At 72.4% G+C, this 227,738-nt stretch carries 199 protein-coding genes, 3 tRNA genes, 9 pseudogenes and 1 riboswitch (2 of these 212 running past the window's edge); of the genes and pseudogenes, 124 read left to right on the top strand and 87 right to left on the bottom strand.

All coding sequences use genetic code 11. From position 1 onward, the window contains the following. The 7 genes from rsmA to OG455_RS16660 all read left to right on the top strand — a co-directional run. Positions 1-434, top strand: partial view of a 16S rRNA (adenine(1518)-N(6)/adenine(1519)-N(6))-dimethyltransferase RsmA gene (gene rsmA / locus OG455_RS16690; protein WP_266294444.1) — the final stretch only. The gene continues 451 nt to the left of window position 1, outside the view; only the last 434 of its 885 coding nucleotides appear in the window; the start codon falls outside the window, past its left edge; its stop codon occupies positions 432-434. After that, a complete protein-coding gene (locus OG455_RS16685) occupies positions 431-1,375 on the top strand; it encodes a 4-(cytidine 5'-diphospho)-2-C-methyl-D-erythritol kinase (RefSeq protein ID WP_266294442.1) in 945 nt (314 codons plus the stop codon). The genes rsmA and OG455_RS16685 overlap by 4 nt, the downstream gene beginning before the upstream one ends. Before the next feature lie 41 nt (positions 1,376-1,416). After that, positions 1,417-3,210 carry an ABC-F family ATP-binding cassette domain-containing protein gene (locus OG455_RS16680; protein WP_266294440.1) on the top strand — a complete coding sequence of 598 codons (1,794 nt, stop codon included), beginning with the start codon at positions 1,417-1,419 and terminating at the stop codon, positions 3,208-3,210. Positions 3,211-3,583: 373 nt separating this feature from the next. Continuing rightward, the gene (locus tag OG455_RS16675; RefSeq protein ID WP_266294438.1) at positions 3,584-4,177 is read left to right on the top strand and encodes a hypothetical protein; all 594 of its coding nucleotides are present in this window, start codon (positions 3,584-3,586) and stop codon (positions 4,175-4,177) included. A 43-nt stretch (positions 4,178-4,220) separates the two neighbouring features. Next, the gene (locus tag OG455_RS16670; RefSeq protein WP_266294437.1) at positions 4,221-5,927 is read left to right on the top strand and encodes a hypothetical protein; all 1,707 of its coding nucleotides are present in this window, start codon (positions 4,221-4,223) and stop codon (positions 5,925-5,927) included. Positions 5,928-6,014: 87 nt separating this feature from the next. Next, positions 6,015-7,565 carry a DUF6479 family protein gene (locus OG455_RS16665; RefSeq protein WP_266294436.1) on the top strand — a complete coding sequence of 517 codons (1,551 nt, stop codon included), beginning with the start codon at positions 6,015-6,017 and terminating at the stop codon, positions 7,563-7,565. A 68-nt stretch (positions 7,566-7,633) separates the two neighbouring features. Then, positions 7,634-7,891 (top strand): hypothetical protein, encoded by a 258-nt coding sequence (locus tag OG455_RS16660; protein ID WP_266294435.1) that lies wholly within the window; start codon positions 7,634-7,636, stop codon positions 7,889-7,891. 111 nt (positions 7,892-8,002) lie between these two features. Here OG455_RS16660 and OG455_RS16655 read toward each other — a convergent pair whose 3' ends face one another. From OG455_RS16655 to OG455_RS16645, 3 genes are read right to left on the bottom strand one after another with little or no spacing between them, the layout of a single operon-like run. After that, positions 8,003-8,560: a hypothetical protein gene (locus tag OG455_RS16655; RefSeq protein WP_266294434.1), complete on the bottom strand. Its 558-nt coding sequence runs from the start codon at positions 8,558-8,560 to the stop codon at positions 8,003-8,005. After that, positions 8,557-10,227: an alpha/beta hydrolase gene (locus tag OG455_RS16650; RefSeq protein WP_266294433.1), complete on the bottom strand. Its 1,671-nt coding sequence runs from the start codon at positions 10,225-10,227 to the stop codon at positions 8,557-8,559. Before OG455_RS16650 ends, OG455_RS16655 begins: the two co-directional genes overlap by 4 nt. Continuing rightward, complete coding sequence (locus OG455_RS16645; RefSeq protein WP_266294432.1) at positions 10,227-10,646, bottom strand: PE domain-containing protein; 420 nt, start codon at positions 10,644-10,646, stop codon at positions 10,227-10,229. The genes OG455_RS16650 and OG455_RS16645 overlap by 1 nt, the downstream gene beginning before the upstream one ends. 235 nt (positions 10,647-10,881) lie before the next feature. On the opposite strand from OG455_RS16645, the gene OG455_RS16640 reads away from it, so the two are divergent. From OG455_RS16640 to OG455_RS16610, 7 genes are all read left to right on the top strand, one after another. Next, the gene (locus tag OG455_RS16640; protein ID WP_266294431.1) at positions 10,882-12,378 is read left to right on the top strand and encodes an MFS transporter; all 1,497 of its coding nucleotides are present in this window, start codon (positions 10,882-10,884) and stop codon (positions 12,376-12,378) included. A gap of 230 nt (positions 12,379-12,608) precedes the next feature. Then, positions 12,609-12,684 (top strand) — tRNA-Thr (locus tag OG455_RS16635). A gap of 206 nt (positions 12,685-12,890) precedes the next feature. After that, complete coding sequence (locus OG455_RS16630; RefSeq protein WP_266300832.1) at positions 12,891-13,553, top strand: response regulator transcription factor; 663 nt, start codon at positions 12,891-12,893, stop codon at positions 13,551-13,553. A 233-nt stretch (positions 13,554-13,786) separates the two neighbouring features. Then, positions 13,787-14,920, top strand: a complete 1,134-nt coding sequence (gene galT, locus OG455_RS16625) for a galactose-1-phosphate uridylyltransferase (protein ID WP_266294430.1) — start codon at positions 13,787-13,789, stop codon at positions 14,918-14,920. Then, positions 14,917-15,888: a UDP-glucose 4-epimerase GalE gene (gene galE, locus OG455_RS16620; protein WP_266294429.1), complete on the top strand. Its 972-nt coding sequence runs from the start codon at positions 14,917-14,919 to the stop codon at positions 15,886-15,888. Before galT ends, galE begins: the two co-directional genes overlap by 4 nt. A gap of 22 nt (positions 15,889-15,910) precedes the next feature. After that, positions 15,911-17,071, top strand: a complete 1,161-nt coding sequence (galK, locus tag OG455_RS16615) for a galactokinase (protein ID WP_266294428.1) — start codon at positions 15,911-15,913, stop codon at positions 17,069-17,071. A 275-nt stretch (positions 17,072-17,346) separates the two neighbouring features. Further along, entirely contained in the window at positions 17,347-18,231 is an 885-nt protein-coding gene (locus OG455_RS16610) for a response regulator transcription factor (protein ID WP_266294427.1), read from the top strand. 48 nt (positions 18,232-18,279) lie between these two features. On the opposite strand, the gene OG455_RS16605 is transcribed toward OG455_RS16610, so the two are convergent. The 3 genes from OG455_RS16605 to OG455_RS16595 all read right to left on the bottom strand — a co-directional run bounded on the left by OG455_RS16605 (position 18,280) and on the right by OG455_RS16595 (position 20,573). Further along, positions 18,280-18,777 carry a MarR family winged helix-turn-helix transcriptional regulator gene (locus OG455_RS16605; protein WP_266294426.1) on the bottom strand — a complete coding sequence of 166 codons (498 nt, stop codon included), beginning with the start codon at positions 18,775-18,777 and terminating at the stop codon, positions 18,280-18,282. Between the two features lie 96 nt (positions 18,778-18,873). Next, positions 18,874-19,584, bottom strand: a complete 711-nt coding sequence (locus OG455_RS16600) for a TetR/AcrR family transcriptional regulator (RefSeq protein ID WP_266294424.1) — start codon at positions 19,582-19,584, stop codon at positions 18,874-18,876. 26 nt (positions 19,585-19,610) lie between these two features. Beyond that, positions 19,611-20,573: an acyl-CoA desaturase gene (locus tag OG455_RS16595; RefSeq protein ID WP_266294422.1), complete on the bottom strand. Its 963-nt coding sequence runs from the start codon at positions 20,571-20,573 to the stop codon at positions 19,611-19,613. Between the two features lie 171 nt (positions 20,574-20,744). On the opposite strand from OG455_RS16595, the gene OG455_RS16590 reads away from it, so the two are divergent. The 5 genes from OG455_RS16590 to pth all read left to right on the top strand — a co-directional run bounded on the left by OG455_RS16590 (position 20,745) and on the right by pth (position 25,190). After that, positions 20,745-20,817 (top strand) — tRNA-Gln (locus OG455_RS16590). A gap of 174 nt (positions 20,818-20,991) precedes the next feature. Continuing rightward, positions 20,992-22,464, top strand: coding sequence for a bifunctional UDP-N-acetylglucosamine diphosphorylase/glucosamine-1-phosphate N-acetyltransferase GlmU (gene glmU, locus OG455_RS16585; RefSeq protein ID WP_266294420.1), 1,473 nt, complete (start codon positions 20,992-20,994; stop codon positions 22,462-22,464). A 213-nt stretch (positions 22,465-22,677) separates the two neighbouring features. Beyond that, complete coding sequence (locus OG455_RS16580; protein WP_266294418.1) at positions 22,678-23,655, top strand: ribose-phosphate diphosphokinase; 978 nt, start codon at positions 22,678-22,680, stop codon at positions 23,653-23,655. 245 nt (positions 23,656-23,900) lie between these two features. After that, on the top strand, positions 23,901-24,497 hold the full coding sequence (locus OG455_RS16575) for a 50S ribosomal protein L25/general stress protein Ctc (protein WP_266294416.1): 597 nt from the start codon (positions 23,901-23,903) through the stop codon (positions 24,495-24,497). A 114-nt stretch (positions 24,498-24,611) separates the two neighbouring features. Next, on the top strand, positions 24,612-25,190 hold the full coding sequence (gene pth, locus OG455_RS16570; protein WP_266294414.1) for an aminoacyl-tRNA hydrolase: 579 nt from the start codon (positions 24,612-24,614) through the stop codon (positions 25,188-25,190). On the opposite strand, the gene OG455_RS16565 is transcribed toward pth, so the two are convergent. Both OG455_RS16565 and ppc read right to left on the bottom strand, forming a co-directional pair. Next, complete coding sequence (locus tag OG455_RS16565) at positions 25,178-26,107, bottom strand: hypothetical protein (protein WP_266294412.1); 930 nt, start codon at positions 26,105-26,107, stop codon at positions 25,178-25,180. The two genes, pth and OG455_RS16565, sit on opposite strands and share 13 nt — an antisense overlap. Positions 26,108-26,152: 45 nt before the next feature. Further along, a complete protein-coding gene (ppc, locus tag OG455_RS16560; protein ID WP_266300831.1) occupies positions 26,153-28,924 on the bottom strand; it encodes a phosphoenolpyruvate carboxylase in 2,772 nt (923 codons plus the stop codon). Positions 28,925-29,359: 435 nt separating this feature from the next. Here ppc and OG455_RS16555 point away from each other — a divergent pair, with 435 nt between their 5' ends. After that, positions 29,360-30,631 carry a sensor histidine kinase gene (locus tag OG455_RS16555; RefSeq protein ID WP_266294410.1) on the top strand — a complete coding sequence of 424 codons (1,272 nt, stop codon included), beginning with the start codon at positions 29,360-29,362 and terminating at the stop codon, positions 30,629-30,631. Between the two features lie 66 nt (positions 30,632-30,697). On the opposite strand, the gene OG455_RS16550 is transcribed toward OG455_RS16555, so the two are convergent. Both OG455_RS16550 and OG455_RS16545 read right to left on the bottom strand, forming a co-directional pair. Further along, on the bottom strand, positions 30,698-31,234 hold the full coding sequence (locus OG455_RS16550; protein WP_266300830.1) for an SUKH-3 domain-containing protein: 537 nt from the start codon (positions 31,232-31,234) through the stop codon (positions 30,698-30,700). 40 nt (positions 31,235-31,274) lie between these two features. Continuing rightward, positions 31,275-31,736 carry a YwqJ-related putative deaminase gene (locus tag OG455_RS16545; protein ID WP_266294408.1) on the bottom strand — a complete coding sequence of 154 codons (462 nt, stop codon included), beginning with the start codon at positions 31,734-31,736 and terminating at the stop codon, positions 31,275-31,277. A 255-nt stretch (positions 31,737-31,991) separates the two neighbouring features. Here OG455_RS16545 and OG455_RS16540 point away from each other — a divergent pair, with 255 nt between their 5' ends. From OG455_RS16540 to OG455_RS16530, 3 genes are all read left to right on the top strand, one after another. After that, complete coding sequence (locus tag OG455_RS16540; protein WP_266294406.1) at positions 31,992-32,996, top strand: SMI1/KNR4 family protein; 1,005 nt, start codon at positions 31,992-31,994, stop codon at positions 32,994-32,996. A 67-nt stretch (positions 32,997-33,063) separates the two neighbouring features. Beyond that, positions 33,064-35,562, top strand: coding sequence for an SUKH-4 family immunity protein (locus OG455_RS16535; RefSeq protein WP_323185525.1), 2,499 nt, complete (start codon positions 33,064-33,066; stop codon positions 35,560-35,562). Between the two features lie 179 nt (positions 35,563-35,741). Next, a complete protein-coding gene (locus OG455_RS16530; protein WP_266294404.1) occupies positions 35,742-37,169 on the top strand; it encodes a hypothetical protein in 1,428 nt (475 codons plus the stop codon). A gap of 21 nt (positions 37,170-37,190) precedes the next feature. Here the strand turns inward: OG455_RS16530 and OG455_RS16525 are convergent, their stop codons facing one another. Next, the gene (locus OG455_RS16525) at positions 37,191-38,480 is read right to left on the bottom strand and encodes a nucleotide sugar dehydrogenase (protein WP_266294402.1); all 1,290 of its coding nucleotides are present in this window, start codon (positions 38,478-38,480) and stop codon (positions 37,191-37,193) included. 609 nt (positions 38,481-39,089) lie between these two features. Here OG455_RS16525 and mfd point away from each other — a divergent pair. Then, positions 39,090-42,755 carry a transcription-repair coupling factor gene (gene mfd, locus OG455_RS16520; RefSeq protein WP_266294400.1) on the top strand — a complete coding sequence of 1,222 codons (3,666 nt, stop codon included), beginning with the start codon at positions 39,090-39,092 and terminating at the stop codon, positions 42,753-42,755. A gap of 210 nt (positions 42,756-42,965) precedes the next feature. Here the strand turns inward: mfd and OG455_RS16515 are convergent, their stop codons facing one another. Continuing rightward, entirely contained in the window at positions 42,966-43,610 is a 645-nt protein-coding gene (locus OG455_RS16515; protein WP_266294398.1) for a DUF4352 domain-containing protein, read from the bottom strand. A 210-nt stretch (positions 43,611-43,820) separates the two neighbouring features. On the opposite strand from OG455_RS16515, the gene OG455_RS16510 reads away from it, so the two are divergent. The 5 genes from OG455_RS16510 (at position 43,821) to OG455_RS16490 (ending at position 50,459) form a co-directional block, all read left to right on the top strand. Further along, positions 43,821-45,953 (top strand): N-6 DNA methylase, encoded by a 2,133-nt coding sequence (locus OG455_RS16510; RefSeq protein ID WP_266294396.1) that lies wholly within the window; start codon positions 43,821-43,823, stop codon positions 45,951-45,953. A gap of 189 nt (positions 45,954-46,142) precedes the next feature. Then, a complete protein-coding gene (locus tag OG455_RS16505) occupies positions 46,143-46,772 on the top strand; it encodes a hypothetical protein (protein ID WP_266294394.1) in 630 nt (209 codons plus the stop codon). Positions 46,773-46,807: 35 nt separating this feature from the next. After that, on the top strand, positions 46,808-48,532 hold the full coding sequence (locus tag OG455_RS16500; protein ID WP_266300828.1) for a serine/threonine-protein kinase: 1,725 nt from the start codon (positions 46,808-46,810) through the stop codon (positions 48,530-48,532). A 129-nt stretch (positions 48,533-48,661) separates the two neighbouring features. Then, the gene (locus OG455_RS16495; protein WP_266294392.1) at positions 48,662-49,405 is read left to right on the top strand and encodes a hypothetical protein; all 744 of its coding nucleotides are present in this window, start codon (positions 48,662-48,664) and stop codon (positions 49,403-49,405) included. Between the two features lie 22 nt (positions 49,406-49,427). Further along, on the top strand, positions 49,428-50,459 hold the full coding sequence (locus tag OG455_RS16490) for a MazG family protein (protein WP_266300827.1): 1,032 nt from the start codon (positions 49,428-49,430) through the stop codon (positions 50,457-50,459). A 32-nt stretch (positions 50,460-50,491) separates the two neighbouring features. Here the strand turns inward: OG455_RS16490 and OG455_RS16485 are convergent, their stop codons facing one another. Beyond that, complete coding sequence (locus OG455_RS16485) at positions 50,492-50,938, bottom strand: SDR family NAD(P)-dependent oxidoreductase (protein ID WP_266294390.1); 447 nt, start codon at positions 50,936-50,938, stop codon at positions 50,492-50,494. A gap of 148 nt (positions 50,939-51,086) precedes the next feature. Between OG455_RS16485 and OG455_RS16480 the strand changes: the two are divergent. Continuing rightward, positions 51,087-51,249, top strand: a pseudogene (locus OG455_RS16480) (cytochrome P450); the annotation flags it as partial. Between the two features lie 8 nt (positions 51,250-51,257). Here the strand turns inward: OG455_RS16480 and OG455_RS16475 are convergent. Beyond that, the gene (locus tag OG455_RS16475) at positions 51,258-52,496 is read right to left on the bottom strand and encodes a cytochrome P450 (protein WP_266294388.1); all 1,239 of its coding nucleotides are present in this window, start codon (positions 52,494-52,496) and stop codon (positions 51,258-51,260) included. A 101-nt stretch (positions 52,497-52,597) separates the two neighbouring features. On the opposite strand from OG455_RS16475, the pseudogene OG455_RS16470 reads away from it, so the two are divergent. The 7 genes and pseudogenes from OG455_RS16470 to OG455_RS16435 form a co-directional block, all read left to right on the top strand. Next, positions 52,598-52,882: pseudogene (locus tag OG455_RS16470) on the top strand (cytochrome P450); the annotation flags it as partial. 244 nt (positions 52,883-53,126) lie between these two features. Then, a riboswitch (cyclic di-AMP (ydaO/yuaA leader) is annotated at positions 53,127-53,275 on the top strand. A gap of 4 nt (positions 53,276-53,279) precedes the next feature. After that, the gene (locus tag OG455_RS42085) at positions 53,280-54,170 is read left to right on the top strand and encodes a transglycosylase family protein (RefSeq protein ID WP_323185524.1); all 891 of its coding nucleotides are present in this window, start codon (positions 53,280-53,282) and stop codon (positions 54,168-54,170) included. A gap of 221 nt (positions 54,171-54,391) precedes the next feature. Then, on the top strand, positions 54,392-55,678 hold the full coding sequence (gene eno, locus OG455_RS16455; RefSeq protein WP_266294386.1) for a phosphopyruvate hydratase: 1,287 nt from the start codon (positions 54,392-54,394) through the stop codon (positions 55,676-55,678). 139 nt (positions 55,679-55,817) lie between these two features. Further along, positions 55,818-56,258, top strand: a complete 441-nt coding sequence (locus tag OG455_RS16450; protein WP_266294384.1) for a septum formation initiator family protein — start codon at positions 55,818-55,820, stop codon at positions 56,256-56,258. Positions 56,259-56,288: 30 nt separating this feature from the next. Beyond that, positions 56,289-56,777: pseudogene (locus OG455_RS16445) on the top strand (DUF501 domain-containing protein); the annotation flags it as partial. 164 nt (positions 56,778-56,941) lie between these two features. Continuing rightward, positions 56,942-57,883: a Ppx/GppA phosphatase family protein gene (locus OG455_RS16440; protein WP_266294382.1), complete on the top strand. Its 942-nt coding sequence runs from the start codon at positions 56,942-56,944 to the stop codon at positions 57,881-57,883. A 452-nt stretch (positions 57,884-58,335) separates the two neighbouring features. Continuing rightward, a complete protein-coding gene (locus tag OG455_RS16435) occupies positions 58,336-59,709 on the top strand; it encodes an NAD(P)/FAD-dependent oxidoreductase (RefSeq protein WP_266294380.1) in 1,374 nt (457 codons plus the stop codon). Between the two features lie 235 nt (positions 59,710-59,944). Here the strand turns inward: OG455_RS16435 and OG455_RS16430 are convergent, their stop codons facing one another. Together OG455_RS16430 and OG455_RS16425 are read right to left on the bottom strand one after the other, a co-directional pair. Beyond that, positions 59,945-62,503, bottom strand: a complete 2,559-nt coding sequence (locus OG455_RS16430) for an ABC transporter permease (RefSeq protein ID WP_266294378.1) — start codon at positions 62,501-62,503, stop codon at positions 59,945-59,947. Positions 62,504-62,519: 16 nt separating this feature from the next. Further along, positions 62,520-63,293, bottom strand: coding sequence for an ABC transporter ATP-binding protein (locus OG455_RS16425; protein WP_266300825.1), 774 nt, complete (start codon positions 63,291-63,293; stop codon positions 62,520-62,522). A 323-nt stretch (positions 63,294-63,616) separates the two neighbouring features. Here OG455_RS16425 and OG455_RS16420 point away from each other — a divergent pair. The 3 genes from OG455_RS16420 (at position 63,617) to OG455_RS16410 (ending at position 65,035) form a co-directional block, all read left to right on the top strand. Next, positions 63,617-63,698: transfer RNA gene (locus OG455_RS16420), tRNA-Leu, on the top strand. A 162-nt stretch (positions 63,699-63,860) separates the two neighbouring features. Further along, entirely contained in the window at positions 63,861-64,664 is an 804-nt protein-coding gene (locus OG455_RS16415) for a Bax inhibitor-1/YccA family protein (protein ID WP_266294376.1), read from the top strand. Positions 64,665-64,684: 20 nt separating this feature from the next. Next, complete coding sequence (locus OG455_RS16410; RefSeq protein ID WP_266294374.1) at positions 64,685-65,035, top strand: hypothetical protein; 351 nt, start codon at positions 64,685-64,687, stop codon at positions 65,033-65,035. Between the two features lie 74 nt (positions 65,036-65,109). Here the strand turns inward: OG455_RS16410 and OG455_RS16405 are convergent, their stop codons facing one another. Beyond that, positions 65,110-66,042 carry a hypothetical protein gene (locus tag OG455_RS16405; protein ID WP_266294372.1) on the bottom strand — a complete coding sequence of 311 codons (933 nt, stop codon included), beginning with the start codon at positions 66,040-66,042 and terminating at the stop codon, positions 65,110-65,112. Between the two features lie 426 nt (positions 66,043-66,468). On the opposite strand from OG455_RS16405, the gene OG455_RS16400 reads away from it, so the two are divergent. From OG455_RS16400 to OG455_RS16390, 3 genes are read left to right on the top strand one after another with little or no spacing between them, the layout of a single operon-like run. After that, the gene (locus OG455_RS16400; protein ID WP_266294370.1) at positions 66,469-66,801 is read left to right on the top strand and encodes a hypothetical protein; all 333 of its coding nucleotides are present in this window, start codon (positions 66,469-66,471) and stop codon (positions 66,799-66,801) included. After that, positions 66,798-68,924 carry a hypothetical protein gene (locus OG455_RS16395; RefSeq protein WP_266294368.1) on the top strand — a complete coding sequence of 709 codons (2,127 nt, stop codon included), beginning with the start codon at positions 66,798-66,800 and terminating at the stop codon, positions 68,922-68,924. The genes OG455_RS16400 and OG455_RS16395 overlap by 4 nt, the downstream gene beginning before the upstream one ends. Further along, entirely contained in the window at positions 68,921-70,096 is a 1,176-nt protein-coding gene (locus OG455_RS16390) for a hypothetical protein (protein ID WP_266294366.1), read from the top strand. Before OG455_RS16395 ends, OG455_RS16390 begins: the two co-directional genes overlap by 4 nt. A gap of 175 nt (positions 70,097-70,271) precedes the next feature. Here the strand turns inward: OG455_RS16390 and OG455_RS16385 are convergent, their stop codons facing one another. Together OG455_RS16385 and OG455_RS16380 are read right to left on the bottom strand one after the other, a co-directional pair. Further along, positions 70,272-71,492, bottom strand: a complete 1,221-nt coding sequence (locus tag OG455_RS16385) for an acetyl-CoA C-acetyltransferase (protein WP_266294364.1) — start codon at positions 71,490-71,492, stop codon at positions 70,272-70,274. A gap of 48 nt (positions 71,493-71,540) precedes the next feature. Then, the gene (locus tag OG455_RS16380) at positions 71,541-72,620 is read right to left on the bottom strand and encodes an SGNH/GDSL hydrolase family protein (RefSeq protein ID WP_266294362.1); all 1,080 of its coding nucleotides are present in this window, start codon (positions 72,618-72,620) and stop codon (positions 71,541-71,543) included. 202 nt (positions 72,621-72,822) lie between these two features. Here OG455_RS16380 and OG455_RS16375 point away from each other — a divergent pair, with 202 nt between their 5' ends. The 5 genes and pseudogenes from OG455_RS16375 (at position 72,823) to OG455_RS16355 (ending at position 77,588) form a co-directional block, all read left to right on the top strand. Further along, complete coding sequence (locus OG455_RS16375) at positions 72,823-74,223, top strand: cystathionine beta-synthase (protein WP_266294360.1); 1,401 nt, start codon at positions 72,823-72,825, stop codon at positions 74,221-74,223. 508 nt (positions 74,224-74,731) lie between these two features. After that, positions 74,732-75,064 carry a hypothetical protein gene (locus tag OG455_RS16370; RefSeq protein ID WP_266294358.1) on the top strand — a complete coding sequence of 111 codons (333 nt, stop codon included), beginning with the start codon at positions 74,732-74,734 and terminating at the stop codon, positions 75,062-75,064. Positions 75,065-75,256: 192 nt separating this feature from the next. After that, positions 75,257-76,540: an Ig-like domain-containing protein gene (locus tag OG455_RS16365; RefSeq protein WP_266294356.1), complete on the top strand. Its 1,284-nt coding sequence runs from the start codon at positions 75,257-75,259 to the stop codon at positions 76,538-76,540. A gap of 52 nt (positions 76,541-76,592) precedes the next feature. Continuing rightward, positions 76,593-76,721: pseudogene (locus OG455_RS16360) on the top strand (MerR family DNA-binding transcriptional regulator); the annotation flags it as partial. A gap of 189 nt (positions 76,722-76,910) precedes the next feature. Next, positions 76,911-77,588 carry a hypothetical protein gene (locus OG455_RS16355; RefSeq protein ID WP_266301098.1) on the top strand — a complete coding sequence of 226 codons (678 nt, stop codon included), beginning with the start codon at positions 76,911-76,913 and terminating at the stop codon, positions 77,586-77,588. A gap of 70 nt (positions 77,589-77,658) precedes the next feature. Here OG455_RS16355 and msrA read toward each other — a convergent pair whose 3' ends face one another. Further along, positions 77,659-78,324, bottom strand: coding sequence for a peptide-methionine (S)-S-oxide reductase MsrA (gene msrA / locus OG455_RS16350; RefSeq protein WP_266294355.1), 666 nt, complete (start codon positions 78,322-78,324; stop codon positions 77,659-77,661). A 57-nt stretch (positions 78,325-78,381) separates the two neighbouring features. Between msrA and OG455_RS16345 the strand changes: the two genes are divergently transcribed. The 3 genes from OG455_RS16345 (at position 78,382) to OG455_RS16335 (ending at position 81,738) form a co-directional block, all read left to right on the top strand. Beyond that, positions 78,382-79,539, top strand: a complete 1,158-nt coding sequence (locus tag OG455_RS16345) for a cystathionine gamma-synthase (RefSeq protein WP_266294354.1) — start codon at positions 78,382-78,384, stop codon at positions 79,537-79,539. Positions 79,540-79,874: 335 nt separating this feature from the next. Then, on the top strand, positions 79,875-80,873 hold the full coding sequence (locus OG455_RS16340; RefSeq protein ID WP_266294353.1) for an ATP-binding cassette domain-containing protein: 999 nt from the start codon (positions 79,875-79,877) through the stop codon (positions 80,871-80,873). 73 nt (positions 80,874-80,946) lie between these two features. Further along, positions 80,947-81,738, top strand: coding sequence for an ABC transporter permease (locus OG455_RS16335; RefSeq protein WP_266300824.1), 792 nt, complete (start codon positions 80,947-80,949; stop codon positions 81,736-81,738). A 65-nt stretch (positions 81,739-81,803) separates the two neighbouring features. On the opposite strand, the gene greA is transcribed toward OG455_RS16335, so the two are convergent. Then, positions 81,804-82,301, bottom strand: a complete 498-nt coding sequence (greA, locus tag OG455_RS16330) for a transcription elongation factor GreA (RefSeq protein WP_266294351.1) — start codon at positions 82,299-82,301, stop codon at positions 81,804-81,806. Positions 82,302-82,545: 244 nt separating this feature from the next. Then, a complete protein-coding gene (locus tag OG455_RS16325; protein ID WP_266294349.1) occupies positions 82,546-82,965 on the bottom strand; it encodes a DUF4307 domain-containing protein in 420 nt (139 codons plus the stop codon). 153 nt (positions 82,966-83,118) lie between these two features. On the opposite strand from OG455_RS16325, the gene mca reads away from it, so the two are divergent. The 3 genes from mca to OG455_RS16310 all read left to right on the top strand — a co-directional run bounded on the left by mca (position 83,119) and on the right by OG455_RS16310 (position 86,368). After that, positions 83,119-84,015, top strand: a complete 897-nt coding sequence (mca, locus tag OG455_RS16320) for a mycothiol conjugate amidase Mca (protein WP_266294348.1) — start codon at positions 83,119-83,121, stop codon at positions 84,013-84,015. Between the two features lie 87 nt (positions 84,016-84,102). Further along, the gene (locus OG455_RS16315; protein WP_266294347.1) at positions 84,103-84,300 is read left to right on the top strand and encodes a hypothetical protein; all 198 of its coding nucleotides are present in this window, start codon (positions 84,103-84,105) and stop codon (positions 84,298-84,300) included. 247 nt (positions 84,301-84,547) lie between these two features. Next, positions 84,548-86,368, top strand: a complete 1,821-nt coding sequence (locus tag OG455_RS16310) for an LCP family protein (RefSeq protein ID WP_323185522.1) — start codon at positions 84,548-84,550, stop codon at positions 86,366-86,368. Between the two features lie 160 nt (positions 86,369-86,528). Here OG455_RS16310 and OG455_RS16305 read toward each other — a convergent pair whose 3' ends face one another. Next, a complete protein-coding gene (locus OG455_RS16305) occupies positions 86,529-86,894 on the bottom strand; it encodes a VOC family protein (protein WP_323185521.1) in 366 nt (121 codons plus the stop codon). A gap of 174 nt (positions 86,895-87,068) precedes the next feature. Here OG455_RS16305 and OG455_RS16300 point away from each other — a divergent pair, with 174 nt between their 5' ends. The 3 genes from OG455_RS16300 (at position 87,069) to OG455_RS16290 (ending at position 91,260) form a co-directional block, all read left to right on the top strand. Next, the gene (locus OG455_RS16300; protein ID WP_266294346.1) at positions 87,069-87,596 is read left to right on the top strand and encodes a PH domain-containing protein; all 528 of its coding nucleotides are present in this window, start codon (positions 87,069-87,071) and stop codon (positions 87,594-87,596) included. A gap of 457 nt (positions 87,597-88,053) precedes the next feature. Next, positions 88,054-90,093, top strand: a complete 2,040-nt coding sequence (locus tag OG455_RS16295; RefSeq protein WP_266300821.1) for an AAA family ATPase — start codon at positions 88,054-88,056, stop codon at positions 90,091-90,093. Between the two features lie 315 nt (positions 90,094-90,408). Next, on the top strand, positions 90,409-91,260 hold the full coding sequence (locus OG455_RS16290; RefSeq protein ID WP_266294345.1) for a LysR family transcriptional regulator: 852 nt from the start codon (positions 90,409-90,411) through the stop codon (positions 91,258-91,260). Between the two features lie 150 nt (positions 91,261-91,410). On the opposite strand, the gene OG455_RS16285 is transcribed toward OG455_RS16290, so the two are convergent. Genes OG455_RS16285 through OG455_RS16270 form a run of 4 tightly spaced genes read right to left on the bottom strand, consistent with a single transcriptional unit; the run spans position 91,411 to position 94,034 of the window. Continuing rightward, positions 91,411-91,575 carry a hypothetical protein gene (locus OG455_RS16285; RefSeq protein WP_266294344.1) on the bottom strand — a complete coding sequence of 55 codons (165 nt, stop codon included), beginning with the start codon at positions 91,573-91,575 and terminating at the stop codon, positions 91,411-91,413. A 31-nt stretch (positions 91,576-91,606) separates the two neighbouring features. Further along, positions 91,607-92,530, bottom strand: coding sequence for an ABC transporter ATP-binding protein (locus tag OG455_RS16280; protein ID WP_266294342.1), 924 nt, complete (start codon positions 92,528-92,530; stop codon positions 91,607-91,609). Further along, a complete protein-coding gene (locus OG455_RS16275; protein WP_266294341.1) occupies positions 92,527-93,339 on the bottom strand; it encodes a hypothetical protein in 813 nt (270 codons plus the stop codon). The genes OG455_RS16280 and OG455_RS16275 overlap by 4 nt, the downstream gene beginning before the upstream one ends. Beyond that, positions 93,336-94,034, bottom strand: coding sequence for a hypothetical protein (locus OG455_RS16270; RefSeq protein WP_266294339.1), 699 nt, complete (start codon positions 94,032-94,034; stop codon positions 93,336-93,338). The genes OG455_RS16275 and OG455_RS16270 overlap by 4 nt, the downstream gene beginning before the upstream one ends. 189 nt (positions 94,035-94,223) lie before the next feature. Here OG455_RS16270 and OG455_RS16265 point away from each other — a divergent pair, with 189 nt between their 5' ends. The 4 genes and pseudogenes from OG455_RS16265 (at position 94,224) to OG455_RS16250 (ending at position 97,253) form a co-directional block, all read left to right on the top strand. Beyond that, the gene (locus tag OG455_RS16265) at positions 94,224-95,369 is read left to right on the top strand and encodes a sensor histidine kinase (RefSeq protein WP_266300820.1); all 1,146 of its coding nucleotides are present in this window, start codon (positions 94,224-94,226) and stop codon (positions 95,367-95,369) included. Further along, positions 95,366-96,046: a response regulator transcription factor gene (locus tag OG455_RS16260; RefSeq protein ID WP_266294337.1), complete on the top strand. Its 681-nt coding sequence runs from the start codon at positions 95,366-95,368 to the stop codon at positions 96,044-96,046. Before OG455_RS16265 ends, OG455_RS16260 begins: the two co-directional genes overlap by 4 nt. A gap of 94 nt (positions 96,047-96,140) precedes the next feature. Further along, positions 96,141-96,296 (top strand): annotated as a pseudogene (locus tag OG455_RS16255) (DUF255 domain-containing protein); the annotation flags it as partial. Positions 96,297-96,409: 113 nt separating this feature from the next. After that, positions 96,410-97,253 (top strand): annotated as a pseudogene (locus OG455_RS16250) (IS5 family transposase). 130 nt (positions 97,254-97,383) lie between these two features. Here OG455_RS16250 and OG455_RS16245 read toward each other — a convergent pair. Further along, on the bottom strand, positions 97,384-98,145 hold the full coding sequence (locus OG455_RS16245; protein WP_266294335.1) for an SDR family oxidoreductase: 762 nt from the start codon (positions 98,143-98,145) through the stop codon (positions 97,384-97,386). 188 nt (positions 98,146-98,333) lie between these two features. On the opposite strand from OG455_RS16245, the gene OG455_RS16240 reads away from it, so the two are divergent. After that, positions 98,334-99,206: a helix-turn-helix transcriptional regulator gene (locus tag OG455_RS16240; protein WP_266294333.1), complete on the top strand. Its 873-nt coding sequence runs from the start codon at positions 98,334-98,336 to the stop codon at positions 99,204-99,206. 44 nt (positions 99,207-99,250) lie between these two features. Here the strand turns inward: OG455_RS16240 and OG455_RS16235 are convergent. After that, a pseudogene (locus OG455_RS16235) lies at positions 99,251-99,343 on the bottom strand (IS5/IS1182 family transposase); the annotation flags it as partial. A 258-nt stretch (positions 99,344-99,601) separates the two neighbouring features. Between OG455_RS16235 and OG455_RS16230 the strand changes: the two are divergent. The 4 genes and pseudogenes from OG455_RS16230 to OG455_RS16215 all read left to right on the top strand — a co-directional run bounded on the left by OG455_RS16230 (position 99,602) and on the right by OG455_RS16215 (position 101,410). Next, positions 99,602-99,955 carry a hypothetical protein gene (locus tag OG455_RS16230; RefSeq protein WP_266294331.1) on the top strand — a complete coding sequence of 118 codons (354 nt, stop codon included), beginning with the start codon at positions 99,602-99,604 and terminating at the stop codon, positions 99,953-99,955. Then, the gene (locus OG455_RS16225) at positions 99,952-100,203 is read left to right on the top strand and encodes a hypothetical protein (RefSeq protein ID WP_266294329.1); all 252 of its coding nucleotides are present in this window, start codon (positions 99,952-99,954) and stop codon (positions 100,201-100,203) included. The genes OG455_RS16230 and OG455_RS16225 overlap by 4 nt, the downstream gene beginning before the upstream one ends. 231 nt (positions 100,204-100,434) lie before the next feature. Continuing rightward, a pseudogene (locus OG455_RS16220) lies at positions 100,435-100,593 on the top strand (DUF255 domain-containing protein); the annotation flags it as partial. Between the two features lie 160 nt (positions 100,594-100,753). Next, positions 100,754-101,410 (top strand): hypothetical protein, encoded by a 657-nt coding sequence (locus tag OG455_RS16215; RefSeq protein ID WP_266290265.1) that lies wholly within the window; start codon positions 100,754-100,756, stop codon positions 101,408-101,410. Here the strand turns inward: OG455_RS16215 and OG455_RS16210 are convergent. The 3 genes from OG455_RS16210 to OG455_RS16200 form a co-directional block, all read right to left on the bottom strand. Then, positions 101,319-102,284 carry an IS5 family transposase gene (locus tag OG455_RS16210; RefSeq protein WP_266290267.1) on the bottom strand — a complete coding sequence of 322 codons (966 nt, stop codon included), beginning with the start codon at positions 102,282-102,284 and terminating at the stop codon, positions 101,319-101,321. The two genes, OG455_RS16215 and OG455_RS16210, sit on opposite strands and share 92 nt — an antisense overlap. A gap of 150 nt (positions 102,285-102,434) precedes the next feature. Next, positions 102,435-102,842, bottom strand: coding sequence for a type II toxin-antitoxin system VapC family toxin (locus OG455_RS16205; RefSeq protein ID WP_266294327.1), 408 nt, complete (start codon positions 102,840-102,842; stop codon positions 102,435-102,437). Next, positions 102,839-103,111, bottom strand: a complete 273-nt coding sequence (locus OG455_RS16200; RefSeq protein ID WP_266294325.1) for a hypothetical protein — start codon at positions 103,109-103,111, stop codon at positions 102,839-102,841. The genes OG455_RS16205 and OG455_RS16200 overlap by 4 nt, the downstream gene beginning before the upstream one ends. Before the next feature lie 590 nt (positions 103,112-103,701). On the opposite strand from OG455_RS16200, the gene OG455_RS16195 reads away from it, so the two are divergent. The 10 genes and pseudogenes from OG455_RS16195 (at position 103,702) to OG455_RS16150 (ending at position 115,567) form a co-directional block, all read left to right on the top strand. Then, positions 103,702-105,753 (top strand): type I restriction-modification system subunit M/S, encoded by a 2,052-nt coding sequence (locus OG455_RS16195; protein WP_266294323.1) that lies wholly within the window; start codon positions 103,702-103,704, stop codon positions 105,751-105,753. A gap of 222 nt (positions 105,754-105,975) precedes the next feature. Then, positions 105,976-106,377, top strand: a complete 402-nt coding sequence (locus OG455_RS16190; protein WP_266294321.1) for a DUF4357 domain-containing protein — start codon at positions 105,976-105,978, stop codon at positions 106,375-106,377. Positions 106,378-106,513: 136 nt separating this feature from the next. Beyond that, positions 106,514-106,759, top strand: coding sequence for a hypothetical protein (locus OG455_RS16185; RefSeq protein ID WP_266294319.1), 246 nt, complete (start codon positions 106,514-106,516; stop codon positions 106,757-106,759). Positions 106,760-106,879: 120 nt separating this feature from the next. Beyond that, positions 106,880-107,035 (top strand): annotated as a pseudogene (locus tag OG455_RS16180) (DUF255 domain-containing protein); the annotation flags it as partial. A gap of 208 nt (positions 107,036-107,243) precedes the next feature. After that, positions 107,244-107,789 (top strand): Uma2 family endonuclease, encoded by a 546-nt coding sequence (locus tag OG455_RS16175; protein ID WP_266294317.1) that lies wholly within the window; start codon positions 107,244-107,246, stop codon positions 107,787-107,789. A 472-nt stretch (positions 107,790-108,261) separates the two neighbouring features. Beyond that, the gene (locus OG455_RS16170) at positions 108,262-109,536 is read left to right on the top strand and encodes a DUF3696 domain-containing protein (RefSeq protein WP_266294315.1); all 1,275 of its coding nucleotides are present in this window, start codon (positions 108,262-108,264) and stop codon (positions 109,534-109,536) included. Then, on the top strand, positions 109,526-110,551 hold the full coding sequence (locus tag OG455_RS16165) for a hypothetical protein (RefSeq protein WP_266294313.1): 1,026 nt from the start codon (positions 109,526-109,528) through the stop codon (positions 110,549-110,551). The genes OG455_RS16170 and OG455_RS16165 overlap by 11 nt, the downstream gene beginning before the upstream one ends. A 2-nt stretch (positions 110,552-110,553) precedes the next feature. Beyond that, complete coding sequence (locus OG455_RS16160) at positions 110,554-112,227, top strand: DUF262 domain-containing protein (RefSeq protein WP_266294311.1); 1,674 nt, start codon at positions 110,554-110,556, stop codon at positions 112,225-112,227. A 318-nt stretch (positions 112,228-112,545) separates the two neighbouring features. Continuing rightward, entirely contained in the window at positions 112,546-114,672 is a 2,127-nt protein-coding gene (locus OG455_RS16155) for a thioredoxin domain-containing protein (protein ID WP_266294309.1), read from the top strand. Positions 114,673-114,712: 40 nt separating this feature from the next. After that, complete coding sequence (locus OG455_RS16150; RefSeq protein WP_266294307.1) at positions 114,713-115,567, top strand: GNAT family N-acetyltransferase; 855 nt, start codon at positions 114,713-114,715, stop codon at positions 115,565-115,567. On the opposite strand, the gene OG455_RS16145 is transcribed toward OG455_RS16150, so the two are convergent. Beyond that, positions 115,548-116,522 carry a hypothetical protein gene (locus OG455_RS16145; protein ID WP_266294305.1) on the bottom strand — a complete coding sequence of 325 codons (975 nt, stop codon included), beginning with the start codon at positions 116,520-116,522 and terminating at the stop codon, positions 115,548-115,550. The genes OG455_RS16150 and OG455_RS16145 overlap by 20 nt on opposite strands. A 259-nt stretch (positions 116,523-116,781) precedes the next feature. On the opposite strand from OG455_RS16145, the gene OG455_RS16140 reads away from it, so the two are divergent. Then, positions 116,782-117,480, top strand: a complete 699-nt coding sequence (locus tag OG455_RS16140; RefSeq protein ID WP_266294303.1) for a papain-like cysteine protease family protein — start codon at positions 116,782-116,784, stop codon at positions 117,478-117,480. A 10-nt stretch (positions 117,481-117,490) separates the two neighbouring features. Beyond that, the gene (locus OG455_RS16135; protein ID WP_266294301.1) at positions 117,491-118,333 is read left to right on the top strand and encodes a hypothetical protein; all 843 of its coding nucleotides are present in this window, start codon (positions 117,491-117,493) and stop codon (positions 118,331-118,333) included. Positions 118,334-118,594: 261 nt separating this feature from the next. Here the strand turns inward: OG455_RS16135 and OG455_RS16130 are convergent, their stop codons facing one another. Both OG455_RS16130 and OG455_RS16125 read right to left on the bottom strand, forming a co-directional pair. Continuing rightward, entirely contained in the window at positions 118,595-119,248 is a 654-nt protein-coding gene (locus tag OG455_RS16130) for a TetR family transcriptional regulator (protein WP_266294299.1), read from the bottom strand. Further along, entirely contained in the window at positions 119,245-120,870 is a 1,626-nt protein-coding gene (locus OG455_RS16125; RefSeq protein WP_266294297.1) for an MFS transporter, read from the bottom strand. Before OG455_RS16125 ends, OG455_RS16130 begins: the two co-directional genes overlap by 4 nt. 238 nt (positions 120,871-121,108) lie before the next feature. Here OG455_RS16125 and OG455_RS16120 point away from each other — a divergent pair, with 238 nt between their 5' ends. Next, positions 121,109-121,420 (top strand): hypothetical protein, encoded by a 312-nt coding sequence (locus tag OG455_RS16120; protein WP_266294295.1) that lies wholly within the window; start codon positions 121,109-121,111, stop codon positions 121,418-121,420. A gap of 218 nt (positions 121,421-121,638) precedes the next feature. Here the strand turns inward: OG455_RS16120 and OG455_RS16115 are convergent, their stop codons facing one another. Further along, on the bottom strand, positions 121,639-122,331 hold the full coding sequence (locus tag OG455_RS16115) for a hemolysin III family protein (RefSeq protein WP_266294293.1): 693 nt from the start codon (positions 122,329-122,331) through the stop codon (positions 121,639-121,641). A 276-nt stretch (positions 122,332-122,607) separates the two neighbouring features. Between OG455_RS16115 and OG455_RS16110 the strand changes: the two genes are divergently transcribed. Next, positions 122,608-124,434, top strand: coding sequence for a phosphoenolpyruvate carboxykinase (GTP) (locus OG455_RS16110; RefSeq protein ID WP_266294291.1), 1,827 nt, complete (start codon positions 122,608-122,610; stop codon positions 124,432-124,434). Positions 124,435-124,720: 286 nt separating this feature from the next. On the opposite strand, the gene OG455_RS16105 is transcribed toward OG455_RS16110, so the two are convergent. Next, a complete protein-coding gene (locus OG455_RS16105) occupies positions 124,721-125,935 on the bottom strand; it encodes a pyridoxal phosphate-dependent aminotransferase (protein ID WP_266294289.1) in 1,215 nt (404 codons plus the stop codon). A 262-nt stretch (positions 125,936-126,197) separates the two neighbouring features. Between OG455_RS16105 and OG455_RS16100 the strand changes: the two genes are divergently transcribed. After that, the gene (locus tag OG455_RS16100) at positions 126,198-126,890 is read left to right on the top strand and encodes a prepilin peptidase (RefSeq protein ID WP_266294287.1); all 693 of its coding nucleotides are present in this window, start codon (positions 126,198-126,200) and stop codon (positions 126,888-126,890) included. On the opposite strand, the gene OG455_RS16095 is transcribed toward OG455_RS16100, so the two are convergent. Continuing rightward, entirely contained in the window at positions 126,887-128,197 is a 1,311-nt protein-coding gene (locus OG455_RS16095) for a damage-control phosphatase ARMT1 family protein (RefSeq protein WP_323185520.1), read from the bottom strand. The two genes, OG455_RS16100 and OG455_RS16095, sit on opposite strands and share 4 nt — an antisense overlap. 68 nt (positions 128,198-128,265) lie before the next feature. Between OG455_RS16095 and OG455_RS16090 the strand changes: the two genes are divergently transcribed. After that, the gene (locus tag OG455_RS16090) at positions 128,266-129,243 is read left to right on the top strand and encodes a LysR family transcriptional regulator (RefSeq protein ID WP_266294285.1); all 978 of its coding nucleotides are present in this window, start codon (positions 128,266-128,268) and stop codon (positions 129,241-129,243) included. 43 nt (positions 129,244-129,286) lie between these two features. Here the strand turns inward: OG455_RS16090 and OG455_RS16085 are convergent, their stop codons facing one another. Then, entirely contained in the window at positions 129,287-130,006 is a 720-nt protein-coding gene (locus tag OG455_RS16085) for a hypothetical protein (protein WP_266294283.1), read from the bottom strand. A gap of 185 nt (positions 130,007-130,191) precedes the next feature. Here OG455_RS16085 and OG455_RS16080 point away from each other — a divergent pair, with 185 nt between their 5' ends. Both OG455_RS16080 and pyrE read left to right on the top strand, forming a co-directional pair. Further along, entirely contained in the window at positions 130,192-130,941 is a 750-nt protein-coding gene (locus OG455_RS16080; protein ID WP_266294281.1) for an N-acyl homoserine lactonase family protein, read from the top strand. Further along, entirely contained in the window at positions 130,938-131,468 is a 531-nt protein-coding gene (gene pyrE / locus OG455_RS16075; protein WP_266294279.1) for an orotate phosphoribosyltransferase, read from the top strand. The genes OG455_RS16080 and pyrE overlap by 4 nt, the downstream gene beginning before the upstream one ends. A 27-nt stretch (positions 131,469-131,495) precedes the next feature. Here the strand turns inward: pyrE and OG455_RS16070 are convergent, their stop codons facing one another. The 3 genes from OG455_RS16070 to OG455_RS16060 all read right to left on the bottom strand — a co-directional run bounded on the left by OG455_RS16070 (position 131,496) and on the right by OG455_RS16060 (position 133,399). Then, positions 131,496-132,260 carry a CDP-alcohol phosphatidyltransferase family protein gene (locus tag OG455_RS16070; protein WP_266294277.1) on the bottom strand — a complete coding sequence of 255 codons (765 nt, stop codon included), beginning with the start codon at positions 132,258-132,260 and terminating at the stop codon, positions 131,496-131,498. A gap of 121 nt (positions 132,261-132,381) precedes the next feature. Further along, complete coding sequence (locus OG455_RS16065) at positions 132,382-132,579, bottom strand: DUF397 domain-containing protein (RefSeq protein WP_266294275.1); 198 nt, start codon at positions 132,577-132,579, stop codon at positions 132,382-132,384. Next, a complete protein-coding gene (locus OG455_RS16060; RefSeq protein WP_266294273.1) occupies positions 132,563-133,399 on the bottom strand; it encodes a helix-turn-helix transcriptional regulator in 837 nt (278 codons plus the stop codon). The genes OG455_RS16065 and OG455_RS16060 overlap by 17 nt, the downstream gene beginning before the upstream one ends. Before the next feature lie 163 nt (positions 133,400-133,562). Between OG455_RS16060 and OG455_RS16055 the strand changes: the two genes are divergently transcribed. The 3 genes from OG455_RS16055 to OG455_RS16045 all read left to right on the top strand — a co-directional run bounded on the left by OG455_RS16055 (position 133,563) and on the right by OG455_RS16045 (position 135,740). Continuing rightward, on the top strand, positions 133,563-133,967 hold the full coding sequence (locus tag OG455_RS16055) for an ATP-binding protein (RefSeq protein ID WP_266294271.1): 405 nt from the start codon (positions 133,563-133,565) through the stop codon (positions 133,965-133,967). 159 nt (positions 133,968-134,126) lie between these two features. Next, positions 134,127-134,990: a hypothetical protein gene (locus OG455_RS16050; protein ID WP_266294269.1), complete on the top strand. Its 864-nt coding sequence runs from the start codon at positions 134,127-134,129 to the stop codon at positions 134,988-134,990. A gap of 18 nt (positions 134,991-135,008) precedes the next feature. Continuing rightward, positions 135,009-135,740: a dienelactone hydrolase family protein gene (locus OG455_RS16045; RefSeq protein WP_266294267.1), complete on the top strand. Its 732-nt coding sequence runs from the start codon at positions 135,009-135,011 to the stop codon at positions 135,738-135,740. A 125-nt stretch (positions 135,741-135,865) separates the two neighbouring features. Here the strand turns inward: OG455_RS16045 and OG455_RS16040 are convergent, their stop codons facing one another. Further along, positions 135,866-137,497, bottom strand: a complete 1,632-nt coding sequence (locus OG455_RS16040) for a chitinase (RefSeq protein ID WP_266294265.1) — start codon at positions 137,495-137,497, stop codon at positions 135,866-135,868. A gap of 373 nt (positions 137,498-137,870) precedes the next feature. Here OG455_RS16040 and OG455_RS16035 point away from each other — a divergent pair, with 373 nt between their 5' ends. The 6 genes from OG455_RS16035 (at position 137,871) to OG455_RS16010 (ending at position 145,060) form a co-directional block, all read left to right on the top strand. Beyond that, positions 137,871-138,665 (top strand): isoprenyl transferase, encoded by a 795-nt coding sequence (locus OG455_RS16035; protein WP_266294263.1) that lies wholly within the window; start codon positions 137,871-137,873, stop codon positions 138,663-138,665. 224 nt (positions 138,666-138,889) lie between these two features. Next, positions 138,890-140,224, top strand: a complete 1,335-nt coding sequence (locus tag OG455_RS16030; protein ID WP_266294261.1) for a PhoH family protein — start codon at positions 138,890-138,892, stop codon at positions 140,222-140,224. A gap of 344 nt (positions 140,225-140,568) precedes the next feature. Next, positions 140,569-141,357 (top strand): transglycosylase SLT domain-containing protein, encoded by a 789-nt coding sequence (locus OG455_RS16025; RefSeq protein ID WP_266294259.1) that lies wholly within the window; start codon positions 140,569-140,571, stop codon positions 141,355-141,357. A 152-nt stretch (positions 141,358-141,509) separates the two neighbouring features. Beyond that, on the top strand, positions 141,510-142,976 hold the full coding sequence (locus tag OG455_RS16020; protein WP_266294257.1) for an AI-2E family transporter: 1,467 nt from the start codon (positions 141,510-141,512) through the stop codon (positions 142,974-142,976). Between the two features lie 9 nt (positions 142,977-142,985). Next, entirely contained in the window at positions 142,986-144,335 is a 1,350-nt protein-coding gene (locus OG455_RS16015) for an AAA family ATPase (RefSeq protein ID WP_266294255.1), read from the top strand. Beyond that, a complete protein-coding gene (locus OG455_RS16010; RefSeq protein WP_266294253.1) occupies positions 144,332-145,060 on the top strand; it encodes an HNH endonuclease in 729 nt (242 codons plus the stop codon). Before OG455_RS16015 ends, OG455_RS16010 begins: the two co-directional genes overlap by 4 nt. Before the next feature lie 11 nt (positions 145,061-145,071). Here OG455_RS16010 and OG455_RS16005 read toward each other — a convergent pair whose 3' ends face one another. Beyond that, complete coding sequence (locus OG455_RS16005; RefSeq protein ID WP_266294251.1) at positions 145,072-145,605, bottom strand: carboxymuconolactone decarboxylase family protein; 534 nt, start codon at positions 145,603-145,605, stop codon at positions 145,072-145,074. A gap of 2 nt (positions 145,606-145,607) precedes the next feature. Further along, entirely contained in the window at positions 145,608-146,159 is a 552-nt protein-coding gene (locus tag OG455_RS16000) for a peroxiredoxin (protein ID WP_266294249.1), read from the bottom strand. Between the two features lie 143 nt (positions 146,160-146,302). Between OG455_RS16000 and OG455_RS15995 the strand changes: the two genes are divergently transcribed. From OG455_RS15995 to OG455_RS15975, 5 genes are all read left to right on the top strand, one after another. After that, complete coding sequence (locus tag OG455_RS15995) at positions 146,303-147,265, top strand: LysR substrate-binding domain-containing protein (protein ID WP_266300818.1); 963 nt, start codon at positions 146,303-146,305, stop codon at positions 147,263-147,265. A gap of 248 nt (positions 147,266-147,513) precedes the next feature. Next, positions 147,514-148,803, top strand: a complete 1,290-nt coding sequence (locus OG455_RS15990) for a phosphodiester glycosidase family protein (RefSeq protein WP_266294247.1) — start codon at positions 147,514-147,516, stop codon at positions 148,801-148,803. Beyond that, complete coding sequence (locus tag OG455_RS15985; protein WP_266294245.1) at positions 148,800-149,744, top strand: decaprenyl-phosphate phosphoribosyltransferase; 945 nt, start codon at positions 148,800-148,802, stop codon at positions 149,742-149,744. Before OG455_RS15990 ends, OG455_RS15985 begins: the two co-directional genes overlap by 4 nt. After that, positions 149,744-151,171, top strand: a complete 1,428-nt coding sequence (locus OG455_RS15980; RefSeq protein ID WP_266294243.1) for an FAD-binding protein — start codon at positions 149,744-149,746, stop codon at positions 151,169-151,171. Before OG455_RS15985 ends, OG455_RS15980 begins: the two co-directional genes overlap by 1 nt. After that, positions 151,162-152,034, top strand: coding sequence for an SDR family NAD(P)-dependent oxidoreductase (locus tag OG455_RS15975; RefSeq protein ID WP_266294241.1), 873 nt, complete (start codon positions 151,162-151,164; stop codon positions 152,032-152,034). The genes OG455_RS15980 and OG455_RS15975 overlap by 10 nt, the downstream gene beginning before the upstream one ends. A gap of 21 nt (positions 152,035-152,055) precedes the next feature. Here the strand turns inward: OG455_RS15975 and OG455_RS15970 are convergent, their stop codons facing one another. The 3 genes from OG455_RS15970 to OG455_RS15960 all read right to left on the bottom strand — a co-directional run bounded on the left by OG455_RS15970 (position 152,056) and on the right by OG455_RS15960 (position 158,336). Then, positions 152,056-153,939 carry an ATP-binding SpoIIE family protein phosphatase gene (locus tag OG455_RS15970; RefSeq protein WP_266294239.1) on the bottom strand — a complete coding sequence of 628 codons (1,884 nt, stop codon included), beginning with the start codon at positions 153,937-153,939 and terminating at the stop codon, positions 152,056-152,058. Positions 153,940-154,037: 98 nt separating this feature from the next. After that, positions 154,038-154,781, bottom strand: a complete 744-nt coding sequence (locus OG455_RS15965) for a methyltransferase domain-containing protein (RefSeq protein ID WP_323185517.1) — start codon at positions 154,779-154,781, stop codon at positions 154,038-154,040. Between the two features lie 591 nt (positions 154,782-155,372). Continuing rightward, a complete protein-coding gene (locus OG455_RS15960) occupies positions 155,373-158,336 on the bottom strand; it encodes an AfsR/SARP family transcriptional regulator (RefSeq protein ID WP_266294237.1) in 2,964 nt (987 codons plus the stop codon). A 210-nt stretch (positions 158,337-158,546) separates the two neighbouring features. Here OG455_RS15960 and OG455_RS15955 point away from each other — a divergent pair, with 210 nt between their 5' ends. After that, positions 158,547-158,762 (top strand): hypothetical protein, encoded by a 216-nt coding sequence (locus OG455_RS15955; RefSeq protein WP_266294235.1) that lies wholly within the window; start codon positions 158,547-158,549, stop codon positions 158,760-158,762. Positions 158,763-158,874: 112 nt separating this feature from the next. Here OG455_RS15955 and OG455_RS15950 read toward each other — a convergent pair whose 3' ends face one another. Continuing rightward, on the bottom strand, positions 158,875-159,378 hold the full coding sequence (locus OG455_RS15950) for a hypothetical protein (RefSeq protein WP_266294233.1): 504 nt from the start codon (positions 159,376-159,378) through the stop codon (positions 158,875-158,877). Between the two features lie 265 nt (positions 159,379-159,643). Between OG455_RS15950 and OG455_RS15945 the strand changes: the two genes are divergently transcribed. Beyond that, on the top strand, positions 159,644-159,967 hold the full coding sequence (locus tag OG455_RS15945) for a nuclear transport factor 2 family protein (RefSeq protein ID WP_266294231.1): 324 nt from the start codon (positions 159,644-159,646) through the stop codon (positions 159,965-159,967). Between the two features lie 67 nt (positions 159,968-160,034). Here the strand turns inward: OG455_RS15945 and OG455_RS15940 are convergent, their stop codons facing one another. Then, positions 160,035-161,696 (bottom strand): fumarate hydratase, encoded by a 1,662-nt coding sequence (locus tag OG455_RS15940; RefSeq protein WP_266294229.1) that lies wholly within the window; start codon positions 161,694-161,696, stop codon positions 160,035-160,037. Between the two features lie 263 nt (positions 161,697-161,959). Here OG455_RS15940 and OG455_RS15935 point away from each other — a divergent pair, with 263 nt between their 5' ends. Together OG455_RS15935 and OG455_RS15930 are read left to right on the top strand one after the other, a co-directional pair. Continuing rightward, positions 161,960-162,622: a DUF1707 domain-containing protein gene (locus tag OG455_RS15935; RefSeq protein WP_266300816.1), complete on the top strand. Its 663-nt coding sequence runs from the start codon at positions 161,960-161,962 to the stop codon at positions 162,620-162,622. 314 nt (positions 162,623-162,936) lie between these two features. After that, entirely contained in the window at positions 162,937-163,308 is a 372-nt protein-coding gene (locus tag OG455_RS15930; RefSeq protein ID WP_266300815.1) for a WhiB family transcriptional regulator, read from the top strand. Between the two features lie 115 nt (positions 163,309-163,423). On the opposite strand, the gene glpX is transcribed toward OG455_RS15930, so the two are convergent. Then, complete coding sequence (gene glpX, locus OG455_RS15925) at positions 163,424-164,464, bottom strand: class II fructose-bisphosphatase (RefSeq protein WP_266294227.1); 1,041 nt, start codon at positions 164,462-164,464, stop codon at positions 163,424-163,426. Positions 164,465-164,661: 197 nt separating this feature from the next. Between glpX and OG455_RS15920 the strand changes: the two genes are divergently transcribed. After that, complete coding sequence (locus tag OG455_RS15920) at positions 164,662-165,207, top strand: DUF4245 domain-containing protein (protein WP_266294225.1); 546 nt, start codon at positions 164,662-164,664, stop codon at positions 165,205-165,207. Between the two features lie 112 nt (positions 165,208-165,319). On the opposite strand, the gene OG455_RS15915 is transcribed toward OG455_RS15920, so the two are convergent. Together OG455_RS15915 and OG455_RS15910 are read right to left on the bottom strand one after the other, a co-directional pair. Beyond that, on the bottom strand, positions 165,320-165,928 hold the full coding sequence (locus tag OG455_RS15915; protein ID WP_266294223.1) for a malonic semialdehyde reductase: 609 nt from the start codon (positions 165,926-165,928) through the stop codon (positions 165,320-165,322). 156 nt (positions 165,929-166,084) lie between these two features. Then, positions 166,085-166,357, bottom strand: coding sequence for an exodeoxyribonuclease VII small subunit (locus OG455_RS15910; RefSeq protein WP_266294221.1), 273 nt, complete (start codon positions 166,355-166,357; stop codon positions 166,085-166,087). An 86-nt stretch (positions 166,358-166,443) separates the two neighbouring features. Between OG455_RS15910 and OG455_RS15905 the strand changes: the two genes are divergently transcribed. Then, positions 166,444-167,010, top strand: a complete 567-nt coding sequence (locus OG455_RS15905) for a GNAT family N-acetyltransferase (protein ID WP_266294219.1) — start codon at positions 166,444-166,446, stop codon at positions 167,008-167,010. On the opposite strand, the gene xseA is transcribed toward OG455_RS15905, so the two are convergent. Then, a complete protein-coding gene (gene xseA, locus OG455_RS15900) occupies positions 166,985-168,202 on the bottom strand; it encodes an exodeoxyribonuclease VII large subunit (RefSeq protein WP_266294217.1) in 1,218 nt (405 codons plus the stop codon). The genes OG455_RS15905 and xseA overlap by 26 nt on opposite strands. A 10-nt stretch (positions 168,203-168,212) precedes the next feature. Next, positions 168,213-169,559, bottom strand: coding sequence for an APC family permease (locus OG455_RS15895; protein ID WP_266294215.1), 1,347 nt, complete (start codon positions 169,557-169,559; stop codon positions 168,213-168,215). 98 nt (positions 169,560-169,657) lie between these two features. On the opposite strand from OG455_RS15895, the gene OG455_RS15890 reads away from it, so the two are divergent. Together OG455_RS15890 and ppgK are read left to right on the top strand one after the other, a co-directional pair. Then, on the top strand, positions 169,658-170,632 hold the full coding sequence (locus OG455_RS15890) for a 4-hydroxy-3-methylbut-2-enyl diphosphate reductase (RefSeq protein WP_266294213.1): 975 nt from the start codon (positions 169,658-169,660) through the stop codon (positions 170,630-170,632). 123 nt (positions 170,633-170,755) lie between these two features. Further along, positions 170,756-171,508, top strand: coding sequence for a polyphosphate--glucose phosphotransferase (ppgK, locus tag OG455_RS15885; protein WP_266294211.1), 753 nt, complete (start codon positions 170,756-170,758; stop codon positions 171,506-171,508). Between the two features lie 74 nt (positions 171,509-171,582). On the opposite strand, the gene OG455_RS15880 is transcribed toward ppgK, so the two are convergent. Then, on the bottom strand, positions 171,583-172,185 hold the full coding sequence (locus tag OG455_RS15880; RefSeq protein WP_266294209.1) for a DUF6542 domain-containing protein: 603 nt from the start codon (positions 172,183-172,185) through the stop codon (positions 171,583-171,585). A gap of 138 nt (positions 172,186-172,323) precedes the next feature. Here OG455_RS15880 and ychF point away from each other — a divergent pair, with 138 nt between their 5' ends. After that, positions 172,324-173,397, top strand: coding sequence for a redox-regulated ATPase YchF (gene ychF, locus OG455_RS15875; protein WP_266294207.1), 1,074 nt, complete (start codon positions 172,324-172,326; stop codon positions 173,395-173,397). 208 nt (positions 173,398-173,605) lie between these two features. Here the strand turns inward: ychF and OG455_RS15870 are convergent, their stop codons facing one another. Beyond that, entirely contained in the window at positions 173,606-173,866 is a 261-nt protein-coding gene (locus OG455_RS15870; protein ID WP_266294205.1) for a Txe/YoeB family addiction module toxin, read from the bottom strand. Further along, positions 173,863-174,120 carry a type II toxin-antitoxin system Phd/YefM family antitoxin gene (locus OG455_RS15865; RefSeq protein WP_266294203.1) on the bottom strand — a complete coding sequence of 86 codons (258 nt, stop codon included), beginning with the start codon at positions 174,118-174,120 and terminating at the stop codon, positions 173,863-173,865. Before OG455_RS15865 ends, OG455_RS15870 begins: the two co-directional genes overlap by 4 nt. 524 nt (positions 174,121-174,644) lie before the next feature. Here OG455_RS15865 and OG455_RS15860 point away from each other — a divergent pair. Both OG455_RS15860 and OG455_RS15855 read left to right on the top strand, forming a co-directional pair. Then, positions 174,645-174,926 (top strand): type II toxin-antitoxin system Phd/YefM family antitoxin, encoded by a 282-nt coding sequence (locus OG455_RS15860; protein ID WP_266294201.1) that lies wholly within the window; start codon positions 174,645-174,647, stop codon positions 174,924-174,926. Then, the gene (locus OG455_RS15855; RefSeq protein ID WP_266294199.1) at positions 174,923-175,177 is read left to right on the top strand and encodes a Txe/YoeB family addiction module toxin; all 255 of its coding nucleotides are present in this window, start codon (positions 174,923-174,925) and stop codon (positions 175,175-175,177) included. Before OG455_RS15860 ends, OG455_RS15855 begins: the two co-directional genes overlap by 4 nt. Positions 175,178-175,245: 68 nt before the next feature. Here OG455_RS15855 and OG455_RS15850 read toward each other — a convergent pair whose 3' ends face one another. From OG455_RS15850 to OG455_RS15825, 6 genes are all read right to left on the bottom strand, one after another. Beyond that, the gene (locus tag OG455_RS15850; RefSeq protein ID WP_266294197.1) at positions 175,246-175,512 is read right to left on the bottom strand and encodes a type II toxin-antitoxin system RelE/ParE family toxin; all 267 of its coding nucleotides are present in this window, start codon (positions 175,510-175,512) and stop codon (positions 175,246-175,248) included. A 160-nt stretch (positions 175,513-175,672) separates the two neighbouring features. Beyond that, complete coding sequence (locus tag OG455_RS15845; RefSeq protein ID WP_266294195.1) at positions 175,673-176,032, bottom strand: DUF488 domain-containing protein; 360 nt, start codon at positions 176,030-176,032, stop codon at positions 175,673-175,675. A gap of 15 nt (positions 176,033-176,047) precedes the next feature. Then, positions 176,048-176,710: an HAD-IA family hydrolase gene (locus OG455_RS15840; RefSeq protein ID WP_266294194.1), complete on the bottom strand. Its 663-nt coding sequence runs from the start codon at positions 176,708-176,710 to the stop codon at positions 176,048-176,050. Positions 176,711-176,750: 40 nt separating this feature from the next. Then, on the bottom strand, positions 176,751-177,257 hold the full coding sequence (locus OG455_RS15835) for a deaminase (protein WP_266294193.1): 507 nt from the start codon (positions 177,255-177,257) through the stop codon (positions 176,751-176,753). After that, a complete protein-coding gene (locus tag OG455_RS15830) occupies positions 177,254-177,934 on the bottom strand; it encodes a dihydrofolate reductase family protein (protein ID WP_266294192.1) in 681 nt (226 codons plus the stop codon). Before OG455_RS15830 ends, OG455_RS15835 begins: the two co-directional genes overlap by 4 nt. 48 nt (positions 177,935-177,982) lie before the next feature. Next, positions 177,983-178,564: a pyridoxamine 5'-phosphate oxidase family protein gene (locus tag OG455_RS15825; RefSeq protein WP_266294190.1), complete on the bottom strand. Its 582-nt coding sequence runs from the start codon at positions 178,562-178,564 to the stop codon at positions 177,983-177,985. A gap of 166 nt (positions 178,565-178,730) precedes the next feature. Here OG455_RS15825 and OG455_RS15820 point away from each other — a divergent pair, with 166 nt between their 5' ends. The 4 genes from OG455_RS15820 (at position 178,731) to OG455_RS15805 (ending at position 186,380) form a co-directional block, all read left to right on the top strand. Next, the gene (locus OG455_RS15820; protein ID WP_266294188.1) at positions 178,731-179,543 is read left to right on the top strand and encodes a methyltransferase domain-containing protein; all 813 of its coding nucleotides are present in this window, start codon (positions 178,731-178,733) and stop codon (positions 179,541-179,543) included. 553 nt (positions 179,544-180,096) lie between these two features. After that, positions 180,097-180,501 (top strand): NUDIX domain-containing protein, encoded by a 405-nt coding sequence (locus OG455_RS15815; RefSeq protein ID WP_266294186.1) that lies wholly within the window; start codon positions 180,097-180,099, stop codon positions 180,499-180,501. A gap of 234 nt (positions 180,502-180,735) precedes the next feature. After that, positions 180,736-183,501 (top strand): SpoIIE family protein phosphatase, encoded by a 2,766-nt coding sequence (locus OG455_RS15810; protein ID WP_266294184.1) that lies wholly within the window; start codon positions 180,736-180,738, stop codon positions 183,499-183,501. Between the two features lie 257 nt (positions 183,502-183,758). Beyond that, complete coding sequence (locus OG455_RS15805) at positions 183,759-186,380, top strand: SpoIIE family protein phosphatase (protein ID WP_266300814.1); 2,622 nt, start codon at positions 183,759-183,761, stop codon at positions 186,378-186,380. 65 nt (positions 186,381-186,445) lie between these two features. Here the strand turns inward: OG455_RS15805 and OG455_RS15800 are convergent, their stop codons facing one another. From OG455_RS15800 to OG455_RS15790, 3 genes are read right to left on the bottom strand one after another with little or no spacing between them, the layout of a single operon-like run. Next, on the bottom strand, positions 186,446-187,234 hold the full coding sequence (locus tag OG455_RS15800) for a succinate dehydrogenase/fumarate reductase iron-sulfur subunit (protein WP_266294182.1): 789 nt from the start codon (positions 187,232-187,234) through the stop codon (positions 186,446-186,448). Continuing rightward, complete coding sequence (locus tag OG455_RS15795) at positions 187,221-189,143, bottom strand: fumarate reductase/succinate dehydrogenase flavoprotein subunit (RefSeq protein ID WP_266294180.1); 1,923 nt, start codon at positions 189,141-189,143, stop codon at positions 187,221-187,223. The genes OG455_RS15800 and OG455_RS15795 overlap by 14 nt, the downstream gene beginning before the upstream one ends. Before the next feature lie 8 nt (positions 189,144-189,151). Continuing rightward, on the bottom strand, positions 189,152-189,937 hold the full coding sequence (locus OG455_RS15790; RefSeq protein ID WP_266294178.1) for a hypothetical protein: 786 nt from the start codon (positions 189,935-189,937) through the stop codon (positions 189,152-189,154). Positions 189,938-190,084: 147 nt separating this feature from the next. Here OG455_RS15790 and OG455_RS15785 point away from each other — a divergent pair, with 147 nt between their 5' ends. From OG455_RS15785 to OG455_RS15755, 7 genes are all read left to right on the top strand, one after another. Continuing rightward, on the top strand, positions 190,085-191,653 hold the full coding sequence (locus OG455_RS15785; protein WP_266294176.1) for an ABC transporter family substrate-binding protein: 1,569 nt from the start codon (positions 190,085-190,087) through the stop codon (positions 191,651-191,653). A 137-nt stretch (positions 191,654-191,790) separates the two neighbouring features. Continuing rightward, positions 191,791-193,659 carry a translational GTPase TypA gene (gene typA / locus OG455_RS15780; RefSeq protein WP_266294174.1) on the top strand — a complete coding sequence of 623 codons (1,869 nt, stop codon included), beginning with the start codon at positions 191,791-191,793 and terminating at the stop codon, positions 193,657-193,659. Between the two features lie 184 nt (positions 193,660-193,843). Then, entirely contained in the window at positions 193,844-195,478 is a 1,635-nt protein-coding gene (locus OG455_RS15775; RefSeq protein ID WP_266294172.1) for an ABC transporter substrate-binding protein, read from the top strand. A gap of 68 nt (positions 195,479-195,546) precedes the next feature. Then, positions 195,547-196,470, top strand: coding sequence for an ABC transporter permease (locus OG455_RS15770; protein WP_266294170.1), 924 nt, complete (start codon positions 195,547-195,549; stop codon positions 196,468-196,470). 100 nt (positions 196,471-196,570) lie between these two features. Further along, positions 196,571-197,494 carry an ABC transporter permease gene (locus tag OG455_RS15765; protein ID WP_266300813.1) on the top strand — a complete coding sequence of 308 codons (924 nt, stop codon included), beginning with the start codon at positions 196,571-196,573 and terminating at the stop codon, positions 197,492-197,494. An 18-nt stretch (positions 197,495-197,512) separates the two neighbouring features. After that, positions 197,513-198,568: an ABC transporter ATP-binding protein gene (locus tag OG455_RS15760; RefSeq protein WP_266294168.1), complete on the top strand. Its 1,056-nt coding sequence runs from the start codon at positions 197,513-197,515 to the stop codon at positions 198,566-198,568. Continuing rightward, positions 198,561-199,856 carry an ABC transporter ATP-binding protein gene (locus OG455_RS15755; protein WP_266294166.1) on the top strand — a complete coding sequence of 432 codons (1,296 nt, stop codon included), beginning with the start codon at positions 198,561-198,563 and terminating at the stop codon, positions 199,854-199,856. The genes OG455_RS15760 and OG455_RS15755 overlap by 8 nt, the downstream gene beginning before the upstream one ends. A gap of 59 nt (positions 199,857-199,915) precedes the next feature. Here OG455_RS15755 and OG455_RS15750 read toward each other — a convergent pair whose 3' ends face one another. The 9 genes from OG455_RS15750 to OG455_RS15710 form a co-directional block, all read right to left on the bottom strand. Continuing rightward, entirely contained in the window at positions 199,916-201,004 is a 1,089-nt protein-coding gene (locus tag OG455_RS15750; RefSeq protein WP_266294164.1) for an ABC transporter ATP-binding protein, read from the bottom strand. A 28-nt stretch (positions 201,005-201,032) separates the two neighbouring features. Beyond that, positions 201,033-202,103, bottom strand: a complete 1,071-nt coding sequence (locus tag OG455_RS15745; RefSeq protein WP_266294162.1) for an ABC transporter ATP-binding protein — start codon at positions 202,101-202,103, stop codon at positions 201,033-201,035. A 55-nt stretch (positions 202,104-202,158) separates the two neighbouring features. Continuing rightward, a complete protein-coding gene (locus OG455_RS15740) occupies positions 202,159-203,139 on the bottom strand; it encodes an ABC transporter permease (protein WP_266294160.1) in 981 nt (326 codons plus the stop codon). A gap of 157 nt (positions 203,140-203,296) precedes the next feature. Continuing rightward, complete coding sequence (locus OG455_RS15735) at positions 203,297-205,048, bottom strand: ABC transporter substrate-binding protein (protein ID WP_266294158.1); 1,752 nt, start codon at positions 205,046-205,048, stop codon at positions 203,297-203,299. A 149-nt stretch (positions 205,049-205,197) separates the two neighbouring features. Further along, positions 205,198-206,223, bottom strand: a complete 1,026-nt coding sequence (locus OG455_RS15730) for an ABC transporter permease (protein ID WP_266294156.1) — start codon at positions 206,221-206,223, stop codon at positions 205,198-205,200. A gap of 554 nt (positions 206,224-206,777) precedes the next feature. Next, positions 206,778-209,327 (bottom strand): peptidoglycan binding domain-containing protein, encoded by a 2,550-nt coding sequence (locus OG455_RS15725; protein ID WP_266294154.1) that lies wholly within the window; start codon positions 209,325-209,327, stop codon positions 206,778-206,780. A gap of 194 nt (positions 209,328-209,521) precedes the next feature. Then, positions 209,522-209,953 carry a DUF6113 family protein gene (locus OG455_RS15720; RefSeq protein WP_266294152.1) on the bottom strand — a complete coding sequence of 144 codons (432 nt, stop codon included), beginning with the start codon at positions 209,951-209,953 and terminating at the stop codon, positions 209,522-209,524. Beyond that, positions 209,950-210,849, bottom strand: coding sequence for an N-acetyl-1-D-myo-inositol-2-amino-2-deoxy-alpha-D-glucopyranoside deacetylase (gene mshB / locus OG455_RS15715; RefSeq protein WP_266294150.1), 900 nt, complete (start codon positions 210,847-210,849; stop codon positions 209,950-209,952). Before mshB ends, OG455_RS15720 begins: the two co-directional genes overlap by 4 nt. Before the next feature lie 44 nt (positions 210,850-210,893). Then, a complete protein-coding gene (locus OG455_RS15710; RefSeq protein ID WP_266294148.1) occupies positions 210,894-211,088 on the bottom strand; it encodes a DUF2304 family protein in 195 nt (64 codons plus the stop codon). Positions 211,089-211,369: 281 nt separating this feature from the next. Here OG455_RS15710 and OG455_RS15705 point away from each other — a divergent pair, with 281 nt between their 5' ends. From OG455_RS15705 to OG455_RS15690, 4 genes are all read left to right on the top strand, one after another. Further along, positions 211,370-213,505 (top strand): S9 family peptidase, encoded by a 2,136-nt coding sequence (locus OG455_RS15705; protein ID WP_266294146.1) that lies wholly within the window; start codon positions 211,370-211,372, stop codon positions 213,503-213,505. A gap of 131 nt (positions 213,506-213,636) precedes the next feature. Beyond that, entirely contained in the window at positions 213,637-214,620 is a 984-nt protein-coding gene (locus OG455_RS15700; RefSeq protein ID WP_266294144.1) for an ABC transporter ATP-binding protein, read from the top strand. Continuing rightward, positions 214,617-215,336, top strand: a complete 720-nt coding sequence (locus OG455_RS15695) for an ABC transporter permease (RefSeq protein WP_266294142.1) — start codon at positions 214,617-214,619, stop codon at positions 215,334-215,336. The genes OG455_RS15700 and OG455_RS15695 overlap by 4 nt, the downstream gene beginning before the upstream one ends. An 8-nt stretch (positions 215,337-215,344) precedes the next feature. Further along, entirely contained in the window at positions 215,345-216,580 is a 1,236-nt protein-coding gene (locus OG455_RS15690) for a sensor histidine kinase (RefSeq protein WP_266294140.1), read from the top strand. Between the two features lie 48 nt (positions 216,581-216,628). Here the strand turns inward: OG455_RS15690 and OG455_RS15685 are convergent, their stop codons facing one another. The 11 genes in view from OG455_RS15685 to OG455_RS15635 are tightly spaced (at most 56 nt apart) and all read right to left on the bottom strand, a layout consistent with a single transcriptional unit that may run on beyond the window. Then, complete coding sequence (locus tag OG455_RS15685; protein WP_266294138.1) at positions 216,629-217,594, bottom strand: ABC transporter permease; 966 nt, start codon at positions 217,592-217,594, stop codon at positions 216,629-216,631. Continuing rightward, positions 217,581-218,444 (bottom strand): ABC transporter ATP-binding protein, encoded by an 864-nt coding sequence (locus tag OG455_RS15680; protein WP_266294136.1) that lies wholly within the window; start codon positions 218,442-218,444, stop codon positions 217,581-217,583. The genes OG455_RS15685 and OG455_RS15680 overlap by 14 nt, the downstream gene beginning before the upstream one ends. 19 nt (positions 218,445-218,463) lie before the next feature. Continuing rightward, positions 218,464-219,543, bottom strand: coding sequence for an ABC transporter substrate-binding protein (locus OG455_RS15675; RefSeq protein ID WP_266300812.1), 1,080 nt, complete (start codon positions 219,541-219,543; stop codon positions 218,464-218,466). A gap of 56 nt (positions 219,544-219,599) precedes the next feature. Beyond that, positions 219,600-220,157 carry an adenylyl-sulfate kinase gene (gene cysC, locus OG455_RS15670; protein WP_266294134.1) on the bottom strand — a complete coding sequence of 186 codons (558 nt, stop codon included), beginning with the start codon at positions 220,155-220,157 and terminating at the stop codon, positions 219,600-219,602. A gap of 52 nt (positions 220,158-220,209) precedes the next feature. Next, a complete protein-coding gene (locus tag OG455_RS15665) occupies positions 220,210-221,454 on the bottom strand; it encodes an acetyl-CoA carboxylase biotin carboxylase subunit family protein (RefSeq protein WP_266294132.1) in 1,245 nt (414 codons plus the stop codon). After that, positions 221,451-222,722, bottom strand: a complete 1,272-nt coding sequence (locus tag OG455_RS15660; RefSeq protein WP_266294130.1) for an ATP-grasp domain-containing protein — start codon at positions 222,720-222,722, stop codon at positions 221,451-221,453. Before OG455_RS15660 ends, OG455_RS15665 begins: the two co-directional genes overlap by 4 nt. 3 nt (positions 222,723-222,725) lie before the next feature. After that, entirely contained in the window at positions 222,726-223,121 is a 396-nt protein-coding gene (locus OG455_RS15655; protein ID WP_266294128.1) for a cupin domain-containing protein, read from the bottom strand. Continuing rightward, positions 223,114-225,312, bottom strand: a complete 2,199-nt coding sequence (locus OG455_RS15650) for an FAD-dependent oxidoreductase (protein ID WP_266294127.1) — start codon at positions 225,310-225,312, stop codon at positions 223,114-223,116. Before OG455_RS15650 ends, OG455_RS15655 begins: the two co-directional genes overlap by 8 nt. After that, positions 225,305-226,894, bottom strand: a complete 1,590-nt coding sequence (locus OG455_RS15645) for a class I tRNA ligase family protein (RefSeq protein ID WP_266294125.1) — start codon at positions 226,892-226,894, stop codon at positions 225,305-225,307. Before OG455_RS15645 ends, OG455_RS15650 begins: the two co-directional genes overlap by 8 nt. Before the next feature lie 26 nt (positions 226,895-226,920). Then, positions 226,921-227,280, bottom strand: a complete 360-nt coding sequence (locus tag OG455_RS15640) for a cupin domain-containing protein (RefSeq protein WP_266294123.1) — start codon at positions 227,278-227,280, stop codon at positions 226,921-226,923. A gap of 7 nt (positions 227,281-227,287) precedes the next feature. After that, a protein-coding gene (locus OG455_RS15635; protein WP_266294121.1) for a lysine N(6)-hydroxylase/L-ornithine N(5)-oxygenase family protein crosses the window boundary here: on the bottom strand, positions 227,288-227,738 show its final stretch. The gene runs 1,010 nt beyond the window's last position; 451 of the gene's 1,461 nt are visible here — the last part of the coding sequence; the start codon falls outside the window, past its right edge; the stop codon is at positions 227,288-227,290.

Here is a 227,738-nt window from a genome sequence, read left to right as displayed (position 1 = left end):
CCAGCATCGAGCGGACCCTGGTCATGGTGCAGTCCGAGGTCGCCGACCGGTTGGCCGCCAAGCCCGGCAACAAGGTCTACGGGGTGCCCTCGGTCAAGGCCAACTGGTACGCCGAGGTGAAGCGGGCCGGCGCGATCGGCCGCAACGTCTTCTGGCCGGCGCCCAACGTCGACTCCGGCCTGGTCTCGCTGATCCGCCGCCGGCCGCCGGTCACCACCGCGACCAGGACCCAGGTCTTCGCGGTGGTGGACGCCGCCTTCGCCCAACGCCGCAAGACCCTGCGCGCCGCACTGGCCGGCTGGGCCGGCTCGCCGGCCGCCGCCGAGCAGGCGATCGCCGCCGCCGGCATCGACCACACGCTGCGCGGCGAGATGCTGACGGTCGAGCAGTTCGCCGCCATCGCCGAGCACAAGCCCGCCCGGGAGGCCCAGTGATCACCGTGCGGGTGCCCGCCAAGGTCAACGTCCAGCTGGGCGTCGGCGGGCTGCGCGGCGACGGCTTCCACGACCTGGCCAACGTCTTCTTCGCGGTCGCGCTGGGCGACGAGGTGACGGCCCGCCACGGCGCCGGCGTGACGCTGACCTGCGCCGGCCCCGACGCCGCGCTGGTCCCGCTGGACGACACCAACCTGGCCGCCCGGGCCGCCCGCCTGCTCGCCGCGCACCACGGGATCGAGCCGAACGCCGCGCTGCACATCGACAAGGCCGTCCCGGTGGCCGGCGGGATGGCCGGCGGCAGCGCCGACGGGGCGGCCGCGCTGGTCGCCTGCGACGCGCTCTGGGGCCTGGCCACCCCGCTGCCCGAGCTGCTCGCGATCGCCGCCGAGCTGGGCTCCGACGTGCCGTTCGCGCTGCTCGGCGGCGTGGCGCTGGGCCGCGGCCGGGGCGAGCTGCTGGAGCCGCTGGAGGTCGCCGGCACCTTCCACTGGGTCTTCGCGGTGGCCGACGGCGGCCTCTCCACCCCCGCCGTCTTCCGCGAGTGCGACCGGTTGCGGGAGCGGGCGGGGACGGGGTCGAGCGAGCGGGACGTGCCGACCCCCGACGCCGACCCGGCGCTGCTGGCCGCGCTGGCCGGCGGCGACCCGGTCGCGCTGGCCGCCGCGCTCGGCAACGACCTGCAGGCCGCCGCCCTGTCGCTGCGCCCCGCGCTGGCCGACTGCCTGGCCGCGGGCCTGGCCGCGGGCGCGCTCGGCGCCCTGGTCTCCGGCTCCGGACCGACCTGTGCCTTCCTGGTCAAGGACGCGCTGGAGGCGGCGTCGGTGGCCGCGGCGCTGACCGCCTCCGGCACCTGCCGCACCGCGCTCCCCACGCACGGCCCGGTGCCCGGAGCCCGCGTGATCACCAGCGCCGACGGGGAGAGCGGGCGCGCCGACTAGGCTGGAGGCCCCAGTCCGTCCACCCCAGGAGCGCAGCGCACGTGGCCGTCAACCTCGCCACCATCGAGTCCGTCACGAAGGTCTACGGCACCCGGGCCCTTCTGGACGGGGTCAGCCTCGGCGTCAGCGAGGGGGACCGGATCGGCGTCGTCGGACGCAACGGCGACGGGAAGACCACGCTCGTCCGGATGCTCGCCAAGCTGGAGGAGCCCGACACCGGTCGGATCACCCACTCCGGCGGGCTGCGGATGGCCGTGCTCACGCAGCACGACTCGCTCGACCCGAAGGCCACCATCCGGCACGAGGTGATCGCCGACCGGGCCGACCACCAGTGGCTCGGCGACGCCCGGATCCGCGACATCATCCAGGGCCTCTTCGGCGGCCTGGACCTGCCCGGCTTCGCGAACGGCCTGGACACCGTGATCGGCCCGCTCTCCGGTGGCGAGCGCCGCCGGATCGCACTGGCCAAGCTGCTGCTCGGCGAGCCGGACCTGATCGTGCTCGACGAGCCCACCAACCACCTGGACGTCGAGGGCATCGCCTGGCTGGCCCAGCACCTGCAGAACCGCCGCTCCGCGCTGGTCTGCGTCACCCACGACCGGTGGTTCCTGGACCAGGTCTGTACCCGGATGTGGGACGTCCAGCGCGGCGAGGTGCGCGAGTACGAGGGCGGCTACTCCGACTACGTCTTCGCCCGTGCCGAGCGCTCACGGATCGAGGCCACCGAGGAGCAGAAGCGGCAGAACCTGGCCCGCAAGGAGCTGGCCTGGCTGCGCCGCGGCGCCCCGGCCCGCACCTCCAAGCCGCGCTACCGGATCGAGGCGGCCAACGCGCTGATCGCCGACGTGCCGGATCCGCGCGACAAGAGCGAGCTGATGAAGTTCGCCAACGCGCGCCTGGGCCGGACCGTCTTCGAGCTGGAGGACGTGACCGTCAAGGCCGGCGACAAACTGCTGCTGGAGCACCTGACCTGGAACCTCGGCCCCGGCGACCGGATCGGCCTGCTCGGCGTCAACGGCGCCGGCAAGACCTCGCTGCTGCGCGCCATGGAGAGGGCCCACGCCACGCAGGGCGACACGCAGCCGGCGTCGGGCGTGATCAAGGTCGGCAAGACGGTGCGGCTGGCCTACCTCTCCCAGGAGATCGCCGAGCTGGACCCGGCCACCCGGGTGCTGCAGGCCGTCGAGCAGATCCGCGGGCGGGTCGACCTCGGCAAGGGCCGGGAGATGAGCGCTGGCCAGCTCTGCGAGCAGTTCGGCTTCGGCAAGGACAAGCAGTGGACCCCGGTCGGCGACCTGTCCGGTGGCGAGCGCCGCCGCCTGCAGCTGCTCCGGCTGCTGATGGACGAGCCCAACGTGCTCTTCCTGGACGAGCCGACCAACGACCTCGACATCGAGACCCTCAACCAGCTCGAGGACCTGCTCGACGGCTGGCCGGGCTCGATGATCGTGATCAGCCACGACCGGTTCTTCATCGAGCGGACCACCGACACGGTGCAGGCGCTGCTCGGTGACCACCGTCTGCGGATGCTGCCCAACGGCGTGGACGAGTACCTGCAGCGCCGCGCCGCCGTGGTGGCCGCCGCCGCCCCGGCCGCCGCGGCCCTGCCGGTGAAGCCCGTCGGCGACACCCGGGCCGCGAAGAAGGAGCTGCAGCGGATCGAGCGTCAGATCGTGAAGCTGGACAAGGAGGAGGCCAAGCTGCACGGGCAGATGGCCGAGCACGCCGCCGACTTCGCCAAGGTCGCCGAGCTGGACGCGCAGCTGCGCAAGGTTCGGGACGAGAAGGAGGAGCTGGAGCTGAGCTGGCTGGAGCTGGCCGAGGACGCCTCCTGACGGTCGTTCACCCCGGCGGCCGGTTTGCGCGGCCTCGCTGTCGCGCAAACCGGTCATACCCGCCATACCAGCCATACCCGCCATACTCGCGAACAGCCCTGGCGGGCGGCCCGGGATCCTGACGCCGGATCAGTTCCGCGACCCGGCTCGGCCGGTGCTTCGTGACAAGTCCGTACCGATAACGACCTGAGGTACCAAGGCCTCTGCCGTTCCGACGGACCCGCTCGCTAGAATGTTTCCGTGGCGGCTACTGCCCGGCTACTGCCCGCTTGCGGACAGTCGGTCGGGCACGGGCGGTGCAGGACTTCGAAGGTGATGACGTGTTGCGGCACGGCGGCCGCCGGCCGGCCGTGCACGGGGGAGGTGTATCGCAGTGGTTGAGCTGGCGATGTCGGATGGGGGCGGCCCGGTCGCTTCGCCCGCCTACATGGCGCAAGGAGCGAAGAACGTCCAGGAGGAGCTGGCGCGCGATCTGGTGAACCAGGTCGGCGCCGACAAGGTCGAAGTCGAAGTGACGACGCTGCAGGGCTTCAAGTCCCAGGTCGACCAGATGCTCACCCAGCTGGACTCCTCCAACGCCGGCTCGGGCCAGATCGCCCAGCAGACGCTGGAGCAGACCCACCTGGGCACCGGGTTCCCGGAGTCGAGCGACCTGCTTGCGGCCTACAACGTCGTGCACGCCAACCTGCAGACGCTGTCGCAGACGCTCTCCGACCAGATCGAGGCGATGAGCATCGCCGTCGACATCAACAACCGCGGCTACCAGAACGTGGACGACTCGCAGCGCGAACTGCTCTGGAACATCCGCAACCAGACGGACAACCAGTACACCGTCGGCGTCCAGCAGGGCGGCACGGTGGCGCCCGTCTCGGCCACCGTGTCGGCGCCTGGCACCACTACGGTCACCACGGCCACGCCGGCCTCGAACACCACCACGGACACGGGTGGGACGGGAGTCGTCTCATGAGCCCGCTGGAGAACCGAACCGACACTGGCACGGGGAGCCTCTGATGCCCAACTCATCAGTCGACGACGGCCCGCACGACTGGTTCGCGGCCAAGTCGCACCAGGAACTGCTGGACATGGTCAAGAGCGGCGACACGGGCGTCATCTCGGACCGCTACGTGGCGTTGCTCGGTGCCTCGTCGATGCTGACCGACATCGGCGCCCAGCTGAAGAGCAACGTGCAGAACCTGGAGTGGACCGGTTCGGCGGCGGACAGCTTCCGCGGCTGGGCCGGCAAACTGAACGCGGCGACGTTCCAGCTCTCCGACTACGCCTCGGCGGCGGCGCCCGCCGTCGAGGCGGCGGGTACCGCGCTGGGCACGGCCATGAAGATGCCGCCGCTGCGGACCGACGACATGGCCACGCTCGCGCGGTACGCGAGCCAGGGCCCGCCGTTGCCCACGGAGCAGGAGAACCAGCGCAAGTTCCTGGACCCGAGCTTCGTGACCACTCAGGAGGCCCAGGCCGCCCAGGCGGCGGTCGACAAGGACCACCAGGACGCGGTCGTGATGATGACCAGCCTGGCGAGCTCCTACGACTCGTCGAGCTCGCAGCTCAAGGCGCTGACGCCGCCGCTCTTCCCGCCGACGCCGACGGAGGTGATGGGGCCGCAGCCGAAGGGTGTGTGGACCGCCAACGGCGCCTCATTCGGTGGCGGCAGCGGTGGCGGCGGCTCCGCAAGTGGTGGTGGCGGTGCCGCGTACAAGCCTGCGCCCGCTCCGGTGCGCATCGCGCCGCCCCCGCCAAGTCAGCAGCCGCCGGTGATGGAGCCGCGGCCGCCGGTGCAGGGCCCCGTCCCGCCGCCGCCGGGTCAAGGCCCCGTCGTCCCGCCGCCGGTCCATTATCCGGCGCCGCCCGGGCAGCAGCCCAGTCCCGGCCCGAACCCGTCGCCCACTCCGGCGCCTGCCCCCGTCGTGCTGCCGCCCAGTACTGGCATCGACAGTGCTCCGCCGGCGCCGACCCTGCCGCAGCCGGGCACCACGACTGGTGGGCTGCCGCCGCAGGGAGGCCTCGGCGGTGTTGATCCCAGTGGTCCGGGCAGCTATGGCGGCCTGCCGATCGGTGGGGTCACCGGCGGCCTCGGCGGGGGGAGTTACAGCGGCGGTGGTTACACCGGTGGCGGCTATGCCGGCGCTGGCGCCTACTCCGGTGGCGGCACTGGCAGTTCCCGCGCTTACGGCGGTCTGAGCGGCAGCGGTGCGTCCAGCCTGGACGATGGCATCTCGGGTGGCGTGGGAAGTACCTCCGCGGCCTCGGGGCGCAGCCAGCTCGGGGCCAACGCGATCGGCGCCGAAGAGGGTGAGAGCGCGATGGGCGGTGCCGCGGGCGGTGGTGCCGGTGGTCGCGGTTCGTCCGGCGGCATGATGCCGGGCGGCGGTGGCGGCTTCGGTGGTGGGCGCGGTGGCGCCGGTGGCGGCATCGGCCGCGGCAGGGGCCTGGTCACCGCCGAGGGTGGTGAGGTCGGTGGCAGCAGCCGTGGTCCTGCTGCCGAGGGCGAGTTCACTCCCGGCGGCAGCGGCCTGCGGGCCCGTGCGGGTGCCAACGGCGAGGGCCGCGCGGTCGCCGAGGGCGAGGGCGGCATGATGCCCGGCGGCATGGGCCAGACCGGCAGGCGGAAGAAGGACCGTCGCAACCGTGCCGACTACCTCGTCGAGGATGAGGAGACGTGGGTGGGCGGTACCCCGGACAGCAATCCGGACGTGATTGGGTAGCGACCGGACCTCTGCCCGGCCACTGGGTCAGCCTGGTGGCCGGGCAGGTCTGTTCAGGCAGTTGGTAGCTCGGGCGATGAGGAGAGCATGATGCGGCGAATCCGCAGGGGGACCCGAGGGCGGAGCGCCGTCGCACTGCTGGCGCTGAGCCTTGCTGCGGTGGGCGGGTCCGCAACGATCGCGCAGGCCTTTGACAATCCCCGCAGCGCTGAGTGGCATCTGGATGCCCTGCACATGCCGGAGGTCTGGCAGACCAGCACCGGGGCGGGGATCACCGTCGCGGTCATCGACAGCGGGGTCAAGGCCGATGCGCCTGACCTGGTCGGGCAGGTGCTTCCTGGAAAGGACTTCAGCGGGCTTTCCGGCGGGCCGACAACAGACGCGGACGGTCACGGAACCGGGATGGCCAGCATCATTGCCGGGTCCGGAAAGAGCTTCAACGGCAAGGGGGCCACAGGACTGGCTCCCGGAGCCAAGATCCTCCCACTGCGAGTCAATTCGACCTCCTCGGTCAGCAGCTCCGAGACACTGAGGCAGGTGGACGAGGCGATCGACTATGCGGCGGACAATGGTGCCCAGGTCATCAACATCTCGCTGGCCATGCGTGATGTCGATCTGACCAGCGGAGACTTGGCGAACCTGAAGACTGCTGTCAATTACGCGATCGGGAAGGGACACCTGATCGTGGCCGGTGCGGGCAACAGCGCGCAGGAAGGGAATCCGGTGATGTACCCGGCGGCCATGCCTGGTGTCGCCGCGATCGCCGCCTTCGATGAGACCGGGACCCACACATCCGAGTCCGAGTACGGGCCGTATATCGCCCTGGCAGGTCCCGGGCAGGACATTTACAGCGCGTGCACTGATCCGACCGGCTACTGCGACAGCCACGGAACTTCTGACGCCACCGCGCTCACAGCCGCCACCGCCGCCGTGCTGTGGCAGGTCCACCCCAGTTGGACCGGAAACCAGATCCTGCGCGTGCTGATCGGCTCGGCCAACAAGCCCAACAGCGGTAGCCGTTCGGACTACCTCGGTTTCGGCAACATCAGCCCGCGCAACGCGATCCACTACACCGGTGATCCCGGTCCGGCTGATGTGAACCCGCTGGTCGCTGCCGGGATCGGCATTTCGCCGTCCCCCGCGGCCTCCGCTCCTGCCTCCGCTCCCGCCTCCGCCTCCGCCCCCGCCTCCGGGGCGAGCTCCGCCGCGTCGTCCGGTGCCGCCGCGAACCCGAGTGCTCCCGCCAGCAGCAAGTCCGGGCCGGCGAACACCACCACCGCGGACGCGAAGTCGTCCTCCAGTAGCACCCTGCCGCTCGTCATCGGTGGCGTGGTCGTCGTCCTCGTGGTGGTCGGCGTGGTGGTGTTCCTCGTCCGCCGCAAGCGCGCCACCCCGCCGCCGCCCGCCGCTCCGTTCGGCTACCCGCTGCCGCAGCAGCCCCCGTACGGCCAGCCCCAGCCGCCGAGTTACGGCGCCCAGCCCTACGACACCCAGCAGCCCCACGACACTCCGCCCCCGCCGCCCGGCTTCGGGCCGGCCCCCGGCCGGCCGACCTACCCGCCGCAGCAGCCGCCCGCAGCGGGCAACCCCTACCAGCAGACGCCGCCCCAAGGGCCGTACGGCCCGCCGCAGGGCTGAGCCCCAGGGGGCGGCCGGCGGTCGATGGCGGTGTGTCGGCGGTGTTCTGGCGGCCCAAGGAGATGGACATGGTCAAGGAGCCACGCGTTGCGGCAGCTTTCGCCACGGTTGGCGGGCTGCTGATCGTCGCGGGGATGATCTACGGATTTTGGCGGGTCGGCGATGGCTGCGGCTCCGCCTTCGCACCCGGGACCACGTACGACAGGGCGCAGTGCGATCTCGAACTCGCCGGCCGGCCGGCGAGTTCGTGGCAGATGATCATTGCGGGGGCCATTCAACTGGTCGGTGCTCTCGTGGCGCGTCGTCGCGTGCCCGGATGGTGGTAGATGGCCTTCCCGCGGATGCAGGTCTTCGGCATCCAGGCGTGATCGCTGTGGTGGGTCCGTGCGGTCAGAGGCATCGACCCCGACGCTGCCTGACACCAGCTCGACAGCCACTCAGCTCGACCAGAACGGGTCGTCCTCCGTCGGCAGGATGTCCGGGTTGCCGTTGGCGAGGGTGGGCTGCGGGGGCTCGGGGCCGAAGGGGTCCGGGGTGGCGGTGATGGGGGTGACGGCGGCGGTGAGGGTGACGTTGCCGGGGTAGCCGACGACCAGGCTGAGGACGGCGCCCTCCGGGGACCTGGCGGTGATCGCCGGCATCCGGGTGTCGGCGTTCACGTTCTCGATCGTGTAGCCGCGCTCCTTCCAGTGGCGTTCCACCAGGCCGAGCAGGGCGCCGTACTTGGCGGGCGCGATCCTGGTCATGACGTACCGGTCGAGATAGGCGTTGGCGCTGTGCGGGGGCTCGTCGTTCTCGATGCTGTGCGGCCAGCCGTCGCGGAACCGGAGCGCTGGAGAGACGGCGGAGAAGGTGTCGTCGAGAAGGGCGGTCATCCTGGTCCTGGCTTCTGGCGGACTCATCATCGCGGCGGTGCTCCCGGTCGATCGGTGGCTCGGGTGACAGGCGGCCAGGGCCAGCAGCAGGACGGTCCGGAAGAGTCGGGACGGCTTCATCGCGGGCTCTGGCTCCGTACGTTCTCCGGGTGCCCCGCCACGATCTGGCCGATGTTCGGCAAGGAGGCGCCGCCGACCGGGTCCAGGTAGTTCGAGTGGGCGGCGAAGCTGTTCGGCGGGCCGTCGGCCACGGCGAAGCGGTGCGCGCCGAACCGCTCGCTCGCGGGATCCCTGCCGAACCAGCGCTGATCGCCTTCACCCGGCAGGAGCTGCTCGGGAGCGGGCAGGTAGGTCACCGGGTCGTTGTCGGCCGCGCCGACCCAGACGTGACCGGTGCCGACGCCCAGGTGCGTAGCGCTGTCCGTGCCGGTCCCGGGGCTGCCGATCAGGATGATGTCATCGGCCTGGGTGCCGCCCGCGGGCCGCTGCGCGGCGAGTCCGACCGCCAGCGAGCCGTAGCTGTGGCCGAGTGCGACCAGATGGGCCGGCGGCCCTTCGTGGCCGGCCCGCAGTCCGGCCATGAAGCGGTCGTAGTCCTCGGCGCCGCTGCGGGCCCGCTGCTCGCCCATCACGTCGAGCGACTCCGGGTCGCCCTTGTCCAGACCGGGCGGCGGGTCGTAGCCCAGCCACACCAGGGAGGCCGTCGGCCGGGTGGGATCGGCGCGCATGGCCGCCCGCCACACACTCATCGCCCGGTCCCCGTCCTTCCCGCCCACGCACCGCAGTTCCGTCCCCAGCCCCGGTACGTACGCGCTGACGTTGCTGGCCGTGTCGGGGTTGCCGAAGGAGAGGATGCCCCGGCCCTGGCCCTCGGCGGAGATGCCGTAGAGGAGGACCGGCGGGGTGTCCGGGCTGCGGTCCAGGCGGTCCTGGATGGCGCGGAAGCCGGCGAGCTTGAGCTGGTCGGCGGCACAGAGCCAGGTGCGGGTGGCGAACCTGGTCAGGTACTGCTCCAGGAGCAGGCGGTTGGCCTGGTCGCGGACGGTGGCGGGGAGGCCGTCGCGGTTGCCGATCAGGTCGGGGCGGGTGGTGATGAGGTACTGCTGCTGGTCGGGCAGGAGGGTGCGCCACCACGCCGCGACGGCGGCGGGGGAGGCGGACGGGGGCGGCAGGAAGCCGGTGAGGAAGTCGGGGGCGGTGACGGCGGGGGAGAGCGGGGCGGGGACGAGCGGGTCGGCGGCGTAGCCGCGCTCGGTGAGGCCGGAGCCGTCGGCGGCGGCGCGGGTGAAGCCGGCGAGCTGGTCGGCCAGGGCGCGGTCGAGGGCGTCGGCCTGGTCGAGGGCGGCGCGGACCCGCTGGGTCAGCCCGGCGTGCCGGGCCCGGGCGTCGGGGTCGTGGCGCTCGGCTTCGGAGGCGATCGGCGCCAGCGGGGCGGTGCCGTCCCCGCTCCGCTCGGCGGTCACCACGAACCCGGCGGCCCGTGCCTCGGCCAGCGCCGAGGCCAGCTCGGCCTGGGCGAGGCGCAGCGCGTCGGCGCCCGCGCGCAGGCAGGCGGCGATCCGCCGGAGTTCGGCGCGGGCGGCGATCAGGCGGTCGTCGGTCTGCTGGAGGGCTCTGCGGCAGGCGTCGGCGGCGCTGCCGAGCCAGCCGGATCCGGTGGTGCGTTCGAGGACGTCGGACTGCCACTCGTCGGCGTGCCCCTGGAAGGCGGCGGCGAGGTGCTCGTAGCTCTCGGCCTGGTCGGGCAGCGCGTGCGGGTCGGCGTCGCGCAGGGCGGCGAGGTCCATCAGCGGCCCGCCGGGCGGGCGTCGACGGACCCGGCGTCGACGGACCCGGTGCCGATGGACCCGGTGCCGATGGACCCGATGCCGATGGACCCGGCGTTGGCGTGCCGTTGGTCGGGCAGGGCCCAGGGCGTGCCGAACGCGCTCACCGCCGTGGCCTCGCCGTCGCGGTACTGCTGCGCGGTGGTGGCCAGGCGCTGCCCGTGGGCGTCCAACTCGCCCGCCAGGGAGGCCAGCAGGGCCTGCCAGGCGTCGGCGCAGGCCGGCAGCGCGGCGGCGGTGCGCCAACCGCTCAGCCGGGCACCGGCGCTGGCGGCGGCCGGGCCGAGCCGGGTGGTCCCGTCGGGGATCCGCACGGCGATCGCCTGGGCGCGCTGCCCGGCGGCCGTCAACTCCTCGGGCCGGACCTGGAATCCGCCCATCAGGCGCCTCCGATCGGGTGCAGGGCCGCCGCCCGGCGGAGTGCGCACGCCGAGCCCGGCGAAATGAGCACGCTGGGTTTCCAGAGCATAGCTTTCGGTATCCGGTCGACCGCAAATCGTCAGGAGGTGTACGGATTATCGGTTCATGTCGACCAGGGGCGTGCACGAACCATGCGCGCCCCCATCACCCGGGCGGCGGCTGACGGGGCCTCGGTCCGCCCGGCATCGTCGAGGCATGGCGATTGACACGGCGTCGGACGCGCCGGACCAGGGCGCCCCGGACCTCGGCGGCGGTGAGGGCCTCGGGCGGGTGGCTGCTGCCGCCTTCGTCGGGACGGCGATCGAGTTCTACGACTTCTTCTTGTACGGGATGGCTGCGGCACTGGTCTTCGGGCGGGAGTTCTTCCCGGTCCTCACCCCGGTCAACGCGCTGCTCGCGGCCTTCTCGGTCTACGCGGTGGCGTTCGTGGCCAGGCCGATCGGGGCGGTGGTCTTCGGCCACTTCGGCGATCGGCTGGGCCGCAAGGCCGTGCTGGTGGCGTCGCTGCTGATGATGGGGCTGTCGACGGCGGCGGTCGGCGTGCTGCCCGGGTACGGCCGGCTGGGCGGTTGGGCCCCGGCGATCCTGGTTCTGCTGAGGTTCTGCCAGGGGTTCGGGCTGGGCGGCGAGTGGGGCGGCGCGGCCCTGCTGCTCGCGGAGTACGCCCCGGTGCGCCGCCGCGGCCGGTATGCCGGGTATCTGCAGCTCGGCCCGTGTGCCGGCTCGCTGCTGGCGACCACGGTCTTCCTTCTCCTGTCGGCCGGGCTCAGTGAGAGCGAGTTCGTCGAGTGGGGGTGGCGGCTGCCGTTCCTCGCGTCGCTGCTGCTGGTCGGCGTCGGGCTCTTCGTCCGACTGCGGATCGCCGAGACCCCGGTCTTCGCCGAGGTCGCGGCCGCCGCGATGGCCCGCTCCGGAGCGGGCGGGGCGGGTGGCTCCGGCGGGCCGGAGGGGGGCGGCGAGGCGGGCGGGCCCGCGCCTTCGGACGAGGCGGGCGCCGGTGGCCCCGTGCGGCACGCGGTGCCGGTGCTGGCCGTGCTGCGCGAGCACTGGCACACCGTGCTGCTGGGCGGCGGCTCGCTCTCCTTCGGGTACGCCCTCTTCTACCTGAGCAACACCTACGCCCTGGCCTACGCGACCGGCCAGCTCGGCCTGGACCGGACGCTGATGCTCACCCTCCAGCTGCTCGCCGCGCCGGCCGGTGCGCTGGCGGTCTGGTTCAGTGCGGGCGGATCGGACCGCTGGGGGCGGCGGCGCACCGTGCTGGTGGCCACCGGGGTGGCGGCCTGCTGGTCGCTGCTGGTCTTCCCCCTGCTGGAGAGCCTGCGGCCGGCCCTGGTGCTGCTCTCGCTGGTCGGCTCCTCGCTGCTGCTGGGGCTGCTGCTCGGGCCGGTGGGGGCCTACCTGCCAGAGCTCTTCCCGACCCGGGTGCGCTACACGGGGGCCGCGCTCACCTACAACCTCGGCGGCGTGGTCGGCGGCGGCACGGCGCCGCTGCTCGCGACCAAGCTGACGGCCAGGTACGGCACGGCCACGCCGGTGGGCTGGTACTTGGCCGGGCTGGGCCTGGCCTCGGTGCTCTGCCTGCTGGCGCTGCCGGAGACCGGTGGGGTCGATCTGACCGCGGATCAGATCCCGGGCGCTCGGCGCGGCCAGCAGGCCCCCAGCGCGGTGAGCGGAGGCCCTGCGGTGTAGCGGCGGTGCGGCGGCAGTGGCTGCGGCGGCAGGTGCGGCGACCGCAGTCGCGACCGCAGCCGCAGCCCGGTCGGTCCGGCCGCCCGGCCCGCCCGGCCCGCTGTCAGGCCGCGCCGCCGGACGGTGCCGCACCCGGCGCGCCCTGGTCCGCGGGGCGCATGGCGATCAATGGGCATCGATTTCCCAATCCCGTCGATGACCATGTAATGTCTTCCTCGTTCGACCGGTTCGCCCCTATAGCTCAGTCGGTAGAGCGTCTCCATGGTAAGGAGAAGGTCTGCGGTTCGATTCCGCATGGGGGCTCCACAGGAGAAGGTCTCCGCCATCACGGCGGGGACCTTTTTCGTTATCCTCCTGCCACAGCCTCGACCAGTTGTCGTCCGACCCGCCAGGATCTGGCGGTCAGGTCCGCGATGCGCTGTGATGGGGCGTCAGCAGTGCTGTGGCGTACGGCCGGTACGCATCGCGTGGGTTCAGCTCCGCGCTGGGTACGGGGGAGGGGCCCCTTGGGCGTGCGGCTCGTCGTGGTCGACGATCACCGGTTGCTGGCCGAGGCGCTGGCGGCGGCGCTGCAGGTGCGCGGCCACCGGGTGCTGGCGGTGGGCTGCCCTACGGCGGCCGGGCCCGACCTGGTCGCCCAGCGCCGTCCGGAGGTCTGCCTGCTCGGCGTCGCGCGCCCGGGCGCCCCGGGGGCCTTCGCGCCGGTGCGCCGACTTCGGCAGGAGCGGCCCGAGGTCGCGGTCGTGGTGCTCGGCCCGGTGGACGACCTGCGGGGCGTGGCCAACGCCTTCGCGGCGGGTGCGGCCGGCTACGTGCGCAGCGACGAGCGGATCGAGGTGGTGGACCGGGCCATCGCCCGGGCCCGGGCCGGCGAGGTCGCGGTGGCGGTGGAGGTGCTCCAGGCGGCCTTCGACCGGCTGCTGCACCCGGTGCGCGAGCCCGACGACGAGGCGCTGCGACTGCTGGGGGTGCTGACCCGTCGTGAGATCCAGGTGCTGGCCCGGATCGCCGAGGGGCAGGACACCCAGGAGATCGCCGTCGGCATGGGCATCGCCCCCAGCACCGCCCGCACCCACGTGCAGCGGGTGCTGATGAAGCTCGGTGCCCGGACCCGGCTGGAGGCGGCGGCGGTGGCGGACCGCACCGGCCTGCTGGCCCACCTGGCCCGCGAATAGCACGGGCCCGCGCCCGCCCGCGCCCGCCCGCGCCCCCGCCCGCCCGCGCCCCCGCCGGGCGGGGGTCCGCCGGGGCTCCCCGGCCTCCCGTTTCGTGTCCGCTCACCCCTCGTTCGTGGTCGCGTTGTGCCCCGGCGCACCGAGCCGTGTCCCGGTCTGTTGACTGCTGATGAGTAATGTTTGATTATGTGTGAAGCATTGAACGGCTGATGGCCACAGCGAGGGCGGAGACTGTGCGGAAGACCACGACCAAGCTGGCGGACGGACGCGAGCTGATCTACTACGACCGGGACGAGTCGGCATCACGCGACGTCCGCGACCGGCGCCCGCTGGACCCGACCGCGAGCCGCGCGGAGGTGCGCCGCGACCCGGTGCTCGGCGACTGGGTCACGGTGGCTGCCCACCGCCAGGCCCGCACCTACCACCCACCGGCCGACGAGTGCCCGCTCTGCCCGAGCCAGGGCGAGCGCCTCAGCGAGATCCCCGCCGCCGACTACGACGTGGTGGTCTTCGAGAACCGCTTCCCCTCCCTCGCCGCCGACGCGGCCGCCCACCTCGATGCCGCCCACCCCGCCCCCGGCGGCGGCCCGGGCCAGGAACTGCACCTGACCCGGCCCGGCGTCGGCCGCTGCGAGGTGGTCTGCTTCACCGCCGACCACCTCGCCTCGTTCGCCGACCTCGACGAGGCGAAGGCCCGCCTGGTGCTGGACGTCTGGACCGACCGCACCGCCGAGCTCGGCGCACTGCCCGAGGTCGACCAGGTCTTCTGCTTCGAGAACCGGGGCGCCGAGATCGGCGTGACGCTGGCCCATTCGCACGGCCAGATCTACGCGTTCCCCTTCACCACCCCGCGCACGGCCAAGATGGCCGCCCAGGCGAACGAGCACCGGGCCCGCACCGGCCGCAACCTCTTCGAGGACCTGCTGGCCGCCGAGCGCGCCGACCCCGCCCGGGTGGTGCTGACGGGCGAGCACTGGACCGCCTTCGTGCCGTTCGCCGCCCGCTGGCCCTACGAGGTGCACCTCTACCCCAACCGCCGGGTGCCCGATCTGACCGAGCTGACCGAGCCCGAGCGGGCCGAGTTCCCCGGCCTCTACCTGGAGCTGCTGCGCCGCTTCGACCGGCTCTTCCGGCCGGCCACCCAGTCCCCCGAGCGGCCGCTGCCCCCCACCCCCTACATCTCCGCCTGGCACCAGGCCCCCCGCCGCAGCGGCGCGGAGCTGGCACTGCACCTGGAGCTGTTCACGATCCGACGCACGGAAGGCAAACTGAAGTTCCTCGCCGGGGCCGAATCCGGCATGGACGCCTTCGTCAACGACGTGTCGCCCGAGGCGGCGGCGCAGCGCCTGCGGGAGATCGCGACGTGAGCCGGTACCTGGTCACCGGCGGGGCCGGCTACGTCGGCGGCGTGGTCGCCGCCCGCCTGCTGGAGGCGGGGCACCGGGTCACCGTGCTGGACGACCTGTCCACCGGTTTCCGCGAAGGCGTCCCGGCGGGTGCCGAGTTCGTCCAGGGCCGGATCCAGGACGCCGCCGCGGTGCTGGACGGCGGCGGCTTCGAGGCGGTGCTGCACTTCGCCGCCTCCTCGCAGGTCGGCGAGTCGGTCGCGGACCCGGAGAAGTACTGGCGCAACAACGTGGCCGGCTCGCTGGAGCTGGTCAGTGCGATGCGCGAGGCCGGTGTGCGCAAGCTGGTCTTCTCCTCCACCGCCGCCGTCTACGGCGAGCCCGAGGCCATCCCGATCGCCGAGACCGCCCGTACCTCGCCGACCAGCGCCTACGGCGCCACCAAGCTGGCGGTCGACCACCTGATCACCAGCGAGGCGATCGCCCACGGCCTGGCCGCGGTCAGCCTGCGGTACTTCAACGTCGCGGGCGCCGTCGGCGCCCACGGTGAGCGGCACGACCCCGAGTCGCACCTGATCCCGCTTGTCCTCCAGGCGGCGTTGGGGCAGCGTCCGCACATCGCGGTCTTCGGCGACGACTACCCGACCCCCGACGGCACCTGCGTCCGTGACTACATCCACGTCGCCGACCTCGCCGAGGCGCACCTGCTGGCGCTGACCGCCGCCGAGCCGGGCGAGCACCTGATCTGCAACCTGGGCAACGGCAGCGGCTTCTCGGTCCGCGAGGTGATCGAGTCGGTCCGGCGGGTCACCGGCCGGGAGGTCCCGGTGGTCACCGCCGGGCGCCGCCCCGGCGACCCGGCCGTCCTGGTCGCCTCCGCCGCGCGGGCCCGCCAGGTCCTCGGCTGGACCCCCGAACGGCCCGACCTGGACGCCATCGTGGCCGACGCCTGGGCCTTCACGCTCAACAAGAACAGCGACCAGCAGTAGCGACCACGCGGGAGAACGGAACATGAGAGACGAGTTCGAGCGGATCTTCGGCGCGACCCCCACCGGGGTCTGGTCGGCGCCGGGCCGGGTGAACCTGATCGGTGAGCACACCGACTACAACGAAGGGTTCGTCCTTCCGATCGCTCTCCCGCAAGCGGTCAAGGTGGCCGCCCGAGCGCGCGACGACGACCGGCTGCGCCTCTACAGCGTCCAGGGCGACGACGTGGTCACCGACCTGTCGGCGGCCCAGCTGGTCCCCGGTGCGGTGACCAGCTGGGCCGCCTACCCGGCCAGTGTGGTCTGGGCGCTGCGCGAGGCGGGCCACCGGGCCGGCGGCGCCGACCTGTACTTCGACAGCGACGTGCCCGGCGGAGCCGGCCTGTCCTCCTCCGCCGCGCTGGAGTGCGCGGTGGCGATCGCCTACCGCGACCTGTACCGGCTCGACCTGACCTCGGACGAGCTGGCCCTGATCGCCCAGCGCGCCGAGAACGACTTCGCCGGGGTGCCCTGCGGAGTGATGGACCAGATGGCCTCCGCCTCCTGCGTCGCGGGGGCCGCACTCTTCCTGGACACCCGCCCCCGGTCCGTCGACGGGGGTGCCCCCGTCCTGACGCACCGCCACGTGCCGTTCCGCCCCGACGAGCAGGGGCTGGTGCTGCTGGTGATCGACACCAGGGTCAAGCACGACCTCGGCGACGGGGCTTACGCCGCGCTGCGGGCCGGCTGCGAGCGGGCCGCCGAGTTGCTCGGGCTGGCGGCGCTGCGCGACCTCGACGCCGCCCGGCTGCCCGCGGCGCTGGACCGGCTGCCGGCCGAACTCGGCCCGATGGTGCGCCACGTGGTGAGCGAGAACGAGCGGGTCGAGCGGGCCGTCGCGCTGCTGGACAAGGGCGACTTCGCGGCGCTCGGGCCGATCCTGACGGCGGGCCACGCCTCGCTGCGCGACGACTTCCGGGTCTCCTGCGCGGAGACCGACCTGGCGGTCGACGCCGCGGTGGCTGCCGGTGCGCTGGGGGCCAGGATGACCGGTGGCGGCTTCGGCGGCTCGGTGATCGCCCTGGTCCCGCGGGAGTCCGAGGCGGCGGTCGAGGCGGCGGTCGAGGCGGCCTTCCTGGCGGCGGGTCACCTGGCGCCCCGGGTCTTCGCGGCCACCGCGGCGGCGGGGGCCCATCGGGAGAGCTGACCCGACGGCCCGGCGGCACACCCCCGACAGCCCGGCGGCACACCCCGGGGAGGCCGCCGCCGCCCACCCTCGGGAGGCCGCTCCCCCGCGGCCGGTTCGCCCCCGGGAGAGCCGGCCGACCGCGCGGGGCCCGCTCAGCCCTGCCCGCCCGCCGACTTCGCACAGGATGACCGGATCTGACGGAATTTCACTGAACCCCCACCGGAGGGCCCCGCACCCCGTACCCTGAGTCCGGTATCGGAACGGGGGGCCGGACCGGAGCAGGGGGACACCGTATGGGGCGGATTCGCGTTCTGGTGGTCGACGACCATCGGATCTTCGCCGAAGCACTCGCCACCGCGCTCTCCGCCGAGCCGGAGATCGAGGTCGGCGCGGCCGGCAGCGCGGCCGCGGCCGACCATGCCCTGGAACGGGCGGCGGCCGAGGGCCGGCCTTTCGACATCCTGCTGGTCGACGCCGACCTCGGGGCCACCGCCGCCGTGCTCGGCCCGCCCCGGCGTCCCCGCCCGGCGGGGGAGGGCGAGGGCGGCCCGCTGGTCCGCCGGCCCGGTGTGGTCCCGGCCCCGCGCCGCGCGGGCAGCGCCTTGGTCCCGCAGCGTCCGTCCGGTCCGCCCGCCGTCCCGCTGGAGGGGCAGCCGGCCGGGCTCGCGGCCCAGCGCCGCCCGGTGGACGGGATCACCCTGCTGGGCCGGGCCTGCCACACCTACCCCGGACTGCGCGCCGTCGTGCTGGCCGCCGAGGAGGACCCGCGCCGGGCGGTGCGCGCGCTCTACGCGGGCGCGGCGGGCTGGGTGGCCAAGGAGAGCTCGTTGACCCGGCTGCTGACCGTGCTGCGCGGGGTGTTGCGCGGCGAGACCCACCTGCCGCCGACCCTGCTCACGGGGGTGGTGCGGGAGTTGACCACGGCCCGGCGCGACCGCACCGAGAGTGAGCGGCTGGTCGAGTCGCTGACGCCCCGGGAGAAGCAGGTGCTGCGCTGCATGGTGGCGGGTCTGGGCCGGCAGGCGGTGGCCGAGCGGCTCTACCTCTCCCCGCACACCGTCCGCACCCACATGCAGAACGTGCTGGGCAAGCTCGGGGTGCACTCCACGCTGGCCGCCGTCGCCCTGGCCCGCCGCGCCGGGGTCGGTGCGGAGCCGGCCGCGGCGCCGACCGCTTAGGTCCTCCTGGGCGCTGGGAGCCCCCGCGCCGGGTCGGTGCGGGGCCGCTCAGCCCGGGATGTTGTCGAACGGGGCGACCAGCTGCCGCAGCAGCGCCGCCAGCTCCGCCTGCTGACCGCCGGACAGTTGGGCGAGCAGCTCCCGCTCGTGCGCGAGCAGCCCGGCCAGTGCCTGGTCGGCCTTCTCCTGCCCGGTGTCGGTGAGGCGGACCAGCACGCCGCGCCGGTCGTCCGGGTCGGGCAGCCGCTGCACCAGGTCCTTGCCGGCCAGACGGTCGATCCGGTTGGTCATGGTGCCGGAGGTCACCAGGGTCTGGGTGAGCAGCTGCCCGGGGGAGAGCTGGTAGGGGCGCCCGGCGCGCCGAAGCGCCGTCAGGACGTCGAACTCCCAGGGCTCCAGGCCGTGCTCGGCGAACGCCGTGCGGCGGGCCCGGTCCAGGTGGCGGGCGAGCCGGCTGACCCGGCTGAGCACCTGGAGCGGTTGCACGTCGAGGTCGGGGCGCTCACGGCGCCATGCTGCGACCAGGCGGTCGACCTCGTCCTCCATGTGGATCAGTGTATCGGGGGTTCTGTCGATATGAAGCCTCTTGACATCGAGAAACAATGAACCCCACGCGAGCCGGCGGCCGCGGGCCGGTCGGTCTCAGTTCTGCCGCTCGCCGACCAGCTTCGGGTGCCGCTCCATGCCCTCCAGCCCGTGCCAGGCGAGGTTGACCAGGTGTGCGGCGACCTCGGCCTTCTGCGGCTTGCGCACCTCCAGCCACCACTGCCCGGTCAGCGCCACCATGCCGACCAGCATCTGCGAGTACATCGGCGCCAGCCGCGCGTCGAAGCCCCGGGCCTTGAACTCCAGGCCGAGGATGTCCTCGACCTGGGTGGCGATGTCGCTGATCAGCGAGGCGAAGGTGCCGGTGGACTGGGCCACCGGGGAGTCCCGGACCAGGATCTTGAAACCGTCGGTGGAGGTGTCGATGTAGTCCATCAGCGCGAAGGCGGCCTGCTCCAGCAGCTCCCGGGAGTGCCCGCCGGTCAGCGCCCCGGTGACCATGTCGAGCAGCAGCTGCATCTCGCGGTCCACCACGACCGCGTAGAGCCCCTCCTTGCCCCCGAAGTGCTCGTAGACCACCGGCTTGGAGACGCCCGCCCGTTCGGCGATCTCCTCCACCGAGGTCCCGTCGTAGCCGCGCTCGGCGAAGACGGTGCGCCCGATTTCGAGCAACTGCTCGCGCCGCTGCTTGCCTGTCATCCGGACCCGGCCGGCCCGCCCGCGGGCCGGCGCTGCCGGGGAGGAGGTCGGGCGGCGGCCGTCTGCGCTGTCCGCGCTGTCTGCGCTGTCTGGGTTGCTCCCGTTCACCCCCCCATCATGCTGTAGCCGACGGGTCATGCCGTGCGCCGGGCGTCGATGCGCCCGGCGGTGGGCCAGCGGACGTCGCGGGCCCAGCCCGCCTGCTCGAACCAGCGGATCAGCCGGGCGGAGGAGTCCAGCTGGCCGCGCAGCACCCCGTGCCGGGCCGAGGTCGGGTCGGCGTGGTGCAGGTTGTGCCAGGACTCGCCGCAGGAGAGCACCGCCAGCCACCACACGTTGCCCGAGCGGTCCCGGGACTTGAAGGGCCGCTCGCCGATCGCGTGGCAGATCGAGTTGATCGACCAGGTCACGTGGTGCAGCAGTGCGATCCGGACCAGCGAGCCCCAGAAGAAGGCGGTCAGCGCACCCTGCCAGGACCAGCTGAGCAGCCCGCCGGCCAACGGGGGCAGCAGCATCGAGAGGGAGGTCCAGAGCCAGAAGAGCCGCGAGACCGCCCGGATGTCGCGGTCGTTCACCAGGTCGGGCGCGTAGATGTGCTGCGGGGTCTGCTCGGAGTCGAAGAGCCAGCCCATGTGGGCCCACCAGAGGCCCTTGAGCAGCGCCGGGACGCTCTCGCCGTAGCGCCAGGGCGAGTGCGGGTCGCCGTCCTTGTCGGAGAACTTGTGGTGCTTGCGGTGGTCGGCCACCCAGCGCACCACCGGACCCTCGACGGCCAGGCTGCCGGCCACCGCCATCGCGATCTTCAGTGCCCGGCCGGTCTTGAACGAGCGGTGGGTGAAGAAGCGGTGGAAGCCGACCGTGATGCCGTGGCAGGTGGTGAAGTACATGACCGTCGCGATCGCGAGGTCCCGCCAGCCCAGGCCCCAGCCCCAGGCCACCGGCACGGCGGCCAGCAGGGCGAGGAACGGGACGGCGATGAAGAGCCCGAGCGCGACCCGCTCGGCCAGGCCCTGCTTCTCACCGCCCATGGTGGCGGAGACCTCGGAGGCGGGGCGGGCGGTGGAGGGCGGCAGCGCCTGGTCGGCCTGGATCGTCATGGGCTGTCCCTTGAGGGAAGAGAAGGGCCTACGGATGCGTAACCTACGGCATCGTAAGTTGCCGCGCCCGCCAACGGAAGCCAGGCGCGGCGCCGCCGGCGGCGGCCGTCACCCTCGGGATCGGAGGCGATACCCAGCCGGGGGAGGACTCCGGTATGGTCTGATCAGCCATCCGCCGTGGGGTAATCGGCAGCCCGCAGGCCTTTGAAGCCTTGCAGTGTTGGTTCGAATCCAACCGGCGGAGCACTTCGAGCGGCCGGGGCGGTCCGCCCCGGCCGCTCGTCAGGTTGTGCGGTTGTCATCACTTTGTGCGGTTATTCTCTGGACTGGTCATTCGGGTCCGGCCGCGAGCGCGTGATGCGCGGGCGCGCCGACGGACCCGCCCCGCCCGCCGGTCACCCCCCGAGGAGCCTCCCGCGTGAGTGCCAACCCCCTTGCCGCCGTCATCGTGCTCGCCGCTGGTGAGGGCACCCGGATGAAGTCCAAGGCGCTGCCCAAGGTGCTGCACCCGATCTGCGGCCGGAGCCTGCTGGGGCACGCGGTGACCGCGGCCGAGGAGTTGACGCCGCAACACCTGGTGGTGGTGATCGGCCACCTGAAGGACCTGGTGGCGGAGCATCTGGGTGAGGCCCACCCCCGGGCCCGCGCGGTGGTGCAGGAGAAGCAGCACGGCACCGGGCACGCGGCCCGGATCGCGGTGGAGGCGCTGGCCGCCGACGGGATCGCGCTGGACGGCACCGTGGTCGTCACCTACGGGGACGTCCCGCTGCTGTCCGCCGCCACCCTGCGCGAGCTGGCCGAGCGCCACGCCGCGGAGGGCAACGGCGTCACCGTGCTGACCGCCGAGGTCCCGGACCCGACCGGCTACGGCCGGATCGTGCGCGACGGGGTGGGCGGCCCGATCACCGGCATCGTCGAGCACAAGGACGCCGACGCCGCCCAGCGCGCGATCACCGAGATCAACTCCGGCGTCTACGCCTTCGACGGCAAGCTGCTGGCCGACGCGCTGGCCCGGATCGGCACCGACAACGCGCAGGGCGAGGAGTACCTGACCGACACGCTGGAGATCCTGCGCTCGGCCGGGCACCGGGTCGGCACCCTGGTCGCCGCCGACCACCGGGAGATCCTCGGCATCAACGACCGGCTCCAGCTCGCCGAGGCCCGCCGGCTGCTCAACGACCGGCTGCTGGAGGCGGCGATGCGGGCCGGCGTCACCGTGGTCGACCCTGCCAGCACCTGGATCGACGTCGAGGTCGGCTTCGAGCCGGACGCCGTGGTGCTGCCCGGCACCCAGCTGCACGGCGCCACCCACCTGGGCGAGGGCAGCCGGGTCGGCCCGAACTGCACCCTGACCGACGCCGTGGTCGGGGCCGGTGCCACGGTGAGCAACGCGGTGGTCGAGCAGGCCGAGATCGGCGCGGGGGCCAGCGTCGGCCCGTTCGCCTACCTGCGCGGCGGGGTGGTGCTCGGCGCCAAGGGCAAGGTCGGCACCTTCGTCGAGGTCAAGAAGTCCTCGATCGGCGCCGGCGCCAAGGTCCCGCACCTCTCCTACATGGGCGACGCCACCATCGGCGAGGGTGCCAATGTCGGCGCGGCCTGCGTGACCGCCAACTGGGACGGGGTGAACAAGAACCCCACCGTGATCGGCGCGCACGCCCGGGTCGGCACCGACAACATGCTCATCGCTCCGGTCACCGTCGGTGACGGTGCTTACACCGGCGCGGGCTCGGTGATCAGCAAGGACGTGCCCCCGGGCGCGCTCGGCGTGAACCGCGCGCAGCAGCGCAACATCGAGGGCTGGGTGGCGCGTAAGCGCCCCGGCACTGCTTCCGCCGCGGCCGCCGAGGCCGCGCTGGCCGAGGCCGCGCCCGCCGGGACCGACGAGGCCTGAGCCGGCCGGCACCGACCGGAGTGGCGAGCCGCACAGGTCCCGGCCAGGGCGCTTCGCGAACGGACGCGTAACCTGGTGTACATACGTGCGCCGTGGGGCTGTAGCCCGTGCCGAGGCGTACCCAATCCCTCGTCGACCACCGGCCCGGGCGGCTCCTGCCGTCCGGGTGCGGCGCGGCGGGACCATGCGGCAGCAACACGAGGAGACGGTGCAGTGAGCGGGATCACGACGTCGGGTGAGAAGAAACTGAAGCTCTTCTCCGGCCGTGCCCACCCTGAGCTGGCGAAGGAGGTGGCCGCGGCGCTGGGCACCGAGCTCGTCCCGACCAAGGCCCTGGACTTCGCCAATGGCGAGATCTACGTCCGCTTCCTGGAGTCCGCCCGGGGGGCGGACTGTTTTGTGATGCAGAGCCACACGGCTCCGATCAACCAGTGGATCATGGAACAGCTCATCATGATCGACGCGCTGAAGCGGGCCTCCGCCCGGAGCATCACCGCGATCCTGCCCTTCTACGGCTACGCCCGCCAGGACAAGAAGCACCTGGGCCGCGAGCCGATCTCGGCCCGCCTGGTGGCCGACCTGCTGGCCCAGGCCGGCGCCGACCGGATCATGGCCGTGGACCTGCACACCGCGCAGATCCAGGGCTTCTTCTCCGGCCCGGTCGACCACCTCTTCGCGCTGCCGCTGCTCTGCGACTACGTGGGCGAGAAGGTGGACCGCGGCCAGCTGACCATCGTCTCCCCGGACGCGGGCCGGGTGAAGGTCGCCGACCAGTGGTGCGACCGCCTGGACGCCCCGCTGGCGATCATCCACAAGCGCCGCGACATCACCCAGGCCAACACCATCCTCTCCGCCGAGGTGGTCGGTGACGTCAAGGACCGGGTCTGCGTCCTGGTCGACGACATGATCGACACCGCCGGCACCATCTGCGCCGCCGCCGACGCGCTCTTCGACAACGGCGCCGCCGACGTCATCGTGGCCGCCACCCACGGCGTCCTCTCCGGGCCCGCCCGCGACCGGCTGAAGAACTCGCGGGTCAGCGAGTTCGTCTTCACCAACACGCTGCCCTGCCCGGCCGAGCTGCAGATGGACAAGGTCACCACCCTCTCGATCGCCCCCTCGATCGCCGCCGCGATCCGCGAGGTCTTCGAGGAGGGTTCGGTGACCTCGCTCTTCGAGGGCGTGCACTGATCCTGCCTGAGTGACCGTCAGGTCCGATCGGCCCCGTCGCTGCTGAGCGGCGGGGCCGATTTCACGGTTGACGAGTGCTGCGGTTAGACTCGTGAGACTGCTCGGCGAGGGATGTCGCGCGCCCCCGGGGCGCATGCTCCGTGATCGACGCGCGCTGGATCAATTCCGCCGAGCTACCCCATGTACTTGAGGGTGTGGTCTCGGCGGTTTCGCTTGTCGCACCCCTTTCACGCCAGGAGTGCAGCATGTCCGAGATCCGCCTCGCCGCCGAGCCCCGCAACGAGTTCGGCAAGGGTGCCGCCCGTCGCGCCCGCCGCGCCGGCTTCGTCCCCGGTGTCGTCTACGGCCACGGCCACACCCCGGTCCACCTGAACCTGCCCAGCCACGACCTGATGATGGCGCTCAAGACCCCGAACGCCCTGCTGGTCGTCCCGATCGAGGGCAAGGACGAGTTCGTGCTGCCGAAGGCCGTCCAGCGCGAGGCCATCAAGCGCACCATCGAGCACGTCGACCTGCTGCTGGTCAAGCGCGGCGAGAAGGTCAACGTCGAGATCCCGGTGCTCGTCGAGGGCGAGCTCGCCCCCGGCGGCAACCTGCTGGAGCACGTGCTGAACGCGCTGCCGATCGAGGCCGAGGCCACCCACCTGCCCGAGTCCGTCACCGTCTCGGTCGAGGGCCTGGAGGCCGGTGCCGCCATCACCGCCGGCGACATCGCGCTGCCGAAGGGCACCACCCTGGCCGTCGAGGCCGACACCGTCGTGCTGCAGGTCATCGCCGCCCAGGCCGCGCCGGTCGAGGAGGAGGCCGAGACCGAGGCCGCCGAGGCGACCGTCGAGGCCTGAGCCCCGCGCTCGTCCTTTTCTCCGCCGCTGCCCCGGCTCCCCGTGTGGGGGCCGGGGCAGCGGCGCGTCCGCGCGATGATGAGGCTCCAGAGGACTCCGGAGGAGGAGTGCGAGATGAGTGATGAGTACACCGGCCCCTGGCTGGTCGCGGGCCTGGGCAATCCGGGGGAGGGCTACGCCCGCAACCGGCACAACATCGGGTTCATGGTGGTCGACCTGCTGGCCCAGCGGATCGGCGCGAAGTTCAAGGCGCACAAGAGCAGGGCCCAGGTGGCAGAGGGGCGGCTCGCCGGGCAGCGGGTGGTGCTGGCCAAGCCGATGACCTTCATGAACCTCTCCGGCGGCCCGGTCACCGCGCTGCGCGACTTCTACAAGGCCCCCACCGGCGCCCTGGTGGCGGTCCACGACGAGCTGGACATCGACTACGCGACGCTGCGGCTCAAGCTCGGCGGCGGCGACAACGGCCACAACGGGCTCAAGTCGATCACCAAGTCGCTCGGCCCCGACTACCACCGGGTGCGCTGCGGGATCGGCCGCCCGCCGGGCCGGATGGAGGTCGCCGACTTCGTGCTCAAGGACTTCTCGTCCAGCGAGCGCAAGGAGCTGGACTGGTTCGTGGACCGCTCTGCCGACGCGGTCGAAGCGCTGCTGACGGAGGGTCTGGAGCGGGCTCAGGGCACCTACAACACCTGAGCTGCCGTCAAGCCCGGCCCGACGCGTGACGGGCAGGGCAACAGTCGTACAACTCTTCCCCGCAGCACCCGATCCGGGCCCGGTGGCCGGTGGCGGATCGGGTACGGTTCACCCGGACTCGGGAAGATGGGGGCGCTGGTGGGCGCGGGCTTGGGCACGGCACGAGTGGCCGGTGCGTGGATTCTTTCGGCCGTTGCGCTGCTGGGCGGCGCCACCTCGGTCCGGGCCGCCGAGCCCAGTGGCTCGCCCGCCCCCTCGGCGAGCGCGGCCCCCTCGCCGACGCCGGTGCCGAGCAGCTCCGCTTCCGCACCGGAGCCCACCGCCGCCGCTCCCACGCCGACCGCCACGCTCGCGGCCGGCAGCACGAGCCCCTCGCCCAGCGCGAGCCCGAGCCCGGACCCCAGCTGCCCGCCGCTGCCGAGTGCCGGTGGCAGCGCCAGTGCCAGTGCGAGCTCCGGTGCGAGTGCCGGTGCGAGTGCCGCCTCCTCGCCCGGCACGCGCCCCTCGCCCACGGCCACCGAGCTGCCCAGCGGCTGTCCGACACCGACGCCGTCCCCCAGCCCGACGGTCACCCGCACCAGCGCCTCCTCGTACAGCGGGTCGCGCGGCAGCGCCCGGGTCCACCAGGCCAGGCCGGCCCCCGCGCCGACCGCGCTGGACGCCCAGCTGGTCGACGCGCAGCCGCCGACCGCCTCGCCCAGCCCGACCCAGGCGCCCGCGCCGCAGGCGTTCTCCGGCGCCTTCATCTCAACTCTCGGCAGCAACGCCGGGATCCCGGCGGTGGCCGGCGGCGTGGCGGTCGCGGCCGGCGGCGGGGCGCTCTGGCTCAAGCGCCGCCGCGGCGAGAAGCGCGCCTGAGGCACCGGCAGCACGGCGGCGCACAGCACCGGCAGGACGCCCGAGGGGCCCGCTCGCAACCAGGCGAGCGGGCCCCTCGGGCGTCCGGGTCGTGCGACGCGGCGTCAGCCGGTGTTGCGCAGGCCCGCGGCGATGCCGTTGACCGTCAGCAGCAGTGCGCGGGCCCGCAGCGGGTCCTCGGGCCGGCCGGCGGCGACCTCCTCGCGCTGCCGGCGCAGCAGCGCCACCTGCAGGTAGGAGATCGGGTCCAGGTAGGCGTCGCGGACCGTGAAGGTCTGCTTGAGCACCGGGTTGTGCTCCAGCAGTTCGCCCTCGCCGGTCAGCCGCAGCACCTCGCGCAGGGTCAGGTCGTGCTCGGCGGTGATCTGGTCGAAGATGTACTGCAGCTCGCCGGGGACCAGCTGCTCCACGTAGTGGCGGGCGATCCGCAGGTCCGTCTTGGCCAGCGTCATCGCGACGTTGGAGAGGAAGTTGCGGAAGAAGTGCCACTTGCCGTACATCTCCGGCAGCACGTCGCCCAGGCCCGCGGCCCGTGCGGCGGCCAGGCCGGAGCCGACCCCGTACCAGCCCGGGACGATCTGGCGGGACTGGGTCCAGCCGAAGACCCACGGGATGGCCCGCAGGCCGTCCAGGCCGGCGCCCGAGTCGGGGCGGCGGGAGGGGCGGGAGCCCAGGTGCAGCGAGGCGAGCTGGTCGACCGGGGTGGCGGCGAAGAAGTACTTCGGCAGGTCCTCCTGCTCGACCAGGGCCCGGTAGGTGTTGTGCGCGGCCTCGGAGACGCTGTCCATCGCGGCGTCCCAGCGGGCCAGCTCCTCGGGCGCCTGGCGCGGTGAGGTGTGCATCGCGGAGGCGGCCAGCGTGGCGGAGAGGGTGAGCTCCAGGTTCTCCCGGGCCAGTGAGGGCAGCAGGTACTTGTCGGAGATCACCTCGCCCTGCTCGGTCACCTTGATCTCGCCCTCCAGGGTGCCCCAGGGCTGGGCGAGGATCGCCTCGTGCGAGGGGCCGCCGCCGCGGCCCACGGTGCCGCCGCGGCCGTGGAAGAGCCGCAGCCGGATGCCGTAGCGGTGGGCCACGTCGCGCAGCCGGCGCTGCGCCCGGTGGATCTCCCACTGCGAGGTGGTGATGCCGCCGAACTTGGAGGAGTCGGAGTAGCCGAGCATGACCTCCTGGATGTCCCCGCGCAGCGAGACCAGCAGGCGGTAGGAGGGGTCGGAGAGCATCTCCTCCAGGATCCGGTCGGCCTGCTGCAGCTCGTCGGTGGTCTCCAGCAGCGGCACGATGCCGATCCGGGCGACGCCCGCGTGCAGGTCGATCAGGCCGGCCTCGCGGGCCAGCACCGCGGCGGCGAAGACGTCGTCGGCGCCCTGGCACATCGAGATGATGTAGCTCTCGACGATCTCGTCGCCGAACCGCTCGAAGCCCTCGCGGATGGTGGTGAAGACGCCCAGCGTCTTGATGCCCGCGGCGTCCAGCGGCGCCGGGGTGGGGGCCAGCGGGCGGCGCGAGCGCAGCTCCTTGGCGAGCAGCTTCTGGCGGTACTCGCGCGGCATGTCGTTGTACCGCCAGGCCTCCTCGCCCAGCCGGTCGAAGAGCTGGCCGAGCGCGTGGTGGTGGGCCTCGGCGTGCTCGCGCACGTCCATGGTGGCCAGCTGCAGGCCGAAGGCCTCGACGGTGCGGATCGCGCGGGCCAGGCGGCCGTCGGCGATCAGCTCGCCGCGGTGCGAGCGCAGCGACTCCTGGATCAGCTTGAGGTCGGCGACCAGTTCGCGGGTGCCCAGGTAGTCCCGGCCGTCCACGTGCGGGGTGCCGGCGGCCAGCCGCTCGCGGGTGTTCTCCAGCTTGAGCCGCACGCAGGTGGCCTTGAGCCGGTAGGGCTCCTCGGCGTTCATCCGCTTGTACCGCGGGCTCAGTTCGGGCAGCACCTTGAGGTCGGCCTCCAGCGAGGCCAGCAGCTCCTCCGAGGCACCGGCCAGGCGGACCGAGGTGGAGAGCGAGTTGCGCAGGTCGTCGACGGTGTCCAGGGCGTCCTTGATGCCGTACTCGTGCTGCAGGTTGAGCACGTCCCAGGTGACCTGCGGGGTGACGTTGGGGTTGCCGTCCCGGTCGCCGCCGATCCAGGTGCCGAAGGTCAGCGGGCGCACCCCTTCGGGCAGCACGGCGCCGACCCGGGCCAGCTCCTCGTGCAGCTCCTCCAGCACCTCGGGGACGGCCTCGCGGTAGAGCTCGTCCAGGTAGTAGACGGCGTTGCGGGCCTCGTCGGTGGGCTCGGGACGGGCGATCCGCAGCTCGTCGGTCTGCCAGAGCAGGTCGATCACCTCGGCGAGCCGGCGGTCGGCCGAGCGCTTGGCGGAGGAGTGGCGCACCGGGTCGCTGGTCGACAGGCCCGAGGCCACGTGCTCGCGGTGGACGCGCTCCAGCAGCTCGCCGATCCGGCGCAGCTTGTTCAGCACGCTGCGGCGGGCCGCCTCGGTGGGGTGCGCGGTGAAGACCGGGCGGACCGCCAGGTTGGCCAGCGTGTCGGCCAGGTGCTTGGGGTCGGCGTCGGCCAACTGGTCGGCGGTCTGCGCCAGCAGCGAGCCCTCGCGGGCCCGGCGGGCGGCGAACTCGCGGCCGCGGTGCACCTGCTCGGTGACGTTGGCCAGGTGGAAGTAGGTGGAGAAGGCCCGAACCAGCTTGGCCGCGGTCTCCAGGTCGATGTTGGCGAGCAGTTCCGCGGTGGCCTCGCCGTCGGTGCGGCTCAGCAGCCGGACCTGCTCGACCAGGCCGAGCACCTCCGCGCCCTCCTGGCGCACCAGGGTCTCACCGAGCAGGTCGCCGAGGCGGCGGATGTCGGCGCGCAGGGCGGCGTTGTCGGCCGCCGGGTCGAGGGGCGGCAGGTCGGCGGCCGCCCGCTCGACGGCCGCGGCACCGGTGGCCGCGTCATCGGTGGTCAGCGGGCTCGACGGGTCAGCACTCGGGTGGTCGGCCGAGGTGGGGACCGGAGCGGTCACGGCTGGCTCCCTGGGGTGGTGGGGTGGGCGACGGCGGACCGCGCTGTCCGACCGGACCAGCATAGGTGGCACCCCTTGCCCCTCGGTTGAGCCGGTCGCATGCCGGACAGCGCGGCGCGGCCGCGGCGGTTGCCGCGCTGATCAGGTGGCCCGGACCGGGCGACCGGTAGGCGACCGGTCGGCGGGAGACCGGCGGGAGACCGGCGGGAGACCGGCCCTGGTGGCCGGCCTCGGTGGCGAGGACCGGTGGATGAGATCGCGCTGAAACCCGGATGAGAAGTCGGTGGGGCAGCCGGGTGCGCCTCGCTTAGGCTGTCGCCCATGAGCTTGTCGCCTGGGGAGGGCGCGTACGACCGCGGCTGGTGGTGGTGGGAGCGGCGGCGCAGCGCGCTCCTGGACGCGTTGCTGGCCGCGCTGGCCGCGTTGGAGTGCGCGGCCGGCGGCTACAGCCTGGCCGGTGACCGGTTGCACCTGGGCACCGCGGCGACCGTGGCGGCCGCCGTCATCGGCGCGCTGAGCGGGGCCACCCTGCTGCTGCGCCGCCGCTGGCCGGCGCTGCCGGTGCTGGTCTCGATGATCCTGGTCCCCGGTCTGTTCGGGATCGTGCTGCTGGTGGTGGCGCTCTACACCCTCACCGCGACCTGGGCCTGGCCGCAGGGGCGGCGGCGGGTGGTGGCGCTCTCCGCGGTGGTCTTCGTGGAGACGCTGGGGATGGTGCTCTTCTCGCTGCTCACCACCAAGCCGCAGCCCGGCGAGCAGTTGCCGGCCACCTGGGTCTTCGTGCTGCTCTCGGTGCTGGTCGCGGTCGGGCTGACCGTGCCGCCGGTGGTCACCGGCCTCTACATCGGTGCCAAGCGGCGGCTGGTCGAGTCGCTCAAGGACCGGGCGCACGGCCTGGAGGCCGAGCTGGACCTGCTGGCCGAGCGGGCCAGGGAGCGGGCCAGCCGGGCCCGGCTGGAGGAGCGCACCCGGATCGCCCGGGAGATGCACGACGTGGTCGCGCACCGGGTCAGCCTGATGGTGGTGCACGCGGGGGCGCTGGAGCGGATCGTGGCCCGCGACCCGGTCAAGGCGGCGCAGAGCGCCAAGCTGATGGCCGACACCGGGCGGCAGGCGCTGGACGAGCTGCGCGAGATCCTCGGTGTGCTGCGGATGAACGAGGAGCCGGCGGCCGAGAGCGTCTGCGGGCTGACCGATCTGGAGCGGCTGGTCGGCCAGTCCACGGCGGCCGGGATGCAGGTGACCCTGACCGTCAGCGGTGCCCGGCTGCCCTACCGGGGCGAGGCCGAGCAGACCGCCTACCGGGTGGTCCAGGAGGGGTTGACCAACGCGCACAAGCACGCCGGCGGCGCGCGGGTCTCGGTGCTGGTGGCCTACGTGCCCAACGGGGTGCGGGTCGCGGTGGTGAACGAGAGCCCGGTCGGTGGCGAGCAGGTCAAACTGCCCAGCGGCGGCAACGGGCTGGTCGGCATGGAGGAGCGGGTCCGGGCGCTGGGCGGCAACTTCCGGGCCGGGCCGGAGCGGGACGGCGGCTTCCGGGTCGAGGCGCTGCTGCCCTCCCGGTTGGCCGAGCGGGCGGATCCGCTGCACTGACGCCTCGGGCGGGACGAGGCGTGGCGTCGTCGGTGTGGTGTGGTGTGGCTCGGCGTGGTGGCGGGGTCAGCCGGGGTCGGCGGCGGTGCGCAGGCGCTCCGGGCGGGTGCCCAGGACCAGGGTGGCGACCGCGTGGTCCAGGTCGGGACCCAGGTACCACTCGCCGGTGTGGTCCAGGCTGTAGACCCGGCCCTCCTCGTCGATCGCCAGCAGCGCCTGGCCGTAGCGCTCCTCGCCCAGCGGGGCCACCCGGCTGCCGAGCGCGCGCGACAGGTCGGCCAGGGTGCGCGACAGGTGCAGGCCGCAGAGCGGGTCGAGCAGGAAAGGAGTGCGGGCCACCTCGCGGCCGGCGCCGGACAGGTCGAAGGAGAGGCCGCCGAACTCGGCCCAGGCCTCGATCGCGGCCGGGAAGACCGCGTGCGGGACCGTGTCCAGATCGTGCCGGTCGTGCCGGGCGAGCAGCTCGTCGGCCCACCCCTCGGCGCGCGGGAGCTCCCAGCGGCCCGGGTGCCAGCCGGCCTGCTTGAGGGCGGCGGCGACGTCGGCGGGGAAGCGGGGCTGCGTGCGGACCGGGCCTGGGGCCGGCGGGCTGAGCGGATTCAGGGGGTGCTCCGGGCTCGGGGGACAGGGACCTGAGGCCGGGTCAGGCCTCGGCTCGGGGTCCGATCGCGACGCTCTGCACGGTGAAGTGCTCCAGCAGCGGTGCGCAGGAGCGGCACGGCGGGGCGTGGGTGCCGTGGGCCGGGTCGTCCTGCTCGCGGATCCGCACCGTGGTCAGTTTGGCGCCCTTGAGCGCCTTGCGGGCGTCGTGCAGGCTCAGCGGCTTCTTGGCGGCGCGCTTGGAGCGGCCGCCGTCCACCGTGCTGAGGTACTTGGAGAGCAGCACGGCCTCCGGGCAGCGACCGGTGAACCGCTCCCGGTGCTCCACCGGCAGCCGGGTCAGGAACTCGCCGACCAGTGGGTGCAGCTCGGGCGCCTGGTCGGCCTTGCGCCCGGCCAGGGTGTGCACCTCGCCGCCGCGCAGCGAGAGGGCGGCGGCGACGGCGGGCAGCAGGCTGTCCCGGTCGTGGCGCAGCAGCGGCGCGGCCGGTGCGCTGTCACCCACGGCTGCTCCTCTCCGTCCGGTCGGGCGCGCTCCGATGGGTCGGGGCGCGCTCGGGGCCAGCCTGCCAAACGTCTCGGACAGTGGATCACCCGGGGGTACGGCAGGTGTCCTGACGGGCCGTCGGGCACACGGATCATTCACAAATCAGGGTGGCGGCTCCGGTTCGTCCCGGGGGGCCGGGCCAGGGGGACCACCCGAAGGCCCGACCCCATACCCTGGTGGCTAGCTACATCGGCTTCAGCAGGGGGCACCCAGATGACGACAGGTCGGCCCGGCGCCGCCGCCGCCGCGCCCAACGCGGCCTACGCGGGTCAGGTGGTCCACTTTCCCGACCCGGTGCGCGCCGCCAAGTACCCCGAGGGGGTGCGGGTGGACGCCCAGGGCTACCCGGACTTCGGTCCGTACGCCAAGGCCGCGGCCGAGGTGGCCGACCCGCCCGAGGGTTTCGGTGTGGACGAGCTGCGGCTGACCGACTACGTCTCGGCCAACGCCGCGCTCTTCAGCCAGGGCCATGAGCTGTGGGCCGACCAGGAGGCCGCCGTGGCGACCCCGGTGGGCTGGACCTGGCACCACGCGGTCGGCCGCGCGGCGCCCGGCTGGCGGCGGATGGAACTGGTGCCGGTCGAGGTCAAGGCGCTGCTGCGGCACCACGGCGGACTGGCCACCTCGCCCGCCGACCACTCCCGGCGCGGCACCCGGCCGCTGCAGGAGAGCAAGGCCGTGCACCTCTCGCTCGCCAAGGACGGCGACACGCCGCTGAGCGTCAGCGAGGACCTGCTGCAGGCCGCCGAGGAGAAGCTCGGCTACCGGCTGCCCGGCCCGTACCGGAGCTTCCTCAAGCTGGCCGGCGGGCGCGCCCCGGTGGGTGTGGCCCTGGACACCGAGCTCGGGCTGCTGCTCGACCAGCCGTTCCTGACCCTCGGCGAGGAGTACGGGATCGATGACCTGGTCTATGCCAACAAGTGCCTGCGTGACCATCTGACCAAGGACTACCTGGGCATCGCCTACGCCCAGGGCGGCATCCTCGCGCTCAAGGTGCGCGGCGACGAGCTGGGCTCGGTCTGGTTCTGCCTCTACGACGACGCCCGGGACACCGGCGCGGCGGAGGAGCCGGCCGAGCGGGTGCGGCGGCTGCTGCTGCGCTGCGGCGACACGTTCGACGACTTCCTGCTCCGGCTGGCCGGCAGCCCGCCCGAGCTGGAGACGGTGGCCGAGCTGATGGTGGACGGCGGGTTCGCCCGCGCGGTGCCGGCGCCGTGAGGCGCGCGGCGGGCGGTAGCGGCAGGGGGACGACAGCGGTGGTGGACAAGGCGGAGGCGGTCCCGGCATGGCGATGACGTACGCGCAGGCGCAGGACCTGGCGACGGAGTGGATCAACGGCGGGGTGCCGCACTACCAGCAGCGCGAGGTGCGGGTGCGGGAGTTCGACCTCGGCTTCGTCTGCTGGGCGGAGGACCGCGACGGCGGGCCCTCCTCGGACGGCGGGGCGGTCAAGCTGGTGATCGCCCGGGACACCGGGGCGAGCACGCTCTGGCCCGCGCTGCCGGTCAACGAGGTGGTGCGGCGCTACGAGGAGGCGTACGGCCGACCGGTCGGCGCGACCCCCTCCGGGCTGGCCAGGCAGCTGCCAGGACCGATCGAGGCGACCTCCTTCCTGCTCAGCCCGCCGCAGTGGGTGCTGGACGCCGGCTCGGCCGCGCTCGCGGCCGAGGCCGAGCAGTTCGGCGGGACGCCGGCCGCCGAGCCGGTCCTGACCTCTGCTCCGGCACCGACTCCGGCCCCGGCCGAGCCCGTGCTGCCCGAGCCCGTGCTGCCCGAGCCCGCCCGGCTGACCGCCCCGCCGGTCTCCGACCGGCCGGCCGGCGACGCGCCGACCATGCTGGCCCCGCCGCCCAGCTGGGAGCTGGCCGAGCACGGTGAGGAGGGGCCGCTCGCCCCGCGGACCCCGCCGGAGGCGATGACGGTCCGGATGCCACCGCCCGCCGCTGGGACAGCGGCGGCACCGGCACCGGTCCCGGCCCCGGCGCTCACGCCCGAGCCGCCCGCCGTGCCGCTCCCGCCCGCCGTCCCGGCCGCGCCGCAGGTGCCGACCGCGCCCGCTCCCGCCACGCCGGTGGGCGGGTACGCCCCGACCATGCTCGCCACCGACGGCCCGCCCGGGCTGCTGGGCCTGCCCGGTGCCCCCGGCCCTGGTCCCGCGCCCGTTCCCGCGCCGGCTCCGGTGCCGCCCGCCGCGCCGTCGATCGACTACGCGCCGACCATGCTGGCCGGCGACGGCCCGCCCGGACTGATGGGCCTGCCCGGTGCCCCCGGCACCGCCGGGGCGCCGCTGCCGCCCGCCACGGGTGGCCGCGGCGGGGCGAGCGTGCCGCCGCCTCCGCCGCCGGCCGCGCTGCGTGGCGCGGCCCAGTCCGGCGCGCCCGCGTCGCCGCCCGCCGCGCCCGCCGCCGGCCGTGGCGCCGGGAGCGCGCCGCCCCCGCCCCCGCCCGGCGGCCTGCTGCACGCGGGCGGCGGCGAGCCGTCCGCCCACCCGGGCGGTCGCGGTGCGGGCAGCGTCCCGCCGCCTCCGCCGCCGGCCGGTCTGCGCGCCGCACCGGGCACGCCCGCCGCGCCCGGTGCCCCCGGCGCGGCCGACCTCGCCGATGCCGCGACCAGCAAGGCGTCCCCGCCGCCGCGTCCCGGCTCGACCGGCGGCGCGCAGGCCGCCGGGGTCGCGCAGGCGGCGACCCAGCTGGCCTCGGCCGTCCCCGACAGCGGCCTCGGCTTCCCCGGCCCGTCGGCCCCCGCCGCCGTGCCCGGCGCCGCGGCGCCGGTGCCCGGGCTGCCGCCGCAGGGCGCGCCGGTCCCGCCCGGCGTGCCCATGGTGGGCCCCGGCTACCTGGCCGTGCTCAGCTACCGGGCACCCGACGGCTCCGAGCAGAAGGTGATGCAGCGCAGCGAGCCCGGCACGCCGCACCCGGAGTGGAAGATCCTCCAGGAGCTGCGCCGCCTCGGCGTGCCCGCCGAGCAGGTGCTCGAACTGCACACCGAGCTGGAGTCCTGCGACCTGCCCGGGGGCTACTGCTCCCGGCTGGTCGCCACCTCCTGGCCGAACGTGCGGATCACCCACAGCGCCGCCTACGGCCGCGACCACCAGAGCCGCCAGGCCGGCATGGCCAACCTGCTGAACCACCTGGACGAGCTGCACCAGCTGGCGGCCGGCCCGCGCCGCCAGCGCCCGGTCAGGGTGCCGCTGCCCGTGCCCGGGACGGTCCCGCCGCGTCCGCCGGTGCCGCCGCAGCAGCTGGCCGCGGAGCTCGGGCAGTTCTTCGGCCAGGGCGTCTTCCGCTACGAGCAGCGGGCCGTGTCCCGGGCCGGGGTGCCCGAGGCGGTCGCGCAGACCCTGGTCTGGGCCGGTCTGCCGACCAACTTCGGGCCGTTCTTCTGGGCGCACACGCCCGAGAACCGGCCGATCCCGACCCTGGCCGAACTGGCCGCCGAGCGGGGCCGCCCGGCCGCCCCGGACGCGGGCGGCTACCTGGTGCTCGGCAACGACTACGGGCGGCAGCTCTGTGTGCAGTACGGCACAGCCGCCGTGGTGGCGGTGGACCTGGAGGGAACCACCGAGGCCCCGCGCTTCGTCAACAGCGGTGTGCCGGAATTCGTCCGGTCGCTCGCACTGCTCGGTCGGATGTGGCCGCTGCGCTACGGTCTGACCCCGGATCAGGCCGGGCGCTGGACCGCCGACTTCCAGGCCGAGCTGGCCGCGCTGGACCCGGCGGCCCTCCAGGCGCCGGACACCTGGTGGGCGGTCCTCCTGGAGCAGTTCTGGGACGGCCTGCTCTAGCCGCCCGGCGGCTGGGGCCGGGGCGGCACCGAGAGGTGCGGCCCCGGCCGGCAGTGTCGCTTCCTTGGGCTTTCTGAATGATCTGCGCAAAATAGGTCAAGAAGACCACTGGTACCCGAGCACACGACCGAGCCCAGCCTGGCACCGCGCCCTGCCGGCCACTGAGGGGAAGACAGTAGATGAGCGACGCCATCCCGTCGTACGGCTTCACCGCTGCCCGGAAGGGCTACGCGCCCGAACAGGTCGATCGCGCGCTGGCCGCCCTGACCGGCCAGCGCGACCACGCATGGCACCGGCTGAGCCAGCTCGGCGCCCAGATCCGCGAGCTGGAGACGGCGCTGGCCGCCGCCAGGGAGGCCGCCGCCCAGGCGCCCGAGCCGGACTACACCACGCTCAGCGAGCAGGCCGGCGACCTGATGGCGATCGCCGAGAACGAGGCCCGGCAGATCCGCGAGAAGTCGGAGCGGTCCGCCGAGGACACCCGCGACGGCGCCGCCGAGGCCGGCCGGCGCCTGCAGGCCGAGGCCGCCGCCTTCGCCACCGCCACCCGCGAGGACGCCGACCAGTCCGCCCGCCGCACCGACGAGCGCACCCGGGCCGAGGCCGAGAAGCTGCGCGCCGAGGCCGATCAGGACGCCCGCACCATCCGCGACACGGCCACCGCCGACGCCGCCCGGCTGCGGGTGGAGGCGGCCGAGGCCGGCGAGCGCGCCGAGACCAGGCTGGCCGAGCTGCGCCGCGACGCCGACGAGCGGTTCGCCGCCGAGGACGCCGCTGCCGCCGCCGAGGACGCCAAGGTCTCGCTGGCCGCCGAGCGCCGCCTCAAGGAGGCCGAGCAGCACCGGGAGTCCGTGCTCGGCCTGATCAAGCAGACCGACACCGACGCGCAGGCCAAGGCCGACCAGCTGATCGAGACCGCCCGCCGGGAGGCGGAGCGCACCAACGTGGCCACCGCGGCCGAGCGCGCGGAGTTCGACAAGCGGCTCGAAACGGTGCAGACGCACCTGGACCACATCAAGGGCACGCTCGCCTCGCTCACCGGCAAGGCGGTCGGCATGATCGAGCCGGGCGAGTTCGCCGCCGGTGCCGCCGCGCGGGCCGCTGCCGCGGGCGCCGACCCGGAGGCGGACACCGGCGAGGTCCCGCTGCCGGCCGTGCCGCCCGCCGCCGCACCGGCGGCGCCGGCCGGGTCGCCCGCCACGCAGGCCGGCGGCGCCGACGCGCCAACGACCGTGCTGCGGCTGCCCGCCGAACTGCTGGAGGCGACGGCCGTCACCCCGCAGCCGCAGCCCGCCGCCGTCGACCCGCGCAGCGCGCTGCACGCCGCGGGTGCCGCCCGGCCGCCGCTCCCGCCCCGTCCGGCCACCCCGCCGCCGGCCGCCCGCGCGGCGGCTCCGGCGGAGCCGACCGACCCGGCGGCCGAGACCGCCGTCATGCCCCGCTTCGAGGCCGCGCCGGGCGGCGGAGCGGGTGCGGTCGCAGCCGCCGCGAACCCCGCGAGCGCCGCGGGCAACGACGAGACCGCGATCATCCCGAAGATCGTGATCATCGACGACGGGACGGCCCTGGACAGCCTGCCCAACACGGTGGGCCGCCGGCGCAGCTGAGCGGCCCCGGCCCCGCCGCGCCTACAGCACCTCGACCGTCGCCCCGCTCAGCCGGCGGCGGCAGTCGAGGACGTAGCGGGCGTGGGCGCCGATGGCGGGGTAGTCGAAGTCGTCGTGGTCGGCGAGCAGCACCACCGCGTCGGCCGCGGCCAGCTCCTGGGGGGTCGCGGTGACCCGGACCACCCGGGAGAAGGGGCCGCGCTGACCGGGGACGGCCGGGTCGCCGACGTGCACGCCGGTAACCACGTGCGGGTCGGCGGCGCGGACCTCGGCCCCCATCCGGGTGAGCAGCTCGGCGACCCGGGCGGCCGGCGTCTCCCGGGCGTCGCCGGTGTTCTTCTTGTAGGCCAGGCCCAGCAGCAGGATCCGGGAGCCGTTCACCGACCGCTTGCGCTCGTTGAGGCCCTCGGCGAGGCGGCGGACCACGTAGTCGGGCATGTGGCTGTTGACGTCGTTGGCCAGCTCGACGAAGCGGAAGGAGTGGCCGAGCGCGCGCTCCACCCGCCAGGAGAGGTAGGAGGGGTCGATCGGCAGGCAGTGCCCGCCGACGCCCGGGCCCGGGTTGAAGCGCAGGAAGCCGAAGGGCTTGGTGGCGGCGGCATCGATCGCCTCCCAGACGTCGATCCCGAGGTCGTGGGCGAACATCGCCAGCTCGTTCACCAGCGCGATGTTGACGTGCCGGAAGGTGTTCTCCAGCAGCTTGGTCAGCTCGGCCTCCTTGCAGGAGGAGACCGGCACCGTGCGCTCCACCAGCTGCCGGTAGAAGTCGTCCACCGCGCGCAGTGCCTCGGCGCCCAGACCGGAGACCACCTTGGGGGTGTTCTCCAGCCGCCAGAGCGGGTTGCCCGGGTCGATCCGTTCGGGGCTGTAGCCGACCTGGAAGTCCAGGCCCGCGCTCAGCCCCGAGCCCTTCTCCAGCAGCGGGGTGAGCAGCTCCTCGGTGGTGCCCGGGTAGGTGGTGGACTCCAGGACCACCGTGGCGCCCGGGCGCAGGTGGCCGGCCAGCAGCTTCGCCGAGGACTCGATGTAGGAGAGGTCGGGCGCCCCGTCGCGCAGCGGGGTCGGCACGGTGATCACCGCGAAGTCGAAGCCCGCCACCGCCCGCGGGTCGGCGGAGGGGCGGTAGGCGCCGGTGGCCAGCAGCGGTCGCAGCCGCTCGGCCGGGATGTCCTCGACGTAGGACTCGCCGCGGGCCAGCCGTTCGATCCGGCGCGGGTCGATGTCGTAGCCGACCACCTGGTGGCCGACCTCGGCGGCGCGCACCGCCAGTGGCAGTCCGACGTAGCCCTGGCCGGCGATGAGGACGCGCATGACGGGCAAAACCCCCTGGGCAGGCCGAATGTGACGGTCTGCTCAGCCGCCGGGACCCAGCGTAGTGGTCGGGGTGCGGCGCGATCGGCAGCGACACGATCGGCCCAGTGGGGCGGGTGGGCGAAGGGCCCCGCGGCGGCGGGCAGGGCCGGCTCGGCGGGCCGGCGGTCGCCGCGGTGCGGGGCCAGGACCCGTGGCGCCCTCCAGGAAAGGGCGCCACGACTCCCGACGATCGGGCGGGCGCCCCCACCCAGGGTCGCCCGGCCTCGCACCCCGACCCCCATCGGAATGCGTTCGGCCCACCACGTCCATCCCCCACGGTTGGAGCGGCGGGCACGAGAACCATCCTGCGCGCCCTCCATGGACTCCCAGTGACAGGAGTGTGTCCACTTCTTGACAATCGACCGCTGGGTCCGAACGGCAGGTCATCGGTGCCGCGGCCGGGCATGTGCATGGCCGCGCCTGCCCGGCGCGCTCTCCACCGCGCGGCGTACCCTGGGAGCTTGACCCGGCCCCCGCCACACGCGTGCCGGGCCCATCAAGCTGCCCGGCGGCAGGATCGTTCGCCACCGGGCGCTCCGCCTGGACGCAACGGGACGAAGAGACTCCATGAGCCTGATCGGTTTGCTCGATGTCGTGGCCCGCGACGCCGCCCTCGCCGAGGCGATCGAGGCGGCGGCCGGCGGCCACCGCCCCCATCTCGACCTGATCGGTCCGCCCGCGGCCCGGCCCTTCGTGATCGCCGCGCTGGCCCGCTCGCTGGCCGCGGGGGCCGGCGAGCGCGGGCGCCCGGTGCTCGCGGTGACCGCCACCGGGCGGGAGGCCGAGGACCTGGCCGCCAGCCTGCGCTCGCTGCTGCCGCCGGACGCCGTCGCTGAGTTCCCGGCCTGGGAGACGCTGCCGCACGAGCGGCTCTCGCCGCGCTCGGACACGGTGGGCCGCCGCCTCGCGGTGCTGCGCCGGATCGTCCACCCGCGTGATGGGGGCACCTCCCAGCCGGAGGCCGGGGGAGACGCGGTGGCCGGGCCGGTGCAGGTGGTGGTGGCCCCCGTCCGCTCGGTGCTGCAGCCGCAGGTCAAGGGGTTGGCCGAGCTGGAGCCGGTGGCACTGCGGCACCGGGACACGGCGGACCTGGCGGACATCGCCGCGCGGCTGTCCGCCGCCGCCTACGCCCGGGTCGAACTGGTCGAGAAGCGCGGCGAGTTCGCGGTGCGCGGCGGCATCCTGGACGTCTTCCCGCCGACCGAGGAGCACCCGCTGCGGGTGGAGTTCTGGGGCGACGAGGTCGAGGAGGTCCGCTACTTCAAGGTGGCCGACCAGCGCTCGCTGGAGATCGCCGAGCACGGCCTGTGGGCGCCGCCCTGCCGCGAGCTGCTGCTGACCGATCAGGTCCGGGCCAGGGCGGCCGAGTTGGCCCTCGCCCACCCCGAACTGGCCGAGATCCTGGACAAGATCGCCGAGGGGATCGCGGTCGAGGGCATGGAGTCGCTGGCCCCGGTGCTGGTGGACGACATGGAGCTGCTGGTCGACGTGCTGCCGGCCGGCTCGGTCGCCGTGCTCTGCGACCCGGAGCGGATCCGCACCCGGGCCGCCGATCTGGTGGCCACCAGCCAGGAGTTCCTGCACGCCTCCTGGGTGGCCGCGGCCGCCGGCGGTGAGCGGCCGATCGACGTCGAGCAGATCGACGTCTCGGCCGCCTCGCTGCGCTCGCTGGCCGAGGTCCGCGAGCACGCCGCCGCGATCGGCCTCTCCTGGTGGTCGGTCAGCCCGTTCGCGAGCACCGACGCCGACCTCGGCCCGGTGCCGGACGGCAGCGCTGCCGCCGGCCTGCCCGGCGGCAGCGACACGCTGACCCTGGGCATGCGCGCCGTGGAGGCCTACCGCGGCGACACCGCGCGGGCGATCGCCGACGCCAAGGAGCGGCTGGCCGCCGACTGGCGGGTGGTCATGGTGACGGAGGGCCAGGGCCCGGCCTCCCGGCTGGCCGAGGTGCTCGGCAACGAGGGGATCGCGGCCCGGCTGCTGCCCGACCTGGTCGATGCGCCCACCCGGGACGTCGTCCACGTCTCCTGCGGCTCGATCGAGCACGGCTTCGTCGACGAGGCGCTCAGGCTCACGGTGATCACCGAGACCGACCTGTCCGGCCAGCGCTCCTCCACCAAGGACATGCGCCGGATGCCGTCGCGGCGCCGCAACGCGATCGACCCGCTGGCGCTGGCGGCCGGCGACTACGTGGTGCACGAGGCGCACGGGGTGGGCCGCTACGTGGAGATGGTGCAGCGCACCGTGCAGGGCGCCACCCGCGAGTACCTGGTGCTGGAGTACGCGCCGGCCAAGCGCGGCCACCCCGGCGACCGGCTCTTCGTGCCGACCGACCAGCTCGACCAGGTGACCAAGTACGTCGGCGGCGAGGCCCCGACCCTGCACCGGCTCGGCGGCGCCGACTGGGCCAAGACCAAGCAGCGGGCCAAGAAGGCGGTCAAGGAGATCGCCGCCGACCTGATCAAGCTCTACTCGGCCCGGATGGCGGCCCCCGGGCACACCTTCGGCCCGGACACCCCCTGGCAGCGCGAGCTGGAGGACGCCTTCCCGTACGCGGAGACGCCCGACCAGCTGACCACCATCGCCGAGGTGAAGTCCGACATGGAGAAGTCGGTCCCGATGGACCGGCTGATCTGCGGCGACGTCGGCTACGGGAAGACCGAGATCGCCGTGCGTGCGGCGTTCAAGGCGGTGCAGGACGGCAAGCAGGTGGCGGTGCTGGTACCGACCACGCTGCTGGTGCAGCAGCACTTCTCCACCTTCGCCGAGCGGTACGCCAACTTCCCCGTGGTGGTGAAGGCGCTCTCCCGGTTCCAGAGCGACTCCGAGGCCAAGGCCGTGCTGGAGGGCCTGCGGGACGGCTCGGTGGACGTGGTGATCGGCACCCACCGGCTCTTCGCCGCCGAGACGCGGTTCAAGGACCTCGGCCTGGTGATCGTGGACGAGGAGCAGCGCTTCGGCGTCGAGCACAAGGAGCAGCTCAAGAAGCTGCGGGCCAACGTCGACGTGCTGACCATGTCGGCGACCCCGATCCCGCGCACCCTGGAGATGGCGGTCACCGGCATCCGCGAGATGTCCACCATCACCACCCCGCCGGAGGAGCGGCACCCGGTGCTGACCTTCGTCGGGCCGTACGACGAGAAGCAGATCTCGGCGGCGATCCGGCGTGAACTGCTGCGCGAGGGCCAGGTCTTCTACATCCACAACCGGGTCGAGTCGATCGACAAGGCGGCCGCCCGGCTGAAGGACCTGGTGCCCGAGGCCCGGGTGGCCACCGCGCACGGGCAGATGGGGGAGACGGCGCTGGAGAAGGTGGTGGTCGACTTCTGGGAGAAGGAGTTCGACGTGCTGGTCTCCACCACGATCGTGGAGTCGGGCATCGACATCTCCAACGCCAACACCCTGATCGTGGAGCGCGGCGACACCTTCGGCCTCTCCCAACTGCACCAGCTGCGCGGCCGGGTGGGCCGCGGGCGCGAGCGCGGCTACGCGTACATGCTCTACCCGCCGGAGAGGCCGCTCACCGAGACGGCGCACGAGCGGCTGGCCACCATCGCCCAGCACACCGAGATGGGCGCGGGCATGTACGTGGCGATGAAGGACCTGGAGATCCGCGGCGCGGGCAACCTGCTCGGCGGCGAGCAGTCCGGGCACATCGCGGGCGTGGGCTTCGACCTCTACATGCGGATGGTCGGCGAGGCGGTGGCCGAGTTCCGCGGGTCGCTGGCCGGTGGCGGCGGCGAGGTGGAGGAGGAGCCGCTGGAGGTGAAGATCGAGCTGCCGGTGGACGCCCACGTGCCGCACGACTACGCCCCCGGCGAGCGGCTGCGGCTGCAGGCCTACCGCTCGATCGCGGCGGTCAACTCCGAGGCCGACATCGAGCAGGTGCGGGCCGAACTGGGCGACCGCTACGGCAAGCTGCCCGATCCGGTGGAGAACCTGCTGCTGGTCGCGGCGCTGCGGCTGTTCGCGCGGCGCTGCGGGGTCGCGGACATCACCCTGCAGGGCGCCAACGTGCGCTTCGGTCCGGTCGAGCTGCGCGAGTCGCAGTCCCTGCGGCTGAACCGGCTCTACCCGCGCAGCCAGGTCAAGGCGGCCGCCCAGCAGGTGCTGGTGCCGCGGCCGACCACGGCGCGGATCGGCGGCAAGCCGGTGGTCGGGCGGGAGCTGCTGACATGGTGCGGCACTTTCCTGAGCACGATGTTCGAGGAGTTGGCGGCCGGCCGGAAGTAGCGGTGCCGGGCCGCGGCCCGGGTTGATCCAGGCGGCGGGTGGCCTCGGGCCACCCGCCGCTCACTCTTTTCGGCCGGCGCCGGCGCCCTGGCCGCAGCTTCCGGGCCGCTGGCGCTCGGGCCGGTCGGGGCTCGGGCCGCTGGCGCTCGGGCCGGTCGGTGCTCGGGCCGCTGGTGCTCGGGCCGCTGGTGCTCGGGTCGCCGCACCCGCTCAGCCGAGGTTCCACTGACCGGTCTGGTCGGCGAAGCCGCTGTCCAGGGTGAACTGGGCCTTGACGATCTTGGCGTCGGCGGGGACCTCGAAGGTGATGAAGCCGAGCGCGGTGTCGCCGGGCGCGTTGTTCACCGGGCTGGCGAAGCTCTGGCCGGCGGTGGTGTCGGCGACCACCGAGGTGTAGGACTGGCCCTTGTCGTCCGCCACGGTGGCGCCGTTCTCCGGCGAGTCGCTGTAGGCGGCGGTCCCGGTGTTCTTGAGCCGGAACTGCACCGCGATCCAGCGCTTGCCATCGGCGGGCTTGCCGAAGCCGTCGGGGGTGCTCTGCGCGTTGTCGACGACCTTGACCACCGTCACGTCGTCGGCGGAGCCCTGGTCCTGCCCCTTGAGCGCGATGGTGTCGCCGACCTTGGCGACGCTCGGGGCCTTGCCGGTGGATGCCGCGCCGCCCGTGCCGCCCGCTGCCTGGCCGCCCGCTGCCTGGCCGCTCGGGGCGGCCGCCGCGGTGGACTTCTTCGGCGTGGTGGAGACCGAGTTGGTGCTGGTCGGCCCGCAGGCGGTGGTGGCGAGGGCGAGCAGGGCGCCGCCGGCCAGCAGGGCGACGGAGGTGGAGCGGCGACGGGCGGTGGCGGTGCTGCGCATGGCGGGTTCCTCTGTTCGGCGCGGTGTTCGACGCGGGTTTCGTGCGGTTCTCCGGTGCTCGCCCCGTTCGGCGATGGCTCCATCAGAGCAGATCACTGTGAACAGCGTCAACAGGGAAATCGATAAGACCCATGTTCACGCGTGAACAGGGGTCTCGTGCTCGGCTGGCTATGCTGGGTGGTCACAGCCGCCGTCCGTTGAGGAGCCGCCATGCCGCCGAGCCCCGAGGTGACCGCCGTCGAGATCGCCCGACTGGCCGGGGTCGGCCGGGCGGCGGTGAGCAACTGGCGCAAGCGGCACGCCGACTTCCCGCAGCCCGTCGGCGGCAGCGAGGCCAGCCCCGCCTTCGCGCTCGCCCAGGTCGAGGAGTGGCTGCGCCGCCAGGGCAAGATCGCCGAACTGCCGCCGCTGGAGCGCTGCCGGCGCCAGCTGGACGCGCTGCGCGACCCGGCCGGGCACCCGGGCGCCCCGCTGCTGCTCGCCGGCGCCTTCCTGCTGCTGCTGCACCGCGCCCCGGAGCGCTGGACGGAGCCGGCCGGCCGGCCGGACACCCGGCTCGCCCTCGCGCTGCCGCGCGCGGTGACCGAGGTGCTCCACGCGGCGCTCGGCACCGCGCTCGACGAGGCCCTCGGCGCCGGTGCGGGCGGCGGCGCGGGCAGTGCTGCCGGCAGTGGTGCCGGCAGCGGTGCGGACCCGGGCGCGCCGGGGCTGCCCACCCTCTACGGCAGCACCCAGCTCGACCTCTGCCGGATGCTCGCCCGGCTCGCCGAGGAGCAGCCACCCGCCGCCGTGTACGAGGCCCTGCTGGCGGGCACCCGGCAGCCCAACCAGCTGCCGCCCGAGGCCGCCGCCCTGCTGCTCGCGCTCGCGGGGGAGCCCGCCAGCGTGCTCGACCCCAGCTGCGGGCTCGGCCCGGTGCTGCTGGCCGCGCCCGCCGGAGCCAGCCGCCACGGCCAGGACCGCGACCCGGTGACCGCCGCCGCCGCCCTGCTCCGGCTCGCCCTGCACACCCCCGCCGACACGCCGGGGCCGCTGCCGCTGGGGGTGCGCGCCGGTGACGCGCTGCGCGCCGACGGGTACCCGCAGCTGCTCGCCGACGCCGTGCTCTGCCGCCCGCCCTTCAACGAACGGGACTGGGGCCACGAGGAGTTGCGCTACGACCCGCGCTGGCTCTTCGACCAGGCCCCGCCGCGCGCCGAACCCGAACTCGCCTGGCTGCTGCACTGCCTGGCGCACACCCGCCCGGGTGGTCTGACCGCGCTGCTGCTGCCCCCCACCGTCGCCTCCCGCCGCTCCGGGCGCCGGCTGCGCGCCGAACTGCTGCGCACCGGCGCGCTGCGCGCGGTGGCCGCGCTGCCGGCCGGCGCCGCGCCGCCGTACGGCGTCCCGCTCCAGCTCTGGCTGCTGCGCCGCCCCGACCCGCAGGAGGCCGCGCCCGCCCGCCGGTTGCTGCTGCTGGACGCGACCGCCACGCAGCCCGAGCAGTTCGACTGGCCGACCCTGCACCGCACCGTGCTGGAGGGGTGGCAGGCCTTCGACGGCGGCTCGGTGGCCGACCGCCCGGGGGTGTACCGGGTGCTCGACTCGATCGAGCTGCTGGACGACGACACCGACCTCGCCCCGGCCCGCCACCTGCCGCCGCCCGCCCCCGCGGACGGCGCGGCCGCGCTGGGTCGGCTGCGCGGCCGGCTCGGTGAGCTGCTCGGCTCGCTGGCCGAGCTCGACCGGGCGCTGCCCGCCGTGACCGAGGCCGGAGCCGCCCCCGCCGCGCCGCTGACCACGGTCGGCGAGCTGGCCCGGCAGGGTGCGCTGGAGGTCTTCTCCTCCGGCACCGGGCCCGCCACCCGGGCGCTTCCTGACGACCCGGCGGCCCCGCCCGTCCTCACCGACCAGGACCTCCTCGCCGGCCGCCCGCCGAGCCTGGCGCTGGCCGCCGGCGAGGCGCTCCGCGCCCGTCCGGGCGACGTCCTGGTCCCGGCCCTGGCCGGCGGCGCCGCCCTGGTGGTCCACCCCGGCGACCCGGCCGACGGCGCGGCCCTGGGCCCCCGGCTGCACCTGCTGCGCCCCGACCCCGCCGCGCTCGACCCGGAGTTCCTGGCCGGCCGGCTGCGCTCCACCGCCGCCGCGCGGACCGCGGGCAGCCACGCCTCCACCACCTCCCGCCTCGACGTCCGCCGGGTCCAGCTGCCCCGGCTGCCGCTGGCCCGCCAGCGCGAACTGGGCGAGGCCTTCCGCCAGGTGGCCGCCTTCGAAACCGGCGTCCGCCAGGCGGCCGAGCTGGCCCGCCGGCTGGCCCAGGGCCTGACGGACGGTCTGGCGGAGGGGGAGCTGGGGGTGGAGTGAGGAGGGAGGCGGGCCACGGCCGTTCAGGGCACCGGGGCCTGACCGGCGAGCGGCCCGGCGAGGGCGCTCGCCTGGCCGCCGGTCACGGACCGGTAGCGGTCCGGGCGGAGCCCGGCGGGGCCTGGGGTGGGGGCGGTACCGTGGGCAAGATCATCGTCGGGTTACCTCTTCGTGCGGGGGCGGATACGCATGGCAGGCCAGTTTCCCGGGCAGTTCGGGCCGGTTCCGGCGCGGGTGGTGAAGCCGAAGGGGCCGTTCGGGGTGGGCGGCAAGGTGCTGCTCTGCCTGGCGGCGGTGCTCACCGGCGGACTGCTCGGGTTCCTGCCGCCGCTGCTGCTGGCGGTGCGGCGCAAGCAGCGGGTGGATGTGCTGGGAGCGGTGCTCTTCGGCGCGCTCTCGCTGCTGATGATGGTCTGCGCGGGCATCGCCGGGCAGGACAAGCGCGCGGTGGCGGCCAACGCCATCGGTGAGATCACCATGGGCGTGCTGATCGTGGCGGCGCCGACGTACTTCCTGCTGATGGACCGGCGCGGTCGGTACCCGCTCGCGGCCGGACACGCGGTGCCTGGGTACGGGGCAGCCGGCTACGCGGTGCCCGGCTACGCGCCGCCGGGCTACGTGCCGCCGGGGTACGCGGCGCCCACGCTGCCCGTGCCGCCGGGCTACGGGGCGCCGGGCCACCAGTCGTACCCGTCGTACCAGCAGCAGCCGACGCAGCAGCAGGAGCAATCGCAGCAGCAGCAACAGCAGCCACCCGTCGACGAGTTGCAGCGGCTCGGCGAGCTGCTGCGGCGGCAGGCCGAGGACGGCGGGCGGTGAGCGCGGCCGGGGACCGGGTGATCGGGGGCCAGGTGATCGGGGGCCGGGTGATCGGGAACCGCTACCGGCTGGCCGAGAAGATCGGGCACGGCGGGATGGGCCAGGTCTGGGCCGGGTACGACGAGCGGCTGGACCGGCGGGTGGCGGTGAAGCTGCTGCGCACCGAGGCGCTGCTCGGCGGCGAGGGGACGCGCGAGCGGACGGCGCTCCGCGAGGACCTGCGGCGGCGGTTCCTGCGCGAGTGCCGGATCACCGCCGGGCTCGACCACCCCGGGCTGGTCACGGTCTTCGACGCGGGGCAGGACGAGGACGAGCTCTACCTGGTGATGCAGCGGCTGCCCGGCATCGGGCTGGGCGACCTGCTCGCCGAGGAGGGCCCGCTGCCGATCCCGTGGGCGGTCGCGGTGGCCGCGCAGATCTGCGCCGCCCTCTCGGTGGTGCACGCCGTCCCGGTGGTGCACCGGGATCTGAAGCCGAGCAATGTGATGGTCCGTCCGGACGGGCGGGTGGTGGTGCTGGACCTGGGCATCGCCACCGCGCTGGACGGCGAGCACACCAGGCTCACCATGACCGGCGTCCCGATCGGCAGCCCCTCGTACATGGCGCCCGAGCAGGCGCTCTCCGGCGCGGTGGACGCGCGCAGTGACCTGTACGCGCTGGGCTGCCTGCTGCACGAGATGCTCGCGGGCGAGGAGCCGTTCCGGGCGCCCACCGCGCTCGGGGTGCTGCGCCGCCAGGTGGACGACGCGCCGGTGCCGCTGCGGCAGCTGCGGCCCGAGGTGCCGGCCGAGTTGGAGGCGCTGGTGCTGGACCTGCTCGCCAAGCCGCCGGCCGCGCGCCCCGCCGACGCGCAGACGGTCCACCAGCGGCTGCGCCCGCTGCTGCCGGGCGCGGCGCCGGGCGCACGACCGCCCTACGGACCGGTGCCGGACCCGACCGGCCCGTTCCGCCACCCGCACCAGCCGCTGCCCGGCCCCGCCACGGCGCCCGTGGCCGCCCCACCCCCGCTGCCGCTGCCGGCCCCGCCCTCGGCGCCGTCGGTCCCCGCCGACCTCGCCGCCGCCTGCGGCGAGGTCTCCGACCTGCTCGCCGCGCACCGCTACGCCGAGGTGATCGACCTGGCCGCCCGACTGCTCCCGCGGGCCCGGGCCGCTCACGGGGACGGCGCGCCGCTGGTCCGCACGCTGCGCACCATCTACGCCCGCACGCTGCTGCAGGAGGGGCAGTACCGGGCGGCGCTGCCGGAGTACCAGCTGCTGGCCGCCGCCGCGTCGGCCGAAGCCGGCCCGCGGGCGGAGCAGGCGCTGGAGCACCGGCGCAAGGCGGCCGCCTGCCTGGAGCAGCTGGGCCGGGGGGCACAGGCCCTGGCGGAGTACCAGGGGCTGCTCGCGGACCACACGGCCCGGCTGGCCTCGGGGCAGGACACCGACCCGTCGCGCTGCTTCGACCTGCGGGAGCGGATCGGCCTGCTGCTCGCGGGGTCGGGGGACACCGAGGGCGCCTGGGACTGGCTGCTCGCGCTGCTCTTCGACCGCGAGCCGCGGCTCGGCCCGCACCATCCGGACGTGCAGCGGCTGCGCCGGCACCTGGACCAGCTCCAGCACCACCGCCGCACCGGGTCCCAGCCGCCGCTGCCCCAACTGTCGCCGACGTGGCCGCCGCCCCCGGGCCCCGCCGTGCCGCAGCCGCTCGACCCGCGCACCGGCAGCTGGCCGAGCCACCCGCCGCACGTCTCCGGCCCCAACCCGTACCGCGCCTGACGGTCCGTCGGACATGGCGGCCCGCACTCACTCGTTCGGCGCAGCGTTTGGGCAACGGCCCGCCCGGCTCTCTATCCTCGTGTCCCGTCAGGAGGCAGCCGCCACCGCAGCCCGTCCGGGAGGCCCCGCGTGATCCGCAGCCGTTCCGCCCATCCCGCCGCCGCCCAGCCCGCCACCGCCCGTCCCGCCACCGCTCACCTCGTCTCCGCTCACCTCGTCTCCGCCCGCCCCGCCGCCGCCCTGCCGGCCCGCCGCCGGGCGCGCCGGGCGCTGCCGATCGTCGGCGCGCTGCTCGCGGCGGCCGTGCTCACCGGGTGCGGCCGGAACCCGGCGTATCCCGGGGTGGCCGCGGTGGTCGGCCGGGACCGGATCAGCGAGTCGGCGATGCGCGCCAGGGTGGCGGAGTTCCGCGCACAGGCGGACCAGCTGCCGGCCGGGCAGTACCAGGAGCAGGCCGGCCTGGTCGGGGCCACCGTCTCCGGGATGGTCTTCAGCGACGTGGTCGACCACACGCTGGCCGAGCACCAGCTCGCCGTCACCGCCACCGAGGTCGCCCAGCTCCGCGCGGACCAGGTGCGGGCCTGGGGCGGCGAGTCGGGCCTCGAACAGATGCTGCTGCTCAAGCACGCGGTCCCGGCGGGCCGGATCGACACCTTCTACCGCGAGCAGATCGGCCTGCAGAAGCTCGCCGCGCAGGCCGGCCAGCAGCTGGGCACCACGGACGGCAACAAGACGGTGCACCAGCTGCTCGCCGAGGCGGCCACCGAGCTCAAGGTGACGGTCAACCCGCGCTACGGCAGCTGGGACGTCCAGCAGGCGGTCCTGGACAGCCCGAGCGAGGACTGGCTGCCGCAGTCGGGTGCCGCCTCCTGACCGGTAGGTTCGAGGGGTGGAGATCTCGACGGACACCCCGGACACCCCGAACGCCGCTGCCGCCCCGAAGCTGACCCTGCTCACCACCACCCACCGGGTGGCGCCGGGCCTGCTCAGCTGGCCCGCCTGGGAGGCGCTGCGCGCGGCGCCGCTGGTGCTGGCCGCCGACCCGGCGCACCCCCAACTGCCCGCGCTGGCCCAGGCGGGCGTGGCGGTCGAGCTGGTGGAGCGGAGCAGCGCGCCGGCGCTGGCCCGCACGCTGACCGGACGCGCCCCCGTGCTCTTCCTCGGCAGCCCGGACGGCGACCCGGGGCTGACCGACGCGCTGGCCAGGATCGCGGTCGAGGAGGCGGGCCGGGCGCCCGAGATCGAGCTGCTGCCCGGCTCCTACGACCTGCCCGGCGCGCGGCTGCTCGACCTGGTGTCGGTGATGGACCGGCTGCGCTCGCCCGGCGGCTGCCCGTGGGACGCCGAGCAGACCCACGCGAGCCTGGTGAAGTACCTGGTGGAGGAGGCCTACGAGCTGGTCGAGGCGATCGAGGAGGGCGACCGCGAGACGCTGCGCGAGGAACTGGGCGATGTGCTGCTCCAGGTCTTCTTCCACGCCCGGATCGCCGAGGAGCACCCCGAGGACCCGTTCTCCGTGGACGACGTGGCCGGGGCGATCGTCGAGAAGCTGATGTACCGCCACCCGCACGTCTTCGGTGACTCCGACGCCGCCACCACCGACCAGGTCGAGGCCAACTGGGAGCAGCTGAAGGCGGCCGAGAAGCAGGACCGGGAGTCGGTGCTGGACGGGGTGCCGGCCGGGCTGCCGGCCCTGGCCTACGCGGCGAAGCTGGTCTCCCGGGTGCGCCGGGCCGGTTTCACCGGGGTGGCCGACGCGCCGTACGCGCTGCCGGGGGAGCTGACCGAGCGGACGGCGGGCGCGCTGCTGCTGGCCGTGGTGCAGCGGGCCCACGACGCGAAGGTGGATCCGGACGCGGCGCTGCGGGCGGCCGCGCGCGACTACCGGGACGCGGTGCGGGCCGCCGAGGGGCTGCCGGCGAGCTGAGCCCGCCGGTGCGTCACCTGGTGCCGGCCGGGTCAGGCCGTCTGGACGTGCTGCTGGGTGTGCTGCTGGACGTGTGGCGGGCGGTGCGCCTGGCGCTGCCGCGGCACGACCTCGCCGATCGCCTCGCCCAGCGGGTCGAGCAGCTCGGCGAGCCGGTCCAGCTGGCCGGGCAGCTCGGCCATGGCGACGATCCGCTCGCCGTCGGGGCCGGCCACGCAGAACAGGTCGATCGGGCCGAGGTGCTTCTCGGCGGTGTCGACCAGGGCCGCGATGTCGCTGGGCTGGTGGATGTCGGAGCTGACCCCGATCACCGGGCAGCCCGTCCGGTCGAGGGCGGTGGCCAGGTCCTCGGCGACACCGGCCCGGGGGTCGGCGATCAGCAGGCCGGCGGCTCCCGCGGCGGCGAAGCGATGGGCCGGCCCGTCGCCGTCGCCGCCGCTGAGTACCGCGATGACCACCACTGCCCCGGTTACTCGCATGGCCTGCTCCTCCCTGGGGGCGCCGCCGCACCGGAGCGCCCGCCAACCACGTATCGGAGGATCGTAGGCTTCTCCTGACCCTCCGCAACAGGGATTACCCGTCAGGTGACCAGGCTCACTCCTCCTGGGGACGGGATAACGTCAAGACATGCCGGATCAGCCGGATTTCCCGCCGCCGCCCCTGTTCACCTGGGAGTTCGCCGCCGATCCGCACCCGGGCGTACGCCTGGCCGCGCGAGCACGCCCCAGTGCACCGGACCACCCTGCCGAGCGGGGTTGACGCCTGGCTGGTGACCCGCTACGCCGACGCCGTCGATGTTCAGCGGGGCGATTCGGGAGTGAATTCGACCGGCAGTTCCCGCAGCCCGCGCATGATCAGACCGCCGCGCCAGCGCAGTTCTGCCGGGTCCACGGCGAGCCGCAGGTCGGGCAGCCGGGTCAGCAGGCTGGAGAGCGCCACCCGACCCTCCAGGCGGGCCAGCGGGGCGCCGATGCAGTAGTGGATCCCGTGGCCGAAACCGAGGTGCGGGTTGTCGGCGCGGGCCAGGTCGAGGGTGTTCGGTTGGCCGAACCTGGCGGGATCACGGTCCGCGGCGGCGAGGACGACGAGGACCGGGTCACCCGTGGACACGGCCTGGCCGCCGATTTCGAGTGGTCGGGTGGCGTAGCGCCAGGTGGCCAACTCCACCGGGCCGTCGTAGCGCAGCAGTTCCTCGATCCCCGTGTCGAGCAATCGGGAATCCCCGTCCGCGACGGCAGCCTGAAGGAGCGCTCGCTGGGGCGGATTCTGAAACAGCGCCAGCGCGCCGTTGCCGATCAGATTGATGGTCGTCTCGAACCCCGCGAACAACAGCACGAAGCACATCGCGACGGCCTCGTTCTCGGTGAGGTGCTCGCCGTGGTCGCCGGCCCGGATCAGACCGGAGATCAGGTCGTCCCCGAGGTCCGCCCGCTTGCGGTGAATCAGGTCTGCCAGGTACGCGCGGATGCGCTTGACGGCTCGGCCCACCCCTCCACGTGGACCGCCGCCGTGGCGGATCATCATGCCCGCCCAGTCGCGGAAGTCCTCCTGATCCTCCTTGGGAACACCGAGGAGGTCGCAGATCGCGTAGATCGGCAGCGGGAAGGCGAACTCATGGATGAGGTCCGCTTCGCCCCTGCCGGAGAATTCCGAGAGGAGTCGATCCGCGAGGCCCTGCACCTGGGGCTCGAACTCCGCCACTCGGCCCGGCGTGAACGCCTTGGAGACCAGCCGGCGCAAGCGGGTGTGGTCCGGCGGGTCGATGTTGAGCAGGTGCGTCATCAGGTTGGCGCTGCGCTCTCCCGGGATCCCGGTCTTCCCCTTCGCGTGTGCCGACTCGTCGTGGTGGGCCGGGTTCTTGCTGAGACGGCTGTCCGCGAGCGCCTGGCGGGCGTCGGCATAGCGGGTCACGAGCCAGGCTTCGACGCCGCTCGGCAGCTGGGCCTTGTACACGGGCGCGTGCTCACGCAGCCAGGCGTACGCCGGGTAGGGGTTGGAGGCGAACCCCCAGGTGAAGAGTTCGGGCCGATCAGACATGCCTCGACGGTATCCCGCTGCTGGTGTTCGGCGACCGTCCGACCTCTGACGCCCCTGCTGCCACGGTGTGAGCCGTCGGCCGGTCTCGACCCGACCAGGCCCGCGGGCCCGACCAGGTCCGCGGGCCCGACACCCTGGACCCGGCCCGCACGGACGGCCCGCACCTCGGCTTCGGCCACGGCATCCACTACTGCGTCGGCGCCCCGCCGGCCGGGTTGGAGGGGCGGGCGGCGCCGGCCACCCTGCTGACCAGGCCGCCCGATGTCGACCTCGCCGCCGCGCCCGAGGAGCTGCGCCGGCGCGGCGGCCTGATCATGCGTGGACTGCGCGCGCTGCCGGTCGCCTTCACGCCTGAGGGGCCGTCCGGTGTCGCCGTCGAGCGCTGACGCGGAGTTTGATGAAGGTCCGACAAGTCCTGACGGCGTGTCGGCACTACTCCGACAGAGGCGATCTGAATGGGCATCAACCTGACCAAACGCCATCAGTTGGTGGACGATCGGCGACCGTCCGTAATTCTCGTGTGATGTACGCGATATGAGCTTGTGATTGGTGGGTCAATCTGCCTACTCTCCCAGGAGTTCGCAGCTGCGAACCCCGTGCGCGGTACGCCGAATCCTGCCCACCGCGCGGCCGGGACACCGACCTACACCTTGGGCAGGGGCGGGGGACCCAGGATTTCTGCCGTCTCCCACGGCTAGGGGTGAAGCCGCTCGCGCGGCCGGGCCAACCTCACGGGCCCGAACCCGACAGCTCACCTCGCAGGCGTGCGGAGAGGGACAGTTCATGCTGCTCACCGGCAATGGCCGTCATCGTCGTCGCACCCAGGCCGAGAAGGCCCTCGCAGTGGCCGGCGTCGCCGGCGCGGCGGTCGCGGTGCCGCTGCTCACCGCGACCGCCGCGCACGCGGCCCCCGTCACGGTCTGGGACAAGGTCGCCAACTGCGAGAGCACCAACAACTGGTCGATCAACACCGGCAACGGCTTCTACGGCGGCCTGCAGTTCACTTCGTCCACCTGGGCCGCGTACGGCGGCACCCAGTACGCGGCCCAGGCCGACCAGGCCAGCAAGGGGCAGCAGATCGCGGTCGCCGAGCGGGTGCTGGCGGACCAGGGCCCGGGCGCCTGGCCGGTCTGCTCGGTGCAGGCGGGGCTGGGCAAGGGGGGCGCCGCGGCGTCCGTCGACACCGCTGCCCCGGCGGCCCAGACCCAGCAGACGCAGCAGAGCCAGCAGACCCAGCAGGCCGAGCCGCAGACGCAAGCCCAGCAGGCCCCGCAGTCCCAGCATCCTCAGCAGGCCCCGCAGTCCGCCGACCCGTCCTTCCCCGGCAAGGCCGGCTGGGACGCGGCGAGCCAGGTGTACTGGTTCCAGAGTGACGGCGGCTGGTACTGGACCAGCCACCAGGGCGTGTACGACCAGGCCGCCGCCCAGGCGCGGGCCGCGGCCCCGGCGCAGGCCCCGGCCGCGATGCAGACCCCGGTGCAGGTGCCGGCCGCCGCACCCGCCGTCGCGGGCTCGGGCCACGACTACACCGTGCGGGCCGGCGACACCCTCTCCACCATCGCCCAGAGCCAGCACCTGGCCGACGGCTGGCAGGGGCTCTACCAGGCCAACCACCGGACGGTGGGCGCGAATCCGGACCTGATCGTGCCCGGCCAGCAGCTGAACCTCGGCTGACCGCCCGTCCGCTCGCGCGCGGTCGCCACGGGCGTCCGGGCGCGAGCGGCGGGGCCGGACGACAGCCGGCACGCATTCAGGTGAACTACCGGCGGGTAGCCGAGCCACACCGTGAGACGGCACCCAGGTCCGGGTGGTCGCGGCTGCGGGTGCGGTTAGGCTCTGGTCGTAACGACTCCGTATCCACGTCCGCAGGACCGCTTCCGCCTAGGAGATGCCTCGTGCCGTCCATTGATGTCGTCGTCGCCCGTGAGATTCTCGACTCGCGCGGCAACCCCACGGTCGAGGTCGAGGTCGGCCTCGACGACGGCAGCACCGGCCGTGCCGCTGTCCCGTCCGGTGCCTCCACCGGTGCCTTCGAGGCGCTGGAGCTGCGCGACGGTGACAAGAACCGCTACTTCGGCAAGGGCGTCGAGAAGGCCGTCCTCGCCGTGATCGAGCAGATCGGCCCGGAGCTGGTGGGCTACGACGCCACCGAGCAGCGGCTGATCGACCAGGCGATGCTCGACCTGGACGCCACCCCGGACAAGTCCTCGCTGGGCGCCAACGCGATCCTCGGCGTCTCGCTGGCCGTCGCGCACGCCGCCTCCGAGGCCAGCGACCTGCCGCTGTTCCGCTACCTCGGCGGCCCCAACGCGCACGTGCTGCCGGTCCCGATGATGAACATCCTCAACGGCGGTTCGCACGCGGACTCCAACGTCGACATCCAGGAGTTCATGATCGCGCCGATCGGCGCCGAGTCGTTCTCCGAGGCCGTGCGCTGGGGCGTGGAGGTCTACCACACCCTCAAGGGCGTGCTCAAGGAGCGCGGCCTCTCCACCGGCCTGGGCGACGAGGGCGGCTTCGCGCCGAACCTGGACTCCAACCGCGAGGCGCTGGACCTGATCGTCGAGGCGATCAAGAAGGCTGGCTACGTGCCCGGCAAGGACGTCGCGCTGGCGCTGGACGTCGCCTCCTCCGAGTTCTACAAGGACGGCGCCTACCAGTTCGAGGGCAAGGCGCTGACCGCCGCCGAGCTGAGCGCGTACTACGCCGACCTGGTCGCCAACTACCCGCTGGTCTCCATCGAGGACCCGCTGGACGAGTCGGACTGGGACGGCTGGAAGGCCCTCACCGACGAGCTGGGCAGCAAGGTGCAGCTGGTCGGTGACGACCTGTTCGTCACCAACCCGGCGCGCCTGGCCCGGGGCATCGAGACCGGCACCGCCAACGCCCTGCTGGTGAAGGTGAACCAGATCGGCTCGCTGACCGAGACGCTGGACGCGGTCGAGCTGGCCCAGCGCAACGGCTACCGCTGCATGATGTCGCACCGCTCCGGAGAGACCGAGGACGTCACCATCGCCGACCTGGCCGTCGCCACCAACTGCGGCCAGATCAAGACCGGTGCCCCGGCCCGCTCCGAGCGCGTCGCCAAGTACAACCAGCTGCTGCGCATCGAGGAGATCCTCGACGACGCCGCCGAGTACGCGGGCCGCGCCGCCTTCCCGCGGTTCAAGCACGAGGGCTGAGCCGAGAGCCGGGTGCGCGGGCCGAGCCGGATCCGTCGGCGACTCCCCGCACCTGACAACGAGCCGCTGCGCCGGTGCCCCGCCGTCGACCCCGTAGGGTGGACGGCGGGGCACCGGCGCGAGTGGGAGGGACCAGAAGATGGCAGGCTGGAAGATCCCGGGTCTGAGCGGCCGGCCGCGGTTCACCAGCCGGGCCACCGTGCTGATCCTGGTGCTCTGCTCGCTGGTGGCGATCCTCGCCTATCCGACCAGGCAGTTCATCAACCAGCGCGACCAGATCAACGCCCAGCGGGTCAAGGCCGAGCAGGCCCGCCGGCAGGTCGAGCAGCTGACCGGTGAGCTGGCCCGCTGGCAGGACCCGGAGTTCGTCAAGGCGCAGGCCCGGGAGCGGCTGCACTACGCGATGCCCGGCGAGACCCCCTTCGTCTCGGTCGACCCCACCCCGTCGGCCGCCGCCCAGCCCTCGGGCCGCGGCTCCGCCCGGGCCGCCGCGCAGGCGGCCAAGCCCTGGTACGCCGCCGTCTGGGACTCGGTGGACGCGGCCGCGACCCCCGCTCCCGTCCCCGCCCCCGCTCCGTGAGATGCCCGCCCCCGTGAAGAAGACAGCCACATGACACTTGAGAACCAGCCGGTCGCCGACCGCGACCTGGCCGCCGTGGCGGCCCAGCTCGGCCGCGTCCCGCGCGGCACCCGGGCGGTGGCGCACCGCTGCCCGTGCGGCAACCCCGACGTGGTGGAGACCGCCCCGCGGCTGCCCGACGGCACCCCGTTCCCGACCCTGTACTACTTGACCTGCCCCAAGGCCGCCTCGCTGATCGGCACCCTGGAGGCGGACGGGGTGATGAAGGAGCAGACCGCCCGGCTCGCCGAGGACCCGGAACTCGCCGCCGCCTACCAGAAGGCGCACGAGGACTACATCGCCCGCCGCGACGCGATCGAGGTGCTGGAGGGCTTCCCGTCGGCCGGCGGGATGCCGGACCGGGTGAAGTGCCTGCACGTGCTGGTCGGCCACTCGCTGGCGGCCGGCCCCGGGGTCAACCCGCTGGGCGACGAGGCGCTGGCGATGCTGCCCGAGTGGTGGCGCAAGGGCGCCTGCGTCGGCGAGCAGCAGGTCGAGGCCGGGGTCGAGGCGCTGGTGGCCGGGCGTGCCGCGGCCGAGGACCACGCGGCGGTGATCGCCGCGAAGGAGCGCAAGACCGCCGAGCGTGCGGCCAAGCGCCAGGCGGAGCAGGCAGAGCAGGCCGAGCAGGCCGAGGAGTCCGAGTGACCACCACCCGGGTCGCCGCGATCGACTGCGGCACCAACTCGATCCGCCTGCTGATCGCCGACCTCGACCCGGCCACCGGGCAGATCGCCGACCTGGACCGCCGGATGCTGATCGTCCGGCTCGGCCAGGACGTGGACCGCACCGGCCGGCTGGCCCCCGAGGCGCTGGAGCGCACCTTCGCGGCCTGCCGGGAGTACGCCGCGGTCATCGCCGGCTACGGGGTGGGCCCGGAGCGGACCCGCTTCGTGGCCACCAGCGCCTCCCGGGACGCCGAGAACAGCGCGGACTTCACCACGGGCGTGCGCGAGATCCTGGGCGTGGAGCCCGAGGTGGTCAGCGGTGACGAGGAGGCCCAGCTCTCCTTCACCGGGGCCACCAAGGAGTTGGGCGGCGTCGCGGTGCCGTCCCCGTACCTGGTCTTCGACCTGGGCGGCGGGTCCACCGAGTTCGTGCTGGGCGGCGAGCGGGTGGACGCGGCCCGCTCGGTGGACATCGGCTGCGTGCGCCTGACCGAGCGGCACTTCGCCGGTGCCGAGGTGCCGACGGCCGCGTCGATCGCGGCGGCCGAGGCGGACATCGCGGCCGCCCTGGACCTGGCCGCCGAGGTGGTCCCGCTGACCGGGGCGGCCTCCCTGGTGGGCCTGGCCGGGACGGTCACCACGGTGGCCGCGATCGCGCTCGGCCTGCCGGAGTACGACTCCACCGCCGTGCACCACGCGCGCCTCTCACCGGCCCAGGTCCGCGAGGTGACCGGGCGGCTGCTCGGCGCCACCCACGCGGAGCGGGCCGCGATCCCGGTGATGCACCCGGGCCGGGTGGACGTGATCGCCGCCGGTGCGCTGGTGCTGCGCTCGATCATGGAGCGCACCGGGGCCGCCGAGCTGGTGGTCAGCGAGCACGACATCCTGGACGGCATCGCCTGGAGCGCGGCGCTCTGAGGGTCCGTCGGCAGACTCGTGGACGCCTGGCGGCCACCTGCCGGAACCCCTCGCGGACACCTGCCGGGCCGCCCGTGGCGGCGGCTCGGCGGGGTGTCGCGAGAAAGTTCGTGAATTTCTTCACATGGCGATCCGGCCGTTCGGCGCATTTCCGGGGGTGGTTCGTCCGGATTGCGAGAGCGAAGGCTGTCCACCGGAGCGGCCCGCTGGATCCCAGGTGGGCTTCCGGGTCGGCTCGTGGAATCGAAACAGCCCTCGGGAACCCGCTCGGCAGTCGGATCGTTGCTGCTCACGTAGGCCGCCGGTGATCAAACCCGGGTGCCCTCGAACCGGAGGCCGCTTGACCGCCCCTCAAGTGCCGAAGTGTGGCCGGGCAGTGTAGCAGGTGGTGTCCAGACCCTTGTGACGGGCCTCACGAAGGGTGCTCCGACCGGGGGTGGATACTTTCGGATATGAGCACCACGGAGCGTCCTCGCATCCTCATTGTCGGCGGTGGTTACGTCGGCCTGTATGCCGCGATGCGCATCCTCAAGAAGATGCGCTACGGGGAGGCGACCGTCACGGTCGTCGACCCGCGGTCGTACATGACGTACCTGCCCTTCCTTCCCGAGGCGGCCGGCGGCAACGTCGCGCCTCGCAACCTCGTCGCGCCGCTGCGCAGCGCCCTGAAGAAGGCGGAGGTGCTCACCGGTCACGTGACCGCTGTGGACCACGCCCGCAAGGTCGCCACCATCGCGCCGCTGGCCGGCGACACCTACGAGCTGCCCTTCGACTACCTCGTCGTGGCCACCGGCTCGGTCTCCCGCACCTTCCCGATCCCCGGCCTGGCCGAGCACGGCATCGGCATGAAGACGGTGGAGGAGGCGATCAGCCTCCGCAACCACGTCATGGCGCAGCTGGACAAGGCCGAGTCCACCGCGGACCCGGAGATCCGGCGCAAGGCCCTCACCTTCGTGGTCATCGGCGGCGGCTTCGCCGGCGTGGAGACCATCGCCGAGGTCGAGGACATGGCGCGGGACGCGGCCAAGCTCTACAAGACCGTCAGCCGCGACGACATGCGCTTCATCCTGGTCGAGGCGGCCAACCGGATCCTGCCCGAGATGGGCCCGGACCTCGGCCTGTGGACCAAGGCGAAGCTCGAAGAGCGCGCCATCGAGATCTACATCGAGACCTCGATGGACTCCTGCCTCGACCAGCACGTGGTGCTGAAGAACGGCGTGGAGGCCGACGCGGCCACCATCGTGTGGACCGCGGGCGTCAAGCCCAACCCGGTGGTCGCCAACTTCGGCCTGCCGCTGGGCCCGCGCGGCCACGTCGACACCGCGCCGACGCTGCAGGTCCAGGGCTTCGACAACGTCTGGTCGGCCGGCGACAACTCCCAGGTGCCGGACCTCGCCGTCGGCGAGGGCGCCTGGTGCCCGCCGAACGCCCAGCACGCGGTGCGCCAGGCCGTGGTGCTCGGTGACAACGTGATCTCCGGGATGCGCGGCTTCCCGCAGAAGCAGTACAAGCACAAGAACCTCGGCGCGGTCGCCGGTCTGGGTCTGCACAAGGGTGTCGCGATCCTCTTCGGCAAGTACAAGCTGAAGGGCCGCCCCGCCTGGTGGTTCCACCGCCTGTACCACGGCAGCCGGGTCCCCACCATGAACCGCAAGGTCCGGGTCTTCACGGACTGGACGCTCGCGATGTTCTTCAAGCGCGAGACGGTGGGCCTCTCCGAGATGGAGAAGCCGTTCGGTGCCTTCCAGGAGGTCACCGTCGCCGTTCCGGCCCCGGCGAAGCCGGTCGAGGCCGAGCAGAGTGACAAGGCGCTCGCCAGCAAGTGATCCATCGCGAGTAAGCGACTGACCCCGGCGGTAGGGAGCCGGGGTGTGAGTCGGAGGCCCTCCGCCCGGCAGCGTCGCCGGACCACGACCTCCGTGGTGCTCAGCCGGCCGTGCGACCGGGCGGAGTACGAACGCAGTACCAGTAGGGCATTGAACGGGCCCCGGCCCGGTGGAGAGGACCACCGGACCGGGGCCCGTTCGCGTTTCGCCGCCCGGCTTGCCCGCCGGCGGGCCGTCAGGCGGCCTTGATGCTCTCCAGGATGTCCATCCTGGCCGCCCGCCGCGACGGCCAGAGGGCCGCCACCAGGCCGACCAAACCGGCCAGCGCCAGGAAGGTCAGCAGCTTGCCGTAGGGCAGCACGGTGCTCAGGCCGGTGAGCGAGTGCCGCAGGCTGCTGTTCACCGCCCAGGCCAGGAAGCAGCCCAGGCCCAGGCCGAGCACCGCGCCGAAGAGCGAGATCACCACCGACTCCAACCGGACCATCCGCTTGACCCGGGAGCGGTCCAGGCCGATCGCCCGCAGCATCCCGATCTCGCGCCTGCGCTCGAAGACCGACATCGCCATGGTGTTGACCACGCCGAGCACGGCCACCAGGACCGACATCGCCAGCAGGCCGTAGAGCATGTTCAGCGCGAAGCTGATGGTCGAGCTGAGCTGTTCGCGCAGGTCGGCCTTGCTCTGGACCTGGATCAGCGGATTGTCGCCGCCGGCCGCGGTCAGTGAGCGCTCCAGCGCGGCGCTCGCCCCGTCGGCGCCCTTGACCAGCACCTGGCTGTACTGCGGGGTGGCGCCGTGGCTCGTCAACGCCGCGTTGCTCATGGCCATCTCGCTGATCAGCGGGTTCCTGGCGTAGACGCCGCCGACCGTCAGGCTGCCGCTGCTGCCGTCCGGGAAGACGGCCGGCACGGTGCTGCCCACGCTCAGCTGCCCGCTCTTCGCGGTGTCCGCGTCGACCAGCAGCCGGCCCTGGGCCAGTGCGGCGACGGAGCCGCTGTTCATGGTCAGCGTGAGCAACTGCCCGACCTGCGCCGGGTCCACCCCGGTGACCGGCGACTGCCGGCCGCCGATCGAGAAGTAGGCGCTGTCGATCGGCGAGGAGGCCGCGACGCCGGGCGTCCTGGCCACCTGGTCGGCGATGGCCGGCGAGATGTTCAGGCCGTTGGACATCTGCACCGAGTAGTCGGCCTTCAGCGAGTTGTCCACCGCGTCGCTCAGCCAGCCGTTCAACGAGGCACCCAGCACGGTGAGCGCGCTCACCAGGGTCAGGCCGACGGTGAGGGCGGAGGCGGTGGCGGCGGTGCGGCGCGGGTTGCGCACCGCGTTGCGCCGGGCCAGCTTGCCGGAGACCCCGAACAGGCGGCCGAGCGCCGGGCCGATCAGGGCGATCACCGGGTGGGTGAGCAGCGGGGTCAGGATGAAGATCCCGATCAGCGTGGCCCCCGCGCCGCCGGCCACGATCCACTTGCCGTCACTGCCGGCGTTGGCGCCCCAGAGGATGAGCGCCAGACCCGCACCGGTGATCACCGCGCCGACGCTGTTGCGCACCAGCAGGCTCTTCTGGTCGGCCGGCGTCTCGCCGCTGCTCATCGCGGCCACCGGGGCGATCCGGGCCGCCCGGCGGGCCGGCAGCAGGGCCGAGGCCGCCGTGACCAGGACGCCGACCAGCAGCGCGGTGAGCACGGTGGCGGGCGCCACGACCAGCGGGCCCGAGGGGGTGTGGCCGGTGCCCAGCCGACCGATCAGCACCTGCAGCCCGGCCCCGATCCCGATGCCGGCCACCAGGCCGCCCGCCCCGGAGAGCAGGCCGATCAGCACGGCCTCGACCAGCACCGAGCGGGTGACCTGCTTGCGACTGGCCCCGATCGCCCGCAGCAGGGCCAACTCCCTGGTGCGCTGGGCCACCAGCATGGTGAAGGTGTTGGCGATGATGAAGACGCCGACGAAGAGTGAGATCCCGGCGAAGGCCAGCAGCAGGGTGCGGATGCCGGACATCGACTCGGAGATCAGGGTGCGCTGGTCGGCCTCCAACTGGTCGGCGGTCCTGGCGGTGATGCCGTCGGCGTGCGGGAGGACCTGGTCGACCTCGCTCAGCAGGGCGGCCTGGCTGGTGCCGGGCGCGGCGGTGAGGGAGATCTCGGAGAACTGACCGGGCGCCAGCAGCAGGCGCTGGGCGCTGGCGGTGTCGAAGAGCACCAGGGGGTCGCCGGAGCCGACCTGGGGGTCGTCGGAGGTGAAGATGCCGGTGAGGGTGGCGTCCATGGCCGGCCCGTCGGTGGCCACCCGGACGGTGTCACCGACGTGGTAGCCCGCCTTGTCCGCGCTCTGCTGGTCGAGCGCCACCTCGCCCGCCCGCCGCGGCCCGTGGCCCTGGGCCATCGGGTAGCGCGGGTCCTGGCCGGCGCCGTTCGGCACGTAGTTGGCGCCGGAGGAGCCGGCGCCCTTGCTGATCGCCTTGCCCTGCTTGTCCGCGACGGCGGCGAAGTTGGCGACCGTGCCGCGGGCGGCCGCCACCCCGGGCAGCGCGGTGAGCCGCTGGACGGTGTCGGCGGTGAGCTTCGGCGCCTCGGAGCCGGTCCGGTCGGCGCCGGCACCGGTGGACCGCGAGCCGGAGTCGGTGACCAGCACCGAGACGTCCGAGTAGTTCTTGGCGTAGCTGTTCTTCAGCGCCGACCCGAAGGTGTCGGAGAAGACCATGGTGCCGGCCACGAAGGCGGTGCCGAGCAGCACGGCCAGCATGGTCATCAGCAGTCGGCCCTTGTGGGCCAGCACGTTGCGCAGTGCGGTGCGGTACATGGTGGTTGCCGGCCCTTCAGCTGGTGCGGCCCTTGGCGTCGAAACGACGCATCCGGTCCAGGACGGTGTCGGCGCTGGGCCCGGTCAGCTCGTCGACGATCCGGCCGTCGGCGAGGAAGACGACGCGGTCGGCGTAGCTCGCCGCGACCGGGTCGTGGGTCACCATCACCACGGTCTGGCCCAGTTCGCGCACCGAGTTGCGCAGGAAGGAGAGGATCTCGGCGCCGGAGCGGGAGTCGAGGTTGCCGGTGGGCTCGTCGGCGAAGACGATGTCCGGCTTGCCGGCCAGGGCCCGGGCGCAGGCGACGCGCTGCTGCTGGCCGCCGGAGAGCTGGGAGGGGCGGTGGCCGAGCCGCTCGGCGAGGCCCACGGTCGCCACCACCGCGTCCAGCCAGGCCCGGTCGACCCGGCGCCCCGCGATGTCCATCGGCAGCGTGATGTTTTCCAGCGCGGTGAGCGTGGGGAGCAGGTTGAAGGCCTGGAAGACGAAGCCGATCTTGTCCCGGCGCAGCTGGGTCAACTGCTTGTCCTTCAGGCCGACCAGCTCGGTCTCCCCGATGGTGGCCGAACCGGCGCTGACCGAGTCCAGGCCCGCCATGCAGTGCATCAGGGTGGACTTGCCGGAGCCCGAGGGACCCATGATCGCGGTGAACTCGCCCTGGTGGAACTCGACATCCACCTGGTCCAGCGCCACCACCCGGGTCTCGCCGCCGCCGTACACCTTGCTCAGCCGGACGGCGCGGGCGGCGGCTCGGCCGGTGCGGACCGCGGTCGTGGTGGTCACGGGCACTCCTGTGGGTCGGCCGTCGGGGGCGGGCCCGGTCGACGGCGGTTCGCTGGGGGGTGCTTCCATGCTCGTCGCCGCCGGGGCCGCACGCGTAGCTCCGGCGGACGGTTGGACCGCCGGTCCGCAGGCTGACCCGGGGCCCCTCGTTCTCCTCCTGCGGGATGACGGTGCCCCTGATGGCCGGATCCAGTGGGTCGGCTGGCCAGATCGCGGACTGTTCGTCAGATGGCAAGGAAACATGACAACTTCCCTGCCAAGGAACATGCGCGACGGGGATACGGGCGACTAGGCTCAGGGGGAGCCCGCACACGGGCGGAGCGGTCCGCGCCCGGATGGTGGAACGCAGACACGGGCAGCTTAAAACTGCTTGGCCGCGAGGCCGTGCCGGTTCGAGTCCGGCTCCGGGCACCGATGCGAACAGGACGTGGCAGCGCCCCGCCTCCTCCAGGAGGCGGGGCGTTTTTCGTCGCCGCCCGCCGGGCCTCGGGTCCCGTGCCTCCCGGGTTTCCTTTACCAACGCATTACCATTGGCTCCGCGGGCGGCGCCGTGCCGTCCCTGGGAGGAAGAGCATGCGCAGCAGCAACCCGGTCTTCTCGCGGGAGGGTTCCTTCGGCCGCGACGCCGGATACGCGGGGTTCGGCGGGGCCGACCGGCCGGTCAGTGCCGAGCGGTTGGAGGAGATGTACCGCGCGCCGGCCGCCGACGCGCGGGCCACCGGCCGGATGACCATGGACGGCGTGGTCGCCAGCACCGCGTTGACCCTGCTGACGGTGGTGGCCGCCGGGGCGGTGGCCTGGTTCGCGCTGCCCGACGCGAGCTTCCCGGTCGCCGGGCTGGCCGCGCTGGCGGCCCTGCTGGTGGGCCTGGTGATCAGTTTCCGACGGAGCGTCAATCCGGCGCTGGTGCTGCTCTACGCCGGCCTGGAGGGCTTCTTCCTCGGCGCGCTCACCAAGGTCTTCAACGGCATCTGGCCGGGCATCGCGATCCAGGCGGTGCTGGGCACGGCCGCCGTCTTCGCGGGCATGCTGATCGCCTACCGCAGCGGGCGGATCAGGGTCACCGAGCGGTACACCAGGATCGGGCTGGCGATCGCGGTCGGCTTCGTGCTGCTGCTGGTGGTGAACCTGGTGGCCTCGCTCTTCGGCGCCTCGGCGGGGCTGGACTCCGGGCCGCTGGGCATCGTGGTGGGGCTGGTCGGGGTCGGCCTCGGCGCGTTCTTCCTGTCGCTGGACTTCGCGGCGGTGGAGCAGGCGATCCGCGGCGGGGCGCCGCGCCGCGAGTCCTGGCGGGCCGCGTTCGGACTGACCCTCTCGCTGGTCTGGATCTACCTGGAGCTGCTGCGGCTGATCGCCGTCCTGCGAGGGGACGACTGAGGTGGCACTAGGCTCGCGGCATGGGTGACGACGGGCTGGACGAGTTGGTGGCGGTGCTCGACCGCCTTGCGGATCGTTTCCGCGCGATGGCGCAGAGCCACCTGCTGCTCGCGGTCCCCGGCCACCCCTCACGGGCGGCGGCCGGGCTGGAGCTGGCCCGGCAGTTGGCGACCTGGGCCCAGCGGGTCGAGGAGGGGCCGGCGGCGCGGCCGCGGGAGATCCCGGACGCCGGGGTCTTCGCGGTCGGCGACCAGCTCTCGGTGGCCGGCCACGACCTGGTCATCGCGCTGGCCCAAGCGCCGGACGCCGCGCCCGGCCTGCTGGGTGAGGCGGTCGCGGCGGTGCGGACGACGGCGAAGCTGACGGGCTGACGGGCTGACGGGCCCGGGAGATCGGCGGGCCGGCGGGCCGAGCCGCTCCGCCCGCCGGCCCGCCGCGGGGCCCGTCAGATGCTGGCGACCACCCGGTCGGCCAGCACGTAGACGGTCTCCTCGTCGGTGGAGAAGGTCAGCGAGTACGAGCCGGAGAAGCGCGAGCCGCCGAGCAGCCGCACGTCCTCGCCCGCCCGGACCGCGTCGATCAGGCGGTAGGCGGCCTCCCGGTCGCCGGGGGCGACGCAGAGCGTGGTGCCGTCGGCGAAGGCGTAGACGTCCAGGGTGCCGAGCGGGCCGGGGCGCACGTCGGTGAGCGCGATCCGCTCCTCGGCGAGCGCGGTCAGCCGGGTGTCGGTCCACTCGCGGGACGGGGCCTGGCTGGGCACGAAGTCGGGGTGCGAGGGGTGCCGGCGCGGATCGGGGACGGGGACCGTCGCGGCGGCCGACTCCGGGTCGAGCAGCCCCGCCTCCAGGCCGGTGGCCAGCAGGTCGGCCTCGCGGGCCGCGCGTGCCTCGTGGGTCGCGCTGACCTCACCGCTCGGCGCGATCGGGCCGGCCGGCCCCGACACCGGGTCGCCGTCGCCGATCATGTCCTCCAGGGCCGAGCGCAGCGCCTCGCCGAAGGCGGGGTCCATGGCGCCCGCGCTGTCCGCGGCCTCCTCCGGCCCGGTGGGGCGGGGGAAGAAGAGCGGCCAGTTCTCGACCGGGTCCAGCGCGCCCAGGCCCAGCGCCTCCGAGGGCCCGGCGAAGGGCGTGTCGAGCAGCGGGTCGTCCTCGGCCGCCCGGGCCTCCTGCTCGGCCCAGAACGCCCGGGCCTCACTGATCTCCCGCTCCCGGTCGGCGGCAAGCGCCTCGGTCACGGCGCGGCGTATCGCTTCCTCGTCCACCGCGGCGGGCCCGGCGGACCTCGCGGCGGCCAACTTGCGCAGGGCGTGCACCTGGAAGAGGACGGCGGTGCAGACGGTGATCAGGACCAGCAGCAGGATGACGTACAAGGCGCTCACGGAATGTACTCCTCGCGCGGAGTGGAACAGGGGAACATCTCCACCCTGCCGCATGGGCGGGTGATGCTGCAGAGGAAGATGTCCGAAATGCCGGTGATGTTGGTCATTGTCCAAAAATCTAAGGACGCCCATGGTGTACGCTGCGCGGTTGGGCGACTTCAGCGAGTTGAAATCGAGGGCTCTCGGGACGAGTTGGCGGCCGGATCGGGCCCCCTGATGTGATCTGGGCCTCAATTACCGTCCGTGACGCCAGACGAGTGTCAACGCCTCGTAAGTCCCGCCATTTCCCGCCCTGGTAGGTGCTCGACCACGGCGCGTCATCCCCTGTTCCGCAGGCGTTTCCACAGACGTATCTGACGTGTCATCAGTTCTCATACAGTGGGGCACGTTTCCGCGGCAGCGGCGCACGCACACGGGGAGGGCGGCATGACGAACTCAGCAGCGGTCGGCGGCGGGGGAGGAAGCCTGGAGGTGAACCTGCCGGCGCTGTCCCAGGCCACGGGGGCGTTGAACGGGATGGCCCTGGACGCGCCGAACATCGGCGCCTCGGCCGACGCCGACACCCAGGCGGCGGCCAAGGCCCTGTCCGGCTGGGCCACCGCCGGGGCGCTCGACGCGGTGCTGCAGGAGTGGCACTCGCAGGTGTCCTCGCTGACCGGGCAGCTGCACCAGAACAGCGCCGCGATGAGCGCCACCGCCGCGGGCTACCAGCAGGTCAACACCGACACGAGCACCCTCTTCTCGCGGCTGGGCAGGTGACCGTGCCGGCCTACGAGGACGTCCTGCACGCCGACCCCACCGCGCTCAGCACCGCCGCCGCCCGCTGGCGCGCCATGGCGCAGAGCTTCCAGCAGCAGCTGCAGGTCATGGACAGTCAGGTGATGAGCATGCTCGACCACGGGTTGTGGATCGGCACGGCCGCCACCATGGCCCGCTTCCAGCTGCTCGGCACCAGGGGTGACCTGGCGGACGCCCAGATCGAGGCGAACGCCGTCGCGAGCCTGTTGGACGAGGCCGCCACGGACTTCGCCGCCGCGCGGAAGAAGCTGACGGACGCGACCGCCGCCGCCGCCGCGGCCGGCTACACCGTCACCGGGTCGGGCGTCGCGGTCTTCGACACCAGCAAGCTCGACCAGGCCGCCCAGCAGGCCCTGCCGCAGGACCCGGACTCCCGCCAGGAGCGGGAGGACCAGGGGGACGCCTTCACGGCGGCGATCACGGCGGCCCTGCAGGAGGCCGGTGACGCCGACGACCGGATCAACCAGGAGCTGCGCTCCGACGCCAAGGTCGGCGACACCGGCGGCCAGTTCAACCACGACGCCATCGGCGGCGGCCCCGCGGCCGACGGCCGGCGCGCGGCCCAGCTGGCCTCCCGGCTCGACAGCCTCTCGCCGGACCAGCGGCGGCTGCTCACCGAGCTGCTGCACGCCAAGGCCGACGACCCCGCCTTCAGCCAGAGCCTGCTCGGCACGCTCGGCCCGGAGGGCACCCTCCGGCTGGCCGACGAGCTCCGGGTCCCCGGCGGCGACAAGCCGGACGGCGACGCGGAACTGCGGACCGACCTGGCCCGCAGCCTGGACAGTGCCACCCAGGACCCGAACACCGCCTTCTACCAGCAGTGGCGCGCCGGAATGAAGGCCATCGGCACGAAGAACCTGGGCGACAACCTCTCGCCGGTCGACGGCTACCAGCTCCTCGCCACCCTGATGCAGTCCGCGCCGGCCCCCTACGGCTCGACCTATCTGCAGGACCTCGGCCAGGACATCATCGACACCGAGAAGGCCGACCCGAACGTCTGGCTCCACGCCGTGGACGGCACCCGCCCGACGCTGGCCGCCGACCCGCTGGACGCGGTGCTCGGCCTCATGGGCCGCCAGCCGGCCGCGGCCACCGCCTTCCTCGACCCCGGCACCACCGCCGGCGCCGACCACCTGCGGTACGTGCTGAAGGACCGGCACTGGCCGGAGCAGTACATGACGGGACCGGGCGCGGTCATGGACGTGCCCGACGCCGGCCACCCCGGCCTGGGCGCCGCGCTGGAGGCCGCCACCACCGGCCAGCCGGCCGGCTCCCCGCACCCGAGCACCCACACCGAGGCCGAGGCCCGGGTCATGCACGACACCGTGAGCATCCTCGGCGAGCAGGGCTCCACGCTGCCGGCGGGCCTGCGTGAGCCGCTCGCCAACGCGCTGGCGAGCTACTCGGCCGACACCGAGAACATCCTCTCCGGCACCGAGGGCGGCACCCTGACGGACGGGGTCTGGACCGACGCGAACGGGGTCCACATGGGCGGGCAGTCCAGGGACCTGAGCAACGTGATGCGCGGGATCGCCGACGACCCGACCGCCTTCGACCAGCTCCGGCAGGCCGAGGCGAGCCGCGTCACCGATCTGCTGGTGCACACCCCCGACCCCGGCTCACCGGCCTGGCAGACCGCGGGCAACAGCGCCTTCGGCGCACTCGGCGCCTATGACGCGATCCAGGCCGACGCCATCATGACCAAGCGTGACGACGCCAAGGACGCGCCGGCCTTCGACGGGAAGATCACCACCGACGTGATCTCCGGGGTGGCCAAGATCAAGCCCTGGGACACCATCGGCCGGATCCCGGTGGCCGACTGGCTGGGCAAGGCGGTCGACCTCCCGGTCTCCGCCTACGTGGAGCAGCAGCAGCACGCCATCGCCCACCAGGCGAGCGAGGCCGCGGCGGCGAACTTCTCCTCCGGCGAGACCGGGGTCGACAACGTCGTGGACACCTGGGCGATGTCCCAAGGCCTGGACCCGAACGCCTCCCAGGTGCTGGGCATCAAGCAGTCCGCGCTGGCCCAGTACAACAGCCGGTTCGACGCGACCGGCCGCAACCTCGGCTGGCTGGCCCGATGACGGACGCGGCGGAGCAGCCGGCGGAGCGGCCCGTGGACCGGCCCGTGGAGCAGCCGGTGGAGCAGCCGGTGGACCGGCCCACCGCCCGGCCGGGCCGCCGCTCCGCCGGTCGGACCGTCCGGGTCGGTGCGGCCCTGGCGGTGCTGGTAGCCGGCGCGGTCGGCGCCCGCTGGGCCTGGACCGGCACGAACCTGCTCGGCCCGGACCGGCTCTGCGGCGGCGCGCTCCCCGCATCCGCGGCGTCCGGGCTCCTCGGGTCGGGGCGGCTGGCCGACACGGCCTTCGACCAGAAGGCCGCGCGGCTGGTGCCGGGCTGCTCGGTGACCCGGACGGCGGGCCTGCTCACCAGCAGCACCGACACCGTGGTGCTGCAGACGACCCTGGCCGAGGTGTCCGCCTCGCTCGGCCCGGCCACCGCGCCCGCCGGCTCCGCCGTGGTGGGTGGCGGCCGGGTGGGCGTGCTCTCCGCGCGGGGCGGCTGGCTGCTGCTGCCGGCCGGTTGCGACGGCCGCGCCCCCACCGGCACGGGGAAGGACGGCGCGCCCGGGCCGGGCCGGGCCTGGCAGGTCGAGGCGAGCACCGTGCGCGACGTGCCGCCGCAGGCCCTGCTCACGCTGCTCGCCGCCGCCGCCGACGGATACGCCCGCACGGCCGGGTGCCCGGCGCCGGGCGGTGAGCCGGCCGGCCGGGTGCTCGCCCCGGCGTCGGCGGCCGCGGCGACCCCGGACGCGCTCTGCGGCCTGCCCGGCCTTCGCGCGCCGTGGGCGGCGGGCGCGTTCCAGCAGGCGGTGCCCCGGTCGGCTCCGATCTGGACCTGTGACCTCGGCGCGGCGCCCGGTGCGGCGGATCCGTCAGTCTCGGGCGAGGCCGGGGGCCGGCCCTTCCTGCGGCTGGTCGTGGTGACCGACTCCCGGCTGGCCACCTCCGAGGCCAGGACGACGCGGCTCGCCGAGCCGGACGCGCAGGGCCGGCCCGTGCTGACCGCCGGCGCCGACGAGGTGCTCGCCCGCTGCGGCGACCGGCCGGTCCTGGTCGCCGTCACCCCCGGCGACGGCGCCGCGCCGGCCGGCACCGCGCCGCCGGACAGCGGCACCCTGCTGCGCGGCCTGCTGACCGCCACCCAGCAGGCGCAGAACTGCGGCGGCGCTCCCTGGGTGCCCGCCGGCAGCTGACCGCGCCGAGCACGGCGGCGGAGGGTGGGGGCCACCGGCTCCCACTCGCCGCCGCGTCTCAGCTCAGCCGCTCTGTGTTTCTGGTCGCGGCTGAGCTGCTCCTGCGCTGCGGGCGGGTGCCGCTGCCGCTCCTGCCTCTGGCCGGAGCAGGGCGGCCCCCACCCTCCGCTGCGTCTCAGCTCAGCCGCTCGATCACCATCGCCATGCCCTGCCCGCCGCCCACGCACATGGTCTCCAGGCCGAACTGCTTGTCGTGCCACTGCAGCGAGTTGATCAGGGTGGTGGTGATCCGGGCGCCGGTCATGCCGAAGGGGTGGCCGACCGCGATCGCGCCGCCGTTCACGTTCAGCTTGTCCAGGTCGATGCCCAGGTCCCGGTAGGAGGGGATGACCTGGGCGGCGAAGGCCTCGTTGATCTCCACCAGGTCGATGTCGCCGATGCCCAGCCCGGCGCGCTTCAGCGCCTGGCGCGAGGCCTCGACCGGGCCGTAGCCCATGATCTCGGGGGAGAGCGCCGAGACGCCGGTGGAGACCACCCGGGCCAGTGGGGTGATGCCCAGCTCGCGCGCCTTGGTGTCGGACATGATGACCAGCGCGGCGGCGCCGTCGTTCAGCGGGCAGCAGTTGCCGGCGGTGACCGTGCCGTCGGGGCGGAAGACCGGCTTGAGGCCCTGCACGGCCTCCAGCGTGACGCCGGCGCGCGGGCCGTCGTCGGCCGAGACGACGGTGCCGTCCGGCGTGCTGACCGGGGTGATCTCGCGCTGCCAGAAGCCGGACTTGATCGCCGCCTCGGCCAGGTTCTGCGAGCGCACCCCGAACTCGTCCTGGTCGGCCCGGGTGATGCCCTTGAGCGCGGCCAGGTTCTCGGCGGTCTGGCCCATCGCGATGTAGGCGTCCGGCAGCAGGCCGTCCTCGCGCGGGTCGTGCCACTGGCCGCCACCCTGCTCGGCGCGCTGGGCGGTGCGGGCCACGGCCTCGTCGAAGAGCGGGTTCTGGGTGTTCGGCATGCCGTCCGAGCTGCCGTTGATCGAGCGCGAGACGGTCTCCACACCGGCGGAGATGAAGACGTCGCCCTCGCCCGCCTTGATCGCGTGCAGCGCCATGCGCGTGGTCTGCAGCGAGGAGGAGCAGTAGCGGGTGATCGTGGTGCCGGGCAGGTAGTCCATGCCCATCTGGACCGCGATGATCCGGGCCAGGTTGTGGCCCTGCTCGCCGCCGGGCAGGCCGCAGCCGAGCATCAGGTCGTCGATCTGGCGCGGGTCCAGCTGCGGGACCTTGGCCAGTGCGGCGGCGATGATCTGGGCGGTGAGGTCGTCCGGGCGGACCTCCTTGAGCGACCCCTTGAACGCCCGGCCGATCGGCGAACGGGCGGCGCTGACGATGACGGCTTCGGGCATGACGGCTCCTGGTGACGTGTCCGGACGCTACGGGGAGGAAAGTTACTCTCAAGTAGCGCGCACGTCATCCGAGCCCGGCTGTGAGTTGGCCGACTCGGTGCCGTGCGCGTGCGCGCTCTCGCCGGGCTGGGCCGCCTCCGGCAGGCCGAACCGCAGCCGGTGCTTGACCAGGGCCCAGCGCTTGCCCCCCGCGCCGCTCCCGGTGGCGGCCACCTCGGTGCCCGACTGCCCGGCGGCGGTCGCCGCGGCCACCGCCATCGGCAGCACCGCCTCGCGGCGGGCCTGCGGCTCCTGCTCGGCCGCCTGCGGCCACAGGCCCAGCGCCGCGCAGAGCGAGGGCAGCACGGCCATCGCCGCGGTGGCGTAGCCCTGGGCGGAGGGGTGGAACCGGTCGGAGGAGAACATCTCGGGTCTGGCCGCGAACTCGGGGCCGAGCAGCGAGCCGAGCGAGACGGTGCGCCCGCCGGCCTCGACCACCGCGATCGTCTGCGCCGCCGCCAGCTGCCGGCTGACCCGCCGGGCCAGCCAGCGCAGCGGCGGCCGCACCGGCTTGATGGTGCCCAGATCCGGGCAGGTGGCGACCACCACCTCGCAGCCCAGCGTGCGCAGGTCCCGGACCGCCTCGCCGAGCTGCCGCACGGCCTGGGCGGCAGGAGTGTGCCGGGTGACGTCGTTGGCGCCGATGATCACCACCGCGACCGCGGGCCGCGCGACCAGGGCGAGCCGCACCTGGCGCACCAGGTCGTCCGAACGCGCACCGGAGACGGCCACGTTGACCAGCCGCACCCGCCGCTCGGCGACCGCCGCCAGCCCGGTGGCCAGCAGCGCGCCCGGGGTCTCCCGGCTGCGCCGGACGCCCAGCCCGACCGCGGTGGAGTCGCCGAGGAAGGCCAGCACCAGCGGCTCCTGGGCCTCGCTGCGCTGATCGGCGAAGACGTCCCCGTAGACCCCGTCGGCCTTCGGCGGGTCGCCCTCCAGCAGGCCCACCGCCCGCACCGCGAGCCGGCTCTCGGTGAAGAGCACCCCGGCCAGCCCGGCCCCCAGCAGGCCGAGCCCGCCGCCGCCGTACGCCGCCGCGGTGGCGATCCGCCGGGCGACCCGCGCCCTCGAATCCTGCGCCCCAGGCATCCGGCAACCCCCTTCGCGTCCCTCCGGTCAGCCGCGCCGTGCGGAGCCGGTCTCTCGCAGGTGTCCCACTCCTCCTGCAGCGCGCACACCCACCGCCTCCATACCCGTTGACACCTTCGCGCTATCGGGCGGCATCGGCCATCTGGAGCCATAGGCTGGTGGCACCGAAGAACTGCCAAGGCCACAGACCGGGAGGACCCCCGTGCGGTACCACAATTCGATCATCGATCTGGTCGGAAACACCCCTCTGGTGAAGCTCACCAAGGTCACCGAGGGCATCTCCGCGACCGTGCTGGCGAAGGTCGAGTACTTCAACCCCGGTGGCTCGGTCAAGGACCGCATCGCGATGCGCATGATCGAGGCGGCCGAGGCCTCCGGCGCGCTCAAGCCCGGCGGCACCATCGTGGAGCCGACCAGTGGCAACACCGGGGTGGGTCTGGCGATCGTGGCCCAGCAGAAGGGCTACAAGTGCATCTTCGTCTGTCCGGACAAGGTGTCCACCGACAAGATCAACACGCTGCGGGCCTACGGCGCCGAGGTGGTGGTCTGTCCGACCGCGGTGGCCCCCGAGCACCCCGACTCGTACTACAACGTCTCCGACCGCCTGGTCCGTGAGACCCCGAACGCCTGGAAGCCGGACCAGTACTCCAACCCCGACAACCCGGCCTCGCACTACCACTCCACCGGTCCTGAGCTGTGGGAGCAGACCGAGGGGAAGATCACCCACTTCGTCGCGGGCGTCGGCACCGGCGGCACCATCTCCGGCACCGGCCGCTACCTGAAGGACGCCTCCGAGGGCCGGGTCCAGGTGGTCGGCGCCGACCCGGAGGGCTCGGTCTACTCCGGCGGCACCGGCCGCCCGTACCTGGTCGAGGGCGTCGGTGAGGACTTCTGGCCCACCGCCTACGACCGCACGGTGGCCGACGAGATCGTCGCGGTCTCCGACAAGGACTCCTTCCAGATGACCCGCCGCCTGGCCAAGGAGGAGGGCCTGCTGGTGGGCGGCTCCTGCGGGATGGCCGTGGTGGCCGCGCTGGAGGTGGCCAAGCGGCTCGGCCCGGACGACGTGGTCGTGGTGCTGCTGCCGGACGGCGGCCGCGGCTACCTGTCGAAGATCTTCAACGACGACTGGATGGCGGACTACGGCTTCCTGCCCACCGCCGCCGACGAGGCGCACATCGGCGAGGTGCTGGCCCGCAAGGACGCCATCGAGCACGAGGGCATCCCGCAGTTCGTCCACATGCACCCGGGCGAGACGGTCGGCGAGGCGGTGCAGGTGCTGCGCGACTTCGGCGTCTCGCAGATGCCGGTGGTCTCGCCGGGTGCGGGGCACCCGGACATCATGGCCGGCGAGGTGATCGGCTCGGTGGCCGAGCGCGACCTGCTGGCGGCGCTGTTCAGCGGCGGTGCGCAGCTCACCGACCGGCTGGAGCAGCACATGTCGCGCCCGCTGCCGGTGGTCGGCTCGGGTGAGTCGGTGACCGGTCTGATGAGCGTGCTGGAGGCCAACGACGCGGCCGTGGTGCTGGTGGAGGGCAAGCCGCAGGGCATCGTGACCCGCCAGGACCTGCTCGCCTTCATGGCGGGCCGCGTCGCGCACTGACGCCGGATCGGCCGCGGGACGCCCCGGTTCACCTGATGGTTCGTTTTCCCACCACGTGGTACACCGGCGACATCTGGGCGCAGCACCCGGTTAACACGCGTCCGGCACTGTAGTGGGCACGGCAAGACGCCGAGCGTGACAGCGGTGGTGACCGGGAGCGGCTCCCCGGACGCCGCGGCTGTTCGGACACATGGGCCGGCCTGACCCGGCCCGCCGTGTCTCCCTCCAGGCCCGCCCGCGGGCCGGAGGGGCCCCACGTGGGGGCCGTCGTCGTCCCGCCCCTGCTCCGGTCCCTCGTCGGCGGCGAGCAGGGTGTGGCGGCTCCCACGGCACCTCGCGCCCCTGGTGGCGCGGCTCCGCGGTTCCCGGGTGGGGGAACCGGGCGGAGCACCGGCAGGGCCGGTCCCGGGTCTCCCGGGGCCGGCCCTCGTCGCGTCCCCCGGCAGCCGCGCGCCCGGGCCGACCGGCTCCGTTGGGTCCGCGCGGGGTTCTCGCCTACGCTCGCCCCATGACCAGCACCGAAGGCATCAGCACCGAAGACACCGACGCCCCCCGCTACGTCCGGCTCAGCATCGAGCTGATCGCCGAGATCACCGACGAGGGTGCCCTCAAGGCCGCCGCGCTCGCCCAGGTCGAGGCCGACGAGTACCTCGACGACGAGGAGCGCGCCCAGTCCGTCGAGGCGATCGAGGTGGACCCGTCGGGTTCGCTCGCCCACTTCATCGACCCGGTCGCGCTGCTCGGCGACGTGCCGGGCATCGAACTGACCCAGGCCACCTGGGAGTCCGCGCAGACCGCGTTCGACCCGGAGGACGACAGCTACGAGTTCGAGGTGGAGTGAGACCGGTCGGTCCAACTCCCCGGCGCCCTGTGCGCCGTGCGCCATACCGCCCCGCCGTCTGTCGGCCGGGCGGTATGTCCATTTTTGGCGCAATCTATCGCTATCTCATACGATCTGATCCTCTTCGGGGAACCGATTCGCCCCGGATTGAGTCGTTGGATCCGTATTGGCCGGCAGGGTAGGGAGACGGACATGGCGGCAGAGGAGCGGGTGCGGGCGCGGGGGCAGGAGCCGGGGGAGCGCGGGGCGGGCGGTGGACGCCTGAGCCGGCGCGGGGTGCTGGCCGGCCTGCTCGGGGCCTCGGCGGTGCTGGTCACGGCCTGCGGTGGCGGCAAGGGCGGCTCCTCGGCCGCACCGGGTGGCGGGGCGGGAGCGGCGGCCCCGAGTCCGAGCCCGACCAGCTCGGCGGCCCGGATCACCGTCTCGCCCGCCGACGGCACCGCCGACGCGCCGTTCGCCACCCCGGTCACCGTCACCGTCACCGACGGCACGCTCGGCTCGGTCACCGTCACCGACGGCGCCGGCGGCCGAATAGCCGGCCAACTGGCCGCCGACGGCCGCAGCTGGACCAGCACCGCGCCGCTGAGCAGCGGCACCAGGTACACCGTGGCGGCCGTCGCGTCCGACGCGCGCAAGCTCGCGGCCGACTCCAACACCTCGTTCGGCACCGCGACCCCCGCGAGCACCTTCGTCGGCTACTTCACGCCGGAGGACGGCAGCACTGTCGGGGTCGGCATGCCGGTCTCGATCACCTTCAACAAGCCGATCACCGACCGCAAGGCGGTCCAGCAGGCGGTCACCGTGGTCGCCGACCCGGGCGTCGAGGTGGTCGGCCACTGGTACTCCAGCACCCGGCTCGACTTCCGCCCGCAGCAGTACTGGGCGAAGGGCACCGAGGTGACGCTCCGGTTGCGGCTCAAGGACGTCGAGGGCGCCACGGGTGTCTTCGGCACCCAGTCCAAGGACGTCTCCTTCACCGTCGGCCGTGCCCAGACCTCGGTCGCCGACCTGGCCGCCGGCACCCTGACGGTGACCACCGACGGCCAGGTCAGCGCGGTCTACCAGGTGATCGGCGGCGCGCCGGACCACCGCACCTGGGCCGGCACGATGGTCATCGCCGAGCGCTTCGAGGAGACCAAGATGGACTCCACCACGGTCGGCCTCGGCGACGAGTACAACATCCCCGACGTCCCGCACGCCCAGCGGCTGACCACCTCCGGCACCTTCGTGCACGGCAACTACTGGTCCTCCCCGGCGGCCTTCGGCAAGGCCAACACCAGCCACGGCTGCATCGCGCTGCGCGACGTCCAGGGCGCCGGCGACCCGGGCACCGACGCCGCCAGGTTCTACCGGTCCTCGATCGTCGGCGACGTGGTCGAGGTGGTCAACTCCGGTGACCGCACGGTGGATCCGGCCAACGGCCTGAGCGACTGGAACCTCTCCTGGGCCGACTGGACGGCCGGCAGCGCCGTGTGAGGCCGTCAGTAGGCTTGAGTCTCCAGTGACGGGAGACCCCAAGGTGGTGGCCATGGACGACGACACCCTGCGCACCATCGGGGACCTGGCCCGGCTGACCGGCCTGCCGGTCAAGACCATCCGGTTCTGGTCCGACGTGGGCGTGGTGCCGCCGACCGACCGCACCCCCGCCGGCTACCGGCTCTACGGAACCGACGCTCCCCCGGCCTTCGGCCGGGAGGTGCCCCCATGCCCGTCTCGATCTGGTGCGAACGCTGCGCGACCTCGGCGTCGACCTCGCGACCATCCAGCGGCTGCTGGCCCGCGAGGTCACCGTCGCCGAGGTGGCCCAGGCGCACGCCGAGGCGCTGGACGTGCAGATCCTCCCTCCTTGCCCGCCAACGGGCAGGAGGGGCCCATGCTGCGGCTGCGCCGGTCCGTGCTGCGCGCGGTGGCCCGGCGGGGGGCCACACCGGAGGAGATGGAACTGATGCACAAGCTCGCCAAGCTGACCGATCAGGAGCGCCGCCGCCTGATCAACGACTTCATCGACGAGGCCTTCGAGGGGATCGAGGTGGGGCCCGAGTTCCTGGCCAAGATGCGGGCCGCGATGCCCGAGCTGCCCGACGACCCGACGCCCGAGCAGACCGAGGCCTGGGTCGAACTGGCCGAACTCGTCCAGGACCCGGCCTTCCGCGCCGGGGTCCGCAAGGCGGCCGAATACCAGGCCAGGGACATCGCGGCCAGTGCCGACACCGATCCGGCGGCCAACCGCGCGCTGGTGGACCTGGTCATCGCCCGGGCCGGCGCCGCGCTGGCCTCCGGCATCGACCCGGCCGCCGGGTTCGCCCGCCCGGTGCTGGACGAACTGGCGGGCGCCTTCGCCGAGTTCTTCCGGCGCACCGACGACGCGGAGTTCCGCGCCTGGCTGCTGGACCGGATGGAGAACGGCAACGACCCGCGCTACGAGCGCTACTGGCAGCTCATCGCCAGGATCAACGGCTGGCCGGTGCAGGCCGAACTGGGCCCGGCCTTCGGCTGGCTGACCGAGGCCCTGCGGGCGACCTGACCCGGCACCCGGGGTGCGCAGACCCGTCCCGGGCGGGTCGGCGCACCCGGATCAGCACGACCGCTCGGCGTCAGCCGTCCGCCCTGGCCACGCCGATCGGGCAACTGGCGCCCGTGCCGCCGAGGCCGCAGTAGCCGTTCGGGTTCTTGGCGTCGGAGAGGTACTGCTGGTGGTACGGCTCGGCGGGGTAGAAGGGGCCGGCCGGGGCGATCTCGGTGGTGATCGGGCCCAGGCCGATCGCGGTGAGCGCGGGCTGGAAGGCGTCCCGCGAGGCGGTCGCGGCGGCCAGCTGGGCCGGGGAGTGGGTGTAGAGGGCCGAGCGGTACTGGGTGCCGACGTCGTTGCCCTGGCGGTTGCCCTGGGTCGGGTCGTGCGCCTCCCAGAAGGTCTTGAGCAGGGCCTCGTAGGAGATCAGGGCCGGGTCGTAGACGACCCGGACGGCCTCGGTGTGCCCGGTCAGGCCGCTGCACACCTCCTCGTAGGTCGGGTTCTGGGTGTGGCCGCCCTGGTAGCCGGCCAGGGTGGTCCAGACGCCGGGCAGGCGCCAGAACGTCCGCTCGGCGCCCCAGAAGCAGCCGAGGCCGAAGTCGGCGACCTCAAGACCGGCCGGGTAGGGCTCGGTGAGCGGGTGGCCGAGCACGGTGTGCGGCTCGGACAGGGTGAAGCCTGGACCCGGGCGGCCGGGCAGGGCCTGGTCGGCGGCGACGGGCGCGGTCTTGTGGCGGTTGAACAGCATGCTTGGTGAACGCGCGGCGGGAGCGGGGGATTCCGGGCGGGCACTACGCTCGGAGCCATGACCGATCATCAGCACCCTCAGGGCTTCGAGACCCTTGCCATCCACGCGGGTCAGGAAGCGGACCCCCGTACCGGGGCGGTCGTCCCTCCGATCTACCAGGTCTCCACCTACAAGCAGGACGGCGTCGGCGGCCTGCGCGGCGGCTACGAGTACAGCCGCTCGGCCAACCCCACCCGCACCGCGCTGGAGGAGTGCCTGGCGGCGCTGGAGGGCGGGCAGCGCGGGCTGGCCTTCGCCTCCGGGCTGGCCGCCGAGGACACCCTGCTGCGCACGATCCTGGCGCCCGGCGATCACATCGTGATCCCCAACGACGCCTACGGCGGCACCTTCCGGCTCTTCAACAAGGTGCTCACCCGGTGGGGCGTGGAGTTCTCCGTCGCCGACACCCAGCACCCCGAGCAGGTCCGCCAGGCGCTGCGGCCGAACACCAAGGCGGTCTGGGTCGAGACGCCCAGCAACCCGCTGCTCGGTGTCACCGACATCGCCGCCGTCGCGCAGATCGCGCACCAGGCGGGCGCGCTGCTGGTGGTCGACAACACCTTCGCCAGCCCCTACCTGCAGCAGCCGCTGGCGCTCGGCGCCGACGTGGTGGTGCACTCCACCACCAAGTACATGGGCGGGCACTCGGATGTCGTCGGCGGCGCGCTGGTCGCGGCGGACGCCGGGCTCGGCGAGGAGTTGGCCTACCACCAGAACGCGATGGGCGCGGTGGCCGGCCCGTTCGACTCCTGGCTGGTGCTGCGCGGGATCAAGACCCTGGGCGTGCGGATGGACCGGCACACCAGCAATGCCGAGCAGGTCGTGGCGCTGCTGGCCCGGCACCCGAAGGTCACCCGGATCTACTACCCCGGTCTGGCCTCGCACCCCAACCACGAGGTCGCGGCCAAGCAGATGAAGGCCTTCGGCGGCATGATCTCCTTCCGCGTCGAGGGCGGCGAGCAGGCGGCGGTCGAGGTCTGCAACCAGGCCAAGCTCTTCACCCTCGGTGAGTCGCTGGGCGGCGTGGAGTCGCTGATCGAGCACCCCGGCCGGATGACCCACGCCTCGGTCGCGGGCTCGCTGCTGGAGGTCCCGGCGGACCTGGTGCGCCTCTCGGTGGGCATCGAGTCGGCCGAGGACCTGGTCGCCGACCTGGCGCAGGCACTGGACCACTGAGTCACCACTGAGTCCGGCCATCTGCTGGTCGGTCCGAGTCCGACCACTGGTCACCACGGCGTGGGGCGTCCGGCGGCGCCCTACGCCGGCCCCGCGCAGAGCCGGCCGATCACCCTGGACGACGTGCGCGGTGCGCGGAAGACGCTCGCCGGGGTCGCCCGGGTGACCCCGGTGGAGGCCAGCCCTGGGCGAGGCAGGATACGTGGTCTCGCGCTGAGGACCGGGCCTTTGCGGCGTTGCGGTGGCTGGGCCGGGCGGGGCGGGCCAGAGTGGACCAGTACCGCGCCCCGCTCCCGAGGGGGCGCGAGCCGACCCTGAGCAGATGGGACAGGCCCGTGACGCCAGCCATCCGAGCCGAGAACCTGGTGAAGACCTTCGGCGACGTACGCGCCCTGGACGGGGTGAGCCTGGACGTCCCGGAGGGGACGGTGCTGGGCCTGCTCGGTCCCAACGGGGCGGGCAAGACCACCACCGTGAAGGTGCTCACCACCCTGCTGCGCCCGGACTCGGGCGGCGCCGTGGTGGCCGGGGTGGACGTGCTCAAGCACCCCAACCGGGTGCGCAGCCTGATCGGCCTCTCCGGCCAGTACGCCGCCGTGGACGAGTACCTGACCGGCCGGGAGAACCTCCGGATGGTCGGCGAGCTCTACCAGATGAGCGCCCGGGACGCCAAGGCCAGGGCGCGGGAGCTGCTGGCCTGGTTCAACCTCACCGAGGCCGCCGACCGCACCGCGAAGACCTACTCCGGCGGCATGCGGCGCCGGCTCGACCTGGCGGCCGCGCTGGTGGTCCGCCCGCCGGTGATGTTCCTCGACGAGCCGACCACCGGGCTCGACCCGCGCAACCGGCTGGCGCTCTGGGGGGTGATCGAGAGCCTGGTGGAGCAGGGCACCACGCTGCTGCTCACCACCCAGTACCTGGAGGAGGCCGACCGGCTGGCGCACGACATCGCGGTGGTCGACCACGGCAGGGTGATCGCCCGGGGCACCGCCGACCAGCTCAAGGCGCAGATCGGCGGCGAGCGGGTGGAGGTGGTGGTGCACGATCCCGAACTGATCGCCACCGCCGTCGAGGCGCTGAAGGGCTACGCGGTGGGCGAGCCGAGCCTGGAGAGGAACACCCGGCGGATCACCATGCCGGTCACCGGCGGCGCCAAGGTGCTCGCCGACGTGATCCGCGAGCTGGACGCGCGGGGGGTCGAGATCGACGACATCGGACTGCGCCGGCCCACCCTGGACGACGTCTTCCTGTCGCTGACCGGGCACCTCAGCGAGGCCGGCGACGGCGGGACGGGCGAGGACGACGTGATCGGCGAGACGGGCGAGGAGGCCTGAGATGAGCGCGTCCACCGCGACCGAGCACGCGATCGGCGGCGCGATCCCGCGCCAGCGGCGCGGCGTCGCCGCCATGCTGCACGACTCCTGGGTGATCGCCCGGCGCAACCTGCGCCGGATGTCCCGCATCCCGGAGATCGTGGTCTTCGGGCTGCTGCAGCCGGTGATGTTCGTGCTGCTCTTCTCGTACGTGATGGGTGGGGCCATCAACGTCCCCGGGGCGGGGGCCAGTTCCTCGATCTACATCCAGTTCCTGATGGCCGGCATCTTCGCGCAGACCGTCACCTTCGCGGTGGCCGGCGCCTCGGCGGGCATCGCGGAGGACATGACCAAGGGCCTGGTGGACCGGTTCCGCTCGCTGCCGATGACCCGCTCCGCGGTGCTGGTCGGGCGCACGCTGGCCGACCTGTGCCAGACCGCGTTCACCCTGCTGGTGCTGGCCCTGGTGGCGCTCGCGGTCGGCTGGCGGATCCACCGCGGCCTGCCGAGGGCGCTGGCGGCCTTCGCGCTGCTGCTCCTGCTCGGGTACGCCTTCTCCTGGATCGGCGCGCTGATCGGGCTCTCGGTGCGCAGCCCGGAGGCGGCCACCTCGGCGGGCCTGATCTGGCTCTTCCCGCTGACCTTCGTCTCCAACGCCTTCGTGCCGATCAGCAGCATGCCGGGCTGGCTGCAGCCGATCGCCTACTGGAACCCGTTCAGCGCGACCGTGCAGGCCTGCCGCGACCTCTTCGGCAACCAGATCGGGCCGGTGGACAAGGCCTGGCCGATGCAGCACGCGATCGGCGTGTCGATCGGCTCCTCGCTGGTGGTGCTGGCGGTCTTCTCCTGGCTCTCGGTGCGCAAGTACCGCTCGGCCGTGAGCTGATCCCGCGCGCGACGAAGCGCCCCGGACCGTCGAGGTCCGGGGCGCTCGTCGTGCGCGGCGCCGGGTCAGCCGACGTACGGCTTGACCTCGAGGATCTTCACACCGGCCTTCTTGCCGTTCGGCAGGTCGTACTGGGCGCTGTCGCCGATCTTCTTGCCGTCGATGGCGCGGCCGAGGGGGGACTGCGGGGAGTAGACGTCCAGGTCGTCGCCGGCCACCTCGCGCGAGCCGAGCAGGAAGACCATGGTGTCGTCCGGGTCGCCGCCGAAGGCCACGGTCACGACCATGCCGGGGGCCACCACGCCGGAGTCCGCGGGGGCCTCGCCGACCTTGGCGCGCTCCAGGAGCTGGGTGAGCTGGCGGATCCGCAGCTCCATCTTGCCCTGCTCCTCGCGGGCTGCGTGGTAGCCGGCGTTCTCCTTGAGGTCACCCTCTTCGCGTGCCGCCTCGATCTTCTGCGTGATCTCGGTGCGCATGGGACCGGTCAGCTGGTTCAGCTCATCCCTGAGCTTGTCGTAGCCGGACTGAGTGAGCCAGGTCACGTTCTCGCTGGTCTGGGTCACGGGTGCTCCTCGTCGGTGCTGGGAGGTGCTGAGGGTTGTCGTCAGCAGTGGTACGGGTCTCTCTACGAAGCAACGCCCGCGACCGAGCCGTCCGGCACGGAAGGGGCGAAACCACGAGCCTAACAATGTCCGGCCCGAGGTGGGAGTCCCGCAGTGGCGCGTTAACGGTCCGTTTCCGGCTCCGTGGCTGCTCGGGTGCCCCCCGAAGGGTGCGGTGATGCCCCGCGGGGCCCACCCGACCGGGTTACTTCGAGGGCGTACAGCCCATCAGCTCGGCGGTGGTGCCGCGCGCGTTGGTCCGGATGGTGACCGTCTGCACATAGGTGGTGCCGTGGGTCGGGACCGGCACGTCGAGCATGCCGACCACCGAGCCGTCGGCGGCCTGTGAGCGGATCGTGCAGGTGCCGCCGACGCCGGAGTCCTTGAGCACCGACAGCTCGGCCTGCACCTGCGAGTCGGAGACGATCTGGAAGGTCGGCACGGTCCCGTTGAGCTTGCTCGCCGTCTCGATGTACGAGCTGCCGAACCAGGCCACCAGCGCCACCACCAGGACGGCCAGCACCAGGCCGACCACCTTCAGGCTGCGGTCCGCCTGCTGGTCGCTGCGCCGGCCGTAGCGGCCCTGGGGCAGGGCGCCGGGCGGGGTGCTGCTGGTGGCGGTCATGGCAGGTCGGTCCCTTCCGGGAAGACCGCTGGCTGCTGCACCGGTTCGCGCACCGAGCGCGGGGAATGTGCGGGCCTTCCAGTCCGTCACTATAGGGGGACGATGCTGAGCCCCACGATGCTGAGCCCGGACATTCCCGGAAGGAACCAGGCGTTGACTGAGCAGTTGCGGCTGATGGCGGTGCACGCGCACCCGGACGACGAGTCCAGCAAGGGTGCGGCCACCATGGCCATGTACGTCGCCCAGGGCGTTGAGGTGCTGGTGGCCACCTGCACCGGCGGGGAGCGCGGCTCTGTGCTCAACCCGAAGCTCCAGGGTGACCCGTATGTCGAGGAGAACATCCACGAGGTCCGGCGCAAGGAGATGGACAGCGCGCGGGAGATCCTGGGCGTCGAGCAGGCCTGGCTGGGCTTCGTCGACTCGGGCCTGCCCGAGGGCGACCCGTTGCCGCCGCTGCCCGAGGGCTGCTTCGCGCTGCAGGACGAGAAGGCCGCGGCCGAGCCGCTGGTGCGCCTGATCCGCGAGTTCAAGCCGCAGGTGATCACCACCTATGACGAGAACGGCGGTTACCCGCACCCCGACCACATCATGACCCACAAGATCACCATGATCGCCTTCGAGGCGGCCGGTGACCCGGACGCCTACCCCGAGGCCGGCGAGCCCTGGCAGCCGCTCAAGCTCTACTACAACCACGGCTTCCCGATGGGCCGGATCCGGGCGCTGCACGCCTACCTCACCGAGAACGGGCACGACTCCCCGTACGGCGAGTGGATCGACGGCTGGGAGAAGAGCGGCCGCAAGGAGCGCGAGATCACCACCCAGGTGCACTGCGAGGACTGGTTCGAGACCCGGGACAAGGCGCTGCTCGCGCACGCCACCCAGATCGACCCGGAAGGCCCGTGGTTCCGGGTGCCGCTGTCGGTGCAGCGCGAGGTCTGGCCGACCGAGGACTACGAGCTGGCCCGCTCGCTGGTCGACACCGACCTGCCGGAGGACGACCTGTTCGCCGGGCTGCGCGCCACCACTCTGGCCGGGGACGCGGCGCAGTAGCGGTCCGACCCCTGGTGGGGCGGGTCGCCCGGCGACACGCCCCACCCCGGTGACCCGGCCGTAACGGGGCCGGGTCACCATGGAGCCATGAGTACCTCCGTGACCCTCGCGCACGCCACCACCGAGCTGGCCGCGAGCTACGACCCGAACTCGGTGACCCCCGGTCTGCTCGGCTTCGTCGTCTTCTGCGGGCTCGGTGTGGCCACCTGGTTCCTGCTGAAGTCGATGAACGGCCGTTTCAAGCGGATCGACTTCGTCGAGGAGCCTGAGCAGCCCAAGGAGTAGTCGCCCCGCGCCGCCCCGCTTGCGGCTTGTGGCCTCTGGCTTGTGGCCTCTGGCTTGTGGCCTTTGTCACCTCCGCACCACGGCTCGCCGTTCGCCTGCCCGGCCTGCCTGGTCGTTCAACCGTTCCACCGCGGTTCGGCTTCAAAGGGTGGACAGCTATGCTGCGCGCCGGGGAACCGTGGCGCGACACGCCGACGTCCCGACTGACACGACCAGATTCGACCAGGCACGAACGAAGGCGGCGGACGTGAGCGAGACGCAGGTGGACACCCCCGGTCCCGGGCCTCGCCGCCGTGCGCGCGCAGCCCAGCCGCAGCTCCCCGCGCCGCGGGCAGGCGGCCGCGCGGCGGCCCGCGCCGGATCCCGCTCCGAGCCTCCCGCGCCGCCGACCGGTGGTCGTGCCGCGGCCCGCAAGAGCATGAAGAAGCCCAAGCGCAAGGGCCTGCGGATCCTGGCGTACACCACGGCCGGGCTGGTGCTGGTGACGGCGGGGACCTTCGGCTACGTCTACGAGGAGCTGAACGGGAACATCAAGCACTCGGCGCTCTTCGCGGGCACCTCGGGCGACGCGGGTCACGAGAAGCCGGACGCTTTCGGGCGCACGCCGATCAACATCCTGGTGATCGGCTCCGACGCGCGGGACAACGCCGCGGACTGCCAGATCGGTGGGGACTGCGGGCCTGGGGCCAACGCCGACGTCGAGATGGTGCTGCACGTGTCGGCGGACCGCAGCAACGCGACGGTGATGAGTGTCCCGCGCGACACGGTGGCGGACCTGCCGGCCTGCACGGACACCGAGAACCACACGTCGATGAAGGCGCACCGGGACATGATCAACAGCACCCTGGACTACGGTCCGGGGTGCACGGTGGCGGCGGTGCACCAGCTGACCGGTATACCCATCGACCATTTCATGATGGTCGACTTCACGGGTGTGGTGCAGATGTCGGACGCGGTGGGCGGGGTGCCGGTGTGCGTGGACAACAACGTCTACGACCCGTACTCGCACCTGAAGTTGAAGAAGGGCAACCACACGCTGCAGGGGATGGCGGCGCTGGAGTTCGTGCGCACCCGGCACGGTTTCGGCGATGGTGGCGATGTGGGGCGCACGGTGGCGCAGCACATGTTCCTGTCCTCGATGGTGCGGCAGTTGAAGAGCGCGGGGACGTTGACGAACCCGGCGGCGGTGCTGTCGCTGGCGAACGCGGCGACCAAGGCGCTGACGGTGGACAACGGGCTGAGCGGGATCCCGCAGCTGGTGGGGCTGGCGGACGACCTGAACAAGGTGCCGACCGACCGGATCACGATGACCACGATGCAGAACGACCCCGACCCGACGAATACGCAGCGTGTGGTGGTCGACCCGGCGGCCAAGAACCTCTTCAGCGCGATGATCAATGACCAGTCGCTGACCACCGGGGACGGGAGCAAGTCGTCGGCGGCGGCGCAGGCCACCTCCACGGCGAACCCGGACACCTCCTCGGCCGCGCCGGCTCCGGCTGCTCCCGCCGCTCCCGCCGCTCCTGCGTCGTCGGCGGCCGCCGCGGGGGCGGGGGCTGGTGCGCCGAAGAAGGAGATCGCGGTGCACGTGAAGAACGGCAGTGGGGTGGCGGGTCGGGCGGGGGATCTGGCGGAGGCGTTGAAGACGGCGGGGTACAGCTCGCTGACCTCGGCGACCAACGCGACGGTGAGTGCGGCGGTCAGCGAGGTGACGTACACGGCGGGTCGGGAGGGGGACGCGCAGGAGGTGGCGGCCTCGGTGGGGTTGCCGTCCTCGGCGGTCAGGCCGGGTGACGGTCCGGGGATCACGTTGGTGATCGGCAAGGACTGGACGGCCGGGAGCACCTTCGGTGCCGCGCCGGCGGGCGCGGGCGGCGCGGCTTCCCCGGCGGCCCCGGCGCCGGTGAACACCCAGGCGGCGCTGAGCAACTCCGAGGCGCAGACCGCGGACGACTCCAGCAAGTGCGCGCAGGTGAGCACCCAGGACACCGTGCAGATCAACAACATCGGGATGAACCCGACCAAGGCGTACGACAGGAGCCCCAGCGTCCCCGACTCCGCCCCCTGATCGACCCGACAGCGGGCCCGGACCGTCGGAACGGTCCGGGCCCGCTGTCATCTTGAGGAGTCGGGAGGAGTCGGGGACGCTGGGGCTCCTGTCGATCTCGGGGCCGGCTTCCGGAGGCGGCCTGGACCCAATGCCTCCGTCGCGTCGCGGGAGCTCGCTCTCAGCCTGCGGCGGGCTCATCGGGCGCGGGGCCCGAGACACAGAACTCGTTGCCCTCGGGGTCGCGGAGCACGGTCCATGCCAGTCCTGGCACCGTGTGTTCGGCGACTTCCGTGGCACCGAGCCTGATCAGGCGTTCGATCTCCACGGCGCGGTCCGAGGCGGCCAGGTCGACATGGACGCTGTTCTTGTCCGTGCGCGCCTCGGGGACCTTCTGAAACCCCATGGCCAGACCGCCGCCCTCCACGAGGGCGTAGAAGCCACCGAAGTCTGCCGTGACCGAGCCGCCCAGGGCCTGCGCCCACCAGGCAGCCAGCTTCGGCGGGTCGGCGCAATCGACCGTCACGTGCTTGATTCGCAGGCTCACCGGCTCACGCTATCCGCAGCTCCCCGCAGGCCCCAAATCCGTTGCTCTGCAAGGGTGCCCGCCGGTTCAAGGCCGCCGACTCCGACACCCTCGACCCTCTCCGGGGATTCCTGCCGCTGCGGGGCGCCCTGTCAACCGCAGCAGCACTGGATTCCGTTCGGCACCTCCACGACAATGACGGTCAGCAGCGGAGTGAGCGGGGGAGCCATGAGCGATCGGCGCGACGGACAGCACTACTTCAAGGCGCCGATCCAGTACCGGCGGACGGGCCGCAGGACCTTGGTCCTCTTCCCGACCGCTCTGGCCTGCGCCCTCGCCATCATCCTCGCCGCAGCGGCCAAGGGCCGGAATCCCGTGATGACCGCGCTCTTCGCGGCCGCCCTGATCGTCGCCTACGCCATCGCCGCCTCCTTCGTGGGCCCCTTCTGCGGCAGTACCACGGTGAATGCCGCGGGCCTCACCACGCGGACCCTACTGAGGACACGTGTGGTCACCTGGCCGCAGGTGCAGTCGTTCGGGTTCTCACCGGAGGTCAACCGCGGCATCGATCACTGCCTCCTTGAGGTACGCCTGCACAAGGGGCGGGCAGTCGTCCTGCCCGGCCTGGTCGCTTCGAGTGCCGATGACCCGGAAATCCGGTCGCGCCTCTCGGAGTTGCGGGCCGCGTGGGCCGCAGCCCAACCCGATGCCATGACCGGGTAATTCGGCTCGACTCAAATCGAGGACGTCCGGCACGGCGCATCCGATATCGACCCCGCCGAGCCGGTCGAGCCCGTCGACCCCGCCGGGCATCCGCACGCCGCCTTCGTGGTCGGCCTGCGGATGCCCGACCTGTTCCGTCAGGAGATCCGGGCCGGATGCGACCGGCTCGGCCGCCACCCCTGCCCGGAGGTGAAATCCTTCGACTCGGAAATCCGCCAGGGGCACAGAATTATTCAGTTCGCAAATCCGGCAGGGCATATGGTTCGCCCGGTCGCAACGGTTATGACGAGAAACTCCAGGCTTGACGGCTTGGTGGCAGCGGGCAAATCCCATCAAGCAAGTCAAGACTTATCTTTCGGGGAGCTTTGACCGTATGGTGTGGCTCGAATCGAAGGAGCCGCTGTTGTCGAAAATGACTGATCCCGCCGTGCGTTCGGTTGACTCGGAGCAGGATTATGTGTCCTCCTTGTACGAGTTGCTCACCGAGCGGCTTTCCGAGGCGCGAGTGCACCGAGCGAGTGTGCTGAAGGGCACGGCGGACAGCGCCGGCGGGGCGTACGAGAGAGAAATCGCCGCCGATCGGCTGGCCAAGGAAATCGGCCGGCTGGAGGGCGCCGAAAAGGGGCTGGTCTTCGGGCGCATCGACTGGACGGATGGCACGGCCCTGCGCATCGGGCGGATCGGACTGCAGACGGAGGAGGATGACCTGCCTCTGCTCGTGGACTGGCGCGCGAAGGCGGCGCGGCCTTTCTACGAGGCGACACCGGTCCACCCGATGGACCTGCGGCGGCGCCGGCACCTGCGCGTCGAGGAGCGCACGGTCATCTCGGTGAGCGACGAACTGCTGGACGGGACCGCCGCGACCGACGAGGACGTCGTCGGGGACGGCCCGTTGACCGAGGCCCTGTCGGCACGGCGTACGGGCAGGATGCACGCGGCCGTCGCGACGCTGCAGGCCGAGCAGGACGAGATCGTCCGCTCCGCCCACCGCGGGGTGACCGTGGTGCAGGGCGGGCCCGGCACCGGCAAGACAGTGGTCGCCCTGCACCGGGCGGCCTACGTCCTGTACGCGTTCCCGCGCGCCGCGGCGGAGGGTGTCCTGGTGGTGGGCCCGAACGCCCGGTTCCTCGACTACATCTCGCAGGTCCTTCCCTCGCTCGGAGAGAACGACGTCGTTCTGGCGACCTGCCGGGAACTGGCCGGAGTGTCCACGGACACGGCGGGCCCGATCGGTACGGCGCGTCTGAAGGGCAGCTCCGACCTCGCCGACGCCTTGGCCGGCCTGCTGCGCGTCCACCAAGCCCCCGCCGGTGACTTCACCGTGCGGGTCGGACAGGAACTGGTTCACCTCTCCGGCGAGGAGGTCGCCACGGCACGCGACGCCGCCCTGGCAGCCGTACCGGGGCACAACCCCGCGCGCCAGGTGTTCAAGGAGCTCTTGGTCGACGCCGTCACCGACGCGACGCAACGAGACATGGGCGACCTCCTGGAGCAGATCGACGCCGATGCCGAAAGGATGACGGGCATCAACCTCGACCGGTTCACGGGGGCCGCCCGGCGCCGTGTCGAAGGCGCGGCCGACCCGGGTCCGGTCCACGAGCTGGACCTGGACGCCATCCGGGCCGATCTCCTCGACGACGCCGGCGTCGACCGGGCGGTCGAGGTGTTGTGGCCGCGGCTGGTACCCGGTGACCTCGTGAAGGCGCTCCTGACGAACGTCGACACGAACGTCGACGCTCTCGCCGAGCGCCTGCCCCGCCTGACCGCGCAGGAGCGGTCCCTCCTGCTGCGCGGTCCGGAGGACCCGTGGACCGATGCCGATGTGCCGTTGCTGGACGAGGCGGCGAGTCTGGTCGACGGTCCCCCCGAGCGGACGTACGGGCACGTCGTCGTCGACGAGGCGCAGGAACTGACCGCCATGCAATGGCGGATGATCGTCCGCCGCTGCCCGTCGAGGTCGATGACGCTGGTGGGTGACTTCGCCCAGGCGGGCCCGGTCGCCGCGGCACGCGACTGGAAGGAAGCACTGAGCCCCCACGTCGGGCCGCGGTTCAAACTGCACAACCTGACCGTCAGTTACCGCACCACGCAGGAGATCCTGGAGAGCGTCCGGGACCTGCTCACGCGGATCGCTCCGGACCAGAAGCCCACACGGTCACTGCGAAGCGGTGAGAGCCCCCGCACCGTGACCACGTCTCCGGACGAGTTGGTCACCGCCGTTGTCCAGGAGCTCCGCGCCCAGAGCGCCGCGCACCCGGGCGAGCTTCTGGGAGTGGTCTGCGCGGACACCAGGGTGAGTGAGCTGACGGCCCAGGGCATCGATCAGCACGCACGCATCGTGCCGGCGTCCGAAGCGCGCGGCCTGGAATTCGACGGGGTCGTCGTCATGAACCCCGAGGAGATCATCACGGCCCGCCCCGGTGGGGACAGGGACTTGTACGTGGCCCTGACCCGGGCCACCAAGCGCCTCTGCACGATCACCGTCCAGCCCGCCTGACGACTCGGCGCCCGCGTCGTCGCCGCGGGCGCACCCGGCGCGATACAGACACCTGCCCGCGCGCCCGGGGCTGCTCGCCGCCTCACCGCTCGTGGCCGCACCCTGCACCATGCCGCGCGATCACCGAGGTGGGCCACCCTCCCGCACCGATGCCCGCAGGTGTGGCACTTGCGCTCCTGGCGTGTTGCTCACCGGTTCTGGCCAGTCCGAGGGAGTGACCCGCATGGCGGTGAGCACCAGCACCAGCACTCGCAGCCTCGCACGGGCGGTTCGTCCGCGGAATCACGGCGGCTTGATCGCCGTAGACTGGCGCGAATGGCGACGATCCGGTGGTTGTCACAGGGGGAAGGGGTTCGGCCTGTGGAATTGCGTGATATTGAGATATTTCTGGCCGTGGCGGAGGAAAAGCATTTCGGCCGGGCCGCCCAGCGCCTGTTCGTCTCTGCGGCCCGGGTCAGCCAGGCCATCAAGGCACAGGAACGAGCCATCGGCGGCACGCTGTTCGAACGGACGAGCCGCACGGTTCAGCTGACGGAGCTGGGTCGGCGGCTGCGGGACGACGTCGCCCCCGCCTACCGGGACCTGAACGCGTCGATCACCCGCGCCCGCATGGCCGCCCGCGGGATCACTGGCCGGCTCCGGGTGCTCATGATGCCGCTGAACGTCGTGGATCTGCACGTTTACTGGAAAGAGTTCCGACGGCGCAACCCCGAGTGTGAGCTGCAGGTACGCACGTCAACGATGGAAGACCCGTTCGGAAGTCTCCGCAATGGCGAATGCGATGTCTTTGTCGCTTGGCTGCCGGTGGAGGAGGAGGACCTGACGGTCGGCCCGACGCTGTTCACCGATCCACGGATACTCGCTGTCGCTGAGGACCATGTCCTGGCCGGGGGTTCATCCGTCAGCTTGGAGACACTGGCTGACTTCCCGCGTGTCTCGGCTCCGCTGAAATTGGACTACTGGGAGGACGCTTACTTCCCCTTCAACACCCCGCGCGGGCGAAAGCTGGAACGCGTCCATCCCGTGAGAGGTTGGGAGGACGTAGTCAATCTGGTCAGCATGGGCGAGACCGCCCAGGTCTACCCGACGCACGTCACCAAGTACTGGGCGCTACCGAACGTCCGCTGGCTGGAACTTTTGGATGACTTGTCGATCTTCATCGCTTGACGTGCCGGTGTCGTACGGCGCGCGGCGCTCCCCTGGGAACGGCGGGACCGGAGCCCCGTCGCGTGGTTGGTGGTGGCCCTACCGCACGGAGGAGACCTGGTCGCACCGCCGGAGCGCGGAGGCGCCAACCGCCTTGTGCTCAGGCGGTGTTCAACGACGGTTGCGGCGGTTGCGCATCAGGCGGACGACGTAGACGGGAACGCCGATGATGGCGCCGATGATGAGGGCCCAGAACGCGAAGAAGGCGGGGCCGGGGTGGAAGCCGGTGGTGTCGGCGGCGGCGGCCAGGACGGTGGCGAGTGGCTGGTGTGGCATCTGCTGGTCCTTGGATGTTGGCGGCGTGGGGTCAGATGGCGCGGAGGTTGGGGCCAGGGCGCTGGGCCCGCTCCGGGGCGATGGCGTGCATCAGGGCGATGTAGCCGTCCTCGACAGTGGCGCTGACGCGCTCCGCGTCCGGGGCGGGGATGCCGGAACTGATGATCCGGTACGTGGTGCCGGTCATGCCGGGGGTGACGGTGACGGTGGGCAGGTCGGGCGGTGGGGCGGTGGCCGGCTGGGTGAGTTGCCACACCATGTCCTCGGCGTGGGCGGCGAGGTCGCCGATTGCGCCCTGGAAGGCGATGCTGCCGTGCTCGATCACCACGACGTTCGGGCAGGTCTGCACGATGTCGTCGACGATGTGGGTGGAGAGCAGCACCGTCCGGTCGCCGGCCAGCCTGGCGAGCAGACTGCGGAACCGCAGCCGCTCCTCGGGGTCCAGCCCCACGGTGGGCTCGTCGACGATCAGCAGCCGGGGGTCGTTCAGGATGGCCTGGGCGATGCCCACGCGGCGCTTCATGCCGCCCGAGTAGCCCTTCACCTTCCGGTTGGCGACATCGCTGAGCGAGACCAGTTCGAGGACCTCATCGACGCGGGCGCGGCGGGCGCGCCGGTCGGTGATGCCCTTGAGCAGTGCCATGTAGTCGAGGAACTGGTGGGCCGTCAAGTCCGGGTACAGGCCGAGCTCCTGGGGGAGGTAGCCGGTGGTGGCCCTGACCTCTCGGCGCTGGCTGCGCGACGTGAGCTCGGTGCCGTCCACCGCGACGGTGCCCGAGGCCGGCAGCAGCACCCCGGTCAGGACCCGCATGAAGGTCGTCTTGCCGGCCCCGTTGGGGCCGAGCAGACCGACCATGCCGACGGGCAGGCGCAGGCTGATGCCGTCGAGGGCGCGGACCTCGCCGCGCCGGAAGGTGACGGTCAGATCGGTGATGGTCACGTTGGGCGCGGTCATGACGGGCTCCTCTTGGTGAGCACGAGCTGGGTGATCACGAGGGCGGCGAGCGCCATGAGCAGCAGGAAGGCGATGCTGAGGACGGCCTCGCCGCCGGTCGGGGTGATTCCCCGCTGCCTGGCGTCGAACAGGGTGCCGTGGAACCAGGCACCGGCCGGGTACTCGCCGATGGCTTCGAAGGGCGTGCCGGCGGGGGTGGGGATGCCGTAGCGCGGGCCGACCATGTTTCCCCAGATCCAGTAGCCGAACAGGCCCAGCCGGTACAGCACGGGCCCGGTCAGGTACGGGACGGTGACCGAGCCAGCCACGACGAAGACCAGCCCGGGAAGGATGATGGCGGCGAACGCCGCGAGGCCGACCGGGATCACCCCGGCCCCACGCTGGGCGGTCAGGTAGCCGAGCAGGCCCACCCAGGCGACGGCGACCGGTGTGATGCTCGCCGCGCCGGCGCCGATGGCCTTGCCCCACAGGCGCGGTCCGATGCCGGTGGGCGTCGAGGTCAGGAGGTCGTTCAGCCCCAGCCGGGCCTCCCGCCGGACGCGGTCGGCGAGGACGGCGCCGACGCCGATCGGGCACAGCATGATGAAGTTGCCCGCCCAGTCCGCGACCAGAAAGGTGTGGTCCGTGGTGCTGGTGAAACCCGGCGGGAAGGGCGATGCGCAGCGCAGCGCGATCAGCCCGATCACGACCAGCCAGACTGCCGGGCGGCGCACCTGCATCAGGTACTCGTAGCGGGCGGCCGCGACGGTCTTCGCCCACCAGGTGCGAGCTGCCGTCGGCGGGGTGGTTCGCTGAAGCACGGTGGTCATGCGGTATCGCTCCCCACAAATCGTTCGCCACGCCCCAGGAGCAGGCCGGCCGCGATCACGGCGACGACGCCGACGGCGGGCAGGGCGATTCGGTTGACGGTCCATTCGTGCGCCGGGACCTTGGCGGCGACGCCCATGAACATGTACTGCGCCCGCAGCACCGTGTTGTCCCGGATGGCGCGCGTCATCAGGTACTGGGCCAGCCACAGGCCCCCGATCAGGCCGCTCGCGGCGGCCGGGCTGCGCAGGCCGATCCCGATGAGCATCGCCAGTGCGACCAGCCAGAGCATCGGCGGGGCCCACACCAGGACGTAACCGCCCGTGCCCTGCCCCACGGGCCAGGCGTTCAAGGCGCGGAACACGACGGCGTCCAACAGCGTGACCAGGGCCGCTGGGGCCACCACCAGGCCGACACGCAGGAACAGCACCCGGCGGTAGACCGTGGTGGTCATGACCAGCTCGGCGCCGGTATCGCGCCCCACGATCGAGGAGGCCGCGACGGCGGTGCCGAGCGGGGCGAAGCCCGCCAGGACCGCGCCGGCGGCGAGGTCGAGGTGCTCCGCCCCGGCCCCGGTGGCATGCATGACGATCACCAGGATCGCGCCGCCCAGCGTTGCCGCCAGTGCCGTCCCCGGCGGGGCGATGCCGATGACCCGCAGCTCCAATCGGAGGCGGGCCCAGATGGACCGGTTCACGTCCACCTGCCGGCTCGTGCAGGTCCCGCGTCGCCGCAGGGTGTGTCAGGGTCTCGTTGCATGCCGCAAGCCTGCTCGCGCCGACCGGGACTCGTACCGGCCAAAAGTACTGATCGGGCGGATCGGAGCAGTCCTTTTGGCCGGTACGGCGGCCACGACCGGTTCCGTAGCCTGAGCACCGTGAGTGTGATGGAACGGCTGGCCGCACTGGCCGCACTGGCCGCCAGGCGAACCAACGTCCTGCTCGGGCTTGCCTTCGCGGTGGTGCTGGCAGCGACGGCCTACTGGCACGCCGCCCACGCGGGCGGCCGGGGCTGGTTGCTCGACTGCGGTGTCGGTGCGGTGGTGTGCGTCGCAGCGCTGCTCCGGGAGCGCAACCGGCTGGTCACCGTGGCCATCGGCCTGTCCGTCGCGGCTGCCGCCGTCCTCGCCGCCGGCATGGGGTATCCGACCGGTCAGCCCGGCGTTGCCGCGTCCCTGGCGCTGACCGTCCTCGCCGGCTCGGCGGTCCGGGTCCTGCCGCCCGGACGAGCCGCCGTGGTCGCCGCGGCCGGGCTCGCGGTCACGGTACTCGGCCGGCTCGTGACCACCTCACATGCCGCCTCCTCGTTCCACATGGGCGTCCAGGGCTGGTTGGCCGGTCTCGGCACGGGGCTCGTCCTGCGCTTCCTGGAGCATCGCCGCCAGACCGCCGTCGAGGCGGTGCGGCGAGACGAACGCCTGGCCCTGGCTCGGGAGTTGCACGATGTCGTCGCTCACCTTGTCTCCGGCATCGTGATGCACACCCACGCCGCCCAGATCATGCTCCGCAAGCAGCCCGACCTCCTCGGCGACGCCCTGGCGGACATCGAACGTTCGGGCACCGACGCCATGGACGCCATGCGGCGGGTGGTCGCCCTGCTGCGCGACGCGGAGGACGGCGCTGCCGTCACCGCAGGACCGGAGCAACTCATCGACCTGGTCCGCCGCTTCGAAGAGCACGGACCGGCCGTCGATCTCCGGCTGCCCACCGCGGCGCCGACCTGGCCACCCGTGGTCACCACCACCGTGTACCGGGTCGTCCAGGAATCCCTGACCAACATCGCCCGCCACGCCCGCAGCGCCCGCGCGGCCACCGTCACCATCTCCCAGGACAGCACGGACATCACCGTCGAGATCGGCGACGATGCTCCGCCGCACTCCCCGATCCGCGCCTCCCCGCGCGGCGGCTACGGCCTGGTCGGCATGCGCGAGCGCATCGAGGCACTGGGCGGTACGCTCAACGCCGGTCCGCAGCCCGGCGCCGGCTGGTCGGTACGGGCCACCCTGCCCCTGCAAGCCGGAGACCGCCCGTGAGCATCAGCGTGCTGGTCGCCGACGACCAGGCCATGATCCGCACCAGCCTGCGCCTCATCCTGGAGGACGAGCCCGACATCACCGTCGTCGCGGAAGCACGCGACGGTGCCGAGGCCGTCGCCCTCGCCCGCCAACTGCGGCCCGACGTCTGCCTCATCGACATCCGCATGCCCCGCCTCGACGGCATCGACGTCACCCGCGCACTCGCCGGCCCGGGCATCGCCGACCCGCTCCGGGTCGTCATCGTCACCACCTTCGGACTCGACGAATACGTCTACGGCGCCCTCCAGGCCGGAGCCCTCGGATTCGTCCTCAAGGACGGCGACCCCACCCTGTTCACCGCCGCCGTGCGGGCCGCCGGCGTCGGGGACGCCCTCATCTCCCCGTCGATCACCAGGCGCTTGCTCCGCAACCTCGCCCCCGCCACAGCCTCCCCCGGCCTCCAGCCCAACCCCCCGCTCACCGACCGGGAAACCGACGTCGTCCGCGCCGTCGCCCGGGGCCGCACCAACCAGGAGATCGCCGCCGCCCTCTTCATCTCCGTCAGCACCGTGAAGGGCCACCTCACCGCGGTCCAGAACAAACTCGGAGCCCGCAACCGCAGCGAGATCACCGCCTGGGCCTGGGAATCCCACCTCATGCCGGGCAGCGCGGATCAACGGAGCGGCAGCCGATAGCAGCAGCGCCGGTGGACCGGTTCAAGGGCGTGCCGGCAGGCCTGGTCCATCGGTTCCGCCGTCGGGGTCGGAGTGCCGTGAGAGGCCGGGACGTATGAACCGGTTGGCTGGTGTGACCTCGCCTCATCTGCTTCAGCACGCCGAGAACCCGGTCGACTGGTGGCCTTGGGGGCCGGAGGCGTTCGAGGAGGCCCGGCGGCGCAATGTACCCGTTCTGCTATCAGTCGGTTGCGCAGCGTGTCGCTGGTGTCAATGACTTAGAGGTCGCGCGGATAGGCGGCAGGCGGGGCCAGCTGACAGACGGAACAGGCACAGGTTCTGTGATCATGGAGTTGCGACGCTCTGTGATCACCGGGGAGACCTGTGCCTGCACTGCCATCCTGGCTGACCGAACCGCTCTGGGACCAATTCGCCGCCCTGCTGCCGCAGCGGCCCGAGTTCGATCCGGCCCACCCGTTGGGCTGCCACCGGCGCCGGATCAGCGACCGGATCGTCTTCGACAAGCTCCTTCAAGTCCTCCGGTTCGGCTGCTCCTACGAGGCGAATCGCGGACTCCGCCTGCTCGGCCACGACGATCCGCAGCCGCCGCGACGAATGGATACGCCTGGGCCTGTTCGCCGAGTTGAAGCAGATCGCGCTCGACGCCTGTGACCGCATCGTCGGTCTCGTCCTCGACCAGATCGCCGTGGACGGCGCCATCACCAAGTCCCCCGGCGGCGGCGAAGCGGCCGGACGCTCACCGGTCGACCGGGGCAAACAGGGCATGAAGCGCTCGGGCATGACCGACGGCTACGGCATCCCGCTCGGCCGCGTCCTGGCCGGCGCCAACCGCCACGACTCCCCACTGCTGGCCCCAACTCTCGATCTTCTGGGCGAACTTGGGCCTCTGCCCGACGAGATCACCGTCCATCTCGACGCCGGCTACGACTCGGCCAACTCCCGCGCCGTGCTTGCCGAGCGCGGTCTGCACGGCCGGATCGCCCGCAAGGGGATCAAAGCGCCGGTCCAGGCCACCCACCGGTGGCACATCGAGCGCACGCACGCCTGGCAGAATGCCTTCCACCGGCTCACGCGCTGCTACGAACGCCGGACCCGCGTTATCGAGGCCTTCTTCGACCTCGCCGACACGATCATCACCGTACGTAGTCTGATCCGCCGAGCCTGGACCACTCACCGCTGGGCAGCCCGCCCAGGATGCCGACCATGACGGGCCGCCAGCGGCAGGCCGTGCTCTCGCCGACCGGTAGCGCGCCGTCAGGGACCGCGGCGGCGATGTCCTCAACGAGGCGAGAGCGATCGGCCGACTTGAATGGCGGCCCAAAGGGCGAGCGGCTGTGTCAGCCTTGGCGGCTGGGGAGCATGGTCAGGGCCTGGGAACGCTGTGCGACGAGGTCGTCGTAGGTGCCGTCGCGCTCAGCCCAGCGGTGCATGAGGACCCGGTCGACCAGGATCTCCTCAGGGGTGGGGTCCTGCGAGAGCAACTGCATGACCTCGGCTCCGAAGTCGTCGAGCGGCAGTGCAAGCGGGTTCACCTTCTCCTGTCCTGCCGTGGCGACGGCCGGGGGGACGAGCTCGACGACGCTGACGCCGGTGCCGTCGAGCTGTGCGCGCAGTGCCTCGGAGTAGGCGTGCACCGCAGCTTTCGAGGCGGCGTAGGTGGGCATGGGCGGGAACGGCAGGAAGGCGATGCCGGAGGTGACGGTGATGAAGGTGCCGGCGCCGCGTTCAACCAGGTGCGGGGTGAAGGCGTCGATGACGCGGATGGTGCCGACAAGGTTGGTGTCGATCGTCGTCCGTGCCGCCTCGAAGTGCGCAGAGTCGCGCAGGTCCTCCAGGAGCATGACGCCCGACATGGTCACCACGGTGTCCAGTGCGGGGTACTGGGCGAGCACGGCGTCGCGGGCACGTGCGACGGAGACACTGTCGGTGACGTCGATGCCGAAAGTGCCGAAGCCTTCCTGGGCGAGTTCCGAGAGTGCCTCCGGGCGACGGCCGCCAAGAGCCACGGTGCTGCCCGCTGCGGCGAACCGGCGGGCCAGTTCTCGCCCGATGCCCGAGGTCCCGCCGACGACGAGAACGGTGCGGTTGGAGAGATCCACGAGATCTTCCCTTCAGTTCAGGGCGCGACGGCGTTCAGGCTCGCGGCGCATTCAGCGATGGTCCCTGTCCTTCACAAACAGTGATGCCGCAAGTCTTGACGGCATCCGCCGGGTGTGGCAGGGCCCCCGTCTTCCCTGGTCCTGCCAGGGCCCCCTCTGAAACGCGCGCACCGCATTACGGTGTCGGTATGAAGGATGAGGAATCCGGCAACCGGCTCGGCAGCTACCTCCGCGCCCGGCGTGAGCTGGTCTCCCCGGTGCAGGCGGGGCTCCCGTCCGGCGGCAACCGCCGCGTCCCGGGCCTGCGCCGTGAGGAAGTCGCCCTGCTCGCCGGAATCAGCGCCGATTACTATCTGCGCCTGGAACGGGGCCGCGACAAGAATCCTTCTCCTCAGGTCCTCGAATCACTCGCGCGTGTCCTGCACCTCGACCACATCGAGCGGACGTATCTGCTCGGCCTCGTGGCAGCCCGCCCACGGACGCCGCGTCGCAGGCGACCCGAGCAGGTACCGGCACGGGTGCACCAGTTCCTTGCCCACCTTCAGATACCCGCGTTCGTCGAGGGACGCGCCTTCGACGTCCTGGCCTCCAACCCGATGGCCGTCGCGCTCTCCCCGCGACTGCGGCCCGGTGAGAACCGGCTCCGTTCCCTTCTCCTCGACCCCGATGAACAAGCCTTCCAGCAGGACTGGACGAAAGCCGCAGCCGGCTTCATCGCCACCCTTCGCACCACCATCGGGGACGACACCGACAATCCCCGGTTCGTCGAACTCGTCGGAGAACTCGCACTGTCCAGCCAGCGGTTCCGCACCCTGTGGGCCCGACACGACGTCCGCAACCTCGACGGAGGCACCACCACCGTCAACCACCCAGTCGTCGGTGAACTACGGCTCCACCGCGACAAACTCCCCGTAGACGACGTCATCCTGGTCGTCTACTACCCAGACAAGGACAGCGACAGCGACGAGAAACTGCAACTCCTCGCCGCACTCTCACACACCGAACCAATCGACACAGCACGCAGCAGGCCGGCAGACACCAGGCACCCGAAGACACCCTGACGAACACCGGCCGTCCGGCGGCGCAGCCAGAACGACCGCGCCAACGGGTGGGCCGGATCGAACTCGGGCCGCTGCGGCAGCAGGGCGGCGAATTGGTCCCAGAGCGGTTCGGTCAGCCAGGATGGCAGCGCAGGCACAGGTCTCCCCGGTGATCACAGAGCGTCGCAACTCCATGATCACAGAACCTGTGCCTGTTCCGTCTGTCAGCTGGCCCCGCCTGCCGCCTATCCGCGCGACCTCTTAGCACAACCAAGAGTCCTGACCTGGACTGTTATCGAACAGCACTGAGCCGGGCACACGTGGTGAGCGAGTCGAAGACGTTGTGCCATCCGAACCGGAGGATCAGCGGGCCTGCCGCGTTGTAGCGTGGCAGTGGCCAACTGTACGGAGGAGACGTGACCGCACAGCCGGAGCACCATGCCGAAGAGCTGATCCCGCGCCCGGAGCGGACCATCACCGCTCTCAGGGCTGCCCTTGCCGTCGTAGCGCCGGACCGTCTGCTGGAGATGCAGACCGAGCAGGCTGAAGCGATCACCAAGGCCATCGAGTCCGACACCCTTGATCCTCTCCGGGGGTTCCTCCTGCGATGGGCCGTCGTGGTCGAGATCGAACGGCATCCGGGGACAGCCTCCAAGCTCCGCCGGGCCGAGTACCTCATGCAGGTGGCCGAGGATCCGGAGGACTCCAGGCGCCATGCCCTCACCGCTGCTGAGATCATCCGAGCCGCATACCGGGTGCTGGGCGTATGACGTGGTCCTGGGAGTACCTCCCCAGCGAGGAATACGTCATCGGCGAAGCGCCGCCGGCCTTCGTCGCCGAAGTCGAGAAGAAGGCCGACGAGTTGGTGCGAGCTGCGGAAGCCCTCTACCTCGACGGGACCTCGTATCGGGGCGAGAATCCCAGGAGTAGGACGGCCCACGTCTCCGGTGGCATGTTCGAATTCCTGACCATTGTCCGGCATGAGCAGATTTACATTGTCCAGGTCACGTACTTCTAGATCGTTCCTGTTGCCTTCCGTTGTTGTTGGAAGCTCCGAAGTGGGTGCGATCCCGTTCGGGGCTATTTCGTCGTTCACACGCGAGATCTGGCGAACCGTTAGAGTAGTGGTGCTCCGCCTGGAAGGTCATGGCCGGCAGGCGCCATGCACCAGGCCGGCTGGCAGCGGTTGGCCCGGCGTGGTTCGCCAAGATCTTGCGGCGAAGGGTTGTCAAGCTGGGATACTGCCTGAATGGTGAACCGCCTGGCCGATGCCACCTCCCCCTATCTCCAGCAGCACGCCGACAACCCCGTCGACTGGTGGGAGTGGTCCCCCGAGGCGTTCGCGGAGGCGGAGCGGCGCGGGGTGCCGGTGCTGCTCTCCGTCGGTTACGCCGCGTGTCACTGGTGCCAGTGAACTCGCAAACGCGGCAGTCGGCGGTGCTCAGAGCGTTGTGGTGAACCGCTCTGTAGCTCGATGAGCTGCGGTTTCCTCAGCACGGTGGTGTGTGGATGGCTTCTTCAGGGCAGCCAGCTGACGGTTGGTTGGGTCGGTGGTGGAGGTGTCGTTCGTGCCGTCGGTGATTGCGTTGCTGGAGCGTCGTGAGGCGCGGGCCCGGGAAGAGTTGGATGCCTGGCAGGAGCTGCTGCGCGAGGCCCAGGAGCAGGTGGCTGTCCATCAGGAGCGGTTGGAGTGTGCGCGGATCGGCCGGGAGGAGGTGCTGCGTGCGCTGGCGGAGGAGGCCGAGGCCGTGATGGTGCAGCCGCTGACTGCGGTGACGCCCACCGCTCGCGCGCTGGCGCCGGTGACGGCACCGCAAGTGCCGCCGCAGCCGCCGCACGAGGCGGGGGACGGCGTGCCGGAGCCGGCAGTGCCCGCGGTGCCTTCGGTCCTGCGGACGGGTTACGATCCGCGGCCGCCTGCGTGGCAGCCGGGCCTGGGCGTGGAGGTGCTGGCCGGGGCCTATCGGCAGGTCTTCGATGTGGTCGCGGGTGCGGGTGCCCCGGTGGCGGTCAAGGCGTTGACTGTCGCGCTGGGGCGGGACGCAGAGCGGCTGAAGGAGATCGAGAAGGTCCGTCACCGGGCCTATGCGCTGCAGGCCAGGGGCTGGCTGGGGCGGGTGCCGGGCGGGTTGTTCATCCCCGCGCCGGGCCCGGCGCGGGGAGCCGGTGCGGGCGGAACTCGGGCCAGTGCAGGCGCTGGCGGGCCATCCGCCGGCCGAGGGTGATCGAGGCGGCCCACCACACCATCTGCACGTGGTGGTCGTCGCGGCGCTCGTGGTCGCGGTTCAGGCGCCGCGAGCGCGAGAGCCAGCCGAGCGTGCGCTCCACCACCCACCTGCGCGCCAGTACCCTGAACCCCTTGGTTCCGTCGGTGCGCTTGACCACCTCCACTCTCACCCCGTGCGCGGCGAAGGCGTCGGCCAGTTCCTGGCCCTGGTAGGCGGAGTCCGTCCACACGAGTTCGAGCAGCCGTCCGGGCTCGGCCATGAATGCCTCGAGCAACTCCGGGGCGGCCTTGGAGTCGTGCACGTTGGCCGCGGTGACGGTGACCTCCAGCAGCAGTCCGCCGGTGTCGGTCAGGACGTGGCGCTTGCGCCCGTCGCGCAGCTTGCCGCCGTCGAAGCCGCGTGAGGTGGCCGGACAGGTCTCCGAGCCGTCCACGGACTGAGAGTCGATGATGCCCGCGCTCGGCTCCGTCGCCTTGCCCTGCTTCTTGCGCTCGGTGCGGCGCAAGCGCTGGTAGAGCTCGCGGATGTAGCCGTGGCGGCGCCAGCGGCGGAAGAAGTCGTACACCGCCCGCCAGAAGGGGTAGTCCGCAGGCAGATTGCGCCACTTGACGCCATTGTCGACCAGATAGCGCACCGCGTCGATCACCCCCCGGTGGCAGTGCGCCTCAGGGCGTCCGCCCTTCCCCTCCAGCCAGGCGGGCATCGGCATCGCGCCGCGGATCACCGCCCATTCGGCGTCCGTCATGTCGCTGTCGTAGCGCGGCGCGCGGTGCCCCTCCCCGATCGCCCCGTACAGGTGCACGTAGCAGTCACACCCCGGAGTGAGCGCAGTGGACTCGCCGGCACCGGGAGTGCTGAACTGGTTGGGCAACGGGCCTCCTCGGGCGAAAGCGGTCTCGACAACCAGCTCTCTACCAAGGGGCCCGTTGCTTCACGCCCAAGCGGTCACGGGCACCTGCGTGCGAACGCTCACCCTCCCCACCTGCAAACCTCGAACGCCGCACGGTTCACCACAACGCTCTCACACCTCTCTGATGATCACGCGGCCTCCGCAGAGCTTCGACCAGTCGTCGCGGTCGGAGGTCAGGACGATCACGGGGCCCGCGACTCGGAGCGCGAGCGCGGCGACGAGAGCGTCGATCGCGTACTTGTGCCCGTGCAACCCGCCTGCGTCTCGAAGCAGCGCCACTGCGGTCAGGGAATCCTCCTGGCTGACCGGTTCCACCCGCAGCCGGGATAGCACCCACTTCAAGCGCGCCAGATCGGTCTTCCCCTGCGCTGCTTCAACGATGGTCAGCGCAGACACGAGGACGGGCACTCCGACCTGCCGGGACGCCTCGATGCGAGCCGCCATCCCACGGTCGTTGCGCAGGAGCAGGGAGAGCGCCTCGGAGTCCAGCACCAGCGAGCGGGCCGGCTGCTCCTTCACGCAGCGCCTCGTTCGACGCCACCGGCGTTCTCGTCTCCGAACAGCTCGCGACGAGCGGCTTCGATCTCCTGCTCCGTGAGCACGCCGTGCTCTTCTTCGTGGGACGACACGATCTCGGCGAGCCCGTCCATGGCGAGTTGGTGCCTGACCGCCTCGGTGATGTAGCTGGACAGCCCGCGGCGACCTGTTCGAGAGCGGAGCTCACTGATCAGCTCTGTGGGCATGGACACGGAGATGTTCTCGGTGGTCCCGGCTCGGGTCGGCTTCATGGTCGCAGTGTAAGACACTTTCTATTACGTGATGGAGGCCTTCTGTGCTCCGCACCTGTCCACGCATCCGGGTGAGGTCGGCCATTCCGACCGGCAAGCGGCATCTCCTGAACCTGATCGAGAAGCCGTAGGCCCCCTGCGAGCAGGGGGGTCCGAGCTTGCAGGTGATCTGAGTCACATGCAGGGCTTTCATGGGCGTGCCGTCGCCGCAGTTCCGTCGAGTGGATCGACGGTCGGAGCTGCGGCTTGCCCTGAGCTGATGTGCGCAGCGCTGCTGCGCGCAGAGCGCGTCTGGCCCCCGACTCGATGCGCCACTCCCCTCGCATGCGCCAGCTTGCCGCTAGTCTGAGCAGTATGCCGACCTGACGGGATGTCAGTCTTCGGTCGGCGATGTCGATGAGAGTGCGCAGTAATACTGCGCATATAGATCTATCAGGAGAGTCGGGACACGATGAAAGCGTTCATCGACCTGTTGGGCAGGGCGATGCAGAGCACGGGCGCGACGCTGCGACTGTGCCTGCTGATCATGGTCACCGCCGGGGCGTACTTCGTCAGCCAGGTGAAGTAGGACGAGAAGGACTTCGAGGGAGATGCATTCGATGATCGCAGAAGCGGCAGACCCGGCAGCAGAGGTTGCCGAGCGGTTGTGGCGGGCGTACGCGCCGTACCGGCGTGGCCGCGGTACGTCCGGTGACCTCGACGCGATGCTGGCGATCCTGGTGCTGGCCGCCTTTGTGGAGGCGGAAGGCCGACCCGAGGATGATTTCGCGAAGCGGTGGAGGCGCGCCTCGGCGGAGGCCGCCGTCGGTTTCTCCCCGGTGGCCGACCTGCGGGGGGCTTTGCAGGGGGCGGCCCGGCGACCGGGTTTTCCGCTGCCCTGGTCGTCGGACCTCGACCTCGGGAGCGGACCGGACGATGCCGCCTGGATGACGGCCTTCGTCGCGGCGCTGGACCGGGGCCCCGGCTTCGGAGAGGTCGCGGTGGCCGACGTCTGTGAGCTGCTGCTCCAACGGCACGCGGCGGAAGGGGCGTTGCCGGGAGGGGAGTTCTACACGCCACGCGGGGTCGCTGATCTGCTCGTGGATCTGGCTGACCCTCGTCCGGGAGACCGGATCATGGATCCGGCCTGTGGTACCGGCAGCATGCTCGCGGCTGCTGCTCGGCACTTGGCCGAGCGGTGGCCGGTCAGCGACAACTCGTTCGAGGCGTACGCGGTGGACCGGAGCAATGTGCGCCCGGCGATGTTGAACCTGGCCTTGCACGGGGTGAGCATGCCGCAGGTGGAACTGGCGGATCCCGCGGCGTTGTTGCGGGACGGGAACCTGGGCCGTGCCGACCGGGTGCTGAGCAACCCGCCGTTCAATCAGCGGATCGACGGGTGGGGAGAGCGGCAGTTCATCGCGCCAGCGGAGTCGAGTGCCAACTTCGCCTGGTTGCAGCTTGTCTGGTCCCAGCTCAAGGAAGGCGGGATCGCGGCGGTCGTGATGCCTGCGCGGGCGGCTTGGGCGGGAGGAGCGGAGGCGCTGATCCGCCGCGAGATGGTCGCCCTGGGCGCGGTTCTCGCGGTGATCGCCCTGCCGGCGCACCTCTTCGCGGGTACCAACATCGCGGTGCACGTCTGGGTACTCGGCCGAGGCCGTCAGTCCCGTCCGGTGCACCGAAGCGACTCCGTGATCCTCGTCGATGCGCGCAGTGCGGGGGGTCGGTCGTCGGAGCGGCCCCGCGTGCTGTCGGGCGAGGACGTCGACCGCATCGCAGATCGCTTCCGACTCTGGCTCGCAGGCTCGGGGGAGGTGGACGAGCCGGGTTTCTCCCGATCGGTCACCTACGCCGAACTCATCCAGAACGCAGGCAACTTGGATCCGCGGACCTACCTCCGGAAGGAGGGCGGGCCGAGCCTGGCCGCAGACCTGAGCGCCATGCTGGCCGATTTCGAGCGGCGCAACCGCGAGACATCGGAGCTCGGAGCGGAACTGGCGCAGGTCGCCGGCGCACAGGATCAGCTGGCGCAGGACGGCATCCGATGCCAGAACCTGCTGCTGAAGGACGTGGTGAGTGGCCGGTCGACGGTCGGCGGCCGCCCCGTGCGGCTGCTCGCAGGGCCTTCGGGAAGCCTGGTCCGGGCCCAGGACTACGTGGAGGCCGGAGGGGTGCCCGTTGTGATGCCGAAGGATATCTCGGACATCGGCTTCATCGAGGACGGCATCAAGTACATCTCCGAGCAGCATGCCGAACGACTTGACCGCTTTCGGTTGAATCGCGGGGACATCGTGGTCGCCCGCCGGGGTGATCTCGGGCGATGCGCCGTGGTCGGAGAAGAAGAGCAGGGCTGGGTCTGCGGCACCGGCTGTTTCGTGATCAGTCCTCCTGATGCCGTTGACTCCCACTACTTGGCGGCATTCCTGCGCAGCCCCGGAGCCCGGGAGTGGCTCGACACCCATTCGACCGGGAGCCTGGCTCTGCGGACCATCTCGCTCGAGGTGCTCGGGATGCTGCCCGTCGCCCTTCCCGATCTCGGCGCCCAGCGGTCCATCGGCGAAGCCATGGCGAGATTCGACGCCCACGAGAGGCGGTTGCTGGAGCAACTGGCGATGACGCGGGACATCCGCAGCAAGGCGCTGAACAGCTTCCTGGCGCGATGAACCTCGGGTGCCTCCCGAACAGCTGCGGCGCCTGCGGGCCTCGCACCCTGTCGGCGCTTCACCGCCAACCACGTCCGCAGGTGAGCCGGTCATTGTTCGGCGCTCCCAGAACTTCTCCTGAATCGCTGGATCAAAGAGTTGACTTGAGTTGCTTGCACTGCTTAATCTCGAAGATGAGTCAAGGCATCCCGCCGCGGGAGGCCACCTATGCCAGGAGCGCGCATGGCCACGCTGAGCATCCACTTCGACCCCGCTGTCATCGCCCGACTCGTGAGTGCGAGCAGTGACGACACCGTCCACGTCACCCTGTCCCTCGGTGAAGGGGCCGTCTCCGCGCAGGCCGCTCCGGTGATTCCCCAGGGCCCTCTGGCCGGGCTGATGCGCGCCGACCTGCTCGAACCGGGGACGGTCCTCACGTTCCGTCAGCGCCGCGCCAACAGGTCGGGCCGCGCCGTCGTCACCGCCGACGGTCAGCTCGTCGTCGACGGGCACTCCTCCCCCTTTCCCTCGCCGTCGAAGGCCGCAGAGGCCGTGACCGGAAACATCATCAACGGCTGGACCCTGTGGCGGACGCCCGACGGTTCCACCTTGGATCAGCTGCGACAGAAGCTGGACGCCGAGTAGCCGACCCAGGCAACCGCCAGTCGAGGCGCGTTGCATCCGTCCGTGAACCAGGCCGTTTGCCTGTGCCCGCGGCCAAGACGTCCCGTTTTGGCCGCGGGCTCCGAACCCGAGGGGCTTCTTGTACATAACCTTTGACTTGACCACTGCCCTTGTCGTTTCCGGGGCCTTCGCGACCGGGGTGCTCGTCTACCGCTGGACCGCACCGTCGGAGGGCGCGACCGCTCTGTCGAGAGGCGAACGGCTGGCGCTCGCCCTTGGCGCGGCAGCGACCGTCATCATGATCGGCGGCTACCTCGGGAACGGGTTCCGGGGCATCGGGCACACCGCGAACGCACAGCCGGCAGGGGCCATGGAAGCCGTGAAGCCCGGGGTCGGCCGGTAGGCGGTGCCGCGGCCGGCGGTGTCCCGGGCGGAAGGCCTGCCCGGGACACCGCCGGCACTCGGGCGCATCGGGCCGTCGTTTCGACCGTGTCCCGTTGCCTGCCATGAGTAGGGTGGCGGCGTGAATCGTCTCGCAGGCGCGACGTCGCCCTATCTGCTGCAGCACGCGGACAACCCGGTTGACTGGTGGGAGTGGGGACCCGAGGCGTTCGCGGAGGCCGAGCGGCGCGGGGTGCCGGTTTTGCTGAGTGTGGGGTACGCGGCGTGCCACTGGTGCCAGTGACTTAACACAACCAGGTAGTCCTGACCTGGGGTGTTGCCAGAGGGTAGCTGTATGGGCGCGTACGATGAGCGGCCAGGTCGGGGCAGGGACGCTGGGGCGAGGTCAGCGCACCTCCGCTGCCCTTTCTCGGCTGGCACTCTCGTAGCGAACCCGTACGAGACCATGGCCCCCTATCCTGAGAGGCGACAGGAAGGAGCCGTTGATGAGCGTCGACGCGGTCATGCACACCGAGTTCCCCGCTGGGTACGTTGTCTTCTTCGGTACCGACGGGAAGGTGGTCATGACTCCGCAGAGCTTCGAGCACTCCAGCACGATCAAGTCGATGCAGATCGACTCGCTCTCGCTCGGCCGGCACGCGAAGACCGCCTCCGACGTCTACCTGGACTTCCCAGCCGACGAGAACTCCGCCCCGGACTTCACGATCCTGCGGGAGGACGCGCAGCGCCAGGGCAAGCGCTACAGTTTCGAGGACGTGCTGCTGATCGCCGAGGTGGTGTCGGTCTCCTCCGCGCGCAAGGACTACGACGACTGCACCGCGAAGTACGGCCGCTACGGCATCCCGGTCTACGTGGTGGTGGACCCATACGCCGCAGAGGTCGTCATCCACACCCAACCCACCAGCTCCGGCTACATTGCGGCGCACACGCACAAGTACGGCTCGGGCAAGCTGCCCATCGAGCTGGCCGACGGGCGTACCTACAATCTCGACCTGGACGAACTGCCCCGGCCTGAGGCCGACGCCCGCTGACGGTACCGGCTGGCTCATCATCCGAGTCGTCGCCCTTGATTGCCTGACGTTTCGGTGCCGTACGCGCGCGACAGCCCCTCGCTCCGTGCTGTACACGGCTCCTGTGGGCCGGTGGGATTGGGAGCCGGAGGAGGCTGAGCGGCGAGCCGCAGCCCCGGGTAGCTGTTCGGTCCGCTGCCACTTCCTGGCCGTTGTGCGCAGGGCAACGGCGAACGCATCCCACGAGGCGCCCACGCCCGCAGCCGTGCGCAGCGCCTCTCCCGCCCAGGGGTCCGGGCTGTTGTGCTGAGACCCACGGACTCGCCGAATAGTTGGAGCTCCGAGGCAAACGTAGGGCATCTCCGGAGGGGGAAGGCCGAATCTCGGGCACTGAGCTGCCACCGTCTGAGAGTATTGCTCCAGCTACGCTGTGGCGCCGCTGGAGCGGTGTTCACTGAGGTCGGCACGGCCTCGCCAGACATAGTTTGACCGAGTGGGGGCCCAAGTGTCGTTGGAACGGTTCTCGCTGGAGAACTACCGCTGCTTCAGAGAGCGGCAGGAGGTGGAGCTCGGAAAGATCACCGTGGTGCTGGGTCGGAACAATGCCGGCAAGAGCGCGGTCGTGCGAGCCCTCCCGCTCCTGTCCACCGGAATCCGGGGCGATTCCCCGTACCCTCTCGACTTGGATCCGATCCAGGGCTTCACTCCATCGTTCACTGATCTGATTCACGGCTTGTCACCCCATGGGCGCATTCGTATGGGGGCATCGTTCGGCATCGAGGGCGGAACGATCCTCAGGGCCACAGCCGAAGTCCAGAACATCGCCAACCAGGGAATTCAGCTGGTTTCCTCGTTGGAGATCTCCTGCGGCTCGGAGGTCACGAACCTCTCCTGGATCCCCAGCCGCGATGCTTATTCTTCGGAGAAGCGCGCGTATCTCGTCGACGGACAGGAGAGAAGCGTCGGATTTCGCGGGTTGTTGCCCGATCCGGCGGACTGGCCGGACTCCGTGGGCGGTGTCCGCGAAGTCACCAGGATGATTCGAGCAGAGCTTGACGAGATCCGGTACCTGGGTCCGTTCAGGAAAAGTCCGGAGCGCTTCTTCCGGTCCCCGGCTAGAGCGTCGGGCAGCGTCGGCTACCGGGGAGAGAGGGCGCTTGGCATGCTCGCCACGGACGAGATGCATGGGCGTGGTCGGATTGGCCGCGAGGTCAATGCCCTGCTGGCAGGACTCCTGCCCGGGTGGCGCCTCGAAGTCACCGATGTCGGCTCGGGTATGTACGTTCCCAAGTTGCGTTCCCTGCGCGACACCGATCTCGTCGTCCACATCGATGACGTGGGCACCGGTGTGGTCCAGTTCCTCCCGATCGTGATCCAGCGGGCCGCGGACCGGGTGGAGCCGCCCGCGAAACCTGTGATCGAAATTGTGGAGGAGCCCGAGCTTCACCTCCATCCGTCGGCGCACGCCGCGATTGCCGATCTGTACGTCGACGCCGTGCGCGATTCGCAGGTGCGATTCCTGGTGGAGACGCACAGCGAGAACTTCCTCCTCAGGCTGCGCCGGCGGGTTGCGGAGCGGAGACTTAGGGCGGAGGACGTGAAGATCTACTTCGTTGAACAGGCCGAGGGATCCGCTTCCTTGCGAAAGATCGAAGTAGACACCCTCGGCAACCTCGACTACTGGCCGAGGGGAGTTTTCGCGGAGGACTTCGAGGAGGTGCGGGCCCTCGCGGACGCGCAGGCGAATCGGATCGATGATGCGCGTTGAGATTCCGGTTGACCTGCTGAGGGACCGCCAGGGTGACGAGAACGCCGAGCTCATACTGAAGCTGATCGCGTTCTTCAGGGAAGCACGGCATGAATGGGTGATCTCCCCGCATGACGTGGACGCCTTCCATGCCTTCTTGCAGCGTCATGTCCCGACCCTGGCGCAGATCTACCTGCTGCTCGCACAGAAGGCGAGCATGGCGCAGGCCTGGGCGCCGCATAGGGGGAGCACAGGCGTGATCAGGGTGGCCAGTGCGACGCTGGCGGGCGACATCCGCGACTTGGAGCGGCCAGCTGTGCTGGTCGTGGAGAACGCGATCTACGACTGGCAGATGATCGAGGCGCTCGCCCGCCTACTGGGCTGCGAGGATGTCATCGACGCCAAGGCAGGCAGTCGCCTCGACGTGTACAACGGAGGAGGTAAGGACGGTGCCATCCTGCATGCCGTCGATCAGGCTGCGAATTTCTCCAGGACCAAGCGGGTGGTCCTGGTCATCGACAGCGACAGCTTTCACCCCGCGGACCGGACCGGCAATCACGAGAAGGCCGATGCCGCGGCCCGCGAAGGCGTGAGTTCGCACGTCCTCAGCTTCCGAGAGATGGAGAACTACATTCCCAACCGGGTCCTGGCCCGGCAGCCGAAGAGAGCTGTCGGAATGTCTTCCATGGCCAAGCGCTTGGATTCCCTCAAAAGCTTCACGCCCGAGCAGCGCGCCTACTTCGACATGAAGCATGGATTCAAGGGCAAGCCGCAAAAGGGCGCTGACCAGAAGAGGCGGCACTCCGGGCAGCCAGCGACGACCTACTTCGTCCCACCGCGCCACGGTGATCTTTATGACAGTGTGGCGGAGCAGGATCTCATCACTCTCCAGGAGGGATTCGGAACGGACCTGCCGGGCCTGTTCCTGCAAGAGGTGATGCGCGGCGGCATAGTGGAGCGGGACCTGGATGCTCTGGGTTCCGGCGCGACGCAGGAATTGCGATCGATGTTCGAAAAGATTCGGGGCGTGATCTGAGCATGGGAGACGTCGAGGTGATCAAGGATATCTCGGTGGTGCCGGAGGTCCATTTTTTGGAGGAGGTGCTGGAGCGGATTTCTCGGGGTGAGTTGCGGGTGCCGAAGTTCCAGCGCCCGTTCCTGTGGCGCCCTGACCAGATGCTGCAGCTCTTCGACAGTATGGAGCGCGGCTATCCGATGGGAAGCCTGCTCATCTGGGAGACCGCCATGCCACTCGCGAGCCTCGACACCATTGGTGGGCGCAGTATCCCGCCAGCACCAGAGGGAGCGAAGGTCGCTTATGTGCTGGACGGCCATCAGCGGCTCTCGACGCTCTTCGGGGTCCTCCACCGCTCGGCCGACGCCCCACAGTCCGCGCAGCAGGAGGACTGGATGTGGTGGGTCTACCGGCCGCTCGTCCGGTCGGACCACGGTGGCGTGCGCTACCGCCACTGGAAGAGCGGTGAAGCTGTGCCCGGCAACTTCCTGCCGATGAGGTCCGTGCTGGGAACCCTGGACTTCCTCGAATACGCACGGAAACTGTCCGATGTTTCTGACTCTCGGGAGGAGGCCGACGGCCTCACGATGGAGAGCGAGCGCATCGCGAGGCGAGTGAAGAACTACAAGGTCTCCGTGGTAAAGATGGAGGGCGGTACTCTCCAGCAGGCCATTGAGGTTTTCTCCAGGATCAACAGCAGCGGCCAGAAGATGCGTCCCGACCAGATGGTCTCTGCCCTGACCTACGAAGCCACTGGGCCGGAGACGCTCAGCGACAAGATGGAGGAGATCAAGGGGCGTGTCGCCGCTTCAGGATTCGGCGAGATCCCGATCATGACGATCTTCCAGACCGTCCTCGCGCTGTCCGGTGAGGAGGACGTGCAGCGGGACACCTCCTGGGAGACGATGGCCCGCAAGGTCCAGAGCCAGCTCACGACCGCGGTGGAGGACACTGACCGGATCCTGCAAGTCGTCGTCGAGTTCCTGCGGAACGAGGTCCGGGTTCCGTTGGCCCGCCTGGTTCCCTACAATATTCAGATCATGTTGCTCGCCGTCTTCTTCCACTTCTCCGACAAGGCGGACGCAGAGCAGCGGGACGTACTCCGGAGCTGGTTCTGGACCACGTCGCTGGCGGGCACCTTCGCCGGGGCCACCACCACTCAGGTCCGGAATTCCATCCAGCAGATGAAGGCATTCGCCCAGGGAACGAGCGGGCTCAGCTTCTCGGGTGAGCGGGCCCGCGCCTTCCCTGCGCGCTTCGACCTGCGCAGTGCGCGGGTGCGTGCCTACCTCCTCTGGGACCTGCAGACGTTTCCGGAGCGGAAGAACCTTGATGGCAACACCGCCAACGTGCTGGAGAAGCTGGCGACGGCACACACCGAGACCTATCGGCACATCATCACCCAGAGCGGGGTCCCGGGGGCATCCAGTCCCGCCAACCGGATCGTCATGACGACGCCGCCCGGCGTGTCGATCCGGCAAGCTCTGATCAAGCTCGCGGAGGAGGGGCGGACCGACATCCTGGACTCACACGGAGTCAGTCTCGCTTCCATCGAGTATCTCAAGGCCGAGGACTACACCGACTTTATCCTTGCGCGCCAGCACGAGGTGGCTGCACGGGAGAGGCAGTTCATCGAGAGCCTGGGCATTGAGTCTGCCGACAAGGAGGTCGGGGAGGCCGATATCGACACCGAGTGACGGGCGGCGGGTCCGGGCTTGGTTTGTGCAGCCTCGAAGACGCAAGGTGGCCTTCCCACCCTGGACTCGCCGACCTCGGCGAGGGGCTCACCCCACGCTTCCTTGAGCATCGCTGCCGGATCGCCATCGAGGCCGTTCGGCGGGACGAACACCTTCCCTGGCAAGGGAGTTGCATGGTGGTCTCTCCGGCATAGTGGTGCGGATCCGTGCCGCCGCGCGGCCCGGGACTACCGCCTCATGCCGGGCAATAGCGGACGAGTGGACGGCGGTGCGCGAGTTCCGCCGTCGGGGGCGGGGCCTTGTGAGACGCTGGGACGCATGAACCGGCTGGCCGATGCGACCTCCCCGTACCTGCTGCAGCACGCTGACAATCCCGTGGACTGGTGGCCCTGGGGGCCCGAGGCCTTCGCGGAGGCGGAGCGGCGGGGGGTGCCGGTGCTGCTGTCCGTCGGGTATGCCGCTTGTCACTGGTGTCATGTGATGGCGCACGAGTCGTTCGAGGACGAGGCGGTTGCGGCCTACCTGAACGGGCAGTTCGTCTCGGTGAAGGTGGACCGGGAGGAGCGGCCGGACGTCGATGCCGTCTACATGGAGGCGGTGCAGGCGGCGACCGGGCAGGGCGGGTGGCCGATGACGGTGTTCCTCACTCCGGGCAAGGAGCCGTTCTACTTCGGGACGTACTTCCCGCCCGAGCCGCGGCACGGGATGCCCTCGTTCCGGCAGGTGCTGGAGGGGGTGGTGGCGGCGTGGCGGGAGCGGCCGGAGGAGGTGGCGGAGGTCGCGGGGCGGATCCGGGCCGAACTGGCCGAGCGGGCCTCGGTGTACGGGGCGGGGGCGGGGGTGGCGGCGCCCGGCGAGGTGGAGCTGCACCAGGCGCTGACCGGGTTGAGCCGGAGCTTCGACCCGGTGCGCGGCGGATTCGGCGGGGCGCCGAAGTTCCCTCCGTCGATGACGCTGGAGTTCCTGCTGCGGCACCACGCGCGGACCGGCTCCGCGGTGGCGCTCGAACAGGTCGAGCGGACGGCCGAGGCGATGGCTCGCGGCGGCATCTACGACCAACTCGGTGGCGGCTTCGCGCGGTACGCGGTGGACGCGGGGTGGGTGGTGCCGCACTTCGAGAAGATGCTGTACGACAACGCGCTGCTGATCCGGGTGTACCTGCACCTGTGGCGGGCCACGGGGGAGGAGCGGGCGCGCCGGGTGGCGCTGGAGAGCGCGGACTTCCTGGTGCGCGAACTCGGCACCGCCGAGGGCGGGTTCGCCTCCGCGCTGGACGCCGACAGCGTGGACGCGGCCGGGACGCACCGGGAGGGCGCGTACTACGTCTGGACGCCCGCCGAGCTGGCCCGGGCGCTGGGCGCCGAGGACGGCGCGCTGGCGGCCGAGCTGTTCACCGTGACCGAGGAGGGCACCTTCGAGGAGGGCGCCTCGGTGCTGCAGTTGCTGCGCGATCCCGAGGACGCGGCGGGCTACCGGCGGGTGCGCGAGCGGCTGCTGGCCGCGCGGGCCGGGCGGCCGGCCCCGGCCCGGGACGACAAGGTGGTGGCCGCCTGGAACGGGCTGGCCATCGCCGCGCTCGCCGAGTGCGGGGCGCTGCTGGACCGCCCCGACCTGGTGGCCGCCGCCGAGCGGGCCGCCGACCTGCTGCTGAGCGTCCATCTCAGCGCGGAGGGGCGGCTGCTGCGCACTTCGCGGGACGGCCGGGCGGGCGCCAACGCGGGCGTGCTGGAGGACTACGCCGATGTGGCCGAGGGCTTCCTCGCGCTCTTCGCGGTGACCGGGGAGTCCGAGTGGCTGGGGCTGGCCGGCGGCTTGCTCGACACGGTGCTGAAGCACTTCACCGATGAGGCCTCGGGCAGCCTCTACGACACGGCCGATGACGCCGAGGAGTTGATCCGCCGCCCGCAGGATCCGACCGACAACGCCACTCCCTCCGGCTGGACGGCCGCCGCGCAGGCGCTGCTGAGCTATGCCGCCTACACCGGGTCCGAGCGCCACCGCACCGCCGCCGAGCGGGCGTTGGGCGTGGTCACGGCGCTGGCCGGGCAGGCGCCGCGGTTCATCGGGTGGGGCCTGGCGGCGGCGGAGGCGCTGCTGGACGGGCCGCGCGAGGTGGCGGTGGTCGGTGCGGCGGGCGACCCGCGCACCGCCGTGCTGCACCGTACGGCGCTGCTGGCCACGGCGCCCGGCGCGGTGGTGGCCCTCGGCGAGCCGGAGCCGGAGGCTGGGTCGGGGTCGGAGGCGGGGTCGGGGTCGGGGTCGGGGTCGGACCTGGGGGCGGAGTCGGCGCGGCAGCCTGGCGCCGGGGCCGAGGTGCCGTTGCTGGCGGACCGGCCGCTGCTCGGCGGGGCGCCGGCGGCCTACGTCTGCCGGCACTTCGTGTGCGGGCTGCCGACGGCGGACCCGGCGGTGCTGGCCGAGCAGTTGGGCGCGCGGGTCGGGTAATTCGGGTGCGGTCGGCCAGGTCATGACCCAGCATCGGGTCATGACCTGGACCTTCACCGATTCGCTCACCGAGTTCCGCGCGGCCGCGGCGGACTTCCTGGCAGCGCACCCGGCCGAGAACACCGTCCTGCTCACCCTCGTCGACCGGCTGGCGGGCGGAAGCCCGGCGGGCGGTGACCCGAGCAGCCCGCCGCGCTTCGGTTGGTGGCGCCCGGGCGCGGGCTCCTTGGTGGCAGGGGCCTTGATACAGACCCCGCCGCACCCGCTCCGGCTCGGCCGGATGCCGCTGGAGGCGGCCACCGAACTGCTGGACGCGCTGCCCGACGGACCCGAACTGACGGGGGTCGGGGGCGCCGTGCGCGAGACCCGCGCGTTCGCCGCGGCCTGGGCCGAGCGCTCGGGCGGCACCGTCACCGTGCACGAGGAGCAACGGCTCTACCGGCTGGGTGAGTTGGCGCTGCCCGTGATGGACGGCCGCCTCCGGCAGGCCGTCCCGGCGGACCAGGAGCTGCTGGTCGCCTGGTTCCAGGCCTTCTTCGCCGCCGTCAACGTGTCGTTCCCCGGGGTCGAGGACCTGGTCGCCCGCCGCGCCGCCGACGGCGACCTCCACCTCTGGGAGGTCGAGGGCCGCCCGGTCGCGCTGGCGGGGCTCTCCCCGGTGCTCGCGGGGATGACCCGGATCGGCCCGGTCTACACCCCGCCCGAGCTGCGCGGGCACGGCTACGCCGGCGCGGCGACGGCCGCGGTCTCGGCGCTGGGGCGCGAACGCGGCGCGCGGCAGGTGCTGCTCTACACCGACCTGGCCAACTCCACCAGCAACTCGATCTACCAGAAGCTCGGTTACCGGCCGGTGGAGGACAGTGTGATCCTCGGCTTCACTCCCAGTCCCAGCTGATCCCCAGCAGGCACGGCGCCAGCCCGGTGGCGACCAGGTGCACGCAGTGCTGCCCGTCCAGCGTGAGCTCCTCGCTCTCGTACGGTGCCGTCCCCGGTGCGCGGCTGGCGAAGCGGTGGCAGCGCACCGGCAGCGCCCGCGGGTGGAAGGTGGCCTGCAGGACGTACTGCCCGGTCCCGGAGTTGAAGCCGCGCACGTACTCGGTGCTCGGGCCGGGCGCGGGGGCGTCGTCGAAGCCGTAACCGAGCAGGTGGGTCTCGCCGGTGCGCAGCCTGCGGTCCAGCAGCAGTTCGGCGATGACCAGGCGGGAGGCCTGGTCGCGGCGGATCCGGCCGGGCCGGCAGTTCTCCTCGGCGCGCACCAGTACCCGGGAGACGTCGCAGCCGGCGTCGCCCTGGTAGATCGCCAGGTAGCGGTCGATGCCCTCGCGGTGGGCGCGCACCGCGTGCTGGGAGTCGCGGCGCAGCAGTTCGCGGTCGGCGCCCAGCCGGATCCGCTCGATGTGGGTGATGGTGTGCAGTCCGGTGTCGCGGGTGCCGGGGAGCTCGGCGAGCAGCTCGTCCACCGCGTCGGCGGGGGAGATCAGGTCGCGGTACGGGCGCACCGCGACGGTCGGCCCCGGCTCCTCGGCGCGGGCGCGGCGCGGCCCGAGCAGCCGGGTCAGCGAGTGCGCCGGCAGGTCCAGCACCTCCTCCAAGGCTTCCACCGCGCGCAGGGATTCGGCCCGCTCGGGGCGGCGCCGGCCCTGCTGCCAGTAGCTGAGGCTGGTCACCCCGACGTGCACCCCGCGCTGCGCCAGGCGCTGCTGCACCCGGTGCAGGGCCAGCCCGCGCGCGGTCAGCGCGGTGCGCAGGGCGAGGTGGAAGGGGCCGGTGCGCAGCACGGTGGCGAGCTCGGGCGGGGCGCCGCGGTGCCGCGCGTCCCGCCGCGCCTGCTCCTGCGGTACTCGCCCCATGGCGGCTCCCTCCCTGCCGTGATGGTGGTGAATATTCACACGTCCGCCGCCCGCTGTCACCCTTCGGGAGGGCAGCGGCCACCGGCGTTCACACTCGGAGCGCGGCGTTCACACCCGGCGGCAGGCTGCCAGGACGGCCGTTGACCAGGTGCGGTCAACGGCCTGATGCTCAGTCACATCCCGCCGCCGTCCGCGAAACGGCGCCGGGACCGCGTGTCCCCCACTTCCCTTCCCTGCCTTCCCGCAAGGAGGAAACGCCATGTCCGCTCCCAGACCACCGGCGCGCGCCGCGTCGCGTCTGCGCCGCGCGCTCGCTGTGGCCGCGCTGGCCGCACTGGCTCCCGCGCTGACCGTGGCGGCCGGCTCCCCGGCTACCGCCGCCGCCGGCTCCCCGGCCAACGCTGCCGCCGGCTCCGCCGCCCCGCTCGCCCAAGCTCGTCCGGCCTTCGCCGCCGGTACCGAAACGGCCGCCGGCGGCACCGCGAGGACCCTCAACATCTCGATGCAGCAGCAGCAGAACTCCAACTGGTGCTGGGCGGCCAGCGGCGACACCATCGCCAGTTGGTTCGGCTACGACTACAGCCAGAACCAGTTCTGCGACGCCGCGTTCGGCCGCTCGACCAGCTCCACCTGCCCCAACAGCGAGGCCGCGCTGAACAACGTGCAGACCGCGCTGGACTGGATCGGCATCGACCCGGGCGACTACGTCACCGGGTACCTCTACTACAGCACCGTGCAGAACGAGATCAACAACAACCGGCCGGTGGAGACCCGGATCCAGTGGTCCTCGGGCGGCGGGCACATGGAGGTGCTGTACGGCTACGACCTGAGCGACAACTGGGTCTACTGGGGCGACCCGTGGCCCTCGGACAACCGCTACAACTGGGCGAGCTACAGCTACTACGTGAGCAACAGCTCGTTCTCCTGGACCCACTCCCTGTACCAGATCGGCGCGTGAGGAGGCCGTCATGACGAAGCGTCAGAACATTCGGCGGGCGGCTGCCACGGCCGTGCTCGCCGCGGCCGCCGCACTGGCCGCGGCCCCCCTCGCGCAGGCCGACGCCCCCGCGGCTGCTCCGGCCGCCGTGCCGCAGAGCGACCTGGCGGCCGCCCGCAGCGCGGTCCAGGCGCCCGCGGTGCTCGACCAGTTGGGCCACTTCTTCGCCCGGGACGGCGTCCCGCCGTCCCAGCCGCTCGGGCTGAGCGCGGCCGACGAGGCCAAGGCGGCCGCGCAGGCGGCGCCGCACCTCACCGGCGCCACCGTCGCGGTCTACACCCTGGACCCGGGCTTCGTGGCCGGCACCAAGGGCGCGCCGGTGGCCAGGGCGGACTTCACCGCGACCGAAGTGTCCGCGGCCGACGGGCAGACGGCCTCGGTCTGGACCGTTCGGCAGAACGGCGGTTGGCAGGTGGTGAACATCGCCTCCGGCAGCGACGAGACCGACTACGCGGCACGCGGCGCGGCCGGCGGCGGGGGCACCGTCTTCCGCGAGCCGCAGGTCAACGCTTGGTACGTGCTGCGCGGTGGACGGGTGCTGCCGCTGGACACCGAGGCACGGAGCTCGGTGGGCGCGGGCGGGGTGAGCCTGGCGGCGTACCAGCAGCTGGTGCACCAGCGGTACGGCGACAAGCTGCCCGGCTCCGCGTACGACAAGGCGGGCCTGGGCGGCGGCTTCTCGGCGACCGCCGACCGCTCCGCCCCGGTCCCGGCGCGGCTGCCGGTCCCGGCGGTCACCGCCGCCGCGACCCTCGGGGTGATCGCGCTGACCGGCACGGTGCTGGCGGTGCGCCGCAGGCAGGCACGGGTCTGAGACACAGGTCTGAGACGCCTGCTTGAGACATGGGTATGAGACGTCTGCTTGAGACGTGGGTCTGAGACACAGGCTTGAGACTCGGGTCTGAGACATGCGCTTGAGACACGGGTCTGAGACATGCGCTTGAGACACGGGTCTGAGACGCAGGCTTGAGACCCAAGTCTGAGACCCAAGTCTGAGACCTCACGCCCCCGCGGACCCGCACGCCGCGGGGGCGCGCGCCGCTCCGCGCCGCCGCCTGGCCACGGCGCGCGGGCCTCAGATCCGGAAGCTCTTGTCCAGCGCGGCGATGGTGCGGTCCAGCATGACGGTGAGGTCCTGCTCGCCGCCCTGCTCGGCCCAGTAGAGCATCGCCTCCAGGAGGGCCGCCGTGAACGCGGCGACCAGCACCCGCATGTCCAGCGTCGGCTCCTGGAGCCCGGCCCGCCGGGTGAGCACGGCGAGGAACATCGCCTGCGGTTCGGCGCCCTGCAGCATCCGGCCCCGCAGCGCGGGCACCTCCACCATCAGCCGCAGCCGGGTCAGCGTCTCGTCCCGGTCGTGCTCCATCACCACCCGGTACATCGGCACCAGCACCGCCCGGGCCGAGACGAGGAAGGGCTCGTCCAGCGGCCTGGCCAGCAGCGCGGCGGCCATCGACGGGTCGTACTCGTCGGAGAGGACCAGGTCCTCCTTGGTCGGGAAGTAGCGGAAGAAGGTGGCCGGCGAGACCTCGGCGGCGGCCGCGATCTGGTCCACGGTGGTGGCCTCCCAGCCCTGTTCGGCGAAGAGCCGGTAGCCCTCCTGGCGCAGCGCGCGCCGGGTGCGCTGCTTCTTGCGTTCGCGCAGCGACTGCGGCTCCCGGTACAGCGCGGCGAAGGCCTCGCCGGGCTGGAGGTCGGGGGTGGCCGCGGTCGGCTGCGCTTCGCTCATGCCGGCGATTCTTCCAGGGAGCGCGGCTGCCCGTCCGGCTCCTGGCGCGGCATCCGCAGCGCGACGAGCACCGCCGAGAGGGCGGCGAGGATCCCGGAGGCGATCAGCACCATGTCCATCCCGTGTACATAGGCGTGGTGGGCGGCGTGCGCGAGTGCGGGCCGGGCCAGCTGCGCGGCGATCGAGTCGGCGGCCAGCACGGACTGCCCGGCGGTGTGGGCGAGCGCTCCGGACAGCCCGTCGGTGTGCAGGGCGCCCTGGTAGACGCCGGACAGCAGGCTGCCGAAGACGGCCACCCCGAACGCGCCGCCCACCTGGCGCAGCGTCTGGAGCAGCCCGGAGCCGACCCCGGCCCGGTCCTTGGGCAGGTGGGTCATCGCGGCGGCGGAGGCCGGGATCAGCGAGAGGCCCAGACCGGCGCCGAAGAACGGTGTCCAGCAGGCGGCGAAGCCGAAGCCGTCGCCGTCGCCGGTCCGGCTGCCGACCAGCAGGGCGGCGGCCAGCAGCAGCAGCCCCAGTGAGATCAGCGCCCGCGAGCCGAGCCGGTGGTGCAGCTTCTCACCGAGCCGGGCGGCCGCCACCAGCCCGGCCATCATCGGCATCATCCGCACGCCGGTGCCCAGCGCGTCGCTGCCCAGCACGCCCTGGAAGTAGATCGGCAGGATGAAGAAGGCGCCGAGCATCACCAGTGAGACCAGGAAGACCGCGATGCCGGCCCAGCGGTAGACCGGGTCGGTGAGCAGGCCGAGGTCCAGCATCGGGTGCGCCTGGCGGCGGCTGCGCAGCACCAGCGCGGTCAGCGCGGGCAGCGAGCCGATCAGCGGCACCAGCACCAGCGGGTCGGACCAGCCGCGCGCCGGGCCCTCGATGATCCCGTAGGTCAGCGCGGCCAGGCCGGCGGCGCCGAGCAGCGCGCTGAGCAGGTCGAGTCGAGGGGCGGCCGGGTCCTTGGACTCCGGCAGCAGCACCAGGCAGGCCACCAGGCCGATCGCCACCAGCGGCAGGTTGATCAGGAAGACCGAGCCCCACCAGTAGTGCCGCAGCAGCAGACCGCCGATCAGCGGCCCGAACGGCGCGCCCGCGGCCACCGACGCGGTGAGGATGGTGACTGCCTTGCGCCGCTCGCCGACCGGGAAGAGCCCTGGGATCACGGCCATCGAGAGCGGCATCACGAAGGCGCCGGCCAGGCCCATCGCGGCCCGCACGGCGATCAGCTGGCCGGGGCCGGTGGCGAACATGCCCAGCGTGGAGGCGGCGCCGAACAGGCCGAGGCCGGTGGTGAGCAGCCGGCGGCGGCCGAGCCGGTCGCCGAGCAGGCCGGCCGGGAGCAGTAACGCGGCGAAGGCGAGCGTGTAGGCGTCGACCAGCCACTGCTGCTGGCCGGTGTCGGCGTGCAGCGCGGTGGCCATGGTGGGCAGCGCGACGTTGAGGATCGTCTGGTCGAAGCCGAGCACCAGGACGCTGAGCGCGACCGCCACCAGGGCGAGCCACCGCCTGGGGTGCCCGGTGTCGGGTTCGGCACCGGCGCGTTCGGCACCGGCGCGTTCGGCGCTGCGCGGTTCGGTGCCGGCGGGTGCGGTGGTCTGGGGGCGGACGGCGTTGCCCCGGGCGGGAGTTGGCATGACGGACCTCCGGATGGGCTTGCGGTCTTAGATAGTCGCTATCAATTGATAGTAACTCTCATAATTTTCGAGCCGTCAAGGGTCGTGTCAAGTGCCCACCGCTGCAAGGGTCTTGGGGGACCGTTGGCGGCACCCGGAGTTGACGGAACATTGACGTGTTGTTCGCCCGTCCCCGACTACGCCCAGTCACTATCGGTAGATACGATGTGCCACTGGGTCAGAACGGGGAGAGGTGGCGATGGCCGTGAAGGACGCTCGGGACCTGCAGTTCTGGGGCATGGTCGCAGTGGTCGGCGCCGCGCTGGCCGTGGTCGCGGCCTTCCTGGCCGACGGCGCCGCGCTCGTCTGGGCGGTCGCCTCGGCGGAGGCGCTGCTGGTGATGGTGCACGTCGCGCGCCGCTTCCGGCGGGCGGGCAGGCTGTCGGTCGTCCTGGAGGCGCCCGACGAGCGCCCGGACGCCGCGCACTGCGAGCGTTGCCGGCGGGCGCGCGAGGTGGGCGCGGAGGTTGTGGCTCGCCGTGACCAGCAGCAGGCCCGTCAGACGGGCTGACGGGCCTGCGGATCGGACGTTCTGTAGTACGCGGTCGGGTCGGTTGGCCGTGACGTACAGGTGCGTGACGTACAGGCGTTGGTCGTGGCTACAGCTGCGTCACTACAGCTGCGTCACTGCAGCTGCGTGACTACAACTGCGTGGCGTACCGCTGCGTGGCGTACGGGTGCGCAGTGGACGCGCGCGGTGGACGCGCGCGGTGGACGCGCGCCGCCCGGTCAGGTGGCCACGGTGTACGCGACCAGCGAGATCCCGATGTACTGCACGATGAAGGCGCCGAGCGTGAAGGCGTGGAAGACCTCGTGGAAGCCGAACCAGCGCGGTGACGGGTTGGGTCGCTTGAGCCCGTAGACCACGCCGCCGGCGCTGTAGAGCAGTCCGCCGACGACCATCAGCGTGATCACCGTGACCCCGCCCGTGCGCAGGAAGTCGGGCAGGAAGAAGACCGCGGCCCAGCCGAGCGCCAGGTAGCAGGGCGTGTAGAGCCAGCGCGGGGCGCCGACCCAGAAGACCCGGAACGCGATCCCCGCCAGCGCCCCACCCCAGACCAGCCAGAGCAGCAGCTCCCGCCGTCCGCCGTGCAGCAGCAGGATGGTGAACGGCGTGTAGGACCCCGCGATGATCAGGAAGATGTTCGCGTGGTCGAGCCGCCGCAGGACGGCGTCGCCGCGCGGGCCCCAGGTGAAGCGGTGGTAGACCGCGCTGATCCCGAAGAGCAGCCAGGCGCTCACCGAGTAGACGGCGCAGGCGAGCTTGGCCCGCGGCGAGTCCGCCAGGCAGATCAGCACGATGCCCCCCGCCAGGGCGGCCGGGAACATCCCGGCGTGCAGCCAGCCGCGCCAGGCGGGCTTGACGGGCAGGGCGGCGCCGGGATCCGCGGTGGCCGCTGCCGAGTTCTGATCCGCAGTCATAGCGGTCATGGTACCTACGGACGCGTAGGTTACTAATAAGTAGGAAGTGGCCTCCCTCACTTTTGGACAATGTGGAGTGGTCGAGTGTGATCGGCGCTACTCCGGGCTCTGCCGCAAGCGACCGCTCAGAGGCCAGTTTTTGGCCAATGAGTAGCAAAAGTTCGGGCAAGGCCGCCACTGTGCCGTACTGGCCCTCGAAGAGCGGAGCTACGGTGTAACCACCCTCAACCCCCCGGACGCCTGTCCATGAGCGATCAGGCGTGAAACGGAGCGATCGTGTCGTACGAGAACTCTGCCGTCAGCGTCGCGGCACCTACCCGCCACCACCGCCTGCTGGCCTGGGTCAGCGAGATCGCGGAGCTCACCCAGCCCGACCGCGTTGTGTGGTGCGACGGCTCCGAGGAGGAGTACCAGCGCCTCGCCGACCAGCTCGTCGAACTGGGCACCTTCAAGAAGCTCAACCCCGAGAAGCGACCCAACTCCTACTACGCCGCCTCGGACCCGAGCGACGTGGCCCGGGTCGAGGACCGCACCTTCATCTGCTCCGAGCAGGAGAAGGACGCCGGCCCGACCAACCACTGGAAGGCCCCCGCCGAGATGCGGGACATCTTCTCCGGTGAGCAGGGCCTGTTCCGCGGCGCGATGAAGGGCCGCACGATGTACGTCGTGCCCTTCTCGATGGGCCCGGTCGGCTCCCCGCTGGCCGCGTACGGCGTCGAGCTCACCGACTCCGCCTACGTCGCCGTCTCGATGCGCGTGATGACCCGGATGGGCCAGGCGGTGCTCGACCAGCTCGGCGAGGACGGCGAGTTCGTCAAGGCCGTGCACACCGTCGGCGCCCCGCTGGCCGACGGCCAGGCGGACGTGCCGTGGCCGTGCAACACCACCAAGTACATCTCGCACTTCCCGGAGACCCGCGAGATCTGGTCCTTCGGCTCCGGCTACGGCGGCAACGCCCTGCTCGGCAAGAAGTGCTACGCGCTGCGCATCGCCTCCACCATGGCGCGCGACGAGGGCTGGCTCGCCGAGCACATGCTCGTGCTGAAGCTCACCGCGCCGAACGGTGAGGTCAAGTACGTCACCGCCGCCTTCCCGAGCGCCTGCGGCAAGACCAACCTCGCCATGCTCCAGCCCACCATCCCGGGCTGGAAGGTCGAGACGATCGGCGACGACATCGCCTGGATGCGCTTCGGCGCCGACGGGCAGCTCTACGCGATCAACCCGGAGGCCGGCTTCTTCGGCGTCGCCCCCGGCACCGGCGTGGACACCAACGCCAACGCGATCGAGACCCTCTGGGGCAACACCGTCTTCACCAACGTCGCGCTGACCGACGACGGCGACGTCTGGTGGGAGGGCCTGACCGAGGAGCCGCCGGCCCACCTGACCGACTGGCGCGGCAACGACTGGACGCCGGAGTCAGACACCCCGGCCGCCCACCCGAACGCGCGGTTCGCCGTCCCGGCCGCGCAGTGCCCGACCATCGCCCCCGAGTGGGAGGACCCGGCGGGTGTGCCGATCTCGGCCATCCTCTTCGGCGGCCGCCGCGCCACCGCGGTCCCGCTGGTCACCGAGTCCTTCGACTGGCAGCACGGTGTCTTCCTGGGCTCCAACATCGCCTCGGAGAAGACCGCCGCCGCCGAGGGCACCGTGGGCGAGCTGCGCCGCGACCCGTTCGCGATGCTGCCCTTCTGCGGCTACAACATGGGCGACTACTTCGCGCACTGGATCAAGCTGGGCGCGCAGGCGGACGCGAGCAAGCTGCCGAAGATCTACTACGTCAACTGGTTCCGCAAGAACGCCGCGGGCAAGTTCGTCTGGCCCGGCTACGGCGAGAACAGCCGCGTGCTCAAGTGGATCGTCGAGCGCCTGCAGGGCACCGGCGAGGGCGTGGAGACCCCGATCGGCGTCCTGCCGACCAAGGACGCGCTCGACCTGGACGGCCTGGACCTGTCGGCCGAGGACCTGGAGCTGCTGCTCTCGGTCGACGCCGACATCTGGCGCCAGGAGGCCGCGCTGATCCCGGCCCACCTGGAGCTGTTCGGCGAGCACACCCCCGCCGAGCTCTGGGACGAGTACCGCGCGCTGGTCAAGCGCCTGGGCTGAGCCCGCATCGGGTAACTGGACCAGGTCCGGCCGCCGCTGCCCAGCGCGTGGCGGCCGGACCGCTGACTTCAGCGGTGTGTCGACGCCTTCAGCGGTGCGTCGGGCACGTAAGCCTGGACAGGTACGGCCGCGGCCTCCGGCCCGGCGATCCACCCCGACCAAGGGATCGCCGGACTGGGGACCGCGGCCGTCGGCGTTCCCCGCAGGTGTCGGCGTCCTCGGCGGCTGTCGGCGTTCCCGGGGCGCCGGATCCTCCCGGGGCGTCGGATCCTCCCGGGGCGTCGGATCAGGGCTGCACGTACCCCGCGAGGAAGTCGCCGATCCTCGTCACCGCGTCCTCGATCTCCTCCGGACGGGGCAGCGTGACCAGGCGGAAGTGGTCCGGCTCGGGCCAGTTGAAGCCGGTGCCCTGGACGATCAGGATCCGCTGCGCGCGCAGCAGGTCGAGCACCATCTGGGCGTCGTCCTTGATCTTGTAGACCGAGGGGTCCAGCCGCGGGAAGGCGTAGAGCGCTCCCTTGGGCTTCACGCAGCTGACCCCGGGGATCTCGTTGAGCAGCCGGTAGGCGGCGTCCCGGGACTCCAGCAGCCGCCCGCCGGGCAGGATCAGGTCCTTGATCGACTGCCGGCCGCCGAGCGCCGCCGCCACCGCGTGCTGCGCGGGCATGTTGGCGCACAGCCGCATGCTGGCCAGCACACCCAGGCCCTCGATGTAGCTGCGCGCGCGGTGCCGGTCGCCGGAGAGCACCATCCAGCCGGAGCGGAAGCCGGCCACCCGGTAGGCCTTGGACATCCCGTTGAAGGTGACGCAGAACAGGTCGGGGGCCAGCGTGGCCAGCGGCACGTGCACCGCGTCGTCATAGAGGATCTTGTCGTAGATCTCGTCCGCGTAGATCACCAGCTGGTGCCGCCGGGCGATCTCCACGATCCCCTCCAGCACCTCCTGCGGATAGACCGCGCCGGTGGGGTTGTTGGGGTTGATCACCACGATGGCCCTGGTCCGGTCGGTGACCTTGGACTCGATGTCCGCCAGGTCCGGGTACCACTCGGAGAGCTCGTCGCAGCGGTAGTGCACGGCGGTGCCGCCGGCCAGGCTGACCGAGGCGGTCCACAGCGGGTAGTCGGGCGCCGGGACCAGCACCTCGTCGCCGTCGTCGAGCAGCGCGGTCATCGCGAGCTGGATCAGCTCGGAGACGCCGTTGCCGAGGAAGACGTCCTCCACGCTCAGGCCGTGCAGCCCGCGCTCCTCGTACTGCATGACCACCGCGCGGCGGGCCGCGAGCAGACCCTTGGAGTCGCCGTAGCCGTGTGCGGAGGAGAGGTTGCGCAGGATGTCCTGAAGGATCTCCGGCGGCGCCTCGAAGCCGAAGGCGGCCGGGTTGCCGGTGTTCAGCTTGAGGATGCGATGCCCCTGGTCCTCCAGCCGCATCGCCTCGTCGAGCACCGGGCCACGGATGTCGTAGCAGACATTGGCGAGCTTGCTGGACTGGATGACCTGCATGCGGTCACTTTACGGGGCGGCTCCGAGCGCCCGGGCGTGTTCTTGGCCACGTGATCCGCCAAAGGTGCGGGCCGCCGGGCCGCGAGCGCCTGGCGGGAGCCACGACGGCGGGGGCGGCGCGGGGCAGCGGGGGCGGCGCGGGATCGCGCGGTGCCGCGCGGGCGATCGGTGCGCGGGGCCCCGCCGTGCGCCCTTGCCGTGCGCCCTCGCCGCGCGACCCCGCCGGGCTTAGCCGGGCCGCCCGGCGGGGAGGAGCACCGGTGTGATCCAACTGATCGTCGGAGCGCTCGCCGGTGCCGCCACCGCACCCGGGCTGCGGGCTGCCGCCACCCGCTACGCCGTCCCGGCCGGCGCCCCGCTCGCCGGGTGCGGGCAGTGCGGGCGGGTCTCGTGGTGGCTGCCGCCGACCGGGCGCTGCCCGGAGTGCGCGGCCTGGCTGGGGCCCCCGCCGCTCGCGGTCGAACTGGCCGCCGTCGGCGCGGGCGTGGCGGTCGGCGCGGCAGCGGCCTGGCCGGTCGGCCCGGTGCTGGGCTGGATCGCGCTCTTCGCCGTGGTGCTCGCCTTCGTGGACGCCGCCGTGCACCGGCTGCCGGACGCGCTCACCCTGCCGCTCGGCCTCGGCACGGCGGCGCTGCTCGCGCTCGGCGGCTTCGACCGCCCCGACGTGCTGCTGCGCTGCCTGGCCGGCGCGGCCGCGCTGGGCCTCGTCTACGGCGCGCTGGCGATGCTCGGCCCGATGGGCCTGGGCGATGCCAAACTCGCCCTCACCCTGGGCGCGCTGCTCGCCTGGTACGGCTGGCGCACCGTCTTCGACGGCGCCTTCGCCGGCTTCCTGCTGGCGGCGGGCTGGGGCCTGCTGCTCCTGCTCACCCGGCGGGCCAGGGCGAGCGACCCGCTCCCGTTCGGGCCCTGCATGCTGCTGGGCGCGCTGCTCGCGGTGCTGGCGACGCGCTAGGCGCCCGCCGCGCCCGCCGCGCGTACCGTGCCCGCCGTGCCCGTCACGCCCGCCACCTGCAAGACCGCGTACGTCCCGCTGGTGCGCCAGCCCTCGCCGGTGGCGTCCAGCCGGTTGACGGTCGCGGCGTCGAGGCCGACCACCACCTCCGACTTCAGCGTGCGCAGCGCGGCCACCGGGCCGGGGAAGTGCGCCACCCGCGCGGCGAACGGCGTGGTCGGCGGCCACCGCCGGTCGCCCACCAGGCGGCGGTAGTTGAGGTCGCCCTTGACGATGGTCACGGTCGCCGCGGCGAACACCGCGCGCAGGTCGGTGGGCAACTCCTCGAAGGGTAGCGGCGCGCTGAAGAACGGGTGGGTGTGGAGGACGAGCCGCCCGTCGCTCAGCGCCGCCCGGAGCCGGCCGCCGATCCGCTCGGCCTGCGCGCTCCCGGCGCGGAGCAGCCGGTCCAGCGCGGCGAGCACGTCGGCGGTGGTCGCGTCCGAGACGTAGTAGGGGTAGGGCTTGACGTGCAGGAGCACCTCGGCGACCCCGGACCCCAGCAGGTGCTCGATCAGCACCAGGTCGGGCAGCAGCTCGCGCCCGGCGTTGTCCGCGACGTAGCTCACCCGTGGACGGGGGGCGACGGCCAGCGCCGACCGGAGGAGTGCGCTCTCGTCGACGAGCGGTTCACGGCCCGTGCCGCCGCCGCCGTCCGTGCCGCCGTCGCTGTCCGTGCCGCCGTCGCCGCCGTCCGTGCCGCCGTCCGCCCCTGCGGTGAGCCGGAAGCTCAGGTCCGCGCGGTTGCCCCAGAGCGCCGAGCGCAGCAACGCCCGTTCACGCCGCTCCGGCTCCAGCGCGGGCAGTTCGTCCAGTGCCGCCAGCTCCGCCGTCACCTCGGGGCCGGCCAACTCGGCCGCCTTGACCGGGCCGAACGGGTCGATGCCCTGCCAGGCCCCGGGCCGGAAGTAGCCGGTGGCCTCCAGCAGCCGCCGGTAGAAGTAGCTCTCGGCCCACAGGAACGGCACCTCGGCCCAGGGCCTGCCGTACCAGCGCTCCGCGCCCCAGGACCGCCACCGCTCGGCGTCGGCCGCCTCGGGCGGTAGCGGCGCCAGCCCCGCGCCGCTGGTGCTCTCCGTCAGCAGGGATGCCACGGCGGCCCGTTCGGCCGGCCCGTAGGGCAACGCGTCGAGCAGTTGGCGCACCAGCTCCGGGTGCCGCCGGTGGAAGACGCTCCACGGGAAGGAGCCCGGCTCGCCGCTGCTGATGGTCTCGCTCGTCAGGCCGGTCCCGCTCGTCGGGCGGTTCGGGCTCGTCGGACTCGTCACCGCTGAACTCTACGGCCGGACCCCCGGACAGTTGCGCGAGCGCGCCGCCGCCCGGTCTGATGGTCGACATGGACCTCGACCCCAAGCGCCTGCTGGTGCTGCACGCCGTCGCGGACTTCGGCGGGATCACCGCGGCCGCCCGGCGGCTGGGCGTCACACCCTCCGCCGTCTCGCAGGCGTTGGCCCGGCTGGAGCAGGAGGCCCGGGTGCCGCTGGTCGACCGTCGCGGCGCCCGCTCCGAACTCACCGCCGCCGGGCGGGCACTGGCCGCGCGGGGGCGGCGGATCGCCGAGGAGCTGGAGCGGGCCGAGCGCGAACTCGCCCTGATCGGCGCGCCGGTGGCCGGTCCCGTGGTGATCGGTGCCGTCCCCTCCTACCTGCCGGTGGTCTGCCACGCGCTGGTCCTGCTCGCCGAGCGCCACCCGCTGCTGGAGCCGGAGGTCCGCGAACTGCGCGCCGAGGAGCCGGAGCTGGACTGCCTGCGGGACGGCGAGGTCGACCTCGCCGTGCTGCCCGCCTACGACCTGGACGCGCCGCCGACCCCGGCCGGCATGGTGTACCAGCTGCTGCTGCGCGACACCTTCCGCGTCGTGGTCCCCCCGCAGTGGCCCGGCCCGAGCGGGTTCGCCGACCTCGCCGGAGCCCCGTGGATCGTCGGCGCCCCCGGCTCGGCGGTCCGCCGGGTCTTCGAGCGGCTGGCCGCCGAGCACGGCCTGAACCCCGGGCGCCGCCACGTGGCGACCGCCCGGACGGCCACCCAGACCCTGCTGCGCGGCGGGCTCGGCGCGGCCGTGGTGCAGGCGGCCGGCGCGGCCGTGATGCGCGGCGCCTGGGGACTGACCGTCACCGGGCTCCCGGTGCCAGGGCTCATGGAACTGCGCGGCTACTACCGCACCGGCGCCGACGGGCCGTCACCGGTGGTGGAGGCGGTGGTCTCGGCGCTGGCGCGGGCGACCCAGGAGGCCAGCCTCGCGGTGGACGACCTCGGGGTGCTGGAGCGGGAGCCCTACCTGCTCAAGCCGAGCCTGTCCGGGCCGTTCAACTGAGCCCGCGCTGTCCCCGTCCCTAATTCCGTCCCCAGCCCCGTCCCTATCCCTGGTGCTCGACGTCGTCGCGGACCGAGAGCATGATCGGGCCGGCCACGTCAGGGGTGATCGACACGTCGTGGATGGTGATCCTGTCGTCCTTCTTGTTGTAGAAGGTGATCGCGCCGAAGGTGCTCGGGGTCATCCAGAAGCAGGTGGTGTCCTCGGCCGCGATGGTGCCCTGGAGCGTGCGGGCCTCGTCCAGCTGCTCGTCGCAGGTGTCGGTGCCGCCGTGCGGTCCGGGGTCGACGTTCTTGAAGGTGTTGGTGACCGCGTCGCCCTGCCCGTCCCTGGTGGCGGCGGGCGCGGTGCTGAGCGTGCTGACCGCCGCCGGGTCGAAGCCGCTGCCGTTGACGCCGGTGACGATCAGCCAGGCGTCCTCGGCCGGGTCGTCGTAGACGCCCACTACCACTTGGCCGCCCGCGTGCACCTTGGCCTGGCTGCCGGCCCAGGAGTCGGTGATCTGCTTCAGCTGGGCGGCGCTCGGGGTGATCTTCGGGTGTCCGGCGACGGTGTCCGGCATCGTCATCACCCAGCGGGCGGCGGGCTGGGCCGCGGCGGGGCCGGGAGCCCCGGGGGCCGCGCCGGGCCCGGTGGCGCCACCGCCGGCGGCGTGGCCGGAGCCGGAGGTGGAGCCGGTGGTGGCGCCGGACCGGCAGCCGCCGAGGGCGGCGACGGCGAGCAGCGCCACCGCACAGGCGGTGACACGGTGGAGCGGGGACATGGACCAGCCTCCTCGGGAGCGACGGCATCGGGAGCCGCTCGCCCACTGTGGCGCGGGAGGCCGCCACCGCGCAGTTAGCAGAACTGAAGCGGCTCGACAGCAGCGCTAACGCGCTGGTGCGCCGGCGCTGATTGCCGATCGCTGACTCGCCTGCCCGGCACGAAGCCGCCTGCCAGGATGGGCGGATGACCGATCACCCGGCCGTGCGCCGACTCGACCTGGGCACCTTCGTACGACCCGCCGAGGAGGTCGGCGGCCCGCAGCCGCGGGTGGAGCCCGTCCTCGCCTACCTCGTGCGGCGCGACGAGGGGCTGATCCTCTTCGACACCGGCATCGGTGCCGCCGACCCGCAGACCGAGGCCCACTACCGGCCCCGGCGGCGCCCGTTGGAGGCCGCGCTGGCGGACGCCGGCGTCACGCTCGCGGACATCTCCCTGGTGGTCAACTGCCACCTGCACTTCGACCACTGCGGCGGCAACCCGCTGCTGGGCGCCACACCGGTGCTGGTGCAGGCCGTGGAACTGGCCGCGGCCCGCCGGGGCGGCCACACCGTCGAGGAACTGGTGGACTACCCCGGCGCGGTCTACCGGGAGTTCACCGGCGAGGCGGAGATCTGGCCGGGCGTGCGGATCATCCCCACCCCCGGGCACACCGACGGCCACCAGTCCCTGGTGGTCCGCCAGTCCGACGGGACGGTGGTCCTGGCAGGCCAGGCCCACGACTTCGCCTCGGAGTTCGGCTCGGACCAACTGGCCTACCAGGCCGCCCGCGAGGGCGTGGCACAGCCGCTGCCCGACCACCGCCCCTGGGTCGAGCGGCTCCTCGCCTTCGACCCGCGCCGGGTGCTCTTCGCGCACGACGGCTCGGTCTGGGAGCCGTCCCGGCCCCCGGCCCCGGAGACGGCGGCCGCCACCTGGGAGAATGGCTGCCCATGACACCCGCAGAGCTCGCCGGCCGCATCCACTCCGCCGCTCACCTCACCGGTGAGTTCACCCTCCGCTCGGGCCGCACCGCCACCGAGTACTTCGACAAGTACCGCTTCGAGGCCGACCCCGTCCTGCTGGACGCCATCGCCGAGCAACTGGTCCCGCTGGTGCCGCCGGGCACCGAGGTGCTGGCCGGGCTGGAGATGGGCGGCATCCCGGTGGTCACCGCGCTCGGGCGGCACACCGGCCTGCCCTGCGCGTTCGTCCGCAAGCAGGCCAAGCCGTACGGCACCTGCCGGCTGGCCGAGGGCGCGGAGGTGGCCGGGCGGCGGGTGCTGGTGGTGGAGGACGTGGTCACCAGTGGCGGCCAGATCGTCCTGTCCACCGCCGAGCTGCGGGCGCTGGGGGCCGAGGTCCGCGAGGCGCTCTGCGTCATCGACCGCGAGCAGGGCGGCGCCGAGGCGCTGGGCGCGGCGGGGATCACGCTGCTGCCGCTGCTGACGGCCGCGCACCTGCGCGACGCGGCCGCCAACTGATCCTCGGGCCCTGCTTCTTCGTCGGCCCTACTTCTTCAGGCGGGACGAGGAGACGATCGACACGACGTGCGCCGGCACCAGCACCCAGACCACGGCCGTGACCGCGACGGTCACGACCCGGGTGGCGGTCAGGTCGCCGCGCGCCGTGTCGACGATCGCCGCGACGAGCAGCAGCAGGGTGCACTCGATCCCGTTGCAGATCCGGTGGATGCCCACGGCCGAGGTCAGCCGCCGCACCCGGGCCAGGCCGGAGGAGCGCGGCACCACCGACTGGTCGGTGGCCTTGGCCAGCCCGCTGTCCGAGCGCGCCACGTGCACCAGGTCGGACGAGGCCTTCAGCAGCAGCACCCCGATCGCCGCCACCAGCCCCGCCACCAGGTAGGGGGAGAGCCCCAGCGAGGACGCCCGGAAGCCCATGCCCACCATCACGGCGGCGTCCGCCAAGTAGGCGCCCAGCCGGTCCAGGTAGACCCCGAGCGGGCTGAACTGCTTCCGCCACCGCGCGACTTCCCCGTCCACGCAGTCCAGCAGCAGGTAGAGCTGCATGAAGACCACCGAGAGCACCGCGCCGCCCAGCCCGGGAATCAGCAGCGCCGCCCCGGAGAGCATCCCGGCCACCACCATCACACCGGTGATCTGGTTCGGCGACCACCGGGTATTGAGCAGCAACCGGGTCACCCGCAGCGAGACAGAGCGCATGTAGAGCCGCCCGGCCCAGTGCTCCGCCCTGCTGTCGAGCTTGCCCGGTGGGTGGATCACACTGCGCAGTTCTTCGAGCTGGACCCTGCTCATGCTGTCTCCGTGCCTGGTTCGAGGACCGTCCGCGCGACCACTGCGGCGCGCGTTCGAGCAACGCAAGCGTAGGGAGTGCCATCAGCGCAAATGACGCGGGGTGGGGCCGGGGCGCGGCGGGCTAGAGCCGCCCGGCTTTGACCTCTGCAACGAAGGCGGCCCAGGCGTGAACGGGGAAGATGAGCGCAAGGCCGTGCGGGTCCTTGCTGTCACGTACGGGGGCTATGGCGGGGACGCCGTAGGCGACCTCAACGCACTCGGCGCCCTGGCCGTTGCTGTAGGTGCTCTTGCGCCAGGTGACATCAGGGCTCGTCGTCATGCTCGTACTCTTTCAGGTACGTGCGGATCAGGTCGAGGGACTCCTCCTGCGGCAGGGCCTTCGAGCGGGCCAGGTCGAACATCTGGGTCAGCTCAAGGATCTTCCTGGGCAGTTCCACTGTCTCTCCGGAGGCGAAGCTCTCGACGTATCCGATCGTGCTTCCGCCTGGGAGGGTCAGCAGGATGAGGCTGCCGCCCAGCATCGGGTAGGCCCCCTGCGCGAAGGGCAGTACCTGGATGGTCACATGGGGGATCGCTGGCGGTTCGAGAAGCTGTTTGAGCTGCCCTCGCATAACTTGAGGCCCACCGACGGGGCGCCGCAACGCTGCCTCATCCATCATTGCCCAGAAGAACGGGGGATCTTCCTTGATGAAGACCCGCTTTCGCCGCATCCGAGTCTCGATATGCGCAGTGATCCTCTCCTCCGATGCACCGGGAATGGACTCCCGGAAGAGGGCACGGGCGTAGTCCTCCGTCTGCAGAAGGCCCGGGACCAGACTGCTGGTGAAGACCTGAATGCGAGTTGCCCTGTTCTCACCGTCGACGATGACGCGGCCGTAGTCAGGGATCGGACTCTCCTGCGCGAGTTCCAGTAGATCCCGGAACAGTGCGTGCGTCCCGAAGTACGTGTCCAGCGCATCGGCCAGCGCTTCCGATGGCAACTGATCCCCATGCTCGACCCGGCTGATGTACGAGTGCGGATAACCGAGCCGCTCCGCCAGCCCCCGCAAGGTCAGCCCGGACGACTCCCGCAGCCGGAGCAGTCTGCGGCCGAGCATGGTGCGCGGGGTCAGTTTCCCCTCGTCCTCGTGCAGCTCCATCGAACACCCTTTCAACTGCCTGTTCACTGAGCGCCGTTGGTACCGGCCGGAGGGTGGCCAGAATCTTCCCGTCCAGCCAACCTGGTAACCGGGGGAACCGCCTGGAAATGCCGAGAGAGGCAGGCAGAGATGTGCAAGCCCACCACCCACCCGGAGCGCTCCCATGGCTGACGAGCTGGTTGCCACCGACACCTGCTGGCTCCCGCGCAGGACCAACTCCCCGGCCAGGGCTCGACGGCTCCTCGGCGAGCTTCTGCGCGGAGTCAAGGGTGGAGAGCGCTTCCATGAGGTCGGGCAGTTGGTGGTCTCCGAGCTGGTCACCAACGCTCTCGTGCACGGGACGCGCTCCGGTCAACTCATCTGGATCGAGCTCAAGGTCGACCATGAGCAGCTCTGGATCGCGGTCGAGGATGCCAGCAGTGCGGTCCCCCGGGTCTGCCGCGCTGCCGACGGCGAGACGGGGCGCGGGATGCTGCTGGTCGAGGAACTCACCCTCGCCTGGGGGTGCGGGCCGCGTGAGGGGATCGGGAAGCGAGTTTGGGTCATCGTCGGCCCTGATCAGAAATGAAACAATGCAGGCAAACTGCCTGACTATAAATCATTTTCGACCAAGAGGATTGAGCATGATCGGGCCCGTGCTAGGTTTTTGACGAACCATCAGACGCATGTGACCCCGGCGGTGCTGGAACACCCCGGGGCCGCGGCACTAGGAGTGCAAAGGCTCCCCATGCGTAAACATCGTAGCGCTCCGCTGCGCTCGTGCACCCCCCTTCCCGATCGGCTCCTCCAGGACCGCACGCTCAGCTACACTGCGCGCGGCCTGCTCGCCGATCTGCTCTCCCGCCCCGACCGCTGGCGCGAGGACGGGCGCCAGATGGCCGACTCCAGCCCCCAGGGCCGGGCCGCGATCCGCAAGGCGCTCAAGGAGCTGACCCAGGCCGGGTACTACTGGGTGGTCAAGACCCGGTTGCCGGACGGCACGTTCCGCTCCGAGATCCACGTCTTCGACACTCCCCAGGCCGCGCCGCCGGGTGTCATCCCCCCGGGCCCCGGCGGGGCAGCACCCGGTCCGCCTGTCACTCAAAAGACAGAAAACCGGGGGGAACAACCCACCCGGCCCGTCCTCCCCGTCCCGGAGGCCATCCGCGAGGCGGTGGCCACGCTCTACCGGGTGATCCGCCCGGAGCCCCGGCTGCGGCTGCGCGAGTCACAGGCCCACGCCCTCGCGCCGCTCGTCGCCCGGTGGCTGGAGCTCGGCAGCACCGCCGCCGACCTCGCCCGCGCCCTGCTCGACGACCTGCCCGCCACCGTGACCGCCCCGGCCGGGCTGCTGCGCAACCGCCTTGAGCGGAAGATGCCGCAGGCGGCGGTCCGAGGGGCCGTACGAGAGGTCCGGTCGGCCGCGCCCCTGCCCGAGTGCGCCCGCTGCCACGACCCGGTCGCCGGCCCCGGTTTCTGCCGGGCCTGCACCGGCCGTTCCCGCCCAGGGGGCATGCTCACCATCGGTGGCGGTGCCGAGTTCACCCCGGCCGGCGCCGCCCGGGCCAGGGAGGCGATGCGAGCCGCGAAATCACAGCTCCGAACTGCCTGACTGTGTTTCAGTACGATCATGGCGAACTGGGAATTCCTGACCGAAGGCGGCATCGAGGCGTACGTCGTGCGCCCCGCCGAAGCCGTACCCGTCCGTGGCGCGGTGGTGCTCTGCACCGAGCTGTACGGGATCAACGACTACATCCGCACCGTCGGCGACCGGCTGGCCGCCACCGGATACGCGGTGCTGGTCCCCGACTTCTACTGGCGGCAGCAGCGCCGCCCGCAGCTGAGCTACAGCGCGGCGGACCGCGAGGCCGGCCTGGTGCTGATGCGCGCACTCGACCGTGACGAGCTGATCGCCGACGCCGGCACCGCGCTCGACGCGGCGCGCGGGCTCGCCGAGGGGCGCGGCGTGGCGTTCCTGGGGCTGAGCATGGGCGGCCACATCGCGCTGCGTGCCGCCACCGCGCTGCGCTTCGAGCTGGCGGCGCTCTTCTACCCGGGCTGGATGCTCAACTCGGGCATGCCGATGGTCGGTCCGGTGCCGCCGGTCGAGCAGGCGGCGGACATCGCGAGCAACGGGGCGTTCGTGCTGGGCCTGGTCGGCGACGCGGACCACATCCTGCCGCCCGCCGAGTGGCAGGAGGCGGAGCGCCGCCTCACCGCCGCCGGTGTCCGCCACGAGCTGATCAGCTACCCCGGGGTGAAGCACGGCTTCGCGATCGAGGACCGCCCGGCGGACTACGACGCGCAGGCCGCCGGGGCGGCCTGGGAGCGGGTCCACGCGGCGCTGGCCGAGCACCTCTGACAGCGCCGACAGACGCCGACAGACGCCGGCGGACGCCGGCGGGGCCCGCCGCACCTGCTCGGTGCGACGGGCCCCGCCGGTTCGCGCGTCGACTCCTCCCTCAAGAAGCCGTCAGCGCAGTGGAGTTACGGCATGGCGTGGGCGTGGTTGCCCACGTTGGTGGAGAAGTCGTTGCCGTTCGTGGCGTCCCAGTTGGTGGACCAGGTCATCGCCCCGCGGATGGTCGGCCACTTGGCCGGCGGGACGAAGCTGCCGCAGTTGGTGCCCTGCGCCAGGCAGTCCAGCGCGTTGTTCACCACGGTCGAGTTGACGTAGCCGCCGCCGGCCGCCTGGGAGGAGGCGGGGACGCCGATGCCGACCTGGGACGGGTCGAGGCCGCCCTGGATGTAGGTGCAGACCTGGCTGGTGATGAAGTCCTCGGTGCCCTGGTTGTAGACGTTGCCGTTGCAACCGGGCATGCCGCCGGAGTTGTAGAACTGGGTGTTGACGACGGTGAGGATGTCCTTGACGCCCAGCGCGAGCTGGAAGTAGCCGCTGGTGGTCTGGTACATGTCCAGGGTCTGCGGCGCCATGGTCAGGACGAAGCCGCTGCCGACCTTGCTCGCCAGGGTGTGCAGGCCCTGCGCCATGTAGGTCGGGGTGATCCCGTTCTCCAGGTCGATGTCGACGCCGTCGAAGCCGTACTGCTGGATCAGCGAGTAGGCGCTGCTGGCGAAGTTGGTGGCGGCGGCGGCGTTGCCGACCGTGATCGCACCGTCCTGGCCGCCGATCGAGAGGACGACGCGCTTGCCGGCCGCGTGCTTGGCCGCGATGTCGGCCTTGAACTGGTCAGCGGTGTAGCCGCCGACCTTGCTCGCCAGCGTCGGGTCGATCGAGAAGGTGATGCCGCCGGTGTTGGCCGGGTCGGCGGTGGCGAAGGAGACCGCGATGATGTCGTAGTTGCTCTGGACGTCCGAGAGCTTCTGGTCCTTCGCGCCGTTGTCGAAGTCCTGCCAGTACCCGGTGATGAGGTGCTTGGGCAGCCCGCCCGACGGAGGCGTGGGGGTCGACGTCGGCGTGGGCGTGGGCGTCGGTGTGGGTGTCGGCGTCGGGGTCGGGGTGGGCGTCGGCGTCGGCGTCGGGGTGGGCGTCGGGGTCGGGGTGGGCGTCGGGGTCGGCGTCGGCGTGGGTGTCGGCGTCGGGGTCGGCGTCGGGGTGGGCGTCGGAGTCGGCGAAGCCGTCCCGCCCGGCCCGGTCAGCGTGATGTCGTCAGCGCTGAACGCGCTCTGTCCGTACCACCCGTGCACGTACACCGTGAGGCTGGTGGTGCTCGCCCCGGTGGTGAAGGTGCTGCTCAGCTGGTTCCAGCTGCTCTGGCTCGACCAGGTGCTCGGGTCCCCGCCCGAGGCGCCGGTCCCGGTCGCGCCCAGGTAGACGTACGAACCCTGGACCCAACCGGCCAGCGTGTAGCTGGAGTTGGGCTGCACCGAGACGGTCTGGCTGCACTGCGCGGTGTTCGAGCTGCTGGGCGTGGCCAGCAGCGCCTGGGTCCCGCTGTGCACGGGCGAGGAGACCGCGGCGGCGGTGCCGGCGCAGGTCCAGCCGGAGAGCCCGGACTCGAAGCCGCCGTTGCTGGTCAGGTTGCCCACCGCGGCGCTGGCGCCGCCGGCGAAGACGGCCAGACCGGCACCGGCCAGGGCGAGCGCCGTGGTGCCGGCGGCGAGCGCGGGCAGCGGCCGACGGCGCCGGCGGTGGGTGGAGGAGGTGGTACGGGACATGACGAACTCTCCTGTGGGGAGGAGGAGAGGGACCGCCGCGGTGGGGGTCGCGGCGGCCCCGCGTGGGGGAGGGAAAACCACTCACACAAAAGACGGCACGACGAAGAGAGGGGGTCGGCGGCTGATTCGGTTGAACCCGCAACCGCTTGCGAACAAGCTGGACTAGACCAATGGCATGCGTCAAGCACCTGACAGCCTCCTTACGCATTCTTTAAGGAACCGGAGACCTGGCCGTGTCCGTCACTGCGTCCGACCTGCGGCTTTCCTCCTCCTCGGGGACGCGGAGTACGCTGCTCCAGGACCCGTGGCAGCCAGGGCCGGTCGGGGCCGTGGGGGCCGTGGGGTCAAGGGGTCGAGCTCAGAGGGGCAACACATGGGTCTGCGCGATCTCGTCGACCGCACACCGGGTCTGCGGACCCTGCTCGGCGGCATGTACCGCCTCTACGGGCAGCGGGTCGAGGCCCACCTCGGCCGGACCCCGCATCACGTCGGCGTGATCATGGACGGCAACCGCCGCTGGGCCAAGGCGGCCGGTGGCACCACGGCCTTCGGCCACCAGCGCGGCGCCGACAAGATCTCCGAGTTCCTCGGCTGGTGCGACGAGACCAACATCGAGGTCGTCACCCTCTGGATGCTCTCCACCGACAACCTCAGCCGCCCGGCGGAGGAGCTGGTCCCGCTGCTCGGCATCATCGAGGACGCGGTGACCGGCCTGGCCGGGAAGAAGCGGTACAAGATCAACCCGATCGGCACCCTGGACCTGCTGCCGGGCAAGACCGCCACCATCCTGAAGGACGCGGCCGCCGCCACCGAGCACTTCGAGGGCATCACGGTCAACGTCGCGGTCGGCTACGGCGGGCGGCACGAGATCGCCGACGCCGTCCGCTCCCTCCTTCAGGAGCACGCCGACCGGGGCACCTCGATCGAGGAGCTGGTCGAGATCCTGGACGTCGAGCACATCGCCGAGCGCCTCTACACCAAGGGCCAGCCCGATCCTGACCTGGTGATCCGGACCTCGGGCGAGCAGCGGCTGTCCGGCTTCCTGCTCTGGCAGAGCGCGCACAGTGAGTTCTACTTCTGCGAGGCGTACTGGCCGGCCTTCCGCAAGGTCGACTTCCTGCGGGCGCTGCGCGCCTACGAGCAGCGCCACCGCCGCTACGGCGGCTGACCCCCGCCTCCCGGGGGCCGGTGCCGTCAAGAGCGCCTGACCGCACCGAACGTTCATGACCTGACCGCACCGAACGTTCATGAGAAGTGATCCAGGACTTCGCATGAGCAAGCATGCCCGACGTCCTGTCAGGGCATACACATGGCAGACCGGCACCCTGCCCATCGGGGTCGCGGGGGCCGGTGAGCCGCGGGTGACGCAGGGTCGCCCGCCCTGGAGGCCTAGTGGTCAGTACCAAGAGCCGCCGGACACCAGACCGGCGCACGTACGTCCTTGACACCAGCGTGCTTTTGGCCGATCCGCTCGCCATGACGCGGTTCGAGGAGCACGAGGTGGTGCTCCCGGTGGTCGTGGTCACCGAGCTGGAGGCCAAGCGGCACCACCCCGAACTGGGTTACTTCGCGCGCCAGGCCCTGCGCCTGCTCGACGACTTCCGGGTCCGGTACGGCCGGCTCGACGAACCCATCCCGGTCGGGGAGGTCGGCGGCTCGATCCGGGTCGAACTCAACCACTCGGACACCTCCGTGCTGCCGGCCGGCTACCGGGTCGGCGGCGGCGAGGCGGACACCCGGATCCTGGCCGTCGCCCGCAACCTGCAGGCCGAGGGGTACGACGTCACCGTCGTCTCCAAGGACCTCCCGATGCGGATCAAGGCCAGCGCGGTCGGCCTGCTCGCCGAGGAGTACCGCGCGGAGCTGGCGATCACGTCCGGTTGGACCGGAATGTCCGAACTGGCGGTTCCCGCCGATCAGGTGGACGAACTCTTCGGCGCCCCGCACGAGGCCGCCGTCGCGGTCGACGGGGCCGAGGAGCTGCCGGTCCACACCGGACTGGTGCTCAGCTCCGAGCGGGGCCGGGCGCTGGGCCGGGTCACCGTGGACGGCCGGGTCAAGCTTGTGCGCGGCGACCGGGAGGCCTTCGGCCTGCGCGGGCGCAGCGCCGAGCAGCGGGTGGCCCTCGACGTGCTGCTCGACCCCGAGGTCGGCATCGTCTCGCTCGGCGGCCGGGCCGGCACCGGCAAGTCCGCGCTCGCCCTCTGCGCGGGCCTGGAGGCGGTGCTGGAGCGCCGCCAGCACCGCAAGGTGATGGTGTTCCGGCCGCTCTACGCGGTCGGCGGCCAGGAGTTGGGCTACCTGCCCGGCAACGAGTCGGAGAAGATGAGCCCCTGGGCGCAGGCGGTCTTCGACACCCTGGGCGCGGTGACCACGCCCGCGGTGATCGAGGAGGTGATCGCCCGCGGGATGCTGGAGGTGCTGCCGCTCACCCACATCCGGGGCCGCTCGCTGCACGACGCCTTCGTGATCGTCGACGAGGCGCAGTCGTTGGAGCGGAACGTGCTGCTCACGGTGCTCTCCCGGATCGGCCAGGGTTCGCGGGTGGTGCTCACCCACGACGTGGCGCAGCGGGACAACCTCCGGGTGGGGCGCTACGACGGCGTGGTGGCGGTGGTGGAGAAGCTGAAGGGGCATCCGCTCTTCGCGCACATCACCCTCACGCGCTCCGAGCGCTCCCCGATCGCCGCCCTGGTGACCGAGATGCTTGAGGACATCCAGCCGTAGGCCTGACATATCAGCCTACGAACGATCCGCCCGCTGACCGGGTTTGGCCGGTCAGCGGGCGGATCGTCTGCACATCGCACCGCCCGCCGTCCAGCGATCGACCGATTTCCCCGCGGCCGGCCGATGTGAGCTTCGCCACGCAACCGGGAATTGCGTACCCGCGTCCGGTTGCGGCATGGTGTGGGTTCTGTCAGGCCCCGCGTACGGCCCGCTGGTTGGGCGTCAACTGAATATGGAAGGTCCGTACGCCGCCCGAATTCCCTGCCCGCGACCGGTTCACCGGCCCGCGGACACCGGGCCCGCGCCTCCCGTGACCAGCTCTGGTGGAGGCCAGTGACCAGGGCATGTTGCGTCCTCACGGTCACGCGGGGTCGACGCTGGAAGGAAACCATGTGACTCGGATCTCGGTCCGGGGAGTTGCTGTGGCCTCCGCCACCGCCGTCACCGCAGTCGGTGCCGTCGTCGGTGTGGCCTCGGGCAGCGAGGCCCAGCCCGCCCAGTCGGTCGACGTCGCGGGGTCCACCCTGCTCGCGGACGTCCCGTCAGCCCCCCAGGCGCAGGCCATCAGCGACAACATCGCCGGTCAGTCCGTCGCCCAGCAGCAGGCGGCCGACGCGGCGGTGAAGAAGGCTGCCGAGGAGGCCGCCCGGGTGAAGGCCGCCGCCGACGCGCAGGCGAAGGCCGACGCCGACAAGGCCGCTGCCGACGCCGCTGCGAAGGCGAAGGCCGACGCGGACGCCGCGGCCAAGGTTGCCGCGCAGGCCGCCGCCAAGGCGAAGGCCAAGTCCGAGCTCGCGGTCAGCGACTCCGCGTCGTCCGACTCCGCCCCGCCCGTCTCGGTCAGCCCGGGCTCGGTGCAGTCGATCGCGTCCGGGATCATCGGCGACAGCACCCAGTTCCAGTGCTTCAGCAACATCGTCACCCGCGAGAGCGGCTGGAACTACACCGCGATGAACCCCTCCGGCGCGTACGGCCTGGTCCAGGCGCTGCCGGGTTCCAAGATGGCCTCGGCCGGCGCGGACTGGCGGACCAACCCCGCCACCCAGATCAAGTGGGGCCTCGGCTACATGAACGACCGGTACGGCAGCCCGTGCGGCGCCTGGTCGTTCTGGCAGGCCCACAGCTGGTACTAGACCGGCGACAGCGTGTGATGCCCCCGGCCGGGTCGGCCGGGGGCTCGCGTGTTTTTCGGGCCCGGTGCGCCGAAAGGGTGAAGTGGGCAGGTAGCGTCGTACCGCACACGCCGTGGCGCCTGGTCCGCGGTGGAACCGGGAGGACGGGCCGCATGGCACGGGGTGGGCAGCGCGACCGCACGGCCGCCAAGGTCGTCTCCTGGAGCACGTCCGTGGTGGGACGGTTGGCCGAGCGCCGCCGTGCCGCCATCGAGGAGCACGGCGGAGCGCACGCCGCGCGGCCCGAGCCGGCCCTCGACGCGCTGGTCGACCCGGCGCCCGAACCGCGGCCCGCCCCGTCCGCCGCCCCACCTCTCGACGCCGCGTCCCCCCTCGACGCCGCGCCCCGGCCCGTGCCGCCACCCCGCGAGGCCGGCCCGCACGAGCCGCCGCGCCACCGCGACCCGCACCCGGGCCGTCCGGCCACCCCGGCCGAGGCGGTGCCCTGGGGGCTGAGGGTGGCCGCCGAGTCCACCTGGCGGCTGCTGCTGCTCGGCGCCGCGCTCTACGTGATCTTCTACGTGGTCGACATGCTGCGCCTGGTCGCCTTCGCGCTGCTGGCCGGCGTGCTGATCTCGGCGCTGCTGGAGCCCACCGTCTCCTGGCTCAAGCGGCACGGCGTGCCCCGCTCGCTGGCCGCGACCGGCACCTTCCTGGCCGGGCTGGTCGGCATCGGCCTGGTCGGCTGGTTCGTCGTCTGGCAGGTCACCACCAACATCAGCGAGGTCTCCAACCAGGCCACCAACGGTGTGCAGACCATGCACAACTGGCTGCTCAAGGGTCCGATGCACCTGACGGACAAGCAGCTCAACGACTTCACCACCCAGGCCACGAAGGCGATCGCCAGCAACACCCAGCAGATCACCTCGCTCGGCTTCACCACCGCCGGCATCGTGATCGAGGTGGTGACCGGGGTGCTGCTGGGCGCCTTCACCACCTACTTCCTGCTCTACGACGGCGCCAAGATCTGGAGCTGGGTGCTGCGCGGGCTGCCCCAGCAGTCCCGCTACGCGATGGCCGGTGCCGGGCCCAAGGCCTGGGCCACGCTGACCGCCTACGTGCGCGGCACGGTCTTCGTCGCCTTCATCGACGCGCTCTGCATCGGGATCGGGATCCAGTTGCTGGGGGTGCCGCTGGCGATGCCGCTGGCGGTGATCATCTTTCTGGGCGCCTTCGTGCCGCTGGTCGGCGCGCTGGTCACCGGCACCCTGGCGGTGCTGATCGCACTGGTCACCAGCCACAGCCTCTACACCCCGCTGATGGTGCTGGTGGTGCTGATCGCCGTCCAGCAGATCGAGGGGCACCTGCTGCAGCCGCTGATCCTGGGCCGCGCGGTGCGGGTGCACCCGCTGGGCGTGGTGCTCGGGGTGGCCGCGGGCTCGATCATCGGCGGGATCGGCGGTGCGATCGTCGCGGTGCCGCTGATCGCGGTCACCAACACGGTGGTCGGCCACCTGCGGCGGCGCAACGCCGCGGCCGACGAGGTCTTCGTCGCGCTGGAGGCCGCCCAGGACGCGGCGGCGGCGCAATCGGCGCAGAAGCTGACCGACCCCTCCCCGGAGCAGCCCGTCAGCTCCTAAAGTGGCGTCATGTATGTGACCAGGCTGGGCATCTCGGGCATCCGCGGGTTCACACCGGCCCGCGAGGTCCGGCAGCTCGAACTCCCGCAGGCCGGCTGGACGGTGCTGGCCGGGCGCAACGGCGCCGGCAAGACCACGCTGCTGCGGGCGCTGGCGCTGGCACTGGGCGGGCCCTCGGTGGCACGCAGCCTGGTCAGCGACTTCTCCGGCTGGCTGAGCGCGGGGGAGCGGACCGGCTGGGTGCAGGCCTTCGTCCGCCCGGACTGGTCGGTGGACCGGTTGGCGGGCAGCGGCAAGGCGCCCAAGTACGACCTCCACCTCGGTCTGCGCTGGACGCTTCCCCGGCCCCCGGCCGGGGGGAGCCACCTGACCGGCGGCCCGCGCCCCGAGTTGGAGGTCTTCGGCTCGGCCAGCCCCGAGCGCGGCCCGTGGGCGGAGAATCCGCGCGGCTGGTTCTTCGCCGGCTACGGCCCGTTCCGCCGGCTGCTCGGCGGGGCCGGGGAGAGCCAGCGGCTGATGCTCTCGGCCGGCCCGGTCGGCCGACTGGCCACCCTCTTCCACGAGGAGGCCTCGCTCGCCGAGGGCGTCTCCTGGCTGATCGACCAGCACGTGCGCCGCCTGGAGGGCCGCCCCGGTGCCCAGCAGGCGCTGGACGTGGTCAGCGCGCTGCTCTCGGACGGCCTGCTGCCGGACGGCTTCGCGGTCTCCCGGGTCGACTCGGACGGACTCTGGGTGCACCGCACCGGCGACGGTGACCGGCTGGTCGACGGACCCGACTTCCCGCTGCGCGAACTCAGCGACGGCTACCGCACGGTGGCCGCCCTGGTGCTCGACCTGGTCCGCCAGTTCCAGAACTGCTACGGCGGCCTCCCGCAGGACGAGCACGGCGCCGTCACCCTGCCCGGCATCGTGCTGATCGACGAGGTCGACGCCCATCTGCACGTCAGCTGGCAACAGCGGATCGGGCCGTGGCTGACGGCGCACTTCCCGCGGGTGCAGTTCATCGTCTCCACGCACAGCCCGTACATCTGCCAGGCGGCCGACCCCGGCGGGCTGATCCGGATCGCCGGCCTGGACGAGCAGGCCCCGCCGCAGCCGGTCAGCGAGGAGCTGTACCGGCGGATCGTCTACGGCAGCGGCGACGACGCGGTGCTCTCCGAGCTCTTCGGTCTGGAGTCGCCCTACTCCGCCCGGGCCGAGGACGCCCGGCGCCGGATCGGCGACCTGGAGGGCAAGGTGCTGGCCGGCGACTCCACCGACGAGGAGCTGGCCGAGTACCAGGAGCTGACCGACCGCCTGATGAGCTCGCTGAGCGCCCGGGTCGACGAGGTCGCCGCCCGGCTCGGGCGTCCGCGATGATCCCGCTGCAGCGCCCGCCGTTACCCGAGGAGCTGGTCGAGCGGATGTCGGCGCGCGGCGAGCGGCTGCCGCAGTACCGGGGCGGCGCCCGGGAGCTGTGGCGCGACAGCCGCACCATCCGCCGCGAGCTGAGCGCGCACCTGGTCGCGATGGCCGCCGGGCTCTCCCGCTGCATGTACTGCGGGGACAGCGAGGGCACCAGCATCGACCACTTCCAGCCGATCGCGATGGCCCCGCAGCGCGCCTTCGACTGGCTCAACCACCTGTGGGCCTGCGCCTACTGCAACAGCAACCAGAAGCGCGACCTCTACCCGATGGACCGGGACGGCCTGGCGCTGCTGATCGACCCCACCGCCGACGAGCCCGCCGACCACCTCGACCTGGTGCTGGCCACCGGCGCCTACCGCCCGCGCACCGCCAAGGGCAGCGAGACGATCCGGATCTTCGGCCTGGACCGCCCGGTGCTGGAGCGCGGCCGGGCCCAGGCCTACGTCCGCTGCCGCTCGATGCTGCGCGACCTGGCCCGCCTGGCCGAGCACGCCGAGCGCGCCGAGGCCGGGGCGGTCGCCCACGCGCTCACCGTGCAGCCCTTCGCGGACGTGCTCTACGAGATGCTGCGGCTGCGCACCGCGCCCCGGGCCGCGCTGGTCTTCGGCGCCGAGACGGTGGCGGGCCTGAACATGCTGAAGGACCCCCGCGCGCTGCGAGGGCCCCTCCACAACTGACCGGTCGTGCCTCAGCCGAGCTGCGCCTCGGCGTCCAGCACCGAGGCGACGGCCTGCACCACGGCGGCGATCCGGATCGCGACCTGGATCGTCTCGCGGTCCACGCCCGCCTTGCGGAGCACCTGCTCGTGCGAGTCCAGGCACTGGCCGCAGCCGTTGATCGCGGAGACCGCGAAGCACCAGAACTCGAAGTCGATCTTCTCCACGCCCGGGTTGCCGATGATGTTCATCCGCAGCCCGGTCCGCAGCTTCGCGTACTCCTCGTGGTCGGAGAGGAGGTGCGTGGTGCGGTAGTAGACGTTGTTCATCGCCATGATCGCGGCGGCGGCCTTGGCGGCGGTGTACGCCTGCTCGGAGAGCAGCTCCTTGGCCTGCGGCTCCAGCTCGGCCAGCACCGGCTTGCTCGCGGTGGCCATGGCGCAGGAGAGGACGGTGCCCCAGAGCTGCTGCTGCGGGAGGTCCGAGTTGCCGATGACCGCGCTCAGGTTGAGCTTGAGGTCCTTGGCGTACTCCGGCAGCGCGGCCTTGAGTTCGTCGAGCGCCATGCTCAGCCGGCCAGCAGGGCGGCGGCGTCCAGGGTGTCCTCGCCCTTGGTCCAGTTGCACGGGCACAGCTCGTCGGTCTGCAGGGCGTCCAGCACCCGCAGGACCTCCTTGGGGTTACGGCCGACCGAGCCGGCGGTCACCATGGTGAACTGGATCTCGTTGTTCGGGTCCACGATGAAGACCGCGCGCTGGGCGGTGCCGTCCTCGCCCTCGACGCCGCAGGCACGCATCAGGTCGTGCTTGATGTCGGCCAGCATCGGGAAGGGCAGGTCGCGCAGGTCGGCGTGGTCCTTGCGCCAGGCGTGGTGCACGAACTCCGAGTCACCGGAGACGCCCAGGACCTGCGCGTCGCGGTCGGCGAACTCCTCGTTCAGCTTGCCGAAGGCCGCGATCTCGGTCGGGCAGACGAAGGTGAAGTCCATCGGCCAGAAGAAGACGATCTTCCACTTGCCCTCGTAGGTCTTGTGGTCGATGTCGGCGAACGCCTTCGCCGCGTCCAGGTCGACGCAGGCCTTGAGGTCGAACTCGGGGAACTTGTCACCGATCGTGAGCACGTTCGCTTCTCCTGGGTGTGGAAAATGAGGGGAGTGTGTCCGGATTGCCTATGATTCGACGGATCCCGACGTGACCCAACAGTGACACAGCCTGCAGTGATCAGTGAAATAGCCAGAGTCGATCCATCTGATCGGAGAGAGTTATCAGTACCCAGCAGTCACCGAGTTCCCCCAGGCCGCGCACCCCGACCGTCGCGCAGCTGCGCGCGTTCCTCGCGGTGGTGGAGCACCGGCACTTCCGGGAGGCCGCCACGGCCGTCGGCACCAGCCAGCCCGCGCTCTCCGGCGCGCTCGCCGCGCTGGAGGAGCTGCTCGGTGCCCAGCTGGTGGAGCGTACGACACGCAAGGTCATCATCACCCCGCTGGGTGAGCGCGTGGCCGTGCACGCGCGCCGCGCGCTGGCCGCGCTGCACGAGGTGACCCTGGAGGTCGAGGCGGCCCGCCGCCCCTTCACCGGCCCGCTGCACCTGGGGGTGATCCCCACCGTCGCGCCCTACCTGCTGCCCACCGTGCTGCGCCTGGTCCGCGACCGCTACCCCGCGCTGGACCTGCACATCCACGAGGAGCGCACCGGCTCGCTGCTGGAGGGCCTGGCCGCCGGCCGGCTCGACCTGCTGCTGCTCGCGCTGCCCGCCGGTGGCAGCGCGCCGACCCGCGACATCCCGCTCTTCGACGAGGACTTCGTCCTGGTCACCCCGCCCGAGCACCCGCTGGCCGGCCGCGCCGACGTCCCGCGCGACGTGCTGCTCGACCTGGACGTGCTGCTGCTGGAGGAGGGCCACTGCCTGCGTGACCAGGCGCTGGACCTCTGCCGCGAGGTGGGCGCCGACGCCGGCGGGGGCTCCACCCGGGCGGCCGGCCTGTCGACCCTGGTCCAGCTGGTCGCCGGCGGCCTCGGCGTCACCCTGCTTCCCGCCACCGCCCTGGCGGTGGAGTCCGGCCGCACCGACCAGCTGGCCGCCGTGCGCTTCGCCGACCCCGCGCCCGGCCGCCGGATCGGCCTGGCCACCCGCCCCGGCTCGGCCCGCGCCGCCGAGTACGACCGCTTCGCCGACTCGCTGCGGGAGGTGCTCGCGGAGCTGCCGGTGCGCATCGTCGGCCCGTAGGGGTGCGCCCGTCCGGGTGATCCCCGGGGGGCCGTGCACGAGTCTGACGAGACGTCACATCCCATCCCGGTCAGGGCAGCTGACGCTCTGCCCGGTGCCCCGCGGGTGCCGCCGACCCCTGCGTCGCCGCGTCGCCGGGCGGCCCGGGCGGGAGTGAGCTGGAGCACGCCAGACAGTTCGCGGTCCGCCCCGCCGCACCGGGCTGCCCGCCCGCGCTCGGGCGCTGCCGCCAGTGCAGGGAGAGTGGCGTGACCTCGTCGACCGAACCCGGAACGGACCAGCACCCGCCGACCGCCGCGCCGCCCGACGCGGCGGCCGGCCCCGACGGCCCCGACGCCCCCGAACCCGCCCCGCGCCGCGCGGGCCGCACCCGCCGCCTGCTGCGCAAGCGCCCGGTCCAGGTGGTGCTGGGCCTCTTCCTGGCCTTCCTGACCTGGCTCAGCTTCTCGATCGGCGGCGCGCTGCTCGCCCCGGGCAACGACAGTGCCGTCGCCCGGATCGCGGAATGGGCCCGCGACCACCACCTCGGCCCGATGGTGACCGGGCTGGAGACCGCCCAGTACAAGATGAACCCGCCCAAGGTCGGCGGCCGGCCCACCATCGCGCTCAACCCCGGCGGTGAGAGTTCCGCCCAGGCGGCCGCCCAGGCCTCGGCGGCCGCCTCGCTGGCCGCCGCCGAGGGCCGGCACCCCGGCGCCCCGGCCCTGGCCCCGATCAACCCCGCCCCGCTGGTCTCCCCGGCCGGCGACCCGCTGCCCGGCGAGGGCGTCTGGCACGTGATCGGCAACTCCCGCGGCGTGCCCTCGGTGCAGAGCGCGCTGCTGCGCCCGGACAGCGACCACACCTCCTACCTGGCCGCCGTGGTCTCGATGGACCAACGGCTGCTCCGCTTCCAGCTGCACCCCGGCACCGAGGACCCGGGCCCGGACGACTGGGGCGTGCCGCCGAACATCCCGGCCGACGCCCGCGGCGGCCTGCTGGCCAGCTTCAACGGCGGTTTCAAGGTCGCCGAGGCGCAGGGCGGCTTCTACCTCAACGGCGTCACCCACGGCAGCCTGCGCGACGGCGCCGCCTCGCTGGTCTTCTACAAGGACGGGCACACCGCGGTCGGCAGCTGGGGCGACGAGGTCTCGATGGAGCCCGACGTGGTGGGCGTGCGGCAGAACCTGCGGCTGATCGTCGACCACGGCGCGGTCCCGGACGACGTGGACCACAACGTGGAGAGCGGCTGGGGCCTGACCATCGGCGGCAAGTTCTTCGTCTGGCGCTCGGGCGCCGGCGTCACCGCGGACGGCCGGCTGGTCTACGTCTACGGGCCCGCGCTCTCGGTGCGCACCCTGGCCGACCTGCTGCACCAGGCCGGCTGCGTGCAGGCGATGCAGCTGGACATCAACCCGGCCTGGATGTCGTACAACTACTACCAGGGCGCCGACCCGGCGAGCCTGACGCCCACCAAGCTGCTGCCCGACCAGGAGCGGCCCGCCGACCGGTACTTCGAGCCGACCAGCCGCGACTTCACCGCGGTCTACGCCCGATGACCGCCCAGCCGCCGGTGCTGCCGGCCCCCGAACTGCGACCGATACCCACCGGCGCCACCCGTCCGGCCCGGTTCGGCCTGCCGGGCGCGATGCTGCGCACCGCTCGGCCCCGGCAGTGGCCGAAGAACCTGCTGGTCTTCGCGGCGCCGGTGGCCGCCGCCGACCGCGGCCGGATCGAAGGGCTGGGTGGTGCGCTGGCCGCCTTCGCGGTCTTCACCCTGGCCTCCTGCGCCGTCTACTTCGTCAACGACGTGGCCGACGCGGAGCGCGACCGGCAGCACCCGGTCAAGTGCGCCCGCCCGGTGGCCGGCGGCGAGCTGTCCGAGCGGCACGCGCTCGCCGTCGCGGTGGCCTGCGTGGCGCTGGCCGAGGCCGGCGCGCTGGCGCTCGCCAGCGCCGGCCTGGCCATCTGCGTGACCGGCTACCTGGCGATGTCCTTCCTCTACTCGGCCACCCTCAAGCACCTGCCGGTGATCGAACTGACCATGCTGGCCTCTGGATTCGTGCTGCGCGCGATAGGCGGGGCGGCGGCCGCCGAGGTCGCGCCGTCCGGCTGGTTCGTGCTGGTCTGCAGCCTGGGCGCGCTGCTGGTCGCGCTCTCCAAGCGCTACACCGAGCTGGCCGGGCTGGGCCCGGCCGCCGCCGGCCACCGGCCCTGCCTGCGCCGCTACACCCCGGCGGGCCTGCGCCTGGCGCAGCGCGCGGTGAGCGCGGCGATGATCGGCGCCTACCTGGGCTGGGCACTGCTCAACGGGTCCGACTGGGCGATCGACTGGCACCTGGTGACGGTTCTCCCGCTGGCCGCGGCGCTGCTGCGGTTCGACCGGCTGACCGGCCGGGCTACCATGGCGCGCGTCGAGGACCTGATCACCCGTGACGGACCGATGCTGGGGTGCGAGTTGGTATGGCTGGTGCTCTTCGTGGCAGCGGGGGCGATCTGATGGCGCCCCAGGTCGATCCCCGGGCCGACTCCCAGGCCGATCCCCAGGCCGATCCCCAGGCCCCTTCGCGGTCCGCCGCGCGGGCCGACCCCCGGACCGGGACCGTGCTGCAGGGCTGGGGACGCAGCACCGGCAGCCGCAGCGAGGTGCGCGGCCCGCTGACGGTGGACGGGCTCAGCGCGCTGGTCGCGGAGTGCGGCGAGCGCGGGCTGCTGGCCCGCGGCGCCGGGTGCAGCTACGGGGACGCGGCGCAGAACGCGGGCGGGGTGGTGCTGGCGCCGGCCACCGGCCGATCCGTCGAGGTGGACGGGCCGGGCGGTACCGTCCGGGCGGCCGGCTCGGCCAACTTCGCCCAACTGCTGGCGCGGGTGGTGCCGCTGGGGCTGCTGCCCGCGGTGCTGCCGGGAACCAGCCGGCTGACCGTCGGCGGCGCGGTCGCCTGCGACGTGCACGGCAAGAACCAGCGCGCCGACGGGAGCATCGGGGACTGGCTGGAGAGCGTCGAGCTGCTCGACGGCACCGGCCGGGTAAGGCTGCTGACGCCGCAGCAGGACGGCGAGGCCTTCGCGGCGACGGTCGGCGGGATGGGCCTCACCGGGATCGTGCTGGCCGCCACCCTGCGGCTGATCCCGCTGCCCGGCGACCGGCTGCGGGTCACCTCGCGGCGGGCCGCCGACCTGGACGCGCTGCTCGACGAGCTGGACCGCGCCTCGCGGACGAGCCGGTACGCGGTCGCCTGGATCGACACCACGGCGAGCGGCCGCTCGCTCGGGCGCGGGATCGTGGACCGGGGCGACCACCTGGCCTCGGACGCCGAACCGCGCTACGAGCCGGCCCGGGCACCGCGCGCGCCGCGGCTGCCGATCGGCCCGTTCACCCCGCTCACCGCGCGCGCCTTCAACGAGCTCTGGTACCGCAGGGCGCCGCGGGAGCGGCACTGCGTGCAGGGCCTGACCGAGTTCTTCCACCGGCTGGACGCGGTGCGCGAGTGGAACCGGGCGCTGGGCCCGCGCGGCTTCCTGCAGTACCAGTTCGCGGTGCCCGAGCCGGCCGCCGGGCTGCTGGGCGAGGCGCTGACCGCGCTGCGGCTGGCCGGGGCGGCGCCGTTCCTGGGCACCGTGAAGCGGTTCGGGCGGGCCGGCACCGGACCGCTCTCCTTCCCGCTGCCCGGCTGGTCGCTGGCGGTCGACCTGCCGGTGGGCGGCACCCTGGCCCGGGGCCGGCTGCGCGCCGTGCTGGACCGGCTGGACCGGCGGGTCGCCGAGGCGGGCGGACGGGTCTATCTCGCGAAGGACGCCCGGCTCGGGCGCGCCGCCTTCGACGCGATGTACGGGCCGTTGGACGATTGGCGTGCGGTGCGCGCCCGTCTGGACCCCGCCGCCACCATGCGATCCGACCTGGGACGGAGACTGGGACTGTGTCCTTGAACGAGGCAGTCGAGCACCCTGCGACCGAACACCCCGAACACCCCGCGACCGAACACCCCGCGACCGAACACCCCGCGACCGAACACGCCGTCAGGGCCCGCCCCGCGAGCGGCGCGGCCTCGGGGCCCGGCCGGCCTCCCGGCCGGATCCTGCTGCTCGGCGGCGGCAGCGAGATCGGCCACGAGATCCTCAAGGCGCTGGACGCGCCGCCCGGCTCCGAGGTGGTCCTGGCCGGCCGCGACGAGCAGCGGATGGCCGAGCTCGGAGCGGGGCTGCCCTACCAGGTGCGCACCGTGCCGTACGACGCCACCGCGCTGGACACCCACCAGCGCCTGGTGGACGACCTCTTCGCGCTGGGCCCGATCGACCTGGTGGTCTCGGCCGCCGGGGTCCTGACGCCGCAGCAGGTGCTGGACGCCGACCCGGTGGCGGCGGGTCGGCTGATCGAGACCAACCTCACCGGCCACGTCACCACCCTGCTCGCCGCCGTCCCGCACCTGCGGACCCAGGGCCGGGGCCTGATCGTGATCCTCTCCTCGGTGGCGGCGGTGCGTCCGCGCCGGGCCAACTTCGTCTACGGCGCGGCCAAGGCCGGCCTCGACGCCTTCGGCCGCGGCCTCGCGGACGCCCTGCACGGCAGCGGGGTGCGGGTGCTGCTGGTCCGGCCCGGCTTCGTGATCGGCCGGATGACCGAGGGCATGCCGCCCGCCCCCGCGGCCACCACCGCCCCGGCCGTGGGTGCCGCGGTCGCGGCGGCGGTGGCCAGGGGGGCCGGCGTGGTCTGGATCCCGCGCAAGCTCGGGGTCCTCGCGCACGGCCTGCGGCTCATCCCCCGTCCGCTGTGGCGGCGGCTGCGCGGCTGACACCCGCCCGCCGGCCGGGCCTCAGCAGCGGCGCGGCGGCAGCTGCTGCTCGAACCAGACCACCTTGCCGCCGCCCAGCCGGGTCGACCCCCAGGAGTCGGCGCACTTGGCGACCAGCTCCAGGCCCCGGCCGCGCTCCTCCTGCGGGCCGGCCCGGCGGCGGCGCGGCAGCTGCGGGCTGTCGTCGCCGACCTCGCAGCGCAGCACCGAGGTGCGCACCAGCCGCAGTGTGACCGGCTTCTTGGCGTGCTGGACGGCGTTGGTGACCAGCTCGCTGACCATCAGCTCGGTGCTCTCCGCCAGCTCGTCCAGACCCCAGCGGCGCAGCGCGTGCCCGGCCAGCCGCCGGGCCCGCCCCGGGGTCTCGTTGCGCGGCTGGAGGTACCAGTACGCGACGTCGTTGGCCGGGATCCCGTCGAAGGCGGCCGCCAGCAGCGCGATGTCGTCGCCGCGGTCGCCGGGCGGCAGGATCCGCAGTGCCTCCTGGCAGAGCTGTTCGGGCGAGTGCTGGTGCGCGCCGGTCAGGCGCTCGCGCAGCCGTTCCAGGCCGCTGGTGAGCGGGCGGCGGCGGGTCTCCACCAGGCCGTCGGTGAAGAGCAGCAGGGCCGAGCCCGGCGGCGCGTCCAGCTCCTGGGAGGAGAAGTCCACTCCGCCGACGCCGATCGGCGCGCCCGGCGCGAGGTGTTCTAGCAGCTCGGCCCGGCCGTCCGGATGGATCAGCGCGGGTGGCATGTGTCCGGCGTTGGCCACCACGATCCGGTTGGCGATCGGGTCGTAGACCGCGAAGACGCAGGTGGCCAGGTGCTGTTCGCGTCCCAGCCGCTGGGCCTGCTCGTCCAGGTGGTAGAGCACCTCGTGCGGCGGCAGGTCGAGCGCGGCCAGGGTCTGCGCGCTGGTCCGCAGCTGGCCCATCACGGCCGCCGAGGTGAGCGAGTGGCCCATCACGTCGCCCACGATCAGCGCCACCCGGTTGCCGGGCAGCGGGATCGCGTCGTACCAGTCGCCGCCGACCTGGGAGTCGGCCTCGCCGGGCAGGTAGCGGTGGGCGAGGCGCACCCCGTGCGGCTGGGGCAGGTCGGCGGGCAGCATGCTGCGCTGCAGCTTGCCCGCGATCTCCGATTCGCGGGTGTAGCGCTGGGCGGTGTCGACCGCGAGGCCGGCCAGGGTGGCCAGGTGGGCGGCGGTCTGGGTGTCGGCCGGGTCGAAGCGGGCCGGCTCCTTGGCCCGCTCGCCCGGGCGGCCGTGCGGGTGCAGCAGGTGGTAGTCGTCGTCCGGCTTGCCCGGCCGCCGGACCAGCACCAGCAGGCCGAGCACCGAGTCCGCCCGCCGCTGCCGGTCGGTGTCCCGCCCGCCGCGCTTCTCCCGGCCGCGCAGCGGCAGCGCGAGCAGCGCCGTGCCGCGGGCCAGGCCGGCCAGCGCGCGGGCGCCGTAGAGCTCGGCGAAGAGCGGCCGCAGCCGCTCGCCCTCGGCGGTGCCCAGCACCACCGGGCCGGCCGGGGCCGCCTCGCGCAGCGCCCGGTCCAGCGCGCCGCCGGCCGCGGCGGTGACGGTGCGCCGGCCCTGGCCCAGCCTGGTGCCCTCGGCCCGGTGCAGCCGCAGCTCGGCCGGCCCCGAGCGGGCGCGCCCGTGGCCGTCGCCGAGCACGGGCTCGCGCAGGTGGACGAGTACCGCGTCGGCCAGTGCCGGGACCAGCACCTTGGCCAGGCTGCGCACCGTCGCGGCCGGATCCAGGCTGGTGTTGATCTGCCGGGTGGCGTCGTTGAGGTAGCCGAGGCGTTCGGTGACGGCCTGCCGGACCCGCAGGTTCAACGGCGTCGCGGGGGCGGCGGGCTGCCCGGGCGGCGGCCGGCGCTGGGCCGGGACGGCGGGCGGCTGGCCGGCCTGAGGGGTGGGAAGGTCGCGCACGGCTGCCTGTTCTTCACGGTCGGATCTGGCGGAGCTGGTTGTCGGGGCGGGGTGGCGCCGGGGGTAGGGCCGGCGGTGACGGGCGGGCTGTCGGAAGGTCAGGTGGTGCGGCGACAGTGCAGGAAGAGCTGCTCCTCCGGCGGCAGTGCCATGCAGGCCGGCGCGTACGGCCGACCGTTCAGCGCCTCCACCGTGAAGCCGGCCAGGTGCAGGGCCTCGGCCAGCTCCTCGCGCAGGAATCCGCTGATCCGGATCTCCTGGCCGAGGAAGCGCATCGGGTAGTCGTCCAGGTCGGCCTCCACCATGCCGAGCACCAGCAGACCGCCGGGCCGCAGCAGCGTGCGGATCCGCCGCAGTGCCACCTGGATCTCCCGTTGCGGCAGCAGGATCAAGGAGAAGAAGGCGGTGGCCGCCGCGAAGCCGCCGGCCCCGGCCGGACCGAGACCGGGCACCCCCCAGGCCGTCCCGGCGCGTCCGGTGCCCAGGTCGTAGAGGTCGATCCGGTGGTAGGCGGCGGCCTGGGGCAGGGCGCGGCGGGCCAGCGCGAGCATCCCGTCGGAGAGGTCCACGGCGGTGACCCGCAGGCCGGCCTCGGCGAGCTGGCGGACGGTCGGGTCGCCGGTGCCGCAGCCGATGTCCAGCACCGGCGCACCCGGTTCCAGTTCGGCGATCAGCCGGTGTGCGGCCGTGAGCTGGCCGGACTTGGCGGGGAAGGCCTCGCTGTACCGGGCCCCGATCGCGTCGAAGGCCACCGACTGCAACGCGCGCTCCGCGCTGCGGCAGGTCGGGGCAGGCCCGGCGGTCCCTCCCCGGGCGGGGTCCGATATCTGTCCCGTCGTCACGATTGCGAGGCACCTTTCCCACCTGGCCGCAGGCCGTCGCGCCGCGCACCGTCCGCGTGCCCCGCTCCGCGCCGCTCGTCCAGCCGTCAGCCCGACCCGGCCCAACTCAGTCCAACCCTGTCCTTTCGGGCACACCGATCCGCGCGTGTCACCTGGCCTCTGAGAATATGCGCGATCACCGTGCTGTGGAGTCCGTTTCCGGCCAACTCGTGCGGATCGGGCCCGATCCACGGGTGCGACACCGGTGAGATGCCTGGTCGGCGGAAGCGCGCCGGGGTGGGCAGGGGTGGTGCGGGCCCTGTCGCACGCCGCATGGCGTGCGGGGTGGTGCGAGGCCAGCCTGTCGCTGATCTGACAGTATGCCTGGTCAGCGTGCTGGGCGAGGTCGGTTGACCGACGTTTATCGAACGTCAATCGCCGACTGCCAGAGTCTTCTCAGCGCCGGGGAAGCGCGGAGGGATGTTCCCGCAGCCGGGGGGCTGCGGGGTCATCTCGCCCGGGGGAGGAAGCTTCTCGCCAGGGGGGGAACCAGGGGGACACCGGGATATCGGGGGAGCGGGGCACGGGGGCCCCGCTTCGGGGGACCGGTGCCTACGGCGCGGTGGTGGGTGAGGGCTCGGTGTGCTGTTCATCGATGAGGCTCCGCACGGCATGGGCCTCCGGCACACCGAGCCTGGTGAAGATCTCGTGGGCCTCGGTGAGGCAGGCCAGGCCACGGGCGGGCGTGCCCAGACGGAGCAGCGCTTCACCGAGGGCGGCGTTGGCCAGGCCCTGACCATAGGCGGTGTCCATCTCCTGGGCGATGACCAGTGCCTCCTCGGCAGCCTGGGCGGCCTCCTTCACCTGGTCGTCCGCCAGCAGGCAGCCGGCCAGCCGGGCCAGCGACAGCCCTTCCCAGAGCCGCTGCTGCTGGTCCTGGTAGAGCTGGTGGGCCTCGCGCAGTTGGGTCGCGGCCTCGGCGGGCGAACCCGTGGTCCGCAGGACGACGCCGAGTTGGTAGAGGGTGTCGGCGAGGCAACGGGTGTTGCCGGAGGAGCGGGCGGTGGCGACCGCGGAGCCCGCCGACTCGACGGCGGCGTCCCACTGTTCCAGCTTGAGGTGGACCCGGGCGATGTTGCCCTGGATCCGGGCGGCGCTGCTCATCGCGGCGAGGTCGTTGGACAGGTCGCGGGCCTCGACGAGGAACGGCAGCGCCTCGGCGGGGCGACTCGCGGTGAGGACGGTGCCCAGGAGGCTGCAGGCAGCTAGCCGAAGCCTCGGGGTCTGACGCCCGAGCAGGGCGAGGCAGCCCCGCAGGGAGTGTTCCGCGTCCGGATAGCCCCCGGTCAGGTAGGCGAAGAAGGCGAGTGCGTAGCGGACCCGGGCGAGCGCGTCGCTGTCGTCGCACTCGGAGGACGCCGCCTCGGCGACCGCGAGCGTGCGCTGGATCCGCTGGGCGTGGTTCGGCTCCTCGGCCACGGTGTTCAGGGCCACCAGGAGGTCGATCGCCAGGTGGCGAAGCTCCGCCGGCCCGTCGATCGAGTCCTCGATAGTACTGAGGATCAACGCCAGTTCGGAACGCAGCCAGCCGCGCGCGGACTCGGTCCCGCCCAGTTGCTCGCCGGGGTGCGTGACGACCTGGAGGGGCTCGCTCAGCTGCTCCTCGGGTTCCAGGATCTGCGTGGCATTGCGGACGGTGGCGACCAGGAGGGCGAGCAGCCGGAGCAGCGCGGCCTGGGTGTCCGCCAAGTCCGCGACCTTCTCCCGCTGCTTCTGTGCGAAGAGCCGCAGCAGGTCGTGGTAGCGGTACCGGCCCGGTGTGAAGCACTCCAGCATGTTGGCGTCGACCAGCGCCTCCGTCACCTCCTCGGCGTCTTCCTCCGAGGTGCCGAGGAGCGCGGCCACTGCCGAGAGCGGCAGGTCGGGGCAGTCGATCAGTGCCAGCAGCCGGAAGGCCCTGGCCTCGGCGGGCTTGAGCTGCCCGTAACCGAGGCCGAGTGTGGTCTCCACCGCGAGGTTCCCGAGTTGCAGCTCGTCCAGTCGCCGCCGCTGATCGGCTAACCGACGGGCCAGGTCCGCCACGGTCCAGCGCGGTCGGCTCGCCAGTCGGGCCGCCGCGATCCGGACCGCGAGCGGCAGGAAGCCGCAGGCGGTGACCACAGCGAGTGCCGCGTCCGGCTCAGCGTCGATCCGGTGTCGGCCGGCGATGGCGCCGAACAGCTCCAGCGCCTCCTCCGGTGTCAGTTCCTCGACATCGAAGAGGTGGGCACCCGGAATCCCCGCCAGCCGTGAACGGCTGGTGGCCAGGACCGCGCACCCGGCCACGCCGGGGATCAGCGGGGTGATCTGCTGCGCGTCATGGGCGTTGTCGAGCATGATCAGCATCCGCCGGTCGGCCAGCACCGATCGGTACATCGCCACCCGCTGCTCGAAGGACTCCGGAGCCTCGGTGATACCGAGCGCGAAGAGGAAGTCACCCAGCACGATGGCCGGGTCGGCCGGTGTGGCGCTGACCCCGCGCAGGTCGACGTAGAGCTGGCCGTCCGGGAACTCGGCTCGCACGCTGTGCGCGACGTGCACGGCAAGCGTGGTCTTGCCGACGCCGCCGATCCCGGCCAGTGAGGTCACCACCACGGCCTGGCCCGAGGCCTCGCGCAGCACCTCACGGAGTTCGCCTACCAGTTCACCGCGCCCGCTGAAGTCCGAGACGTCGGCCGGCAGCTGGGCAGGCGACGCCGGCGCGCTGACCTCGGTGGCCGGAATCCCCAATTCCGGGGCGGAATTCATCAATGTCGGGTCTGCTGCGAGGATCCGGGAGTGCATCGCGGCGAGTGCGGCCCCCGGCTCGACTCCTAGTTCGTCGATCAGCAGCTTTCGGGTCGCCGCGTACACGCTGAGCGCCTCGGCCTGTCGGCCGCACCGATAAAGCGCGAGCATCAGCAGTTCCCGTAGCCGCTCCCGCAGCGGTTGTTCGGAGGTGAGGCTGGTCAATTCGGCGACGATTTCGGCGTGCAGGTCGATTTCGAGCGCGACCGTGCACAACTCCTCACGGGCTGCAACCTGGTGCTCCGTCAGGCGCTGCCGCTGGGAGTCCGCGTACGGGCCCGGGATCCCGGCCAACGGCTGTCCGCTCCAGAGCGAGAGCGCCGAGGTCAGCAGCTTGTGGGCGGTCTCCGGCTGGCCGGCCTGACGGGCCGCGGCAGCCTCGGTCGACCGTGCGTCGAAAACGGCCAGGTCGAGCGATTCGTCCGGAATTCGCAATGCGTATCCGTCACGCACCGAAACCAGTAGTTCGGCTGGCTTTCGGACTTCTCGTCCCGGTTCGATGACCGAGCGGAGCCGGGACACGTAGGTGCGCAGCGCAGCCACGGCTTGCGGCGGGGGCCGGTCGCCCCAGAGCCCGTCCACCAGCTCCTGGGTGGTGACCGGCCGTCCATGGTGGAGCAGGAGGGCGGTCAACACGGCCTGCTGCTGCGGAGATCCCAGCGCGAGCGGTTGCTCGTCGCGCCAGGCCTGGACGGGTCCGAGCACCTGGAAGCGCGGCACGGCATTGTGCGGCGTTGCCTGAAGCTCCATGAGGTCCCCCGATGGCCTGCTACTTCGAACCTCGAAGTGGTGCCCCCCATGCTCCGGCCGCAATGCCCGGTCAGGAAGGGCAAAACGGGCAGATTGTTCAGGTGGAGGGCTGTTTATAAGACATTTAACGAGCCCTACGATACTGTCCCCACGCCGCGGCCAGACCGACCGGGGCGGTTCAGCACTGACGCCCCGAGAGGTGGTCCGGCGATGGCCGACAACGAGACTTCGATCGCTCTCCCTGAGCAGACCGATGAGGTGGACGGCGTTCTGACGGGCGCTGTTCAGGCAGCCGACCAGCAGGTTCAGACCGGCAGCACGGCGGAGCCGACGGCTCCGCAGGGCGACACCCCGGCCGCGGCGTCGTCGCAGGCGGGCGGTGGCGGCACCGCCCAACCGCTCGGCCTGGTCGTCAACACGCAGTGACACGCTGTTCGCGACTGCCGACTTTGGCCTGATTGCATCGCGTAGTTGTCCTGTGCCGCTACGCGCGAAGAGCCCCCGGTACCCCCGGGGGCTTCGTCGTCTCCGCCCGCCCTCAGGAGATCGGGATCTCGAACGGCTGGCTGTTGTTCTCCGGGTTCGGGTCGTCCGGGCCGGTCACCGTCACGCGGCCGCCGGTCAGCCGGCCGGGGTGCTCCACGTTCGACTCGATCCGGGTGGGGATCAGCGCCGTGGCCGTGCGCCCCGGGCGCAGGCCGGCCGGGAAGACGCAGCGCACGCTGTGGCCGCCCTCGCTCGGCCGGCAGTCGCTCGGGAAGAACGGTGTCTCGGCGTAGCTGCCGAAGGGGAGCGTGATCGTCACGGTGAACGGGGCCTCGGTCGTGTCCGGGCCGCCGTTGGCGACGAAACCGTGCACGGTGGTGAGCCCGCCGGGCGGCGCGGGCTCCGGGATCAGCTGGATCACTTCGAGGTCCGAGCGCGGCGGCGCGGCACTGGCGGCCGCCGCCGGTGACAGCAGGAGCGTGAGGACGCCGCCCGCGACCAGCAGGCGGTGCGCGAGCCGGCGCTGGGATCGGCGACGGGATGGGCTGCTGGTCATGCGACACCTGCCTTGCGGTCATGGGGAACTGACGTTCACTCACATGATCGCCACCGCGCCGCCCGCAGCGCCAGCAGTGGCCGCCGAAGAGGACCCGTACGGGCGAACGGCGCCGCGACGGCGGCCCTGCCGAACCGGGCTGGTCCTCCGCAGGCCCGCCGCTGGGCCGGCGGAGGGACCGGCGCGGTGCCGCTGCGCGGACCGTGCGCACGCTCGTGCGAGAGTGCTGGCAACCCCCGTTGCCGCAGCCCCCAGGAGCTGTCAAATGACCATCGCCGTCGCCAAGCTCTCCGACCCGACCGTCCGCGCGCTCGTGACGGCGGTCAACGCCAACGACCGCGCCGCCTTCCTCGCCCTGCTCACCGAGGGTGCCACGATGTCCGACGACGGGTCGGACCGCGAGCTGCAGGAGTGGATCGACCGGGAGATCTTCGGCTCCCGCGGCCACATGGAGGTCCAGACCGAGTCGGACGGCGGCCGGTCGCTGATCGCGAACTTCCGCAACGAGACCTGGGGCGAGATGCGCACCGCGTGGCGGTTCGAGATCGCCGACGGCAAGGTGAGCCGGTTCGAGACCGGCCAGGCCTGACGGGGTCGGGGCGTGACGATGCCCCGGAGCCGGCCGGCCCCGGGGCACGCGTCAGCGAGGGGGAACGTCAGGAGCGGACCCGGATGCTGGTGATCAGCGGGCCGTCGGTGACCTCGGCGAAGAAGTCGTTGCCCTTGTCGTCCACCACGATGAAGGCCGGGAAGTCCTCGACCTCGATCCGCCAGACCGCCTCCATGCCCAGCTCGGCGTACTCCAGCACCTCCACCTTCTTGATGCAGTCCTGGGCCAGGCGGGCGGCGGGGCCGCCGATCGAGCCGAGGTAGAAGCCGCCGTGGCTGGCGCAGGCCTGGGTGACCTGCTTGGAGCGGTTGCCCTTGGCGAGCATCACCATCGAGCCGCCGGCCGCCTGGAACTGGTCGACGTAGGAGTCCATCCGGCCGGCCGTGGTGGGGCCGAAGGAGCCGGAGGCGAAGCCCTCCGGGGTCTTGGCCGGGCCGGCGTAGTAGACCGGGTGGTCCTTGAGGTACTGCGGCATGCCCTCGCCCGCGTCCAGCCGCTCCTTGATCTTGGCGTGCGCGATGTCGCGGGCCACCACCAGGGTGCCGGTCAGCGACAGGCGGGTCTTGACCGGGTGCTTGGAGAGTTCGGCGCGGATGTCCGACATCGGCTGGTTGAGGTCGACCCGGACCACGGAGTCGTCCAGGTGGTCATCCGTGGTCTCCGGCAGGTACTTGGCCGGGTCGGTCTCCAGCTGCTCCAGGAAGACGCCCTCGGCCGTGATCTTGCCGAGCGCCTGGCGGTCGGCCGAGCAGGAGACGGCCATCGCGACCGGCAGCGAGGCGCCGTGCCGCGGCAGCCGGATGACGCGCACGTCGTGGCAGAAGTACTTGCCGCCGAACTGGGCGCCGATGCCGATCTTCTGGGTCAGCTCGAAGACCTTGGCCTCCAGCTCCAGGTCGCGGAAGCCGTGGCCGGTGGCCGCGTCGCCGCTGGTCGGCAGCTGGTCCAGGTAGTGCGCGGAGGCGTACTTGGCGGTCTTCAGCGCGAACTCGGCGCTGGTGCCGCCGACCACGATGGCCAGGTGGTACGGCGGGCAGGCGGCGGTGCCCAGGCCGCGGATCTTCTGCTCCAGGAAGGCGAGCATGCTCTTCTCGTTGAGCACCGCCTTGGTCTCCTGGTACAGGTACGACTTGTTGGCGCTGCCGCCGCCCTTGGCCATGAAGAGGAACTTGTACGCGTCGCCGTCGGTCGCGTACAGCTCGATCTGGGCCGGCAGGTTGGAGCCGGTGTTCTTCTCGTCCCACATGGTCAGCGGGGCCATCTGCGAGTAGCGCAGGTTGAGCTTGGTGTACGCGTCGAAGACGCCGCGCGCGATGGCGGCCTCGTCGCCCCCCTGCGTCAGCACGTTCTGCCCGCGCTTGCCCATCACGATCGCGGTGCCGGTGTCCTGGCACATCGGCAGGATGCCGCCGGCCGAGATGTTGACGTTCTTCAGCAGGTCCAGCGCCACGAAGCGGTCGTTGGGGCTCGCCTCGGGGTCGTCCAGGATCCGGCGCAGCTGCGCCAGGTGCGCGGGGCGCAGGTAGTGCGAGATGTCGTGCATCGCCTCGGCGGTGAGCAGCCGCAGGGCCTCGGGCTCCACCTTCAGGAAGCGCCGCCCGTCCGCCTCGAAGGTGCTGACCCCCTCGGAGGTCAGCTTGCGGTACGGAGTGGGGTCCGCTCCGAGCGGGAGGAGGTCGGAGTAGGCGAAGTCTGGCGTGGATGCCATGCGAGGTCCTTCACGGATTGATGGTGCTGCGTCGGCGAAGCGCCTTCCAGGTTAGAGCCGGCGGCGCCGCGGGGTGCGGGCGGGTGAGCGGGGGTGATGGGCGTCACGCCGACCCTGAGGCTCGGGGCGGCGACCCGGAGAGCACCCGGAGAGGACCCTGAGACCCCTCGTTCGCACAGAGCGAAGCCCCTAGGCTGGGCGGCGTGGAGAACTCGCCGTCACCCGAGCCGTCCGAACAGCCCAGCGACGCGCAGCCGGTGCCGCTGCGCAAGACCGAACCCGCGCCCGTGGCGCGGCCCGAGAGCAGGGTCGCCGAAGCCGAGCTGCGCGCCTCCGACGCCGACCGCGAGCGGATCGCGGAGCTGCTGCGCGACGCGTACGCCGAAGGGCGGCTGAGCGTGGAGGAGCACTCCGAGCGGATCGAGGCGGCCTACGGCGCCAAGACGCTGGGGGAGCTGGTACCGCTCACCCGGGACCTGCCCGCCCACCGCCCGGGCCCGGCCGGGGCCGAGCGGCCGGCCGTCGCGCCGCAGGCCCCGGCCCGCCTGGAGTCGGGTTCCCTGGTCGCGGTCTTCGGCGGCGCCGCCCGCAAGGGGAGGTGGCGGGTCGGCCCGCACGTGCGGGTGACCTCCGTCTTCGGCGGGGTGGAACTGGACCTGAGTGACGCGGTCTTCGAGTCGCCCGAGGTGGTGATCGAGGTCACCGCGGTCTTCGGCGGGGTGTCGATCCGGGTGCCGGAGAACGTGACGCTGGTCGGTGCCGGGTCGGGCATCTTCGGCGGCTTCGACGTGCGCGAGCAGATCGCGGCCGACCCGTACGCCCCGGTGGTGCGGGTGAAGGGCGCGGCGATCTTCGGCGGGGTCGAAGCCAAGCCGCGCCGGGGCAAGAAGCTCAAGGAGTGGGTGCGCAAGCAACTCGACGACTGAGCGGCGCCGCGGCGGTGCGGAACCTCACGTTCCGTCAACTCCTTGATCGGCACTCGGGGTTGGTCCGAGTGCAGGCTGTGTCTGGGTGAACACGGTGTGCATGAACCAGGATCGCGCGGGGTACGTCCTCGGGCACATCGTTTTCTTGAACGGCTGCGGTCAGACGGCGTCGTACGGCACTCAGGCGGCAGCCGGGCAGTGACGCGAGCCTTCCCCGAGTTGTGTCAGGAGTCGCCGTGCTGCACCCGATCGAGCCCAGCACCACCGACGTCGTGCGGGCCGCCGCCGAGCGGCCCGGACGCGGGGGCGCCGCGCTGAGCGCGCCCGCGAGTGTGCGGCTCGACCACCTGGAGGAGAACCCCTGGCACACCGGCGCGGCCTGCCGCCGGGACGAGGCCGGGCTGTTCTTCGCCCCGTCCAAGGAGCCGACGGCCGCCCGGCTGGCCCGCGAGGCGCACGCCAAGCAGGTCTGCGCCCGCTGCCCGGTGCTGCTCTCCTGCCGCGAGCACGCGCTGGCGCAGCCCGAGCCGTACGGGGTGTGGGGCGGGCTCACCGCCGCCGAGCGCCGGGTGGTGCTGGCCCGCCGCCGGCGCCGCGAGGTCGAGCTGCGTGCCGAGGCCCAGCTGGTGCCCGGTCAGCGTGTGACGGGGCGGCGGGTGGCCGAGCCCGGGCGGATAGCGGGCTGAACGCGGCAGGGGGCTGGGCGCGGATCGCGCCCAGCCCCCTGCCGTCCATCCGTACGTCCGTCCGCCCGCCGGTCCGCCCGTCGATATGTTCAGCGGGCGGCGGGCGAGCGCCGGGTCAGTTCGCCCGGTCGAAGTCGATCGCGCTGTAGGCCCGCAGCTTGGACAGCTTGTGGACCGAGTCGATCTGGCGGATCGTGCCGCTCTTGGAGCGCATCACCAGTGAGCTGGTGGTGGCGGTCTCGTGGCGGTAGTGCACACCGCGCAGCAGCTCGCCGTCGGTGATGCCGGTGGCCACGAAGAACACGTTCTCGCCGCTGACCAGGTCGTTGGTGGTCAGGACCCGGTCCAGATCGTGGCCGGCGTCCAGCGCGCGCTGCTTCTCGGCCTCGTCCTTGGGCCACAGCCGGCCCTGGATCACGCCGCCCATGCACTTCATCGCGCAGGCCGCGATGATCCCCTCGGGGGTGCCGCCGACGCCGAGCAGCAGGTCGACGCCGGTGCCCTCGCGGGCGGTCATGATCGCGCCGGCCACGTCGCCGTCGGAGATGAACTTGATCCGGGCGCCGGCCTCGCGCACCTCGCGGACCAGGTTCTGGTGGCGGGGCCGGTCCAGGATCATCACGGTGACGTCCTCGACGGAGCTGCCCTTGGCCTTGGCGACGCGGCGGATGTTGACCGCGGGCGGGGCGGTGATGTCGACGAACTCGGCGGCCTCGGGTCCGGCCACCAGCTTGTCCATGTAGAAGACGGCGCTGGGGTCGAACATGGTGCCGCGGTCGGCCACGGCCAGCACGGCGACCGCGTTGGCCATGCCCTTGGCGGTCAGCGTGGTGCCGTCCACCGGGTCCACGGCGACGTCGCACTCGGCGCCGGTGCCGTCGCCGACCCGCTCGCCGTTGTAGAGCATCGGGGCTTCGTCCTTCTCGCCCTCGCCGATGACGACGATGCCGTTCATCGAGACGGTGGAGACGAGGGTCCGCATAGCCTTCACGGCGGCGCCGTCGGCGCCGTTCTTGTCGCCCCGGCCGACCCAGCGGCCGGCTGCCATGGCCGCCGCCTCGGTCACCCGGACGAGCTCCAGGGCCAGGTTGCGGTCCGGTGCTTCAGGGGCCACCTCCAGCGACTGCGGAAGGTGGGAGGGGTGCTGCGTGGTCATCGTCGTTACCTCTCTGTACGCGACGGCCAGTCAGCGATCGACTACTTTCTGGTCGAGCGCTGCGTTGAGGGTCCCCCGATCGTATCTGTGGATGGGATGACTGTCTGTGGCGCGGGTCCCGCTCACCTGCGCTTCTGCGGCGGTATGGGCGGTTTGCGGGCTCGCCGGGGACCCCCGCGGTCAGCCGCGGCGGCACGATGGGTCACCATGTGGGGGTGGCAGCAGGCAACAGCAGACGAGGACGGCAGACCGTCCGGGACATGATCCTGTCGATGGTCGCCGTGATGGGTGTGGCCTTGGTGGCGTACTTCACCATCCCGCACAGCACGAACGGCGACGGGGTGCGCGTGGTGGACTACAGTGCGGCGCTGGCCTCGGCCAAGCGCGCCGCGCCGTACCCGATCCTGGCGCCCCAGGGGTTGGCCGGCCAGTGGCGGGCGACCTCGGTGACCTACGACGTGGACCCCGAGGGCCACGCCGGCTGGCACCTGGGCTTCGTCACCCCGGACGGCAAGTACGCGGCCGTGGAGCAGAGCAACGAGCCCAAGAACGACCTGCTCAAGACCGTGGTCAGCGGCTACGCGCCGGACGGCAGCGCGACCATCGCCGGCCAGGACTGGTCGCGCTACCAGGGCGACCACTACCGCGGCCTGACCGTGACCGCCGACTCGGCCACCACCCTGGTCACCGGCAGCGCCTCGTACCAGGAGCTGGACGAGCTGGCGCAGGCGCTGAAGCCGTAGCCCCGCACGCGCACGCGCACGCGCACGCGCACGCGAACGGCCCGGGCCCGGACTCCACTCGCCACGAGTGGAGTCCGGGCCCGGGCCGTTGCGCCGGAGTGCGGCACCCCGCTCAGACGCTGGTGACGACCTGGTCGTAGGCCAGGCGCGGCGAGCGCGGGTACCAGGCGTCGGCGCCCGGCTTGCCGATGTTCACCACGGCCAGCACCGAGTGCTCGCCGTCGGCGAAGAACTCCTTGTTGATGCCCTCGGCGTTGAAGCCGGTCATCGGGCCCGCGGCCAGGCCGGCGGCGCGCACGCCGATGATGAAGTAGCCGACCTGCAGCCCGGCGTTGAAGCGGGCCGAGTTCTCGCGGACCGGACGCTCGCTGAAGAAGACGTCCTTGGCCTGCGGGAAGGCCGGGAACTGGCTCGGCAGCTCCTCGTGGAACTCGTGGTCGGCGGCCAGGATGGCGACCAGCGGGGCGGCGGAGGTCTTGGGCTTGTTGCCGTCCGACATCTGCGCCACCAGGCGCTCGCGGGCCTCGGCGGAGCGGACCAGGACCACTCGCAGGGCCTGCTGGTTGAAGGCGGTGGGCGCGTACTTCACCAGGTCGTAGATGGCCTGCACCTGCTCCTCGGAGACCGGCTCCTCGGTGAAGGTGTTGGCGGTGCGGGCCTCGCGGAAGAGCAGGTCCTGGGCGGCGGCGTCGAGGACGAGCGCGTCGTTGGCGGTGGTCATGGTGCTACACCTCATGCTGGATCGGTACCGGGCGGCCGAGCGCCGCTCAGGTGTTCCAACATAGGTGAATATTCAACCATTCCTCAAGTCCACGTGACCTGCCTCACGCACCTGATCTCCTGTGCCGACCTCATGTGCCGACCTCATGTGCCGACCTCACGCACCGGCCTTGCCCCCGGCCGGCCCGCCCTCCGGCTGCTCCTGCCGCTGCTCGGCCGCCAGCGCGGCCTCCAGCCGGGCCCGGGCACCGTCCAGCCAGCGCTGGCAGACCTTGGCCAGCTCCTCGCCGCGCTCCCAGAGCGCGAGCGACTCCTCCAGCGTGGTGCCGCCGGTCTCCAACCGCCGGACCACCTCCATCAGGGCGTCCCGGGCCTGCTCGTAGCCCAGCTCGGCGGTGTTCTCGCTGCTCGTGCTCTGCTCATCGGCCATGGGGTCAGCGTAGGGGCAGCACCCGACAGAGCGGCGCAGCCAAATCCAGCTGCGCCGCCGCCGCCGGCTGGCTACTGTCGGGCGCCATGAGCGAGGTACGACAGGCACGGCCCGAGGACGCCCCGGAGCTGGTCCGGCTGCGACTGCTGATGTTCGAGGCGATGCGGGGCCAGGCCGAGCCAGGGCCCTGGGAGGGGCGGGCCGAGGCGCTGCTGCGCGATCGGTTGGCCGACCCGCACGCCACCACCATGCCCGCCTTCGTCGTCGACGACCCCGACGCGCCGGGCCGGCTGGCCGCCTGCGCGGTGGGCACCCTGGAGCAGCGACTGCCGGCGCCCGGGCACCCCGAGGGGCTCTTCGGCTTCGTCTTCAACATCTGCACCGACCCGGCCCGCCGCCGCCGCGGCCACGCCAGGGCCTGCACCGAGGCGCTGCTGGCCTGGTTCGACGAGCACCGGGTGACCCGGATCGACCTGCACGCCACCGAGGGCGGCGAGCAGCTCTACCGCAGCCTCGGCTTCGCGGAGCACTCCGTGCCGCTCTCCCGCAACCGGCTCGGTTCCGATCCCGCCTTCAGCCCCGATCCCGCCTTCAGCCCCGGTCTCGCGCCGAGCCCCGATCCCGGACTCAATCCTGAGCTGTCGCCCCGCTGACCGTCACCTCGAAGCCGCCGCCCGCGACCCGCGCGTGCAGCCGCTCGCCCGCCGCGAGCACCGCCTGGTCGGTCACCACCTGCCCGTCGGCCCGCTGGAGCACCGCGTAACCGCGCTCCAGCGTCGCGGCTGGGGAGAGCGCCACCACCCGGGCCAGGGTGTGCCCGAGGTCTGACTCGGCCCGGTCCAGCCGGTGGCCCAGGGTCCGCCGGGCCCGCTCGACCAGGGCGGTCAGCTCCTGCGAGCGCTCGGCCACCAGCCGGTGGGGCGCGGCCAGCGAGGGCCGTCCGCGCACCGAGGCCAGCCCGGCCTCCTCGCGCCGCACCAGCTCGGTGGCCAGCCGCCGGGCCCGGTCCCGCAGCTGGCGCACCTTGGCCTGCTCCTCGCCCACGTCGGGGACCACCCGCTTGGCGGCGTCGGTGGGCGTCGCGGCCCGCAGATCGGCGACGAAGTCCAGCAGCGGCTGGTCCGGCTCGTGCCCGATCGCGCTCACCACCGGCGTGCGGACCTCGGCCACCGCGCGGCAGAGCTCCTCGTCGGAGAAGGGCAGCAGGTCCTCCACGCTGCCGCCACCGCGGGCCACGATGATCACGTCCACCTCGGGGTGGCCGTCCAGCTCGCGCACCGCCGCCGCCACCTGCCCGGCCGCCTGCGGGCCCTGCACCAGCACGTTGCGCACCTCGAAGCGGACCGCCGGCCAGCGCCGCCTGGCCACCTCCAGCACGTCCCGTTCGGCGGCCGAGGCGCGCCCGGTGACCAGCCCCACGCAGCCGGGCAGGAACGGCAGCGGCCGCTTGCGCTCGGCGGCGAACAGGCCCTCGCCCGCCAGCTGCCGCTTGAGCCGTTCCAGCCGGGCCAGCAGCTCGCCCAGCCCGACCAGGCGGATCTCGGTGGCCCGCAGCGACAGGGTGCCGCGGGCGGTGTACCACTCGGGCTTGGCGTGCACCAGCACCCGGGAGCCCTCGTGCAGGGTGTCGGCCAGCGGCTCCAGCACCGAGCGGAAGCAGGTGACGCCCAGCGACACGTCCTGCTCGACATCGCGCAGGGTCAGGAACTGCATCCCGGGCCGGCGGCTGAGCTGGGTGATCTGGCCCTCCACCCAGACGGCGCCGAGCCGCTCGATCCAGCCGCTGATCAACTGCGAGACCTTGCCGACCGGGAGCGGGGCTTCGGGTGAGCTGCTGTTGGCCATGCGTCCGAGGCTAGCGCCCGCCGCCGACGACGGGACCGCCGCGCCGCAGCGCCACCAGCGCCAGCCCGGCCAGCAGCCAGACCAGCCCCACCAGCTGCGCGGTGTGCGAGGCCTCCACCACCACCGCGACGATCACCGCGATGCCCAGCACCGGCACCAGCAGGTGCCGCACCCGGTCCCGGGAGCCCTGCTTGACGGTGTACCAGCCGATCACCGAGGCGTGCAGCAGCGTGAAGGCGCCCAGCGCGCCGATGTCCACCACCGAGGTCAGGTGGTCGAGGCCGTCCGCGCGCCCGGCCGCCCAGCCCGCCGCCGCCAGCGTCACCAGCGCGGCGCTGAGCAGCGCCGGCCGCGGCACGCCCGAGTCCGGGTCCACCGCCGCCAGCGCGCGCGGCAGCCAGCCGGCGCGTCCCATCGCGAAGAGCAGCCGCCCGGCCGCGGCCTGCCCGGCCAGCGCCGCGAAGGCCGCCCCGATCGCCTTGCTCGCCGCGACCAGGGTGTGCAGCCAGTGCCCGACCGCGCTCTCCACCGTGTCGTAGAAGGCCGAGCCCTGGGCCGCCGGCTGCCGGGCCAGCTGCTCGGGGGTGAGCGGCTCCAGCAGCGCCGCCAGGTAGGTCTGCGCGACGAAGAGCACCCCGGCCAGCACCAGGCAGAGCAGCACCGCCCGGGCCACCGCCCGGGAGGCACCCACCGCCTCCTCCACGAAGGAGGCGATCGCGTCGAACCCGAGGTAGGAGAGCACCGCCACGCTCACCGCGCTGAGCACCGCGGACGAGGAGAAGCCGCCGACCCCGGTCAGCGGGGAGAGCAGCGGCCGCGCCGCGCCTTCGCGGACCAGCACCACCAGCGCCGCCGCCACGAAGACCGCCAGCACCACCAGCTCCAGCGCCAGCACCGCGAACCCCACCCGCGCCGCGGTGCGCACGCCCGCCAGGTTGAGCGCGGTGGTGACCAGCACCGCCAGCACCGTCCAGGCCCAGCGCGAGACGCCGGGCACCAGCGCGTGCAGCGCGATGCCGGAGAAGAGGTAGGCCACCGCCGGGATCAGCAGGTAGTCGAGCATCGCCAGCCAGCCGGCGATGAAGCCGGTGCGCTCGCCCAGCCCGGCCCTGGCGTAGGCGAAGACCGAGCCGGTGCGCGGCACCGCGCGGACCATCTGCGCGTACGAGAAGGCGGTGAACCCCATCGCCACCGTGGCCGCCAGGTAGACCGCGGCCACCGCCCCGCGGCTCTTGGCGTCCAGCACGCCGAAGACGCCCACCGGGGCCATCGGCGCGATGAAGAGCAGTCCGTAGACCACCAGGTCGCGCAGTCCGAGACTGCGCCGCAGGCCGCTCGGCTCCGCTGGATCGTTCATTCTTCAGATTTGAACACCTGACGCACTGTCCGGTCCGCACGCCACGGCCTTTTCGGTGCGGCGCACCCGGCGCCGTGCCCGCCCGTACCATAGGGGCCATGTCGACCACCGCTCAGCGCCGCGTCCTGCTCGCCGCCCCCCGGGGCTACTGCGCGGGCGTCGACCGCGCAGTCATCGCCGTGGAGAAGGCCCTGGAGCAGTACGGGGCGCCGATCTACGTCCGCAAGCAGATCGTCCACAACAAGTACGTCGTGCAGACGCTGGAGAAGCAGGGCGCGATCTTCGTCGACGAGACGGAGGAGGTGCCCGAGGGCTCGATCGTGGTCTTCTCCGCGCACGGCGTGGCGCCCTCGGTGCACGACGAGGCGAAGGCCGGCAAGCTCGCCACCATCGACGCCACCTGCCCCCTGGTGACCAAGGTGCACAAGGAGGCCGTCCGGTTCGCCGACGAGGACTACGACATCCTGCTGGTGGGCCACGAGGGCCACGAGGAGGTGGTCGGCACCATGGGCGAGGCCCCGGAGCGGATCCACCTGGTGGACGGCCCCGAGGACGTGGCCAACGTGGAGGTGCGCGACGAGTCCAAGGTGGTCTGGCTCTCCCAGACCACGCTCTCGGTGGACGAGACCATGGCCACCGTCGGCGAGCTGAAGAAGCGCTTCCCGCTGCTGGTCTCCCCGCCCAGCGACGACATCTGCTACGCGACCCAGAACCGCCAGGTGGTGGTCAAGCAGATCGCCCCCGAGACCGACCTGCTGATCGTGGTGGGCTCCAAGAACTCCTCCAACTCGGTGCGCCTGGTCGAGGTCGGCCTGGAGTACGGCGCCAAGGCCGCGCACCTGGTGGACTTCGCCGAGGAGCTTCAGGAGGCCTGGCTGGCGGGCGTCACCACGGTCAGCGTGACCAGCGGCGCCTCGGTGCCGGAGATCCTGGTCCAGGGCGTGCTGGCCTGGCTGGCCGAGCGCGGTTTCGAGGACGTCCAGGTGGTTCGCACGGCCGAGGAGACGCTGACCTTCTCGCTGCCCAAGGAGCTGCGCCGCGACCTTCGCGCCGAGGCGGCCGGCAAGCTCTGACGCCCGCGCGCGGGCCGATGCCGCTGATGCTGTGGCAGCTTCCGAGCTGCTTTCGCCCGTTGTCTCTCGTACCGTGAAGGTCGGCTGGTCCCGTTCGCTGATCTTTTGCCAAGGAGGCTCGACGTGGCGGAAACCGAAGTGTTCGGCGTGGACATCGGCGGTTCGGGTATCAAGGGCGCCCCGGTGGACCTGGTGCGCGGCGAGCTCGCGGTGCCCCGGCACAAGGTGCTCACCCCGCACCCGGCCTCGCCGGAGTCGGTGGTGGCCGCGGTCAAGGAGGTGGTCGAGCACTTCGACCACCAGGGGCCGGTCGGCCTGACCTTCCCCGGCGTGGTGGTGGGCGGGCACACCAGGACCGCCGCCAACGTGGACCAGGGTTGGATCGGGCTCGACGCCGAGGGCCTGTTCCGGGAGGCGCTGGACCTGCCCGCCACCGTGCTCAACGACGCGGACGCGGCGGGCCTGGCGGAGGTCGCGCACGGCGCGGGCCGCGGCGAGTCGGGCGTGGTGCTGGTGCTGACCTTCGGGACCGGGATCGGCAGCGCGCTCTTCGTGGACGGGGCGCTGGTGCCCAACACCGAGCTGGGCCACCTGGAGCTGCGCGGCAAGGACGCCGAGCGGCGGGCCTCGGCCGCGGCCCGGGAGCGCCACGAGCTGAGCTGGTCCGAGTGGGCGGACCGGGTGGACGAGTACCTGGACCTGGTGGACCGGCTCTTCTCACCGCAACTGGTGATCATCGGTGGCGGTGTCAGCCGCAAGCACGAGAAGTTCCTGCCGCTGCTCAAGGAGCGGACGGCGAAGGTGGTGCCGGCCGCGCTGCGCAACGACGCCGGGATCGTCGGTGCGGCGATGGCCGCGCACAGGGCAGGACGCTGAGGGCCGATGGCCCGGTGGCCTGGTTGCTTGGTGGCCCGGCGGTCGCGGGCGGAAGGCAGGGGGCTGAGGCTGCGTCAGCGGCTGCGGCGGATCCGGCGCTGGGCGACGAACCGCGCGGCGACGATCAGTGCCGCCAGGCCGGTCCCGGTGAAGAGCCAGGCCGCCCGCAGCGCCAGCCCGGTGCAGATCGCCAGCACCTGACCGACCACCCCGGGCACGGTCACCGGGTCGAGCAGCGCCACGGTCAGCGCGAAGGCGAGCGGACCGCTGACCGGCGCGGCCGGCAGGTCGGCGAGCCGGACCCGCACCGCGGTCTGGAAGCAGACCAGCACGAAGCCGAATCCGAAGAGCAGCCCCAGGCCGCCGAAGACCGCCTGGTCGAGCAACCCGAAGGCCAGCGTGCCGAGCACCGACAGCACGCCGGCGCCGATCCCGGTCAGCCGGGCCGGGCGCCCCGCCGGTCGGCCCGCCCCCGGCCCCGCCCCGCTCCGGGCCACCCGCTGCCGCAGCCGGGCCAGCGGGGCGCCCGCACCGGAGGCGGGCCGGAGTCTGGAGGGCCGTGCGGCGACGGCATCGCGGGGCGCGGCCGGCCCCGGAACGGCGGCCTCGCGGGACCCGCCGCCGGCTGGCGGTCGGGGCCGGGGCCCGGGCGGCTGGGTTCGGATGCTCTGCTCCACATGCCCAACGTACGGTCCGATTAACATCACCCGGGGTAATGACGCCTCAAGACCTCGTGCGTGTCCTGCCCCGTTAGACTGGGCGGTCGGCCCGTACGGTGCCGCTCCACGCCCTCCAAGCCCACGGGATCGCGCTTCATGTCGCTCACGATCGGAATCGTCGGTCTGCCGAATGTCGGCAAGTCGACCCTGTTCAACGCCCTGACCAAGAACGACGTCCTGGCGGCCAACTACCCGTTCGCCACCATCGAGCCGAACGTCGGCGTGGTCGGAGTGCCGGACGCCCGGCTGGCCAAGCTGGCCGAGATCTTCAAGTCGGAGCGGATCCTGCCCGCCACGGTCGACTTCGTGGACATCGCGGGCATCGTCCGCGGCGCCTCCGAGGGTGAGGGCCTGGGCAACAAGTTCCTCGCCAACATCCGCGAGTCGGACGCGATCTGCCAGGTCATCCGGGCCTTCAACGACCCCGATGTGGTCCACGTGGACGGCAAGGTCTCGCCCAAGGACGACATCGAGACCATCAACACCGAGCTGATCCTCGCCGACCTGCAGTCGGTCGAGAAGGTGCTGCCCCGCCTGCAGAAGGAGGCCCGGCTCAAGAAGGAGTCGGCCGCCATGCTGGCCGCCGCCGAGGCCGCGCAGAAGGTGCTGGAGTCCGGCAAGACCCTCTTCGAGGTCGGCTTCGACGCCTCCTCGGTCCGCGAGCTGCACCTGCTCACCACCAAGCCCTTCCTCTACGTCTTCAACGTGGACGAGGACGAGCTGACGGACGAGGAGTTCAAGGACAGCCTGCGCGGGCTGGTCGCCCCGGCCGAGGCGATCTTCCTGAACGCCAAGATCGAGTCCGAGCTGATCGGCATGGACGACGCCGACGCCCTTGAGCTGCTCCAGTCGATGGGCCAGGAGGAGCCCGGCATGGCCACCCTCGGCCGGGTCGGCTTCGACACCCTGGGCCTGCAGACCTACCTCACCGCCGGCCCCAAGGAGGTGCGCGCCTGGACCATCAAGAAGGGCGCCACCGCCCCCGAGGCCGCCGGCGTGATCCACACCGACTTCCAGAAGGGCTTCATCAAGGCCGAGATCGTCTCCTTCGGCGACCTGGTCGAGTGCGGCTCCATCCCCGAGGCCCGTGCCAAGGGCAAGTCCCGGATCGAGGGCAAGGAGTACGTGATGCAGGACGGCGACGTGGTGGAGTTCCGCTTCAACGTGTGACGAACCATCAGGAGATGCCGCTCGGGCTGCTTACGAGCAGGCCGAGCGGCATCTCCGGTCCGTGCGGGTCCTCGCGGTCGGATCACGGGGGTGTGCCGACGGAGCTCCGGAGTTGCGCACTGTCCTGGAGCGGCAAGCAGGCGGCTTCCCGGGAACCGGTCCGGGGAGCCGCCTGTCGTGTCTTGGCCGACGATCCGCGTCGCCGGCCTCAATTCTCGTAGTGGTAGCGGCACTGGGCGATCAGGATCGAGTCGTCGGTGACCTTGTAGATCAAGCGGTGCTCGTCATTGATCCGACGTGACCAGTAACCCTGGAATCCGTGCTTGAGTGGTTCGGGTTTGCCGATCCCTTCGTTGCCGTTGCGCGTGACATCGGCAATGAGTGTGTTGATCCGCTTGAGGATCTTGCGGTCCTGGACTTGCCACCACAGGTAGTCCTCCCAGGCTCGGGAGGCGAAGGTGATCTTCACTCCGGGTCCGCCAGCTCCCGTACGGTCCCTCCGCCGTTCTCCAATTCCTCGATGGAGGCCAGGAGGCGGCGAGCGTTCGCGGGGCTGCGCAGCAGGTAGGCGGTCTCCTTGAGGGACTGGTAGTCCTCCAGAGAGACGATGACCACCGGTTCGTGTCCGGCGCGAGTGATCACTATCTCTTCGCGGTCATCCGTGACCGCATTGAGCACCTCGGCGTAGCGGGCGCGGGACTCCGAGTAGGTCATTGTCTTCATGACTCGACTCCTCCAGTAGGTACAAGAAACTGTACGCCCGTACTTGTGTGGCGACAAGGGCGCGAGCGACCCTCCGGTGGCCCGGGGCGGCCTCAACCGGCATCGCGAGGAGGGATCGCCGGCGGCCTGGACTCGGGGCGGCCTCTTCCGGGGCCAGGGCGCTGCCGGTCCGCAGATAGTCCGCAGAACGCTCGATCGCGACCGTCGTGTGCCGTCGCTCACCAACTCGGAAATGCCTGGTCGGCGGCATGATCGGCCGCTCTCCGGGGGTTAGGTTCGGCCGTCATCCGTTCCGCTTCAACGTCTGACTATGTGTCAGAAGTCCGGCCCGACCTGCCTGGTGGCAGGTCGGGCTGTTGTGTCTGGCCGTGCGGAGTCCGTGCTTCGCCGATGCCGCGCCGGAGCCGGCGGCCGGCGGCCTCCTGTCGGGTGCGGGTCAGCCTGGACCGTTTCGGCCTTCACTCGGCTGGCCACCCATGGGAGTGGTACGTTATTCGGTACCACTCTCCGAAGGGGTTCATGTCATGTCGATCACTGCGAGCGAGGCCCGCAAGGAGCTCTTTCCACTGATCAAGAAGGTCAATGACGACCACGAAGCCATCGAGATCGTCTCCAAGCACGGGAATGCCGTACTCGTCTCCTCGGAGGACTACGCCGCCCTGCGTGAAGGTTCCTACCTTTTGCGCTCGCCGGCGAACGCCCGCCGCCTGCTCAAGGCGTACGAGAACGCCCTCAGTGGTATCGGACTCTCCGAACGCGAGCTGATCGACCCCGACGCGGCAGATGTGGGGAAGGGCGCCGCGTGAGGCTCGTCTTCGAGGAGCAGGGCTGGGAGGACTGCGCGTCCTGGCTCAAGAACGACCGCAAGATGCTCGCCCGGATCAACAAGCTCATCGAGGACGTCGGACGTGACCCCTTCACGGGCATCGGCAAGCCGGAGCCGCTGAAGTATCACCTGCCGGGGGCCTGGTCACGGCGGATCGATGACGAGCACCGCCTCGTCTACCTGGTCACGGACGAGGAGATCATCATCCTCGCCGCCCGGTACCACTACTGATCGTCCGCCGCCGAACGTCGTCCCACCGTGCTGGACGGGTGCTGGATGGTCTGGCGCTGGGTCAGTGGTCATCCGGTCTCGTGAACGGTGGACCGATGCCCCACGTGGACGACCCATACCACCAGTTCACCGTCGTCGATCGTGTAGACGACGCGGTGGTCGCCGACGCGTAGGCGGGCACGCTCGGGCTGGGACACCGGCGCAGTGGTGTTGAAGCCGAGGGGGTCGGCCTCCAACTCGGTCAGCTTGGCCAGGATGCGCAGCGCCATGTCGCGAGGGATCTTCCGGAGTTCGGCCTGAGCCTCGGGTCGGAAGACGGTCCGGAACTCACTCATCGCGCGCCAGTGTCTCCCTCATGACGTCCTCGATGGGGATGCCGGCTGCCGGATTCGCCATGCGAACCCGTGCTGGTCGAACGTGCGAGCCGGAAGGGGGCTGGAGTGCGGGCCTCGCCGGCGTCGCGGAAGTCGGCCGGGCCGACGTCTCGGCCGTAGGTCACCCCGTCAGCAGTTCGACCAGCACCCGCACGTGACCGCCCGCCGGGTCGCGGTTGGCCGTGAGCAGGGTGAGCGGGGCGTGAGCGGCGAGAGCGGCCAGGGCGGTGAGGCGGGCGCGGGCCTCGGGGGTGTCGAGTTCGGTGCGGTAGCGGTGGGCGAAGTCCGCGGCCCGCTCCTCGGGGGCGGCGTGGAACCAGCGGCGCAGCTCGTCGGAGGGCGCCAGGTCCCTGGCCCACTCGGCCAGGGCGGCGCGCTCCTTGCTGACGCCGCGCGGCCAGAGCCGGTCGACCAGGACGCGGTGGCCGTCCGAGGGCTCGGGCGGGTCGTAGATCCGGCGGGTGCGGACGGAGCTGGGCACGGACCCAGTGTGGCGTCAGGCGGTGAGCCGGACCAGCACCGTGCCGTCGGGGCCCGGGGCGAGTCGGACCTGCTCCAGGGTCGCCACGAGCGCCGTGGGGCCGTGGGCCGCGGCGCGCGGGCCGACGCCGACCACCCGCATGCCGGCGGCGCGGGCGGCCGCGATGCCGGCGCCGGAGTCCTCGAAGACCAGGCAGTCGGCCGGGTCGATGCCCAGCTCGGCGGCGGCCTTGAGGAAGCCTTCCGGGTCGGGCTTGCTGGCGCTGACCGACTCGGCGGTGACGGCGAGCGCGGGCATCGGCAGGCCCGCGGCGGCCATCCGGGTGCGGGCGAGCGCGCGGTCGGCGGAGGTGACCAACGCGTGCGGGTGGCCGGCCAGGGCGGCCAGGAAGGCGGCGGCGCCGGGCACCTCGACCACGCCCTCGGTGTCGGCGGTCTCCGCGGCGAGCATCGCCGCGTTCTCGGCGAGGTTCTCCTCGACCGGGCGCTCGGGCAGCAGGATCGCCATGCTCAGGTGGCCCTGGCGGCCGTGCACCACGGACATCACGTGGTCGGCGTCCAGGTCGTGCTCGGCCGCCCAGCGCCGCCAGCAGCGCTCCACCACGGCGTCCGAGTCGACCAGGGTCCCGTCCATGTCCAGCAGCAGGGCGCGTACGGAGAGCTCGGTAGCGACGGTCATGCCGGGGCTCCTCGGGGGGTGTGGAGGCGGAGGTGAAGCCTTATGTTCCCCCAGGATACAAAAGGTGCCGGTTGACCTCGCGGGCGGCCCCCGCCAGCTCCGGCAGCTCCACCACCTCGACCCCGGCCGTGGTGAGCCGGTCGATCCCCTCGCAGCCGGTGACGAACAGGTCGGGCTCCCGCCAGGCCACCACCACCCGCGGGATCCCGGCGGCCAGCACCAGGTCGGCGCACGGGTGCGGGCGCGAGGCGCGGCGGCTGCACGGCTCCAGCGAGCTGTACAGGGTGGCGGTGCGCAGCCGCGGGTCGCCGGCCGGCAGCTTGCCGAGCGCGGACTCCTCGGCGTGCGCGACCGGGTCGCCCTCGCGGCTGTACCCCTCGGCCAGCACGGTGCCGTCCGCGTCGACGATCACCGCGCCGACCGAGAAGGCGCTCGCCGAGGGCGGGCACCGCCGCGACAACTCGACGGCCCGGGTCAGGAAGGCCAGGTCGTGGGTGACCGCGTCGTGGGTGGCCGGGTCGTGGGTGGTCGGGTCGTGGTCGTTCACGCGGACTCCTTGGGGGCGTAGCGGAGCACGACGACGTCTCCGACGGCCTCGGCGCCGAGCAGCCGCAGCCGTCGGGTGCTGCCGCCGGGGAAGTCGGCCGGGTTGACGAAGCGGGGTGCCGCGGCCTGGCCGACCAGCAGCGGGGCGACGGCCAGCCGCAGCTCGTCGGCCAGCCCGGCGGCGAGGAACTGGGTGTGCACCGAGCCGCCGCCCTCCACCAGCAGCCGGGCCACCCCGCGCCGGCCGAGGTCGTCCAGCAGCGCGCCGAGCGCCACCCGGGAGCCGAGCGCCGCGACCTCCGCGAGGCCGGCCAGCCGCTCGCGCAGCCCGGGCGCCGCCGCGTCGGTGGTGTACGCCAGCCGCTGCCCGCCGGTGTGCCAGAACCGCAGCTCGGGAGCGAGGTCGCCGCCCGCGCTGAGGGTCACCTTGAGCGGGTGGGCGGGGCGCCCGGCGGCCACCCGGGCAGCGCGCCGGCCGGGGGCGTTGACCAGCAGCCGGGGATTGTCACGGCGCAGCGTGGTGGATCCCACCAGGATCGCGTCGCAGTCGGCGCGCAGCTGGTCCACCCGGTCGAAGTCGGCGGCGTTGGAGAGCAGCAGGCGCTCGGGGGAGGAGTCGTCCAGGTAGCCGTCGATCGACATCGCGGCGCTGAGCAGCACATGGGGGCGGGCGGGCATGCCCCCACCGTACGTGCCCCGCCGTACGCGCCCGCTGCGGCCGCCCGGCTACGGGCGGGGCGGCAGCGGCAGCGGCAGGCCGGGCAGCCCGTCCACGCTGGCGCCCACGTACTCCTTCCTGGCGCAGTACTCGGCGAACTCCTCGTCGGTCTTGCGGTCGAAGTAGTCCCGCAGCAGCGAGCGGTCCTCGCGGTACTCCAGGTACGGGACCGCGAAGCCGCAGGAGTCGCTGATCCGCTCGGCGCGCACCAGCACGATCGCGCGCAGCCCCGAGCCGTCCGCCTCCGGCGCGAAGTGGCCCAGCAGCTCGCCGAACCGCGGATCGTCGCGGAAGACCGGCTCGCCGCGGCCGTGCACCCGCACCACGGTGGGCGGCCCGGTGAAGGCGCACCACATCAGCGTGATCCGGCCGTTCTCGCGCAGGTGGGCGATGGTCTCGGCGTGGCTGCCGCCGAAGTCCAGGTAGGCCAGGGTGAGTTCGTCCAGGACCGCCAGGGTGCCGGCGCGGCCCTTGGGGGAGAGGTTCACGTGGCCGTCGCCGGCGAGCGGCGCGGTGGCGGTGAAGAAGATCGGCTGGGCTTCGATGAACGAGCGCAGCCTGCCGTCGATCCGTTCATAGCTCTTTCCCATGGCCCGATTATTTGCTCACCTCGGGCGAGGGCGAAGGGCTTTTCCCTGAGTCTTGAATGCTGAGATCCATCTTCTTGACCAGTGAGACAGTCGCTAGGCTCCGGGCACTGCCGAAACCCGTTCGGGTGACTCTCCCGAACCCGTTCGAAGCCCGGAGGCACCAGCTATGACCGACCATCAGACGGTCTACACGCACGGCCACCAGGACGCGGTGCTGCGCTCGCACCGCTCGCGCACCGCCGCCAACTCCGCCGCCTATCTGCTGCCCGAGCTGCGGGCCGGGCAGGTGGTGCTGGACATCGGCTGCGGACCCGGCACGATCACCGCCGACCTGGCCGAGCTGGTGGGGCCGACCGGCAGGGTGGTGGCGGTGGACAGTTCGGCCCAGGTGCTGGAGCAGGCCGCGGCCCACGTGGCCGGGCGTGGCCTGACCAACATCGAGTTCGCGGTCGGCGACATCCACCGGCTGACCTACCCGGACGGGGCCTTCGACGTGGTCCACGCCCACCAGGTGCTGCAGCACGTGGCGGACCCGGTCGCCGCGCTGCGCGAGCTGCGCCGGGTGGTGGCGCCCGGCGGTGTGGTGGCCGCGCGGGACGCCGACTACGAGGCGATGACCTGGTACCCCGAGCGGCCGGAACTGGCCGCCTGGCTGGCGCTGTACCGGCGCACCGCGCGGGCCAACGGCGGCGAGCCGGACGCCGGACGCCGGCTGCTGTCCTGGGCGCGGGCGGCGGGCTTCACCGAGGTGACCGCGTCGAGCTCCAGCTGGACGTACGCGACGCCCGGTGAGCGGCTGTGGTGGGGCGAGTCCTGGGCGGACCGGACCGAGAGCTCCGGCCTGGCCGCCACGGCGCTGGAGCACGGCTTCGCCGACGCCGCCGAACTGGCCGCGATCGCCGAGGCCTGGCGGCGCTGGACGGTGGAGCCGGACGGCTGGTTCGCGGTGCTGCACGGGGAGGTGCTGGCCCGCGGCTGAGCCGCCGCCCACCGCCGCCGCCCACCACCGTCGCCGCCGCCCACCACCACCGCGCACCCGCCGTGTCCGGCCCCGCCCGCCCCGGCCGGACCTCGCACAGTGCGTACCGCCCGCCCCGGCGCGGACCCGTATTCGTCAGCACCTTGCGCGGCGGCGAGCGCCGGTCCACCCTTGCGATAGTCGTACGTGCGGCGTCGGATCGCGCACGTGCCGACCGGACGGGGGCGAACGGGGGCAGCATGCGAATCGGTGGCCGTCAGCCGGCGCGGGAGACGTGTCGGCCGATCAACGTCGGATACGAACCAGCCGGTCGGCGGCGGGTCGCCCCCATGGGCCGCGGCCCCCGTGCCTTACCCGGCGTTAACCCGGTGCCCGGGCACGTGACAGCGTCGAAACCTTGTCCGAACCTCCCGTTAGCGGGCCGTCCCTAGCCTCTGGCCAGGGACGGCCGGCACCGCCCCGGGCCCGACTCGACCCCCACCGAGCCGGGCCCGGCGCGGCGCAGCCGGGCGCCCGCGGCGCGGACGGCAGGCCAGGTCATAGGCTCGCGGCCATGGAGAACCGGATCGTGGTCGGCGGCGCGTTGATCCACCAGGGCCGAGTGCTGGCCGCCCGCCGCAGCGCGCCGCCCGAGGTGGCGGGGCGCTGGGAGTTCCCCGGCGGCAAGGCCGAACCCGGGGAGAGCCAGCAGGAGGCGCTGGAGCGCGAGCTCCTGGAGGAGCTGGGCGTGCGGGCCCGGGCGGTGCGCCGACTGGCGGGGGAGTGGCCGGTGCGGGCCGGACTGGTGCTGCGGATCTGGACGGCCGAGCTGCTGGACGGTGAACCGCGGCCGCTGGAGGACCACTCGGAACTGCGTTGGCTGGGACCTGACGAGCTGTCGGCGGTCGACTGGCTGGAGCACGACCGCGCGGTGCTGCCGCAGGTCGCCGCGCTGCTCGGGGCGCCTGACGCGCTGTGAGCCGGTGACCTCGGCGTTTCCTGGGCGCCAGGTCGATCCCGTCATAGGCCGATCGGAAAAGATGACCCGAACGCGCGGATAGCAAGGGGAATGCCGGGGTATGTCACAGTTCGGCATGAGCTGTGACGCTTGGTGCAGCAGGTACGCCTGGTGCAGCCCGTGCGTCCGGTGCTGCCGGCACGTTCGGTGAGTCGGCCGCGGACCGTCCGCGCCGGTCCTTGGGAGGCCTCGTCGGTGACCAGCAGGGGTAGCGGCGGGCGGGCGCGGCCCCACCCCGCGCGGACGGGCGGCGCGGCCGCCCGCGCACGGCTGCGGGCCGGCGCCCCACCCGGCGGCTCCGCCCCCACCGCCCGGGCCACCACCGCGCGGTCCACCACCACCCGGGCCACTGCCCCCGATCCGTCGCCCCCGCCGGTCGCCGGCGCGCCCGCCGCCGGGTCCGCCGCCCACCGCGGCTCCCCCGTCGAGCCGTTCCCCGGCGCCGGACCGGCGGTCGCCACGCCGGCTGCCCCCGGCCGCGACCACCCGTCCGGCGAGCACACCCAGGGCAGCCTCTTCGACATGGTCAAGGTCGCCATCGCGATGCTCGACACGGCCGGGCGGGTGGTGCTCTGGAGCCCGGCGGCCGAGGAACTGCTCGGCTGGCCCAGCGAGGTGCTGGTGGGCCGCCGGATCGACGAGCTGATGGTGGACGAGCGGCGGGTCGCCGACGCCCGCGAGGCGATGCGCACGGCGGTGCGCACCGGCGGCTGGCAGGGTCTGACCCAGCTGCACCACCGGGACGGCCCCAAGGTGCCGGTGGAGGCCCGGGTCTCGCTCCTGGTGGACGGTGACGGCACCCCGTTCCTGCTGGTCGCGCTGGCCGAGGCGCGCACCCTGCAGGCCGTGGAGCGCGACCTGGCGGTGCGCGACGCGCTCTTCGAGCAGTCCGCGCTCGGCATCGCGGTGCTGGACACCGACCTGCGCTACACCGCGGTCAACCAGACGCTGGCGGAGATGAACGGCGTGGCCGCCGAGGAGCACGTGGGGCGCACCACCGGCGAGACGCTGCCCGAACGGGCGGCCGACGAGATCAGTGTGATCCAGCGTCAGGTGCTGGCCACCGGTGAGTCGGTGATCGACGTGACGCTGGCCGCGCCGAGCACCGCGGCGCGCACCGGCTACCGCTCGATCTCCTACAGCCGGCTCACCGACCGCGGCGGGCGGGTGCTGGGCATCTCCGGCACCGTGATGGACGTGACCGAGCGGTACCGGGCGGTGGCCAAGGTCGAGCACGCCCGCCGCCGGCTCGCCCTGCTCAACGAGTTCGGCTCGCGGATCGGCGACCTGCTGGACGCCGCCCGGATCGCCCAGGAGCTGGCCAGCGCGGTGGTGCCGCGGCTGGCCGACTTCGCGGCGGCGATCCTGCTGCAGGCGGTGGCGCACGGCGACGACCTGCCCCGGCACGGCCACGACCGGCGAACCTCGCTGCTGCAGCTCGGGGTGGCGGCCACCCAGGACGGTGAGGAGGTGGAGGTGATGCTGCGCAGGGGCGCCCGGGTCAGCTTCGCCGAGGAGTCCTGCTACGGCCGGGTGCTGCGCACCGGTGTGCCCGAACTTCTCTCCGGTGCGGATGAGTTGGAGGAGGCCACCTATCCGGGTGATCCCAAGGTGCAGGCCGCGCTGTCACTCGGCACGCACTCGATGCTGGTGGTCCCGCTGCGCGCCCGCGGGATCGTGATCGGCCTGCTGGTGCTCAGCCGGGCCGGCCGCCGCGAGGGCTTCGACCGGGACGACCTGGCCTTCTCGGTGGAGCTCGCCGACCGGGCCGGCAGCTCGCTGGACAATGCCCGGCTCTACGTCCGCGAGCGCACCGCCGCGCTCACCCTGCAGCGCACCCTGCTGCCGCAGCAGGTGCCGCAGCCCACGGGCGTCGAGGTCGCCTACCGCTACGTGCCGGGCAGCAGCGGCACCGAGGTCGGCGGCGACTGGTTCGACGTCATCCCGCTGCCCGGCGACCGCACCGCGCTGGTGGTCGGCGACGTGATGGGCCACGGCCTGCGGGCGGCCGCCACGATGGGCCGGCTGCGCACCGCCGTGCGGGTGCTGGCGGCCCTGGACCTGCCGCCCGACGTGCTGCTGCGCCACGTCCACGAGCTGGCCGACGACCTGGCCCAGGGGCCGGACGAGGCGCTGCTGGCCACCTGCGTCTACGCGGTCTACGACCCGGCCACCGCGCTGCTGACGGTGGCCAAGGCGGGCCACATCCCGCCGGTGCTGATCCGCCCGCCGACGCCGGGGCCGGCCCGCACCGGCGGCCCGCTGCCCGGCGGCGAGGGCCAGGTGCTCGACCTGCCCTCGGGCGCCCCGCTCGGGGTCGGCGGCGTGCCGTTCGAGGCGGTCGAGCTGTGGATCCCGGAGGGCAGCGTGCTGGCGCTCTGCACCGACGGGCTGGTCGAGTCCCGGGACAAGGACCTGGACGTCGGCCTCGGACGGCTGCAGGCGGTGCTGGAGAAGCCGTACGGGTCGATCCAGCACGCCTGCGAGGCGGTGCTGGACACCATGGAGCAGGGTCGCGAGCCCGATGACGTGGCCCTGCTGCTGGCCCGCCTCGGTCGCGGCGAGGACGGCGCGCGCACGGTCGGCTGGACGCTGCCGGCCGAGCCCACCGCGGTCTCCCGGGCCCGCCGGCTGGTCCGTGGCGCGCTCCAGGAGTGGGGCATGGAGGAGCTGACCGACACCGCCGAGCTGCTGGTCAGCGAGCTGGTCACCAACTCGGTGCGGTACGCGAGCGCGCCGATCGGGGTGCGGCTCACGCTGGGCGAGACCCTGCTGGTGGAGATCTCCGACCCGCTGCCCGACCCGCCGAGGGAGCGGCACGCGGCGGCGGCCGACGAGGGTGGTCGAGGCCTGGAGCTGGTGCGCAGGCTGGCCCTGCGTTGGGGGGCGCGCGCCGAGGGAATGGGCAAAGTGGTCTGGTTCGAGCAGGAATTGCCGGGGAAGGAAGCGAATCGAGAATGAAGCGGGCGGCAGTCGATCACATTTTCGAATATTAGGATCTGTACATGCCATATATCCTGGACCGGCGCACGGGAGCGGACCAGGGGCGCGAGCGTGGCAGGCTGGTAGCGCGAGGCAGGGGGCAAAAACCTTCGCCCGATTTGATGTTGTGATGTTGAGGGCGTGTGCGCCCGCCCTCGGATGATGAATACTCGGTCATCTCAGGTCTTCTCGACATCCGGATGGGCGCGGGTTGGAGGGGTCGGTCCTTGAACAGCATGCCGGCGCGGGAAGCGCTGACTGGTGGCGGCCAGGTCGCCGTGCCCGGGCAGGCGGGCGCACCGGTCAGCACCGGCGTCTTCGAGCCCGCCGTGCCCGGGGAGAGCGCGGGGCCCGGTGCGAGCGCCGCGCCCGGCGCGGCTCCGCGCTGGGGCGGCAGCGACCCCGGCTCGATCTACGAGTACATCCGGGTCGCCACCTTCTCGATCGGCCGTGACGGGCGGATCAGCCAGTGGAGCGAGCGGGCCGCCGACTTCTTCGCGCTGCCCGCCGCCGACGCCCTCGGCGCCGACCCGGTGACCACCCTGGTGCCGCGCGAGCTGTGGCGCCAGGGCCGAGCCCGGCTCGAACGCACCCTCGCCGGCGAGGAGTGGGTGGGGACCGTGCCCTACCGCGAGCCGGCGGGCGCCGAAGGGCTGGCCGAGGTCTACCTGATGCCCGCCGACGGTTCCCCCGGCGCGCTCTGCCTGGCCGTCGACCTGGGCAAGCTGCGCCGGATCGAGACCGATCTGGCCGCTTCCGAGGCGGTCTTCGGGCAGACCCCCAGCGGCTTCTTCCTCTTCGACCGGCAGCTGCGGCTGCAGCGGGTCAACCAGGCCTTCGCCGACGCCGTCGGGGTCGAGCCGGACGCGCTCTGCGGGCTGACCTCGCACGACCTCTTCTCCTTCTCCGAGGCCGAGCGGCTGCAGGCCGCCCTGCGCCAGGTGCTGGAGAGCGGCAACCCGGTGGTCGACCTGCGGTTCAGCGGCGCCGTGCCCACCCGCGGCGGCGAGCGCCGCTGGGCCATCTCGCTCTACCGGCTGACCGGCCCCGGCGAGCGGCCGATGGGCGTGGCCGGCCAGGTCAACGACGTCACCAGCCGGCACGTGGCCGAGCGCGAGGCCGCCGGGGTGCGCCGCAACCTGGCGCTGGTCAACGAGGCCAGCGCGCACATCGGCTCCACCCTGGACCTGGAGACCACGGCCAAGGAACTGCTGGACGTGGTCGTCCCGCAGTTCTGCGACCTGGCCACCGTCGACCTCTACTCGGCCCTGCTCTCCGGCGAGACCGGCCCCTCGCTGGCCGGCGCCGGCGCCCACCCCTACGACGGCAGCGGCGAGCTGCGCCGGGTCGCGGTCTCCAGCGTGGTCGGGGGCGCCGCCTCGGTGCTCGGCGGCGACCACGGCGGCGGCTACCCGAACCAGTCCTACGGCTCCCGGCTGGCCGCCGCCGAGGCCGGCGGCACGCTCTGCTACCCGCCGCGCTCCCCGCACGCGCGGGCCCTGCGCACCGGGCGCAGCGCGATCCCCGACCCCGGCCCCGACCCGCTGCTGCGCAGCACGCTGGTCGTCCCGCTGGTCGCCCGGAACGTGGTGCTCGGCCTGATCCAGCTCTCCCGGGCGATCGGCAGCGAGCCCTTCGACGCCCGCGACGTGGCGATCGCCGAGGAGATCGCGGCCCGCGCCGCGGTCTGCGTGGACAACGCCCGGCTCTACCGGCGCGAGCACGAGCGCGCGCTGATCCTGCAGCGCAGCCTGCTGCCCCCGGGCAACCCGGAGGCCAGCGGCCTGGAGATCGCCTGCCGCTACCGGCCCAGCAACAACAACACCGAGGTGGGCGGCGACTGGTTCGACGTCATCGCGCTGCCCGGCAACCGGACCGCGCTGGTGATCGGCGACGTGATGGGGCGCGGGCTGCGCGCGGCGGTGGCGATGGGTCAGCTGCGCACCGCCGTGCGGACATTGGCGATGCTCGACCTGGAGCCGGCCGAGGTGCTCAGCTCGCTGGACGAGATCGCCCGGGGCCTGGGCGACCCGGGACCGCTGCCGCCCGGCCACGGCGGCGTGGGCCGCCGGGTGGACGAGGACGCGGCCGAGGTCTACCTGGCCACCTGCGTCTACGCCGTCTACGACGCGGTCACCAGGCGCTGCACCTTCGCCAACGCCGGGCACCTGCCCCCCGCGCTGCTCAGCCCGGGCGAGCCGGCCCGGATGCTCGACGTGCCGCCGGGCCTGCCGCTGGGGGTGGGTGGCGAGCCGTTCGAGGAGGTCACCCTGGTGCTGCCGGACGGCGCGTTGCTGGGCCTCTACACCGACGGCCTGGTGGAGTCCCGCAAGCACCAGCTGGACGAGGGCCTGCACGCCTTCCGCGCCGCCCTGGAGAACGGCGCCCCGGTGCTCGAAACCCTCTGCGACCAGGTGCTCAACGAGCTGGACCCGCACCACGGCGAGGACGACATCGCGCTGCTGATGGCCCGGGTGTGCGCGCTGCCCGAGGACTCGGTGGGCGACTGGCGGCTGCCATCCGAGCCCACCTCGGTCTCCAAGGCCCGCGAGCGGGCCTGCGCCTGGCTGCTGGCCCGCGGCCTGGACGAGCTGGTCGACACCACCGAGCTGCTGGTCAGCGAGCTGGTGACGAACGCGCTGCGGCACGGGCGCGGCGACATCCGGCTGCGGCTGCTGCGCGACACCGCCGTGGTCTGCGAGGTCTGGGACGACGGCTACGCCCAGCCCCGCCAGCGCCGGGCCCAGGAGACCGACGAAGGCGGACGGGGCCTGCAACTGGTCAGCCTGCTGGCCGAGCGGTGGGGCAGCCGGCGCACCCCGCACGGCAAGATCGTCTGGTTCGAGCTGAGCATCTGAGCAGCTGATGAGCTTCTGAGCCGCTGAACCAGCCGGCCGGCCGAACCGGCTGGTTCAGTGCGGCGTCAGTTCTTCGGGCGCAGGCCGATCTTCGACCCGAGCCAGACCAGCGGGTCGTACTTGCGGTCGGCCACCCGCTCCTTGAGCGGGATCAGCGCGTTGTCGGTGATCCTGATGTGCTCGGGGCAGACCTCGGTGCAGCACTTGGTGATGTTGCAGTAGCCCAGCCCGTGCACCTCCTGGGCGCTCGCCCCACGGTCCAGCCCCTGGTCGGCGGCCGCGTCCAGCGGGTGCATGTCCAGCTCGGCCACCCGCATCAGGAAGCGCGGGCCGGCGAAGGCGGCCTTGTTCTCCTCGTGGTCGCGCACCGCGTGGCAGGTGTCCTGGCAGAGGAAGCACTCGATGCACTTGCGGAACTCCTGCGAGCGCGCCACGTCCTCCTGCCGCATCCGGTACTCGCCGGGCGCCAGGTCCGGCGGGGGGACGAAGGCGGGGATCTCGCGGGCCTTGGCGTAGTTGAAGCCCACGTCGGTGACCAGGTCCCGCACGCTCGGGAAGGTGCGCAGCGGGGTGAGCACCACCGGCTCGTCGGGTGGCAGCGCGGACATCCGGGTCATGCAGAGCAGCCGCGGCCGCCCGTTCACCTCGGCGCTGCACGAGCCGCACTTGCCCGCCTTGCAGTTCCACCGCACCGCGAGGTCGGGTGCCGCGGTGGCCTGCAGCCGGTGCACCAGGTCGAGCACCACCTCGCCCTCGTGCACCTCCACCTGGTACGAGACGAAGCCCCCCTCACCGCCCGCCCCGCGCCAGACCCGGAACTCCCTGGTGGTCGCGGGACGCTCACTGCTGCTCATCGGCCAGCTCCTCCGGAGTGAAGTACTTCGCCAGTTCGGTGCGTTCGAAGAGCGCCAGCAGGTCGGCCCGGACCGGCGGGTTGGCCTGCCGGGCCACCTCCACCTCCCGCTCCCCGGCCAGTGAGCAGAGCAGGTTGACCCGCCGCCAGTCCCGGTCCATCCCCGGCCAGTCCTCCCGGGTGTGGCCGCCGCGGCTCTCCCGGCGCAGCAGCGCCGCGCTGGCCACGCACTCCGAGACCAGCAGCATGTTGCGCAGGTCCAGCGCCAGGTGCCAGCCCGGGTTGAACTGCCGGTGGCCCTCCACCGCCACCGCCGCGGCCCGGCGGCGCAGCACCGCGAGCCGGTCCAGCGCCTGCTTCATCTCACCTGCCCGGCGGATGATCCCGACCAGGTCGTTCATGGTCTGCTGCAGCTCCTGGTGCAGCGCGTACGGGTGCTCGCCCCTCTCGCCCCCCTCGCCGCCCTCGGTGCCCTCGGTGCCGAACGGCGCCAGTGCCTCGGCGGCGGCCGCCGCCAGCTGCTCCCGGTCGAGCTCCGGACGCTCGGCCAGCCCCGCCACGTACCGGGCCGCGTGCAGCCCCGCCCGGCGCCCGAAGACCAGCAGGTCGGAGAGCGAGTTGCCGCCCAGCCGGTTGGAGCCGTGCATCCCGCCGGCCACCTCGCCCGCCGCGTACAGCCCGGGTACGGCGGGGCTGGCCGCGGTGTCCGGGTCCACCTCCACGCCGCCCATCACGTAGTGGCAGGTCGGGCCGACCTCCATCGGCTCGCGGGTGATGTCGACGTCGGCGAGCTCCTTGAACTGGTGGTGCATCGAGGGCAGCCGCCGGATGATCTCCTCGGCCGGCAGCCGGCTGGAGACGTCCAGGAAGACCCCGCCGTGCGCGGTGCCGCGCCCGGCCTTGACCTCGGAGTTGATCGCCCGGGCCACCTCGTCGCGGGGCAGCAGCTCGGGCGGGCGGCGGTTCTCGCCGGGGTCCGCGTACCAGCCGTCCGCCTCGGCCTCGGTCTCGGCGTACTGGCCGCGGAAGACGTCGGGCACGTAGTCGAACATGAACCGCTTGCCCTCGCTGTTGCGCAGCACCCCGCCGTCGCCGCGCACCGACTCGGTGACCAGGATGCCCTTCACCGAGGGCGGCCAGACCATGCCGGTCGGGTGGAACTGGATGAACTCCATGTTCAGCAGCCGGGCGCCGGCCAGCAGCGCGAGCGCGTGGCCGTCGCCGGTGTACTCCCAGGAGTTGGAGGTCACCTTGAAGGACTTGCCGATCCCGCCGGTGGCCAGCACCACCGCCGGGGCCGCGATGGTGAAGAACTGCCCGCTCTCCCGCAGGTAGCCGAAGACGCCGGCCACCCGGTCCCCGTCCTTCAGGATCCTGGTGACGGTGTACTCCTGGAAGACCTTCAGGCCCGACTCGTACTGTGCTGGATCTTCTTGGCCGCTCTCCTTGAAGTCCGCCTGCTGCAGCGCCACGATCCGCTGCTGCAGGGTGCGGATCAGCTCCAGCCCGGTCCGGTCACCCACGTGCGCCAGCCGCGGGTACTCGTGGCCGCCGAAGTTGCGCTGCGAGATCCGCCCGTCCTCGGTGCGGTCGAAGAGCGCGCCCCAGGTCTCCAGCTCCCAGACCCGTTCGGGTGCCTCCTTGGCGTGCAGCTCGGCCATCCGCCAGTGGTTGAGGAACTTGCCGCCGCGCATGGTGTCGCGGAAGTGCACCCGCCAGTTGTCACCGCTGTTCACGTTGCCCATCGAGGCGGCGATGCCGCCCTCGGCCATCACGGTGTGCGCCTTGCCGAAGAGCGACTTGCAGATCACCGCGACCCGCATGCCCTGCTCACGGGCCTCGATCGCGGCCCGCAGCCCGGCCCCGCCGGCGCCGATCACCACCACGTCGTAGCTTTCGTAGTCGTCCACGGAGCTCCTCAGAAGAACTTCGGGTCGGTGAAGACCCCGGACGAGACCAGGTACACGTACAGGTCGGCGAGCCCGACCGAGCAGAGCGAGGCCCAGGCCAGCTGCATGTGCCGGGCGTTCAGCCGTCCCACCAGCTGCCAGGCGCGGTAGCGCACCGGGTGCTTGGAGAAGTGCCGCAGCCGTCCGCCGACGATGTGCCGGCAGGAGTGGCAGGAGAGGGTGTACGCCCAGATCAGCGCCACGTTCACCAGCAGCACCAGGGTGCCGAGCCCGGCGTGCCCCCAGGCGCCGGAGGGGTCGCGGAAGCCGAGCACCGCGTCGTAGCTGAGGATCCCGGCGACCAGGATCGCCAGGTAGAAGAAGTAGCGGTGGAGGTTCTGCAGGACCAGGGGGAACCGGGTCTCGCCGGTGTACTTGGCGTGCGGCTCGCCCACCGCGCAGGCGGGCGGCGAGGACCAGAAGGCCCGGTAGTAGGCCCTTCGGTAGTAGTAGCAGGTCAGCCGGAAGCCGAGCGGGAAGACCAGCACCAGCAGGGCGGGGGAGAGCCGCCACCAGTCGCCGATCACCGCCCAGTCGGCACCCCCGCGCATCGGCACGCAGTCCGCGGCCAGGCAGGGGGAGTAGAACGGCGAGATGTACGGCGCCGCGTAGTAGTGGGCACCCTCGAAGGCCCGCCAGGTCGAGTACGCGATGAAGACCAGCAGGCCGGCCGCCGTGCTCAGCTGGGGCAGCCACCAGCGGTCGGTGCGGAGGGTGCGTTCCGGGATCGCAGCACGCTTGGTCGTTGTGGCCATCCTGCGAGTGTGACCTTGATCACAATTACTCGGAAGGCCTCGGACAGGATTGGCCGCGAGTCGATCCTCCTCGGTCGCTGCGCCGATCGGAGGACAGCTTGTCGTGTCGTCAGTTCAGCTGCCGCACAGTGCAGTTGAGTGGGCGCCATGAAGAGCATCAGGGTGCTCGCCGCGGCCGCACTGCTCGGCGCACTGGCGGGCTGCTCCGGCGCGCCGGCGCCGGCCACGCCGTCCCAGTCCGCCGCCGACCTCACCCCGTCCGACCGCGGCGCGGTCCGCCAGGGTGGCACGCTGCGCTGGGCGGTGGACGAGGTGCCCGCCGCACTGGACGTCTACCAGCCCGACGCCACCCCCGACACCGCGCTGATCGCGCACGCCGTGCTGCCCAGCCTGTACCGGCTGGACGACCACGCCCGGCCGGTCGCCGACCCGGACTACCTGGCGGGCGCGCAGGCGGTCGACCGGACGGTCACCTACCGGCTGAACCCGAAGGCGGTGTGGAGCGACGGCACGCCGCTGACGGCCGCCGACTTCTCGGCCCAATGGACTGCGCTGCGCGACACCCACCCCGGCTACCAGGCGATCGAGTCGGTCGCCCAGGGCGCCGACCCGCACCAGGTGAAGGTGGTCTTCCGGCAGCCGTACGCGGAGTGGAAGGCCCTGTTCAGCCCGCTGAACCCGGCCGCCGGCCTGCCGCTGAGCGCCGGACCGCTGCTGGTCAAGTCGCTGGACGCCAAGGGCGGCAAGGCGGCGCTGGTCCGCAATCCGCGCTGGTGGGGCGCTGCCGCCAAGGTCGACGAGCTGGACTTCCTGGCCACCGCCGACCGCCTCGACGCCCTCTCCAAGGGCCGGATCGACGTCGCCGCGCTGGAGGGCACCGTCGACCACCCGCCCGCCGCGAAGTCCGCCGACGCGGTGGACGCCGCCGCCCGGACACTGGAGCAGGCCAAGGCGCTGCCCGGCATCACCTTGCACCGGGCCGCCGCCCCGGCCTTCACCCAGCTCACCCTGAACGGCGCCCGCGGCGAGCTCGCCGAACCCGCGGTGCGCCGCGCCGTCGCCGCCTGCGTGGACCGCGGCAAGCTCGCCCAGGCCGCGCTGACCCCGCTCGGACTGCCCGCCGTGCCGCTCGGCAACCACCTGCTGATGGCCGACCAGCAGGGCTACCGCGACAACAGCGGCGCCCTCGGCGCCACCGCCAAGTCCCTGCACCTGGAACTGAACCTGCTCTTCCCCGACGGCTCGGCCACCGCCCGCCGCACCGCCGACGCCCTGGTCGCCCAGCTGGCCCCGTTCGGCATCACGGTGCACCCACAGCCGGCCGCGGCCGACAGCTTCGTCCGCGGCCACCTGGCCACCGGCGACTGGGACCTGGCGCTCTTCTCCTGGCCCGCCACCGCCTTCCCCGCCACCGACGAGCGTCCGCTCTACACCAAGCCGCAGCCCGGCCCGGACGGCAAGCCGGTGGCCGGCCTCAACTACGGCGGGACGGGGACGGACGAGATCGACCAGCTCTTCGCCAAGGCCGAGGCCGAGCCGGACGCCGCCAAGCAGGCCGCGCTGCTCCAGGAGACCGACCAGCGGATCTGGCAGCTCGGCCACTCGGTGCCGCTCTACCAGCGTCCCGAGCTGGTGGCGGTGCGCACGGGCGTGGCCGGCGCGGGTGCTTACGGCTTCGGCTGGCCCCGCTACCAGGACCTGGGCTTCCTGCGCTGAGCGTGCGCGGTGCTCCGCTTCGCGGGAGGTCCCGGCGGCCACGTACGATAGGACAAGCCGTGGCATGGTAAGCCCGGCGGGTGGACCGGGAAAGGCCGGGGCGCCACAACCCACGACTCCGGGAGAGTTCGCTCCGCATGCCCACGCGCAATGACATCCGCAACGTCGCCATCGTCGCCCACGTCGACCACGGCAAGACGACCCTGGTCGACGCGATGCTCAAGCAGGCCGGTGCCTTCGCGGCTCACCAGCACCTCGACGACCGCATGATGGACTCGAACGACCTGGAGCGCGAGAAGGGCATCACCATTCTCGCGAAGAACACCGCGGTCAAGTACCACCCCAAGGAGGGTGGCGCGCCGATCACCATCAACATCATCGACACCCCCGGCCACGCCGACTTCGGTGGCGAGGTCGAGCGCGGCCTGTCGATGGTGGACGCGGTCGTCCTGCTGGTCGACGCCTCCGAGGGCCCGCTGCCGCAGACCCGTTTCGTGCTGCGCAAGGCGCTCACCGCCAAGCTGCCGGTGATCCTCTGCATCAACAAGACCGACCGTCCGGACTCCCGGATCGACGAGGTCATCAACGAGACCTACGACCTCTTCCTGGACCTGGACGCCACCGAGGACCAGATCGAGTTCCCGATCGTCTACGCCTGCGCGCGTGACGGCGTGGCCTCGCTGACCAAGCCGGAGAACGGCACCGTCCCGGCCGACAGCGACTCGCTGGAGCCGTTCTTCTCCACCATCCTGGCGCACGTGCCGGCCCCGGAGTACGACGCCGACGCCCCGCTGCAGGCGCACGTCACCAACCTGGACGCCGACAACTTCCTCGGCCGCATCGCGCTCTGCCGCGTCGAGCAGGGTGAGCTGCGCAAGGGCCAGCAGGTCGCGTGGATGAAGCGGGACGGCTCGATCCAGCAGGTCAAGATCACCGAGCTGCTGATGACCGAGGCGCTTACCCGCAAGCCGGCCGAGGTGGCCGGCCCCGGCGACATCTGCGCCGTCGCCGGCATCCCGGACATCATGATCGGCGAGACGCTCGCCGACCTGGAGAACCCGATCGCGCTGCCGCTGATCACGGTGGACGAGCCGGCCATCTCGATGGTCATCGGCACCAACACCTCGCCGCTGGTCGGCAAGGGCGGCAAGGGCCACAAGGTCACCGCCCGGATGGTGAAGGACCGCCTGGACAAGGAGCTGGTCGGTAACGTCTCGCTGCGCGTGCTGCCCACCGAGCGCCCGGACGCCTGGGAGGTGCAGGGCCGCGGTGAGCTGGCGCTGGCCATCCTGGTCGAGACCATGCGCCGGGAGCTCTTCGAGCTGACCGTCGGCAAGCCGCAGGTGGTCACCAAGATCGTCAACGGCAAGACCCACGAGCCGGTCGAGCGGATGACGATCGACAGCCCCGAGGAGTACCTCGGCGCGATCACCCAGCTGATGGCTGTCCGCAAGGGCCGCATGGAGACCATGACGAACCACGGCTCCGGCTGGGTCCGGATGGAGTTCATCGTCCCCTCGCGCGGCCTGATCGGCTTCCGCACCCAGTTCCTGACCGACACCCGCGGCACCGGCATCGCGCACAGCATCTTCGAGGGCCACGAGCCGTGGTTCGGTGAGCTGCGGATGCGCAACAACGGTTCGCTGGTGGCCGACCGCGCCGGCGTGGTGACCCCGTTCGCCATGATGGGCATCCAGGAGCGCGGCACGCTCTTCGTCGAGCCCACCACCGAGGTGTACGAGGGCATGATCGTCGGCGAGAACTCGCGCCAGGACGACATGGACATCAACATCACCAAGGAGAAGAAGCTCACCAACATGCGTGCCGCTTCCTCCGACACCACCGAGAACCTGGTGCCGCCGCGCAAGCTGTCGCTGGAGCAGTCGCTCGAGTTCTGCCGCGAGGACGAGTGCATCGAGGTCACGCCGGAGACCGTGCGCATCCGCAAGGTCGTGCTGGACCAGAAGGAGCGCGGCCGCAGCGCCTCGCGCGCCAAGAAGAACTGACACCAGCTCAGTCGACTCTCGTAGCGCCGTCAGCCGGTTCCCCCTCGGGGGAGCCGGCTGACGGCGTTTCAGTCACCTGTTCGGCGGCACCAGGCGCCCGAGTGGCCCTGCTGCGGGTGCGCCGTCACTGGCTGACCCGTCGAATGGGGTGTGATGCCTCACACACCCGACGAGGAGGTCCCTCATGCCTTCAGCCACCAGAGTGCGCTGGGCCGTGATCGCAGTGACATCGGCGGCCCTGGTGGCCACCGGTTGCAGCAGTAGCAGCAACGGCGGCTCCGGCTCGGGCTCCGGCGGTACCGTGCGGGCCTGGTGGGGGGATCCGCAGAACCCGCTGGAGCCGGCCAACACCAATGAGGTGAATGGCGGCGCGGTGATGAACATGATCTTCGCCGGGCTGGTCCAGTACGACCCCAAGACGAGCGCGGCCAGCAACGCCAACGCCGACTCGATCACCTCCTCCGACCAGCAGAACTGGACCGTGACACTGAAGTCGGGCTGGAAGTTCAGCGACGGCACCGCGGTGACGGCCAAGTCCTACGTGGACGCCTGGAACTACGGCGCGCTCTCCACCAACAAGCAGGTCAACGCCAGCTTCTTCCAGTACATCCAGGGCTACAACGACGTCGCGCCGGCCAGTGGCTCGCCGACCGCGCAGACCATGTCGGGTCTCAAGGTGGTCAACGACAACACCTTCACGGTGGCGCTCAGCCAGAAGTTCTCCACCTGGCCGCAGACCCTGGGCTACAACGCGTACTACCCGCTGCCGGCGAGCTTCTTCAGCGACCACGCCGCCTACCTGAACAAGCCGGTCGGCGACGGGCCGTACATGATCCAGTCGTACACCCGCAGCCAGCAGATGCAGCTGGTGCCGAACCCGGACTACAGCGGCACCAACAAGCCGAAGAACGGCGGAATCAATCTCGTCGTCTACACCGACCCGAACGCCGCCTACTCCGACCTGCAGTCCGGCGCCCTGGACGTCGACAACACGCTCTCCAACACCGCGATCAAGCAGCTCGCGGGTGGACCGAGCACGGCGCGCTTCCTGAACACGCCGGCCGGCATCATCCAGACCATCTCGTTCCCGCTGTACCAGCCGCAGTGGAACACCGACGGGGCGAAGCTGGTCCGCCAGGGCATCTCCATGGCGATCGACCGGCCCACGATCGTCAAGAACATCTTCACCAACACCCGGACGACGGCCAGCGACTGGACCTCCCCGGTGCTCGGCTCCAGCGGCGGCTTCAAGGAGGGCCTCTGCGGTGACCTCTGCACCTACAACCCGACCAAGGCCAAGCAGCTGATCGAGCAGGGCGGCGGCATCCCCGGCGGCCAGTTGACCATCAGCTACAACGCCGACGGTCCGCACAAGGACTGGGTCGACGCCACCTGCAACAGCATCAACACCGTGATGGGCAACAACAACGCCTGCGTCGGCAACCCGATCGGCACCTTCGCGGACTTCCGCAACCAGGTCACCAGCCAGAAGATGACCGGCCCCTTCCGGACCGGCTGGCAGATGGACTACCCGCTGATCCAGGACTTCCTGCAGCCGGTCTACACCAGCGGCGGGTCCTCCAACGACTCGCACTACAACAACCAGGCCTTCGACAACCAGGTCAACACGGCCAACGCGGAGCCCAACCAGGCCACCTCGGTCACCGACTTCCAGACCGCCGAGAAGATGCTCGTCACCGACGTGCCGGCCATCCCGCTCTGGTACCAGAACGGCACGGTCGCCTGGTCCAGCCACGTCAGCAACGTGATGCTCGACCCGTTCAGCGTCCCGGTCTACACCGAGATCACCGTCAGTTAGCCAGCGGCGGCGGCCGGCTCCCGAGGTGGAGCCGGCCGCCGGTCTTCGCCTGCTCAGTGGAGGTTCGCATGGGACGCTACGTCCTGCGGCGCCTGCTCCAGATGATCCCGGTCTTCATCGGGACCACGTTCCTGATCTTCGTCATGGTGCACGCGCTCGGCGACCCGGTGAACGCGCTCTTCGGCGACCGGGCGCCGGACCCGGCGGTCGCGGCGCAGATCCGGGCCCAGTACAACCTGAACGACCCGCTCTGGCTCCAGTACGTCAAGTACATGGGGAATCTGTTCCGTTGGGACTTCGGCACCACCTTCAGCGGACAGACCGTGACCTCGCAGCTGGCGGCCGCCTATCCGGTCACCCTCAAGCTCACCGCGGTGGCGTTCACCATCGAGGTCGTGTTCGGCATCGGTCTGGGGCTGCTCAGCGGCCTGCGACGGGGCCGGATCGCGGACAACTCGGTGCTGATCCTCACCCTGGTGGTCATCTCCATCCCGACCTTCGTCACCGGCTACGTGCTGCAGTACCTGGTCGGGGTGAAGTGGGGGATCCTGCCGGCCACGGTCGGCTTCGACGTGACCCTCGAATCGCTGATCCTGCCGGGCATCGTGCTTGCCTCGGTCTCGCTGGCCTACGTCGCCCGGCTGACCAGGACCACCGTCGCGGAGAACTCCCGGGCGGACTACGTGCGGACGGCGGTGGCCAAGGGGCTGCCCAGGCGCCGGGTGGTGATCAACCACCTGCTGCGCAACTCGCTGATCCCCGTCGTCACCTTTCTCGGCACCGACTTGGGCGCGCTGATGGGTGGCGCGCTCGTCACCGAGCGCATCTTCAACATCCACGGTGTCGGCTACACCCTCTACCAGGGGATCGTCCGGCAGAGCACCAACACCGTGGTCGGCTTCGTGACCATCCTGGTCATCGTCTTCCTGCTGGCCAACCTGCTCGTCGACCTGCTCTACGCGGTCCTGGACCCGAGGATCCGGTATGCCTGACCAGGATAAGTACAAGCGATCGGATCCCATGGCGGGAGCCGGTGACGAAGACGAGGAGATGCAGAGTGCGGTCGAGAGCCGCACCCTCGACCTCGGCACCATGGAGGGCGAGACCCTCATCAAGGCCGAGCGGCTGCAGGACCATCCCGAGACCCCCGGCGCGGGGGACGAACGGGTGGAGCCGCGCAGCCTCTGGCAGGACGCCTGGCGCGACCTGCGGCGCAACCCGATCTTCATCATCTCGGGGCTGCTGATCGTCTTCCTGGTCATCGTGGCGATCTGGCCCGGCCTGTTCACCTCGACCAACCCGCTCAACTGCGACCTCAGCAAGTCCCAGCAGGGCCCCACCTCGGGCCACCCCTTCGGCTACGACACCCAGGGCTGCGACGTCTACGCCCGGACGATCTACGGCGCGCGCGCCTCGATCACCGTGGGCGTCTGCGCCACCGCCGGGTCCGCGCTCGTCGGCACCCTGCTGGGCGGCCTGGCCGGCTTCTTCGGCGGCTGGTCGGACTCGGTGATCTCCCGGGTCGCCGACATCTTCTTCGGCATCCCGATCCTGCTCGGCGGCCTGGTCTTCCTCTCGGTCATCTCCACCAGGTCGATCTGGATCGTGGTGGCGTTCATCGTGGTGCTCGGCTGGCCGCAGCTGGCCCGCATCGGGCGCGGCGCGGTCATCACGGCCAAGCAGCAGGACTACGTCACGGCGGCCAGGGCGCTCGGCGCGAGCAGCGGGCGGCTGATGCTCCGGCACATCCTGCCGAACGCGGTGGCGCCGATCATCGTGGTGGCCACCATCGCGCTGGGCACCTACATCGCCCTGGAGGCCACGCTGAGCTACCTCGGCGTCGGGCTCAAGCCGCCGACCGTCTCCTGGGGCATCGACATCTCGGCCGCCTCGGACACCTTCAGCATCGCGCCGCACATGCTGCTCTTCCCCGCCGCGGCGCTGAGCATCACGGTGCTGGCGTTCATCATGCTCGGCGACGCGGTCCGCGACGCCCTCGACCCCAAGCTGCGCTGAGAGAGGGCCCCACCACCGATGAGTAGCAGCAGCACCAGCGCCCGACCGCGCGAGGCCACCGCGGACACCCACGACTCCCCGTTGCTGGAGGTCCGCGACCTGCACGTGGAGTTCCGCACCCGGGACGGCGTGGCCAAGGCCGTCAACGGGGTGAACTACTCGGTCCGGGCCGGCGAGACGCTGGCCATCCTGGGCGAGTCGGGCTCCGGCAAGTCGGTCACCGCCCAGGCGGTGATGGGCATCCTGGACACCCCGCCCGGCTTCGTGACGGGCGGTGAGATCCTCTTCAAGGGGCAGGACCTGCTGACCCTGGGCAAGGAGGACCGGCGCAAGATCCGCGGTTCGCAGATGGCGATGATCTTCCAGGACGCGCTCTCCTCGCTCAACCCGGTGCACTCCGTCGGGACACAGCTGGGCGAGATGTACCGGGTGCACCACGGCTCCTCGCGCAAGGACGCCAAGGCCAAGGCGATCGAGCTGATGGACCGGGTCCGGATCCCGGCCGCCAAGGCCCGGGTCGGCGACTACCCGCACCAGTTCTCCGGCGGCATGCGCCAGCGCATCATGATCGCGATGGCGCTGGCCCTGGAGCCGGACCTGATCATCGCCGACGAGCCGACCACCGCGCTCGACGTGACCGTGCAGGCCCAGGTGATGGACCTGCTGGCGGAGCTGCAGGACGAGTACCACATGGGCCTGATCCTGATCACCCACGACCTGGGGGTGGTCGCGGACGTGGCCGACAAGATCGCGGTGATGTACGCCGGGCGGATCGTGGAGACGGCGCCGGTGCACGACCTGTACGCCAAGCCGGCCCACCCCTACACCCGCGGGCTGCTGGACTCCATCCCCCGGCTCGACCAGAAGGGGCAGGAGCTCTACGCGATCAAGGGCCTGCCGCCCAACCTGCTGCGGATCCCGCCGGGCTGCGCCTTCAACCCGCGCTGCCCGCGGGCGCAGGAGATCTGCCGGACCACCGTGCCGCCGCTCTTCCAGGTGACGGACGGGGCCGGCACGCCGCTACCGGGGCGGGCCAGCGCTTGCCACTTCTGGAAGGAGACACTCGATGACTGACGGTGCCACCGCGCTCGGCGCGCCCGCGCCGCAGCCGACGGCCTTCGGCCGGTCGGTCTCCGAAGGAGAGCCGATCCTGCAGATCCGCGACCTGGTCAAGCACTTCCCGCTGACCCGGGGCGTGGTGGTGAAGAAGCAGATCGGCGCGGTCAAGGCGGTGGACGGGGTCTCCTTCGACCTGCGCAAGGGCGAGACCCTGGGCATCGTGGGCGAGTCCGGCTGCGGCAAGTCGACGCTGGCCAAGGTGCTGATGAACCTGGAGCCGGCCACCGAGGGCTCGGTGCGCTACAAGGGCGAGGAGATCTCCCGGCTCTCCGGCGCGGCGCTCAAGGCGGTGCGGCGCAACATCCAGATGGTCTTCCAGGACCCCTACACCTCGCTCAACCCGCGGATGACGGTCGGCGACATCATCGGCGAGCCCTTCGAGATCCACCCCGAGGTGGCGCCCAAGGGCGAGCGCCGCAGGGCCGTCCAGGACCTGCTCGACGTGGTCGGCCTCAACCCGGAGTACATCAACCGGTACCCGCACCAGTTCTCCGGTGGCCAGCGCCAGCGGATCGGCATCGCCCGCGGGCTGGCGCTCAAGCCCGAGGTGATCATCTGCGACGAGCCGGTCTCCGCGCTCGACGTCTCGGTCCAGGCCCAGGTGATCAACCTGCTGGAGAAGCTGCAGAACGAGTTCGAGCTGTCCTACATCTTCATCGCGCACGACCTGTCGATCGTGCGGCACATCTCCGACCGGGTGGGCGTGATGTACCTGGGCAAGCTGGTGGAGATCGGCAGCGACCTGGAGATCTACGAGCACGCCACCCACCCGTACACCCAGGCGCTGCTCTCCGCCGTCCCCGTGCCGGACCCGGCTGCCCGCGCGGCGCGCGACCGGATCGTGCTGACCGGGGACGTGCCCTCCCCGGCCGACCCGCCCTCCGGCTGCCGCTTCCGCACCCGCTGCTGGAAGGCCCAGGAGAAGTGCGCGATCGAGCAGCCGCTGCTGGCGGTGCCGTCCTGGCTGGACGGGCTGACGGCGCACGAGTCGGCGTGTCACTTCGCGGCGGAGCGCGAGATTGAGCAGAGCGCGGCGGAGCGCGAGATTGAGCAGAGCGCGGCGGAGCGCGAAATCGAGCAGAGCGCGGCGGAGCGCGAGCCCGGCCCTGGCGGCCCCGGCCCTGACTCCACCAGCCCCGACCCCGGCCCCACCGACCCCGGCCCCGGCCCCGACCCCCGCGGTCCCGGCCCCGACCCCCGCGGTCCCGGTCCTGACCCCGGCGGCCCCCCGGTCTCGCCGTAGACGCCACTGGGCCCCCTCCGTCTCGACGGAGGGGGCCCAGTGCTGTCCGGTGCGGCTGATCAGTCCTTGGTCAGGCGCGCGGCGGGGACGGCCGGCTTGACACCGGGGGCGACGCCGTCCTCGGGGAAGTGGCAGGCCGTCAGGTGGCCGTCGGCGTTGCCGCCGAGCTGGATCAGCGGCGGCTCCTCCGTGGCGCACTTCTCCTGCGCCTTCCAGCAACGGGTGCGGAAGCGGCAGCCGGACGGCGGGTTGAGCGGCGAGGGGACGTCGCCGGTGAGGCGGATCCGCTCGTTCGCGGCGCTGTCCGGGTCGGCGTCCGGCGCGGCCGAGAGCAGCGCGTGGGTGTACGGGTGACGCGGCTTGGTGTAGATCGAGTCGCGGTCGGCGATCTCGACGACCTTGCCCAGGTACATCACCGCGACGCGCTGCGAGAAGTGCCGCACGATCGAGAGGTCGTGGGCGATGAAGACGAAGGAGATGCCCAGCTCGCGCTGCAGGCCCTGGAGCAGGTTGACCACCTGCGCCTGGATCGACACGTCGAGGGCGGAGACCGGCTCGTCGGCGATGATCAGCTTCGGGTTGAGCGCGAGCGCGCGGGCGACCCCGATGCGCTGGCGCTGGCCGCCGGAGAACTCGTGCGGGAAGCGGTTGTAGTGCTCCGGGTTGAGACCGACGGTCTCCAGGAGCTCCTTGACCCGCGCCTCGCGCCCGCCGGGCGGGTTGATGTCGTTGATCTCCATCGGCCCGGCGATGATCGTGCCGACCGTGTGCCGCGGGTTCAGCGACGAGTACGGGTCCTGGAAGATCATCTGGATCTCGGACCGGATCGGCGCCAGCTCCTTGCGGGAGGCGTGCGTGATGTCCTGGCCCTTGTACTTCACCGTGCCGGCGGTGGGCTCCAGCAGGCGGGTGAGCAGCCGACCGGTGGTCGACTTGCCGCAGCCGGACTCGCCGACCAGGCCGAGGCTCTCGCCCTCGCGGACGTCGAAGCTGACGCCGTCGACCGCCTGGACCGCGCCGACCTGGCGCTTGAACGGGAAGCCGCCCATCACGGGGAAGTGCTTGGTCAGGCCGTTGACCTCCAGCAGGGTGGTGCCGGGGGTGGGGGCCGCAGCGGCCTCGTCGGCCAGGGTCTGCTCTGCGCTCATGGGATTTCCTAGGCTCCTTTACCGAGGCTCAGCTGCTCAGCCGGGGCAGGATCTGCTCGGTGAGGATGGACTGCTTCTGCGCGGCCGTGAGGTGGCAGGCCGAAAGGTGGCCGTTGGCCAGCTCCAGCGGCGGCCGCTCGGTCTCGCACTTGTCGCCGACCACCAGCTCACGGTACGTGCAGCGGGGGTGGAAAGCACAGCCGGACGGCGGGTTCAGCAGCGACGGCGGGGAGCCGGGGATCGGCATCAGCGGGATGTCGACGGCGGCGTTGATCCGCGGGATCGAGCTCAGCAGGCCCCAGCCGTAGGGGTGCTGGGAGGTCTTGAGCACCTCGCGCATGGTGCCGCGCTCAACCGCCCGGCCCGCGTACATCACCAGCACGTCGTCGGCGATCTCGCGGATCACGCCGAGGTCGTGGGTGATGAAGATGATCGAGGTGCCGCTCTCCTGCTGGAGGTCCTTCAGCAGGTCGATGATCTGCGCCTGCACGGTCACGTCGAGCGCGGTGGTCGGCTCGTCGGCGATCAGCAGCTGCGGGTCGCAGACCAGCGCCATGGCGATCATGGCGCGCTGGCGCATACCGCCGGAGAACTGGTGCGGGAAGTCGTCGACGCGGGTCTGCGGCTGCGGGATGCCGACCCGGCGCAGCATCTCGATCGCGCGCTCGCGGCCCTCCTTCTTGCTCGCGCCGGTGTGCTTCATGAACGGCTCGGCGATCTGCCGGCCGATCGTGTAGTACGGCGAGAGCGCGGCCAGCGCGTCCTGGAAGATCATCGCCATCTTGTTGCCGCGGAGCTTCTCCAGCTCCCGCTGCGAGGCGTTGAGAAGGTCCTGGCCGTCGAGGGTGACTGAGCCCTCGATGGTGGTGTTCTTCGGGTTGTGCAGGCCCATCACGGCCAGGTTGGACACCGACTTGCCGGAGCCCGACTCACCGACGATGCCGAGGGTCTTGCCCTGCTCGAGGTCGAAGGACAGGTTGTTGACGGCCTTGACGATGCCGTCCTCGGTCCGGAAGCGGACCTGGAGGTCGCGCACCGAGAGGAAGGCGTGGCCGGCCTCGGGCGCGGGGATGGACTCGGACTTGGTGAGGGTGCTCACGGTCGGATCTCCTCGGGGGCGGGGTGGTGCGGTTCTGTCACGGGCGGGGCGGAGATCATCCGATCCGGACCCGGGGGTCGAGGAGACCGTAAGCGGCGTCGACGATGATGTTGAAGAGCAGGATGGAGACCGAGCTGAAGATCAGCACGCCCAGCTCCAGGTAGAGGTCGGCCTGGTTGACGGCCTTCACCGCGAGGTAGCCCAGGCCGTGCACACCGAAGGTGATCTCGGTGATGATCGCGCCGGAGAAGACGGCGCCCAGGTCGATACCGAAGATGGTGATGATCGGGGCCATCGCGCCGCGCAGCGCGTAGCGCCACCAGACGTAGGAGTTCGACATGCCCTTGGCACGGGCGGCCCGGATGTGGTCCTCGGAGAGCTGCTCCAGCATCAGCGAGCGGACCTGGCGGCTGTAGTTCGACCAGAAGATGACCGACATGACCGTCCACGGCAGCAGCATGCCCATGAAGCAGCCCCAGGGGTCCTGGGTCCACGGGATGTACGCCGGCTGCGGCAGCCAGTGCAGGTTCACCACGAACAGGGCCATCGCGAGCGGGCCGAGGAAGTAGATCTGGGTCGACTGGCCGATCAGGCCGATGGCACTGGCGGCCTTGTCGGCGAACTTGCCCTGCTTCCAGGCGGAGACCATGCCCAGGCCCACACCGACGGAGAGGAAGATGGCCGCGCCGCCGATCGCGAGCACGAAGGTCGCCGGGTAGTTGGAGGTGATCCGGTCCCAGACGAAGCTCTGCGTGTTGTACGAGTAGCCGAAGCACGGGGCCGCGCAGTGGCCGGCGGTGCCGAAGTCCTGGCCGACGAAGAGCCCGCTGAAGTAGTTCCAGAACTGCTCGTAGATCGGCAGGTTCAGGTGCATGTTCACCCGGATCTGCTGCAGCAGCTCCGGGGTGCAGCCCTTCGAGCAGGACAGTCGCGCGGGGTCGGTCGGCAGCGAGAAGAACGCGAAGTAGGTAAGTGCGATCAGCAGGACGATGATGACCAGCGCGCCGAGGGCCCGGCGGATGAGAAATCGGAGCATGGAATGAGCTCTTCCGAGAGAGGGCGCCCTAGGCGGCCACGTCGTGGAGAGTGCGACCGCCCGGATCACGGGCGATCGGCACGTGGCCCGGGCAGGGCCACCGTGAGGTGGCCCTGCCCGGGGGAGCGGGCCCGGAGGCTCGCTCCGGATCCGGTGCTTACTTCTTGATGTAGATGCCGTTGATGTCGACGGCGCCGAGCACCTGGTTGTACGACACGCCGCCGAGGCCGGCACCGTACACGTTGAAGTACTTGTCGTCCTCGATCGGGATCTGCGGGAGGTCGGTGGTCAGGATCTTGTCCGCCAGGGTCATCCACTGGGCGTTCGCGTCAGCGATGTTGGTGAGGGCACCGATGCGGTCCATCTCACTGTCCATCGCCGGGTTGTTCTCGTGCGAGTAGTTGTTGCCGCCATCGGCGACCTGGCGGCCGTCCAGGGTCGGCGGGACGACGGAGTTGCCGTCCGGCCAGTCGGCGGCCCAACCGCTGCGGTAGAGGTCGAAGCCGTTGCCGATCTTGCTGATCTCGGTGTAGTAGCTGGTCGGGTCCAGCGGCTTGGCCTGCACGTTGAAGCCGGCCTGGGTCAGCGCGTCCTGCACCGCGGTGGCGACCTTCTGGCCGGTCGGGGTGTTGGAGTACGCGTAGACGATCTCGGTGTTGAGCTTGCCGGCCGCCTGCAGCATGGTCTTGGCCTTGGCCGGGTCGCCGGCCGGGTTGGCCTTGATGCCCAGCGGGTCGGTGTCCTTCCAGCCGGCCACGGTCGGGCTGACCAGGTTGCCCGCGACCTCACCGGTCGGGTTGCCACCGTTGAGCTTCTGGACGGCGGCCACCGGGAAGGCGGTCTCCAGGGCCTTGCGCACGTTCAGGTCGGTGACCCGGGTCATGTTGATGTCGTACGTGTCGACGAACGGCAGGAACTTGTTCATCGTGCGGTTCGCGTACTGCGAGTCGCTCAGGATGGTCTTGATGCTCGCCGCGTCCGCGTTCATGGCGATGCTCAGCGCGTTCTTGTCGTCGCCCGAGCCGGCCATCAGGCGCTGGGTCATCAGCTGCTGGTCGATGCCGAGGTCGAAGTCCCACTCGTCGACGTACTGGTGACGGATCGGGTCGGTCTTCGGGTCCCACATGGGGTTCTTGACCAGGACGAGCTGCTTGTCCGGCGTGTACGACTTGATCATGTACGGGCCGATGGAGACCGGGTGGTCGTTGTACTTGGAGCCGTCGTCCTTCGACTTCTCGATGGCCGTGATGTTGGGCATGTTCACGGCGTACGGGGCGTCGGGGTGGACTCCCTGGAAGTGCAGGGTGATGGTCTTGTCATCGGGGGTGCTGATGACGCTGTCCGGCAGGTCCTGACCGCTGGACGGGCCCTTGTAGGTGTCGCGGTAGTTCGCGCCGGAGAGCCACTGCTGGATGTAGAGCGGACCCTGGGTCTGGTAGTCCTCGTAGAGGCGCTCGATGGCGTACTTGACGTCCTTCGAGGTGATCGCGGTGCCGTCCTGGAACTTCAGGCCGTCCTTGAGGTGCCAGGTCCAGGTCTTGCCGCCGTCGGGCGAGGTGCCGATGTCGGTGGCCATGTCGCCGACCAGGGTGACCTTGCCGGTCGCCGGGTCGGTCTTGTAGCCGGTCAGCTGGCGGCTGTAGAGGTCGCCGACGACCTGCTGGTTGTTGACGTACTGCTGGCTCGGGTCCAGGTAGTCGAAACCGGCGGTCTCGATGTCGTGGGCCGTGCCGCCGTAGACGGCACCGGGGATCGCGGGGGCCGGGCCCACCGAGTCGGCGGCCGTGCCGGGCAGGAAGTTGGCCACGCTCGCCTTGGCGTTCGCGCCGGCGTCGCCGCCCTTGCTGGTCGAACCGCCTCCACCGCAGGCCGTCAGCGTGAGGGCGCTGACCGCCACGAGCGCCGGCATGAGGGCTGCCTTGCGAAGTCTCATTGCTTCCTACCTGTCACTGGTCATGATGGGTCTGGCCAGCGCGGACCGGCGGGGCGGCACTGCCCCGGGGTGGCCGGACTGGGTTACAGGGGGTCCTGCGGTGGAGCGGAACTGCGGTAAAGCGGTCAGCGGATCGTCTTCGGGTCGAGCGCGTCCCGGACGGCGTCCCCGAAGAGGCTGAAGGCGACCGCGAAGATCGTCAGCGACAGGCCGGGGAAGAGCAGGTAGGTCAGGTCGTTCTGGTAGTTCGCCACCGCGTCCTGGAACATCAGGCCCCAGTCGGGGGTGGGCTCGACCATGCCGACACCGAGGTAGGAGAGGCCGGCCTCGGCGGTGACCATCGCGGGCAGCAGCAGGGTGACCTGCACCAGCATGGTGGTCGCCAGGTTCGGCATGAGCTCCTTGGTGATGATGCGCCAGGAGGAGGCGCCGGCGATCTTCGCCGCCTCCACGTACTCGCGCTCACGCAGGCTCAGCGAGAGGCCGCGGAGCAGACGGGAGGTGGCCATCCAGCCGAGGAAGGCCTGGACGATGACGATCGCGATCACACGGATGTGCACCGGGGTCGCCTTGTCCGCCGGGACGAACATGTTCAGCACGACCGGGGTGAAGGCGATGTAGAAGAGCTGCGTCGGCAGACCGAGCAGCAGGTCGCTGAAGCGGCCGACGAAGTAGTCGAAGCGCCCGCCCAGGTAGCCCTGGGCCACGCCGATCACGATGCCCAGGATGCTGGAGACGATCGTGATGAGCAGGCCGATGCCCAGCGAGGTGCGGATCCCGTAGATCAGCTTGCTGAAGATGTCGAACCCGGAGTTCGGGGTGATGCCGAACCAGTGGGACGAGCTCATCCCGCCGTTGGCGCCGATCGGAACGCCGAAGTCGTCCAGCAGCTCCGGGTGGCGCAGCCCGTACGGGATGTAGGGCGACTGACCCTCGAGCGAGGTGATCACCGGCGCGAGGATCGCGATCAGGATGAAGGCGATCACGATGAACGCGCAGAGCACACCGGTGCGGTTGCGCTTGAAGCGGCTCCAGGCAATCTGGCGCGGGGTGCGCCCCAGGAGCACAGCCGGCTTGTCGCCGCCGTCCCCTGTCGCGGACGCGACGAGGACCGGGTCGGTCTCTGTCGTGTCCTCAGTTGGCGTCGTCATGGTGCGAAAGCTCCCGCCGGTGTGGTCTGTGCAGCAGCAACGTGGAAGAAGTTGGTCGAACGGACTCTCGCAACTCGTTTATCGAACGTCAAGAGTTTCTCTGTAGCTGGACAGGCAGTTTTGGCTTCGTTCTGGAATGTCCACCAGTTTGTAGCTTTCAGCTACTTGACAACCCCCTGGCGAGACGTGACAAAACGGACATAATGCCACAAAGCTCGTTCATAAGTTCGTAACGAGGGCTTAGTAACACCGGTATCTGGACGCACCACCCTGTTGTTTAGGAGGTCGACGCGCATAGATAAACCTGTCCGTTTTGGGTGGACTTGAGAGGATTACCCGCCGGTTTTCAGCGTTCGATAATCGGACGGATTTGGCGGGAAGCCGCCTCTGGCGACTATTCGTCAGCCTTTACGCGCCCTCCCGGAATCCGTCGGGGGAGTTGCTGCCCACCCTCGGTGTCAGTTACACGCCACTGGCGGGATGTCGCCGGGAAACACGTCCGAGCCCCGGAACGAGAACGTTCCGGGGCTCGGATCGGGGTATTTTTGACATGCTCACATATGGAACTTGAAAGTGCGCTCCGCGACGCTGTTCTTGTCATAGACGGAGGCGATCCCGTCCGCCACGTCCTGGGTTGTGATCGGTGCCGAAGTGCCATCACTCTTACGGAACTTGAGCTTGTCAAAGGTGGTGCCGACAGCCGCGCCCAGCTGGTCCAGATCCCACTTCGGGCCGATGTTGCCGTTGGCGTCCGGGGCCAGGGTGAGCGCCTTCGCCGCCAGTGCTCGGGTGAAGACGAACTTGCGGATTCCGTTCGGGGCGAACACGGTGACGTTGCCGCTGACAATGGCCTGGCCCAGGCCGTCGGCCGCCTGCTGCAGCGCCTGGGTGGAGACCTTGGGCTGCGCGGCCGTCACGGCCAGGGTGATCGGTCCGTCCGTCTTGCCGGCGGCCCGGTCCTGGTAGCTCTGCGCGACCTGGTCGACCGCCGAGTTGCCGTCCACCGCCTGCCCCGCCTGGCCGGGCACCACGGTCGGGTCGCCGCTGTCGCTGAACTGGACGTACCCCTCCTTCAGGCCGTGCGCCGAACTCGCCGCCAGGCTGTCCAGCGCGGCCTTCAGCTTGGCCCGGTCGATCCTCACCGTCGGCGGCACGGCGTTGGTGCCGCCGCCCAGCGATTCGATCACGGTCTCGGGGTTGTAGCTGTGCCTGGTCAGCCCGTCCACCGTGGCGGTGGTGTCGAAGCTCAGACCCGCGGTGGCCGGATCCAGCGGCAGCGTCTGGTCGCCGATCTTCAGCTGTATCGGCTGCGCGCCGATCTTGCCGACCGTGCCGTCGAGCTGATGGACCGCCTGGTCACGGCTGTCGCCGCCGATGTCGTTGCCGAGCACGGTGGTGCCGCGCGGCACGTCGGCCTGGTTGAGCATCAGGCCGGTGCCGTAGGCGGCGGCGCCCAGGAAGAGCGCCCCGCCTATGCCGGTGGCCAGCAGCTTCTGCGCCTTCGAACGGGCCTTCGGCTTGGCGGCGGGGGCCCGCTTCGGCGCGGCGGGTGCGGGCTCGGGCGCGGCCTGGGGCGCGGCGGCCGGGGACCCGGCGGCGCGGGGGGCGGTGCCGAACGGGGTGCCGGCCGGCTCGGAGCCCACCGGGTCGAGCGTGCCGGGTGCTGCGGGCGGGCCCGCCGGGTGGCTGGCGGCCGCCGTGCCGGCCCGGGGAGGCGTGGGTGCGGCGCCGTACAGGCCGGCCACCGGCAGGCCAGGTATGGCCTCCCCCTGCGGCTCGCCGCTGATCGGGTCGAAGCCGCCGATCTGGGTGTCCTCGGAGTCGTCGAACTGCGCGCCGCCGCGGCCGTAGGAGCCGGGCGGGTTCACCGGCGGCTGCGGCTTGGCGAACCGGCCGGGCGCGCCGGGGTTCCCGGTGGGGCGCGGGTTGGCGGTGGTGCCGAACGGGTCGGCGGGGGCGGGCGCCTGGCCGGCTGCCGGCTGCGGCTGCTGGTGCGTGGGGACCGGGGCGTACGGGTCGGCGGGACCCGTCGGGAGGCCCTGGTAGGGCTCACCGGCGTAAGGGGCGGTGTTCGCGTACGGGGTGGCGTCGTTCGCGTACGGGGTGGCGTCGGGGTGCGCGGGACCGCCCGCGGGCCGGCCGTGGCCGGTGTCGAACGGGTCGGCGCCCGCGAACGGGTCGTACCCGGGTGCCTGCCCGCTGTCGCCGAACTGGCCGCCGCCGAACTGGCCGCCGTTGAACTGGCTGCCGTCGAACCGGGCCCCGCCGGCGAAGGGCTCGCCGCCCGGGTAGGGCTCGCCGCCCGGGTAGGGCTGGGCCGGCTGCGCGCGGTAGGGGTCCTGCGCGGGGTACGGGTCGCCGCCGGTCGCGTACGGATCGGCGGGGTAGCCGGGCTGCGCCGGCGCGGTGAACGGCGTCGCGGGCCCGCTCGCCGGTCGGGGCAGCGGGGTCTGCAGGGTGCTCTCCGCGGAGAAGAGCGGCGCGGCCGGCGGACCGCTCTGCTGGAAGGCCTGCCCGGCGGGAGCGGCCTGCGCGGCGGTGGCCGCTCCGCTGCTCGGCGCGGCGGGGCGGGGTGCGGCGGAGCCCACCGGCTCGGGCCGGCCCTTCTGCCGCGGCCGGAACCAGCCGCCGGTCGACTCCGACTCGCTGCCCTCGGGCGCGGCCGGCGGCTCCGGGGCGGTGGCGGCGCGGCCGGCCGGCTCGAAAGCACCGGGCCCGGGCGCGGGCTGAACCGGCGGCAGCCGGCGCTCCCCGGTGGCGGACGCCTCGTCACCCTGCTCCTCGGGCTTGACGGTGCTGCGCACCACCACCGGCGGGATCGGCCGGGAGCCGGGGATGTTGATCGAGATCCGGGTGGTCAGCGTCGTCTCGGTCCTGGGGGCGTCGTCGTCGGCGCCACCGCCGGGACCGCCGGGCGCGGGGTCCGGCGGCTGGGTGCGCGCGGCGGGACCCGCACCGAAGGGGTCGAAGCCGTTGCCCAGGCCCGGGATGCCGTACGGCGGGGTGCCCGACGGGTAGGCGTCGGACTCCTCGCCCGCCCTGTGGCCGGGGGTCGCCCCCCGCCGGGAGGACGAATAGGCGTTGTCAGATTCGCGGCTGCTCAATGCTGCTCTGCTCCGGGTTCGCGGCCGGACGGCTCGTCCGACGTTGCTGCGGCACCACCATACTGGGAACGCCAGGGTGGCGAACTGCTTCCCTTAGAACCCGATACGTCCGGTTCCAGAACCCGAAACGTCCGGTTCGGCACGGCCGAGCCTACGGGCCCGGCACGCTGACTGCCCGTCGGGCCCGGGCCGGCTCAGTCCCGCTGGCGCGGGATCCCGAACGCGAACGGCGAGCGGGTCGGCAGCAGCGCGCAGGCGAGCCCCGGCAGCCAGCCGAGCAGCACGTAAACGTAGGCGTCGGCGAAGGCGCCGAAGACGATGTCGCCCTCGGGCCGCGGGGCCAGCAGCACCAGCAGGGCGAGGAACCAGCCGATCAGCGGCACCCCCGCGCCGAGCTTGGTGCCGGTCAGCCGCAGGCCTCCGTAGGAGAGCGCGCCGCCCGCCGCGAGGGTGAGCAGCAGACCGCCCGGGCTCCACAGAGCCTGCACAAAAGAACCGCAGATCGAGACCAGCAGGCCGAGCACCAGGAGCACCGCGTAGCAGACCACGCGAACCCACTGGGGCGGCAGCGGTTCGGCCAGCCGCTGCGCGCGGGTGCCGAGCACGGTGTGCAGCGGGTTGGTCATCGGGTCTCGACTCCGGTTGCCTCGGCGCCGGGCAGCCCGGCGAACAGGTCGGTCAGCGGCCGCTCCGCGGTGGTTCCGCCCTGGGCCAGCTGGTAGTACTCGTCGGCGACCAGGGGCTGCCAGCGGTCGTTGCTCAGGGCGAAGAAGGAGCCGTCCACGGTGATCTGGGTGGCGTGCGCGCGCATCGCGGCGGCCTTGCGGCCGGCGTAGCGGGCGCCGTCCAGCGCCGCGTCGATGAGCTCGTCGCCGATCACGCCGGGCACCTCCCCGGGCTCGGCGGCCAACGGGAAGCGCTCGGCGGCCGCGGCGAGGCCGGGCAGCAGCACCGAGCGGGGCATCCGGTTCCAGAAGAGCCTGACGATCCGCCAGGCCGGGCCGAGCTCGGGGCGGAAGGCGGGGTCGGCGGCCAGCTCGGCGGCGCGGGTCGCCACCCGGTGCGCCTGGATGTGGTCCGGGTGCCCGTAGCCGCCGCGCTCGTCGTAGGTGACCAGCACCTGCGGGCGGACCTCGCGGACCACGGCGACCAGGTGGCCGGCCGCCTCGTCCACGTCGGCCTGCCAGAAGCAGTCGGGGCGCTCGTTCTCGGGCAGGCCCATCATCCCGGAGTCCCGGTAGCGGCCGGGGCCGCCGAGGAAGCGGACGTCGGACACGCCGAGCTCGCCCATCGCGGCGGTGAGCTCGCCGATCCGGTGCGCGCCGAGCCGGTCCTGCTGGTCCGCCGTCAGGTGGGCGAGCCCGGGCGGGATCACTTCGCCGCCCTCGCCGAGGGTGCAGGTCACCAGGGTGACCTGGGCGCCCTCGGCGGTGTAGCGGGCCATGGTGGCGCCGTTGCCGATCGACTCGTCGTCGGGATGGGCGTGCACCAGCAGCAGGCGGCGGGTGGCGGCAGCGGTCATGGGGAGCAGCCTAACCACCGCCGCCCGGTGGACCGGCGCCGCCGTCAGAGCTTCAGGTCATTGAGCATCCCGGCGAGGTTGCTGGTCACCTGAGTGATCGAGGGTGCGATCGAACTGGACGCGAGGTAGAACCCCAGCAGTCCGCAGACGATCGCGTGGGCCAGCTTGAGGCCGGAGCGGCGGATCAGCACCACCACGATGACCAGCATCAGCATGGCCGCGGAGATGGACAGAGCCATGGCGGCTCACACCCCTTTCCGGGTGTACCGCCCGGGCTGGCGGGCGGCTAGGACCGTGCGGGACAGCGGCGAACCGGATATCGATCATCCGGATCACTGAACAAGGAATACCCGATCAGTGAGCTCCGCATTACTGTCCGTGAGTCCGTGTCCGCTCGATCATGGGGGCTCCGAAGGGGCGCAACGGCCGGTGGGAGGGGGTGCGGGGGACCGACCGGGCGACTTCCCGGCACTGCGCCGAACGAGTGATCACCGGCGGGTGGACGCCGTAGGGTGCGGCCATGACCAATGACGTTCACCCGGCCGGCACGGCCGCGGACAGCTTCCCCCGGCAGTACGCGCGGACCCAGCGCTACACCGTCGGCCGGCCCCGCTCCTTCGCGGTGGCCCCCGACGACGCCCGGGTCGTCTTCCTGCGCTCCCGGTCGGGCGGCGACCGGGCCAACCTGCTCTGGACCCTCGATCCGGCCACCGGCGCCGAGAGCGTGGCCGCCGACCCCGCCGCGCTGCTCGGCGGCGGCGAGGAGGACCTCTCGCCCGCCGAGCGGGCCCGGCGCGAGCGCAGCCGCGAGAGCTCGGCCGGCATCGTCGGCTACACCCTGGACGCCGCGGGCGAGTGCGCCGCCTTCGCGCTCTCCGGGCGGCTCTTCGCCGCCGACCTGGTCGCCGGCGGGGCCCGTGAGCTGCCCGCCGCCGGCCCGCTGCTCGACCCGCGGCTGTCGCCCGACGGCCGCTGGGTCGCCTACCCCACCACGGCCGGCGCGCTGCGGCTGACCGCCGTCGACGGCAGTGGCGACCGCGCGCTGGCCGAGCCCGAGGCGGCCGGGGTGACCTGGGGGCAGGCCGAGTTCATCGCCCAGGAGGAGATGGACCGCGACCGCGGCCACTGGTGGTCCCCGGACAGCGGGGTGCTGCTGGTCGCCCGGGCCGACGAAGCGCCCGTCCAGCGCTGGTGGATCGCCGACCCGGCCAACCCCGCCACCGTCCCCACCGAGGTCGCCTATCCGGCCGCCGGCACGCCCAACGCCGAGGTCACCCTCTGGCTGCTGGGCCTGGACGGCTCGCGCACCGAGGTGGTCTGGGACCGCGCCGCCCACCCGTACCTGGCCCGGGTGCACTGGTCGGCCGACGGCCCGCCGCTGCTGCTGGTGCAGGCCCGCGACCAGCGCTCGCAGCTGCTGCTGAGCGTCGACCTGGCGACCGGGGCCACCAGCGAGCTGCTCGCCGAGCGGGACGACGCCTGGCTGGAGCTGTTCCACGGGGTGCCCGCCTGGAGCCCGGACGGGCGGCTGGTGCGGATCAGCGACGAGCCGGGGCACCGCGCGCTCTTCGCGGGGGAGGTCCGGCTCACCGACGACAGCCTGCACCTGCAGGCCGTGCTGGCGATCGACGCCGAGGAGGCCCTCTGCCTGGCGAGCGCCGGCGAGGGCGCCGAGGACCAGACCCCAGGCCTGCAGGGCCTCTACGCCGTGCCGCTGGACGGCTCCGGCCCGCGCCAGCTGCACCGGGGCGCCGTGCTGGACGCGGTGCGCGGCGGCGAGGTCGCGGTCCTCTCCGGCGCGCACCTGGACCGGCCCGGCCAGTGGACCGAGGTGCGGCGCGGCGAGCAGCGGCTCGCGGTCGTCACCTCGTACGCCGAGACACCGGTGCTGACCACCCGTCCGGAGTTCCGGCTGGCCGGGGCGCGCCGGATCCCGGCCGCCGTGGTGCTGCCGAGCGGCTACGACCGCGAGCGCGACGGCCTGCTGCCGGTGCTGATGGACCCGTACGGCGGGCCGGGCGCCGCCAGGGTGGTGCAGGCCCACAACGCCTTCCTCACTTCGCAGTGGTTCGCCGACCAGGGCTTCGCCGTGGTGGTCGCCGACGGGCGCGGCACCCCGGGGCGCAGCCCGGCCTGGGAGAAGGCGATCGCCTTCGACTTCGCCGGGGCCACCCTGGACGACCAGGTCGAGGCGCTGCGCTCGCTGGCCGAGGAGTTCCCGCTGGACCTGGGCCGGGTGGCGATCCGCGGCTGGTCGTACGGCGGCTACCTCTCCGCGCTCGCGGTGCTGCGCCGGCCCGACGTCTTCCACGCGGCGGTGGCCGGCGCCCCGGTGACCGACTGGCGGCTCTACGACACCCACTACACCGAGCGCTACCTGGGCCACCCCGGGGAGCGGCCCGAGGTCTACGACGCCAACTCGCTGATCGCGGACGCGCCGAAGCTGGAGCGGCCGCTGATGATCGTGCACGGCCTGGCCGACGACAACGTGGTGGCCGCGCACACCCTGCGGCTCTCCTCCGCGCTGCTGGCCGCCGGCCGCCCGCACACCGTGCTGCCGCTCTCCGGCGTCACCCACATGACGCCGCAGGAGCAGGTGGCGGAGAACCTGCTGCTGCTCCAGGTGGCCTTCCTGCGGCAGTCGCTGGGGCTCTAGGGACCCCTGACGGCGGGGGCGGCATGACATCCGTCATACGCAGGACGCGACGGTGCACACTGCCGCCCCCGCCCTCGCGGCGGCGATCCTGGTCGGGTCAGCAAGACCGCGAACAGGACGGGGGAGTGGACATGGCCGAGGAAGTGGCCGCGTTCCGACAGGTGAGCAAGAGCTATGGCCGGGTCCAGGCGGTGAACGGCCTGGACCTGGCGTTGCACCCGGGCCAGACGGTGGCGCTGCTGGGTCCGAACGGGGCGGGCAAGTCCAGCAGCCTGGACCTGCTGCTCGGCCTGCGCGAGCCCGACCAGGGCAGCGTCACGCTCTTCGGTGGCGCCCCGCGCGCGGCGATCGAGGCCGGGCGGGTGGGCGCGATGCTGCAGAGCGGCGGGCTGATGACCGACGTCAAGGTCCGCGAGCTGGTGCAGCTGGCCTGCGACGTGCACCCGCGCGGCCACCGGTTGGCCGAGGTGCTGGCCGACGCCGGGATCGAGGAGATCGCCGACCGCCGGGTCGACAAGCTCTCCGGCGGCCAGGAGCAGCGGGTCCGGTTCGCGCTGGCGATCGCCGGCCGGAACGACCTGATCGTGCTGGACGAGCCGACCACCGGCATGGACGTCTCGGTGCGCCGGCAGTTCTGGGCCGCGATGCGCCGGCAGGCCGAGCAGGGCCGCACGGTGCTCTTCGCCACCCACTACCTGGAGGAGGCCGACTCGATCGCCGACCGGGTGCTGGTGCTGCACCGCGGGCGGTTGATCGCCGACGGCTCCTCGGCCGAGATCAAGGCCAAGGCCGGCGCCCGCCGGGTCAGCTTCGAACTGCACGACGCGGACGGCCTCCTGGAGGAGGCGGCGCTGCGCGCGCTGCCCGGCCTGGTGGCGCTGGAGATCAGCGGCCAAGGCACCGAGGTGCGCACCGTGCGGATCCGCTCCACCGACGCGGACGCCCTGGTGTCCGGCCTCTACCGGACCGGCTGCTACCCGCGCGGCCTGGAGGTCACCAGCCTCGGCCTGGAGCAGGCCTTCCTCACCATCACCGGCGAGCAGGACGAGCAGGACGAGCAGGACGAGCAGGACTCGCGGATCGCGAGCGGCACGGGAGCGGAGAGCGCGCGATGAGGACCCTGATCAAGCTGGAGATCCTGCGCACCCTGCGCAACCGGCGCTACCTCTTCTTCACCATCCTCTACCCGGCGCTGATGTACTTCTTCTTCGTCAGCGCCTACGGCAACGGGATGGCCGGCGGGGTGAGCGCCAAGTCGTACTTCATGGTCTCGATGGCCACCTTCGGCGCGGTCGGCGCGGTGCTCACCGGCAGCGCGCAGCGGATCTCGCTGGAGCGCAAGAGCGGCTGGGTGCGCCAGCTGCGGCTGACCGCGCTGCCCGGGCGGGCCTACGCGGTGGCCAAGATCTGCTCCTGCGCGGCGACCACGCTGCCGGCGATCCTGGTGGTCTTCGCCCTTGGCGAGCTCAAGGGCGTGCGGCTGGAGGCCGGGCAGTGGCTGGGTCTCGCCGCGGTGATCTGGCTGGGCAGCTTCGTCTTCGCGGCGCTCGGGGTGGCGCTCGGGTACGCGGCGGAGCCGAGCGCGGTGCAGCCGATCGTGATGATCGTCTACATGCTGATGTCCGCCTTCGGCGGCACCTGGTACCCGGTCTCCGGCACGTTGAAGAGCATCGCCCGGTTCAACCCGGTCTACCTCTACAACCAGTTGGCCGCCTTCATCCGCCCCGGCGTCTCCTTCGACACCACGGCCGCCGCCGAGCTGGCCGGATTCCTGGTGGCGTTCGTCGTCGCCGCGGGCTACCTGTACCGCCGGGACACCAAGCAGGCATGATGTCCCGCATGCCCGACGCGCCCCTGGACCACCGCCCCGACCAGCTCGGGCGGGAGGGCCAGGGGCGCTCGAAGCCCGGGGCCTACCCCGGCTCGACCCCGGAGACCCGCAAGCAGGTGCTGGTGAAGCTCTGCTGGATGCTGCTGTGGATGCTCTACCTGTACTACCCGGTGCAGGACCTGGTGACCGGCCACTATTCGGTTCCGGTGCGGGTGGCCGGCTGGGTGGCGCTGGCGGCGTTCCTCGCCGGCTACCTGGTGCTGGTCTTCTTCCGCTCGATGCGGGGCGTCCGGTGGCGGGGCAGCTACCCGCTGCTGGTGCTGATGGCGGCGATCGCGGTCACCACCGGGTGCACCCTGAGCGGCAACTGGCTGGGCCTCTTCCCGTACCTCTCGGTGGCGGTCGGCGCGGTGCTGCCGGCGCGGTTCGCTCTGCCGGGGGTGGCCCTCGTCACCGCGATGGTGGCCGCGGAGGGGCTGGCCACCGGTGCGCGCAGCGGGGCGTTGACCAGTCTGCTGGTCCCGACCTTCCTGAGCGGCGCGGCGATGACCGGTCTGCAGCAACTGGTCGGCGCGATGCGCGAACTGCGCGAGGCGCGGGAGACCGCCGCGCAGCTGGCGGCGGCCGAGGAGCGGCTGCGGATGGCCCGCGACCTGCACGACCTGCTCGGGCACTCGCTCTCGCTGATCACGCTGAAGAGTGAGCTGGCCGGGCGGTTCATGGACGCCGACAAGGACGAGGCCGCCCGCGCCCAGGTGGCCGACATCGAGCAGGTGGCCCGGCAGTCGCTGATCGACGTGCGCGGCGCGGTCAGCGGTTACCGCCGGCCCACCCTGGGCGTCGAACTGGCTGCTGCCCGCAGCGCGCTGGCCACTGCCGGGGTCACCTTGGAGGCGCCGCCCGCGGTGGCCGAGGACCGCCCGGGGCTGGGGGTCGCCGAGGCGGAGACACTGGCCTGGGTGCTGCGGGAGTCGGTCACCAACATCGTCCGGCACGCCGACGGCGCCACCCACTGCACCCTGGCGATGGACGAGACCTGGGACGGCGAGGGCGCCCGGTTCGCCGTCCTGGAGATCAGCGACAACGGCCGCGGCCCCGGCAAGGCCGGCCCCGGAAACGGCCTGTCCGGCCTGGACGAGCGGCTGGCCCTGGTCGGCGGCCGCCTGGAGACCTCGCCGGGCCGCGGCGGCAAGGGCTTCCGGCTGCGCGCCCTGGTGCCGCTGGGCGTGCGGGTGGAGGCGTAGGGCGCTCGTTCGTGGGCGCGGCTCGGCCGGACAGGACCAGCTTGATCTTCAACCTGTGCGGCGGGGGCCGAGCAGGCCGCGGGAGCGCAGCACGTGGCGCTCCAGCGGGGCGAAGACCAGCAGGTCGATGCCGACGCCCACGAGCAGGATCAGGATGATGGTGGCCAGCACCCCGGGCATGTCCTGCGCCTCGCGGGCGTTCTCCAGCGTCTGGCCCAGGCCCAGGCCCAGATCGGGGGAGCTGGCGATCAGTTCGGCGGCCATCAAGGAGCGCCAGGCGAAGGCCCAGCCCTGTTTGAGGCCGGCCAGGTAGCCCGGCAGCGCGGCCGGCAGCAGGACGAACCGGATCCCGCGCAGGCCCCGCGCCCCCAGGTTGCGGCCGGCCCGCAGGTGGATCGGCTGCACCTGGTCGACCCCCGCGACCAGCCCGTTGGCGATCGAGGGCACCGCACCGAGCAGCACCACGGCGTAGACGGTGGCGCCGCTGAGCCCGAACCAGATCACCGAGGCGGGCACCCAGGCGACCGAGGGGATGGCCTGCAGGCCGGAGAGGATCGGGCCGATCGCGGCCCGCACCAGCCTGCTCCTGGCCACCAGCAGCCCGATCGGGGTGCCGATCAGCACCGAGGCCAGGAAGCCGAGGGCGCCGCGCGAGAGCGAGGTCCAGATGGTGCCGAGGATGGTGCCTTCGAGCCACTGCTCGTGCAGGCTGCGCCAGACGTCCAGCGGCCCCGGCAGCAGGTCGGGGCGCTTGAGGTGGGCGGCGCAGGCCAGTTGCCAGAGCAGCAGCACCAGCGCGATCGCGGTCAGCGGCGGCAGCGCCCTGGCGGCCAGGGCGCGCGTCAGCGAGCGGCGCTCGGGGGCGGTGCTCTCCAGGGCGTCCAGGCCGGCGCCCAGGTCGGCCAGGTCGGCCAGGGAGGAGTCTTCGGTGCCGGTCTTGGTCTCGGCGCCGGTGCTGGTGCTGTTGCCGGTTGTCCCGCCGGCGGGCTGTTGGCAGGTCTCAGTGTTGGACATGGCGGCGGATCTCCTCCCGGAGCTGGTCGGTGATCCCGGCGGCGAGGCCGGCCACCGCGGCCGACTCGGTCCGGCGTGGCTGCGGCAGGTCGATCCGCCACTCCCGGGCCACCCGGCCGGGCCGGGAGGAGAGCAGCACCACCCGCTGGGCCAGTCGCACCGCCTCGCGGACGTTGTGGGTGACGAAGACGACGGAGGTCCGCGTGCCGCTCCAGATCCGGATCAGCTCCTCGTGCAGTACGTCGCGGGTGATCGCGTCCAGCGCGGCGAAGGGCTCGTCCATCAGCAGCACCTCGGCGTCCTGGGCCAGCGCCCGGGCCAGCGCGACGCGCTGGCGCATGCCGCCGGAGAGCTCGTGCACCCGCTTGCGGTGGGCGCCGCCGAGGCGGACCAGCTCCAGCAGCCGCTGCGCCTCGGGGCGGCGCTCGCCGCGCGGGACCCCGCGCAGCCGAAGTGCCAGCTCGATGTTCTGGCCCGCGGTCAGCCAGGGCAGCAGCGCGTGCTCCTGGAACATCAGCGCCGCCCGGCCGCCGGGCAGTTCGATCCGGCCGGCGGTGGGGTGCTCCAGCCCGGCGATCAGGTTGAGCAGGGTCGACTTGCCGCAGCCGGAGGCGCCGAGCAGGCAGAGGAACTCGCCCTGGGCGACCTCCAGGCTGATGTCGGACAGCACGGGACCGGCGGCGCTGCCGGGGCGGCCGAAGGACTTGGACACCTGCCGCAGGGTGACGGCGGCCGGTGGCACGGTGCTGGGCGGTGCGGTGCTGCTGGGTGGTGCGGTGCTGCTGGGTGGTGTGGTGGCGCCGAGCGGTGCGGTGCTGCTGGGTGGTGCGGTCGTACGCGGTGCGGTCATACGCGGTTCGGGCCTTTCGTTACTGGGTGCCGAGGCCGGCGGCGGTGACGCCCGGCCGGTGCTCGGCGGCGAGCACCTGGTTGAGCGGGGCCAGGTCGTAGATGCCGGCCAGGTCGGGCGGGTCGAGCAGGCCGGCGGTCACCGCGTGCGCGGCCTGCGCCCTGAGGGTGGCGGCGAGCGGGTCGTCGGTGACGGTGAAGGCGGACCAGGCCCGCTCCAGCACGGCGGGGGGCAGCGCCTTGCCGGTCAGCGCTCGGAGCGCGGCGCCGGCCTGCTGCTTCGCCTCGTCCGGGTGGGCGCCGATCCACGCGTTGGTCTCCACCGAGGCGGTCAGCACCGCGCGCACCACGTCCGGGTGGGCGCGCAGGAAGGCCGGCGAGACGACCACGTTGGTCGACACGAACGCGCCGTCCGGCCAGAGCGAGCGCTCGTCCACCAGCACCTTGGCGCCCTCGGCGACCAGTTGGGAGGCGACCGGCTCCGGGACCCAGGCGGCGTCCAGCCGACCGGCGGCGTAGGCCGCGGGGGTCAGCGCGTTGTCGGTGCGGACCACCGAGACATCGCCCCGGCCGGTCCTGGGGTCCTCCCGGAACCCGTGTGCGGACAGGAAGTCGAGCAGCGCGACGTCCTGGGTGTTGCCCAGCTGCGGGGTGGCGACCTGCTTGCCCCGCAGGTCGGCCACGTCGCTGATCCGGGCCGGGTTGACCACGAGTTCGGCACCCCCGGAGGTGGCGCCGGAGATGATCCGCAGCGCCTGTCCGCCGGACTTGGCCCAGCCGTTGACCGCCGGTGCCGGGCCGATCCAGCCGATGTCGATGGCACCGGAGTTGAGCGCCTCGATCTCGGCCGGTCCGGCGTTGAAGACCTGGGTGCGCAGCCGGGTGCCGCCCAGGGCCCGGGCGAACCGCCCGTCCCAGGTACCGATCAGCGCGGTGGCGTGGGTGAGGTTGGCGAAGTAGCCGATCCGGACGGTGCCCGCGGAGAGCTCGGCGCCGCTCGCGGCCGGGCCGGGCGCACCGGCGCCGTAGCGGGTGGGCGCCTTGGAGCCGTAGCCGCAGCCGGTCAGCAGGGCGAGGGCGGCGGCGAGGGCGATGGCCAGCGCGGTGACGAGGGCGGGGTGGTGGTGCGGGCGGTGGTGCGGGCGGTGGGTGGTGGTCACAGCAGGCCCCTCTCCAGCAGGGCGGCGCGCAGCGCGGCCACCGACTCCTCGACGGACTGCAGATGGGTCTCCAGCCGCAGGTCGGCGGTGACGGGCGGTTCGTACGGCGCGTCGATGCCGACCAGGCCCTTGAGCATGCCGTCGGCGTGCCGGGCGTACAGGCCCTGCACGTCGCGTTCCGCGCAGACCGCCAGCGGCGCGGCCACGTGCACCTCCAGGAAGCAGACGCCACCCACCGCGTGGCCCCGGGCCACCGCCGCCCGGTCCTCGGCGTAGGGGGCGAGGACCGGGACCAGCACCAGGACGCCGTTGCGGGCCAGCACCTGGGCAGCCCGGCCGATCCGCCGCACGCTGGTGCCGCGGTCCGCGCGTGACAGGCCCAGGCCGGCCGGCAGGAAGCGGCGGGCCTGGTCGGTGTCCAGCACCTCGACCCGCCGGCCCCGCCGGGCCAGGTCGTCCGCCAGCGTGCCGGCCACCGTGGACTTCCCGGCGCTGGGCAGCCCGGTCAGCCACACCGTCGCTCCCGGCGGCCGGGGCCATCGGCTGTCACGCACCTCGCCTCACCTCCTCCTCGTCCTTCCCGGTCGCGACCCTTCTGGCGGCCCGTCAGCTCGGTGCGGCGGTGACCCGGAAGTCCCGGGCGGTGGCCGTGATGGCCTCGGCCAGCTCCGCGCTGCTCGTGCCGCGGAACCGGAAGCGGCCCCCGACGTGCTCGTAGTACGCGTCGGCCGCCGGGATCACCTCGCCCGGCCGCAGCAGTGACTCCGCGTACGGGCCGGGCACCCGGCCGACCATCGGGGTGACCTCCAGCACCCGGCAGGGCCGCGCCGCCGGGGCGCCGACCAGCAGCCAGCCGGCCAGCTCGCCGGTCGGCGCGGGAGCGCCGCTGGACGCGGGGGGTGCGCCCAGTGCGATCCGGAAGGCCGCCTCCATCAGGTCGTAACCGTGCACGTCGCGCCAGAGGAAGGGGATCTCCGCGCCGCCGACCCGGGCCCCGATCTCCAGGAAGCTGCAGACCGGGCGGCCTGGCCGGCCTGGCGCCGGGCGCTCGACGAAGACCTCCAGGTGGAAGACGAGCGGCCCGGCGGACAGCGCGCGCACCACCTGCTCGGTGAACTCGGCGATCGCGGCGTTGACTTCGGGATCGTCCTCCTCCACCGAGCCGAGGTACTGGCCGCTGCGGAAGTCCAGGCAGGTGTGCAGGTAGCGGGAGGCCCGGCAGGGTCCGAGGGCCCGGCCGTCGAAGACCCCGTCCACGTGGTAGATCTGGTGCGGGACGAACTCCTGCACCAGAAGCGGCACTTGGTCGTCGAAGGCGATCGCCTGGGCCTGCTCGGGGCCGGCCACCTTGCGCACGCCCTCGCTGGAGCTGCCGACCCGCGGCTTGACGATCACCGGCCAGCCGAACTTCTCGCCGAAGCCGGCCACCTCCTCCGCGCTCTGCACCGAGGCGAACTCCGGTACCGCCAGGCCGTGTTCGAGCACGGCCGTGGCCATTACCAGCTTGTCCCGGAACGGCAGCAGCTGCTCGGGCAGCTGTCCGGGCCACCCGTGCTCGGCGCGCAGCTGGGCGGCCACCGACAGGTCGTCCTCCTTGAGCGCGACCACCGCGTGCTGCGGGCCGTGCCGCCGGGCCAACTGCTCGACGGCCGGGCGGACCTGGGCCAGATCGTCGGTCGCGGTCACCAGCACGGTCTCCACGGCGCCGGGCGGCACCGCGGCGACACCGACCTCGGTGGTGATGTAACTGACCCTGGTCCGCCCGTGGTCCAGGTAGCGCGCGTAGTCGGCGTACCGGTCCCGCCAGCGGTGGATGACGGTGATGTGGCCGCCGGGGTCGAGAGGCGTCATGAGGCGTGCCCGGGGGTCGGCTCCGCCAGTCGGTAGAAGCCGGGCCCGTCAAGGTACTTGATGGTGTTGAGGTCGCGCAGCAGCACGTCCGGCACCGGGTGGGCCAGGCCGATGGTGACCGGCCAGGTCATGTCGTCCACGGTGCGCCGCAGCCGACCGCCGACCGGTACCAGCAGCCGGGTGTCGTGGTGGCTCTCCAACTGCTCGACCACCGGCAGCAGCGGGTAGCCGGCCAGCGTGCCCTCGAACGGGGCGGCCAGCGTGGCGATGCCCACGTGCGAGTGGATCCGGTAGCTCTGGCCGACCTGCTCGTGGAAGCGCTCGGGGCGCGCGTAGGCGTCGACCACCCAGTCCAGCTGGGACTGGCCGGTGCCCACCCGGGCGTAGTACGGCTTGTCCAGGCCGGACAGCCGGGCGCCCACCTCCACCAGGCAGGGGCCGTCCGGAGTCAGCTTGATCTCGAAGTGGCCCGGCCCGTGCCGGATCCCGAGCGCGTCGAGCACCTCGAAGGCGTAGGGCACCAGTTGGTCCTGGACCTCGCCGTGCCGGGGCAGCAGGTAGGCACCGGCGATCAGGTCCCGCACGCCGTTGGTGTCGACCTTGGTGTACTTCCAGATGTCGGTCACCTGGTGGCGGCCGTCGCGGCTGACCGTGTTCACCACGTACTCGCCGCCGAACAGGTACTCCTGGGCGACGGCGGCGCCGTTGGCGCCGCCGAAGATGGTCTCCTTGGTGAGGATCGCCCGATAGGCCGCCAGCGCGGCGGCCGGCTCGTCGCAGAAGGCCACCCCGTCACCGGCCGCGCTGCGCAGCGGCTTGACCACCACCCGCCCGCCGATCTCCCGGTGCCAGGAGGCGAGTTCGGCCTCGTTGGTGACCAGCAGCTGGCGGGCGGCGCGCAGCCCGGCGCGCCGGACCGTCTCGATCTGGACGTGCTTGTCCCGGCGGGCCGGGCTCAGCGCGGTGCCGTTGGTCGGCAGGCCGAGCTCCTCGCTCAGCCGGTCGGCCAGCTCCACCCCGAGCTCGCCGGCGGCCAGCACGGCGACCGGCTCGTGCTTGGCCACCGCGCGCAGCGTCTCCGCCAGGTCGCCGAGGTGGACGATGTTGTCGATGAAGTCCTCGGTGACGTGGCCCGCGCTGTAGACCAGCGGCGGGGTGGCGGTGCTCTGCACCCGCACCGTGGCGAAGCCGGCCCGGTGGAACTCCGGGGCCAGCCTGCGGGTGGACATGTAGGTGTCGACGATGACGACGGTTCCCGCGGTGGTCATGGCTCAGGCCTCCTGAGCGGGCTCGCCGACCGGGCGGGGCCGGTGGTGGGCGTAGAACTTCTTGGTCGGCTCCAGCACCTCCCAGGTGCCCACGAAGCCCGCGGGCACCGTGATGCAGTCGCCGGAGCTGAAGGTGCGGGCCCGCCCGGCGCTGTCGGTGATCACGACCTTGCCGTAGAGCATGTAGTAGAACTCGTCCTCCACGTACTGGGCGTGGAACTTGCCGGGGCCGCTCTCCCAGATGCCGGTGATGAAGCCCGAGTCGGCGCTGGTGAAGTGGAGCGAGTCGGTGATGCCCAGCTCGCCGGAGATCACCTTCTCCGGGCCCATCACCACGTGCTCGACGGTGGCCGGGGTGACACCCATGATGGCGATGCTGTCGATCGAGATCTCAGTCATGGTCGGTCCCTTCTGCGATGTGGCCGCCCGCGGTCGCGAGCGGCGGTCGAGCGGTGCGCACCGGCCGGCCGGTGCGCAGCTGCTGGGCGGCCAGGGCCGCCCGGTGGCCCGCGGCGGGCCCGGTCTTGAAGCCCCCGCCGGAGAATCCGCAGGCCACGACGGTGCGCGGAGTCCCGGGAACCACTCCGAGGGCCGGTCCCGCGGGCGGGTAGAGGTCGGTCCCGTACGCGCCGGTGCGGAAGGCCGCCTCGGCGAGGAAGGGCAGGCGCAGGGCGGTGCCGGCGCGGATCGCCGCGACCTGCGCCGGGGTGAGCGCACGGCCCGAGCGCTCGGGGACCTCCCACTCCGGGACCGGGCAGCCGGCCAGGAAGGCGTCCGCGCCGTCGGGGCGGCCCCAGACGCCGCTCACCAGGTCGACCAGGGTGGGCAGGGTGTGCCCGCCGCGGTCGAAGATCCCGTAGCGGATCCGCCTGGTGCGGGCGCCGGCCAACTCGGGCAGGCGGTCGCCGAGCAGGGCGGGGGTCGCGCAGCCGGTGGCCAGCAGTACGACGTCGGCGCGCAGCGGCGGCCGGTCGGTGGCGGTGGTGCCGCCGGTGCCGGTGCCGGTGCCGGTGCCGCTGCTGCCGCTGCCGGTGGTGCTGGCGGCAGCGCTGGTGGCAGCGGTGGTGGCGGTGCTGGTGGCGGCCGTGGCCGGGCGCAGCTCGGCCGTGCCGTCCGGGCCGGCCGCCAGGGCGCCGAGCTCCCAGTCGAGCAGCGCCGTCGCCCCGGCCCGCCCGGCCTTGTCCAGCAGCACCGCGAGCGCCACCGCCGCGACGGCGTAGCCGCCGTGCGGCTCCCAGACCGCCCCGGCCAGGCCGCGGCCGTCCAACTCGGGCCAGCGGTGGCTCAGTTCCGCTGGGTCCAGCAGCTCGGCGGCCAACCGCGCCCGGGTCAGCGCGCGCACGCCGGCCTCGGCGTCGGCCAGGTGCTCGGGGCCGAGCAGGGTCAGCGCGCCGGTGCGCCGGAAGCCGTAGCGGCCCGCGTCCGCCCGGCCCCAGAGCCGGCGGAACGAATCGATCGCCAACTCCCTTGCCCCAGAGCCAGGTTCGAAGGCACGGAGCAGCGCGCCGGAGACCGCGCTCGCCGAGCCACCGAGCCGCCCGCCGTCCAGCAGCACCACCCGGGAGCCCGCACGCGCCGCCTCCAGCGCCGCGGCCCGCCCGACGATCCCGGCGCCCACCACGGCCACGTCGTAGCGCTCGTCGGCCGTCACGGGAGCGGCGGCCGGGCGGACCGGCACCACCTCCCAGCCCTGGCCGCCGGTGGCGCCGAGCGGATCGCCCACCGTGTCGAACCGCTCGGCCGGCTCGCCGCGGACCTGCGCGAGCAGCTCCGCGCCGCGCCGCCCCGGGTGCTTGGCCAGGGCCGAGGCGAGTGCGGCGAAGGCGGCGGTCACCCTGCTCTGCGGGCCGCCCGCGATCCGGGCCACCAGGGCGCCGTGCGCGGCCGGGCCGGCCAGTCCGGCGAACTCGGGCACGTCGCAGTCGTCGCTCACCACCACCAGGCCGCCGTCCGGGGCGGGCCCGTGGCGCCGCAGCATGGCGGCCACCCGGTGGTGTTCGCCGCAGTACACCCGCGCGGTGCCCGCCGGGGTGTCGAGCGCCGGGCCGCCGTGCCCCGCCGCGGTGCCGTCGTGCACGGCGACGGCCCGCTCGCCGCCCGCCGCCGTGAGCAGCTCGGCCAGCCGCCGGCCGTAGCCCGTGGCGTCGTGCACCACCGCCAGCCGCCGCTGCCCGGCGCGCCGGCAGGCGCGGACGATCGCCGCCGCCTGCCCCGCGTCGTCGGGGCAGAAGCGCAGGGCCGCTCCGGCGTGCGGCTTCAGCAGGCCGTGGGCGGTGGCCAGCGGCAGCAGCACCGGCAGCCCGGCGGCGCGGTAGACGGGCAGCGCCAGGGCTGCCCCGGTGCTGTTGAAGTGGCCGAGCACGGCGGCGAACCGGCCCTCGCCGACCACCCGCCGGGCGATCCGGGCGGCCCGCTCGGCCTCGCCCCGGTCGTCGATCGGCTCCCAGCGGACGGGGTAGCCGCGCACCGCCAGCGCACCCGCGGTGAGCAGCTCGCCCCACTGCGCGCGCGGCCCGCTGAACGGGCCGACCACGGCGACGGTGGGCTGCCCGGCCTCGGGCGGCGCCTGCCCGGGCAGCCGGTCAGACATCGGCGCCGGCTCCGAAGACGGGCCCGTCCGGGGTGAACAGCTTGGTCCCCGGGGCCGGGGCGGTCAGCGCGGCGGCGTCCACCGGGCGGCCCGGGTCGGCCGACAGCAGCGCGGCCAGCCGCTCCGCGCCGGCCGGCAGCACCGGAGCGGCCCAGGCCGCGAGCGCCGAGGCGGCGGCCAACTGCGCTGCCAGCGCGGCCCGTCGGGCGGCCGGGTCGGGCTCGTGCGCCTGGACATGGCCGAAGTCGCGCACGCAGCGCACCGCCTCGTCCAGCAGGTCGAGCGCCCGCCGCGGGTCGAACCCCCGCACCGAGTAGGCCTCGCGCAGCTCGTCGGCGGTCCGCTCCAGGCGGCCCCGCAGCAACTCCCAGGCCGGCCCGGCCGGCTGCTCCGCGGGCGCCACCGAGTCGCACTCCTGCCTGACGGCCGCCAGCAGGCGGCGCAGCCAGCCGTTCCACTCGCGGTCCAGGTGCCGGCGGGCCTGCTCCAGGTCGCCGTGCTCGAAGCTGCTCTGGCGGCCGTTGGGGCGGTCCCGCAGCAGCTGGTAGCGCAACGTGTCGGAGTCGTGCTCGGCCAGCGCGTCCAGCGCCCAGACGGCGTGCCGGCGGCTGGTGGAGAACTTCTTGCCCGCCAGCCGGTAGAACTCGTTGACCACGAAGGCGCTCGGCAGCGGCAGTTGCCCGTCCCAGGCCATGAACAGGCTCGGGAAGAGCACCGCGTGGAAGTAGCCGTTGTCGAAGCCGAAGAACTGCACCGGCCCGCGCTGCGGCCGCTCGCCCGCCGGGTCGTACTCCAGCAGGTAGCCGGGGGCCATCTCGAACCAGACGTAGATCCGCTGGTCGGTGAAGCCCGGCACCGGCACCGGCACGCCCCAGTCGCCCGGGTGGCTGACCGCGATCTCCGGCAGGCCGGCGGCCGCCATCGTCTCGCAGAGCGCCCGCAGGTGCGGCGGCATGTCGACCTCGGCCCAGAACGCGGCCAGGCGCTCGGCGAACGGCGCCAGCGGCAGGAAGAGCCGGGTCTGCTCGCGCGGCACGGCCGCGCTCCCGCACACCACGCAGTGCGGATCGCCCAGGTCGCCGCACTCGTTGGGCCGTCCGCACGGCTCGCAGGCGTTGCCGTTGGAGCTCTCGCCGCAGTGCGGGCAGGAGCCGACCAGGTAGGCCTCGTAGAGCCAGCGCCCGCAGGGCTCGCAGTAGGGCAGCGGGCGGGTGCGCGGCACGATCGCGCCCTGCCGGTGCAGTTCGGCGAAGAAGCGCTGGACGAAGTCGGTGTAGCCGGGCTGCTCGCGCGGCAGCACCACGGTGTCGAAGTCGATGCCGGCGGCCGTCCAGGCGGCCCGGATCCGCTCGCCGTAGCCGTCGGCCACCTGCGCCCCGGTGCGCTCGCTGAGCAGCCCGCGCACCGGGACGTAGCTCTGGTGGTCGTCCAGCCCGGTGGTCATCCGCACCGGGGTGCCCTCGGCGGCCAGGAAGCGGCGCAGCACGTCCACCGCGAGGTAGGGGCCGGCCAGGTGGCCCAGGTGCAGGTCGCCGTTGGGGGTGGGCGGGGTGGCGGTGAGCCAGGTCGGCGCCGCTGTCATGCCTGCTCCTGTCACGCCTGGCCCCGTCACGCCTGCCCCCCGCCCGGCTGCTCGTGCAGCGGCCAGTAGCAGGAGACCCAGCTCAGCGTCTGCGCCGCCTCGTTGAGCACCACGTGCTCCTTGTTGCGCGGGATGATGATCACGTCGCCGGGTCCCGCGGTGCACCGCTCGCCGCCGATGTCGACCGTGCCGGTGCCGGTGAGCATGATCATCACCTCGTCCTGGTCGTGGCAGTCGGGTGCGGACCTGCCGTTGGCGGGCAGGTAGCAGGCCATCGCGCCGAACGGCGGCTCCTCGCCCTGCCCGGCCCAGGGCACGAGGCGCTGGCAGGCCATGCCGAACTCGCTCTCGGCGTTCGCCTGCGCCATGGTGAACTTGGTGATCACGGCTGACTCACTTCCTGGTCTCGGTCGGTACCGGGCCGATCAGTTGGCGCTCGGCCTGCCGTTCGGCGGTGCCGTCGGCCGGCAGGTCCGCGGCGGCGCGCTCCAGCACCGAGTCGAGGATCTCCCCGGCCCGCACCGCCGCGTTGGAGAGCAGCGAGGAGGTGATCCCGTGGGTGTGCTCGGTGCCGCCGCACAGGTAGACCCCGCCGCGCACCCGGGGGTCGGTGGCCACCCGGTAGTCGCGGTCCACCACCAGACGGTCCCGCTCGTCGGTCCACAGCAGTGCTCCGACCTCGCCGAGCAGGGTGCGCGGGTCGGTCGAGCGGTAGCCGGTGGCGCACACCAGCAGGTCGGCCTCCAGGGCCTGGGTCGCGCCGGTGGGCGCGTGCCGGACCGTCACCTCCACGCCCTTGCCCCGCGGTACCGCGCCGACCAGCGAGGTCATGTTGAGCAGCCGC

It is taken from the genome of Kitasatospora sp. NBC_01287 (assembly GCF_026340565.1).
In the GTDB taxonomy this organism is placed as follows: domain Bacteria; phylum Actinomycetota; class Actinomycetes; order Streptomycetales; family Streptomycetaceae; genus Kitasatospora.
Note: the sequence above shows the minus strand (reverse complement) of the source record. Positions and strands in the feature narration are given on the sequence as shown.

Coding starts and splice junctions, on each gene's coding strand:
- OG455_RS16670 (WP_266294437.1), top strand. CDS start 4,221: ATGCCCAACTCATCAGTCGACGACGGCCCGCACGACTGGTTCGCGGCC.
- OG455_RS16665 (WP_266294436.1), top strand. CDS start 6,015: ATGATGCGGCGAATCCGCAGGGGGACCCGAGGGCGGAGCGCCGTCGCA.
- OG455_RS16660 (WP_266294435.1), top strand. CDS start 7,634: ATGGTCAAGGAGCCACGCGTTGCGGCAGCTTTCGCCACGGTTGGCGGG.
- OG455_RS16655 (WP_266294434.1), bottom strand. CDS start 8,560: ATGAAGCCGTCCCGACTCTTCCGGACCGTCCTGCTGCTGGCCCTGGCC.
- OG455_RS16650 (WP_266294433.1), bottom strand. CDS start 10,227: ATGGACCTCGCCGCCCTGCGCGACGCCGACCCGCACGCGCTGCCCGAC.
- OG455_RS16645 (WP_266294432.1), bottom strand. CDS start 10,646: ATGGGCGGATTCCAGGTCCGGCCCGAGGAGTTGACGGCCGCCGGGCAG.
- OG455_RS16640 (WP_266294431.1), top strand. CDS start 10,882: ATGGCGATTGACACGGCGTCGGACGCGCCGGACCAGGGCGCCCCGGAC.
- galK (WP_266294428.1), top strand. CDS start 15,911: ATGAGAGACGAGTTCGAGCGGATCTTCGGCGCGACCCCCACCGGGGTC.
- OG455_RS16610 (WP_266294427.1), top strand. CDS start 17,347: ATGGGGCGGATTCGCGTTCTGGTGGTCGACGACCATCGGATCTTCGCC.
- OG455_RS16605 (WP_266294426.1), bottom strand. CDS start 18,777: ATGGAGGACGAGGTCGACCGCCTGGTCGCAGCATGGCGCCGTGAGCGC.
- OG455_RS16595 (WP_266294422.1), bottom strand. CDS start 20,573: ATGACGATCCAGGCCGACCAGGCGCTGCCGCCCTCCACCGCCCGCCCC.
- OG455_RS16575 (WP_266294416.1), top strand. CDS start 23,901: ATGTCCGAGATCCGCCTCGCCGCCGAGCCCCGCAACGAGTTCGGCAAG.
- pth (WP_266294414.1), top strand. CDS start 24,612: ATGAGTGATGAGTACACCGGCCCCTGGCTGGTCGCGGGCCTGGGCAAT.
- OG455_RS16555 (WP_266294410.1), top strand. CDS start 29,360: ATGAGCTTGTCGCCTGGGGAGGGCGCGTACGACCGCGGCTGGTGGTGG.
- OG455_RS16540 (WP_266294406.1), top strand. CDS start 31,992: ATGACGACAGGTCGGCCCGGCGCCGCCGCCGCCGCGCCCAACGCGGCC.
- OG455_RS16535 (WP_323185525.1), top strand. CDS start 33,064: ATGGCGATGACGTACGCGCAGGCGCAGGACCTGGCGACGGAGTGGATC.
- OG455_RS16530 (WP_266294404.1), top strand. CDS start 35,742: ATGAGCGACGCCATCCCGTCGTACGGCTTCACCGCTGCCCGGAAGGGC.
- OG455_RS16525 (WP_266294402.1), bottom strand. CDS start 38,480: ATGCGCGTCCTCATCGCCGGCCAGGGCTACGTCGGACTGCCACTGGCG.
- mfd (WP_266294400.1), top strand. CDS start 39,090: ATGAGCCTGATCGGTTTGCTCGATGTCGTGGCCCGCGACGCCGCCCTC.
- OG455_RS16515 (WP_266294398.1), bottom strand. CDS start 43,610: ATGCGCAGCACCGCCACCGCCCGTCGCCGCTCCACCTCCGTCGCCCTG.
- OG455_RS16510 (WP_266294396.1), top strand. CDS start 43,821: ATGCCGCCGAGCCCCGAGGTGACCGCCGTCGAGATCGCCCGACTGGCC.
- OG455_RS16505 (WP_266294394.1), top strand. CDS start 46,143: ATGGCAGGCCAGTTTCCCGGGCAGTTCGGGCCGGTTCCGGCGCGGGTG.
- OG455_RS16485 (WP_266294390.1), bottom strand. CDS start 50,938: ATGCGAGTAACCGGGGCAGTGGTGGTCATCGCGGTACTCAGCGGCGGC.
- OG455_RS16475 (WP_266294388.1), bottom strand. CDS start 52,496: ATGTCTGATCGGCCCGAACTCTTCACCTGGGGGTTCGCCTCCAACCCC.
- OG455_RS42085 (WP_323185524.1), top strand. CDS start 53,280: ATGCTGCTCACCGGCAATGGCCGTCATCGTCGTCGCACCCAGGCCGAG.
- OG455_RS16450 (WP_266294384.1), top strand. CDS start 55,818: ATGGCAGGCTGGAAGATCCCGGGTCTGAGCGGCCGGCCGCGGTTCACC.
- OG455_RS16435 (WP_266294380.1), top strand. CDS start 58,336: ATGAGCACCACGGAGCGTCCTCGCATCCTCATTGTCGGCGGTGGTTAC.
- OG455_RS16430 (WP_266294378.1), bottom strand. CDS start 62,503: ATGTACCGCACCGCACTGCGCAACGTGCTGGCCCACAAGGGCCGACTG.
- OG455_RS16415 (WP_266294376.1), top strand. CDS start 63,861: ATGCGCAGCAGCAACCCGGTCTTCTCGCGGGAGGGTTCCTTCGGCCGC.
- OG455_RS16410 (WP_266294374.1), top strand. CDS start 64,685: ATGGGTGACGACGGGCTGGACGAGTTGGTGGCGGTGCTCGACCGCCTT.
- OG455_RS16400 (WP_266294370.1), top strand. CDS start 66,469: ATGACGAACTCAGCAGCGGTCGGCGGCGGGGGAGGAAGCCTGGAGGTG.
- OG455_RS16390 (WP_266294366.1), top strand. CDS start 68,921: ATGACGGACGCGGCGGAGCAGCCGGCGGAGCGGCCCGTGGACCGGCCC.
- OG455_RS16385 (WP_266294364.1), bottom strand. CDS start 71,492: ATGCCCGAAGCCGTCATCGTCAGCGCCGCCCGTTCGCCGATCGGCCGG.
- OG455_RS16380 (WP_266294362.1), bottom strand. CDS start 72,620: ATGCCTGGGGCGCAGGATTCGAGGGCGCGGGTCGCCCGGCGGATCGCC.
- OG455_RS16370 (WP_266294358.1), top strand. CDS start 74,732: ATGACCAGCACCGAAGGCATCAGCACCGAAGACACCGACGCCCCCCGC.
- OG455_RS16365 (WP_266294356.1), top strand. CDS start 75,257: ATGGCGGCAGAGGAGCGGGTGCGGGCGCGGGGGCAGGAGCCGGGGGAG.
- msrA (WP_266294355.1), bottom strand. CDS start 78,324: ATGCTGTTCAACCGCCACAAGACCGCGCCCGTCGCCGCCGACCAGGCC.
- OG455_RS16345 (WP_266294354.1), top strand. CDS start 78,382: ATGACCGATCATCAGCACCCTCAGGGCTTCGAGACCCTTGCCATCCAC.
- OG455_RS16335 (WP_266300824.1), top strand. CDS start 80,947: ATGCTGCACGACTCCTGGGTGATCGCCCGGCGCAACCTGCGCCGGATG.
- OG455_RS16325 (WP_266294349.1), bottom strand. CDS start 82,965: ATGACCGCCACCAGCAGCACCCCGCCCGGCGCCCTGCCCCAGGGCCGC.
- OG455_RS16315 (WP_266294347.1), top strand. CDS start 84,103: ATGAGTACCTCCGTGACCCTCGCGCACGCCACCACCGAGCTGGCCGCG.
- OG455_RS16300 (WP_266294346.1), top strand. CDS start 87,069: ATGACGGTCAGCAGCGGAGTGAGCGGGGGAGCCATGAGCGATCGGCGC.
- OG455_RS16290 (WP_266294345.1), top strand. CDS start 90,409: ATGGCGACGATCCGGTGGTTGTCACAGGGGGAAGGGGTTCGGCCTGTG.
- OG455_RS16285 (WP_266294344.1), bottom strand. CDS start 91,575: ATGCCACACCAGCCACTCGCCACCGTCCTGGCCGCCGCCGCCGACACC.
- OG455_RS16280 (WP_266294342.1), bottom strand. CDS start 92,530: ATGACCGCGCCCAACGTGACCATCACCGATCTGACCGTCACCTTCCGG.
- OG455_RS16275 (WP_266294341.1), bottom strand. CDS start 93,339: ATGACCACCGTGCTTCAGCGAACCACCCCGCCGACGGCAGCTCGCACC.
- OG455_RS16265 (WP_266300820.1), top strand. CDS start 94,224: ATGGAACGGCTGGCCGCACTGGCCGCACTGGCCGCCAGGCGAACCAAC.
- OG455_RS16240 (WP_266294333.1), top strand. CDS start 98,334: ATGAAGGATGAGGAATCCGGCAACCGGCTCGGCAGCTACCTCCGCGCC.
- OG455_RS16225 (WP_266294329.1), top strand. CDS start 99,952: ATGACGTGGTCCTGGGAGTACCTCCCCAGCGAGGAATACGTCATCGGC.
- OG455_RS16200 (WP_266294325.1), bottom strand. CDS start 103,111: ATGAAGCCGACCCGAGCCGGGACCACCGAGAACATCTCCGTGTCCATG.
- OG455_RS16195 (WP_266294323.1), top strand. CDS start 103,702: ATGCATTCGATGATCGCAGAAGCGGCAGACCCGGCAGCAGAGGTTGCC.
- OG455_RS16190 (WP_266294321.1), top strand. CDS start 105,976: ATGGCCACGCTGAGCATCCACTTCGACCCCGCTGTCATCGCCCGACTC.
- OG455_RS16175 (WP_266294317.1), top strand. CDS start 107,244: ATGAGCGTCGACGCGGTCATGCACACCGAGTTCCCCGCTGGGTACGTT.
- OG455_RS16165 (WP_266294313.1), top strand. CDS start 109,526: ATGCGCGTTGAGATTCCGGTTGACCTGCTGAGGGACCGCCAGGGTGAC.
- OG455_RS16160 (WP_266294311.1), top strand. CDS start 110,554: ATGGGAGACGTCGAGGTGATCAAGGATATCTCGGTGGTGCCGGAGGTC.
- OG455_RS16155 (WP_266294309.1), top strand. CDS start 112,546: ATGAACCGGCTGGCCGATGCGACCTCCCCGTACCTGCTGCAGCACGCT.
- OG455_RS16150 (WP_266294307.1), top strand. CDS start 114,713: ATGACCTGGACCTTCACCGATTCGCTCACCGAGTTCCGCGCGGCCGCG.
- OG455_RS16145 (WP_266294305.1), bottom strand. CDS start 116,522: ATGGGGCGAGTACCGCAGGAGCAGGCGCGGCGGGACGCGCGGCACCGC.
- OG455_RS16140 (WP_266294303.1), top strand. CDS start 116,782: ATGTCCGCTCCCAGACCACCGGCGCGCGCCGCGTCGCGTCTGCGCCGC.
- OG455_RS16135 (WP_266294301.1), top strand. CDS start 117,491: ATGACGAAGCGTCAGAACATTCGGCGGGCGGCTGCCACGGCCGTGCTC.
- OG455_RS16130 (WP_266294299.1), bottom strand. CDS start 119,248: ATGAGCGAAGCGCAGCCGACCGCGGCCACCCCCGACCTCCAGCCCGGC.
- OG455_RS16125 (WP_266294297.1), bottom strand. CDS start 120,870: ATGCCAACTCCCGCCCGGGGCAACGCCGTCCGCCCCCAGACCACCGCA.
- OG455_RS16120 (WP_266294295.1), top strand. CDS start 121,109: ATGGCCGTGAAGGACGCTCGGGACCTGCAGTTCTGGGGCATGGTCGCA.
- OG455_RS16115 (WP_266294293.1), bottom strand. CDS start 122,331: ATGACTGCGGATCAGAACTCGGCAGCGGCCACCGCGGATCCCGGCGCC.
- OG455_RS16105 (WP_266294289.1), bottom strand. CDS start 125,935: ATGCAGGTCATCCAGTCCAGCAAGCTCGCCAATGTCTGCTACGACATC.
- OG455_RS16090 (WP_266294285.1), top strand. CDS start 128,266: ATGGACCTCGACCCCAAGCGCCTGCTGGTGCTGCACGCCGTCGCGGAC.
- OG455_RS16085 (WP_266294283.1), bottom strand. CDS start 130,006: ATGTCCCCGCTCCACCGTGTCACCGCCTGTGCGGTGGCGCTGCTCGCC.
- OG455_RS16080 (WP_266294281.1), top strand. CDS start 130,192: ATGACCGATCACCCGGCCGTGCGCCGACTCGACCTGGGCACCTTCGTA.
- pyrE (WP_266294279.1), top strand. CDS start 130,938: ATGACACCCGCAGAGCTCGCCGGCCGCATCCACTCCGCCGCTCACCTC.
- OG455_RS16070 (WP_266294277.1), bottom strand. CDS start 132,260: ATGAGCAGGGTCCAGCTCGAAGAACTGCGCAGTGTGATCCACCCACCG.
- OG455_RS16065 (WP_266294275.1), bottom strand. CDS start 132,579: ATGACGACGAGCCCTGATGTCACCTGGCGCAAGAGCACCTACAGCAAC.
- OG455_RS16060 (WP_266294273.1), bottom strand. CDS start 133,399: ATGGAGCTGCACGAGGACGAGGGGAAACTGACCCCGCGCACCATGCTC.
- OG455_RS16055 (WP_266294271.1), top strand. CDS start 133,563: ATGGCTGACGAGCTGGTTGCCACCGACACCTGCTGGCTCCCGCGCAGG.
- OG455_RS16050 (WP_266294269.1), top strand. CDS start 134,127: ATGCGTAAACATCGTAGCGCTCCGCTGCGCTCGTGCACCCCCCTTCCC.
- OG455_RS16045 (WP_266294267.1), top strand. CDS start 135,009: ATGGCGAACTGGGAATTCCTGACCGAAGGCGGCATCGAGGCGTACGTC.
- OG455_RS16040 (WP_266294265.1), bottom strand. CDS start 137,497: ATGTCCCGTACCACCTCCTCCACCCACCGCCGGCGCCGTCGGCCGCTG.
- OG455_RS16035 (WP_266294263.1), top strand. CDS start 137,871: ATGGGTCTGCGCGATCTCGTCGACCGCACACCGGGTCTGCGGACCCTG.
- OG455_RS16025 (WP_266294259.1), top strand. CDS start 140,569: ATGTTGCGTCCTCACGGTCACGCGGGGTCGACGCTGGAAGGAAACCAT.
- OG455_RS16020 (WP_266294257.1), top strand. CDS start 141,510: ATGGCACGGGGTGGGCAGCGCGACCGCACGGCCGCCAAGGTCGTCTCC.
- OG455_RS16015 (WP_266294255.1), top strand. CDS start 142,986: ATGTATGTGACCAGGCTGGGCATCTCGGGCATCCGCGGGTTCACACCG.
- OG455_RS16010 (WP_266294253.1), top strand. CDS start 144,332: ATGATCCCGCTGCAGCGCCCGCCGTTACCCGAGGAGCTGGTCGAGCGG.
- OG455_RS16005 (WP_266294251.1), bottom strand. CDS start 145,605: ATGGCGCTCGACGAACTCAAGGCCGCGCTGCCGGAGTACGCCAAGGAC.
- OG455_RS15985 (WP_266294245.1), top strand. CDS start 148,800: ATGACCGCCCAGCCGCCGGTGCTGCCGGCCCCCGAACTGCGACCGATA.
- OG455_RS15980 (WP_266294243.1), top strand. CDS start 149,744: ATGGCGCCCCAGGTCGATCCCCGGGCCGACTCCCAGGCCGATCCCCAG.
- OG455_RS15960 (WP_266294237.1), bottom strand. CDS start 158,336: ATGGAGCTTCAGGCAACGCCGCACAATGCCGTGCCGCGCTTCCAGGTG.
- OG455_RS15955 (WP_266294235.1), top strand. CDS start 158,547: ATGGCCGACAACGAGACTTCGATCGCTCTCCCTGAGCAGACCGATGAG.
- OG455_RS15950 (WP_266294233.1), bottom strand. CDS start 159,378: ATGACCAGCAGCCCATCCCGTCGCCGATCCCAGCGCCGGCTCGCGCAC.
- OG455_RS15945 (WP_266294231.1), top strand. CDS start 159,644: ATGACCATCGCCGTCGCCAAGCTCTCCGACCCGACCGTCCGCGCGCTC.
- OG455_RS15940 (WP_266294229.1), bottom strand. CDS start 161,696: ATGGCATCCACGCCAGACTTCGCCTACTCCGACCTCCTCCCGCTCGGA.
- glpX (WP_266294227.1), bottom strand. CDS start 164,464: ATGACCACGCAGCACCCCTCCCACCTTCCGCAGTCGCTGGAGGTGGCC.
- OG455_RS15920 (WP_266294225.1), top strand. CDS start 164,662: ATGGGTCACCATGTGGGGGTGGCAGCAGGCAACAGCAGACGAGGACGG.
- OG455_RS15915 (WP_266294223.1), bottom strand. CDS start 165,928: ATGACCACCGCCAACGACGCGCTCGTCCTCGACGCCGCCGCCCAGGAC.
- OG455_RS15910 (WP_266294221.1), bottom strand. CDS start 166,357: ATGGCCGATGAGCAGAGCACGAGCAGCGAGAACACCGCCGAGCTGGGC.
- OG455_RS15905 (WP_266294219.1), top strand. CDS start 166,444: ATGAGCGAGGTACGACAGGCACGGCCCGAGGACGCCCCGGAGCTGGTC.
- xseA (WP_266294217.1), bottom strand. CDS start 168,202: ATGGCCAACAGCAGCTCACCCGAAGCCCCGCTCCCGGTCGGCAAGGTC.
- OG455_RS15895 (WP_266294215.1), bottom strand. CDS start 169,559: ATGAACGATCCAGCGGAGCCGAGCGGCCTGCGGCGCAGTCTCGGACTG.
- OG455_RS15890 (WP_266294213.1), top strand. CDS start 169,658: ATGTCGACCACCGCTCAGCGCCGCGTCCTGCTCGCCGCCCCCCGGGGC.
- ychF (WP_266294207.1), top strand. CDS start 172,324: ATGTCGCTCACGATCGGAATCGTCGGTCTGCCGAATGTCGGCAAGTCG.
- OG455_RS15865 (WP_266294203.1), bottom strand. CDS start 174,120: ATGAAGACAATGACCTACTCGGAGTCCCGCGCCCGCTACGCCGAGGTG.
- OG455_RS15860 (WP_266294201.1), top strand. CDS start 174,645: ATGTCGATCACTGCGAGCGAGGCCCGCAAGGAGCTCTTTCCACTGATC.
- OG455_RS15850 (WP_266294197.1), bottom strand. CDS start 175,512: ATGAGTGAGTTCCGGACCGTCTTCCGACCCGAGGCTCAGGCCGAACTC.
- OG455_RS15840 (WP_266294194.1), bottom strand. CDS start 176,710: ATGACCGTCGCTACCGAGCTCTCCGTACGCGCCCTGCTGCTGGACATG.
- OG455_RS15830 (WP_266294192.1), bottom strand. CDS start 177,934: ATGCCCGCCCGCCCCCATGTGCTGCTCAGCGCCGCGATGTCGATCGAC.
- OG455_RS15825 (WP_266294190.1), bottom strand. CDS start 178,564: ATGGGAAAGAGCTATGAACGGATCGACGGCAGGCTGCGCTCGTTCATC.
- OG455_RS15820 (WP_266294188.1), top strand. CDS start 178,731: ATGACCGACCATCAGACGGTCTACACGCACGGCCACCAGGACGCGGTG.
- OG455_RS15815 (WP_266294186.1), top strand. CDS start 180,097: ATGGAGAACCGGATCGTGGTCGGCGGCGCGTTGATCCACCAGGGCCGA.
- OG455_RS15805 (WP_266300814.1), top strand. CDS start 183,759: ATGCCGGCGCGGGAAGCGCTGACTGGTGGCGGCCAGGTCGCCGTGCCC.
- OG455_RS15800 (WP_266294182.1), bottom strand. CDS start 187,234: ATGAGCAGCAGTGAGCGTCCCGCGACCACCAGGGAGTTCCGGGTCTGG.
- OG455_RS15790 (WP_266294178.1), bottom strand. CDS start 189,937: ATGGCCACAACGACCAAGCGTGCTGCGATCCCGGAACGCACCCTCCGC.
- OG455_RS15785 (WP_266294176.1), top strand. CDS start 190,085: ATGAAGAGCATCAGGGTGCTCGCCGCGGCCGCACTGCTCGGCGCACTG.
- typA (WP_266294174.1), top strand. CDS start 191,791: ATGCCCACGCGCAATGACATCCGCAACGTCGCCATCGTCGCCCACGTC.
- OG455_RS15775 (WP_266294172.1), top strand. CDS start 193,844: ATGCCTTCAGCCACCAGAGTGCGCTGGGCCGTGATCGCAGTGACATCG.
- OG455_RS15770 (WP_266294170.1), top strand. CDS start 195,547: ATGGGACGCTACGTCCTGCGGCGCCTGCTCCAGATGATCCCGGTCTTC.
- OG455_RS15765 (WP_266300813.1), top strand. CDS start 196,571: ATGGAGGGCGAGACCCTCATCAAGGCCGAGCGGCTGCAGGACCATCCC.
- OG455_RS15760 (WP_266294168.1), top strand. CDS start 197,513: ATGAGTAGCAGCAGCACCAGCGCCCGACCGCGCGAGGCCACCGCGGAC.
- OG455_RS15755 (WP_266294166.1), top strand. CDS start 198,561: ATGACTGACGGTGCCACCGCGCTCGGCGCGCCCGCGCCGCAGCCGACG.
- OG455_RS15750 (WP_266294164.1), bottom strand. CDS start 201,004: ATGAGCGCAGAGCAGACCCTGGCCGACGAGGCCGCTGCGGCCCCCACC.
- OG455_RS15740 (WP_266294160.1), bottom strand. CDS start 203,139: ATGCTCCGATTTCTCATCCGCCGGGCCCTCGGCGCGCTGGTCATCATC.
- OG455_RS15735 (WP_266294158.1), bottom strand. CDS start 205,048: ATGCCGGCGCTCGTGGCGGTCAGCGCCCTCACGCTGACGGCCTGCGGT.
- OG455_RS15730 (WP_266294156.1), bottom strand. CDS start 206,223: ATGACGACGCCAACTGAGGACACGACAGAGACCGACCCGGTCCTCGTC.
- OG455_RS15720 (WP_266294152.1), bottom strand. CDS start 209,953: ATGACCAACCCGCTGCACACCGTGCTCGGCACCCGCGCGCAGCGGCTG.
- mshB (WP_266294150.1), bottom strand. CDS start 210,849: ATGACCGCTGCCGCCACCCGCCGCCTGCTGCTGGTGCACGCCCATCCC.
- OG455_RS15710 (WP_266294148.1), bottom strand. CDS start 211,088: ATGGCTCTGTCCATCTCCGCGGCCATGCTGATGCTGGTCATCGTGGTG.
- OG455_RS15705 (WP_266294146.1), top strand. CDS start 211,370: ATGACCAATGACGTTCACCCGGCCGGCACGGCCGCGGACAGCTTCCCC.
- OG455_RS15700 (WP_266294144.1), top strand. CDS start 213,637: ATGGCCGAGGAAGTGGCCGCGTTCCGACAGGTGAGCAAGAGCTATGGC.
- OG455_RS15695 (WP_266294142.1), top strand. CDS start 214,617: ATGAGGACCCTGATCAAGCTGGAGATCCTGCGCACCCTGCGCAACCGG.
- OG455_RS15690 (WP_266294140.1), top strand. CDS start 215,345: ATGCCCGACGCGCCCCTGGACCACCGCCCCGACCAGCTCGGGCGGGAG.
- OG455_RS15685 (WP_266294138.1), bottom strand. CDS start 217,594: ATGTCCAACACTGAGACCTGCCAACAGCCCGCCGGCGGGACAACCGGC.
- OG455_RS15680 (WP_266294136.1), bottom strand. CDS start 218,444: ATGACCGCACCGCGTACGACCGCACCACCCAGCAGCACCGCACCGCTC.
- OG455_RS15665 (WP_266294132.1), bottom strand. CDS start 221,454: ATGACGCCTCTCGACCCCGGCGGCCACATCACCGTCATCCACCGCTGG.
- OG455_RS15660 (WP_266294130.1), bottom strand. CDS start 222,722: ATGACCACCGCGGGAACCGTCGTCATCGTCGACACCTACATGTCCACC.
- OG455_RS15655 (WP_266294128.1), bottom strand. CDS start 223,121: ATGACTGAGATCTCGATCGACAGCATCGCCATCATGGGTGTCACCCCG.
- OG455_RS15650 (WP_266294127.1), bottom strand. CDS start 225,312: ATGTCTGACCGGCTGCCCGGGCAGGCGCCGCCCGAGGCCGGGCAGCCC.
- OG455_RS15645 (WP_266294125.1), bottom strand. CDS start 226,894: ATGACAGCGGCGCCGACCTGGCTCACCGCCACCCCGCCCACCCCCAAC.